We start from the raw sequence: 225,091 nt of genomic DNA, 5'->3' as shown, positions 1-225,091 counted from the left end.
GCCGTCGTGGGACCCGTGACGGAGCGCTGGGCGCCGGAGCAGGCCGGACCGGTGCACGAGAACTGGCAGTTGGCGCCGCCGATCGGACCGGCGACCGACCTGTGGGCGCTCGGCGCACTGCTCTTCAGGGCCGTACAGGGACATGCGCCCTATCCCGAGGAGTCGACGGCCGAGCTGGTGCAGATGGTGTGCGCCGAGCCGCCCGCCTTCGCCGAGGAGTGCGGGCCGCTGCGGCCGGTCGTGGAGTCCCTGCTGCGTCAGGACCCCACCGAGCGGCTGGATTTCGAGGAGCTGCGCGGCTGGCTGCGCTCGCTCGTGCGGTCCGCGCCCGAGCCCGACGCCGGTGCGCATGTCATAGCGGCACCGCCCGCCGACACCAGCCGGCTGCCGGTCGTACGGCGGCGGGGCGAGCTGGTGCGCAGGCGCCGCGCCGGACTGCCCGCGGCCAACCCGCACGGACGGCACAAGCGGGCCAAGAAGGATGTGAGGTCACCGCGCAGACTCGGCCGCACCCTGCTTCTGCTGGTGCTGCTCCTGCTGGCCGCGGCGATCGCGTACGCGATGCTCTTCATGCCGAAGGCGGGTGAGGACGGCGCGGCGGGCAGCGACCGTACGGGCAGCGCGGGCGAGGCCGGGCCGGTCCCCTCGCCGTCGCACCCGGACGCGAGCAGCGAGCCGCGCCCCGACCAGACCTCGCCGAAGTCCGAGAACGAGAAGAGCCCCAGCCCCTCCAAGTCGGCCGGAGCGACGCAGAGTCAGACCACCGGACCCGGTGTCGCCGACGGCTTCACCCTGCGCAAGGACCCGGAGGGCTTCAAGATCGCCGTGGCCAAGGGCTGGTCGCGTGCGGACAAGAACACGTGGAACCAAGTGGTCTACTCGCACGGCGACTTCGAGCTCTTCGTCGTGAAGGGACGGGACGGCGCGGTCACCTACGGCAGCGACCCGATGGCGTACCAGCGGGACACGGAGCACGAGTTGCAGCCGTACCGCAGTTCCAGCTGGGCCACCGCGACCGGGCTGCGCACCGTCACCGTGGGCACGCGGACCATGGCCGAGGGGCAGTTCACCTGGACCGACGGCGGCGGACGCGACCTTTACGTGCGCAATGTGGCGATGCTCATCGACGGGCGGTACCACATCGTGCAGGTGCGCGGGCCGGAGTCGCAGCGGGACGAGGTGACGAAGTTCTACGAGCAGGCGTCCACGACGTATCAGGTGACCGACTGAAGCGGTGTGTGACGGCTCGGTGAAGGGCGCGGACGGTTGCGCCATACGCAAAGAAGCGACAACCGTCACAGTGCGGTCTCCATGGGACCCCGCTGGTTCCCTGTTCGCGGGCGGGTCCTTAGTCTGACCCTGTCAAGAGCATTGCGGGGCAACGTGAATCAGATGCAGGGCCAGCTTGTCGCGGGCCGCTACCGGCTCGCCGACTCGATCGGCAGCGGCGGCATGGGCCGCGTGTGGCGGGCACACGACGAGGTGTTGCACCGGGCCGTCGCGATCAAGGAGTTGACCGCCGCGCTCTATGTGTCCGAGAGCGACCAGGAGCGGTTGCTCGCGCGCACGCGGGCGGAGGCGCGCGCCGCCGCGCGCATCAACCACTCCGCGGTCGTCACCGTCCATGACGTGCTGGAGCACGACGGCCGTCCGTGGATCGTGATGGAGCTGGTCGAGGGGCACTCACTGGCCGACGCGGTCAAGGAGCGCGGGCGGGTCGAGACGGCCGAGGCCGCGCGCATCGGACTGTGGGTGCTGCGGGCGCTGCGCGCCGCGCACTCCGCCGGCGTACTGCATCGCGACGTGAAGCCCGGCAATGTGCTCATCGGCCACGACGGGCGCGTGCTGCTCACCGACTTCGGCATCGCCCAGATCGAGGGCGACACGACGATCACCCGCACCGGCGAGGTCGTCGGCTCGGTCGACTATCTCGCCCCCGAGCGGGTCCGCGGCCACGACCCGGGTCCCGCCTCCGACCTGTGGGCGCTCGGCGCCACGCTCTACACCGCGGTGGAGGGCAGGTCGCCGTTCCGCCGCACCTCGCCGCTGTCGACGATGCAGGCGGTCGTCGAGGAGGACGCGGCCGAGCCGCGGTACGCGGGGCCGCTCGGACCCGTCATGGCCGCGCTGCTGCACAAGGACCCCGCGGCACGGCCGAGCGCGGCCGACACCGAGCAGATGCTCGCCGAGGTGGCGGAGGGGCGGCGCTCGAACGCCGCGCAGGCGTATGTGCCCACGCAACATGTGGTCGCCTCGTACGAGACCGCCGTCAACACCGGGCCGCAGCACGGCTCCTCGACGCCGTATCCATCGGTGACGGCGCCCACGCCGGTCGGACCGGCAGGACCGGTCGGACTGCCCACGAGCCCCACCGGCCCCACCGGCCCCGTGCCCGTGCCCGCGCCGAAGCGCCGACGGCTGCGCGCCGTCGCGCTCACCCTCGTCCTCGCCGCGATCGTCGGGGCGGGCGGCGCGGTGGCGTGGAAGCAGTACGACGAGGGGCGGCAGGGTGGCGACCCCTCGGCCTCGCAGAGTCCGGCTCCGTCGGGCAGTTCCACCCCCGGCCCCACGGGCGGAGTCCCCGCCTCCTGGCAGCGCTACGACGACCCCTGGGGCTTCAGCGTCTGGCTGCCCAAGGGGTGGAAGCGGTCGGTCGTCGGTGTCCCCGACGACCTCCGGCAGGTCGACTACTCGCCCGACAACGGCAAGCACTTCCTGCGTATCTCGATCGACATCTCGTCGGACTTCAACGACGCCCGGGCGCATCAACTCGACCTGGAACAGCAGCTTCAGCGGTTGGTGGACTACCAGCGCCTCCAGTTGGAGAAGAACCTCTACCGCGACCGTGACGGCTCCGTGTGGGAGTACACCTGGACGGCGCTGGCCAAGGATCCGCCCTACGTCCCCGGGCCGCGGCACGCCATCGAGGAGACCTACTTCTCCCGCGAGGGCACGGAGTACGCGCTCTACATGTCGTCGCCGGCCAATGACTGGGCGAAGGCGAGCAAGCAGTTCAAGGCCGTACTTCGAGGCTGGCAGGAAAAGACCTCCCAGTAGCCGGAGTTGGCCGATCAGCGCCCCGGAGGCGGTCCGTCCGGTGGTGCATGATGGGGCGCATGGGGACCGAGGGGGAGAACGTCCGTGTCATCGCGGGCCGTTACCGGCTCGAGGCGCGGGTCGGCCGCGGCGGGATGGGCGTGGTCTGGCGGGCGACCGACCAACTGCTCGGCCGGCAGGTGGCGGTCAAGGAGATACCCCTCGACCTCGACGAGACGCTCTCCCCGCAGGAGGTAGAACGACAGCGCGACCGCACGCTGCGCGAGGCCCGGGCCGTGGCCCAGCTGCGCCATCCGCACATCATCGTCGTCCATGACGTGGTGGAGCACGACGAACGCCCTTATCTGGTCATGGAGTTGATCGACGGCGGCTCCCTCGCCGACCGGGTCGCCCAACGGGGGCCGGTGGACGCCGCCGAGGCCACCCGGATCGGCATCGACCTGCTGAGCGCACTGCGCACGGCGCACGCGGCCGGTGTGCTGCACCGCGACATCAAACCCGCCAACGTCCTGCTGGAGTCCGGCTCGAACCGGGTCGTGCTCACCGACTTCGGCATCGCCCAGGTCGCGGGCGCCACCACGCTCACCGAGACCGGCTCCTTCGTCGGCTCGCCCGAGTACACCGCGCCGGAGCGGATGTCCGGGGCCAGGACCGGCCCGGAGTCCGACCTGTGGTCGGTGGGCGCGCTGCTGTGCACCGTGCTGAGCGGTGAATCGCCGTTCCGGCGCGACTCGTTGGGCGGCATCCTGCACGCGGTCGTCTTCGACGAGATACGGCCGCCCCCGCAGGCCGAGCCGCTGCTGCCCGTCGTACGGGGCCTGCTGGAGCGCGATCCGGACCGGCGGCTGGACGCGGACCAGGCGGAGCGGATGCTGCGCGCGTTCCGCGCGACGGGCCGTATTCCGGAGCCCGTCCGCACCCCGACCCAGCGGGACGTGCCCCGTCCGCCCGCCCTCGCGCCGCCCCCCTCGCCCGTGCCGCCGTCCGGCGCCGAGACCCGGCAGTCCACCCGCGGCACGCTGGTGGCCGCGCTGCTGGTGGCCGCGATGGCGGGCGCCGGGATCTCGGCGGCGGCGCTGCTGATGAACGGCGGCGGCGACGGCACACCGTCGAGTTCAGGACCGCGTACGTCGGTGAGCGCGTCCCCCTCACCCAGCGCGTCCCCCTCACCCAGCGCGTCCCCCTCTCCCAGTACGTCCCCCTCACCCAGCGCCACCGGCACGACACATGTCCCCGGCGCCACCGCGCCCGGGCTCCCCTCCGCCCCGTCCGGCTACCGCGTCGCCGACGACCCGGCCGGCTTCTCTCTCGCCGTCCCCGAGGGCTTCACCCGCAGGCCGCAGGGGGAGCGGATCTTCTACGAGTCGCCGGGCGAAACCTTCCGCCTGGGCATCAAGGTCACCGCTCCCGAGTCCGGCGGCCCACTCGCGGTGATGCGGCGGGCCGCCGCCGAGGGCCCCGACACGAACCCCGGCTACCGCGACGGCCGCGTCACCTCGACCACGCGGCACGGACACCCCGCCGCCCTGTGGGAGTTCACCTGGAACGGCTTCAGCGCCGCGGAGGGCCCCCGGCACACCTATGACCTGTGCTGGGAGGAGGGCGGGCGGATGTACGACGTGTGGGTGTCGGCGCCCGTGGGGAAGGTGCGCGAGGCGAAGGAGTACTTCGACGTCGCGATCGACACCTTCGTACGCGCATAGGACGACGCCTTCGTACGCGCATAAAAGGGAGATAAGCGACAGTGCGCGTCACGGGTCTGTGACCGGAAAGCATTCTCGGTGGATACGGGAGGGCCCGACGCGATATGGATGGATCCATGAGCAGCAACGGGGGAACCGGTCGCGAGTCCGACGAGACGACGAGTTTTGTTCTGCAACCGCCGGACCGCGCCAACGCGCACCCGGCGCCCACGCAGGTCGTCCCGCCGCAGCCGCAGCCCGCGCAGGACCCGGGTGCCGGGCGGCTCATCGCGGGACGGTACCGGCTGCTCGCCAAGCTCGGGCACGGCGGCATGGGCACCGTGTGGCGCGCCAAGGACGAGACCGTCGACCGTGAGGTCGCCGTCAAGGAGCCGCGCGTCCCCGATCATCTTCCCGATCGCGAACGCGCCAACGCCTTCGAGCGGATGCGCCGCGAGGCACGTGCCGCGGCCCGTCTCGACCACCCGGCCGTGGTCAACGTCCATGACGTGGCGGTCGTCGACGGCCAGCCGTGGATCGTCATGGAGCTGGTGCACGGCCGTTCGCTCGGCAGCGCCCTGCAGGAGGGCACGCTGGACGCGCGCGAGGCCGCCAGGATCGGCCTCGAGGTGCTCGGCGCGCTGGAGGCCGCGCACGCGGCGGGCATCCTGCACCGCGACGTCAAGCCGGACAACGTGCTCCTCGGCCGTCATGACCGTGTCGTCCTCACCGACTTCGGCATCGCCCAGATCGAGGGCGAGACCAATCTGACGGACACCGGCGGCTTCGTCGGCTCGCCCGAGTACATCGCCCCGGAGCGGGTGCTGGGCCAGCGTCCCGGCCCGGCCTCCGACCTGTGGTCCCTGGGCGTGGTGCTCTACGCCGCCACCGAGGGCGTCTCGCCGTTCCGCCGCAGCAACACGCCGGCCACGCTCCAGTCGGTCCTCAACGCCACGCCCGCACCGCCCGCTTCGGCGTCGGGACCGCTGGCCGAGCTGATCACGGGGCTGCTGGACAAGGACCCGCTGAGGCGTCCGACCGCTGCTCAGACCCGGGCGCTGCTGTCCCAGGCCGCGAACCCTCCGGCGCCCGTGGCCACCGCGCCCACGCAGCCGGTGCAGATCGTCACCCGGGGCATCCGGCTCGGGCGGAAGACGCTGCTCGGCATCGGCGCGGGTGTCGTCGCCGCGGCGGTGGCTGCGTATCTGGTCCTCGCGGATCCGTTCGCGGGGCCGCTCCCGGACGGCTGGAAGAAGCAGGCGAACCCCCGGCTCGGCGTGACGCTCGGGGTGCCCGCGGTGTACGAGGCGAATCGTCCGGGCAAGGACGACTCCGACAAGAACTGGGTGACGTACATCGACCCGAGCGGTGCCGTCTGGGTCGGCGTACAGCTCTCCAAAAAGTCCGACGACTCCCTCAACGACATCAAGAACTCCGCGGCCTCGCAGATGTACGCCGACAACGAGCGCTTCAAGAGCGACGGCGCGTACGACCTCAGCATGCCCGAGGGGCCCACGACCAGGCCCGACGACAACATCACCTACAAGGGCAAGCCCGCGGCCGAGAACACCGTCATCTACACCACCGACGACAGCCAGAACCCGCGCCCCCGCGAACTGCAGATCTGGTACTACCGCACCAAGGCCGGCGACATGTACAAGGTCACCGTCAGCTACCCGGGCAAGGGCGACTTCACGGCCCGCGGCCGCGAGGTGGCGAAGACGGCGCTCGCCAACATCGACATCACCAAGCCCTGAGCGTGGACCCCCGTGTCCCCGCGTCGACAACTCGCCGTTGCGCACGGTACTGATGAGGCATGAGCGAAGGCGGCGAACGTGCACGCGACGGCCGGCTGGTCGGCGGGCGCTACCGGCTGACCGGGCGCATCGGCTCCGGCGGCATGGGCACGGTCTGGCAGGCGTACGACGAACTCGTGCAGCGCGACGTCGCCGTCAAGCAGCCCCGGCTGCCGGGTGATCCGGAGGACGAGCACCATCAGCGGGCGGCCCACCGCCTCTACCGCGAGGCCCGCGCAGCCGCCCGCGTCGACCACCCGGCCGCCGTCTCCATCCACGACGTCGTGGAGGAGGACGGACTGCCCTGGATCGTGATGGAGCTGATCCGCGGCGAGTCCCTGCACGAGGTGCTGCAGCGCGGGCCGGTCGACGCCGTCGAGGCCGCCCGTATCGGTCTCGCGGTGCTCGGCGCCCTGCGTGCCGCGCACTCCGTCGGAATCGTCCACCGGGACGTCAAACCCGCCAACGTCCTGCTCGGCGCCCACGGCCGCGTCGTCCTCACCGACTTCGGCATCGCGCATGTCCAGGGCGAGGAATCCCTCACGATGAGCGGGGAGTTCGTCGGCTCGCTGGAGTTCGTCGCCCCCGAGCGGATGTCCGGCCGCGGTGCGGGCCCCGCCTCCGACCTGTGGTCGCTCGGCGTCCTGCTGTACGCGGCCGTGGAAGGCGCGTCCCCGTTCCGGCGTACGACGCTGGAGTCCACGCTCGCCGCGGTCATCGCCTCCGATCCGCCCGAGCCCGAACAGGCCGGACCGCTCGGTCCGTTGATCACCCGTCTGCTGGTGAAGGACCCCGAGCAGCGGCCCGGCGCCGAGGAGGCCGCGGCGGTCCTGGAGGCGGTCGCCGAGGGGTGGCCGGTGCCCTCGGTCGAGGCCGGGGCGGCGCGGGCCCAGGACACCACGGGGCTGCGGGAGTTCGCCGACGACGTGGGAACCGTACGACTGATGCCGAAGCCGGAGGCCGGCGCGGAGACGTCTGGCGGTGCCGAGCCGGATGCCGACGGCGTCGGCGACGACGCTGCCGATACCGATACCGATACCGATACCGGCACTCACGCCGACACCGATGACGCCCGTCCGATACCCGAGCCCGAAGCCCGCCCCACCGCCACGGCCACCGCCATCGTCACGACCCCCGACCCGTCGCCCGAACCCCCCACCACAAGCGTCCCGCACCCCGCCCCGGAGGACCCCGGGCGCTCCCCGCTGCGCCGCCCCTTACCGCGCCGCCCGGTACTCTTCACCGCGCTCGGCGCCCTGGTCGTCGGCGCCTCCTGGCTCGGCGCCTCCTACGGCACAGGGCCGGGCGACGACGACGCCACGCAGCACACCGCCACGCTCACCGAGGCGCCCGCGCGCGCCGAGACCCCGACTCCCGGCGCCGACGCCTGGACCGCGCACCGTGAGAAGGCGATGCGCGCGGTGCTGTATCTGCCGAGCCGGTACCGGGTCTCCGCCCGGCAGGGCGGCACCGACGACCCGCCCCGGCTCGTGGAGTACGACGAGATCGAGAGCGACGTCTACGTCCGCCTCACCGAGTGGGACAAGGCGCCCCGCTCCCCGATGGCCGAGGCGCAGGAGGCCCACGCCATCTGGGACGGCTACAACAGCGACGCGCGCACCCAGTACACCCGCACCACCTTCCACGGCCATGAGGCCGTCCTCGCCGACACCGCCTTCGGCCTGGACGACTCCCCGACCCGGGTGATGCAGCTGATGATCCGGACCGACGACGGCCGGCTGTACGAACTGCGCGTCAACATGCCCAAGGGCGCCCCGGACGAGAAGAAGGGCACGGCGCTCTTCAAGGGCGCGCGTGACCGACTTGTCATCGAAAAAGCCTGATCGGTATCCGGTCTGCCTGCACAAGCCCTGATCAGCGGGTTCGTTGCCAGTGAGCACTGGCATCGTGTGAGCAGTCGGTGAAGCCGCGTTACCGACGGGTACCCAAAGGCTGCGCACCGGCATACCCTCCCCCTCATGACGGACGCGCAAGCCCCGGCCAAGACCGGCACGAATCCCCTCGCCCCTGCTCCGCAGGGTGCCCGTACGGCCGCCGACGTGGTGACGCCCGAGCTGGTGGCCCAGCTGACCAAGGGCGTGGCCGGCTCCGGCCGTACCGCCAACCACACACCGTTCACCGGCGACAAGCTGGCCGATCTGCCGGAGTCCACGCCCGAGGATGTGGCCAAGGCCTTCGCGGCGGCCCGCGCCGCCCAGGCCGTATGGGCGCGGACGCCGGTCCGCCGGCGCGCGGCCGTCCTGCTCCGCTTCCACGATCTGATGCTGGCCCGCCAGGCCGAGGTCCTCGACCTCATCCAGCTGGAGACCGGGAAGGCCCGGCTGCACGCGCACGAGGAGGTCCAGGCCGTCGCCGTGGCCTCCCGTCACTACGGCCGCCGGGCTCCCGCGTATCTGAAGCCGAAGCGGCACACGGGCGCGATCCCGACGCTGACCAAGGTCACCGAGCTGCGCCACCCGCGCGGCGTCGTCGGCCAGATCGCCCCCTGGAACTACCCCCTGGAGCTGTCGGTCGGCGACGCGCTCCCGGCCTTCGTGGCGGGCAACGCGGTGGTGATGAAGCCCGACACGGAGACCTGCCTGACCGCCCTGTGGGCCCGCGACCTGCTGATCGAAGCCGGCCTGCCCGCCGACGTCTTCCAGATCGTGCTCGGCGACGGCCCCGTCGTCGGCCCCGAGGTCGTCAAGCACGCCGACTACGTCTCCTTCACCGGCTCCACCCGCACCGGCCGCGAGGTCGCCCAGAGCGCCGCCGCCCGCCTGGTCGGCGTCTCCCTCGAACTCGGCGGCAAGAACGCCATGCTGGTCCTGGAGGACGCCGACATCGAGAAGGCGGCCGCGGGCGCCATCCGCGCCTGCTTCTCCTCCGCGGGCCAACTCTGCATCTCCATCGAGCGGTTGTACGTCCACGAGTCGATCGCCGACGCCTTCCTGGAGCGTTTCGCCGCCCGCACCAAGGCCATGCGGCTCGGCAAGTCCCTCGCCTACGGCGCCGACATGGGCTCGCTGGTGGGGGAGCGCCAGCTGGAGACGGTCACCCGGCATGTCGAGGAGGCCGTCGCCAAGGGCGCCAAGGTCGTCGCCGGTGGCGTCGCCCGCCCGGACATCGGCCCGTACTTCTTCGAGCCGACCATCCTCGACGGCGTGACCGAGCCGATGTCGGTGTGCACGGAGGAGACCTTCGGCCCGGTCGTCTCGATCTACCGCTTCAAGACCGACGACGAGGCGGTCGAGCACGCCAACTCCACGCCGTACGGCCTCAATTCCTCGGTCTGGACGAAGAACGCGAGCCGCGGCCGGGCGGTCGGCGCCCGGCTGCGCACGGGAACCGTGAACGTCAACGAGGGCTACGCCCCCGCCTACGGCAGCGTCCAGTCGCCCATGGGCGGCATGAAGGACTCCGGCCTCGGCCGCCGGCACGGCTCCGAGGGCATCCTCAAGTACACGGAGGCCCAGACGGTCGCCACGCAGCGCCTGCTGCCGATGGCACCGTCGCTGGGAATGGACGACGAGAAGTACGCCCAGTTCATGAGCCGGAGCCTCAGGCTCATGAAGGCGTTCCGGTTCCGCTAGAGGAGAGTGCGCGTGAGCAACGACGCTTACGACTACGACGTCATCGTGGTCGGATCCGGCTTCGGCGGTTCGGTCACCGCCCTGCGCCTCACCGAGAAGGGCTATCGCGTGGGGGTCCTCGAGGCGGGCCGCCGCTTCACCCGTGAGTCCCTCCCCAAGAACTCCTGGGACCTGAAGAACTACCTCTGGGCGCCGAAGCTCGGCATGTTCGGCATCCAGCGCATCCATCTGCTCGGCAACGTCATGGTCCTGGCCGGCGCGGGAGTGGGCGGCGGGTCCCTCAACTACGCCAACACCCTCTACGTACCGCCGAAGCCGTTCTTCGACGACCCCCAGTGGCGTGACATCACGGACTGGCAGGAGGAGTTGAAGCCGTACTACGACCAGGCGCAGCGCATGCTCGGTGTACGGCTCAACCCGACGATGACCCCCTCCGACGTGCATCTGAAGGCGGCCGCCGAGCGGATGGGCGTGGGGGACACCTTCCACATGGCGCCGGTCGGGGTTTTCTTCGGGGACGGAAAGGACGCCGAGGGCAAGGTGAAGGCCGCCCCCGGACAGCAGGTCGACGACCCCTACTTCGGCGGGGCGGGCCCGGCCCGCAAGGCCTGCACCGAGTGCGGCGAGTGCATGACGGGCTGCCGGCACGGCGCGAAGAACACCCTCAACGAGAACTACCTGTACCTCGCCGAGAAGGCGGGCGCGGTCGTGCACCCGATGACCACGGTCGTGTCGGTCACGGACGACTCGCGCGGCGGGTTCGCGGTCGCGACCCTGCCCACGGACAACAAGAAGAAGGCGGCAGGACGCACCTTCAAGGCCCGCCGAGTCGTGCTGGCCGCCGGCACCTACGGCACCCAGACCCTGCTGCACCGTATGAAGGCCGGCGGTCAACTGCCGTACATCTCGGAGAAGTTGGGCGAGCTGACCCGGACCAACTCCGAGGCGCTGGTCGGCGCGCAGACGAACAACCGCCGCTATCGCAAGGTGACGGGCGAGCCGAAGGTCGACTTCACCCGCGGCGTCGCCATCACCTCCTCCATCCACCCGGACGAGAACACCCACATAGAGCCGGTCCGCTACGGCAAGGGCTCCAACTCGATGGGCGGCCTGTCGATCCTCCAGGTGCCCTACGCGGAGGGCTCGTCCAGGGTGCTGGCCTGGCTGCGCAACGCCGCCCGCCACCCCATGCTGGTGCTGCGCTCCCTGTCCAACCACCGCTGGTCGGAGCGGTCCATCATCGGCCTGGTGATGCAGTCCCTGGACAACTCCCTGACGACGTTCCTGAAACCGGACGGCGTCGGCAAGGGCCTGCTCACCGCGCGCCAGGGCCACGGCGCCCCCAACCCCAAGCAGATCAGGGCCGCTTCGGAGAGCGCCTCCGCCATCGCCGCCGACATCAACGGCTTCGCGGGCTCCAACGTCGGCGAGCTGATGGGCACCCCCCTCACCGCCCACTTCCTCGGCGGCTGCCCGATCGGCTCCTCGCGCGAGACCGGCGTGATCGACCCGTACCACCGCCTCTACGGCCACCCCGGCATCTCGGTCGTCGACGGCGCCGCGGTCTCGGCCAACCTGGGCGTGAACCCCTCGCTCACCATCACCGCCCAGGCCGAGCGCGCGATGTCGTACTGGCCCAACAAGGGCGAGGAGGACCCGCGTCCGGCCCAGGGAGCGGCGTACGAACGCCTCAAGCCGGTGGAGCCGACGAACCCCGCGGTCCCGGCGGGCGCCTTCGGCGCACTGAAGCTGCCGTTCCTTGGGATGCCGGCGGTGCCGCCGAAGAAGTGACCGGACATGAGAAGGACCCGCACCCCCCTCCGAGTGCGGGTCCTTCTCATGTACCGGAGGACGCTCCGGGGTTACGCGTTACGCCGTCGGCGTCCCGGCCTTGCGGCGGCGCACCACGAAGACCGCGCCGGCGCCCAGCGCGACGGCGAGGCCGCCGGTGAGGCCGATCATCGGCAGCGCGGAGCTGGAGCCGGTCTCGGCGAGGCTGCCGGTGGCGTCGACCTCGTTGACGTTCTTGATCGGCTTCATGCCATCGGTCTGCGGCTTGGCGTCGCCCGGCTTGCCGGGGTCGGAGCCGGCGCCCAGGATGTCGAAGAAGTAGGCCCAGCCGTTCGGGTCGTCGGCGAGCCAGCAGCCCTGCTCGTCCGCGTACTCGGCGAGACCGCCGGTCAGGCCGAGCGAGTCCGGCACCTTGCCGCTGACGCTGAGGCGCAGCTTGTAGGAGACCGACTGGCCGGCGCCGAGCGAGAACGCGGTGAAGGTACCGCCCTCGCCGGCCGCGTCCGCGATCGTCTGCCAGGACTTGGTGGCCTTGTCGAAGACCTGGACCTTGATCTCGCCCGAGTAGTCCTTCGCGTCGTCCCAGCCGATGGCGGCGACGCCGATCAGCGGCTTGATGTCCTTGATCTCCTGGTCACCGTGGTTGGACACGTTGAAGGAGAACGCGGTCCAGCCGCTGCCCGCCACGATCGTGTCCGGCAGACCCGACAGACCGCTCTTGAGGTGCTCGCTGAGCTCGGCGGTGCTCTCGCCGTTCTCGTCGACGCACAGCTCGCCGCCCTCGGGGGCGCTCTCGCTGGGGCTCGGCGACGCCGACGTGCTCGGGCTGCTGCTCCCGGTCGGGGAGGGGGAGCCGGTGTCGCCGGCGGCGGGGCTGCCGGCGCCGTTGTCCGCCGGAGTGGTCTCGGTCTGGGACGGCGAGGTCTCGCCGTCCGCGGGGGTGGTGCTGTTCTCGGTGGCCGGAGCGCTCTCGGTCGCGGAGGGAGAGGCGGTGGCTTCGGCAGGGGCGCTGCTCGTCGAGGTGCTGGGGTCCTCGTCCGCGAATGCGGCCGGGGCCGAGAGCAGGGCGAGGGGCGCTATCACAGCGGTCGCGGCCGCAGTGGCCATGGCACGACGCAGCTTCATGAAAACCTCATGGGAGTCCAGTGGGAGGGCTCCGCGTGTGGGGCGCGGGTGTGGGCCCTGATTCGCCAGGTTGGATCAGTGAAGCCGGTGAATGGTTGTGCCGGTGTTCACAGAATTCTTATGTGGCCCGGGTCACAGCCGATACGTGGCGCAGGAGGGGTGCCGCGGCGGGCGGGCGAAGGGCCCCGCGGCGTTCGGTGTGCCCGGGCCGCGGGGCCCTTCTTTCGTCAGCACCGACGTCAGGGCAGCGCCGGTGCCTGGGAGCGGCGCCGGGGGGTTGCGCCGCTTGTCTCGTGCGCCCTGGTCGCCGCCCCGGCGCGGAGGGGGCGCACGGGTGGTCTCGACCTATGACGGTATGGAGGTGCAAGCAATGCAGTTGTCTGCGGCGGGACTTGGGGCGTTGTACGCATCGTGCTGGCTGGGCGGGACCTACGCAACCGTTTCACCCAAGGTTGTGCATTTTTGCATTTTCCGCCGGTCGGCCCCGGGCGTCCCCGGAGCCGACCGTTCTCTTGGGTGACCGGGCTGCTGTCCCCTGCCGTCCGGCCACATCCCTGGAACGAGGTCCCACGACATACGGCACGACCCGTACGTCTCATCGCTCCAGCAAGCCACGCGTGGTTCTTTCGGGCCCGCCCCTGGCTGGCACGGACATCTCCACCAACGAAGCGGTCCGCACGCCGGTCACGCGCCGTACGGGTTAAAGGCGCCCGAACTCAGATGCGACCGCGGCACAGTTCGAGCAGCGTCATGGCAAGCGCCGTACCGGGCTTGCCGAGGGCCTCGCTGTAGTGGCCGAGGATCTCCATCTCGCGGGAGAGGTTCACCCGCCGCCCGCCGGAGGCGATGCGCGCCTCCTGGACGACGGCGGAGACGGCCATCCGTTCCTGGATCAGCCCGATGATCCGGTCGTCGAGCGCGTCGATGCGCTCACGGGCGCCGGTGATGACGTCTGCGGCCTCGGGGGTACGGGCGCCGGTCACGTCGATGGCGGTCATGGGGGCTCCTCGTGGTGTGGGTGAGGGGTGCCCCGGAGCGGCAGGGTCCGCGAACGCCAGGCGCCCCGGACCTTGTCGGCCCGGGGCGCCTGGGAAGTCGCTTGTCAGTTGCTCAAGCAGCACGACCATGGCAGCCGGCGGGCCGGTTGCCATAGGTAAAGAGGAAGGTCGGGTGCGTGAGCATGGGAGCAGTATGCCGTGCCGCCCGGGAGCGTCCAACCCGGTTCGCATCCTGAGACGGGAAAGGGCCGATCCGAGCCCCGTTAGAATCGGTGGTACCGACCCCGCCCGACCACCAGAAGGCACCCCGTGTCACCAGCATCCGCCCCCGACACCGTCCTGGTCGTCGACTTCGGCGCGCAGTACGCCCAGCTCATCGCCCGCCGAGTCCGCGAGGCCCGGGTCTACAGCGAGATCGTGCCGAGCACCATGCCGGTCCCCGAGATGCTCGCCAAGAACCCGGCGGCGATCATCCTCTCCGGCGGCCCCTCGTCCGTGTACGAGGAGGGCGCCCCCGGCCTCGACCGCGCGATCTTCGAAGCCGGCGTCCCCGTCTTCGGCATGTGCTACGGCTTCCAGCTGATGGCGCGCTCCCTCGGCGGCACCGTCGACAACACCGGCGCCCGCGAGTACGGCCGTACGGACCTGCACGTCTCGAAGGCGTCCTCCACCCTCTTCGAGGGCACCCCGGCCGAGCAGCACGTGTGGATGTCGCACGGCGACGCCTGCTCCGCCGCCCCCGAGGGCTTCACGGTCACCGCCTCCACCGAGGTCGTCCCGGTCGCCGCCTTCGAGAACGACGAGAAGAAGCTCTACGGCGTCCAGTACCACCCGGAGGTCATGCACTCCACGCACGGCCAGCAGGTGCTGGAGCACTTCCTGTACCGGGGCGCGGGCCTGAGCCCGGACTGGACCACGGGCAGCGTGATCGACGAGCAGGTCGCGGCCATCCGCGAGCAGGTCGGCGACAGGCGCGCCATCTGCGGGCTGTCCGGCGGCGTCGACTCCGCCGTGGCCGCCGCCCTCGTCCAGAAGGCCATCGGCTCCCAGCTGACCTGCGTCTACGTCGACCATGGCCTGATGCGCAAGGGCGAGACCGAGCAGGTCGAGAAGGACTTCGTCGCCGCCACCGGCGTCCAGCTGAAGGTCGTCGACGCGGAGGAGCGGTTCCTGACCGCCCTCAAGGGCGTCTCGGACCCCGAGCAGAAGCGCAAGATCATCGGCCGCGAGTTCATCCGCGTCTTCGAGCAGGCGCAGGCCGAGATCATCGCGGACGAGGGCCCGGCGGTGGAGTTCCTCGTCCAGGGCACGCTCTACCCGGACGTCGTCGAGTCCGGCGGCGGCACCGGCACCGCCAACATCAAGTCCCACCACAACGTGGGCGGACTGCCCGAGGACCTCGAGTTCCAGCTGATCGAGCCGCTGCGCAAGCTCTTCAAGGACGAGGTCCGCATGGTCGGCCAGGAGCTCGGCCTGCCGGACGAGATCGTCCAGCGCCAGCCCTTCCCGGGCCCCGGCCTCGGCATCCGTATCGTCGGCGAGGTCACCAAGGAGCGCCTCGACCTGCTGCGCGAGGCCGACGCGATCGCCCGCGAGGAGCTGACCGCGGCCGGTCTCGACCGGGACATCTGGCAGTGCCCGGTGGTGCTGCTCGCGGACGTCCGCAGCGTCGGCGTCCAGGGCGACGGCCGCACCTACGGCCACCCGATCGTGCTGCGCCCCGTCTCCAGCGAGGACGCCATGACCGCCGACTGGTCGCGGCTGCCGTACGACGTCCTCGCGAAGATCTCCACCCGCATCACCAACGAGGTCCGCGACGTCAACCGCGTCGTCCTCGACGTCACCTCGAAGCCGCCGGGCACCATCGAGTGGGAGTAGTAGGACCGTTCAGGTCCGCTTGAGCGTGCGTACCGGCTCGGCGGGCCGCCACACCTGGGTGACCAGGTAGGTGTCGTCCTCGACGTAGGTCCGTACGACCTCCGTCAGCTCGGTGCGGAAGAGGTGGAACGGCTCCGGCGGTTCCACCTCTTCGACGTAGGCGCTCTTCGCGTCCCTGTCCTCCACCTCGACGGCCCGTCCGCCGATCCGGATGTCGCCGGGGCCCGGGTCCTTGCCCGGTCCCGGGTTGGCCTGCAGCGCGAAGCGCGGGTCGCGCAGCAGGTCGCGGGCCTTGAGCGAGCCCGGCATCATGCCGAGCCACAACTCGCCGTGCAGAAAGCGGACCTCGAGCCCGCTGGTGCGCGGGGAGCCGTCCTTGCGGAGGGTCGCGAGGACGTGGTGGGTGAAGGATCCGAAGCGCTCTTCGGCGAGCTTCGCCAGTTCGGGTTCCGCGGCGGTGAAGGCCGCCCAGTTCCATGCCATACGCAGAGTCTCGCGAGGAAACCGGACATCCTCTGTCGTGTTTCGGCTACCCGCGTCATCTTTACAGAACAGCTCTGTTCTCCTTCGGCGACCGACGGTAACTTCCGCCCCGTAAAGCAATCCAGTCCTGGAGGACATATGCACGGCACCCCCGGGGCCGGGCCCACTCCGCCGCCCGCCCTGCCGACCGACCGGCTGCAGTTCGCCATGCCGCCGATGCACGACTCGGTCGACGACGAGCGACGCCACCGCAAGGAACGGCTCGCGGGCGCACTGCGGATCTTCGGGCGGCTCGGCTTCGAGGACGGGGTCTCGGGGCTCATCAGCGCGCGCGACCCCGAGTACAGCGACTGCTTCTGGGTGAACCCGTTCGGGATGCCCTTCAAGCACGTCACCGTGAGCGACCTGGTGCTCGTCAACGCGGATGGGCAGGTCATCGAGGGCCGCTACCACGTCAACCAGGCCGCCTTCACCGTCCACGTCCAGGTCCACGCGGCCCGCCCCGACGTCGTGGCCGTCGCCCACTGCCACTCGGTGCACGGCCGCGCCATGTCCGCACTGGGCGACCTGCTCGACCCGATCACCCAGGAGAGCTGCGCCTTCTACGAGGACCACGCCCTCTACGACGCCTACACCGGCGTCGCCGTCGACGCCGAGGAGGGCCGCCGCATCGCCACCGCGCTCGGCTCCCGCAAGGCGCTCGTGCTGCGCAACCACGGCCTGCTGACCGTCGGCAACTCGGTGGACGCGGCGGCCTGGTGGTTCGTGTCCATGGAGCGCTCCGCGCAGGTGCAGCTGACCGCGAAGGCCGCCGGACGCCCCCTGCTCATCGACCACAAACTGGCGGTCGCCACCCGCGAACAGCTCGGCGGCGACCTGGTCGCATGGATCAACTACCAGCCCCTGTGGCAGGACATCAGCCGCAGCGAACCCGATCTGCTGAGCTGACAGGCCCTAGGGCCTGTCTTTCGGATCATCTCGGCGTCGCGGGCCCTGGCACACGCATCTGCGGCGTTGTCGTCGGTCGCCGACGCTCCGCGTCGACTCCCTCCTCCGCCTTGCAGCTGCACGCACCAGACCCCGCTCGGGTCGGCCAGGACGCGCCGTTTCCTTCAGCCGACCTGATCCGAAAGACAGGCCCTAGAACCCTCGCAGCACCGCCGCCTTGGTCATCGCGAACTCCTCGTCCGTGAGCACCCCGTCCCGGTGCAGTTCGCCCAACTCCCGGAGTCTGCGCAGCAGTACGTCGTGATGGTCGGCCGGCGGCGGTACCGCCGCGGACGGCTGCCACCGGTCCGTGAACTCACCGCCGCCCCGGGTGGACGGATGCGGCAGCCGCGCCGTGATCGCCGTGGCGACGAGCGCGGTGAGCAGATCGCGGCGGGCGCTGCCCCACAGATCCAGGGCGTACGGGTCCTTCTCCGGCGGCAGCTTGGAGAACGCCGTCTCGCGGGTCACGAACCGCAGGAAGCCGTCCTCGTAACCGGAGTTGGGCAGCCACTCGACCTGCACCAGATCACCGACCGCGATGATCCGCGGCCCGGTCGCGCGCTTGACCCGGTCGGAGGTGTCGGCCCAGTCGATGCGCACCTGGTTGCCGTCGAAGGAGACGGTGCCGTCCGAGGAACGCACCGAGACCGGAACGGGCGGTCCGGGCAGCAGATACGCCTTCGTCGGCTCCTTCGGGATCTGGTCCAGCATCAGCGCCCGGCGGATCTCCTCGGCGACGTACTCGGCGACCCCGGCCCGGTCCACGTCCACCAGCAGCCGGTACGGATCGGCCGGCTCCGGCAGTCGCCCACCGGTCGCCTGGAGCAGCGGGTCGGCCCCCTCGCGCAGCCGCATCCGCAGCCGTCCGCGTTTGCGTTCGGGCTCGAAGACCACTCCGGCGACGGCTTCGAGGGGCACCGCGACCTCCCCGTACGTCTGCCGGAACAGGGGCACGGAGCGGTGGAGACCGGGCGTGATCCTGACCACGGTGCCGTCGAAGGCCCAGGCCCCGTCCCGCTGGATGATCTCGGCCATAGAGAAATTCTCGCAGCCGGGTCAACACAGCGGCCCCCGCTTCACCCGCGTCGAGCGGACCTGCCCGACGCGGAGGCAGTGGCGTAGGGCACAATTCGCTGTCATCACACGGGAGTTGCCGAACGCGACCGACGGACTCGAGGCGCTCGGCGGCAGGGCAGCGGGGAAGGCGGGCGTCGGGCGTGGCGGTGCAGGAGGCGAGAGGGGGCGCGGACGTGCCGGGAGGTGTCCATGAGGGCGGCTGCACCTGCGAGGACTGCCCGCACGGGGCGCGCGAGGGACACCGGCGTGCGGTCGCCGAATTCCTGCTGATGCGCGACGGGTTCGCGGCCGGACAGGGGCTGCCCGCCGCGGTGGCCCACTCGGCCTCGGCCTCCCGCCAGTGGGTCTCGGAGGAACTGCGGCAGTCCGCGGAACTCGTCGCCGAACGCGGCCGCGCCGAGGGCGAGGCCTGGCTCGCCCGGCTGTGGCGCAGCACGGTGATTGCGGTGTGGACGCCGGTGGTCGTGCTGCTCCTGGTGCAGTCGCTGACCGCGATCGGCGCCGGCTGGTCCACGGCCCGCACGGCCGGTCTGCTGGCGGCCCTGGTCACGGGCGGGGCGCTGACCGCCGCGTCCTGGTTCCACCGCGCGCGGGGCGGTGTGCTGGCGCCCGTCATCGGCGAGGACAACCGGCTGTCCACCTCCCGCGCGGTGGCGGCGGCCTGGGTGCTCCTCGTCGCCTACGCCGTGCTCGTCCTCGTCGGCCGCCTGGCCGCCGCGTCCGGCCACGCGGAGCGCGACGCACTGATCTCCGGCCTCGAACTCGCCCGCGGCGCCGGGGTCGTGACCGTCCTCGCCGTGGTGAGCGGGGTCGCCGTACTGGTGCGGCGCGTCGTCGGCCTGCGGGTCCTCGGCCAGAAGCTGCAGAAGGTACGGGCGGACCGGCCGCGCGCCGCCGACCTGCTGACGGACGACGCGGGCCGGGGCTCCTTCGCCGACATCCAGTACGTCGTGATCAGCGCCGTCGCCGTCGTCTTCGCCGCGGTACGGCTGGCCCGCCGACCCGACCAGCTGCCCGACCTCCCCTGGGGTCTCGCGGTGGCCGTGCTGGTGTCCGCGGCGACCTATCTGGCCGCCAAGTACGCGGAGGGCGGCCGCCCGGTCATCCTCTCCGTGGTGCGCGCCCGGGAGGCCGGTGACCTCGACGCCCCCGTACGCACCGGCGACGACATCGAGATCCGCGGCGCGGGCTTCGTGCCCCCGGGCGCACAGGGCGCCGACCGGCTGACCCGGACCGTGGTCCGCATCGGCACGGTGAACGTCCACGTGCCCCTCGTCCCGGTCACCGGAGGCTTCAGCAACCCCACGGACGCCGTGCTGACCGTGCCCGTACCGGTCGATGTGGAACCCGGGAGAGTTGAGGTGCAAGTGGTCACTGCGGCGGGGGTAGAGACCAATAAGTACGCGATCGATGTGACGGACTGACCTCACCGAGGCGACACGGGGCACCTCGGCGGAAATCGGCACGAACGGATTGAGCGCACCCTCCCTCACGTACGTATCGTCATGTGAGGGGTCCCCTGCACCGCGGGCGAGAGGCGACAGCGATGACTCACGGCATGCGCACGGACACGCACACCCCCTATCTCGACGGCGACCGGAACTGGCGCGACACCGCCACGCGGTACGCCCTCCTTCCTCTACGCATCTTCCTGGGCGTCACCTTCATCTACGCCGGCCTGGACAAACTCACCGACAGCGCGTTCCTGAAGGACTCGGGCTCCGGGTCCGTCGGCGACCTGATGCGCTCCGTCCGTGACTCCTCCGCCATCCCGGCGATGGTCGACATGGCGCTGAAGAACCCGGTCGGCTTCGGCTACGCGATCGCCTTCGGCGAGCTGGCCGTCGGCATCGGCACCCTGATCGGACTGCTCGCCCGGATCGCGGCGCTGGGCGGCGCCCTGATCTCCCTGAGCCTGTGGCTGACCGTGAGCTGGGCCTCGGACCCGTACTACTACGGCAACGACCTCGCCTATCTGATGGCCTGGCTCCCCCTCGTCCTCGCGGGCGCCTCCGTGTTCTCCCTCGACGCCGCACTCCGCGCGCGGCGAAGGCAGCGGGCGGGAGGTTACCGGTAGCTCCTGGTCGGCGGGGGCTACCGGTGGCGTAGCTGCCGGGTGACCCGGAGCCGCAGCCCTTTCTCCGCCGGTCTCATCGCGTCCGCCGCCGGTCTCATCGCGATGCGTCCAGCGGGGGCTGCGCCCTGTCCGTGCGCTCGCCGACGGCCCGTCTGCGGCGCACGGACCGGCCGACGACCCCCACGGCCCCGGCCAGACACAGCCCGCCCGTCACCAGGGGAATCACCGCGAACCACGGTGTCTCCCACAGTCCGCCCGCATCCCCGGCGAAGACGACACCCGCCAGCGCGAGGAAGAGACCGGCCACCAGCTTCCCGGGCTTGAACTCATGACGCAGCACGGCTCACCTCCGCCTGTCCGACGCCGACCTCGAGATCGAGATCGAGCGTGCCGGTGTTCTTGCCGCCTGTGACCGGCGGCAGGGTCACCTCCTTGTGCTTGTCCGGCGCCACGTCCACGTCCTTCTGCTCGTCGCCCGGCAGCTGGATGTCGCCCACCCCCACGTCGATGCTCAGCCGCACGGTCACGTCCTTCGGCACGATCACCTTCAGCCGGCCCGCGCCGACCTCGGCGTCCGTGCTCACCGTCTGTCCCTTCGCCACGCGCAGCCGACTCAGGTCCAGGGTGCCGACGCCGCTGCCGAGTTCGTACGTCGGCCGTATGTCCGCGACCGCGGCCGGCTGCCAGGTCGTGCGTATCCAGTGGGTGTTGATGTTCTTGGGCAGCGCGGCCGACGCGGCGAGCAGGGCCGCAGTGACGACGGCCAGGAAGACCGAGCCCGCGCCCGTGCGCCCCAGGAACGCGCTGAGCGCGATGCCCAGGCCGAAGACGATGAGCGCCGCGGCGAACCCGGCCTGCAGGCTGGTGCCCAGCGCATGGTCCTCCCAGGTCTGGCCGGTGGCGAGGCCGCCCGCGAGCAGGGCGAGCAGGAAGACCCAGCCACCGATCCAGCGGGGGCCGCGCGGCCTGGGCGCCGGGGGGCGCGGGGACCGTATGTCCGCGCGGTCGGTCCAGGAGCGGCCGAGGCTGATGTTGATCGCGGCGGCGATGTCCCGGTCGCGGGAGTCCCGGGGGCCCCACAGATAGCCCGTACCGCCGTCGTGCGTCCCGTCCTTGACGATGGGCTCGCGCCACCACGAGGAGAAGGCGGTGGGGGCCGGGGGTGCCTGCGCCTCCGGCGGGGCGTCGGCGGCGGCCTGGGCGGCCAGCGGGTCGGGGTCGGGGGCGCCGCGCTGCCGCGACCAGTACCCCGCGCCCGCGAGAAGCAGGGAGACGACGACGGCGAAGGCCAGCACTCCGCCGTTCTTCAGCATGGTGAGGAACACTCCGCAGCCGACCAGCGCGAACAGCACGGCGGTCAGCGCCTGGCCGTCGACGCGGCCGGTGAGGAGCTTGCGTACCTCGTTCTCCTCCTCGTCGTCGTACGGCACGAGGAGCCAGGCGAAGCCGTAGAAGATCAGGCCGATGCCGCCGGTCGCGGAGAGCACCACGAGCGTGATCCGGAAGATCACCGGGTCCATGTCGCACTCGCGCCCGAGCCCGGCGCACACACCGGCGAGCGTCTTGTACCGCCGGTCGCGACGGAAGCGGCCGGGGGTCTTGGCGACGCCGGCGGGCCCGGGGCCCGGGCTCCCCTCTCCTCCCGCGCCCGCACCCGCACCCGGCCCGGCGGGCGGTGCGTCCGCGACGGGCGCGGCGTCCTGCGGCCCGGCACCCCCGGCGGGGTGCGGGCCGGAGCCGGGTCCCGGACCCGTCGCGGCGCGCTCGTGATCTGTCATGCGTCCATGGTGACGGCCCGAGCGCTCCGGCGGGAGTCGGTACGACCCTGGCCGGACCCTGATATCGCCCCTGAGCCGGCGCCGGGGAGATGTTCGAGAGGGCGGGGGTCCGAAGATCAGGGGAGTATCCGGGGTCGACCCTGATGCTCGTGTCCGTGGGCCGTGTGAGTATCGGTGGCATGCCGGAAGCCGCTGCAGCGCCAGTTGTCGAACCGCGGCCGCCGCGCAAGCTCTACCGCAGCAGCGACGGACGCTGGCTCGGGGGCGTCGCGCGGGGGCTCGCCGGGCATCTCGGGCTGCCCGTGATCTGGGTGCGGCTGGTGTTCGTCGGCCTGTTCATGGCGGACGGACTCGGCGCGCTGCTGTATGCCGCCTTCTGGTTCTTCGTGCCGCTCGGCGTGGGCGGCGTCGGTGGCCAGAAGCCCCCGTCGCTGGTCACCACCGAGACCTCGCCCGACGGCCGACGCAGACTGGTCGCCCGCAAGCCCGACCGGGGCCAGATCGTGGCCCTGCTGCTCATGGTCGCCGTGGCCATGGTCTTCGTCGGCAATGTGAATCTCAGCGGCGGCGCCAAGGTCTATCTGTGGCCCACCGTCCTCGTCGGCGCCGGCGTCGCCCTGGTCTGGCGCCAGGCGGACAACGCCCGCCGGGCCCGCTGGGTCGAGGTCGGCAGCCGGCGACGCACGCTGAGTTTCCTGCGCGCGGCCGGAGGCGTCCTCCTCGTCACCGCCGGCGTCTCCGGCATCTTCGTGCTGCAGGGCTCCGCCGCCCATCTCGGCTCCGTCCTGCAAGCCGCCCTCGCGGTCCTGGTCGGGATAACGCTCCTCGCGGGTCCGTACCTCGTCCGTATGACCCAGGACCTCTCCGAGGAGCGCCTGATGCGCATCCGCGCGCAGGAGCGAGCCGAGGTCGCCGCCCATGTCCACGACTCCGTCCTGCACACCCTGACCCTGATCCAGCGCAACGCGGAGAACGCGAACGAGGTCCGCCGCCTCGCCCGCGCCCAGGAGCGCGATCTGCGCACCTGGCTCTACAAGCCCGAGGGCACCGGCAAGGACGAGGCCGACGAACCCACCACGCTCGCCGACGCCGTGCGGCGCAACGCCGCGGAGGTGGAGGACAAGCACGGCGTCCCGATCGAGGTCGTCATCGTCGGCGACTGCCCGCTCGACGAGAGAATCGGCGCGCAGATGCAGGCCGCACGCGAGGCGATGGTGAACGCCGCCAAGTACGGTGGCGAGGGCGGCGCGGTGCAGGTCTACGCCGAAGCAGAGGGGAAGACGGTCTTCGTGTCGGTCAGGGACCGCGGCCCCGGCTTCGACCTCGACTCGATACCCGCCGACCGCATGGGCGTCAGAGAATCGATCATCGGCCGCATGGAGCGCAACGGCGGCACGGCGCGGCTGCGCGCGGTGCCCGACGGCGGCACGGAGGTCGAGCTGGAGATGGAGAGGGCGGAGAAGACGTGATGAGCGACCCGACCGAGGCGAACGAACCGGCCGAGCCGACCGGCAGGAGCACGGGCGAGCGCCGCGTGCGCGTGGTCCTCGTCGACGACCACCGCATGTTCCGCACGGGCGTGCAGGCCGAGATCGGCCGGACCGACGAGACCGGAGTGGAGGTCGTCGGCGAGGCCGCCGACGTCGACCAGGCGGTCACGGTCATCACCGCGACCCGCCCCGAGGTGGTCCTCCTCGACGTCCATCTCCCGGGCGGCGGCGGGGTCGAAGTCCTGCGCCGGTGCGCGGCGTTGATGGCCGACGCCGAGGAGCCCGTGCGCTTCCTCGCGCTGTCCGTGTCGGACGCGGCGGAGGACGTGATCGGTGTGATCCGGGGCGGTGCCCGCGGCTATGTCACCAAGACCATCACCGGCACGGACCTGGTCGCCTCCATCTTCCGCGTCCAGGAGGGCGACGCCGTCTTCTCCCCGCGGCTGGCCGGCTTCGTCCTGGACGCCTTCGCCTCCACCGACGCCCCGCCGGTCGACGAGGACCTGGACCGCCTCACCCAGCGCGAGCGCGAGGTGCTGCGCCTCATCGCCCGCGGATACGCGTACAAGGAGATCGCCAAGCAGCTCTTCATCTCCGTGAAGACGGTGGAGTCCCATGTCTCGGCGGTCCTGCGGAAGTTGCAGCTGTCGAACCGGCACGAGCTGACGCGGTGGGCGACGGCGCGCCGACTGGTCTGAGGGCCGGTCACGCCGCCCGGGTCACGCCACCCGGGTCACGTCACCCGCGTCGCCCCCGCGAACGGCATCTCGTCGATCGGCGCGATGCGCACCGGCGCCGACGGGTTCGGGGCGTGGATCATTTGGCCGTTGCCGATGTAGAGGCCGACGTGGCTGATGCCGGAGTAGAAGAACACCAGGTCGCCCGGGGCCAGTTCGGAGCGGGAGACGCGGCGGCCGGCGTCGATCTGGGCGTAGGTCGTGCGCGGCAGCGAGACCCCGGCGGAGCGGTACGCGGCCTGGATCAGGCCCGAGCAGTCGAAGGCGTGCGGCCCGGTCGCGCCCCACACATAGGGGCTGCCGAGCTTGGAGTAGGCGTAGGAGACGGCGGCAGCGGCACGCGAGTCCGGTGCCCCGGCGGTCGCGGATCCAGGCGCCTCCAGGCCGACCCGCGCGCCCTGGCCGGAGCGTGAGGCGCGGCCCGCGCCTGCAGGGTCCCCGCCGAGGCCGATGCGTGCACGCTCCGCGGCCGGCAGCCGGGACAGCAGCTCCCGCGCCGCGTCCAGCTTCCCGTTGATGGTGCTCTTGGCCCGTTTCAGCTCCGCCTGACGGGACGTGAGCGTGGTCAGCTCGACGCGGGCGGCGCCGCGCAGCCGCTCGATCTCCCGCAGCTGTTTGCGTACGTCCGCGACGGCCGCCGCCTGCCGGGTGCCCGCCCGTTCGGCGAACTCGGCGCCCTCCAGGTAGCGGTCGGGGTCGTCCGACAGCGCGAGCTGCAGCGCCGGGTCCATTCCTCCGTCGCGGTACTGCGCGGCGGCCATCGAACCCAGCGTGTCCCGCGCCGAGTTGAGCTTGTCGGTCTTGCGCGCCGCCTCGTCCCGCAGCGTCGACAGCCGGTGCTCGGCGGAGTCGGCCTTCTCCATCGCCCCGTTGTACTTCTCGGTGGCGACCTCCGCCTGCCGGTACAGCTTGTCGACCTTCGCCTTGACCTGCTCCGCCGTGAGTTCGGGCTCGGCGTTGCCGGTCCCCTCGAAGCCGGTGGCGGTGGCCGCGCCCGCCAGGGCGAGGGTGAAGGCGGTGCGGGCCGTGTTCCCGCCGAGCGAACGCCGGCTGGGCTTGCGGTGCGCTGCCACGTGGACTGCACATCCTTTCGTACGGCCGCTTCGTCCCGCCCGTGTGCCTGACCCGTCCGGCGGCGGCCCGCACAGGGGGAGCGGGCCGCCGCCGGACCTTCTCGGCGGTGGTGTCCGACTGCCGCCCCTGGCCCGGGCGGCGGTGGGGAGCCGGTCACCTGGTGCAGGACGCTAAACCTCTCCGTGGCCGCACGGTCACACGTTGTACGGAAGTGCCGCGGGCGGATCGCCGCGTGACCGTATCCGACCGTGATCCACGGCCCGCGCCGTCACCTTCGCGCAGAGCGCTGACCGATGTGCCGGTTCCGCGCCACCACCGCCGGACGGGCTGCTATGGAGCGCATATATGCACCGTCCATCGACGACAGAGGGCAGGGCGGTGTCGGACGCCGTGCGCACCCCTGTCTAAGCTCCGGGCCCATGGACGTACTCATCCATCTCTTCGTCGCCCTGCACATCATCGGCATCGCCGCGCTGCTCGGCGGCTTCCTCACCCAGATGAAGGCGATGGGGCAGGGCACGGCCCGCTTCGTCCCCGGCATGCTGCACGGGGCCCTGACGATGCTGGTCACCGGCGCGGTCCTGGTCGGCCTCAACCAGGCCGACGACCAGCACGTCGACAACATCAAGATCGGCATCAAGCTGGCCCTGCTGATCGTGATCCTCGGTCTCGTCTATGTGAAGCGCGACGAGGAGAAGGTGGACAAGAGCCTGTTCGGCCTGGTGGGCCTGCTCACCACGGCGAACATCTTCATCGCGGTGCTGTGGACCTGAGCCCGGCGCGCAGGTCCAGGGCCGCACCCGCGGTGACGGCCACCCACGCGGCGACCGCGATCCACAGCAACACCTGACCGGGCCCTTCGAGCCACGGGACGCCGAGAGCCGCGGCGACGGACAGCACGGCCGTCGCCGTCATCCCCAGCGGAAACACGGTCGCCCACCGGCGCGCGTCGTAGCGCAGCCGCGGACGGGCCACCTCGGCGACGAGCAGGACGGCGTACCAGACCAGGTCGAGCACGAGCAGCGCCGCCGTGACGGCGCGCAGGACGCCGAGGTCGTCGTCTTTCCACAGATACATGCGCGCGCTGTCGGCGGCGACGAGCTTCGATCCGGCGAGCGCGGAGATGGCGAGCGCGCCGCCCGCCACCCACTGGTCTCCGCCGCCCTCCAGCACCTGACGCGGCTCGAAGCGGTACAGGGCGAAGCCGTAGAGGACCAGGCCCAGCCAGAACAGCACGAGCGCGGCGTGAGCGAGCCACCGTGTCGTCCCGGCCGCGGCGAGCGTCGCGCCGAGCACCGCGAGACCCTGCGTGGCCACGCAGCACAGGAAGACCGAGCCCGGCATACGACGCCGCCAGTGCCGTACGACCGTGACCAGCAGCCCCGGCCACAGCACGGCCGCGAGGGCCAGCAGGGCGCCGGCCGGGGTCTGCCACCCGAGCAGGGAGAAACGGGTCCCGAGCACGGCGGTCGCGGCGACGGCGGCGATCGCCGCCGGGGTCCCCGCGTCCGCCCGCCACCTCTCCCGCTCCCGCACCAGACGCACGACGAAGTCCGCCGCCAGCCCCACCCAGACCACCGAGGCCAGGACCAGGGCGATCCGCGACAGCACCTCGTAGCCGGCCAGATGCAACCCGACCGACACGATGCCCGTCGCCATCACGGCGGCCGCGGCCGCCGGCGGCTGCCGGGCCCACCATGCGCGGAAGGAACTCGGGGCGGACATGGGGCCGATGCTAAGGAGCGAGAGGAGCGGTGCGGCAGGGGCACGCGCGCGTGCGTGCACAAATGCCCCCCGCGCGCGTGTCAGGCCGGTCGCACCACGCTGTGGATGATCGACGTACCGGCGTAGTAGACGGACTCCTCGCGGACGTACGCGCCGGGCTTCGGGGCGTGGATCATCATGCCGTTGCCGATGTAGATGCCGACGTGACTGATGTCGTCGTAGAAGAAGATCAGGTCGCCGGGCCGGGCGTTCGTGAGGGAGACCGTCGTGCCGGCGTTCACCTGGTCGTAGGTGGTGCGCGGGAGGGTGACCCCGGCGGCCTTCCAGGCGGCCTGGGTGAGGCCGGAGCAGTCGTAGGAGCCGGGTCCCGTGGCGCCCCAGACGTACGGCTTGCCGATCTGCGCGCGGGCGAAGGCGAGCACCTTCTCGGCCTTGGCGGCGTAGGAGGAGTCGCTGGAGCTTCCCGGGTCCGAGGCGGAGCCGGACGAGGAGCCGCTCTCCTTGGCCGCGGCCTCCTCCTTGGCCTTCTGCTCGGCCGCCGCCTGCTGCTTCGCGAGCTCGGCGGCCTTGCGGGCGGCCTCCTGCTCCTTCTTCTTCTGGATCGCCGCGAGCCGCGCCTTCTCCTCGGCCGTCAGCTTCGACAGCAGCTCACGGGCGTCGGAGAGCTTCTTCTGGACGGTGGACTTGGCCGTCTGCAGGTCGCTCTGCGTCTCGGTGAGCGTCCGGAGGTTCCTGGAGGCCTCCTGGCGCTTCTTCATCGTCGCGGACTGCTCGGTGAAGTAGTCGTCGACCGCGCTCTTCTGACGGGAGGTCATCCGGCCCATCAGCTGCGTCTGGTCGAAGTAGTCCTGGGGTGAGTCCGCGAGCAGGAAGGTCGCCGTGTCGGGCGCTGCGGCACCGGTGCGGTACTGGGCCGCGGCGAAGGTGCCGAGCTGCTCCCGCTCCTCGTTGAGCTTCTGGGTGCGCTTCGCGACGTCGTCGAGGAGGGTGTCCACCTGCTTGCGCTGCTTGGTGGTCTTCTCCTTGGCCGCGTTGTACTTCTCGGTGGCCGACTCCGCCTGGCGGTAGAGGTCGTCGACCTTCTTCTCGACTTCCTCGAGACTCGGCTTGCCGTCGGCCGCGGGGGCGGCGTTGGCCGACTGCGACAGCAGGGCCACCGAGGTGAGGGCGGCCGTGGCGAGTGCGGGAGTGCGTATGCCTGCCACCCGCGTACCCGTGGGGCGCGACTTGCGGTGCGACGCCAAAGGAGGCGACTCCTTCCGTGTTCCGCCTACCGGGTTAGCTGTCGGGTTCGGGCGGGTGGTTCGGAAGGGTTGCCCTACGGTCCGTGTCCCCCTCGGGGAGGCGGACCGATTCACCCCAGGTCGGTGTGGGTCCCCGGCTCCGGATGCGCGCGGGCGCCCCGGACTCGGCGGAGGCCGCGCGGCCCGGCGGGGTTCGCCGGTGGGGGTCGTACGGCCTGCCCGGCACGGTAGCCAACTCGTGTGGCCCCTGTGAAGGTTGATGTTCGATATGCCCGATACATTTTCGTGACCTTTGGTCAGGGGGTCGCAGTCGATCACCTGGCGTGGCGGAGTCGTCACGGATGGCGATTCGGTGGATGTTCCCGGGGCGGCGGCGGGCTGTCAGTGGAGCGCCCTAGACTCGGAAGGCGATGAGCAGCCTCTTTGACGACAGCTTCCTGGCGGACCTCAAGGCACCCCGTGGCCATGACGAGGAGCCCCCGCCGCCGCCCGAGGACGATCACGTACCGGAGTCGGTCCCGGACGATCTGTTCGGTGGGAAGTTCGACGTGCCTCCGGACCGGGACACGCACTACCGCGACGGCGCCCCCCGCCCGGCGATCGACCCGGCCGCGCTCCTGGACGGGCTGAACGACAACCAGCGCGCGGCCGTCGTCCACTCCGGCACCCCCCTGCTCATCGTGGCCGGCGCCGGCTCCGGCAAGACCCGCGTCCTCACGCACCGCATCGCGCACCTCCTCGCCGAGCGGAGCGTCCACCCGGGCCAGATCCTCGCGATCACCTTCACCAACAAGGCCGCGGGCGAGATGAAGGAGCGCGTCGAGCAGCTCGTCGGCCCGCGCGCCAACGCGATGTGGGTGATGACCTTCCACAGCGCGTGCGTGCGCATCCTGCGCCGGGAGAGCAAGAAGCTCGGCTTCACGTCCTCCTTCTCGATCTACGACGCCGCCGACTCCAAGCGCCTGATGGCGCTGGTCTGCCGCGACCTGGACCTCGACCCCAAGCGCTACCCGCCGAAGTCCTTCAGCGCCAAGATCAGCAACCTGAAGAACGAGCTGATCGACGAGGAGGACTTCGCCGCGCAGGCCACGGACGGCTTCGAGAAGACGCTCGCCCAGGCCTACGCCATGTACCAGTCGCGGCTGCGCGAGGCGAACGCCCTCGACTTCGACGACCTGATCATGACGACGGTCAATTTGCTGCGCGCCTTCCCGGACGTCGCCGAGCACTACCGTCGCCGCTTCCGGCACGTCCTGGTCGACGAGTACCAGGACACCAACCACGCCCAGTACGCCCTCGTACGGGAACTGGTCGGCACGGCGCAGCACGACGAGGACGTACCACCCAGCGAGCACGACCTCCCGCCCGCCGAGCTGTGCGTCGTCGGTGACGCGGACCAGTCGATCTACGCCTTCCGCGGCGCGACGATCCGCAACATCCTCCAGTTCGAGGAGGACTACCCGAACGCGACGACGATCCTGCTGGAGCAGAACTACCGCTCCACGCAGACCATCCTCACCGCGGCCAACGCCGTCATCGAGCGCAACGAGTCCCGCCGCCCCAAGAACCTGTGGACCAACGCGGGCGCGGGCGCGCGCATCACCGGCTATGTCGCCGACACCGAGCACGACGAGGCCCAGTTCGTCGCCGATGAGATAGACCGCCTCACGGACGCGGGCGACGCGAAGGCCGGCGACGTCGCCGTCTTCTACCGCACCAACGCACAGTCCCGTGTCTTCGAAGAGGTCTTCATCCGCGTCGGCCTGCCCTACAAGGTCGTCGGCGGCGTCCGCTTCTACGAGCGCAAGGAGGTCCGGGACGTCCTGGCCTACCTGCGCGTGCTGGCCAACCCCGAGGACTCGGTCCCGCTGCGCCGGATCCTGAACGTCCCCAAGCGCGGCATCGGCGAGCGCGCGGAGGCGATGATCGACGCCCTCGCCCAGCGGGAGAAGATCAGCTTCCCGCAGGCGCTGCGCCGCGTCGACGAGGCGTACGGCATGGCCGCGCGCTCCGCCAACGCGGTCAAGAAGTTCAACACGCTGATGGAGGACCTCCGTACGATCGTCGAGTCCGGCGCAGGACCGGCGACGGTCCTGGAGGCGATCCTCGAACGGACCGGCTATCTGGCCGAGTTGCAGGCCTCCACCGACCCGCAGGACGAGACCCGCATCGAGAACCTCCAGGAACTCGCCGCCGTCGCCCTGGAGTTCGAGCAGGAGTCCGGCGAGGACGAGGAGTCCGCGGGGCTTGCCGACTTCCTGGAGCGGGTCGCGCTGGTCGCCGACTCCGACCAGATCCCGGACGAGGAGGAGGACGGCTCCGGCGTCATCACCCTGATGACCCTGCACACCGCCAAGGGCCTGGAGTTCCCGGTCGTCTTCCTGACCGGCATGGAGGACGGCGTCTTCCCGCACATGCGCGCCCTCGGCCAGACCAAGGAGCTGGAGGAGGAGCGCCGCCTCGCCTACGTCGGCATCACGCGCGCGCGTGAACGGCTCTATCTGACGCGGTCGTCGCTGCGCAGCGCCTGGGGCCAGCCCTCGTACAACCCGCCCTCCCGCTTCCTGGAGGAGATCCCGGCCCAGCACGTCGACTGGAAGCGCAAGGGTGCCACGGCGCCGGTCGCCTCCGGTCCGGCGTCGGGTGTGGCCGCCTCCCTGTCGTCCTCGCGCTCGCGCTCGTCGGCATCGGGCGCGTCCGGGTTCGCCACCAGCCGCGCCTCCGACAAGCCGGTGGTCTCGCTGGCCGTCGGCGACCGGGTCACCCACGACCAGTTCGGGCTCGGCACGGTCGTCGCGGTGAAGGGCACGGGCGGCAACGCGGAGGCGACGATCGACTTCGGCGACGCCAAGCCGAAGCGGCTGCTGCTGCGGTATGCGCCGGTGGAGAAGCTGTAGGTCTTTACGCGCGAGCCCCCGCTCAACGGCGGGGGCTCACGGAGAAGTTGAGACGGTCTACGTCGGGTCGAGCCCGTGGCTGCGCAGCCACGGCAGCGGGTCGATCGCCGAACCGCCGCCCGGCCTGACCTCGAAGTGCAGGTGCGGGCCGGTGGAGTTGCCGGAGTTCCCGGAGTACGCGATCGGAGTGCCGGCCTTCACCTCGGTGCCGGAGGCGACGCGGTAGCTGGAGAGGTGGCAGTACCACGTCTCCGTACCGTCCTTGGCGGTCACGATCATCATGTTCCCGTACGCGCTGTTCCACTGCGTACGGGCGACGCCGTCGGTCGCGGCCATCACCGTCGTGCCGTACGACACCGGGAAGTCGATGCCGGTGTGCACGGACATCCAGTTGATGCCCGCCTGGCCGAAGTAGGCGCTGAGCCCCTTCTGGGTGACCGGAAGCGCGAACTTGGGGCGCAGCCGCTCCTTGCGGGCCGCCTCCTCCGCCGCCTTCTTCTTCTCGGCCGCCTGCTGGGCCTTGAGGTCGATGCGCTCCTGCGTACGGCTGGCCCGGTCGGCGAAGTCGTCGGCGCCCGCGGACAGGCTCTGCAGCTGGGAGTCCAGCTTGTTGTTGGCCGCGGACGGCTTCACCGCGTGCGCGTCGGACGCGGTGGTGGAGGTGTCCTTGTCGTCGCTGAAGGTGCCCACGGAAGCGGCGGCGATACCGGCCACGCCCATCACGCAGGCCGAGGGCACCGCGATGGTCAGCAGCGCGGACCGCCGGGCGGGCGCACGACGGCGGGAACGGGAGGCGGTGCGGGTGGCGGCGCGCGACGCCGCGGGCGCGACCTCTTCCTGGTCGTCCAACAGCGGGGCCAAGGCGGGGAGTTCACCCGTGGCGGCCAACTCGCCCTCGTCCGGGGCGCGTTGCTCGTACGGGGCCTCGGTGTGGTCCGCGTACGGGTCGTCGCTGTGTTCCGCGTACGGCTCCGGCTCGATCTGCTCGAAGACGGCGGTCCCGTGCTGATCGAACGGTTCGCCACCCTGGAGCTCGGCGCCCTGGAACTCGCCACCCTGGAGCTGGACGCCCTGGTGTTCAGCGCCCTGGAACTGGCCGTTGTGCTGCTCGCCGTCGGAGTTCCACTGCGTGGCGTCGTAGGCCCCGGTGTCGAAGGCCTGCGTGCCCCACTCCCACTGCTGGGTGGGGTCGGCGGGCGCGCCCTGCTGATCGGGCTGCAGCCAGGCGCTCGCGTCCCACTGACCGGAGTGGTCGTGGCCGGTGGCCTGCTGCGGGATGAGGGGGAGCGGCTGGTGCTCGGCGGACCAGGTGGTCGTCCCGTATGCGCCGGTGTCGTACCCGCCGTTGTCGTACCCGCCGTTGTCGTAGAGCCCGGTGTCGTAGCCGGGGTGCTGCTGGGCCGCGTAGGCGTCGTGGCCCGCGGTCTGGTGCAGGCCCGTGCCCCACTGGCTCGCGTCGTACGAGGCGGTGCCCTCGCCCGGGAGGCTGCCGAAGAGGGGGTCGGCGTCGAACGTCGCGGTGGGGTGTGCGCCGGTCGCAAAACCGCTCGCGTCGTAGGTGCCGTACGTGGTGAACTCGCCGTACTGGGCTTCCTGAGTGCCGTACGACGCGAAGTGCGCCGAGGCGTCATGGGAAGCCGGAGCCGGGGTGGTCATGGTCCCCGACGGGTGACGGTCGTTCACCAACTTCTCTTTCGCCTCGACAACAGGGGCTGCCAGAGCAGTGCGGCGACTGTACCCGGCGGTACGCGGGCGCGACAATCTTCAACTGGTTTCGGGCGCGCAGGAAACGGGCATTCGGCCGTGTTTCGGGGGACTGCAGGCGCGAGCTTGGCCTGGTGTTCGAGACGTGTTCGATCGCGAGTGGTCTGTGCGGCGGCTGTCCCGTCTCTGTCCTGCCACTGTCACGCCACTGTCAGGCCGCCGGCGCGGGCGGCGGCTTCGGCTCCTGTTCCCTCGGCGTCGAGAGCCTGACGTATCCCGGTCGCGACGGCCGGGTGCACGGGCAGGGCCAGATGTCCGATCCCGCTCACCCGTACGTTCTGCACCATCAGGTCCGGGTGGTCGATACAGGCGGTCTCCAGCGGGTCCATCAGATGGTCTAGGTCGCTCCAGAAGCTGACGAAGTGCGTACGGCAGCCCGGCGCGGGCCGGGTCAGCTCGTCGAGCAGCGCCGAGCCCGGACGCATCTGGCGCACGATCGGGTGGGCGTTCGCCAGTGGTGCCACCCGGGTGCCGGAGTGCGGGGTGCCGAGGGTGACCAGGGTGCCGACCCGGACGTCACCGCCGAGCCGCTGTACGTAGTACCGCGCGATCAGCCCGCCGAGGCTGTGCCCGACGATGTCGACCCGCTCGCTGCCCGTGCGCTCGCAGATCTCCTCTATGTGCCGGCCGAGCAGCTCGGCCGCTGTCCGGATGTCGCAGGTCAGCGGTGAGTAGTTGAGCGACTCCACCTGTTGCCTGCCGTGCTGGGCGAGGCTGCGGCGCAGCAGCACGAAGACCGAGCGGTTGTCTATGAAGCCGTGCAGGAGCACGACCGGGGGCTTCGTCTCCGTCGGCAGCTGCGCGGCGCCGTCCGGTGCCGGGAGCGGGGCTGACGGGCTTCGGCGTTCCTGGAACACGCCGGTGGGATAGAGCAGGAGGTGGCCCGCGAGAATCGCCAGCTCGAGCGCGGTCGCTCTGAGCAGGGTCACGGAGAGTCCCGCCAGCCTGCCGGGGAGCAGCCGCTGACAGAGCGGAAGAAAGGGCGGAAAAAAGGGCAGAGCTGCCCGGGTGACCTTCATGGCCGACCTCCTGTCGGCACGCAGGAGGACGCCTCTGTCCCCCGTGTGCCCTCGTGGAAGCCGCGAGACAGGCGGTCGACGGTGCCTTCGTGCCGTCGCCGTCGCCGACGCGCCTCACCGCCACGGCACGCGGTCTGCGGTGCCGTGGTGCGGCGACCTCGTTGCGGCTCCTGGTGCGCCTGTTCCCGCCGGAACGGTGCGCGGTGAACGTGTCTCATCGTGTGATTTCCCCCTCGGTCCACACCGCGAAACTGCCGGTTGCGCGATGGTGGGGATAACGTTCGTTCACTTCCCTCGCCGGTGCGGATACGGCTGTACTGGTCGGTGGGGATGGATGCAGTCGCTTCATGGAGGCAGTGATGGGTGTGGCAGCCGGTCCGATCCGCGTGGTGGTGGCCAAGCCGGGGCTCGACGGCCACGACCGTGGCGCCAAGGTGATCGCGCGGGCGCTGCGCGACGCCGGAATGGAGGTCATCTACACCGGCCTCCACCAGACCCCCGAGCAGATCGTCGACACCGCGATCCAGGAGGACGCCGACGCGATCGGGCTGTCCATCCTCTCCGGCGCCCACAACACCCTCTTCGCCGCCGTGATCGACCTGCTCAAGGAGCGCGAGGCGGAGGACATCCTGGTCTTCGGCGGCGGGATCATCCCCGAGGCGGACATCCCGCCGCTGAAGGAGAAGGGCGTCGCGGAGATCTTCACGCCGGGCGCGACGACCCAGTCGATCGTGGACTGGGTACGGGCCCACGCCGGGCAGCCGGCGGAGGCGTAGGGCGTTCGCATGCGCTCGGCGGCGCGCGGGGGCGTCCGGCGGTGCGTGCGGGACGCTGGACGGTGGCTGGGGAGCGCGTAGGACGCTGGACGGTGACCGGGGAGCGCGTGGCGACGCGTGCCGGGCGTCGCGCGACGATCGGGGCGCGCCGGGCCGTGCGTGCGGTGCGGGTCGGGTGAACGGGCGCTGGGTGGCACGGGTTACTCCGGCTCCAGTTCCTCCGCCATCGTCCTGCGCAGCCGCAGGGTCGTGACCAGGCGCTGGAACGCCTCCGCCCAGTAGCCCCCGGCGCCGGGCGACGCGTCCTCCGATTCGTCGGGTATCGCCAGCAGGCCGTTGAGGCGGCCGGCCTCCGCGGGGTCGAGGCAGCGCTCGGCCAGGCCCATCACTCCGCTGAAGCTCCACGGGTAGCTTCCCGCGTCCCGGGCGATGTCGAGGGCATCGATCACAGCCCTGCCGAGCGGCTCGGACCACGGCACCGCGCACACCCCGAGCAGCTGGAACGCCTCGGACAGGCCATGGGCCGCGATGAACCCGGCGACCCAGTCGGCCCGCTCGGCGGCGTCCAGGGTGGCGAGCAGCTTGGCGCGCTCGGCCAGCGACACGGCTCCCGGCCCGCCGGCCTCCGGTGCCGACGGCGTACCGAGCAGGGTACGGGACCACTCCGGATCCCGCTGCCGTACGGCGGCCCGGCACCACGCCGCGTGCAGGTCGCTCTGCCAGTCGTCCGCCACCGGCAGTGCCACGATCTCCCGGGGCGTACGCCCGCCGAGCCGCGCGGACCACGTCCCGAGCGGTGTCGCTTCCACCAACTGGCCGAGCCACCATGACCGTTCACCCCGTCCCGCCGGAGGTTTGGCCACGACACCGTCGCGCTCCATGCTCGCGTCGCACTCGGGCGGCGCCTCGACCGCGATCGTGGGGGAGTCCAGGGTGTGGTCGACGGCGATGCACGCCGTGGCCCTGACCGCCATCCGCGCGGCGAGTGCCGAACCCGGCAGGGCGGAGAGCAACTCGGCCGCCGTCGCCCGCACATTGCGGCTGCGGTCGGACAGCGCCTGCTCCAGGAAGGGTTCGTCCTGCGGGCCGAGTCCCGTGCGCAGCGAGTCGAGGAACATCAGCCTGTCCTCGGCCCGCTCCGTCGACCAGGTCGTCGCCAGCAGTTCGCGCGCGGCGGCGGGCTCGCGGGCACGCAGGGCGGACAGCAGCGCGACCCGCTCGGCGAACAGGCCCTCGTCCCACAGGACCCGGATCCGCTCGGTGTCCTCGGGGTGCGGCAGGGCGGTGCCTCCGCCCGGCGTCGCGCGCAGGGCGAACCGCCAGTCCGGGTTCAGCCGCGCGAGCCACATGGCGCGCGGTCCGGCGAACTTCAGTGCCGCCGGCCGCAGGTCCGTGCGCCCCCGGGCCGCGTCCAGGAGCGCGGGCACGGCCTGAGGGGGTGCGGCGAAACCGCGGGCGTTCGCCGACGCGAGCCACTGGGGCAGCAGCTCCATGAGGTCCGGTGCCGTGCCTCTGCGGCCACCGCTGGTGCCGGGGCGGTCGGCCAGCAGCAGCGCGAGCCTGCGGGCCGCCGCGGCGGGCAGCGCCGGGCGGTGGTCCTCGGCGACCGGCTCCGGCCGGGCCGCCGCCTTGGCGGGTCGCAGCCCGGCCCGCCGCCGTACGGTCTCCACGGCCGCCGCGTCCAGCAGCGCCAACGGAGCCTCACGCCCCGGCGCGCCGCCGGGCGGGGTGCGCCGCTCGGTGCCCAGCAGCGCCGTCGTGACGAGCTCTTCCCAGACGCCCGGTGCGGGGGCATCCACGGGCGCGGACGTCCTGTTCATGGGGTTCCTTTCCATGGGGTGCCGAGGAAGAGGGAGCAGAGGAAGGAGAGGACGGAGGAGCAGAGGAAGAAGAGAGCGAAGGTGCAGAGGAAGGACGGGAGGGAGGACGGGAGGGAGGACGGGAGGGAGGGGAGAGCGGGGCCCGCGGGGCGGGTCCGCACAGCTGCACCGGTCAGCACAGCTGCACCGCCTCTCCGGTCGCCTCGGGCCAGGCCGCCAGCGGGGTGAAGCCGCGGTGGCCGCATTCGCCGAAGACCTTGACCGGGGCGCCGCCCGACAGGGCGACGAGACGCCACAGGCCGGGCCGGGACCGGGCGGACGGCGTCAGGGGCAGCGCGCTGTCCTCGTCGGCGTCCGCCAGCTGCCAGGAGTCGCCGTCCGGGGTCGGTATGACCCGGTCCAGGGTCACCGGGACGGAGTCCAGCCAGGGATCGTCGCGCAGCGCCTCGCCGTAACGAGCGGCTGCTTCGGCCGTCGTCACTCCCGGCGGCCGCGCCGTGGCCGGTGCCGGCGGGGCGAACTGCTCGCCCAGGGCCGCACGTTGCTGCCCGGCACCGGGATAGGCGGACACCTCGGCGTCCAGGGTCAGTCCGACCGGCAGCGCCAGCTCCGGTGCCCGGCCCGCGGCGCCGTAGGAGAGCAGCAGCGCGGTGCGGTCCGAGTCGGTGCCGTACAGCCAGATGCGGCGGGTGGTCAGGCGGGCGTCCGCCGTGTCGTACTGGGCGAGGACCAGCCAGCGGTCCCGCAGCGGCGGACCGTCCGCCGTGCCGGGCAGGCCGATGCGGGTACGGACCGCCGCCGCCAGGTCGTCCGGCAGCTGTTCGCGGTGCAGCCAGCCCTGGTCGAGGAGGTGGAGCAGCGCGCTCTCCTCCAGCAGCCGCACGGGCCAGCCGGGTCCCGACGACGGTATCGCCCCCAACTCCCGCACTCGCGCGGCCAGTCCGGGCGCCTGCGCGTCGACCATGCGGGCCGCGGTCTCCTCCCACAGCCCGTACCCCGCCTGCTCCGCGCCGGCCAGACCGCCGCGCAGCAGGTCGGCCAGACGCTGCTCCAGCTCACTCGCCCCCGCGGTGACCCGCGCGGCCCGGCGCTCCGCCCGGCGCCGCGCGGCCTCGGGATCACCGGATCCGGACGGGGAATCGGCCGAAGGCGTCGACCGCTTCTGCTCGGCGCGCTGCCTTCTCCCCGCCATCCACTGCTCCGCCCAGTCCGGCGCCTCGCCCGGGGGCACCGCACCGTCCTCCCCGGCCCAGAGCAGCAGCAGTCCGAGAGCGTGCTTGCACGGGAACTTGCGGCTCGGACAACTGCACTTGTACGCGGGACCCGCCGCGTCCGCGAGGTCGACCACCGTCTGATACGGCTTGCTGCCGCTGCCCTTGCACAGTCCCCATACCGCCCCCTCGTCGGAACTCCCCGCCTCGGACCACGGCCCGGCCGCTCCGAGTTTGCTTCCTGCTTTGCGTGACGCGGCGTCAGGCGCCAGCGCCAGCACCTGGTCCGCGCTCCAGCGCACCCCCTGCTGAGTCATGCCATCGAAGGTAGATCCCCCCACTGACAATGGGCCTGGCGAGCGCGTTTTCGCAGGTCACAACGGATTGTCAGTGGCGTGGTGCACGGTTGGTCACAGATCCGAACCGGCCGAGCTGGAGGGGGCCTCAGCCATGTCTGTGTCCGTGGAACCGACGACCGTCGAAGCAACCGGAGTTCTCGCGAAGGAGCCGGCCGAGGCGTTGCGACCGCACGCCGAAGACGCCTTCGCGGGCGAACTCGCCGCGCTGGCGGCGCAGGACGACCGCCCGCGCCCGGCCCGCTGGAAGCTGTCGCCGTGGGCGGTGGCGACGTATCTGCTCGGCGGCACACTGCCGGACGGCACGGTGATCACGCCGAAGTACGTGGGTCCGCGCCGCATCGTCGAGGTCGCCGTCACCACGCTCGCCACCGACCGCGCCCTGCTCCTGCTCGGCGTGCCCGGCACCGCGAAGACCTGGGTGTCCGAGCATCTGACCACGGCCGTCAGCGGCGACTCGACCCTGCTCGTGCAGGGCACGGCCGGGACCCCGGAGGAGGCGATCCGCTACGGCTGGAACTACGCGCAGCTGCTGGCCAACGGCCCGAGCCGGGACGCGCTGGTGCCCAGCCCGGTCATGCGGGCCATGGCGCAGGGGATGACGGCGCGGGTCGAGGAGCTGACCCGTATCCCCGCCGACGTGCAGGACACCCTGATCACGATCCTGTCCGAGAAGACCCTGCCGATACCGGAGTTGGGGCAGGAGGTGCAGGCGGTCCGCGGCTTCAACCTGATCGCCACGGCCAACGACCGCGACCGCGGGGTGAACGACCTCTCCAGCGCCCTGCGTCGCCGCTTCAACACGGTGGTGCTGCCGCTGCCGGAGAGCGTCGAGGCCGAGGTCGACATCGTCTCGCGCCGCGTCGACCAGATCGGGCGCTCCCTCGACCTGCCGGCCGCGCCCGACGGCATCGACGAGATCCGCCGCGTCGTCACCGTCTTCCGCGAGCTGCGCGACGGGGTCACCTCCGACGGCCGGACGAAGCTCAAGTCGCCGAGCGGCACGCTGTCGACGGCCGAGGCCATCTCCGTCGTCACCAGCGGGCTCGCCCTGGCCGCGCACTTCGGCGACGGTGTGCTGCGCTCCGGCGACGTCGCCGCGGGCATCCTCGGCGCCGTCGTCCGAGACCCGGCGGCCGACCGCGTCATCTGGCAGGAGTACCTGGAGGCGGTCGTCCGCGAACGCGACGGCTGGAAGGACTTCTACCGGGCCTGCCGGGAGGTGAGCGCGTGAGCGACCTGGGGTGGGGGCGCTCGGGCGACGGCAAGGAGCCGGGCGGGAGCAAGGGGTCCGGCGGGAGCAAGGGGTCCGGCGGGAGCAAGGGTTCCGGCGGCTCGAAGGGATCGGGCGGATTCCAGGGGCGGGGCGGGTTCCAGGGGCCGGGCGGCTCGGTGTGCGCGGCGTACGAGGACGGTGGGCACGTCGGGTACGGCAGCGGGGGCGTCGGGGCGGCGTGCGGTGGCGGCCAGGTGTGGCGATGAGGCGTCCGGCGGTGGCCGGGTGTGGCGATGAGAGGGGAACGGTGTGACGGGGCTTGAGAGGGGGAGGGCGTGACGGGACTTGAGAAGGGCGGTCGCGCGACGGTCGGCGGTGGGCCGCTGTTGCTGGGCGTACGGCATCACGGGCCCGGCTCGGCGCGCGCGGTGCGGGCGGCCCTGGACGCGGCCCGGCCCCGGGTCGTGCTGATCGAAGGGCCGCCCGAGGCGGACACGTTGATCCCGCTGGCCGCAGAGGAGGACATGCGGCCGCCGGTCGCCCTCCTCGCCCACGCCGTGGACGAGCCGGGCCGCTCGGCCTTCTGGCCGCTCGCCGAGTTCTCCCCGGAGTGGGTCGCGATCCGATGGGCCGTGGAGCACGAAGTCCCGGCACGCTTCATCGACTTGCCCGCCACACACACGCTGGCGTGGGGGAAGGACGAGGGGGCGGGAGAGAGGCCGGGCGAGGGGGTGGGCGACGGGGACGGGGCTGGTTCTGATGCGGGTTCCGGCGCTGGGTCCGGTGCTGGTCCGGGTTCCGAGGCCGGGTCCGGTGCTGGTCCGGGTTCTGACGCCGGGTCCGGTGCTGGTCCGGGTTCTGACGCCGGGTCCGGTTCTGGCCCAGATTCCGACGCCGGGTCCGAATCTGGTCCGGGTTCTGACGCCGGGTCCGGTGCCGGCCCGGATCCCGAGGCCGGGTCCACTGCTGCGCCCGCTGCGGACGCCGACGTGCGCATCGATCCGCTCGCCGTGCTTGCCGAGGCCGCCGGTTATGACGATCCCGAGCGATGGTGGGAGGACGTCGTCGAACACCGGGGGAGCGCCGAGGGGGACGCCTTCGCGCCGTTCGTCGTGCTGGAAGAGGCCATGGGGGCGTTGCGGGAGGCGTACGGCAGCGGGGGACATGACCGCGCTCTCGTGCGGGAGGCGTACATGCGGCTCCAAGTGCGGGCGGCACGGATGGAGTTCGAGGACGAGGTCGCCGTCGTCTGCGGGGCCTGGCATGTGCCCGCGCTGCGGCAGAAGACGGCCGTCTCCGCCGACAGGGCCCTGTTGAAGGGGCTGCCGAAGGTCAAGACGGACATGACCTGGGTGCCCTGGACGCACCGGCGGCTGTCGCGGGTCAGCGGGTACGGGGCGGGGATCGACTCACCCGGTTGGTACGGGCATCTGTTCGCCGCGCCCGACCGGCCGATCGAGCGCTGGATGACCAAGGTGGCCGGACTGCTGCGCGAGGAGGACCGGATCGTCTCCTCGGCGCATGTCATCGAGGCGGTGCGGCTGGCCGAGACGCTCGCCGCGATGCGCGGCCGCCCGCTGCCCGGGCTCGGCGAGACGACCGACGCCGTGCGCGCGGTGATGTGCGAGGGCTCGGACGTGCCACTCGCGCTGGTGCACGACCGGCTGGTCGTCGGCGATGTGCTGGGGGAGGTGCCGCAGTCCGCCCCCGCCGTGCCGCTGCAGCGGGACCTGGACCGGATCCAGCGCCGGCTGCGTCTCAAACCGGAGGCGCTGGAGCGGGAGTTGGAGCTCGACCTGCGCAAGGAGACCGACGCCGGGCGCAGCCGGCTGCTGCACCGGCTGCGGTTGCTGGGCATCGGATGGGGCGAGCCGGCGGTGTCGCGGGGCAGCACCGGCACCTTCCGGGAGACCTGGCGGCTGCGCTGGGAGCCCGAGCTGTCCGTGCGGGTGGCGGAGGCCGGGGTGTGGGGCACGACGGTGTTCGCCGCAGCCACGGCCAAGGCGGAGGCGGACGCCCTCGGCGCGCAGGCACTGGCCGATGTCACCGGGCTCGCCGAGCGCTGTCTGCTGGCCGAACTGCCGGACGCGCTGCCGGTGGTGATGCGGATCCTCGCCGACCGCGCGGCACTGGACACGGACGTCGGCCATCTCGCACAGGCCCTGCCCGCCCTGGTCCGCTCGCTGCGGTACGGCGATGTCCGGGGCACCGACACCGGCGCGTTGGCCGGGGTCGCGGCGGGCCTCGCCGAGCGGATATTCGTCGGCCTGCCGCCGGCCTGCGCGGCCCTGGACGCGGACGCGGCCGAGGAGATGCGGCGTCATGTGGACGCGGTCCACGGGGCGGTGGGGCTGCTCGCCGACGTGCCCGCGCCCCGGCACGGCGATCTGCGCGGCCGCTGGCACTCGGTCCTGCGTGTGCTGTCCGTCCGGGACACGGTGCCCGGGGTGATCCGGGGCCGGACAGTACGACTGCTGCTGGATGACGGGGAGTTGGGGCAGGACGAGGCGGCGCGGCTCATGGGGCTCGTGCTCTCGCCGGGCACGCCGCTCGCCGACGCGGCCGCGTGGATCGAGGGCTTCGTCGGCGGAGGATCCGGCGGCGGAATGCTCCTCGTGCACGACGAGCGGCTGCTCGGGCTGGTCGACGCATGGCTGACGGGAGTGCCGGCGGACGCGTTCACGGACGTACTGTCCCTGCTGCGGCGGACGTTCTCGGCGTACGAGCCGGGCGTACGCAGGACGCTCGGCGAGCTGGTGCGGCGCGGACCGGGGGAGCGTCGCGGCGTGACGGCCGCCGGATCCGGCATACCCGGCTTCGCGGACGGTCTGGACTCCGCGCGGGCGGCCGCGGTGCTGCCGGTGGTCCGGCTGCTGCTGGGGCTCGGGGAAGTGACACAGGGCGCTGAAGGCAACGGCGTCGACAACAACCTTGCAGGGGTGGCGGGATGACGACGATCCGACGGACACAGACGCGGGAAGGCGCCGGTGTGAGGGGCCTCAACGGTGACGGCAAGGGGCGCGGAGGAGACCGGACGAAGGACCGTCCCGTGGCCGTCGCCGCGGTGATGCCCCTCTGGGACCGGCCCCGTCCAGTGGTGTGCCGATGACCACCGACGCGACGGGCACGGAGCCGATGACCACCGACGCGACAGGCACGGAGCCGATGCCCACCGCGACGACGGACCCGGCGCAGGAGCGGCTGAGGCGCTGGCGGCTGGTGCTCGGGGGCGACGCGGCCGACGGCACGGGATGCACGTTGTCGGGCCAGGACTCCGCCATGGACGGGACGTTGGCCGCGCTGTACGGGAAGGGGGACAAGCCGGGGCAGTCGGGGCGGGACCGTTCGGCGGGGCTCGGGGCGTCGGCGCCGTCCGTGGCGCGCTGGCTCGGGGACATCCGGACGTACTTCCCCTCCTCGGTCGTCCAGGTCATGCAGCGCGACGCCATCGACCGGCTCGGTCTGTCCACGCTGCTGCTGGAGCCGGAGATGCTGGAGGCGGTGGAGGCGGACGTGCACCTCGTCGGCACGCTGCTCTCCCTCAACAAGGCGATGCCGGAGACGACGAAGGAGACGGCACGGGCCGTCGTGCGCAAGGTCGTCGAGGACCTCGAGAAGCGGCTCGCCACCCGGACCCGGGCCACCCTCTCCGGCGCGCTCGACCGCAGCGCCCGGATCAGCCGGCCGCGCCACCACGACATCGACTGGAACCGCACCATCGCGGCCAACCTCAAGCACTACCTGCCCGAGTACCGAACGATCGTGCCGGAGCGGCTCATCGGGTACGGGCGGGCGTCACAGTCCACGAAGAAGGAGGTCATCCTCTGTATCGACCAGTCGGGATCCATGGCGGCATCCGTTGTGTACGCATCGGTGTTCGGGGCGGTGCTCGCCTCGATGCGGACGATCTCCACGCGACTCGTCGTCTTCGACACGGCGGTCGTCGACCTCACCGACCAGCTCGACGACCCGGTGAACGTCCTGTTCGGGACCCAGCTCGGCGGCGGCACGGACATCAACCGTGCGCTCGCCTATTGCCAGTCGCAGATCACCCGGCCCGCGGAGACGGTGGTGGTCCTGATCAGCGACCTCTACGAGGGCGGGATACGCAACGAGATGCTCAAGCGGGTCGCCGCGATGAAGGCGTCGGGGGTGCAGTTCGTGACGCTGCTCGCGCTCTCGGACGAAGGGGCACCCGCCTACGACCGGGAGCACGCATCCGCGCTCGCCGCGCTCGGGGCACCGGCGTTCGCCTGCACGCCCGACCTCTTCCCGGAGGTGATGGCGGCGGCGATCGAGAAGCGGCCGCTGCCCATACCGAACGCGGCGTGACCGCGGAACGGTTCGTGGAACCGCGTAGGGCCGTTCGGTGACGATTTGTCGATCCATCGTCGTCCGACTTGGCCCAGCAAAACGGACATGACTACCCATCGGTAACAGGGGGCTTGCGCAACCTCGGGAGGGCCGTGCAAGGATCGACGTCCTGTCAGCCGTACGCCGTGCTCCGCTCGTCAGTGCCGCGTCGCACCGCCTCGTAGCCGTCACGGCTTGTTGTGTGTACTCCGTTCCGCCGCACAGGAGGATCCACCCCCTTGACCTGGCCAGCAGCCCTGCCCGGTGTCGCTGTGCGCATCCTGCGCACGGCGGCCGGGCGGCGTGCGCTGCAAGTGGGCCTGCTGGTGGGCGGATTGTTCGCGCTCGGATTCCTCTGCGGGGAGCAGGCGCACGCGGCGGAGCGGACACAGCCGGCCTCCTCCGAGGTCGCGCCGCCGGGGCCGGTGGAGGGTGTGCGGTCCTTGACGGGCCATGTGATCGACACGGTCGGCGCGCTGACGCACATACCGACGGCACCCGCGGTGCAGCCGGGAGCGCCCGCCACCGGTGCGAAGCCCGGGCACGCGCCGGACACTTCGTACGAGTCGCAGCACACGTCGCGGCCCACGTCGCATCACAGGCCGCACCACGAACTGCGCCCCGAGCCGCACGCTCCCGCCACGTCCGACCCCCACCTCGACCCTGTCCCAGACCCCGACCCTGCCCCAGACCCCGACACCGTCGCAGACCCAGTCCCGGGTCCCGCTTCCGTTCCCGCGTCCGGGGCGAAGCCCCGTCCCGCGCCCTCCCGTCACCCGCTCACCGACTCGCTCGCGGGACTCGGTGCGGGCGATCGGGTTGCCGACCCGACGGCCGGTCGGCTCGTCCGGACCCTGAGCGACCGGGTCCTGCAGCCGGTCGGCGGTCTGGTGGAGACGGTGACCGCCGGGCTGGGCAGGGCGACGGCGCAGATGCCGCCGTTGTCGGCACTGCCCACTCTGCCGAATCTGCCGGTCCTGCCCGGCTCTCCGACGGTGCCGCTCCTGCCCGGTCTTCCCGAGGTGCCGGGCCACACGCTGCCCGCCCCCGTCACGCAGACCCCGCAGCCGGCTCCCGCCGGGCCCGCGGCGGAAGCGGCCGTGGACGACAGACGTTCCGGCAGCGGGCCGGGCGGCGCGGCGTTCGGGCCACGAACCGCCTCCCATGTCACCAAGGTCGAGGCCGACGCCACCCCGGTGCAGCCCCGGGGGCAGCGGGCCGCCGGTGCCGGGCACGCCCCGGCGCACCAGGCGCCCGACAGTGACCCGACCGGCGAGCTGTTGAGCCACGCCGCGGTCGACAACGGCACCTCCAGGCACAGTGACGCGCACGCGGTCACCCTGAACCACCGGGCGCCCGTGCGGCTCGTGCCCGGCGCCGCCGCTCGCGTGGACGCGGCCGGCACCCGGGACAGGTACCGGGACATCCCCGTCTTCCCCGGCTAGGGCAGGCAGGCCTTCTCCTGCCGGAACCGCCGCGCGGGAACGGAACAGGTCTGCCATTCCTGTTCAGCCACCCCGTCCGGGCACACCTGAGTTTCCCGGACGCATGCCGCCGACTCCGCCGGTCCCGACGTCCAGGATCGGGTCCGGACGCGGCGCCGCAACTGCCCCAGCCTTTCGAAGATCCAGGGATCTGAAGCACGCATGAACAAGAACATCCGTCGTTCCATCGTCATAGCCGCCGGTGTGACCGGCGCATGGGCGCTCGGCTCCGCCGTCGCCAGCGCCGACGAACTGCCGGCATCGTCCCTGTCCGCGTCCGACGCGACCGGCGACACCGACAGCACTCTCGGCCCGGTCACCGAAGCCGTCACCGGCCCGGTCACCGAAGCCGTCACCGGCCCGGTCACCGACGCCGTCACCGGCACGGTCGACGGCGTCGTCACCGACGTCCAGCACACCGCCTCCACGGTCACCCACACCCTCGGCGGCGCCGAGCGGACAGGACCGGCCGGACGGACGGCGCCCGCCACCACCGCCACACAGGAGGCCACCAAGCAGGCCACCAAGCAGGCCGACAAGCAGCCCGCCGCCCGGACCGGCAAGCAGATGGCGGCCCCCCAGCCCTCCACCTCCCGGATGAGGGGCGCCGCCGCCATCCATGGCGCCAAGGCCGCCCGTGCCGCGCGGGCCGCGACATCTGCCGATGTGCACGCCACGGCCGCAGCCGCGGGCACCGCAGCCCGAACCACCGTCTTCGGCACGACCTCCTCCACCCGCGGTGAGGTCGACTACCTCTTCGGTCCGCTCGGAGCCTTCGCGCCGGAGGTGGAGGAGGCGCTCGCCGCAGCTCAGACGAAGCTCCAGGGCGTGCAGTCGGCGGCCCGCTCCACGACGCAGGGCGTCGACGGCGTCGTACGGACGAGGGCGCAGCACACCGTCGCCGGCGCGGGCCGGGCGACAGGCGTGACCGCGGTCGCGCAGACCGAGGCCGGCGCCGTCGCAGGTGCCGCGCACGACTCCGTCTCCGCGGTCCCCGGCCGTGTCACGGGCGCCGTTTCCGCAGTCCCCGGCCGAGTCACGGGCGCCGTCTCCGCAGTCCCCGGCACGGTCGGGCCGGTCGTCGACGAGACCGTCGCGGCAGCCCTCCCGCCGCTCGCCGCCAGTGCCGTGCACGGCGTGACGCCGGTGGCGGGCCAGGCGGTCGCGGGCGTCGTCCCGGTCGCCGGGCAGGCCGTCGCCGGGGTCGCACCCGTCGCCGGTCACGCGGTGGACGGTGTGCTGCCGGTCGCCTCCGGCGCGGTGCACGGCGTGACGCCCGTTGCGGGTGGTGCCGTGTCCGGCGTCGGGCAGACGGCGGGGCACGCGGTCGGCACCGCGACGCAGCTGGCGTACGGCGTGGTGGGCGATGTGCAACCGGTCGCCGCTGACGCGGTGGACGGTGTGCTGCCGGTCGCCTCCGGCGCGGTGCACGGCGTGACGCCCGTCGCGGGCGGGGCCGTGTCCGGTGTGCGGTCGGTGGCCGGCGGTGCCGTCTACGGCGCGGTGCCGGTCGTCGGCGGTGTCGTGGCGGACGTGCCGCCGTACGCCACCGACCTGGTCGGCCAGGTGCGCGACGACGTCACCGGTGCCGTGCTGCCGCCCGTCGCGCACACCGCCGTGGACGGTGTGCTGCCGGTCGCCGGGCAGGCCGTGACGGACACGGGCGCGCTGGCCCACGGCGTGGTGGGTGACGTCCAGCCGTTCGCCGCCGGGGTCGCCGAGGCCGCGGTGCCGCTCGCGTACGGCGTGACCGGGCAGGCGACCGGGCTGGCGTACGGAGTGACCGGCGAGGTGCCGCAGTTCGCGCAGGGTGTCGCCGGCGCGGTCCAGCCGGTCGTGGACACGGTCACCGAGACCGTCCACCCGGTCGTGCAGGGCGTCGGCGGCAGCGCGACGACGCTGGCGTACGGCGTCGTGGACGACGTCGTCCCCTTCGCGGGCGGGGTGACCGGCGAGGTCGGCCCGTTCGCGCAGGGGGTCGTGGGTCGCGTCGCGCCCCTCGCCGGTGATCTGCAGGGCACCGTGCACTCCACCGCGGGTCCGCTCGCCGGGCACGCCGTGACCGGCGTGGAGGGTGTCGCCGAGTCGATCACCCCGGGCCACGTGCAAGACCTCCACCAGGGCTTCCACCAGGGCCTCCCCCAGGACGTCCCCCACAACGCCCACCCGGACAGCGTCTGACGCCGACCGGCACCCCCGTTCCCCGGCGCCCCAGCTGGAACGCGCCGGACAACCGACTCCGCGTGGTCGCAGGACCCGGACGGCCGAAAGCCGTCGGACTGTCCGGCCCCAACCCCGCGGTACGGGACGGACGGTCCCCATTGGGGTGGGGATCGCCCGCCCAGAGCCCCGAAGGCGGCGCAAGCCATGCCCGCCGGGGGGCTCAGTGGGCCTCACCGGGTCAACCCCAGCCCGGTGAGGCCCTACCCATGCACGCACCCCATGCACGCACCCCATGCCCACACCTGCCCTCACTCACGGCACCCCGTGCCAGTGAGCGCGGCATCATGTGACAGGTATCACCGCTCAGGTGTGACCCGCGATTTAGAGGCCCCTCGGAAGCAGCGATAACCTGCGAGACGGACATGCCGCGCGCTCGGACACCGTGTGCGCCTCCCTTGTGACACTCGGCGGACGTCACGTTGCCCTTCGCGGCACGCCCACGCATCCAACGAACCGCGAGATCACTGATAGGGACGGAAGCGCGTGGACCTGTTCGAGTACCAGGCGAGGGACCTCTTCGCCAAGCACGATGTACCGGTGCTGGCCGGTGAAGTCATCGACACGCCTGAGGCGGCCCGCGCAGCCACCGAGCGCCTCGGTGGCAAGTCTGTCGTCAAGGCCCAGGTGAAGGTGGGCGGCCGTGGCAAGGCCGGTGGCGTGAAGCTCGCCGCCACCGCCGACGAGGCGGTCGAGCACGCGACCAACATCCTCGGCATGGACATCAAGGGCCACACGGTCCACAAGGTGATGATCGCCGAGACGGCCCCCGAGATCGTGGAGGAGTACTACGTCTCCTTCCTCCTCGACCGCGCCAACCGCACCTTCCTCTCCATTGCGTCCGTCGAGGGCGGCATGGAGATCGAGGAGGTGGCGGAGACCCGCCCCGAGGCCGTCGCCAAGACGCCGATCGACGCCAACGTCGGTGTGACCCCCGAGGTCGCCCGCCAGATCGTCGAGGCCGCCCACTTCCCGGCCGAGGTCGCCGACAAGGTCGCCGACGTCCTGGTCACCCTGTGGAAGACCTTCGTCGAGGAGGACGCCCTCCTGGTCGAGGTGAACCCGCTGGCCAAGGTCGCCTCCGGCGACGTCATCGCCCTCGACGGCAAGGTCTCCCTGGACGAGAACGCCGAGTTCCGCCAGCCGGAGCACGAGGCCCTCCAGGACAAGGACTCCGCGAACCCGCTGGAGGCCGCCGCCAAGGAGAAGAACCTCAACTACGTCAAGCTCGACGGCGAGGTCGGCATCATCGGCAATGGCGCGGGTCTCGTCATGAGCACCCTCGACGTCGTCGCGTACGCCGGCGAGAACCACGGCGGCGTGAAGCCCGCCAACTTCCTGGACATCGGCGGTGGCGCCTCCGCCCAGGTCATGGCGAACGGCCTGGAGATCATCCTGGGCGACGAGGACGTCAAGTCCGTCTTCGTCAACGTCTTCGGCGGCATCACCGCGTGCGACGAGGTCGCCAACGGCATCGTCCAGGCCCTCAAGCTCCTCGAGGACCGTGGCGAGAACGTCACCAAGCCGCTCGTCGTCCGCCTCGACGGCAACAACGCCGAACTGGGTCGCAAGATCCTCACCGACGCCAACCACCCGCTGGTGCAGCGCGTCGACACCATGGACGGCGCGGCCGACAAGGCCGCAGAGCTCGCGGCTGCTGCGAAGTAAGGGACGAGGGACTACACAGCCATGGCTATCTTCCTCAACAAGGACTCCAAGGTCATCGTCCAGGGCATGACCGGCTCGACGGGCATGAAGCACACCAAGCTCATGCTCGGTGACGGCACGAACATCGTCGGTGGCGTGAACCCGCGCAAGGCGGGCACCTCCGTCGACTTCGACGGCACCGAGATCCCGGTCTTCGGCACGGTCGCCGAGGCGATGGAGAAGACGGGCGCGAACGTATCCGTCCTCTTCGTCCCGCCGGCCTTCTCCAAGGCCGCCGTGGTCGAGGCCATCGACGCCGAGATCCCGCTCGCGGTCGTCATCACCGAGGGCATCGCGGTGCACGACTCGGCCGCGTTCTACGCGTACGCCGTGGAGAAGGGCAACAAGACCCGGATCATCGGCCCGAACTGCCCCGGCCTGATCACGCCGGGCCAGTCGAACGCCGGCATCATCCCGGGCGACATCACCAAGCCGGGCCGTATCGGCCTGGTCTCGAAGTCGGGCACGCTGACGTACCAGATGATGTACGAGCTGCGGGACATCGGCTTCTCCTCCGCCGTCGGCATCGGTGGCGACCCGGTCATCGGCACCACGCACATCGACGCGCTCGCCGCGTTCGAGGCCGACCCCGACACCGACCTGATCGTGATGATCGGTGAGATCGGCGGCGACGCCGAGGAGCGTGCCGCGGCCTTCATCAAGGAGAACGTGACCAAGCCGGTGGTCGGCTACGTCGCGGGCTTCACCGCGCCCGAGGGCAAGACCATGGGCCACGCCGGCGCCATCGTCTCCGGCTCCTCCGGTACGGCCGCCGCGAAGAAGGAGGCCCTCGAGGCCGCCGGCGTCAAGGTCGGCAAGACGCCGACCGAGACCGCCAAGCTGGCGCGCGCCATCCTGGCCGGCTGAACCGCCGCTTCCCGCAAGGGTGTTGACGGGCCCGCTCCCCGCACGGGGGCGGGCCCGTTCGCGTCACCTGAACTGCGGCACCAGCCGCTCGGGCCCGTTCACCGTGCTCCGGCGCAGCTTCGCCCGCAGCCGGGTCTCCGCCTCCGACAGCGGCCCGAGCGCCACCCGCGGCGGCACTCCCTGCACCTGCACGCCGGGCGCGACCGGGGGCTCGTAGTGCGTCGGAGCCGTGCGCAGGGTGAAGGTCGTCGTTCCGATGAGCGCGACCGTGAACGCGATGGCAGCCCGTGCCCAGAACCGTGATCTGCGCTCGCCGGCCGTGCGGACCGTCGGCGGCCTGCGCGCGCGCAGCTGCTCCGCTGAGGCCACTTCGGCCAGTCGGCGGTGCAGCACGGACTGGTCGGCCAGGTCCGGCAGACGCGCGGCGATCACCTCGCGCGCATGCAGCAGCCGGCCCGCCGCGGCCGGTGTGCTCGCCTCCGTCTCGGCCGCCGTCTCCGGCAGATCCAGACCCACACCGTCGTACAGCAGCAGTGTCCTGCGGTACGGCGCCGGCAGCGTGAGCAGGACGTCCATCAGCGCGCGGTCGCCCGCGTCGGACGGCGGGGGCTCCGGGTGGCGGTGGCTCGGGCGGAACCGATGCCAGGGGGAGAGCGCGTACTCGTACGTCGTCGCCCGCACCCAGCCCGCCGGGTCCCGGTCGCGGGCCACCTCGGGCCAGCGCTGCCAGGCCAGCTGGAAGGCCCGCTCGACCGACTCGCGCGCCAGCTCGCGCCGTCCGGTGAGCAAATAGGCCTGCCGTACGAGGGCGGGCGCGCAGAACGCGTAGAGCGCGTCGAAGGCCTGAGCGGGGGTCAGGGCAGGGGCCTGCTGCTTCTCCAGACACACCGTCACCTTGGCCTCGTCGACCTGACCCTGCGTCACGATGCGCCCTTCCGAACGAAAAAGAACATAAACGTATATTGAGCGACACTACGGAGGTTTGCCCGTTACGACGAGAAAGCGCGTGTCGTTGGGAGCATGGCCGTCGTGATCCAGATGACCGCTCGCCGACCTCCGCTGTCGTCCCTGCCCGCCCGGCTGCGCGACCGCTCGCCCGGGCTGGCCGCCGGCCTCGTCGGAGGCGTACTGGCCGCCGGGCTGGGGCTCGGTTCGTTCGCCGTGCTCGTGGTGGCGATGTGGATCAGCTCGCCGTATCCCGACAGCGGGCCGGGCGGCTCGCTCCACGTCGCCGCCGCTCTGTGGCTCCTGGCGCACGGCACCGAACTGATCCGCACCGAGACGCTCTCCGGAGTCCCCGCGCCGGTGGGGGTCACGCCGCTGCTGCTGCTCGCGCTGCCGGTGTGGCTGGTGCACCGGGCGGCACGCGACGCCGTCGAGGGCGACGAGGAGGACGCGCCGCTCGGGTCCGCCCGCGCGGTCTGGACGGGTGTCGTCCTCGGCTACCTCGGCGTCGGCACGGCCGCCGCGCTCTACGCGTCCGGCGGTGCCCTGCGGCCCTCGTGGGAGTGGACCGGGGTGAGCCTGCCGGCGCTCGTCATGGCCGCGGCGGCCCTGGGCGTGTGGAGCGCCTACGGCAGACCGCTCGAAGCCGTCGACGCCGTGCCCGGACTGCTGCTGCCGCCCGGGCGCCGCTCGCCCGCACCGTACGCCCGCGAGCGCCTGGGCACGGCCGCGCGGGCAGCGGGCGCGGGCGCGGCGGTGCTCGTCGGCGGCGGGGCGCTGCTGGTGGCGGCATCGCTGGTGTGGCACGGCGCGGCGGCGCGGGGCACGTTCGTGCAGCTCACGGAGGGCTGGTCGGGCCGTTTCGCGGTGCTGCTGCTGTGCGCGGCGCTGGTGCCGAACGCGGCGGTGTGGGCAGCGGCGTACGCCCTGGGACCGGGGTTCGTCCTGGGCGCAGGTCACGTGGTGGGACCGCTGTCCTCGGCGCCGGCTCCGCTGCTGCCGCCGTTCCCGCTGCTGGCTGCGGTGCCGGACGCCGGACCCGGGCAGTGGGTGAACTGGGCCGCGGCGGTGGTGCCGCTGGCCGCCGCCCTGACGGTCGGGTGGTTCGTGGGCCGGGCGCAGTCCCCCGGCTCGGCGCACACCGCCGGGACCGCCGCGCTGGCGGCGCTGCTGTGCGCCGTCGCCACGGCCGTCCTCACCGGGCTCGCGGGCGGTCCGCTCGGCGTCGCCGAGCTGGCCCGGTTCGGGCCGGTGTGGTGGCAGACGGGTCTCGCGGCGCTCGCCTGGACGGCGCTGCCCGCGATCCCCACGGCGGTGCTACGACGGGCCTGGCTGTGCCGCACGCGCCGCCTGGCCGCCGAGAAGAGCAGGACCAGGAAGACCCTGGAGCTGCGGGTCGCTGACCCGAGGACGGGAGGGCCGGAAACGATGGAACCGAAGACGGTGGAGCCCGGGACGGTGGAGCCGGCGGCGAGCGCGCCGACACCGGCGGAGCCGGAGGTGACGTCACCGGCGCGCGGAGGCCGGATCCGGCGGACGGCCGCGTCGGTCGCGGCATGGTTCGGATTCCAGAAGGGCCCGGGAGGCGGCCCGCAGAGCGCGGACCGGGCGCCCGCACCGCCCCCCGCCAAGCCGCCGTCCGTGCCCTACGACGACGGCGACGTCTACGCCCCGCTGACCGAGAAGGACGGCCCGGCCTACGACTTCCTGCCCGCCGAGCCGTTGCCCGCACCCCCGGCACCCCGCCGCGACGACCTCACGCACGAGGCCCGCTGGGCGGCACTGGAGGCCCGCTGGGCGGAGCTGAAGAGCGAGCCGGTCCTGCCCAGAACACCGGGCCTGCCCAAGACTCCGGACCTGCCCAAGACTCCGGACCTGCCCAAGACTCCGGACCTGCCCAAGACTCCGGACCTGCCCAAGACTCCGGACCTGCCCAGAACACCGGACGCGCTCAAGCCCCCGCAGAAGCCGACCGCCCCCAGCACCCCGGACGCCCCGGACACCCCCGACGAGCCGTGACCCGCGCTCGGCGCCCGGTCAGCTGTTGGTGCCGAGCAGTCCGCGCAGCTCCTTCGGCAGCAGGTCGCTGCAGGACTGCTTCGCCTGGTTGGTCAGGGCGTCGTTCGTGCACGAGTAGTAGTCGCTGTAGACCAGCCGGGCCGTGAACGACGCGGCGACCAGGGCGATGGCCAGCGCGGCCGTCACCAGGCCGGTCACCGCCGCCGTCGTCTGGGGCCGGCCCGGCGGCTCGGCGGCGCCCTGCGGGGCGGCGGACCTGGCGCGCAGGGAGCTCACACCCCAGTACAGCGCGAGGGCGCCCAGCAGCAGGGCCACGTACGGCCAGCTGAACAGGGCGAAGAAGAAGGCCCACATGCCGCACAGCAGCGCGTAGCGCGCGCGGCGCTGGGCCGGGTCCGTCGGGTCCCAGCGCATGCCCGGGCCCTGCGTGTTCCCGCCCTGGCCCTCGGGGCCGGGCTGCGGGCTGCCGGGCCGCTGCCCGAAGCCGCCGGAGGAGCGGCCCGGCTGGCGGTCGCTCCACTGGCTGCCCCAGGGAGAGCTGTCGCCGTCGGAACCCTCGCCGCCCTGGCCGTCGGCCGGGCGGCGCGGCTGCCACGGGCGGTCCGGCGTGCCCTCCGGCGGAGGGGCGAAGGGGTTGTCCCTGTCCTCGTCCCGTCCGTCCCGGCCGTCGGCGCCGCTGCCGCCGTCCTTCCGGTCGGAGGGCGCGTCCGGCGGTGAGGCGGGGCGCTCGCGCAGCAGCACGCCGCGGTGCTCCCCTCCCTGCAACGGCTGCGGGGGGAGCGTGAGGAGTCGCAGGCTGCGGTCCGGCATCAAGTGAGCGTCTTCCCCTAGGTGATACGGCTGCGATCAGGCCTTCGTACGGCTGTCTCGGGTGAGTCTTCCCCTGGGAAACGCACCGCACGACGACCGCGTTCCCGACCGGGGCTCTCCCAGACGCTACCTTCCGGCCACGCCCCCGTCCCGTGGGGGCCGTGCTCAGTGCCGGTATCGTTGCTGCCGTTCGGCCGCTTCGTAGACTTCCCCGTATCCCGGGGCTCGAAGCATTCGTACGACCGTACAAACGCTCCCCCGAGAAAGGGCCCCACCCGTGGCCGCCAAGCCCGTGGTCAAGCGCCTCGTCGTGCTGGTCTCCGGATCCGGTACCAATCTGCAGGCGCTCCTCGACGAGATCGCGGCCGTCGGAGCCGAGGCCTACGGGGCCGAGATCGTGGCCGTCGGCGCCGACCGCGAGGGCATCGAGGGGCTGGCGCGTGCGGAGCGCGCCGGGCTCGCGACCTTCGTCTGCCGGGTCAGGGACTTCGGCAGCCGCGAGGAGTGGGACGCGCACCTCGCCGCGGCCGTCGCCGCGCACGAGCCCGACCTCGTCGTCTCCGCCGGGTTCATGAAGATCGTGGGCAAGGAGTTCCTCGCGCGCTTCGGCGGGCGGTTCGTGAACACCCACCCCGCCCTGCTGCCCAGTTTTCCCGGAGCCCACGGTGTGCGGGACGCGCTCGCGTACGGCGCCAGGGTCACCGGCTGCACCGTCCACTTCGTCGACGACGGCGTCGACACCGGGCCGATCATCGCGCAGGGCGTGGTGGAGGTCCGCAACGAGGACGACGAGAGCGCTCTGCACGAGCGCATCAAGGAAGTCGAGCGAAGGCTGCTCGTCGATGTCGTGGGGCGGCTCGCCCGCAACGGCTATCGCATTGAGGGACGAAAGGTAGTTATCCAGTGACCGCCGAGAGCAACAAGCGGCCCCTTCGCAGGGCGCTCGTCAGCGTCTACGACAAGACCGGCCTGGAGGACCTCGCCCGCGGGCTGCACGAGGCCGGCGTGGAACTCGTCTCCACCGGCTCCACCGCGGCGCGGATCGCCGCCGCGGGCGTCCCGGTCACCAAGGTCGAGGAACTCACCGGCTTCCCCGAGTGCCTGGACGGCCGGGTCAAGACGCTGCACCCCAAGGTGCACGCGGGCATCCTCGCCGACCTGCGCCTGGAGAGCCACCGTGCGCAGCTGGCCGAGCTGGGCGTCGAGCCGTTCGACCTCGTCGTCGTGAACCTGTACCCGTTCCGCGAGACCGTCGCCTCCGGTGCCTCGCCCGACGAGTGCGTCGAGCAGATCGACATCGGCGGTCCGTCGATGGTGCGCGCCGCCGCGAAGAACCACCCGTCGGTCGCCGTCGTCACCAGCCCGGCGCGGTACGGCGACGTCCTCGCCGCGGCCAAGGACGGCGGCTTCGACCTCGCGACCCGCAGGCGGCTCGCCGCGGAGGCCTTCCGGCACACCGCCGAGTACGACATCGCGGTCTCGTCCTGGTTCGCCTCCTCCTACGCGCCCGCGGACGACTCCCAGTTCCCCGACTTCACGGCGTCCAGCCTGCAGCGCGCCCACACGCTGCGCTACGGCGAGAACCCGCACCAGCCGGCCGCCCTGTACGTCTCGGGCACGGGCGGTCTGGCCGAGGCCGAGCAGCTGCACGGCAAGGAGATGTCGTACAACAACTACACGGACACGGACGCCGCGCGCCGTGCCGCGTACGACCACGACGAGCCGTGCGTCGCGATCATCAAGCACGCCAACCCCTGTGGCATCGCGGTCGGTTCGGACGTCGCCGAGGCGCACCGCAAGGCGCACGCCTGCGACCCGCTGTCGGCGTTCGGCGGTGTGATCGCGGTCAACCGCCCGGTGTCGAAGGAGATGGCCGAGCAGGTCGCCGAGATCTTCACCGAGGTCATCGTGGCGCCCGACTACGAGGACGGTGCGCTGGAGGCGCTCGCCAAGAAGAAGAACATCCGCGTGCTGCGCGCCCCGGGCCGTCCCGACAACCCGGTCGAGGTCAAGCCGATCGACGGCGGCGCCCTGCTCCAGGTCACCGACCGCCTCCAGGCCGAGGGCGACGACCCGGCGAACTGGACGCTGGCGACCGGCGAGGCGCTCTCGGCGGACGAACTGGCCGAGCTCGCGTTCGCCTGGAAGGCCTGCCGCGCGGTCAAGTCCAACGCGATCCTGCTCGCCAAGGACGGCGCCTCGGTCGGCGTCGGCATGGGCCAGGTCAACCGCGTCGACTCCGCGAAACTCGCCGTCGAACGGGCCGGCGCCGAGCGCGCCCAGGGCTCCTACGCCGCCTCCGACGCCTTCTTCCCCTTCCCCGACGGCCTGGAGATCCTCACCGGCGCGGGCGTCAAGGCCGTAGTCCAGCCGGGCGGCTCCGTCCGCGACGAACTGGTCGTCGAGGCCGCCAAGAAGGCGGGCGTCACGATGTACTTCACGGGCACGCGCCACTTCTTCCACTGACGCGCCACCCACGCCGCAACACCGGCGCCCCCGCACAGCTCCGGCCGTGCGGGGGCGCCGCTGTCAGTTCCCCTCGCCAGCCGCGTAGGCCGCCGCCTGCGAGGCGCAGTCGGCCTTCGGCTTCCCGGCGGGCACCACGCTCTCCAGCTTCTGCAGGACGCCGAACTCGTCCTCTTCCTCGTCGGCGCCGGCCTTCTTCTTGAGGGACTTCAGCGTCGTGTCGACGACGTTCACCAGCTGCGCCCTGTCCTCCTTGCAGCGCGGTGCCAGTGCGGAGAGGACCTGGTCGTACTGCTCGGCGGGGCGGAGGTCGCCGTCGAGGTCGGCCAGCCTCTGCGCCGGGCCGGGTGGCGCGGACGCGTGTGCGGCAGGCGCCGCCGCACCGCTACGGCTCGCGGCGGGCCGTGCGGCGGCCGTCGAGGCGTCGTGCCCGCCGTCGTCCTTGGATCCGCAGGCCGTGGCCACCATGAGCAACGGTGCCGCGATCAACGTCCCCACGGCGACAGCGGTCCTCTTCCTTCCGCTCAGCGGGTTTCTCGGTGCCGGGACTGGCTGCTGGTTCACGATCCCCCTCCGGTGTGGGCCCGCGCCGCGATCTTCGGGCGGGGCATCGGGACCGTACAGCAGCGGGACGCGGCCGCGGCCTCCGGCCCTCCCCCGAGGGGGCCGGAGGCCGCGGGCGTGTGGTCAGGGTCGCGTGGGCGTCCCGCGCGCGGTACCTGAGAAGTCTCAGGGTCACTTCGCGGTGGGAGGGGCGTACTCCTTGAGGTAGTGGGCGACGCGGGTGGTGTAGTCGTGGTACTTCGGGGGAACACCGCCCGCGGCGTTCACCTTCTTGTACGAGGTCCGGTAGGCGGCGGCGAGCAGGAGGCGGCGGTCGCCGGGCAGGGAGGTGTCGAGGCGGGGCTCCATGAAGCACAGGTAGCGGCTCATGGCCGGGATGGACACCGAGGGGGACAGGGGCGGAGTGGGCGTCGCCGAGGCGGGCACGCCGTCCGAGCGGCTCCACCAGCGCAGCACGCCCGGGGTCCAGCGGGCGATGCCGTACTCGTTCTTGGCGGGGTCGGAGAGGTTCGGGTCGAAGTTGCTCTCCACCTTCAGCATCGCCGCGATGAGCGCGGGGGAGACCTCCCGCTGGAGGCAGTCGTGCGCCGAGTCGACGATCAGCCGGCGGTAGCGCACCGGGATGCCCCGGTCCGTGCGCAGTTCGGTGGCGCCGTAGCCCGCCGCGGTCGTCGCGGACGGCTTCGCGTCGTCCGATCCCGAGTCGGCCCAGCTGCTGATGCCGTAGCCGAGCGCCGCGACGGCCACCGTCGCCACCGCCGAGGCCAGCGCGACCGCGCCGCGGCGCCTGCGGGGCAGCAGCACCCTCGGCAGCCGGGGCGAGCGGCCCGTCCCGGCCGCCTCCTCGACGCGGCGCAGCAGCGCGTCCGTGCCGACCCGGTCCGCGTGCGTACGGGCCAGGCAGTCCCGCACGATCCGGCGCCAGGCGTCCGGGAGTTCGGGGGACAGCCGCAGTTCGTCGGTGCCGCGGGCGTAGGCCACGGCCGCGTCGCGGCGGGCGCTCGGGGTGCCGCCGGGCAGCGGGAAGGAGCCGGTCAGCACGAGATGCGCCAGCACCCCGAAGGCCCAGACGTCCGCCGACGGGCGGATCCGCCGGCCCCGTTCCCCGATCTCCGCCCAGAGCAGCTCCGGCGGGGTGTAGTCCGGCGTGGAGAACGCGGGCGTGTAGGCGTGCGTGCCCTCCAGTTCCCCGGCCATGTTGAAGTCGGCCAGCCGTGCCGAACCGTCCTTCATCAGCAGCACGTTGGCCGGTTTCAGATCGCCGTGCACCCATCCGGCGCGGTGCAGCTGGGCCAGGCCCTCGCAGATCTGCGCGAGGAGCGCGGGACCCGCGTCGGGCCGCGGCGCCCGGTCGAGGAGGGCGCCGAGCGATCCTTCCGCCTTCTCCAGGACGAGGACGGTGGCGCCGTCGAGGGCGGGGCGCTCCGGGTCGTCGACGACGAGCGTCTCGTACATCCGGATCAGCCGCGGCTGCTTCAGCCGCCGGTGCAGCTCGACCTCGCGGTCGATGAGTTCGCGCAGATGCGTGAGCTGACGGGGGGTGCCGGTGCCGGTGGGCAGGAACTTCAGGGCGGCCGTGCGGGGCAGATCGGCCGGGCCGCCGACGCGTCTGCCCTCGTAGACGCTGCCGAAGGCACCGGTCGCGATGGGCTCCCGGACCTCCCAGTGTCCGGTCCGGTAGCCCCTGGGCACCGGCACGGCGTACGGATCGGTCACCGGGCCACCCGGCCGGACCGTGCGGAGGCGAGGACCACCAGGTCGTCCTCCCGCACGAGGTCGAAGCGGAGCGCGAGCGAGACCAGCGACTCCTTCTTGCCGTTGAGCCGCGGCCCGGTGTCCGCCTCCTCGGGGCCCGGCTTCAGGCGCAGCTTCACCGCGAGGTAGTCGATGTTCCACTGCACCGAAGTGCGCGACGCGCTCGGCCAGTTGGGGCGCAGCCGGTCGACGACCTGGTCCACCGTGGGCAGCGGGGCGTGCGGTTCGCCCCGCAGCCGGGGCTCGCACAGCGCGGCGAGGACGGCGAAGTAGCGCTTGGTGCGGTCGACGGAGAAGGCGGGCGCGGTGGTGGCGCCGTCGAGCCCGCCGTCGGTGTGCAGATAGTCGTGGCGCGGCGCCCACACCTCGATGGCCAGCAGATCGCCCGCGGCGGGCAGCACGATCCGGGAGAACTCGAACGGGACCGGTGCGTCCAGGCGGCCGGGACCGACCTTGATGTGCTCCCCGGCGCCCTCCGGGTTCTCCACGACGTACGTCTGCTCCCGGCTGAGGTTGCTCAGTATCCAGAAGGCGCCCTGCGCGGTGATCTCACCGGCCCTGCGGGACACGCCGTCGTGCGGGATGCGCAGGTCGACGTCGTGCGCCGCGCGTCCGAAGGTGAGCCGCTCGCCGGGTGCGAGCCGGAACTGGTTGCGGTGGTGTTCCTCCGGGGTCGGCGGAGGTACCACGATGATGCTGTACAAGGTGCGTCTCCCCGTGCCTGCAGCTATCCAGGCCAGGGTAGGGCGACGCGCGCGGGCCGTGTCCCCCTCGGAAGGGTGAGACACGGCCCGGGGCGATTTATTGGCGCGAACTGTTCAGTGCCGCGCGTGAGTTGGTGCCGTAGGCGCTCAGTAGCGCGGGCGGTTGAACCAGGCCTTGCCGTTGGCGTTGCCGACGAACACCGCCACCAGGATGGCGAGCACGGTGTGGACGAGGCCCACCACCACGAACGGGTAGATGCCGAGCACCGCGGTGATGATGGCGAAGACGAGCGTGGTGATGCGGTAGCTGTTGCCGCCGTCCTTGAACTTCACCGCCAGCACGACCGCGAAGACCAGCCAGGCCAGCGCGAAGACCAGGTAGCCCCACAGGATGCCGGTGGAGTCACCGAGGATGTCCTGGACGGTGCTGTCGTCGGTGGTGTCCTTCGCCTTGTCGATGGCGGCGAGGCCGAGGGCCAGGAAGACCATGCCGACGGCCTGGAGGCCGACGATCACCCACAGCAGCACACGGGCGGTGTTGACCGTGCCGGGCATGGTCGTCATCGGGACGCCGGCGCCGTAGGGCTGCTGCACCGGCGGCGCCTGCGGGTAGCCGTACCCGGGCTGCTGTGGCTGCTGCGGGTGGCCGTAGCCCGGCTGCTGGCCCTGCGGGGGGCCGTAGGGGTTGTTCGGGTCGCCGAAACTCATGGCGGGAATTCCTCCGTTGGTTCCACGTGCGGGGACGACGCGGCGCCGCACGGAGGAACAGGTGTGTTGCGGCGATCCCCCCGATGAGCTGCCCGCGGCACTGTCCGGCCATCGTTCTTTACCGCTGACTTACTTGTCCAGCCGCAAGCCATATGTGTTGTGCAAGTGCAATCTCGTCGATCTTGGGACGGTTTCCGGTCGGGACCCCGGATTGGAACCCTGGGACGGTCATCCGGGAGAATGGCTCCATGACCGCCCAGATTCTCGATGGCAAGGCCACCGCAGCCGCGATCAAGTCCGATCTGACCGCCCGCGTGGCGGCGCTGAAGGAGAAGGGCGTCACGCCCGGCCTCGGCACGATCCTCGTCGGGGACGACCCCGGCAGCCAGAAGTACGTCGCCGGCAAGCACCGCGACTGCGCGCAGGTCGGCATCGCCTCCATCCAGCGCGAACTGCCCGCCACGGCCACGCAGGAGGAGATCGAGGCGGTCGTCCGGGAGCTCAACGAGGACCCGGCGTGCACCGGTTACATCGTCCAGCTGCCGCTGCCCAAGGGCATCGACGAGAACCGCATCCTGGAGCTGATGGACCCCGACAAGGACGCGGACGGCCTGCACCCGATGAACCTCGGCCGCCTCGTCCTGAACGAACCGGCCCCGCTGCCCTGCACCCCCAACGGCGTCCTCACCCTGCTGCGCCGCTACGGCGTCGAGATCAAGGGCGCCGAGGTCGTGGTCGTCGGCCGCGGTGTCACCATCGGCCGCCCGATGCCGCTGCTGCTGACCCGCCGCAGTGAGAACGCGACCGTGACCCAGTGCCACACCGGCACCCGCGACCTCTCCTCCCACCTCAAGCGGGCGGACATCATCATCGCCGCCGCCGGTTCGGCGCATCTGGTCCGGCCCGAGGACGTCAAGCCGGGCGCGGCCGTCCTCGACGTCGGTGTCTCGCGCAGCGCCGAGGGCAAGATCGTGGGCGACGTCCACCCGGGCGTCGCCGAGGTCGCGGGCTGGATCTCGCCGAACCCCGGCGGTGTCGGCCCGATGACCCGCGCGCAACTGCTCGTCAACGTGGTCGAGGCGGCGGAGCGCAGTGCCGGCTGAGGCGAAGGGACCCGACGGGGCGACGCAGCAGGCCGGGCGCGAGGTGGAGCACCCCGAGCAGCAGGCGGAGGAGACCGTGCGCGACGCGATCAGCGCCCCGGACGCCGAGGGCCAGCCGCGCCGTACGACGCGCCGCTTCCCGCTGTTCACGAGGGACACCGCACGGCCCGAGGGCGGCGGCCGGGCGGCTCCCTCGGACGCCCCCGCGCCCGCCCGGCAGTGGCCGATCCTCGCCGTCTGCGGTCTGGTCGCCCTCGGCCTGCTGCTGACCGCGCTCGACCTCTTCCGCTACGGCACCCTGCTGATCGGCCTCGCGCTGGTGGGGGGCGCCGTGCTGCGCTGGGTCATGCCCGGCGTCGGCATGCTGGCCGTGCGCTCCCGCTTCACGGACATCGTCACCTACGGCCTGCTCGGCCTGGCGATCGTGCTGCTGGCGATGATGGTGCAGCCGCACCCGTGGCTGCAGATCCCGTTCCTGAAGGACACCCTGCACTTCACGGTCAGCACCAGCTGACGACGGCGCCGGCCCGTCCTCTCCCCCGAGCAAGGACGGACCGGCGCCTGCACCCACCCTCGTGCACGGCGAACGGCCTGTTCAACGGCTGTCAGTGCGCTGTGGCACGGAGGTGACCGTTCCGCAACTCGGGAACCATCGGCACTCCGGCGTCGTCACCTGACCAGACCGGACAAGAGCGAGGAAGCCGTGGAGGTGGGCGATGGGCGGCTGGCAGCCGCTGCCGGAGGATCTGCCGCCGGAGGTGCGGCACTTCGTGGAGCAGTTGCGGCTCCTCAAGGACCGCACGGGGCTCAGCCTGGCCGCACTCGGCGCCCGCACCGCGTACAGCAAGTCCTCCTGGCACCGCTACCTCAACGCCACCCAGCCGCCGCCCCGGCAGGCGGTCACGGCCCTGTGCCGGATCGCGGGCCTCAGGGACGCGGAGGCCGAACGCTTCACCGTGCGCTGGGAACTGGCCGTCCAGGCCTGGCCGCGCCCGGCGAGGCCCGCGGGGGACGAGAACGCGCCGGAGTACGAGGACGACCCCACCCGGCCCTGGTGGGACACCCCCGAGCAGGAGACCGTGCGCCGGGCCGGCGTGGGTCTGATCCTGTATGCCGTACTGCTCCTCTTCCTGATGCTGCTGATCCTGCTCGTCGCCGCCGTCGCGCTGGGGTGAGTTGCCCCTGAGTGGGGTGAATACGTCCGTGACGAATGGGGTTGTCCATGTGTGTCGGCGGTGTCAACGTATTGACAACTTTGCGGATTTGACCCGGAGTTGTGCGATGCGCGGGCTAGCTTGAACTCGTCCGGCCGGGCGGTGGAGGGGGCCGCCGGTGGGACACTGGACCACGGCCGGGTCGGCGTGCAACGGTGCATGCCGAGCCGCCCGCACGCTCCCGTGCGCCCCCATCCCGGGAACTGAGATCCTTGTCGGGCGCATCCCTGTGGGTAGCCACAACGGGCACCACGCGCGGGAGATCTGCGAGGAAGACCAGCACCAACCGGGGGGAAGAGGGGGAAGCAATGCCTCGTTGGAGGGCCTTGCCGGACGAACTCGATCCGCAGGTCAGGGAGTTCGCGAGCCAGCTGCGGCGGCTCGTGGACCGCAGCGGCCTGAGCATCGCGTCGGTGGCCGACCGCACGGGCTACAGCAAGACGTCGTGGGAGAGATACCTCAACGGCCGGCTGCTCGCCCCCAAGGGGGCGATCGTGGCGCTGGCCGAGGTGACGGGCACCAACCCGGTCCATCTGACGACCATGTGGGAGCTCGCCGAGCGTGCCTGGAGCCGTTCGGAGATGCGCCACGACATGACCATGGAGGCCATCCGCATCTCCCAGGCGCGGGCCGCGCTCTCGGAGTTCGGGGCGCCGCCCGCCGACGCCAAGGGCGGCAAGTCGGCCCGCAGGTCCGGCAGTGCGACGGCGACGCCGGGTGTCGCGGGTCCGGCGGGAGTGGCTCCGTCGGTGCCGTCGCAGCCGACGGCGCCCGAGGTGCGGGACTCGGGGACCTCCGCCGCCCAGGCCGCGCGGACCTCGCAGACTCCGCAGACGGGCTCCTCCGGCGGCAACTCGTGGGGGCTGGCCGGTTACCGGGGCCCGGCGCCGACGGGTGCCCGGCCGACGGGGACCGGGACGCCCGCGCCCACCGCGGCATCCTCCGCCGACGGGGCCGGCTGGACGCCGGGCACACCGAGCCCGTACGGCGAGCCGCCGCAGGGTCCGCGGCCCGGCGGTGGCTCCTCCTCGGGCGGCGGTGGCCGGCGCAGGCTGACGATGTTCCTCGCGGGCGTCGTCGGTGTGCTGGTCGTGATCGCGGGCGTCTTCTTCCTCACCGACGGCGGTGGCGGAAAGGACGACGAGGGCGGCACCAAGCCGTCCCCGTCCGCCAGTGTGCAGACCGATCTGCCGCCCGGGGTGAAGTGCGCCGGGGCCACCTGCACCGGCAAGGACGCGGAGGCCATGGGCTGCACCAAGGACGTGACCGCCGTGACCACCGCCAAGACCGCGGTGGTCGGCGCGAGCACCGTCGAGGTGCGGTACAGCAAGACGTGCGGCGCGGCGTGGGGTCGTATCACGCAGGCGGCACAGGGCGATGCGGTGCAGGTGACCGCGGGCGGGTCCGCGCAGGACGACAGCATCACCACGGCCGGGGACACCATCGCCTACACCCCGATGGTCGCGGTGAAGGACGCGGGCGAGGCGCGGGCCTGCGCGACGCTGGCGTCGGGTCAGAAGGGGTGCACGAAGTAGCGGAGTGCCGGCCGGCAGAGGGGGCGGCCGCCCGTCCGGGAGAGGGGGGACAGAGGCGGCCGCCGGTGGGACCGACGGTGCCGGACCCCGTGGGGGTAACGGTTCGCGTGCCCGGGTTGGAAGGGACTATTCCTGCCGCCCGGGATTTCTTCGTACGGGGCATGCTCTGTGGGACGGGCCACACGGACCCGGACGTCCGGGATCGGGGATGCGCGATAGCCTGACCGGTGGATCTCTCTTGATACCAAGAGATCGATCATTTGTACGTCCGCCCGCACCCCAGGGCGAGGACGCCCACCGCCAGCTGTCATACGGAGAACGCCATGACCCGCACTCCCGTGAACGTCACCGTCACCGGCGCGGCCGGCCAGATCGGTTACGCCCTCCTCTTCCGCATCGCCTCCGGCCAGTTGCTCGGCGCGGACGTGCCGGTCAAGCTCCGCCTCCTGGAGATCACGCCCGCGCTGAAGGCCGCCGAGGGCACCGCCATGGAGCTCGACGACTGCGCCTTCCCGCTGCTGCAGGGCATCGACATCACCGACGACCCGAACGTCGCCTTCGACGGCGCGAACGTCGGTCTCCTCGTGGGCGCCCGCCCGCGCACCAAGGGCATGGAGCGCGGTGACCTCCTGGAGGCCAACGGCGGCATCTTCAAGCCGCAGGGCAAGGCCATCAACGACCACGCCGCGGACGACGTCAAGGTCCTGGTCGTCGGCAACCCGGCGAACACCAACGCCCTGATCGCGCAGGCCGCCGCGCCGGACGTACCGGCCGAGCGCTTCACGGCGATGACCCGCCTCGACCACAACCGCGCGCTGACCCAGCTCGCGAAGAAGACGGGCAGCACGGTCGCCGACATCAAGCGCCTGACCATCTGGGGCAACCACTCCGCCACCCAGTACCCCGACATCTTCCACGCCACGATCGCCGGCAAGAACGCCGCCGAGACCGTCAACGACGAGAAGTGGCTGGCCGAGGAGTTCATCCCGACCGTCGCCAAGCGCGGCGCCGCGATCATCGAGGCCCGTGGCGCCTCCTCCGCCGCGTCGGCCGCCAACGCCGCCATCGACCACGTGTACAGCTGGGTCAACGGCACCGCGGACGGCGACTGGGTCTCCATGGGCATCCCGTCGGACGGCTCCTACGGCGTCCCGGAGGGCCTGATCTCCTCCTTCCCGGTCACCACCAAGGACGGCACGTACGAGATCGTCCCGGGCCTGGAGATCAACGAGTTCTCCCGCGCCCGCATCGACGCCTCCGTCAAGGAGCTGGAGGAGGAGCGCGAGGCGGTCCGCGCCCTCGGCCTCATCTGAGGTCCCGTCCTCGTCCGAGGTCTCGTCCTCGTCCGAGGTCGCGTCCGAGCCCTTCACGGTTTCGTCACGACCCTGCACGGGCCCCGTTCCGGTTCTCGCCGGAACGGGGCCCGTGGCCGTTTTCGCCGCTACCGTCTGACAGCGATACCCAATGGGGTGATTCGGGGGCATGTCATGAACGGTTGGGACGGCTACGACGAAGGTCGCCACTCCGGTTCGGGTCCGGAGCGCGAGCCCAGCGAGGAGAGAGGCCAGGCGGCATGGTCCACCCGGCCGCCGGGATCCGTGCCGCCGTGGGCGTCCGCCGAGACACAGGCCGGGCAGGCCCCGCCGCCGTGGGCGTCCGCGGAGACCCACACCGGCAACCCGCGTCCGTCGGCCTGGCCGCCGCCCCCGCCGCCGCCCCCTCCGGGCCCGGGGGTGAGCCCCGTACCGACGACGGTCCCGACCCCGGCGGTCGCCCCCGCGCCCCGCCGCGGAGCCCGCAATCTGCTGCTCGCCTTCACCGCCGTGGCCGTCATCGGCGCGGGCGCCGGAGCGGGCGCGTGGTATCTCACCCGCGACAACTCGACCGGCGACAAGGCCACTCCGGGCACGAGCGTCAGTGTCACGGTCACCACCACGCCGTCGCAGAGCCCGGAGCCCAGCGACACCCCGACGCCCAGCGGCAGTGCGACGGCCTCGACGCTCGAGTCCGCCTCGCCCTCGGTCGGCTACCGCCGCGCCCAGGATCCGGTCGGCTACTCGGTCGACGTCCCCGAGGGCTGGTCCCGCCGCCAGCAGCAGGGCAAGCTGGCCCCCGTCGTCTACTACGACGCCCCGTCCGGCGGCCGTCAGCTGCAGATCTTCGAGGTCACCGAGGCGACTCCCTACGAGTCCCTGACCCTGGCCGAGACCGACTCCGGGTTCGGCTTCCGGAAGCTCCCCGGCTTCCAGGTCCTCGAACGCGACCGCGGCGACACCTGGGCCGAACTGTTCTACCGCTACGACTCCACCGAGAAGGGCGCGGAAGGCCCCCGCCAGGTCATCGACCACCGCTTCCGGGCCGCCGACGGCACGCTGTACGCGATCCGCTCCAGCGGACCCGCGGGCGCGGACGCGGAGCAGGTGCGCGAGCCGCTCGCGACGGCGGTGCGCTCCTTCTGCCCGACCGGCGCGCAGTGCGGCTAACTGCTGCTCCCTTACTCCATGCCGCGCTTGCCCGGTGCCCAGAACGGCTTGGTGAGCACGGACCTGCGGTCCCAGCCCGCCTCCCGGACCAGCACCTGCCGCACCTGCTGCACCGTGCGTGCCTCCCCGGCGACGTAGGCGATCCCGCCCGGTGCGGGGGCCAGGTGCCGTACGGCGTCGGCGAGTGAACCGTCCGCGCGCAGCGACCAGTCGAGGCGGTCGCCGTGCGGGAGACGCAGCCGGTCGGCCGCCGTCTCGGTCTGCACACAGCCGGAGATCCGCGCGTCCTCGGGCAGCGCGGCGAGCATCGCGCCGAAGGCCACGGACGCCGTCTCGTCGCCTACGAAAACATGGTGGGCGGCGTCGGGCCGCAGCACGAACGTCCCCTCCGGCTTGCGCAGCCGGACCCGGTCACCCACCGCGGCGCCGTGCCCCCACCGCGCCCCGGGCCCGCCCGCGGAGTGGTCCAGCACGCACAACTCGACGGCTCCGGCCGGGTCGTAGCGCCAGATCGAGTACGTGCGCAGGGTCAGACCGCCGCCGACCATGACCCGCACCTGCTGGCCCGGCAGGACGGACAGCGCGGACAGGGCCTCGCCCTCGATGCGCAGACGGCGGATGCGGGCGGCGACCGCTTCGGTCTCGGTGATCGTGCCCTGGAGCGTCAGCAGGTCCAGGACCGGGGAGAGCAGCGCGGGCATGGGGCGGCTCCTCGGAACGTGCAGGCGGGCAAGGGGAGTTGGGGGTCATGACCTTGCCGAACGCGATAGTACGCGTTCTTCGCCGAACGCGATAGTGCGTGTTTTCGTGCGCCGGCCGTAACCGGCCACGACCGCCGCCGTCGCCGCGAGGACCAGCAGAGCCACCGTCCGCAGTGCCGGGCCCATGCCGTGGGGGAAGTCGGGGTGCGCGGCCAGGACCGTGCCGGTGACGGCGATGCCGAGGGCCGCGCCGACCTCGCGGGCCGAGGTGCCGAGCCCGGAGCCCAGGCCCGCCTGCCCGGCGGGCAGCGCGGTGACCACGCCGAGCGTGAGCGCGGGCATCGACAGGCCCGTACCGGCCGAGATGACCAGCAGCCAGCAGGCGTACGCCGGGTAGGGCGTGCCCGCGTCCGCCGTGGACGCGCCGAGCAGACCCAGGCCGATCAGGGCGAGGCCGCCGCCGATGACCGGGCGCGGATACGAGGCCCAGCGCGCCGCCAGCCGCGGCACCAGGGCCATGCCGACGATCAGCGGGAGGATCGCGACACCGGTGGCGGCCGGGCCGTAGCCCTTCACGCCCTGCAGATACTGCGAGTTGACGTAGAAGAGCGAGAACAGGCCGAAGAAGCCGGTGGCCATGCCCAGTGAAGTGGCGCGCATCTGGCGGGACTTGAAGACACGCGGGTCGAACAGCGGGGTGCGGGAGCGCAGGGCGTGCAGCGTGAAGGCGGTCATCAGCACCGCACCCGCGACGAAGACACCCACGATGCGCGGTGAACCCCAGCCGTACGCCGGGCCTTCGATGATGCCGAACAGAAGGGCGACCAGGGCCGCGGTGAGCAGCAGGGTGCCGAGCGGGTCGGGGTGGTTGTCGGGGGCGCGCTCCGTGCGCGGGGTGGTGAGCGCGACGGCGAGGGCGAGCAGCGCGGCCAGCGGGACCATCACACCGAACAGGGCGCGCCAGCTGAGGAACTGGCCGACCAGTCCGCCGCCCAGGTTGCCGAACATGCCGCCCAGGCCGAGCGACAGCGTCCAGGAGGCCATGACCTGGGCCCGGCGCTCGGGACCGGCCAGCCGCATCAGGATCGACAGGGTGGACGGGGTGATCAGGGCCGCGCCCGCGCCCGACAGGCCCCGCCCGGCGATGAGCACCGCCGCCTGCGGAGCGAGGGCGCTGGTGGCCGCGCCCGCCGCGAACAGGGCGAGGCCGGTGAGCAGGGCGCCCTTGCGGCCGTACCGGTCGCCGAAGGCGCCGGCCGGGATGAGCAGGGAGGCGAAGACGATGACGTAGGCGTCGACCGTCCACAGCAGCTCGGTGTGCGAGGGGTGCAGGGAGGACGAACTCAGCTGCGGGATCAGGAGGTTGATGGCGGCGACCATGCTCTGGGCGACCAGGACGCAGGCGCACATCGCCAGCAGTGTGGACCGTTTCAGGGCGTGCGGGGGCAAGGCTCCTCCTCGGGAGCTCGGGCTGGTGCGGGATGCCCTGTCACCGTAGGCTCGGCACTGTCCTGCACTCCAGTGCAACCTTTGCAAGGGATCGATGCGTGTGACGCAATCGGAGAATCCGGGCGGTCCGGCCGGTCTGGACCTCAATCTGCTCGTCGCCCTGGACGTGCTCCTGGAGGAACAGAGCGTGGGCGGGGCCGCCCGCCGGATGCATCTGTCCGAACCCGCGATGAGCCGCACCCTCGGCCGGATCCGCAAGGCGCTCGGCGATCCCGTCCTGGTGCGCGCCGGGCGGCAGATGGTGCCGACGCCGCACGCGCTCGCGGTGCGGGCCGAGGTGAGCGCGGTGGTGGAGCGGGCCAGGGCGCTGTTCGCGCCGGGCCGGGACGCCGACCTCAGGACCGTGCGCCGCACCCTCACGATCATCGGCAGCGACGCGGTCGCCGCCTCGCTCGCGCCCGCCCTGTTCACCCGCGCCACCGAGGAGGCGCCCGGCATCCGGATCCGGTTCCTCTCCGAGAGCCACGCGGACGAGCCGTATCTGCGCGAGGGCACCGCCGATCTGGAGGTCGGGGTCGTCGACACCGCGGCGCCCGAGGTGCATGTGGAGACCCTGCGCGAGGACCGGATGCTGGCGGCCGTACGGGCCGGACACCCGCTGCTGGAGGGCGAGTTGACGGCCGAGCGGTTCGCCTCCGAGGTGGATCATCTGATCGTGTCCCGGCGCGGACGGCTGCACGGCCCGGTGGACGCCGCGCTTGCCGAACTGGGGCTGAAGCGCCGGGTGGTCGGGACCGTGGGCACCTTCCCGGCCTCCCTGTTCGTCCTGCGGGACACCGATCTGACCGGGTTGATCACCTCCTGGGCGCTGCCGTTGGTGACCGCACTGGGGCTGGCCGTCTACGAGGTGCCGCTGCGGCTGCCGCCCCTGGAGGTGGGGCTTGCCTGGCATCCACGGCATGACGCCGATCCTGCGCATGCCTGGCTCAGGGGGGTGGTCCGGGAGTTGTTGGCCGAGTGGCCCGACGAGGGAGTGCTGGGGGAGGGAGTGCTGGGTGAGGGGGTGCTGGGTGAGGGGGCGCGTCAGCCGCCCGGCTGAAGCCGTTTCTCGAACCAGTGGTGGGCGTAGACGTGGTCGACGTACGCCGGGATCTCGGTGTAGCCGGACGCGCGGTACATGGCCTGGGCCTCGGTGAGGGTGCGGTGCGTGTCCAGGCGTACGACCTTCATGCCGTGGTCGGTCGCCGCACGCTCCAGCTCGGTGAGGATGCGGCGGGCCAGGCCCAGGCGGCGGGCCTCGTGGTGCACCCAGACGTGGCGGATCTCGCCGACGCCCGGCTCCAGCCGGCGCAGTGCGCCGCAGCCCACCGGGCGGCCCTCCTCGTAGGCGACGAAGAACGCGCCCGCGTCCCCCGACACCTCCTCCGGCTTCACCAGGTCGGACGTGTCGAAGCCCTCCGGGAAGCGGGCGTCGATGTCGGCGGCGTAGGCGTCCAGGCAGGCGCGGGCGTCGGGTGCGGCGCCGTCGACGAGCTCGACCGTGATCGCGGCCAGTCGCAGCAGCCGCTGCGAGGTGGCCATCGCCTCGATCAGCTGGGCGCGCCGGTCGGCGTCGAGGGCGTCGAGCAGGCCCTCGGCGAGCGCGTCGGCGCGGCGGTTCTGCTCGTCCACCTCGGCGCGGCCGGCCGGCGTGAGCTCGATCGTCCGCAGCCGGTTGTCGGCCGGGTGCACCCGCACCCGGACCATGCCCTGCGACTGCAGCGCCTTGGTCATCCGGCTCAGATACCCGGCGTCCAGCCCGAGCCGGCTCCTGAGCTCGCGCAGCGAGACACCGTCGCCGATCTCGAACAGCAGTCGCGCCTCGCCGAGCGGGCGGTCCTGGCCGAGGTAGTGGTCGTCCAGTACGCCGATACGGCGCGTGAAGTAGCGGTTGAACCGGCGAAGGGCCCGCACCTGCTCCCTCGCCACCGGGTGCGCATGTCCTGGCTCCATAGTTCTTTGACTTTAGTCAAACGATTGAAGCGAGTCCATCGGGTTACCCGTACCAGCACGTTCTTCCGTGACGCAGCGCACTTTCGGCCCCCGATCCGCATGGATCCGAGGGCCGGGGGCAGGCGCTCACGATCCTCGTGGGTGACACGTGTGTCACCCAGGGATGCTGAACAGGAACGGAAGGCAACACGGAACATGGCGGACAGAGCGCAGACCCAGGGGCTGGACGCGCAGGCGACCATCCACGTGGCAGGCCAGTGGCGGGAAGCCGTCTCCGGCGCCACGCGCGAGATTCTCGACCCGGCGGACGGACAGCCCTTCGCTCTGGTCGCGGAGGGTGACGAGAAGGACACGGACCTGGCGGTCGCGGCCGCCCGCCGCGCCTTCGACGACGGCGCATGGCCCCACACCCCCGTCGCCGAGCGCGCCGCCGTTCTTCGCCGCGTCGCCGACCTGCTGGTCCGCGACCGCGAGCGGCTCGGCCGGCTGGAGAGCCGCGACGCCGGCAAGACCGTCGAGGAGGGCCGGGTCGACATCGACTGTGTCGCCGACGCCTTCCGCTACTTCGCCGACCTGGTCGCCGGCGAGGCCCCCGGCCGCGTCGTCGACGCGGGCTCGCCCGACATCCACAGCGTCGTCGTGCACGAGCCCGTCGGCGTCTGCGCGCTGATCACGCCCTGGAACTACCCGCTGCTGCAGGCCAGCTGGAAGATCGCCCCCGCCCTCGCGGCCGGCAACACCTTCGTCATCAAGCCGAGCGAGATCACCCCGCTGACCACGATCGCCCTGATCGACCTGCTCCACGAGGCCGGGCTGCCCGCCGGTGTCGCGGGCATCGTCACCGGCCCCGGCCACTCGGTCGGCGCCCGGCTCGCCGAGCACCCGGACGTCGACCTGGTCTCCTTCACCGGCGGCCTGGTCAGCGGCACCAAGGTCGCCCAGGCCGCGGCCCCCTCGGTGAAGAAGGTCGCCCTCGAACTCGGCGGCAAGAACCCCAATGTCGTCTTCGCCGACTCCTGCGCCACCGACGAGGACTTCGACACCGCCGTCGACCAGGCACTGAACGCCGCCTTCATCCACAGCGGCCAGGTCTGCTCGGCCGGCGCCCGGCTCATCGTCGAGGAGTCCCTGCGCGAGCGCTTCGTCGCCGAACTCGCCCTGCGGGCGAGCCGCATCCGCCTCGGCCGCGGCAGCGAGGACGGCGTCGAGTGCGGGCCGCTGGTCTCCGAGCAGCAGCGCGCCAAGGTCGAGTCCTACGTCGCCTCCGCGCTGGAGGAGGGCGCGGTGCTGCGCACCGGCGGCCGCCGCCCGGACCCCGCGCCCGAGCGGCCCGAGGGCGGCTACTTCTACGAGCCGACCGTCCTCGACCAGTGCCACCGCGAGATGCGCGTCGTACGCGAGGAGGTCTTCGGACCCGTCCTCACCGTCGAGACCTTCCGCACCGAGGACGAGGCGGTCGCCCTCGCCAACGACACCGAGTACGGGCTCGCCGGCGCCGTGTGGACCTCCGACGCCGGCCGCGCCCGCCGGGTCGCGGCCCGGCTGCGCCACGGCACCGTCTGGATCAACGACTTCCACCCCTACCTTCCGCAGGCGGAGTGGGGCGGCTTCGGCAAGAGCGGCACGGGCCGCGAACTCGGCCCCGCCGGACTGGCCGAATACCGCGAGACCAAGCACGTCTACCAGAACCTCGCGCCGAAGCCGGTGCGGTGGTTCGCGGGCTGAGCCGCACCGCCCCCGACCGATCCCCCACCCCCCTTGGAGCACCACCCCTCATGCCCGAGAACAACCAGGTCTACGACTACGTCGTCATCGGCGGCGGCACGGCCGGCTCCGTCATCGCCTCGCGCCTGACCGAGAACCCGGACGTCACCGTCGCCGTCGTCGAGGGCGGACCCAGCGACGTCGGCCGCGAGGACGTACTGACGCTGCGCCGCTGGATGGGTCTCCTCGGCGGCGAACTGGACTACGACTATCCCACCACCGAGCAGCCGCGCGGCAACTCCCACATCCGGCACAGCCGCGCCCGCGTCCTCGGCGGCTGCTCCTCGCACAACACGCTGATCGCCTTCAAGCCGCTGCCGTCCGACTGGGACGAGTGGGAGGAGGCCGGCGCCAAGGGCTGGGGCGCGGTGCCGATGGAGGCGTACTACGCCCGGCTCCTCAACAACATCGTCCCGGTCGACGAGAAGGACCGTAATGCCATCGCCCGGGACTTCGTCGACGCGGCCCTGCACGCGACCGGGGTGCCCCGCGTCGAGGGCTTCAACCGCGCCCCCTTCACCGAGGGCGCCGGGTTCTTCGACCTCGCCTACCACCCTGAGAACAACAAGCGGTCCTCGGCGTCGGTGGCGTATCTGCACCCCGTGATGGACGAGCGCGACAACCTCACGATCCTGCTGGAGACCTGGGCGTACCGGCTGGAGCTGAACGGCACCCGCGCCGAGGGCGTCCATGTGCGCACCAAGGACGGCGAGGAGATCCTCCTCACTGCGCGCAACGAGGTCGTGCTGTGCGCCGGCGCCGTGGACTCGCCTCGGCTGCTGCTGCACTCCGGCATCGGACCGCGCGCGGACCTCGAAGCGCTCGGCATCCCGGTCGCGCACGATCTGCCGGGCGTCGGCGAGAACCTGCTCGACCACCCCGAGTCGGTGATCGTCTGGGAGACCCACGGGCCGATCCCGGAGAACTCCGCGATGGACAGCGACGCCGGTCTCTTCGTGCGCCGCGACCCCGGACACGCGGGCCCGGACCTGATGTTCCACTTCTACCAGATCCCCTTCACGGACAACCCCGAGCGCCTGGGCTACCAGCGCCCGCCGTACGGCGTCTCGATGACCCCCAACATCCCGAAGCCGAAGAGCCGCGGGCGCCTGTACCTGACGAGCGCCGACCCGTCGGTTAAGCCCGCCCTGGACTTCCGCTACTTCACCGACGAGGACGACTACGACGGCCGCACCCTCGTCGACGGCATCCGTATCGCCCGCGAGATCGCGAAGACCGAACCGCTGGCCGGCTGGCTCAAGCGCGAGGTGGCCCCCGGGCCGCACGTCACGAGCGACGAGGAACTGAGCGAGTACGCCCGCAAGGTCGCGCACACCGTGTACCACCCGGCGGGCACCTGCCGTATGGGCGCGGCGGACGACCCGCGGGCGGTCGTGGACCCGAGCTTGAGGATCCGCGGTCTGAGCGGCATCCGCATCGCCGATGCCTCCGTGTTCCCGACGATGACCGCCGTGAACCCGATGATCGGAGTGCTGATGGTCGGGGAGAGGGCCGTGGACCTGATGGGAAGTGGTGCGTGATGAGTACCCCGGTCTTCTCCGTGGAGGGGCTGTGGAAGGTGTTCGGACCGAAGGCCGAGCGCGTTCCGGGCGATCCCGAGCTGACGGCACTGGAGCCCGCCGAACTGCGCTCGCGCACCGGCTGCACGGCCGCCGTCCATGACGTCTCCTTCGACGTCCACAAGGGCGAGGTGTTCGTGGTGATGGGCCTGTCCGGCTCGGGCAAGTCCACCCTCGTGCGCTGTCTGACCCGGCTGATCGAGCCGACCGCGGGCAGCATCGTCATCGACGGCGAGGACGTCCGCGCCATGGACAAGGCCCGGCTGCGCGAACTGCGCCGGCACCGCGCCGCGATGGTCTTCCAGCACTTCGGCCTGCTCCCGCACCGCACCGTCATCGACAACGTCGCCTACGGCCTGGAGATCCAGGGCGTCGGCAAGTCCGAACGGCGCGCCCGCGCCCAGGAGTTCGTCGCCAAGGTCGGCCTGGACGGCATGGAACAGCGGCGCCCCGCCCAGCTCTCCGGCGGCCAGCGCCAGCGCGTGGGCCTGGCCCGGGCGCTCGCGGTCGACCCCGAGGTCCTGCTCTTCGACGAGCCGTTCAGCGCGCTCGACCCGCTGATCCGGCGGGACATGCAGGAGGAGGTCGTGCGCCTGCACCGCGAGGAGGGCCGCACGATGGTCTTCATCACCCACGACCTGTCCGAGGCGCTGAAGCTGGGCGACCGTATCGCCCTGATGCGCGACGGCCGCGTGGTGCAGCTCGGCACCCCGGAGGAGATCGTCGCCCACCCCGCCGACGACTACGTCCGCGAGTTCGTCCGGGACGTGGCGCGCGAACAGGTCATGACGGTCCGCACGGCCATGCGGCCCGGCGGCTGCGACGGCACCGAGCACCCCGGCGCCCTCGACCCCGGCGAGGTCGTCGCCGACGCGATCAAGGTCGTCGCCCGCAGCGGCAAGCCCGCCTGCGTCGTGGAGGACGGCCGCTGCCTCGGCGTCGTCGACCACGAGCGCCTCCTCGGGGTGGTGGCGGGAACGGAGCCGCAGAAGGAGGCCGTCTGATGGCGACGGTCACCGCATCCGCCCCGCGCGCCGGACTGCCCGGCGTGCTGAAACACCGCGCCGCGCAGAAGCTGCTGCTGCTCGCACTCCTCGCGGCCGTTCTCGTGCCCCTCGCCGACGCCCGCTGGGCGAGCGGGAGCTGGCCGCACGCCCTCACCGTCGACGTGTCCCAGCCGCTCGCCGACGCCAGCGACTGGATCATCGACAACCGCGACAGCCACCCGCTGTTCCTGTACTTCTTCGGCTACATCAGCAACGCGGTCGTCCTCTGCGTACGCGCCGTGTATCTGCTGCTGCTCGCCGTCGGCTGGGCCGGAGTCACGGCCATCGGGGCCCTCGTCGCCTGGCGGGTCGCCGGGGTGCGGCTCGCCGCCGGCACGGCCGTGGCGTTCCTGGCCTGCGGGCTGCTCGGCATGTGGGTGCCCACCATGCAGACGCTCGCGCTCATGGTCGTCGCCGTGCTCGTGTCGGTACTCGTGGGCCTCGTGCTCGGCCTCGCCGCCGGACTCTCCGACCGCTTCCACCGGGCCCTGCGCCCGGTCCTGGACACCATGCAGGTGCTGCCGGCCTTCGCGTATCTGCTGCCCGTGGTGCTGATCTTCGGCATCGGCGTGCCCGCGGCCGTCCTCGCCACCGTCGTCTACGCCGCCCCGCCCATGGCCCGCCTCACCGCCCTCGGCCTGCGCGGCGCCGACAAGGAGGTCCTGGAGGCGGTCGAGTCGCTCGGCGCCACCGCACCCCAGCGGCTGCTGACCGCCCGCATCCCGCTGGCCCGCAAGGAACTCCTGCTCGGCCTCAACCAGACGATCATGATGGCCCTGTCGATGGCCGTCATCGCCTCCGTCATCGGCGCGGGCGGCCTCGGTGACCGCGTCTACCAGGCGCTGGCCTCCGTCGACGTGGGCGCGGCCCTCGAAGCCGGCATCCCGATCGTGCTGCTGGCCGTCGTCCTGGACCGCATCACCGCCGCCGCCGGCGAGCACGCCGGCGAGGAGCCCCAAAGCCGGCTCGTCTGGCTCTACGCGGCCGTCGCCGCCGTCGCCGTGGCGCTCGCCGGACGGCTGGCCGGACGCCTCGACTGGCCCGACTCCTGGACCGTGAACCTCGCCGACCCCGTCAACCGCGCCGTCGACTGGATGACCGCCCACCTGTACTCGGGCGTGCCCGTCGTGGGCGGCACCGCCGACTGGGCGGGCCGCTTCACCACCTGGGTCCTCGACCCGGTCCGCAGCGGACTGCAGTGGCTGCCCTGGTGGGCGGTCCTGCTCCTGGTCGCCGCGCTGGCCTGGCTGATCGGCACCTGGCGCACCGCGCTCACCGCGGTCCTCGCCATGGCCGCGATCGGCGTGCTCGGCGTGTGGAAGCCGTCGCTCGACACGCTCTCCCAGGTCCTCGCGGCCGTCGCCGTCACCCTCGTCCTGGGCTTCGCGATCGGCATCGCGGCCGCCCGCAGCGACCGCTTCGAGCGCCTGCTGCGACCTGTCCTGGACGTCTTCCAGACCATGCCGCAGTTCGTGTACCTGATCCCGGTCGTGGCCCTCTTCGAAGTGGGCCGCGCCCCCGCGGTCGCCGCGGCCGTCGTCTACGCGCTGCCCGCCGTCGTCCGCATCACCACGCAGGGCCTGCGCCAGGTCGACCCGGCGGCCCTGGAATCGGCCCGCTCGCTCGGCGCGAGCAGCACCCAGCAGCTACGGCAGGTCCAACTCCCGCTCGCCCGGCCCGCGTTGCTGCTCGCCGTCAACCAGGGCGTGGTCCTGGTCCTCGCCGTCGTCATCATCGGCGGCCTGGTCGGCGGAGGCGCGCTCGGCTACGACGTCGTCTTCGGCCTCGCCCAGGGCGACCTGGCGACCGGGCTGGTGGCCGGGGCGGCGATCGTGTGTCTGGGGTTGATGCTGGACCGGGTGACGCAGCCGACGGAACGCCGAACGAAGGGTGGTGTGTGACACGTGACATGTGACATAGCACTGAGCCGCAGAACAGTCCTCGCCGTCACCACGGCCGCCGCCCTCACCCTCCTCACCGGCTGCGGCGCCGCCGACATGACCAAGCAGTCCTCGCCGTTCGCCAACGCGCAGGGCGCCAAGACCGTGACCCTGTCCGTGCAGTCCTGGGTCGGCGCGCAGTCGAACGTCGCCGTCGCCCAGTACCTGCTGGAGCACAAGCTCGGCTACCGCGTCGACACCGTCCAGGTCGACGAGGTGCCCGCCTGGGACGCCCTCAGCCAGGGCCGGGTCGACGCGATCCTGGAGGACTGGGGCCACCCCGAGCAGGAGCAGCGGTACGTCACCGACAAGAAGACGATCACCCGCGGCGGTGGCCTCGGCGTGACCGGCCACATCGGCTGGTTCGTGCCGACCTACCTGGTCAAGCAGCACCCCGACATCACGAACTGGAAGAACCTGAACAAGTACTCCTCGCTCTTCCGCACCCCGGAGAGCGGCGGCAAGGGCCAGCTGATGGACGGCTCCCCGTCCTACGTCACCAACGACAAGGCCCTGGTGAAGAACCTGAAGCTCGACTACCAGGTCGTCTTCGCCGGTTCCGAGGCCGCGCAGATCACGCAGATGAAGCAGTTCGCCAAGGAGAAGAAGCCCTTCCTGACGTACTGGTACGCGCCGCAGTGGCTGTTCAAGAAGGTCCCCATGACCGAGGTGAAGCTGCCGGCCTACAAGGAGGGCTGCGACGCGGACCCGGCGAAGGTCGCCTGCGCCTATCCGCACACCCCGCTGCAGAAGTACCTCAACTCCGGCTTCGCGAAGAACGGCGGCAAGGCGGCGGCCTTCCTGAAGAAGTTCAAGTGGACGACCGAGGACCAGAACGAGGTCTCCCTGATGATCGCCGACCAGAAGATGACACCCGAGGACGCGGCGAAGAAGTGGGTGGACAGCCACCCGTCCACCTGGAAGGCGTGGCTGTCCTGATCACCGCTGCCCGCGCAGTTCGTCGGTCGTCGCTCGCAGTGCCTGAGCCGACCGGCGCAGCAGCCCCGGTCCGAACGTGATGCGCGTGGCCCCGAGTTCACCGAGTTCGGTGAGCGAGGGGCCCTCGCCGTCCAACCGGGCGTGCATGTTGACCGGCCCCTGGATGCCGGACCGCAGCAGTGGCAGTACGTCCGCCGGGGCGCCGATCGGATAGACGCAGTCGGCGCCGGCGGCGACGTACAACGCGGCCCGCTCGATGGCCCGTTCCGGATCGCCGTCGCCGTGTGCGAAGGTGTCGATCCGGGCGTTCACGAAGAGCAGGTCGCCCGCCGCCGCCCGCACCTCGGCGAGCCAGTCCGCGTGCTGTCGCGGGTCCTTGAGTTCGCCCCCGTGCGAGTCCTCCAGATTGCAGCCCACGGCACCGGTCTCCAGCAGCCGTTCCACCAGCTCCTTGGGCGCCAGCCCGTAGCCGTCCTCGACGTCCGCCGACACCGGTACGTCCACGGCCCGCACGACGCGCGCCACCGCGGCGAACATCTCGTCGGGCGGGGTCGAGCCGTCCTCGTGGCCGAGGGATGCGGCGATCCCGGCGCTGGGCGTCGCGAGTGCGGGGAAGCCGGCCTCGGCGCACACCCGGGCACTGACCGCGTCCCAGGGGCCGGGCAGCACGAGCGGGTCGCCCGGCAGCCGGCCGTGGTGCAGCGCACGGAAGGCCTCCACCTTGCTCATGGTGTGTAACCCCCCGGCGGCACACGGCGGCTGACCATCACCCGGTTCCAGTTGTTGATGGCGACGACCAGGGCGATGAGATGGGCCAACCGCGCCTCGTCGAAGTGCTTGGCGGCCTTCTCGTACACCTCGTCGGGCACGAAGCCGTCCGTCAGCACCGTGATCGCCTCGGTCAGCGCGAGCGCGGCCCGCTCCCGCTCGTCGAAGGCGTCCTCGGCCTCCTCCCAGGCCGCGAGCAGATCCAGCTGCCGCTCGCTCACCCCGAGCCCCCGGGCGACGGCGAGATGCATGTCGAGGCAGAACGCGCAGTGGTTGAGCTGCGAGGCGCGGATCACCACCAGCTCGGCGAGCGCCGGGTCGCCCAGACCCCGCTTGGCGGCGGCGCTGACCGCGGACATCGCCTGCCCCACCGCGCGGTCGAGCACCTGCGTGCGGGCCGTCATGAGAAGTCGCCCGGCTGGTAGTGGCCCGGCACCGCGCGCGTGGTCACGCCGAACCGGTTCCACGCGTTGATCACCGCGATGCAGGCGATCAGCTGCGCCAGCTCGGCCTCCTCGAAGTGCTTGGCGGCCTTCTCGTACACCTCGTCGGGCACGAAGCCGTCCGTCAGCACCGTGACGGCCTCCGTCAGCTCGATCGCGGCGAGCTCCTTCTGCGTGTAGAAGTGCTTCGACTCCTCCCACGCGTTCAGATGCACGATCCGCTGGACGGTCTCGCCCGCCGCCAGCGCGTCCTTGGTGTGCATGTCGAGACAGAAGGCGCAGTGGTTGATCGCGGAGGCGCGCAGCCGCACCAGCTCCACCAGCCGGGGGTCCAGGCCCTGCTTGGACGCCTGCTCGAGGCGGGCCATCGCCTTGTAGACCTCGGGGGCGAGCGCGGCCCAGCGCATCCGGGCCGGCTGCTCGGGGGCGTACTCGGTGACTTCTTCAGTGGTCATGCTCTCGACCCTAGGTTCGGAGCAGCCCAGGGGTATGGTCCATTCCCATGGCGAAAACGTGGGCCACTTTGGGCGTGGACCTGCATCTGGAGCCGACCGGCCCCGGGGTCCGCAGGGGTCTCACCGACGCCCTGCGCGAGGCCGTGCGCACCGGCCGGCTCGCCCCCGGCACCCGGCTGCCCTCCTCCCGGGTCCTCGCCGCCGACCTCGGCATCGCCCGCAACACCGTCGCCGAGGCCTACACCGACCTCGTCGCGGAGGGCTGGCTCACCGCCCGCCAGGGCGCGGGCACCCGGGTGGCGCAGCGGACCGTCGTCCCACCGGCCGAGGCCGCACCCCGCCCCCGCCCGCGCAGCCGCCCCGCCCACAACCTGATCCCCGGCCTTCCGGACCTCGCGACCTTCCCCCGCGCCGAGTGGCTCAAGGCCGCCCGCCGCGCGCTCGCCACCGCCCCCAACCAGGCCTTCGACTACGGCGACCCGCGCGGCCGTGTCGAGCTGCGCACCGCCCTCGCCGGCTACCTCGCCCGCGCCCGCGGCGTACGCACCGACCCCGAACGCATCCTGGTGTGCGCCGGCATCTCGCACGGGCTGCGGATCCTCGGCGCCGTGCTGCGGGCGCGCGGCGCACGGACGGTGGCCGTGGAGTCGTACGGCCTCGATGTGCACTGGAGGCTGCTGGCGGACGCCGGACTCCGCACCGTCCCGCTGCCCTTCGACGAACGGGGCACGGACCCGGGGGAGTTGACCGACCAGGCGGCCGTCCTGCTCACCCCCGCCCACCAGTTCCCGATGGGCGGCACCCTGCACCGCGACCGCCGCGCCGCCGTCGTCGACTGGGCACGCCGCACCGGCGGAGTGGTCGTCGAGGACGACTACGACGGCGAGTTCCGCTACGACCGCCAGCCCGTCGGCGCCCTCCAGGGCCTGGACCCCGACCACGTCGTCTACGCCGGCACGGCCAGCAAGTCCCTCGCCCCCGGCCTCAGGCTGGCCTGGCTGGTGCTGCCGCCGGGGCTGGTCGAGGAGGCGGCGAGGGCGAAGGGCGGCAAGGACATGTGCGGGGTCCTGGACCAGCTGACCCTCGCCGAGTTCATCACCTCCGGCGCCTACGACCGCCACGTGCGCTCCGCCCGGCTGCGCTACCGCCGCCGCCGTGACGCCCTGGTGACCGAACTCGCCCGACGGGCCCCGCAGGTCCACGCCACCGGCATCGCGGCCGGCCTCCACGTGGTGCTCCGCCTGCCGCCCGGCACCGAACAGGCGACGCTCAGGGCGGCCGCCTGGCAGGACCTGGCAGTGCACGCCCTCAACCGCTACCGCCACCCCGATGCCTCCGTCGAGCGGCTGGACGCCCTGGTCGTGGGCTACGGCACCCCACCGGACCACGCCTGGGCAAGCACCCTGGACGCCTTGTGCACGGCCCTGCCGGAGATGCCTGAGCCGTAAACACGGGGCTTCCTTTTTCGCAGGACTTACTCACCTGCGCGCAGCAGACTCAGCAGTTCAGCCCGCCGTATCCGCCCCACCCGCACTCGGCGCCTCCCCGAACCGTGCCAGCGCCAGTGCCCCCGCGACGGCGATCGCGATGCCGGCGACGGCCAGCCAGGTCAGCCCGTCCCGGGTGCGGTCCTCCGACGGAGCCACCCGTGCGCGGCGGCGCGGCCGTCCTCGCCCGTCAGTACTCCGGCCGCTCAGCCCGTGGTATCCGCCCCTCCCGTGCCCGGTGCCTCCCCGAACCGCGCCAGGGCCAGTGCCCCCGCGACGGCGATCGCGAAGCCGGCGACGGCCAGCCAGGCCAGCCCTTCGCGGGTGCGGTCGCCGAGCCAGATCACGCCCACCAGGGCCGGGCCGATCGTCTCGCCGATCACCATCCCTGCCGTCGCCGTGGTGACCGAGCCGCGCTGCAGGGCCGAGGTCAGCAGCAGGAAGGCGGCGCCACCGCCGATGAGCAGGGCGTATGTCGCGGCGTCGGTGAGCAGCTCCGACGGCACGAGCGAGTCGATCAGCCGTACCGACACCTCCACCACCCCGAACCCGACACCGGCGCCCGACCCGAGCACCAGCGCCCGCCCCCGCCCCGACCAGCGCCCGCCCGACAGCCCGAGCAGCAGCACCACGACGGCGATCGCGAGCATCACATACGGCAGGGCCGCCGGGCCCTCGCGGTCCCCCTCGGCCCCGGACGCCAGCCCCAGCATCGCGAGCCCCGCGCACACCACCCCGACCGCACCCCACTCCGTCCCGGTCAGACGCACCTCCAGCAGCCGCGCCGCGACCACTCCGGTCACCGCCAGACTGGAGGCGAGGGCCGCCGCGACCGCGTAGATCGGGATCGACCGCAGGGCGACGATCTGCAACAGGAACCCCAGCCCGTCCAGCGCCAGTCCGGCCACATAGCGCCACTGCCGCACGGCCCGCAGCAGCAGCGCCGCCTCCCCGCCGGCGCCCCCTTCCGCACCCGCCGCCCGCGCCGCGACCGCCTGCAACACCGTCGCGGTGCCGAAACAGACCGCCGCACCAAGGGCGCACACCATGCCAAAGATCACAAAGCGACTGTAGGGGAGGCGCACGACGGGTGGGGGTCCCTCACAGCGCGCTCTCACCGATCCCTAGGCTGACCCAGCCACATCAGCCACATCAGCCGAACCGGCCACCACGGCCGTACCAACGGGGAGACACGGACATGGCGGAAGCATGTCGGCAACTTCGCTCGGGCACGGTCGTGCTCGGCGGCATGGGACTTCTCGCCGCGACCCTCACCGCCTGCTCCTCGGACCCCGACAAGCGCTGCGTGGACCGCGACAGCTACAACCTCGCCAAGGGCTACAAGGTCGTCTCCGACAAGAACTGCACCTCCACCAAGAGCTCCGCCCACGGCGCCTGGTACTACGGCGGCAAGAAGAAGGGCTCCTGGGTCGACGACGGCTCCTTCACCAAGCCCCGCAAGGCGTCCGGCGGTTCGGGCGGCTCCGGCGGGCACGGCGTCTCCCGCGGCGGTTTCGGCGGCGGCAAGGGAAGCTCCGGCGGCTGAGCCCGGACGCGGCACACACCATGCGACGCCACACCATCACCCCTCGCCCCGACTGGCAGCGGACCGTCGAGGAACAGGGCCTCATCTATCCCCTTACCCGCCACCCCGACGACTCACTGCGCCCCTACTGGGACGAGAGCGCCTACTATTCCTTCACCCTCGACGAGGTGGAGGCACTGGAGGAGACCGTCGAGGAACTGCACCGCATGTGCCTCGCGGCCGCGGACCACATCGTCACCGCCGGCCGCTTCGCCGACCTGGGCATCACCGACCCCCGGGTGGCCGACGCGGTCGCCGAGGCCTGGCACCGGCGCGCTGAACTCCCTTCCGTCTACGGCCGTTTCGACCTCCGCTACGACGGCACCGGCCCGGCGAAGCTGCTGGAGTACAACGCCGACACCCCCACCTCCCTGGTCGAGGCCGCCTCCCCCCAGTGGTTCTGGATGGAGGAGCGCTTCCCGGGCGCCGACCAGTGGAACTCCCTCCACGAACGCCTCGTCGTCGCCTGGAAGAAGCAGGCCGCCCTTCTGCCGCCCGGCAGCCCCCTCTACTTCGCGCACTCCTCGGACGACGAACTCGGCGAGGACCTGATGACGGTCGCCTACCTCAAGGAGACCGCCGAGCAGGCCGGCCTGGACACCGACTGGATCTCCATGGAGGAGATCGGCTGGGACTCCCTCTCGGGCCGCTTCGTCGACAACCAACTGCGCTTCATCCGCAGCTGCTTCAAGCTCTACCCCTGGGAGTGGCTCACCACCGACCCCTTCGCCGCCCATGTCCTCGACACCCTCGACAACGGCGGCGGCACGGGGTCGACGCTGTGGATCGAACCCGCCTGGAAGATGCTCCTCAGCAACAAGGCCCTCCTGGCGATCCTCTGGGAACTCCACCCCGGCCACCCCAACCTCCTCCCCGCCCACCTCGACGGCCCCCGCGAGCTGGCCCGCACGAAGGGCTATGTCGCCAAACCGCTGCTCGGCCGCGAGGGCGCCGGAGTGACGGTCCACGAGCCCGGCACCGGCCCGGCGGTCACCCGCGACGAAGCCTGCTGCTACCAGGAGCTGGCCCCCTTGCCCGACTTCGACGGCAACCGCGTCGTCCTCGGCGCATGGGTCGTGGAGGACGAGTCGGCCGGCCTCGGCATCCGCGAGTCCTCCGGCCTCATCACGGACGAGTACGCCTGCTTCCTGCCGTACGTGATCCTCTGACGCCCGCCCCGCACCGCCCCGCTCGCCCCGCCGCGCCCCGCTCGTCCGCGCCCGGCTCGCCCGCGCCCCGCTCGCTCGTCCGCGCCCGGCTCGCCCGCGCCCCGCTCACCCGCCCGCGCCCCGCTCGTCCGCCCTCCCCGCTCCTCGCTCGCATGGTGGACGCCGGACCTCCGGCTTTCGGCGTGGCCGGTAGGCTGACGGGCGGGCCGTGACTGGCGCGCTGGGATGGGACCGACCATCGGGGAGCGGCTCGTGCAGTGAGCGAGTGCCGTGCGCCTGGGCCGACCGTGAACCGTGAACGCTTCAAGCCACGCCACCCGGAGGCCGACGCCATGTCAGAGCAGCAGCCCCTCTCCACCGAGTCCACCGCCTTCCGTGCCGCCCTCGATGTGATCCGTGCCGTCGAGCCGCGGGTCGCCGACGCCATCGGCCAGGAGGTCCACGATCAGCGCGAGATGCTGAAGCTGATCGCCTCCGAGAATTACGCCTCCCCGGCCACCCTCCTCGCGATGGGCAACTGGTTCAGCGACAAGTACGCCGAGGGCACCGTCGGCCGCCGCTTCTACGCCGGCTGCCGCAACGTCGACACCGTGGAGTCCCTCGCCGCCGAGCACGCCAGGGAGCTCTTCGGCGCCCGCCACGCCTATGTCCAGCCGCACTCCGGCATCGACGCCAACCTGGTCGCCTTCTGGGCCGTCCTCGCCCAGCGGGTGGAGGCCCCCGCCCTGGAGAAGGCGGGCGTCCGCCAGGTAAACGAGCTCTCCGAGGCCGACTGGGCGGAGCTGCGCCAGGCCTTCGGCAACCAGCGCATGCTCGGCATGTCCCTGGACGCGGGCGGCCACCTCACCCACGGCTTCCGCCCGAACATCTCCGGCAAGATGTTCGACCAGCGCTCCTACGGCACCGACCTGGCCACGGGCCTCATCGACTACGACGCCCTGCGCGCCCAGGCCCGTGACTTCAAGCCGCTGATCATCGTCGCCGGCTACTCCGCCTACCCCCGTCTGGTGAACTTCCGCATCATGCGCGAGATCGCCGACGAGGTCGGGGCGACGCTGATGGTGGACATGGCGCACTTCGCCGGCCTCGTCGCGGGCAAGGTGCTGACCGGCGACTTCGATCCGGTACCGCACGCCCAGATCGTCACCACCACCACGCACAAGTCGCTGCGCGGCCCGCGCGGCGGCATGGTCCTGTGCGACGACTCCCTCAAGGACCAGGTCGACCGCGGCTGCCCGATGGTCCTCGGCGGTCCGCTCCCGCACGTCATGGCCGCCAAGGCCGTCGCGCTCGCGGAGGCCCGCCGGCCCTCCTTCCAGGACTACGCCCAGCGCATCGTGGACAACTCCCGCGCACTGGCCGAGGGCCTGATGCGCCGGGGCGCCACCCTCGTCACCGGCGGCACCGACAACCACCTCAACCTGATCGACGTCACCACCTCCTACGGCCTCACCGGCCGCCAGGCCGAGGCCGCGCTCCTGGAGTCCGGCATCGTCACCAACCGCAACGCCATCCCGGCCGACCCCAACGGCGCCTGGTACACCTCCGGCATCCGCATCGGCACCCCCGCCCTGACCACGCGCGGTCTGGGCACGGCGGAGATGGACGAGGTGGCGGGCCTGATCGACCGCGTCCTCACCACCGCCGAGCCCGGCACCACCAAGTCGGGCGCCCCCTCCAAGGCCCAGCACGTCCTCGATCCGAAGATCGCGGACGAGATCTCCCGCCGCGCCACCGACCTCGTGGCGGGCTTCCCGCTCTACCCGGAGATCGACCTGGGCTGACACCCTCTCGGTCCGGAGCCTTCGAAGATCTGGAGTTTTCAAGGATCAGGGACTCCCGGGGATCCATGACCGTCAGAGGTCGATGAGTTCCTGTCGTGGCTCCTCCCGCGGCGGTCCGGCTCCGTGCCGGGCCGCCGCGCGGCGTATCAGCAGCGTGCCGCCGATGCCGATCACGAGCCCCACGGCCAGCCCCGGCGCCGCCCACCAGGCCCCTCCCATGTCCCAGCCGGACCCGTCCCGCGCAGCCGCGGCACCCGAGCCCCGGGCCGAAGGGGCGCCGTCACCGGCGCTGTCACCGAGCCCGGCGAGCACCTTGTCCCGCTCCAGCTCGACGAAGATCGAGCGCGGTGCCCGGTGCCAGCGGATGTCGTCGTCCTGGACGTCCGGCGCCGGGTCTGTCCGTATCCAAGGCGTGCCGTCCGCCGCCACCAGCAACTGGTCCTGCCGAACGACCGCCACGTCACCGCCGGGTGCACGGTTCGTCTGCGGCCAGCCGCCCACCCCTGTCAGACCCCAGATCACGGTGAAGTCCACGGGCGGATAGCTGCCCTCGCTCCAGTCCTGCGGCACCCGCTCCGTCCCCATGTACTCCGGCCGCAGCAACTGCCGCAGATGGGCAAAAGCGGGCCGGCCGGAACGCAGCACCATCGTCTGTCCCGTACCGCCCGCGATGATCATCGCGAGGTCCGGGTCGTCCGGAGCCTCCGCCTGCGTCGCGGCCGCTGCTGCCGCCGCAGTCGCTGCCGCCGCGTCGCCCGGCACCCCGCACAGCATCACCGCCGCCACCGCCGACACAAAAACCACCACCCCGCGCCCTGTCCCACATCCCCTCATACGCCCTCTCACGCGTCCCCTCATGCATCCCCTCATACGTCGCGCAGCTCCTGCCCGGGCCCGCTGCTCCGACCCCGCAACCACCTCCACCGGTTCACCGGCCCCTGCGAGGCGAGCGGCCTCAATACCAGCGCCAGCACGGCCCCCGCCGCCACGCCGGGCAGCGTCCACCACCAGTTGGCCCACCACTCGGTGCCCTCGTCAGCCCCGGATGCGCCGACTCGCACAGCGGCCGTGTCCGCGGCAGGGGCCGGAGGAACCGAGGCGCTGCCGGGCTCCTGCGACTCCCAGGGTGCCGGGAAGATCCCGCCGTAGCCGGCATCCGCGTCCTCGCCCATCACACCCAACTTCCCCAGCAGGGCGCGCAGTTGGGCGGGGTGCTCGGCTCGGTGCCAGTAGCCGTTCATGCCGTGGGCCATATCGGCCGCCGTATGGATCCAGACCGGGCCGCGGGAGCCGGAGTAGCCCGGGAAGATCCGGTCCACGCGCCAGGGCGATATGTCGTGTGCCATCCAGGTGGCATTGATCTGCCGCTCGCCTCCCAGCTCCCTTTCCGGGGGCTGGGCCCTGGTGCCCTTGCCCGCGGGGCCGAGCAACTGCTCCAACTCCCCGTACTCCTCGTCCGCGTAGTACAGCGCGGTGGCCTCCGCGCTCTGCGGCGATGTCACCAGCACACTGGTCGGCCCGCCCGCCGAGGCCGACGACGCGCCCCACACCATCAGGGCGAGCAGCACCGCCAACGCCCCGGTCAGTGAGGCCAGTTCACGAGCCCCGCGCCTGCAACCACGCATTCCGTCCCCCTGACAGAAGGTCTCCCGCGGCTCTCCCCGAGCCGCGTGTCACTTCTGGTACACCGCCCACCCCGCCGGGGTTCCCACCGCCGGTGCACTATTTCGGTGCACTGCTTCGGTGACCTATGTCGAGGGCGTCCCCGCCGTCCCGTCGAGCGACTGCGCAATCTCCACGGCACGGCTCTTGGACGTCACCCCCTCCAGCCGGAGCGTCACGCTCCCCTCTCCGGTCTCACGGGTCCACAGCAGCGTCGGCCCGGCGGTGCGCTCCTTGCGGGTGAAGCGGTCCCCGCTCGCGTCGACCAGCCAGAAGCTCAGCAGATGGGGGCGGGGGAACCACAGGGCGAAGTTCGGGTTGCCGTCGGCCGAGGGCTTCCCGGTCAGTGCGAGCCACTCCGGCGGCTCGCGCAGGGTCTTGGAGAAGCCGATGTCGAGCCGGGCCGGGAACTCGTCCAGCCGGACCGTGTGGCCCTTCTCGCGCCAGCACAGGCTCACCAGGAAGCGCTGGTGCGGTTCGCTCGTCACCGCGACCGTGTCCGGGACGCCGAGCGAGCGCGGCACCAGCGGTTCGAACCCGGCCCGCTGCTCCGCCTGCCCGAGCGAGACCGACCTGCCGCAGCCGGGCACCTCGGCTCCCGGCGAGGGCACCGCGGACGGGTCGTACCGCACCTCGACACCGCCGAAGTCGAACCAGTCCAGAACCGCGGCCCGCACCGGGGGCGTGAGCGCGAGCACCGTCAGCAGGCCGCACAGGCACGCGGTCAGCGAACGCCACCGCAGCCGCGTCCAGCGCCGCAGCGCACGCAGCCGCTCATGGGCGCCCCGGGGCTCGGCGACCGGGACGGGCATCCGCTCGGCCAGTATCTGGCCCAGCACGCGCTCGACCATCGTCTCGGAGCCGAGGGGATCACCGGCGCCGTCACCACCGCCCGCCCCGGGCGCATCCAGCGACCGCCCGAGCGACCTCAGCTCCTCCGGCAGCCGGGAGGCATCGCCCGCACGCCCCGGCCGCCGCCACCGCCGGGCCCGGTCGCCGCCTCGGCCGCGCGGCCCCCGGCCACCGGAACCCTCCGGACCCCGGCCGCCCTCACCGTCGTACGCACCGCGTCCCTCACTCACGCTCATCACCCCCTTCCCGAGGTTCGAAGTCCGGCAGGAGCCGGCCCAGCTTGCGCAGGGCGCGGTTGAGGCGGGACTTGACCGTCCCGCGCGGCCAGCCCAGGGCCTGGGCCGTCTCGGACTCGTCCATCTCCAGGAGATAGCGGTAGGTGACGACCAGGCGGTGCTCCTCGCTCAGCTGCTCCAGGGCGGACAGCAGGGCACCGCGGCGCTCCGTCTCCAGCGTCGCCACCGCGGGGTCCGCCGCTTCCGGTATCAGCGGCTCGGCCTGAGCGAGGGCCGCCTCCCGGCCGGCGAGCGTGCGCTGCCGGGCCGCCGTGCGCACTGTGTTCCTCGTCTCATTGGCGACGATCGACAGCAGCCATGGCTTGAAGGACGCGCCGTCGCGGAACCCGCCCAGCGCGCAGTACGCCTTCACGAAGGCCTGCTGCACCACGTCCTCCGCGTCCGCTCCCGCCCCGAGTGCGGCGGCCGCCCTGAGCGCGATGCCCGTGTGGGCCCGCACCAGATCCGCGTACGCCTCCGCCTCCCCGGCGCGTACGCGTGCGATCACCGCGGCCTCATCGACGATGCGGCCCCCCTCCCGCGTTCTCACACCCTTGTTACACCGCAGGAGACGGATCGGTTCCCATCTGTTTCCGACCAGTTCCGGATCGGTCCCCGGTACCTGAGAGAATGGTGAGCATGGCCTCTGACAGTCCCCGCGTGCTCTCCGGAATCCAGCCCACCGCAGGCTCGTTCCACCTCGGCAACTATCTCGGCGCCGTTCGTCAGTGGGTGGCCCTGCAGGAGTCGCACGACGCGTTCTACATGGTCGTCGACCTGCACGCGATCACCCTTCCGCAGGACCCGGCACAGCTGCGCGCCAACACCCGGCTCGCCGCCGCCCAGCTCCTCGCGGCCGGTCTGGACCCCGAGCGCTGCACGCTGTTCGTCCAGAGCCATGTTCCCGAGCACGCCCAGCTGGCCTGGGTGATGAACTGCCTCACCGGCTTCGGCGAGGCCTCCCGCATGACCCAGTTCAAGGACAAGTCGGCCCGGCAGGGCGCCGACCGCGCGAGCGTCGGTCTGTTCACCTACCCGATCCTCCAGGTCGCGGACATCCTGCTGTACCAGGCGAACGAGGTCCCGGTCGGCGAGGACCAGCGCCAGCACGTCGAGCTGACCCGCGACCTCGCCACGCGCTTCAACGGCCGCTTCGGCGAGACCTTCACGATCCCGAAGCCGTACATCCTCAAGGAGACGGCGAAGATCTACGACCTGCAGGACCCGTCGATCAAGATGAGCAAGTCGGCCTCGACGCCCAAGGGTCTGATCAACCTCCTCGACGAGCCCAAGGCCACCGCGAAGAAGGTCAGGAGCGCGGTCACCGACACCGACACCGTCATCCGCTACGACGCCGACAAGAAGCCCGGCGTCAGCAATCTGCTCACCATCTACTCGACCCTCACCGGCAGGCCGATCGCCGAGCTGGAGCGTGACTACGAGGGCAAGATGTACGGCGCGCTCAAGACGGACCTCGCCGACGTCATGGTCGAGTTCGTGACGCCCTTCCGGGAGCGCACCCAGCAGTATCTCGACGATCCCGAGACGCTGGACGCGATCCTGGCCAAGGGCGCGGAGAAGGCGCGCGCCGTCGCCTCCGAGACCCTCGCGCAGGCCTACGACCGGGTGGGCTTCCTGCCCGCCAAGCACTGACCCGGCCGCCGCACGGACGTACCGGCACAGACGTACCACTGGCAGAGCGCTGCACATCACTCCGGTTGCGCCTGCCCGCAGCACAGCCGTGGCCGTACAGTCGATAGCCGACGGCTCAGAACAAATCCGTCACGACGACAGGAGACGACGTGGGGACCGTAACGATCGGCGTGTCGATCGCGGTCCCGGAGCCTTACGGCAGCCTGCTCCAACAGCTGCGCACGGGCTTCGGTGACTCCGCGGCCCACGGCATCCCCACGCACATCACGCTGCTGCCGCCGACGGAGATCGACGGCGGTGACCTGGTGGCGGTCGAGGAGCATCTGACCGAGGTCGCCGCGGCCGGCCGGCCGTTCCCCATGCGGCTGTCCGGGACCGGCACCTTCCGGCCGCTGTCACCCGTCGTCTTCGTGCGGGTCGACGAGGGCGCCGAGGTGTGCACCTGGCTGCAGAAGCAGGTCCGCGACGCCTCCGGCCCCGTGCCGCGCGAACTGCAGTTCCCGTACCACCCGCACGTCACGGTCGCGCACGGCATCGACGAGGAGTCGATGGACCGCGCCTTCGAGGAGCTCGCCGACTACGAGGCCGAGTGGTCGTGCACCGGTTTCGCGCTGTACGAGCAGGGCCCCGACGGGGTCTGGCGCAAGCTGCGCGAGTACCCCTTCGGAAGCTCGGTGGTGCCGCCCCAGGGTGGTCATGTACGGGGCAGCATCCCCAGCCGCTGACGGGATCCCCGCCGCCGCCCGCGTCCGCCCTCCGGGCCGTAGGCTAGACCGCGAGCCGCCGCAGCACTGCCCGCGGCAGATGCCGTAGCACCGACATCACCACGCGCAGTGAGCCCGGCACCCACACGGTCTCCGAGCCTCGCCGCAGCCCCAGTTCGATGGCCGTGGCGACCGCCTCCGGGGTGGTCGCGAGCCGCGCCTGCGGACGTTGCGCGGTCGGCTTCGAGCGGACGAACCCGGGGCGTACGACCATGACATGCGCACCCGTGCCGTGCAGTGCGTCGCCCAGGCCCTGCGCGAAGGTGTCCAGGCCCGCCTTGCTGGAGCCGTAGATGAAGTTGCTGCGGCGGGCCCGTTCGCCGGCCGCGGAGGAGAGCACCACCAGCGAGCCGTGGCCCTGCGCCTGCAGCGCGCAGGCGCTCACCAGGGCCGCCGACACCGCACCCGTGTAGTTGGTCTGCGCGACGCGCACCGCGGCGGCCGGCTCCCGCTCGTCGCGCGCCTGGTTGCCGAGGACGCCGAAGGCCAGCAGCACCATGTCGACGTCGCCCTCCGCGAAGACCTTGCCGAGGACCGTCTCGTGGGAGTCCGGGGCGAGCGCGTCGAAGGCGACGGTGTGCACGTCGGCGCCCAGGCCGCGCAGCTGCTGTGCGGACCGCTCCAGGGCGGGCGAGGGGCGTCCCGCGAGCCACACCGTGCGCGTGCGGCGGGCGATGAGACGGCGGGCGGTGGCGAGCGCGATCTCGGACGTACCGCCGAGGACGAGCAGGGACTGGGGGAGGCCGGAGGTGTCCTTCACGACAGCAGCTCCTAGGTGTCTGGAGGGCGGGGCGGCAGGACAGGTCGCTGGAATGCCGTGACCGTATCGTCCCGGTATGGGGGATCGGCACCGACACCCTTGTTCACCCACGGCGGCATCGCAGTCCCGTCCATTCGGGGTACTCGCACATGGGGCTTCCAGGGCGAGGGGAGAGTCGGATCATGGACTGGCTGAAGAAGCTCCCCGTCGTCGGCCCGCTGGTGGCACGCCTGATGCTCACGCACGCGTGGCGGTCGTACGGCCGTCTGGACCGGGTGAAGTGGACCCGGCTCGCCGCCGCGATGACGTTCACCAGCTTCGTCGCGCTCTTCCCGCTGCTCACCGTGGCGGCCGCGATCGCCGCCGCCACGCTCAGCGAGGAGCAGCAGAAGGACCTCCAGGACAAGATCGCCGAGCAGGTGCCCGGCATCTCCGACCAGCTCGACATCCAGAGCCTGGTCGACAACGCCGGCACCATCGGCCTCATCGCGGGCGCCGTCCTGCTGTTCACCGGTATCGGCTGGGCCGGCTCGATGCGGGACTGTCTGCGGGCGGTGTGGGAGCTGCCCGACGAGGAGGAGAACCCGGTCCTGCGCAAGGCCAAGGATCTGGGCATCCTCGTCGGTCTCGGCGGCGCCGTCCTGGTCACCATCGCCGCCTCCACCGTCGCTTCCGCGATGGTCGGCTGGATCACCGAGCGGATCGGCATCGACAAGGACGGCTGGGGCGGCGTCCTGCTGTACGTCGTCGCGTTCGCCGTCGCCGTCTTCGCCGACTTCCTGCTGCTCCTGGTCGTGCTGACCCTGCTGCCCGGCGTCGAGCCGCCGCGCCGCCGGCTGGTGGTCGCCGCGCTGGTCGGCGCGATCGGCTTCGAGCTGCTGAAGGCGCTGCTGAGCGGCTATCTGCAGGGGGTCGCCGCGAAGAGCATGTACGGCGCGTTCGGCGTGCCGGTGGCGCTGCTGCTGTGGATCAACTTCACCTCGAAGCTGGTCCTGTTCTGCGCCGCGTGGACGGCGACGCAGAGCGAGGAGCAGGAGGAGGTCACGGACGGGTCCGGCGACGTACCAGATCCGGCAGCGGCCAGCGGCGGTTGACCAGGAACGTGGCCGCGGCCAGCAGCACCAGCACGCCACCCGCTATGGCGAGGGCCACCCCCATGCCGCCGGAGCCGCCCCGGGCGGCGTCGCTCGCCACCGGCTTGCCGGACGGGTCACCGGCACCGCCCGCCTGGCCCGACGCCCCCGGCTGGGCACTGGCCTGCGCGCTCTTCGGCGCCACCAGTGCACCCACGGGTGTCGCCTTGCCGGCCGCCTTGAAGCCCCAGTCGAGCAGCTTGGCGGCCTCCTTGTAGACCTCGTTGTGGTCGTTCTTCTCCGGGTGCATCACGGTGACCAGCAGCACCCGGCCGTCCCGTTCGGCGACGCCCGTGAAGGTCGCGCCCGCGTTGGTCGTGTTGCCGTTCTTGACGCCCGCGATGCCCTGGTAGACGGGGGTGTCGTAGTCGCCGCTCAGCAGCCGGTTGGTGTTCTGGATCTCGAAGGACTCACGGACCGTCCTGCCGGCGTTCTTGCCCTTCTTGGCCTTCTTCGTCTCGCCGGGGAACTTGGCGCGCACGGTCGAGCAGTACTCGCGGAAGTCCTTCTTCTGCAGCCCGGAGCGGGCGAACAGCGTCAGGTCGTACGCCGAGGAGACCTGCTTGGGGGCGTCGTAGCCGTCGGGCGTGACGACGTTCGTGTCGAGGGCCTGGAGCTCCTCGGCGTGCTCGTTCATCTCCTTGACGGTGTTGCCGACGCCGTCGTTCATGGCCGACAGCACATGGACGGCGTCGTTGCCGGAGCGCAGGAAGACTCCGAGCCACAGGTCGTGGACCGTGTAGGTCTCGCCCTCCTTTATGCCGACCATGCTGGAGCCGACGCCCATGCCGGCCAGGTCGGAGGGGACGACCTTGTGCTTCTCGGTCTTCGGGAACTTCGGCAGCACCGTGTCCGCGAACAGCATCTTCATCGTGCTCGCCGGAGGCAGCCGCCAGTGCGCGTTGTGCGCGGCGAGTACCTCGCCCGACTCGGCGTCCGAGACGATCCAGGAGCGGGCGGTGATGTCCTTGGGCAGCACCGGGGCGCCGCTGCCGAGATCCACCTGGGTGCCCGGCTGCCCGAGACGGGCACCGCCCACGCCCGACATCTTCGCCGGGGGAGTGGCCGACGGGCTCGTGGACGGGCTCGGCGCCGCGAGGGCGGCCGGCGCGGTCAGGGCGAGCGAGGACAGGGCGGCGGAGGTGACCAGCAGGGATCGCCTGATGGTCTTCTTGGGAGCGGGCACGGACGGAAACGTACATGCAGTTCGGCGTGAAGTCCCGCCTCCCACCCCACCCCGGACGCCGAACGGGAGGGGCGGCGGCGATACTGAACGTATGAAGCTCAGTCGCCCCGTCTCCTGGTTCCTGCTCGCCTTCGGGGTGTGGAGCTGGATCATCTGGGTCACTTTCGTCAAGAACCTGGTCAAGGACGGCAGCGGCCTCGCGTTCGACGACGGTCACCCGACGGCCTATTTCTGGGTGCATCTGACGCTCGCTGTCGTCTCCTTCGTATTGGGGACGGTCATCGGGGGCATCGGGTTGCGTGGGCTGCGCGCATTGCGCCAGACCTCATAGCGCGCGATGGTCGTCCTCTACGTCCTGATCGCCCTGCTCGTGCTCGGCGTGCTCGTCACCGCCAACTGGTACCTGTGGCGCCGTCTGTTCCGTGACACGACCGCACGGCCGGGCCCGGTGCGCCGGGCGGGCGCCGCGGTCATCGCGGGCGGCTGGGTGCTGGCCGTCGGGGCCCTCGTCGCCGAGCGCGCCGGCGCACCCTTCTGGCTCCAGCAGGTCCTCGCCTGGCCGGGCTTCCTGTGGCTCGCCCTGTCGATCTACCTGCTGCTGGCCGTCGTGGCGGGCGAGATCGTACGGCCGCTGGTGCTCCGTGTGCTTGCCCGCCGGAAGCAAGCTGCTGCGGACGGACGACAGGAGCAGCCCGAGCCGGAGCCCGAGGCGGAACCGGTGCACGAGCCCGGGCCAGGGCCGAAGTCCGCGCCCGTCCCGCAGCCCTCGCGTCGTCTCTTCGTCTCCCGGGTCGTCGCGGGCGTGGGGGCCGCTGCCGCCGTCGGGACCGTCGGCTACGGCACCTACGGCGTGCTGCGCGGCCCGCGCGTGAAGCGGGTGACCGTGCCGCTGGCCAAACTCCCGCGCGAGGCGCACGGTTACCGCATCGCGGTGGTCAGCGACATCCATCTGGGCCCGATCCTCGGCCGGAGCTTCACACAGAAGGTCGTCGACACGATCAACTCCACCCGGCCGGACATCGTCGCGGTCGTCGGGGACCTGGTGGACGGCAGCGTGCGGGACCTCGGCCCGGCGGCGGCCCCGCTGACCCGGCTGGAGGCGCCCTCCTACTTCGTCACCGGCAACCACGAGTACTTCTCCGGCGCCGAGCAGTGGGTCGAGGAAGTACGGCGGCTCGGGCTGCGCCCGCTGGAGAACGCCCGCACCGAACTGCCGTGGTTCGACCTGGCCGGCGTCAACGACGTCGCCGGCGAGAGCGAGGGCCACGGCCCCGACTTCGGCAGGGCGCTCGGCGACCGGGACACGGCACGCGCGTGCGTGCTCCTCGCCCACCAGCCGGTCCAGATCCACGACGCCGTCCGGCACGGCGTCGACCTCCAGCTCTCCGGCCACACCCACGGCGGCCAGCTCTGGCCGGGCAGCCTGATCGCCGAGGCCGCGAACCCGACCGTCGCGGGCCTGGAGCGCTACGGCGACACACAGCTCTACGTCAGCCGGGGCGCGGGCGCCTGGGGGCCGCCCACGCGCGTGGGCGCACCGTCGGACATCACGGTGATCGAACTGGCGTCGACCCGGGCGTGACCCACCTCACCCCAAGTCCGGCCTGAACGCGCGGCGTTGACACGCACCACAGTGACGTCGCAGGCTCACCCGACGCAGCACGATGTGACGGAGGTGCGCGTGGGGTGAGGAGAAGACGTGTTGAGACGCAACTCCTTCCGGCTGCCCCGGCATCCGGCATCCGTCGGTCTGGCCCGGCACCGGGTGCGGGACCATCTGGCCGACTGGGGGCATCCGCCGGACGATCCGGCGCTGGCCGACGCGGTCCTGCTGGTCTCCGAGCTCGCGACCAACGTCGTACGCCACGGGCCGCTGCTGGAGCGGGAGTTCGAGGTGGCGGTGACCGCGCTGGGGGACGGGTCCTGTCTCATCGAGGTGTCGGACGAGGGGCAGCTGGAGCCACGCCTGCGCATCGTCGGCGACGCGGACGAGGCCGGCCGCGGCCTGCACCTGGTGGAGAGCGTCTCGGCGGCCTGGGGGGTGTGGAGCAGAGGGCGGCACGGCAAGACGGTGTGGGCGCTCGTCGCTCCGCTGACGGCGCAGTGACGGCTAATGGTGCCCCCGGGTGGGCAGCGTGACCGTCACCCGCAGGCCCTCGCCCGGCGCCGTCGTCACCGTCACCTCACCGCCGTGAGCGTCCACCACCCCCTGCACGATCGCCAGGCCCAGACCGCTGCCCGCGCCCCCGCCGGCCCGGAAGAAGCGGTCGAAGACCCGTGCCGCGTCCTCCTCGCGCAACCCCGGACCCTGGTCCGCGACACACAGGCGTACGTGCCCGTTCTCGCGTTCCAGCTCCAGCCGTACGGGGACGTCCGCGGGTGTGTGGGTGCGGACGTTGCCCACGAGGTTGCCGAGCACCTTCCTCAGGCCCGACTCGTCGGCCCGCACCAGCAGGGCGCCGTCGGCCCCCACCGTGATGGGCCGCTCCGGCTGCTGCGCCCGCAGGTCCTCGGCCGCGTCCCGCACCAGGCGGCTCAAATCGACGTTGCGCAGGCGCAGTTCGGGCTGCTGGTCCAGGCGGGCCAGGGTGAGCAGCTCGTCCACCAGCCGCCCCATGCGGTCCGTCTCCGCCAGCACCCGCTCCCAGGCACGCTTGCGCTCGTCCGGGTCGTTGAGCATGCCCTTGTCGTAGAGCTGGAGATAGCCGCGGATCGCGGACAGCGGGGTGCGCAGCTCGTGCGAGGCGTCGGCGACGAAGCGGCGCAGCTGGGCCGCGCTGTGCTCGCGCGTGCGGTACGCCGACTCGACCTGGTGCAGCATGGAGTTCAGGGCCAGGCGCAGCTGCTCGACCTCCTGTGTGGGATGGGTGCTGGAGGGGACGCGCAGGGTCAGGTCGCCCTCGGCGATCGCCGACGACGTCTCGACCATGTCCTCCAGCGGCAGCATCTTGCGGCGCACGCTGAACAGCGTGACGCAGGCCAGCAGCACGAGCAGCAGACCGCCGACGGTGAAGTCGAGCTTGAGGGCCTTGCCCATGCCGTTGTGCAGGGCCTCGGTGGAGGTGCCCATCAGCACATAGGTGCCGTCGGACAGCTGGACGGCGGTGACGCGGTACGGGGTGTCGTGCACCTTCACGTCGTGCGGATCGGCGTCCCGGGACAGTGCCGCGGCGTCGCCGACCGCGCGGGCCAGTCCGGTCTGCGCCTCGGTGGGATCGACCCCCAGGATGCCGACCGCGTTGCCCCGGCCGTCGACCGCCGCGTAGATCGTGTCCGGATCCGACCGCTGCTGGTCCTTGGCGTCCGGGACCACTCGGTCACGGACGAAGGACAGGGCGCTGAGCGAGTCGATCTGCCGGATCGTGAGCTGCGAACCGCTCAGCGAGTCACGCATCTTGGTGAGCTGCGAGTCGACCTGGTCGAGCAGGTAGTACCGCATGCCCATCAGGCTGATCGCGGTGGTCGCCACGATGCCGAGGGCGAGCAGCGCCACATTGGTCAGGGTCAGCTTGGCGCGCAGCGAGTGGACGCCGCGTCCGCAGTTCAGCCAGCGGATCTTCATGCCAGCCCGTATCCCACACCGCGCCGGGTGGTGATCACCGGCGGGCCGAGCGCCTCCAGCTTGCGCCGCAGATAGCTGATGTAGGTCTCCACGACGGTCGACTCGGGCGGGGTGTGCTCGTACTGCCAGACATGGCGCAGGAGTTGCTCCTTGGGCACGATCCGGCCGCCGTTGCGCACCAGGAAGCGCAGCAGGGCGTACTCGGTGGGGGTGAGCTCGACGCTGCGGCCCGCGCGGTGGACGCTGTACGTCGTCTCGTCCAGCTCCAGGTCGCCGTAGGTCAGCGGGGGCCGCTGCGGCAGGACGTCCGTGGGGCGGGTGCGGCGCAGCACCGCCGTGATCCGCGCGACCACCTCGTCGATGTTGAACGGCTTGGTGATGTAGTCGTCGCCGAAGCCGAGCGCGCCGACGATCTCGGCGGGCGAGTCGCGCGCGGTGAGGAAGACGAGCGCCAGATCGGGCTGCCTCTCGCGCAGTTCGCGGCCCAGTGCCCGTCCGTCGCCGTCCGGGAGCATGACGTCGAGCAGGGCGGCGTCGGCCCGGGTGCGTTCGATGAGCGCGAGGGCCTCGCGGACGCTGCCCGCGATCATGACCTCGAACCGGTGGAAGCGCAGGGCGATGGCGAGGACGTCCGCGATGCTCGGCTCGTCCTCCACCACCAGCACGGTGCCTGGAGCGGTCGTCATGCCCCCAGTATCGGGCGGCACACCGGCGGCGGGGCCGGATCGGTCTTTGGAGTTCCTTGAGAGTCATGGCCCTCTCGTGTCCACGCGCGTGCCGTGCCGCCAATCCTGTTGCCCAGGACCTGGGGGACCAACCGACGACCGACAAAGGAGCGTTGATCGTGGCGGCATTGGCACGGTGGTGCTATCGGCACCGGCTGGTGGTCCTGTTGCTGTGGGTGGGGGCGTTGTTCGGCGTGGGCTTCTCGGCCTCGAACGCGGGCACGAACTACGCGAACGTCTTCTCCCTCCCCGACACGGACTCCAAGAGCGCGTACGACCTCATGCAGAAGGCCTTCCCGAGCACCTCGGGCGACACCGACACGGTGGTGTGGAAGGTCGACGACGGCTCGGTGCGGGACCAGGCGGTCCGCACCCGGCTCCAGCCCGCCCTGGACCGGATCGCGAAGATGCCCGGCGTCGGCGAGGTGACCAGCCCGTACGCGGGCGCCCGCGGGGCCGCGCAGATCAGCGGTGACGGCAAGATCGCCTACGCCCAGCTGACCTTCACCCAGCGCGCGAACGAGGTGCCCAAGGACCTCGTCCAGAACGTGGTGGACACCGCGCAGGACGCCGAACGAGGCGGTCTGCAGGTCGAGTTGGGCGGCCAGGCGATCCAGCGCATCCAGGAGCCGCCGCAGGGCCTGTCGGAGATGGTCGGCATCGTCGCCGCGGCCGTCGTGCTCTTCCTGGCCTTCGGCTCGCTGTTCGCGATGCTGCTGCCCATCGCGATCGCCGTCTTCGGCGTCGGCATGGGTCTGTTCTCCACCCAGCTGCTCAGCCACTCCACCGACGTGCCCGACATCGCCCCGCTGCTGGCCTCCCTGATCGGCCTCGGCGTCGGCATCGACTACGCCCTGTTCATCGTCACCCGGCACCGCCGCGGCATCCAGCGCGGGCTCGATCCCGAGGAGTCGGCGGTCACGGCCCTCAACACCTCGGGCCGGGCGGTGCTGTTCGCGGGCGGCACCGTCTGCATCGCCCTCGCCGGCATGCTCGTGACCCGGCTGCGCTTCCTGGACGGCGTGGTCATCGCCACCTCGCTGACCGTGGTGCTCAGCGTGCTCGCGGCCACCACCCTGTTGCCGGCCCTGCTCGGCGTCCTCGGCCCGCGCGTCCTCAGCCGCCGCCAGCGGCGCAGGCTCGCCGCGAACGGCCCCGAGACGGAGACGGCGAGCGGGCTCGCAGCACGCTGGTCGGTGAACGTCCAAAGGCGCCCACGCAGGATCGCCGCGCTCGCGCTGGTCGTCATGGCCGTCCTCGCCATCCCCGTCCTCTCCCTCCGCCTCGGCGCCACCGACCAGGGCAACGACGACGCGTCGACCACCACCCGGCAGGCGTACGACCTGCTCGCCGACGGCTTCGGGCCCGGCTTCAACGGTCCGCTGCAGGTGGTCAGCGAGGGCGGCGACACGGCCACGCTGGTCAAGGGCATCGAGTCGGCCCCCGGGGTCGCGCGGGTCGCCGCGCTGCCGCCCGCGAAGGGCGTCACGGTGATCCAGGTCGTACCGACGACGTCACCGCAGTCCGAGCAGACGGACGACCTGATCGACACCCTGCGCGACGAGGTGATCCCGCAGGCGGGCGCACAGGCCCATGTGGGCGGGGTGACCGCGGTGTCCAAGGACTTCGCGTCGGTGACGGGCGACCGGCTGCCGCTGTTCATCGCGACGATCATCGGCCTCGGCTTCCTGCTCCTGCTGGTCGCCTTCCGCTCGCTCGTGGTGCCGCTGACGGCCGCCGTGATGAACCTGGTCGCCGCGGCCGCCTCCTTCGGCGTGCTGGTCGCGATCTTCCAGTGGGGCTGGGGCCTCGACCTGCTCGGCCTCGGCAAGGAGGGACCGATCAACGCCTTCCTGCCGGTGATCATGCTGTCGCTGCTCTTCGGCCTCTCGATGGACTACCAGGTGTTCCTGGTCAGCCGGATGCACGAGGAGTGGGTGCACACCAGGGACAACGCACGCGCCGTGCGGGTGGGCCTGGCGGAGACCAGCCGGGTCATCAACAGCGCCGCCCTGATCATGGTCTGCGTGTTCCTGGCGTTCGTCCTCAGCGGCGACTCGGGGGCGGCGATGGCGGGCGTCGGCCTGGCCGCCGCGGTGGCCCTGGACGCGTTCATCCTCCGTACGGCCCTGGTGCCGGCCGCGATGCATCTGCTGGGCAAGTCCAACTGGTGGCTGCCGGCCTGGCTGGAGAAGCGGCTGCCGCACCTCGCGGTGGAGCCGAAGGAGGACGCCGAGCCCGAGTCGCCGGCCGCGGACGGTCCCTCCTCGGTGGTGCACGGCTTCATCCGCACGGCCGACGGCGAGCCCGTCGACGGTGCCTCGGTGACGCTGCTCAGCAAGGGCGGGCGCCAACTGGACCGGGTGACCTCCCTGGCCGACGGGTCCTACATCGTCTCGGTGCCCGCGCCGGGCACCTATCTGCTGGCGACCACGGCCGCGGCGTACGGCTCACGGGCGGCCCATGTGGTCGTGGCCGAGGGGCCGTTGGTGTTCGACGTCGAGCTGGCGGGCGAGGTGGACGCGATCAACTGACCGCGTCCCCCTCGGACTTGCTGCCGGGGGTGGGGAGCACCTTCGTCATCCCCGGCAGGAAGTCCGTGAACAGCTCGTGCACCTCCCGCACCAGCGGGCGCAGCACCCGGAAGCGGGCCAGATACACGCCCCGGGCGGTCAGCTTGGTGCCACGCTCGGCCAGCCGGTAGCTGCGTTCACGCTCCGGTGTGCGGTCGAAGATCCAGTACAGCACCAGGCCCATCTGGGACAGCCACATCAACTCGGGCAGGATGTCCCGCAGATCCTCGGGGACCTTGGTCTTCGTCGCGCCCGCCAGGACCTCGCGGTGCAGGGAGATGGCCTCCTCGCGCGCGTGCTCGGACTCGGGGGAAAAGGGGCTGAGCGGGCTGTCCGGGTCGGCGGCGTTCTTGAAGAACTGCACCGCGAACTCGTGGTACGGCGTGGCGATGTCGAGCCACACCCGCAGCACCCCGGCGAGCCGCGCCTCCAGTTCGGTCTCGCGGTCCAGGACCTCCCGGACCGCCACCCGGTGTTCGGCGGCGATCCGGTCGTAGAAGCCCTGGATCAGGTGTTCCTTGCCGGCGAAGTAGTAGTACGCGTTGCCCACGGAGACGCCGGCCTCCGTGGCGATGGCCCGCATCGTCGTCTTGTCGTAGCCGCGTTCCTGGAACAGCCGCATCGCGGTCTCCAGGATCAGCGCGCGGGTCTGCTCGGACTTGGTCGGGTTGCCGCCCTCTTCGGGGCCGTCGTTCTTCGCAGGCACGGAATCAGAGCCTAAGGGGTGACGCACGTTCCGCCGTCGCAGCGGGGTGCGGTGTACGTCCAGCCCTGGCGCGGGTCGTACCACCATCCGTCCGCGGGACGGTAGGCCCGGCCGTCCCACTGCGTGCCCCGCCACTTGGCGGCGGCGAGGACCGCCCCCTTGGCCAGCTTCGCGCCCGTCGGAGTGCTCAGCCGGTGGGCGAGCCGCCGGTGCTCGCGCAGCGCCCACAGGGTGACGATCCAGGCGGCGGCGGAGCGGTAGACCTGTCCGCCGTCGCCGACGACGGTGATGTCGTCGAGGGTGGCGCGGTGGTCCAGGGTGGGGAAGCGGCGCCGGGCCTCTTCCGATGCCGCGGGCACGAGGTCCAGCGGGACCAGCTTCGGCTGCCGGACGAGCCAGTCGCGCAGGAAGGTGCACAGCGAGCAGTCGGCGTCGTACAGGACCGTGAGCCGGCGGACCGGGGTCCGGTCCGCCGCGGTGGCCCGCATGTCGCTCACGCCCGCACCCAGTCCTGCGGCGCGACCGGCGGCACCTGCTCGCGCTCCAGTGCCCCGCGCCGCCTGATCCGGTTGAGGACCCAGACGTTGCCGAGGTGCATCACGCCGAGGACGAGCAGCACCACGCCGAGCTTGGTCGAGAGGGTCTCGAAGATCTGGCGGGTGTCCTCGATGGTGCCGTCGCCGCTCAGGTACAGGGCGACGAAGCCGAGGTTGACGAGATAGAAGCCGACCACCAGAAGGTGGTTGACCGCCTCGGCGAGGCTCTCGTTCCCCTTGAGCACATCGGCGAGGAAGATCCGCCCGTTGCGGCTGAGCGTGCGGGCCACCCAGATGGTCAGCGCGATGCTGACCAGCAGGTAGATGACGTAGGCGATGACCGTGCGGTCCATGCCCCCACCCCTTCTTGAACGCGTTCAAAACGCTGACAGGGATGACTCTAGCCGCTTTTTTGAACGTGTTCAACAGTGATGGTCCTGGGGATGTGTCAGCCCCGTCGCCCCAGCTCCGGCCGCTTGCTGTAGTCGGTGAACCCGAGAACGTTGCCCCACGCGTCGGCGAACTCCACTGTCCACCCGGTGGCCACGGAGAAGGGCTCGTCCAGCGGGGGGATGCCCGCCGCGGCCAGCGCCCGGGCCGCCTCGCGCGCGTCCGGCACCTCGATCCACAGCCGCGGCGAGGGCCACGGCGGCGGCCGCTGCCCCAGCTCCTCCTCCCGCCGCAGCAGGATCCCCGGCGTCTCGCCGCCCACCTTCAGCAGCGCGATCCCCGCCTCGTCGAACCGGAACCCCACCACGAACCCGGCCCGCTCATAGAAGTCGACCGCCGCATCGAGATCCCCGACGGGCAGCAGGACGTTGTCGAACCCGAGCATTTCGTATGAGCGATCGCCTGACATGCCGTCAGAATAGGCTGGCGGGTGGCCGGAAACGATGATTGCCGACAGCGACCTCCGCGTTCCCGGCGCCGAGCCCCATACTGAACAGCGCATAGGGGCGTATGGGGAGGACGGGCTTCGTGCGACGGGTGCTGTCGGTGCACTTCGCGCCCTGCGCGCTGTTCGTCGCCGGAGTGCTCGCACTGATACGTGCGGGAAGCTTCTCCGGCCGCAGCGACTGGGCCGCTGTATGGCCTCGGCAGCCTATGACAGCGCTCGGTGTCTTCGCGGTGATCACCGCCTCGGCGTCCGTGCTCGGCCTGCTCCTGCAGCCATATCAGGTGCGCGCGGTGCGGGTCCTGGAAGGCTATTGGGACCGCTGGCCCGCGACGGCCGGGCTTGCCGGGCTGCTGGCCCGGATGCAGCGCAGACGATGGCACGCGCTGCGCAGACGGGCCCATCGAGCGGCCGAGACGGACACCGCGCTCCGGATGCGGGCCGACGCCCGGCGGCGGCTGGCGGTGCGCCCACCGGCCGAGGCCCTGCTGCCCACAGCGCTAGGCAACGCCTTGAGAGCGGGAGAGCTGAGCGCCGGCGAGCGCTACGGCCTTACGACCCTTACCTCCTGGCCACGTATCTACCCGCAGGTTTCGGATCGCATCGCTGAGGCCTTGCGCTCTACGCGCGACGCCCTCGATGCGGCGGTGAATTTGTGCTGGTCCTTTTTGGTGCTCACGTGTGTTGCTGCGGTAGCAATCTACGATGAACCGTCGGCCTGGTGGCTCTGTGCCGCAGGCTTGGTTCTTGCTGCGGTGGCGTATAAGGGTGCTGTCACCGCGGCGCAGGCGTATTCAGGCCTGATGCACGTGGTCTATGACCTGCACCGCTTCGATCTGCTGGAGGCGCTTCATTACCCGCTGCCAACACCGGAGCACGAGCACGCATTGTTCGCACAAATTTCCGCATTCTTCGCGGGGCGGGGACACCCGGACACTCCGTACAGGCATGCGGTTGATCGCACATGTACTGGCGAAGGCGATCACGATTGCGTTGATGCGCGCGAAGGTCAGGACCCGGACGCTGTGTGACAGTCAGAGAGGTGAAATGATGGCCAGCAGTTCCGCGGCCTTCACCCTCGCCTCGTATCCGCTGAGATTCCTTAGGGCGACTCCCGGCAATATTTCGGCGGGGCAGGGTTTTCCGTCGTAATCGGAATGCTGAAATGTCTGCAGGTCATGCTTGAGGTATGCGTGTATTTCGTTCCTGTCGCCACGTAGAAGTATTTCCCTCCATACGTTCGCCTCTGTGTACGAGTACGCGTTCTCTGGAACGGGGCGGGCTTCGCACAGTGGGCACTCGGCGAATCCCAGAGGATGGCCGGGAAGATGAACGTCATACATGAGGATTCCCGCCTTCCGATGGCGGCGTAGAGTGGCTTTTTGTCGGGTGGTCAAACTGGCCAATGGTGCCTGCGTAGATCTTGATCGCCCAGATTGATTCGCCGATTGCGGCGGCCGTGACGAATGCTGCCGCAATCCACCGCCAAACCGTCAGATCTCCCGGGCGGTCAGGGATGAGCGCAGCGGCGACAGCGAAAGAGAGAAAGACCGTTCCGGCGTTGTAGGCAAGCCCTGCCCGGTCTAGTTTTTCCTTCCCCTTGCGGAAGTCCTTGCTTTGGGTTTCTAAACTTCTGTTGGTGGGGCATTTCCTTGCTGTCCAGTTGCAGATTTCTTCGTAGCTGTAGATCCACTGCCGGGCGTGGTATCCGAGCTGGATGCTGAGAAGAAGGGCAATTACTGCCGACACGAGCAGTAGCAGTGCTGGTCCCGCGAACTTGAATTCATTCGCGTCTGCGCACACTACTCCGATCAAGGATAGTGAGCCTGCAGAAAGGAGCGGTGAGGCTATGAAGAGTGCTGTTTCGGAAGCTCTCACCAGCCCGAGAGGTGCTGGACGTTGAACGAGTTCATGTGCAGGAACCATTTCTTGGCTCATGCTTCCCCCAGTGCGCAGCGGATGACTCCTGTTAGGTGCTGCGTTTCAAATCCGCAGTGTGTCAGATACCTGTCATCGAGGGAATACGGAAGAGTCCGTAGAAATAGCCCCGCCTTCGTACGTACCTTGTACAGAGGCGGGGCTGTTGATTCAGTTGTTTTGGGTGTGGCGAAAAATTAGAAGCGGCGCGTGATCAGTGCCTTCTTCACCTCGGCGATCGCCTTCGTGACCTCGATGCCGCGCGGGCAGGCGTCCGTGCAGTTGAAGGTCGTGCGGCAGCGCCAGACGCCGTCCTTGTCGTTGAGGATCTCCAGGCGCTGCTCGCCGGCCTCGTCGCGCGAGTCGAAGATGAAGCGGTGCGCGTTGACGATGGCCGCCGGACCGAAGTACTGGCCGTCGTTCCAGAAGACCGGGCACGAGGAGGTGCAGGCGGCGCAGAGGATGCACTTCGTGGTGTCGTCGAAGCGCTCGCGGTCCTCGGCCGACTGCAGACGCTCACGCGTGGGCTCGTTGGTGTCCTTCGTGATCAGGAAGGGCATCACGTCCCGGTACGCCTGGAAGAACGGCTCCATGTCGACGACCAGGTCCTTCAGGACCGTCAGGCCCTTGATGGGCTCGACCGTGATCGGCTTCTCGGGGTTGATGTCCTTGATCAGCGTCTTGCAGGCGAGGCGGTTCTTGCCGTTGATCCGCATCGCGTCGGAGCCGCAGATGCCGTGCGCGCAGGAGCGGCGGAAGGTCAGCGTGCCGTCGACGTCCCACTTGATCTTGTGCAGACCGTCGAGGACGCGCTCCTTGGGGTCGATCTCCAGCTGGAAGTCTTCCCAGGTCGCCTCGGCCGAGACCTCCGGGTTGAAACGGCGGACCCGGAAGGTGACCGTGATCAGGTGCGAGGAGGCCGCGGCCTCCGCCTCCACCTTGTCCAGAACAGGGGTAGCCATCAGTACTTACGCTCCATCGGCTGGTAGCGGGTCTGGACGACCGGCTTGTAGTCGAGACGGATGGACTCGGTGCCGTCGTCGCCCACCTCGCGGTACGCCATGGTGTGGCGCATGAAGTTGACGTCGTCGCGGTTGGGGTAGTCCTCGCGGTAGTGACCGCCGCGGGACTCCTTGCGGGCCAGCGCGGACACGGCCATGACCTCGGCCAGGTCGAGCAGGTTGCCCAGCTCGACGGCCTCCAGCAGGTCCGTGTTGAACCGCTTGCCCTTGTCCTGGATCGCGACGTTCTTGTACCGCTCGCGCAGCTCGGCGATCTTCTCGACCGCGGTCTTGATCGTCTGCTCGGTGCGGAACACCATGACGTTCGCGTCCATGGTCTCCTGCAGATCGCGGCGGATGTCCGCCACGCGCTCGGTGCCCGTGGAGGAGCGCAGCCGCTCCACCTGGTCGATCACGAGCTGCGCCGGGTTCTCCGGCAGCTCGACGAAGTCCGCCTTCTGGCTGTACTCCGCCGCCGCGATACCGGCCCTGCGGCCGAACACGTTGATGTCCAGCAGCGAGTTGGTGCCCAGGCGGTTGGCGCCGTGCACCGACACACAGGCGACCTCGCCGGCCGCGTACAGGCCCGGCACGACCGTGGTGTTGTCGCTGAGGACCTCACCCTCGACGTTCGTCGGGATGCCGCCCATCGCGTAGTGCGCCGTCGGCTGGATCGGGATCGGGTCCGTGTAGGGCTCGATGCCGAGGTAGGTGCGAGCGAACTCCGTGATGTCCGGGAGCTTGGCGTCCAGCTGCTCCGGCGGGAGGTGCGTGAGGTCGAGGTAGACGTGGTCGCCCTCGGGACCGCAGCCGCGGCCCTCGCGGATCTCCGTGTAGATCGACCTCGACACCACGTCTCGCGACGCCAGGTCCTTCATCACCGGCGCGTACTTCTCCATGAAGCGCTCGCCGTCCTTGTTGCGCAGGATGCCGCCCTCACCGCGGGCGCCCTCGGTGAGCAGGATGCCCATGCGCCAGATGCCGGTCGGGTGGAACTGGAAGAACTCCATGTCCTCCAGCGGCAGCCCGCGCCGGTACACGGCCGCCTGGCCGTCACCGGTCAGGGTGTGCGCGTTCGACGTCACCTTGAAGAACTTGCCGCAGCCGCCGGACGCGTAGATCACGGCCTTCGCCTGGAAGACATGGATCTCGCCGGTCGCCAGCTCGTACGCCACCACACCGGCCGACCTCTTGACGCCGTCGACCTCGGTGATCAGCTGGTCCAGGACGTAGAACTCGTTGAAGAACTCCACGCCCTCCTTGACGCAGTTCTGGTACAGCGTCTGGAGGATCATGTGGCCGGTGCGGTCGGCCGCGTAGCAGGAGCGGCGGACCGGGGCCTCGCCGTGGTTGCGGGAGTGACCGCCGAAGCGGCGCTGGTCGATGGTGCCGTTCGGCGTCCGGTTGAACGGCAGGCCCATCTTCTCCAGGTCGAGGACCGAGTCGATGGCCTCCTTCGCCAGGATCTCGGCGGCGTCCTGGTCGACCAGGTAGTCACCGCCCTTGACCGTGTCGAAGGTGTGCCACTCCCAGTTGTCCTCCTCCACGTTGGCGAGCGCGGCGGCCATGCCGCCCTGCGCGGCACCCGTGTGGGAGCGGGTGGGGTACAGCTTGGTCAGCACCGCGGTGCGGCTGCGCTTCGTCGACTCGATGGCGGCGCGCATGCCGGCGCCGCCGGCGCCGACGATGACTGTGTCGTACTTGTGGATCTTCATGGGTGTTTCTCTCAGTCCCTCAGTCCCGTGCGCCTAGCGGATGTTCGGGTCGAAGGTGAAGATCACCAGCGTGCCCAGCAGGATGGTGAACACCGTGGCCGTGTAGAGCAGGCCCTTGAGCCACAGCCGGGTGTTCGCGCGCTCCGCGTAGTCGTTGATCACCGTGCGCAGGCCGTTCGCGCCGTGCAGCATCGCGAGCCACAGCATCAGCAGGTCCCAGACCTGCCAGAAGGGGGAGGCCCAGCGGCCGGCCACGAAGGCGAAGCCGATCTTGGAGACACCGCCGTCCAGCACGAGCTGGATCAGCAGGTGGCCGATGACCAGGACGACCAGCACGACGCCGGACAGGCGCATGAAGAGCCAGGCGGCCATCTCGAAGTTGCCCCGGGTCGACTTCGGGGTCTTCTTGGTGCGCTTGCGCGGCGCCTCGATCAGCGGCGCCGGGTTGTCGACGTTGTAGACGGAGCCGCCCTCGACGGGGCCGATCCCGGAAGCGGTGGTTTCAGTGGTGGCCATCGGTGTCAGCTCCCGAACAGTTCACGAGCGGCGTGGCCGAGGACGGGGTAGATCGCCCCGAGCATCAGCACGACCCACAGGCCGACGACGGTCCAGAGCATCTGCTTCTGGTAGCGCGGACCCTTCGACCAGAAGTCGACGGCGATGACGCGCAGGCCGTTCAGTGCGTGGAAGAGGATGGCGGCGACGAGGCCGTACTCCAGCACGGCGACGATCGGGGTCTTGTACGTGGCTACGACCTTGTCGTAGTCCTCGGGGGAGACACGGACGAGAGCAGTGTCCAGCACATGAACGAACAGGAAGAAGAAGATGAGGACGCCGGTGACTCGGTGAGCCACCCAGGACCACATTCCTTCCCGGCCGCGGTACAGCGTTCCAGCCGGCACGGAAGTCCCTCCGGGAGCGGGGATTGGGGCCGCGCCGGCTTGTGCTGTCGGTCGGGCCCGGCCGGGTACGGTCCACCGGCCCCCAGCATCGTACTCAGGCCATGGCGTCGGCCTTACGTGGGGCCTACCGGTGTGATCAAAGTGGCACGCGTATGGCTCAGGGGCGCGGGCCGCCGGGCGGGATGCCCTGATGTGTGCCGAGTGTCCCTGTGAGGTGGCGCACCAGGCGCTCCCGGGCCAGCCGCCGCAGCTCCTCGGCCGCCACCACCCGCTCCTCCTCCGGATCGTTCGTCAGCCGTGACCGGATGCCTTCGAGGATGCGGTCGAGGTACTCGCCGGGGGGTGCGTCCCCGACGCAGATGACGAAGGCGTGTCCGAAGCGGGCCTCGTAGGCCGCGTGCGCCGCGCCGAGCGCCGTGTGCGCGGCCGCGTACGTCTCCTCGGGGAGGGCCGGGAGTGTCTCGCCGGCCAGGGCCTCGGCGAGGTCGGCGGGGGAGAGGTCGTAGGCCGCCTCGTCGGAGGCGGCGAGGAGGGAGTCGAGGTCCGGGTAGGGGCGGTGGGCCGTGATCCGCTGGGACCAGCTGAGGCTGCGCAGGCAGGTGAGGAGGAGACGCCGGACCTCGTCCACGGGTGCGGTGTTGAACTTCTCCAGCGCGTTCGTGGACGGTGGTGTGCGTGTCTGCTCGGGCAGCGCCGGTATGGCGGCGACTCGGCCAGGAAGGTGTGTGGGCGTCACGTGGGTTTCGGCAGAGGATGCTGTGGGAGGTGTGACGTCACGTTATCGAGAGTGGGCATGACGTGTCCGACGGATGCCCGAATTTCACCCGCACGGGAGAGTTTAGGAACGGGTGGTGGACCCATCGTGGTGCCCGGGGGTCTTAGGTTGGCAGCGTGAGTCAGCACAGGCGTCGGCCTCCGGCGCGCAAGGTGAGGCACAGGCGGATGATCGTCGCGGGCGCGTTCGCCGGGACCGTCGCGCTCGGGGTCGGCCTGGGCTTCTGGGCCTCCGCCGACGACAGCGGCCCGGCGGGATCGGCGAGCCGGCAGCCCTCCGCGAGCGGCAGCGCCGACTCGCCCGGCACCTCCGGCGGGAGCCCGAAGCCGAGCCCGACCCGTTCCTACGCCCTGTCCAAGGCGCCCGCCACCATCCCCGCGGTGCGCTCCCACACCGCGGCGCGCGGCCCCGGCTGGCGTCCGGCGCGCGGTGCCCGCGTGGTGGTCAGCGACGCCGACCTGGCCGACGAGGGCCGGCTGATCGCCGGTGAGCTGGGGATGACGTACGCGGGAGAGAAGGACGACGTCAGGGCGGGGGACGTACGGCTGGCGCTGGGCGACGACGAGGGGGCGGACCCGGAGTCGTACACGATGACCGTGCGCGGCGGGCGGGTGGTCATCAGCGGGCCCGCCGACGCGGGCGTCTTCTACGGCACGCGCACCCTCAAGCAGGAGGTGCACGACGGCGGCACGGCGCCCGAGGGGGTCGTGAAGGACGAGCCGGCCAAGCCGGTGCGCGGGTTCAACCTGGACATCGCCCGCAAGTACTTCACCGCGGGCTGGATCGAGGACCGGGTGCGGGAGCTCGGCGACCTGAAGTTCAACGAGCTGGGGCTGCACTTCTCCGACGACCAGTCCTTCCGGATCGAGTCCGACTCGCATCCCGAGATCGTCTCCAAGCAGCATCTGACGAAGGCCGAGGTCAAGAAGATCGTCGACCTCGCGACGAGCCGGCACATCACCGTCGTGCCGGAGATCGACTCGCCCGGGCACCTCGGTGCCGTGATCGCCGCCCACCCCGATCTGCAGCTGCGCAACACGCAGGGGGTGGCGGCGCGCGGGGCCGTCGACATCTCCAAGCCGGCCGCAGCCGACCTCGTCGACGACCTGCTGAACGAGTACGCGGACCTCTTCCCCGGCGGGCAGTGGAACCTCGGTGGCGACGAGTACCAGGCGCTGATGGTGTCCAACCCGTCGGCGTCCTACCCGCAGCTGGCCGCGGCCGCCAGGAGCGCCTACGGCTCCGGGGGCACCGTCTCCGACCTCACGACGGGCTGGCTGAACGACCGTGCAGACACCGTCCGCGCCCACGACCGCACGATGCGGGCCTGGAACGACGGCTTCTACGCCGGGACCTCCGTGCAGCCGGACAAGGACCTGCAGGTGGCGTACTGGACCGGCAAGGAGATCGGGGCGCGGCAGCCGGTGGCGTATCTGAGCGCCGGGCGCAAGCTCGTCAACTACAACGACGAGTTCCTCTACTACGTCCTCGGGCAGCCGAACACCTTCGTGTACCCGACCGGGGAGCGGATCTACGAGCAGTGGACCCCGCGCGTGGTGCGCGGCACGCAGGCGGTGCCGGCGAAGTACGACGCGCAGATCCTCGGCGGGTCCTTCGCGGTCTGGTGCGACCTCGCCGGATCCCAGACGCAGGACCAGGTCGCGGCCGGGATCCGGATGCCGCTGCGGGCGACGGTCCAGAAGCTGTGGGACCCGCGCAAACCCGCGCTCACCTGGCCGCAGTTCCGGGCGCTGGCGGACCGGCTGCGCTGAGCGAGCCCGCGACCCGGGCCTGTTGCGGCATACGGCTGCGAACAGGCGTACGGCTGTGGTGTATTCGGCGCTGAGCCGAAGCCGACGAGCCGTGGGGGAACGGGACATGGGCTACTGGGGGTATCTGGTCGTGGGCCGCAGCGAGCGGCCGCTCGCCGAGCTCGACGCGCTGTCGGGCGCCAAGGGCATGGAGCTGCGGACCGAGGCGCCGGGCGGCTGGCAGGTGTGGGAGTACCCGAGTGGGGACGGCGAGGTCGGGAACATGAACGTCCTCGCCGAGGAGACCGGGGCGCCCGCCCTCTTCGGATACGTCATGGACAGCGACTGCGTGGTCGTCGAGGCGGCGGCGCCCGCGAGCGGGGCGTGGACGACCTGTCTGGCGCGGGCCGCGATGGCCGGGTACCTCGGCGCCGCGACCGAGGGGCTCACGCTGGAGGACTACTTCCTGGACCCCTCCGACGCCGCGGGCCGGGCGGTCGCCTGGGCCGCCGAGTCGGGGCACGAGGTGGCGCCGGGCCCACTGGTCGACGTACTGACCGCCGACGCGGACCCGTTGGCCGAAAACCTTTTCTTCCGGCTGCTCGACCGGCTGGGTGTGGTGCCGCTGTGACACTCCCGGGCGATCGCACGCAGTAAGGGGAAATGCGGGTTCCGTGAGGGAAGCGCCCTGCTGAGCCCGGCATAAGACCCGCAGAGGGAGGCGTGGATGAGCCTGGTGGACCTGATCGCTCAGGCCGACGAACGCGGCCTGGCGGCCAGCGGGTTGGCTTGTTTGGATCGCTGCGTGCCGCTGCTGGGCGGCGACGACGAGGTGCTGCGGCCCCTGTGGGCCAGCCTCTCCGAGGCCGATGACACCGCCGACTGGAGCGAGGGGCTCCGGCAGGCGCGCGAGAAGCTCGGCGGGCCCGAAGGGTCCGAAGGGTCCGAGGGGTCCGGTGAGGCGTCCGGCGAGGGCGAGGCCGCGGTGCTGGCGCGCCGGATGCTGAGCGCGGCGCCGGACAGCCGGTGCGCGGAGAAGGTGCGGGTGTGGGCGGACGCGTGCTCGGTCGCCGCGCTGCAGATACACCGTCTGCTGGATTCCGTGGACGACCAGGACACGTCGCTGGACTCGCGTCGTGAGGGGCGTACGGAGGGGATGTCGCCGTTGGTGGCGGCGGAGCTGCGCCGGCAGGTCACCGTGCTGGAGGTGCTCGCCGGGCACGGTGCGGGCGGGCTGCGCCGGGCGCTGGAGGTCTCGATCGAGGGGCGGCGGGTGCTGCAGGCCGTCGTGGCCCGGCGCGCCCGCCTGGGGTAGGGCGCCCTCGCGGGGCGTGCTGGATGAGTAAGCCCTTCAGCTGGACAGGCGCGTCATGTGAGCAGGCACTTCACCACCGCGTCTCCGTACTCGGCCGTCCGCGCGTAGAAGGCCGTCAGGTCGCGGTGGACGGATGCGAAGAGGGTGCGGGTCTGCTCCTCGGCCGGGGGGCCGCCGTAGCGGGGCAGGAGCGTGTCGCGGGAGTTCTGCCACAGTTCCGCGATGTCGGTGGCGGTGAGGAACGCCGCGACCTGGGCGGCGCGGGCCGCCGGCAGCAGCAGGAACGGCGGGTGGCCGGGGTCGGGGTGCGGGACGGGGCTCCCGCCGAGGACCACGTCGGCGCCCGGGCCGTCGTCGCTGTGGTGCGGGGGAGAGCCGGCGTAGAGGAGGTCGTGGTCGGGGTGGTGGCGGTACAGGAACTCCTCGCGGTGCCTGTCGATCCGGCGGCGCACGGTCGTCCAGTCGTCCTCGAACAGCCGCTGCAGCCAGTTCGCGCTGTTGCGCAGGGCCGACGGGGGGACCGCACGAAGATGGAAGTACATGCTCATCAGTGAGAGGAGCGCACGGACGGGGCGAAGCGTCACTCCCGGGCGGAACGCCCACCTGAGGGAGTCCTGTGAGTGTCCTGCGGCGGCGCTGGGGCGGTCCTGCGCCGGTCTCGGAAAACCCGGCGGATGCCTGTGACGTCCGGCACGCCGGCCCCGCTCCTGTGTATGTGACTACCTTCCACGAGACCAGGCCGAACGCGGCGACGAAGCCCGTGCGGTGGGCGGCGGACGCCGTCGCGGCGATGCGCGAGGGGGCGCGGCTGCGCCTCGACTACTCGGTGCAGAGCCTGTGGCGCGTCGACCGGATGATCGAGGGCATACGGCGGGAGGAGGCACCCTACGCCGCGGTGGAGACCGTGCTGCGCGGGTTCGGGGCGTACGCGGGCGAGGTGATCAGCCGTCAGACCGGCGCCGAGTGGTGGTCGGTGAGCGGGCAGCACTGGATCCGGACGCCCGACGGGCGGATGTGGGACCCGATCGACGAGGCCCGGCGCTGCTACTACGGGGACGGCTCGCTCAGGCTGCTGTGCCGGGACGCGGCGACCACACCGTCCACGGCGTCCGGGGCGGCAAAAACCTCGTAATAAGAGACGCTGGCGTTCACAAACGCGGGTCGACGGGCGCACGATGGCCTTATGGCTGACAACCGTCGTTGGTGGGCGTTGGTCGTGATCGCCCTCGCCCAGCTGATGGTCGTGCTCGACATGACCATCGTGAACATCGCCCTGCCCTCCGCCCAGGCCGACCTGAACATGTCGGACGGCAACCGTCAGTGGGTGATCACCGCCTACACGCTGGCCTTCGGCGGACTGCTGCTGCTCGGTGGCCGCATCGCCGACCTGGTCGGCCGCCGCAACACCTTCGTCGTCGGACTGCTCGGCTTCGCGCTCGCCTCCGCGCTCGGCGGGGCCGCCGTGAACTCCGGGATGCTGTTCGGGGCGCGCGCCCTGCAGGGCGTGTTCGCCGCGCTGCTCGCGCCGTCCGCGCTCTCGCTGCTCGCCACGACCTTCACCGACCCGAAGGACCGCAGCAAGGCGTTCGGCATCTTCGGCGCCATCATCGGCGCGGGCGCGGCCATCGGCCTGCTCGCCGGCGGTGTGCTCACCCAGTACCTCGACTGGCGCTGGTGCCTCTACGTCAACATCCCCATCGCCCTGGTCGCCTTCTTCGGCGCGCTGGCGCTGCTCGCGCCCGGCGAGCGCCATCCCGACGCCCGCCTCGACGTGCCCGGCGCACTGCTCGGCTCGGCCGGAATGCTCTCCCTCGTGTACGGCTTCTCCGAGGCGGAGTCGCGCAGTTGGCACGACGGACTCGTGCTGACGCTGCTCGCCGCCGGGGTCGTCCTGCTCGCGGTCTTCGGGTTCTGGCAGACCCGGGCGCGGGTGCCGCTGCTGCCCATGTCGGTGGTCAAGGACCGGCAGCGGATCGGCGCCTTCCTGACCGTGCTGCTGGTCACCGTCGGCATGTTCGGCGTCTTCCTCTTCCTGACGTACTACCTCCAGGGCGTCCTCGGCTGGTCGCCGCTGAAGACCGGCGTCGCCTATCTGCCGATGACGGTCGCGATGGTCGTCGGCTCCACGCAGATCGCCGCCCGGCTGCTGACCCGGGTGCCGCCGCGCGTGGTGATCGTGCCGGGGCTGCTCCTCGCGGCGGGCGGGCTGGTCGTCATCGCGGGGATCGGCGTGGAACCGGCGTACGCCTCGCACGTGCTGCCCGGCATGCTGATGCTGGGGCTCGGCATGAGCTCGGCGATGATGACCTCGGTGTCGCTGGCCACCGGAGGCGTCGCGCCGCGTGACGCCGGGGCGGCCTCGGCGACCTTCAACACCGCGCAGCAGGTGGGCGGTTCGATCGGTACGGCGCTGCTGAACACGATCGCCGCCAGTGTGACCGCGCGCTATCTGACCGCGCACGCGGGACCCGGCGTGGACCGCCGGCTGCTCGGGGCGAAGGCCACCGTGCACGGCTTCAACGTCGCCACCTGGTGGGCGATGGCGGCGCTGCTGGTGGCCGCCCTGATCGCCGGACTGGTCGTGAACGCGGACCGGGCGCCCACGATGCAGGGCGCAGCTCCGAAGACCCCCGAACCGGTGGACTCGACTTTGTGAGCACCGGCTCACCCGACCCGCACAGATGCCCTGACCCAACTCGGATGCCCAGACCCATACGGATGTCCTGACCCACACACGCACTGACCCACTCGGATGCCCCGACCCACACGGACGCACTGATCACACGGTGCACACCGCCGTCCGAACATCACCTGTGACACTTCGGTGACCCCGTACGCAGTTGAGCGTGGGGGCGTGTTCACGGGCCGAACGTGGCGCACGGTGCGGGTTCCGCGGAGCCGGAACCCGCCGCATCACTCGCACGAACGACGAGGACAGTGTTGGGCCAGCATCGGGAACCCCGCCGCGCGCAGGCGTACGACGGGGAGCTGGGGGAGGCGGTCGCGCGGGCCCAGGAGGGCGACGAGGCCGCCTTCGCCGTCGCGTACCGCATCGTGCAGCCCGGACTCCTCGGCTATCTGCGCGGGATCGTCGGCGACGACGCCGAGGACGTGGCGTCCGACGCCTGGCTGGAGATCGCCCGGGACCTCGGGCGGTTCAAGGGCGACGGCGCGGGCTTTCGCGGCTGGACCGCGACCATCGCCCGGCACCGGGCGCTCGACCATCTGCGCCGGCAGAAGGTACGGCCCCGGTCGGCCGGGCTGGAACAGGACGTACTGGACCTGGCGGGCCCGCACAGCACCCACGAGCAGGCCCTGGAGGCGCTGTCCACCGAACGCGCCCTGGAGCTGGTCCGCAGCCTGCCCCCCGACCAGGCCGAGGCCGTGCTGCTGCGCGTGGTCGTCGGGCTCGACGGCCCCGCCGCGGCCCGCGTCCTCGGCAAGCGGCCCGGCGCGGTGCGCACGGCCGCGCACCGCGGGCTGAAGCGCCTCGCGGCCCTGCTGGGCGGCCCGGGTGTGACGAATGAGGATCCCCGGACGCTGGGGGAGTCGAAATGAACGTCAGCGAAGGCACGCACGGCCGCGACGCGTCGCACGACAACGATGTACCGCGCGACCACGACAGAACGCACACCAGGAGCGGCAGGAGCGGCGACCACGGCCGGCTGCCGGACACGGACGGATACGGACATGGGTGACCGGCAGAGCGACGGCGGGGCCCGCGCCGGTCGGCGCGCGCACCCGGGCGGAACCCTGCCGGGCTCCGCGGCCGAGGCGTCCGGCCGGGTGACGGAGAGCCTGATCGCCGACGCGGTGCGCCCGCACGCGCTCGACACCGACGCCGAGCAGCGGGCGCTGGCCGCCTTCAGGGCCGCCCGGGACGCCGGGATGTACGCCGCGGTGCACGGCTCACGCACCCGCCGCAGGGACGACTGGCGCCCGCGCGAGCACCGTAGGGTCCGGCGCTCGCTGCGGGTCACCTTCACGCTGTCGCTGGCCGGACTCACCCTCGGCGGTGTCGCGTTCGCGGCGATCGACTCCGTCGGCGGCTCGCCGGACAGAGGACATGCGGGCGGGCAGCGGACGCAGGCACCGGCCGCCCCGGCCGCCGGCACGTCCCGCACCCCCGGACCCTCCGCCCCGCACGAGCGGCCGGACACCGCGAAGGACACCGAGGCGCACTGCCGGGCGTACGCGAAGAAGCTCGACGGCCACGGCAAGGCGCTCGACTCGACGGCCTGGCGGCGGCTGATCGCGGCCGCGGGCGGCGAGAAGAACGTCACGGCCTACTGCGCCGAGCAGCTGGACGAGAAGCCGGGCGCCGCACCCTCGGCGAGCAGGCCGGGCAACAACGGCAGGACCGCCGAACCGGGAAAGACGGCGAAGCCGGAGAAGACCGCGCAGCCGCAGCAGACGGACAACGGCAGGAAGACCGACAAGGGCGCAGGCGAGGGCGCAGAAGAGGGCGCCGACAGGGACACCGGTCAGGGCAACGGCAAGAACGGCTGACGTCGCAACATCGGCCGGGTCCGCCACCTCGCCCGGTTAGTCCTCACCACCTCGCGCCGCCGGCTCCCGCTCGCCGAGCATGAGCGGCACGATGCGCTCGCGGATCTCCTGGGCGGACGGCGGGCGTCCGTGCAGGAGCAGGTTCAGGATGATCAGCGCCGGTCCGACGTCGGCGCGCGCGTCCAGATCCGGTACGTCGCCCAGCACCCGGCGCAGCCGGTCGTGGTGCCCCTGCCGCAGCGGGACGAGTTTCGCCTCGCGGACCGCCGCGGCCAGTTGGGGGTCGCTGCCGGACAGGACGACCGCGAGCAGCGGCTTCGAACGCTCCGCGAGGCCCTGCGCCAGCGCGTCGAGCCCGGCGAGGAGGTCGGCCATGGGGTCCTCGGTCTGCGGCACCTCCTGGTGGGAGACCGCTCCCCGGAGGGCTTCGAGGACGAGGGTGTGCTTGTCGGGCCAGCGGCGGTAGAGCGCGCCCAGTCCGATCCCGGCGCTGCGCGCCACGTCGGCGACCCGCAGCCCCGCGTAGCCCCGCTCCTCCAGCAGGGACCGGGTGGCCTGCAGCGCGGCCTCACCGACCGCGGGGTCGAAGGGCCGCCCGCGCGGTCTCGTCGAGTCCTCCATGCTCCAACCCTAACGGAAACCTTGACTTCTGTAATTCGCCGCCGTAGAAACGGTAATGAGGACTACCGTAAATAAATCGGTGGATCCGAGGTGATTCGTCATGCTCTGTCGACCGCAGGAGGTCTCGCATGGACTTGAACCTCGCCGGGCGCCGGGCCGTCGTCACCGGGGCGTCCCGGGGCATCGGCGCCGCGATCGCGCGCGTACTGGCCGAGGAGGGGTGCTCACTGGAACTCGTCGCCAGGGACGCGGCGGCGCTGCGCCGCCTCGCCGACGAGATCGGCACCGAACACGGGGCGACGGCACGGGTCCACGCGGTCGACCTGCGGGATCCGGAGGCCGTCAGCGCGCTCGCCGAGCAGATCGACGGCGTCGACATCCTGGTCAACAACGCCGGCGACATCCCCGGCGGCCCCCTCGGCGCCCTCGACGACCGCGCCTGGCGGAACGCCTTCGAGTTGAAGGTGCTCGGATACATCGGCCTCACCCGGCAGGTCTACGCGCGCATGAAGCGCCGTGGCGGCGGCGTGATCGTCAACAACATCGGTGCGTCGGCCGAGCGGTTCGACGCCGCCTACATCGCCGGCTGCACCGGCAACGCCGCACTGACCGCGTTCACCCGCACCCTCGGCGGAGTGAGCCTGCTCGACGGCATCCGCGTCGTCGGCGTCAGCCCGGGTCCGGTCGACACCGAGCGCATCGAGAAGCTGCTCAGGAGCTTCGCCGAGGCGCGGCTCGGCGACGCCGACCGTTACCGCGAACTCACCGCGCGGTTCCCGCGGGGCCGCGCCGCGACCCCCCGCGAGATCGCCGACGCCATCGCCTTCCTCGCCTCGGACCGCTCCGCCTACACCAGCGGCGCCGTCCTGACCGTGGACGGCGGCATGAGCGCGGCGTCCTCGGTGTGACCCCCTGTCGTCCCGGCCCAAGGAGGCGGTTGTCGTGCACTACACGTTCATCGGTCTGTCGCTCACTCTGGCCGCGGTGTTCCTCGCCACCGGCTCGGCGAAGCTCCTCCGCGCCCGGTGGACCGTCCGTGCAGCGGAGCACCTCGGCTACACGGTCCGGTCGTTCCGGCTCATCGGAGTCCTGGAGGTCGCCGCCGTGGCCGGGCTGCTCGCGGGGCTTGCCTGGGCACCACTGGGCACGGCCGCGGCCGTAGGACTGCTGGCGCTGCTGGTCGGCGCGCTGCTCGCGCACCGGCGCGCAGGCGATGCCACGGCGGCCCTGATTCCCCCGGCCTGGCTCGCTCTGGCGTCCACCGCCACCGCGGCGGCCGGCTTGGTGCAGTAAGCGCAGTACCTGAAACAACGCGGGGTTCTCGGAGCCGGCGTCCCGCCCCCCGCGGCCACCGAGGCAACGGCCGGGGCCGCCACCCGGACACCCCAATGCCTGTTCAGAGCCCTGTTACGTTTCCGTCGGGCCGGCGTTGGTCATGCGGCCCGACGCCGGCTCGCTCTACGGGCAGCACCAGACCTTCTGGGGTCCACTGCCTGATCGCCTGGGACAATCCCCAGTACGACGTATTCCGTCGAAGTAGACTTAGACGAAATGCGTCGTAGTCGAGATGCGGGAGGGCGAGTGGAGAAGGGCCTGCCGGCCAAGCCGGACGATGTGGTCGACCGGGACCGGGAGTGGGGTCTGCTCGCGGAGTTCCTCACCGATGCGGACCCGGCGATGCGGCTCGGCATTGTGTCGGGGCGGCGGCGGCACGGGAAGTCGTACCTTCTGCAGGCCCTCTCCGAGCAGGTCGGCGGGTTGTACGTCACGGCGGTCCGGGAAGAGGGGCGGCTGCCCGCGATCCAGCGGTTCAGTGAGGCGGTTGCTGCGCATGCCGGCCTGAGGCCGGGCAGTCTGCGCCTGACCGACTGGCATGACGTGTTGTCCAATGCCCTTGAGGTGACGTCCCGCTCGAAGCATCCGCTCCTGGTGATCGACGAGTTGCCGTATCTGCTCCAGCATTCGCCCGAGATCCCGGGACTGCTTCAGCAGCTCTACGACGAACGCCAGCGCGGCGCCCGGCGTGGTGCCGGGCCGGGGCCGCGGTTGATCCTGTGCGGCTCCGCGATGAGCGTCATGCACGAACTGCTCTCGGGAACCAAGCCGCTGCGGGGCCGGGCCGTCGTCGATCTACGGCTGGGCGCCTTCGACTACCGCGACAGCCGCGACTTCTGGCAGATCACAGATCCGCTGACCGCGCTGAAGGTGCACGCGGTGCTCGGTGGGGCTCCGGGATACCGGCCGGTGGCCGGCCGTCCGCATCCGGACGACGGCTTCGACACGTGGCTCACCCGCACACTGCTCGATCCGGGCCGGGCGGTGTATTCGCGAACCGAGACCGAGTATCTGCTGCGCGAGGACCCTAGGATCACGCAGCACACCCTGTATTACGACATCCTCACCGCGATCGCGAACGGCGCCACCACCCCCAGCAAGATCGGGGCCGCCCTGGAGCGCCCGCGCAATGCCGTCGCCCACCCCCTGGGCGTGCTGGAGTCCACCGGCTACATCCGCAGGGAGCAGGACATCCTCCGCTCCAAACACCCCGTGATCACTCTTGCCGACCCTGTCATCCGCTTCAACCAGCTCATCACCCTCCCGCAGGCGGCTGCCGTGGAGCAGGGCTTCGCCGAGCAGGTGTGGCAGCAGGCCGCCCCGACCTTCAACTCCAAGATCCTCGGGCCGCACTTCGAGGACCTGGCCCGCGACTTCACCCGCCGCTACGCCCACACCCTGCTGCCCGGCGGCCTGCCCGGCCCGGTCGGCACCACCGAGGTCGCCGACCAGGCAGCCCGGACCAAGCACGAGGTCGACGTCATCGCCCTGGCCGCCGGCGAGCGCCCCCAGGCCCCCCGCGCAAGGATCGCGCTGCTGGGCGAAGCCAAGGCGACCGCCGCCCGTCGTGGGACCGGTGACCTGGAGCGCCTCGAACGTATCCGTGGCCTGCTCGCTGATCAGGGGTACGACACCGCTGCCACCACTCTGGCCCTGTACTCCCTGCACGGCTTCTATCCCGACCTGGTCGACCTGGCCAATCGCCGTGACGACCTCCTTCTGGTCGACCTGCCCGCCCTCTACGGCAGTTGACCCAGCCGGCCAAGGACCGAGACGGCACGGGCGCACAGTCAGTTACCGGGGACGACTGCTGTCGGCTCCGCATCAGACTGGGGAGGGTCACGTGACGCGTCGGCCTGTTGGTCACGCGCTGGCCGCATTGGTCACCAAAATCCCGCATTGCTGCAGGCCAAGGCCCTGAACCGAGGCAACGGCCGGGGCCGCCACCCCCCACAGGAGAGGCCCCGGCCGTCGCGCGGCACGGGCCGCGCGGCGACCCGTACTTCCTACAGCGCCATGAGTGCGGTTTCTGTCACACCGCAGGCATTACGTACCCCATCACAAGTGGTTGCACGTTGTACGGACATGGACGAGCAGTGGTTTCAGGCCGTAACGTGCCTTTCGCGCCGGGCGCGGAAGACGAGATGATCATCGTAACGATCGGCGGCCTCGACGCCACGACCACCGAACGAGGAACCACTGGTGCTGGGGGACGACGCGGAGCTGACGGCCGCGGTGCTTGCGGCACAGGACGGGAACGAGACCGCGTTCCGGACTGTGTACCGCGCGGTGCACCCGCGCCTGCTCGGATACGTCCGGACGCTGGTCGGCGACCCGGACGCCGAGGACGTCGCCTCCGAGGCCTGGCTGCAGATAGCCCGTGACCTGGAGCGCTTCGAGGGCGACGCGGACCGCTTCCGCGGCTGGGCCGCCCGCATCGCCCGCAACCGCGCGCTGGACCACATCCGCATGCGCGGCCGCCGCCCCGCCATCGGCGGCGACGAGACGGAACTCACCGGCAGGCCCGCCGAGTCCGACACCGCGGGCGAGGCCATGGAGTCGCTGGCCACCGACAGCACGCTCTCGCTGATCGCCAGCCTGCCGCAGGACCAGGCCGAGGCCGTCGTCCTGCGCGTGGTCGTGGGCCTCGACGCCAAGACCGCCGCCGAGACGCTCGGCAAGCGCCCGGGAGCCGTCCGCACGGCGGCCCACCGCGGTCTGAAGCGGCTGGCCGAACTGCTCGGCGACGATCCGGAATCGACCGGTGGTCTGGACGGGCTGCCGCCCCAGCGAGAACCGCGCGATGCCGCGGTGACGTCCGCGAGTGTGACGCATATGCGAGCGCGGACGCAGAAGGACATGTGATGGCCGACGAGCAGTACAGGTGGCTGGACCGCGAAACAGCGGAGCTTTTGCTGCGCGGTGCGTCACTGGAGGCTGTCGACGCGGCCGACCGCGACAAGGCCGAGCGGCTCGCCAAGACCCTCGACGGGCTGGCCGTCGAACCCGCCCTGAGCAGCATCGAACTCCCCGGTGAGGCCGCCGCGTTGGCGGCCTTCCGCGCCGCCCGGTCCACCTCCGGCGCCGCACGGGAGGACACCGTCGCGCACCCCGCGGCACCCGCGGACCCCGAGGCGCCCGCGGCGTCCCACGCCGGGCTGATCCGCATCGGCGCACCCGTCTCGCGCGAGCGGCGCCCGCGGCGGGGCCGGTCCGCGCGCTACGTGCTGACGGCCGTACTGACGGCCGGCATGATCGGCGGGGTCGCCTTCGCGGCGACAAGCGGAGTGCTGGGGCCCTTCGGCGACGACAGACCCAGCCCCGGCGCCTCGGTCACGGCCGGGGTCACCCCGAACCGCCCGCTGGTGTCGCCCTCGCCCGACGACAGCAAGCGCGAGCCCACCCCCGACAGCTCCTCCGGCGGCCATACCGGCCCGGCCGCCCCGCCCGGCGCCGCCGCCTCCGTCGGACCCGGCTCCGACGACGACAGGAGCGGCGACGTCGGCCGCTGGTGGAGCGGAGCCCCCGCGGCCTGCAGCGATGTGCGCCACGGCAAGGAGCTGGGCCCCGACCGCAGACGGGCCCTTCAGGACGCGGCGGGCAGCTCCAACCCGCGGCGCGTGTGGAAGTACTGCAAGCACGTCCTCGCCCTCACCGAGGGCGCGACCCGCGACAGGGACAGGGACAGGGACCGGTCGGACGACCGGGACGACCGGACCAAGGACGGTTCCGGCGGCCCGGGTGATTCCCGCGGCCCCGGCGACGAGAGCGGCCCGGGCGGCGACCAGGGCGACCAGGGCGGTGACGACGACGGCCCCGGCATACTGCCCGGCAGCATCGGCGGTGCGAGTGTGTCGCCCTCGCTCCACCCCCTGCTGCCCAGGCAGCTGATCAGCTCCCCCGAGCCGTCGCCGAGCACCAGCCCGAGCGCGCTCTGAGACACCGCTGCCACACCATCTGACCTGCAGTTATGGGGTGCCGTAAGTTTTCCCCGGCACCCCAGTAACGTTTTCGGCCGCCCCCGCGCAGTACTGAGTGAGCCGACTGGTCATCGGCCGTCGCACAGAGCCGGGGTTCCCCCCGTACCCACGGCTCGTGCACCTAGGCGCGGGCGGGACACGTTCCCCCGGTCCCGCCCGCGCCCCGCACACGTCTTCCGCCTTCGCGGCGTCACCCGTACGCCGGCGTCACCCGTACACGACGACCTTGTCGCCGTTCCTCACCTGGGCGTAGAGATCCGAGATCGCCGCCTCGTCCCGGACGTTCACGCAGCCGTGCGAGGCTCCCGCGTAGCCGCGGGCGGCGAAGTCGTAGGAGTAGTGCACGGCCTGGCCGCCGCTGAAGAACATCGCGTACGGCATGGACGAGTCGTAGAGCGTCGACCAGTGGTGCCGGGACTTCCAGTACACCTGGAACACGCCCTCCCGGGTCGGCGTGCCCGTCGCGCCGAAGCGGACCGACATCGTCGAGACGGTCCGGCCGTCGATCATCCAGCGCAGGGTCCGGCTCGTCTTGTCGATGCACAGCACGCGCCCGGTCAGACACCGCGGATCGGCGGGCCCGGCGGGCTGGCCGCCCATCAGATACAGCTCCCACTTGCCGGGTTCGTGCGTCATCTTCCGCAGCCGCTGCCAGGTGACGGTGTCGGTCTCGCCCGTCCTCGGCAGCCCGCGCTTGCCCTGGAACCCCTTGACCGCGTCCTCGGTCAGGTCGTCGTACGTCCCGGTCGGACCGTCGAAGAGCCAGCCGACCTGCCGCAGCCGGGCCTGGAGTTCCCGGACGCCGTCGCCGCTGTCGCCGGGGGACCACAGGACCGGGGCGGCGGCCCTGGACGGGGGCGCGCTCGGCCCGTCGTCGGTGGGGCCGGCCCTGCCCGGTTTGTCGTCGGACCGGGTGGTGGGTGTCTTGCTGCCCGGCAGCTCTATGTGCACCGGCGAGTGGCCCTTGCCGTCGGTGCCCTGGACCGTACAGCTGCACACGGTGAACAGGGCCGCGAGTGCCGCACCTGCGGCGATCGATCTCCCCATGCCCGTATTACGCACCACGACCCCCCTCGTTCTCACCCACCGACCCGCGTGTCACCCCAGATGCTGCCCGCGGATGACTCCCCGCGAACAGCGGGGCATGGTGGTGACCGGGACGGTGAGAGTGCCACCCGGGCCCTCGCCGGTCCTCACCGAGCGGGAGGCGGTACACCATGGCGCGAGAGTCGGAGTCCGGACTGCCCATCGAACCGGTCTACGGGCCGCTGGACCTCGCGGGCTGGGACCCGGCCGAGAAACTGGGGGAGCCGGGGTCGTACCCCTTCACCCGGGGGGTCTACCCGACGATGTACACGGGCCGACCGTGGACCATGCGCCAGTACGCCGGTTTCGGCACGGCGACGGAGTCCAACGCCCGCTACCGGCAGCTGATCGCCCACGGCACGACGGGTCTGTCGGTCGCCTTCGACCTGCCCACCCAGATGGGCCACGACTCCGACGCCCCCCTCGCGCACGGCGAGGTCGGCAAGGTGGGGGTGGCGATCGACTCGATCGACGACATGCGGGTGCTGTTCGACGGGATCCCGCTGGGCGAGGTCTCGACGTCGATGACGATCAACGCCCCGGCCGCCCTGCTGCTCCTGCTGTACCAGCTGGTCGCCGAGGAACAGGGCGTGAGCGCCGACCGGCTCACCGGCACGATCCAGAACGACGTGCTCAAGGAGTACATCGCGCGCGGGACGTACATCTTCCCGCCGGGGCCCTCGCTCCGGCTGATCGCCGACATCTTCCGGTACTGCCGTGCCGAGATCCCGAAGTGGAACACGATCTCGATCTCCGGCTACCACATGGCGGAGGCGGGCGCCTCCCCCGCGCAGGAGATCGCCTTCACCCTGGCCGACGGCATCGAGTACGTCCGCACGGCGGTCGCCGCCGGCATGGACGTGGACGACTTCGCACCCCGCCTGTCCTTCTTCTTCGTGGCGCGTACGACGGTCCTGGAGGAGGTCGCCAAGTTCCGTGCGGCGCGCAGGATCTGGGCCCGGGTGATGCGGGAGGAGTTCGGCGCGAAGGACCCCAAGTCGATGATGCTGCGCTTCCACACGCAGACGGCCGGGGTGCAGCTGACGGCCCAGCAGCCGGAGGTGAATCTGGTGCGGGTCGCGGTGCAGGGCCTCGCCGCCGTCCTCGGCGGCACCCAGTCGCTGCACACCAACTCCTTCGACGAGGCCATCGCCCTGCCCACCGACAAGTCCGCGCGCCTCGCGCTGCGCACCCAGCAGGTCCTGGCGTACGAGACGGACGTGACGGCGACCGTCGACCCCTTCGCCGGTTCGTACGTCGTCGAGCGGATGACGGACGACGTGGAGGCGGCGGCGCTCGACCTGATGCGCAAGGTCGAGGACCTCGGCGGGGCGGTCGGCGCCATCGAGCAGGGCTTCCAGAAGGCCGAGATCGAACGCAGCGCCTACCGCATCGCCCAGGAGACCGACTCCGGCGAGCGGGTCGTGGTCGGCGTCAACCGCTTCCAGCTGGACGAGGAGGAGCCGTACGAGCCGCTCCGCGTCGACCCGGCCATCGAGGCCCGGCAGGCGGAGCGGCTCGCGAAACTGCGCGCCGAGCGCGACCAGCCGGCCGTGGACGCCGCGCTCGCCGCCCTGAAGAAGGCGGCCATGGGCGAGGACAACGTCCTGTATCCGATGAAGGACGCGCTGCGGGCACGGGCGACGGTGGGGGAAGTGTGCGGGGCGTTGCGGGAGGTGTGGGGGGCTTATGTGCCGACGGATGCGTTCTGAGCTGGGCGGTTACTCCGTATGAGTGATCACGAGCTGAACCCGCAGGCCTCCCGTTACGCTCATTGCAGAGTGGACCCCGAAAAGGAGGACGCCATGGCCGTAATGCAGCAGGAGCTGACCCTGGGCGAGGCTGCCGACCGGCTCGCCCGTGCACTGCCTGGCCACCGCGTGGAGATTCTCCAGGGGAGGCTCACTGTGACACCGCCGCCGGATGGTTCGCACGCTCTGTCGCTCACCAAGCTGGGCAGGGCTTTCGACCGAGCGGGACTCGTTGGGGCGGGGTACGAGTACGTCCAGGGTGTCGGGCTCTGGCTGCCCACGTTGCCGCAGGACTTCGCCATTCCCGACTTCTCTGTCGTCGACGAGGACTTCCGCGACGCCCACGTCACGAAGAACTACTACGCGCCGAACGTCTTCCGCATGGTCGTGGAAGTGACGTCGTCGAACTGGTCGGACGACCTCGGCCCCAAGGTCGAGTGCTACGCCCAAGCCGGTGTCCCCGTCTACCTCATCGCCGACCGCAAGCACGACGAGGCGCTTCTGTACACCGACCCCGCCGACGGCAAGTATTCCGACCCCGTCCGCTACAAGCGAGGCCAGTCCGTCCCCGTCCCCGAGTCCGTCGGCGTCAGCCTCGAACTCTCCGTGGACACCCTCCTCGACGGCGACGACTGATCACCTGATCACCGGCGCAGGCCGAACCGCGCGAGGTACTCCTCGATCCCGTCCGCCGAGTCGCCCGCCAGGCCGACGTAACCGTCCGGTCGGATCAGGAACAGCCCCTTCCCGTACGGCAGTTGAGCCGCCCCCTGCACACAGCGCACCGACTCCGGGAGTCCGGGCGCGTCCATGCCGAAGGCCAGCAGCGTCCAGTGCGGTCCCTGGAACGCCTCGAAGAGCCGCTTGCCCTCCACCCGAGTGTCCGGTGCGCGATCGCCCGCCCGCACCACGGCGTCCATGTCCGTGTCCGCCGTAGGACGAGAGTCCTCGCTCAGTGACGACTCCCGGTATCCCAGCCCCAGTTGCATCGTCGCCGCCCCGCGCCGCACCTCGCCGCGGTGCACCCCCGTGGAGATGCCGAGCATGTGTGCGGCGATGGGGCGCCGCTCCTCCTCGTAGGTGTCGAGCAGGGTGGGGTCAGCCCCGTCGGCCAGCACCGCGCCCAGCTTCCAGCCCAGGTTGTACGCGTCCTGCACGCTGGTGTTGAGGCCCTGGCCGCCGGCGGGGGAGTGGACGTGCGCGGCGTCCCCGGCGAGGAAGACCCGCCCGGAGCGGAAGCGGTCCGCGAGGGCCGCGCGCGGCCGGAACTCCGAGGCCCAGCGGACCTCCGTGATGTCCTCGGGCGCGAGATGCGAGCGCGCGGCGGCGACCTTGCGGACGGCTTCCGGGGAGGTGTCCACCGCGGTCCCCTCGGGGAACTGGGCGACCAGCTGGAAGTCCTCGGTGCCGGCGAGCGGGCAGATCGCCAGGTAGCCGTCGTCGCTGCTCGGCGGGAACACATGCCAGTTGTCGCGGTCCAGGCCGGTGATCCGGACGTCGGCGACCAGGACCGGGTTCGGGTCGACGGTCTCGCCGGTCATGCCGATGCCGAGCGCGCGCCGGACGGCCGAGCGGCCGCCGTCGGCGGCGACGACGTAGCGGGCGCGCAGGTCGGGGCCGGACGCGCAGTGCAATGTCACATATCCCCCGTCCTCGTCCTGGTCGAGCCCGGTGATCTCCCGCCCGAACTCCACCCGCCCGCCCAGCTCCACGAGCCGGTCGAACAGGATCTCCTGCGTCCGCCACTGCGGCACCATCCACGGCTCGGAGAACGCCGAGTCGCCGGCCGCGTTCTTGAACTCCTCCGGGTCGAGCATCACGTGCTCGCCCACCTTCTTGCCGTCCTTCCAGATCATCCCGACCGGGTACGTCCCCCCGGCCGCGCGGATCGCGTCCAGCACCCCGAGGTCCTCCAGGACCTCCATGGTGCGCGGCTGCAGACCCTTGCCGCGTGAGCCCGGGAACAGCCCGTCCGCCTTCTCCACGACCAGCGCGTCCACGCCGCGCCGGGCGAGGTCGACGCCCAGGGCCAGCCCGGTGGGGCCCGCGCCCACGATCACGACATCGGCATTACTCATGATCCACTCTCCTTAACGCTGTTAAGTGCTGTCGATCCCGAGGATTCCCTTAACGCTGTTAAGCTGTCAAGCGTGAGTACGGAGAAACGCGCGCCCCTCGACCGCACCCGGGTCGCCGACACGGCCCTGAAGCTGCTGAACGAGACCGGCCTGGACGGGCTGACGCTGCGGGCCATCGCCAAGGAGCTGGACGTCAAGGCGCCCGCTCTGTACTGGCACTTCAAGGACAAGCAGGCGCTGCTGGACGAGATGGCGACGGAGATGTACCGCCGGATGGTCGCCGAGGCCGCCCTCGATCCGGACGACACCTGGCAGGAGCGGATGCGCAAGTCCTGCCACGGGCTGCGCGCGGCCCTGCTCGCCTACCGCGACGGTGCGCGGGTCTACAGCGGCTCACGCTTCACCGGGACCGACCACGCCCGGGAGATGGAGGAGAACCTGCGGCTGTTCACCGCGGCCGGGTTCACCCTGGCCGAGACGGTCCGCGCGAACTCCACCGCGTACGCGTACACGATCGGCTTCGTCATCGAGGAGCAGGGCGTCGAGCCGCTGCCGGGGGAGCGCCGCGAGGGCTACGACATCGAGGAGCGCGCCCGCATGCTGGCCGAGTACCCGCTCTCGGCCGCGGCCGGTGCGGAGATCTTCGAGGACTACGACCGGCACTTCGAGGAGGGCCTGCAGCTGGTGATCGCGGGCGTCGCGGCGCGTTACGGGAGGTAGGACGAGGACGCGGCGGCGGAGGAGCCGCCTCGCCGAGACGGTGGAGGCCAGAACGGTGGACGCCGAGACGGTGGACGCCAGAACGGTGGACGCCGAAACGGTGGGGCGGCCCTTGCGGTCGTAAGGACCGAAGGCCGCCCCACCGTCGTGCCGGCTGCGTGCGTCACCTGGGCTCCCTGCGGGATTCGCTCAGCGCTGCACGGCCTTCTTGATGGCCCGTGCCCTGCGGACCACCCGCCGTGCCGTGGAGTTGCGCGGCAGGAAGGCCAGCCGCTCCGGGATGCCGCCGGGCAGACCCAGCGAGGTGAGGCGCTTGCGCTTGAAGTACCGCTTGGTGCGCGCCGTGAGGTGCCGGGAGAGATAGCGCTCCGCCGCCGGGCGCAGATCCGGGTGGATCTGGGACTGCATGGTGTAGCCGAGCGCGGCCATCAGACCCTCCAGCGTGTCCGCCGGGATCGTCTCCTCGCCCTTGCGGCCCTCCAGGTCGGGGACCAGGCCGTCGGCCAGGACGGCCGGGACGCGGTTGCTGTTCTGGTAGGGCGTCAGCCGGTCCAGCAGCGGCTCGGTGCCGAGGCGGGCGACCGGCAGGCCGTAGAAGGCGGACGCCGTGAACAGGGCCGTGGAGAAGCAGCCGACGACCAGTGCGGGCGGCGACTTCTCGAACAGCACCTCGGCGAGGACCGGCACGTCGACGACGGTGAGGTCGACGCCGAGCTGCTCCGCCTCCGCCTCCAGGGCGCGGCTGTAGCGGGCCGGTGCGGTGGGGTGCGGCTTGAACACGATCGCCCGGTGGCCCCGCTCGACCGCCCCGCGCAGCATCCGCACATGCAGGTCCTCCTCCTCCTCGGGGGAGAGGATGCCGAGCGCGGACAGATACTGGCCGAGCAGCAGCGCCGAGTCGTCCGGCAGGGCGGGCAACTCGCGCACGGAGGCCGTGAGTTCGCCCATCACCTTCAGAAAGGCCTCGGTCGGCAGGACCTGCGCCGGGACGTCGAACTCGGTCAGCAGCACCGGGGTGAGCCCCGGCACCAGGTCCAGGTGCAGCAGCCGCCGCACCCGGGTGCCGACCAGCGGGTCGAGCTTGTTGCGGGTGGGGCCGTAGCTCATCAGGCCGTCGGCATAGACGTCGACGGGGGCGTCGGTGAACAGCTGGGCCACGCTCAGCGCGGGGGCCACCTGGATGGACTCCAGGACCAGCTCCACCCGGTCGTCGCCCAGGTCCCACAGCAGCCGCAGATAGCGCTCGAACAGCGGGATGTCGTCCGAGCGGGGGGTCCAGGCGCCGGGGTGGAAGGGGCGGATGGCCTCGTTCCAGGACAGGACGGCGTCGAAGTGGCCGCGCAGCGGTTCAAAGCCCGGCATCTCGTCGACGGGCGGGGTGACCTCCGGCGTCGCCGAGTTGTTGAAGACCAGCAACAGCCGGCGGGCCGGCTCCCGGCCGTCCTTCTCGCCGAAGCAGCCCGAGTCGATCGCGGCGGCGAGCGTGGCGGCGCCGTACAGGGTCGAGACGCAGAAGATGCGCGTGGTACGGGACGACATCAGGCAGCCGCCTTCGCGGTCGTGGCCCGGCGGCGCAGCCGCCGCAGCTTGGCGGAGCGGTGGATGTCCATGGTCTCGAGCACGTCGCCGAGGGCGTCCTGCGGCATGCGCTTGATGGCCGCCGCGCTCATGGCCCGCAGCTGCCGGTGCACGGATGGCTCCCACTTGTCCTCGTCGGAGAGGTGGTGGGCGATGATCGCGCAGTACGTCCGCACGGCCTTCGGCAGCAGCTTGTCCGCGTCGGGGTCCTGCGCGGTCTCCTCGACGACCTGGTCGAAGGCGCGGATGAAGTCGAGCTGGCGGACGTCGCCGATCTGGGTCAGCGAGGAGGCGACCCCGCGCCGGTAGAAGACGCCGAGCAGGCTCAGCACGGCGAACGACTCCGCCTCGCGGTGCAGCTTCCAGATCCACGGCCGGTCCTCGGCGGTGCGCAGACCGTCGGTGAAGTGCAGCAGGCCCTTGTCGAGCAGCCGGCGGTGGTAGGCGCCGGCCCATGCGTAGGCGTAGTCGACGGAGGTGCTGCGGTCGGCGGGCAGGATGGCGGCGCGCGGGTCGATGGCCTCCCAGCGGCGCCCGATGGGCACCCGGTGCACGCTGCGCGCGCGTGCGGTGGCCTGCACATGGTCGGTACGGACGAAGTCGCAGCCCAACGTCTCGATGGCACCGACCAGTTCGGCGAAGTAGCCGGGGGCCAGCCAGTCGTCTCCGTCCAGGAACGTCAGGTACTCGCCCTGCGCCGCGTCCAGGCCGGTGTTGCGCGCGGTGGCGAGTCCCCCGTTCTTCTCATGGCGGATATAACGCACCTGCGCGACGTCCGAGAGTTGTTCGGCGGCGCGTTCGAGAATGGCCGGAGTCCCGTCCTTGGAATGGTCGTCGACCAGGATGAACTCGAAATCCTGTCGAGCGTTCAACCGAAGACTTCTGAGGGTGTCCGGGGCGTATTGCTGCACGTTGTAGAACGGCACGATGACGGAAAGCTTTGGCACGTGAGAAAGCGTAGGAGGCCGTCCGTCGGGGGAACTTTACGGTATCCGTACAGAGGGTGAACTCAATGTGTCGGATCGGTGCATCGCCTGTACTTCCGGGGCTTCGGCGAGCCAGTTCGGCTCTCGGCGGGCTGTTGTTAACCGTCTGTTGAGGTGCGGTTGGGCCGCTCCTCGGAATTGCTTCCTAGCGTCTTCGACGTGCCACCAAGTACCTCGAAGCCCACGCGAATCGCCGTGCTCGCGGACTCCGACACCCGCTGGAAATGGGGTGCGCTGACCGCGGCTCGTATCGCTCCGGGCCCGTCCATGGAAGCCGTATCCCGCGAGAACGCGCAAGTCGGTCTCGAGCTGAGCGGATTCCTGCTGCGCGGGCGGGCGACCCCGACCGCCCGCCAGCTGGCGGAGGTCGGTGTGCGCGCCGACTCGCTCAGGGAGGTCACGAGCGTCGAGTTCCTGCGGGCCATGGCCGAGGAGTCGTACGACGTGGTCGTGCTCGCGCTCGTCGGCGGGGGCGTGCAGGCGATGCTGCACGGCCTGAAGCGGGTGTGGGAGGGACGGACCGAGCGGCCCGTCGTCGTCACCGGCTATGTCGGCGTGGTCTACGAGAAGCTCGCCGACGGACTGCTCCTGCGGCACGGCGCGGACCTCGTCCTCGCCAACTCCCGCCAGGACGCGGAGCGTTTCCGTGCCGTGTACGAGGGTGTGGGCGCCGACGCCGCGTCGGTGACCGAGGTGGCCCTGCCGTTCCTCGACGGAGCGCCCTACGAAGGTGAACACGACCCCTGCACCGTGGTGTTCGCCGTGCAGCCGTCCGTCCCGGACAGCCGCAGGGACCGTACCTATCTGCTCAACCGGCTGATCCAGCACGCACGGTTGCACCCAGACCGCGAAGTGCTGCTGAAGCTGCGCTCCCGGCCGGGCGAGCACACCACGCACATCGAGGAGCAGCCCTACCAGAAGCTGGTCCAGCGACTCGATCCGCCGGCCAACTTCCGCCTGGTGTACGGGAACATGGGCGAGGTCCTGGACCGCACCGACCTGCTGGTCACCATCAGCTCGACGGCCGCACTGGAGTCCCTGCACCGCCGTATCCCCACGGTCGTCCTGACCGACCTCGGCATCCGGGAGACGCTGGGCAACCACCACTTCGTCGGCTCGGGCTGCCTCGCCTCCTGGGACCAACTCGACGCCGGACACCGGCCCGTGCCCGACCCGGACTGGGTGGCGCGCCAGGGCGTGGTCGCCGACGGATCGTACGCGTACGCCTTCGACGCGGCCCGCGAACGCATCGCCAAGCTGCTGGCGCAGCCCGGCGGCCTGCCGCCTCTCACCCCGTACTACACACCCGCGACCGCACCCGGCTACCTCCCCGGCATCCTCGCCCGCCACCACCTCGGCCCCGACGGCAGCGTTCTGCCGGGGGCACCCTCCGCCGACAAGGAACCCGGACCGGTCCGGCAGATCGTGCGCAGGGCGGCGCGCGGTGCCTACCGGCACGGGGTGCAGCGGGTGGCGCCCGTCATCCGGCGGATGGGGGAGCTGTGAGAGCCATCGGTGGTGCCGACTCCGGCCGTCGGGTGGCCGCGGCGCCGTCGGGGCTGGTCGCGCCCCGCGGCGGAGCCGCTGATCGAGGCAGCCCCGCGCCCCTGGGGGGGCGGCCCGGCGCCCCTGTCGGGCGGCCCCGCCGCCCTCCCAAGCCCTGCGAACTTCTGCGCAAGGAGTGCAATCCATGTCTGACTCCCCGGCACGAACGGGCGCTTCGGTGCGTCGGGTGCTCGCGGTGATTCCCGCGCGCGGCGGCTCCAAGGGGGTGCCCGCGAAGAATCTGCTGCCTGTCGGTGGTGTGCCGCTGGTGGCGCGGGCGGTGCGTGAGTGCCGGGCGTCGCGGCTGGTGACCGATGTCGTGGTGTCCACCGACGACCAGGCCATCGCGGCGGCGGCGCGCGAGGCCGGCGCCGAGATCGTGCTGCGGCCCGCGGCCATCGCCGGTGACACGGCGACCTCCGAGGCGGCCGTACTGCACGCGATGGACGCCCACGAGGCGCTGCACGGCTCGCCCGTGGACGTGGTGCTGCTGGTGCAGTGCACCAGCCCCTTCATCGTCCGCGAGGACGTGGACGGCGTCGTCGCAGCCGTCGTACAGAACGGCGCCGACACCGCACACACCGTGGCCCCCTTCCACGGCTTCGTATGGCGCGACGCCGACTACACCGACGACGCAGACGCGGCCGGCAGCGTCACGGAGGCCGACGCGGCCACCGGCGGCGGCTACGGCATCAACCACGACAAGTCCTTCAGGCCGCGCCGCCAGGACCGCCCCCAGGACTTCCTGGAGACCGGCGCGGTCTACGGCATGGACGCGGCCGGCTTCCGCAAGCACCAGCACCGCTTCTTCGGCCGCACCGAACTGGTCCGCACGGACCCCGCGCGCGTGCTGGAGATCGACGACCCGCACGACCTGGCCCGCGCCCGCGCGCTGGCCCCCCTCTTCGACGCGGACCGCCCCGGTTCGCTGCCGACCGCCGACGACATCGACGCGGTCGTACTGGACTTCGACGGCACCCAGACCGACGACCGGGTGCTGATCGACTCCGACGGAAAGGAGTTCGTCTCCGTGCACCGCGGGGACGGCCTCGGCATCGCCGCCCTGCGCAGGAGCGGGCTGAACATGCTGATCCTCTCCACGGAGAAGAACCCGGTCGTCGCCGCACGGGCCCGGAAGCTCAAGATCCCGGTCCTGCACGGCATCGACCGGAAGGACCTCGCGCTGAAGCAGTGGTGCGAGGAGCAGGGCATCGCGCCCGAGCGCGTGCTCTACGTCGGCAACGACGTCAACGACCTTCCGTGCTTCGCCCTCGTGGGCTGGCCCGTGGCGGTCGCGAGCGCCCACGACGTGGTACGCGGCGCCGCCCGTGCGGTCACCACCGTCCCCGGTGGCGACGGCGCGATCCGAGAGATCGCCAGCTGGATCCTCGGCCCCTCTCTCGACTCCCTAAACAAGTAAGGACAGTTCTGCCATGAGCACCAACCCCCGCCTGCGCAAGTTCGGCTCCTCGCGCCTCGCCGGACCGGGCCAGCCGGTCTACATCTGCGGCGAGATCGGCATCAACCACAACGGCGAGCTGGAGAACGCGTTCAAGCTCATCGACGTGGCCGCCGAGGCCGGCTGCGACGCCGTCAAGTTCCAGAAGCGCACCCCCGAGATCTGCACCCCGCGCGACCAGTGGGACATCGAGCGCGACACCCCCTGGGGCCGGATGACCTACATCGACTACCGCCACCGCGTGGAGTTCGGTGAGGACGAGTACCGCCAGATCGACGAGTACTGCAAGGAGAAGGGGATCGCCTGGTTCGCCTCCCCGTGGGACACCGAGGCCGTCGCCTTCCTGGAGAAGTTCGACGTCCCCGCCCACAAGGTCGCCTCCGCGTCCCTGACCGACGACGAGCTGCTGCGCGCGATGCGTGCGACGGGCCGCACGATCATCCTCTCCACCGGCATGTCGACCCCGAAGCAGATCCGCCACGCGGTCGAGGTCCTCGGCTCCGACAACATCCTCATGTGCCACGCCACGTCGACGTACCCGTCCGTCGCCGAGGAGCTCAACCTCCGCGTGATCAACACCCTCCAGCAGGAGTACCCGAACGTCCCGATCGGCTACTCCGGCCACGAGACGGGCCTGCAGACCACCCTCGCCGCGGTCGCCCTCGGCGCCACCTTCGTGGAGCGCCACATCACCCTGGACCGCGCGATGTGGGGCTCCGACCAGGCCGCCTCCGTCGAGCCGCAGGGCCTCACGCGCCTGGTCCGCGACATCCGCACCATCGAGGCCTCCCTCGGCGACGGCGTCAAGAAGGTCTACGACTCCGAGCTCGGCCCCATGAAGAAGCTGCGCCGTGTCGCGGGCGTCGTCGCCGAGGCGGAGATCGCCGCCGCCGCGGGCGAGCCGGTCGCGGTCTGAACCCCTGCAACGCCCCACCCTTGTAACGCTCTACGACGGGACGGTCGTACGTAGATGAGCCCCCGCGCCGGGTCAGCCGGCACCCACACTCTCGCCTTCGTCGAGAGCCCGGTACAGCTGCTCAACGTGCTGGAGTGGGCGCACCTCCATGCCACCGAGGCCCCGGAGGCCCCCGACGCGGAACGCGGAACCGGCACCCGGCCGACTCTCACGCTCGTCGTGCTGTCCCCGACCGACCCCATGACCCGTGGCCAGCTGCGCCGGATGGCGGAGCTGGCCCGGGGCGAGGGCTACGAGGTCCGCTGGGAGGAGGCGCGCGGCGGTCCGGGCGCCCCCTTCCGGACCATCGGCGGACTGACGCCGATGCTGCGCAGGGCGCGGCGGGTCGTCATGGGCGACCCGTTCTCCCGCTACGTGCAGCTCCTGCTGACGATCACCAGGGCTCGTGACCTCGTCGTGGTCGACGACGGCACGGCCACGATGGAGTTCGTCGCCCAGCTCGCCCGCGGGGAGCGCCTGGTGCGCTGGCACCGCAAGGGCGGCCGCCCCGGCGCCCGGGACCTGGTCTTCGCGCCTGTCTCCTCCTCGGCCCGCCGCCGGCTGACCCCCGGCGGCAGGCGGCACGTGGAGGTCTTCTCCTCGATGCCGGTGGACGAGCGGCCGGACGGGGTGACCGTGACGGCGAACGACTTCGCCTGGACCCGGGCCCGCTTCGGCCCGCCCCGGATCACCAGGACCGCGGACATGGTGGGCACCTCGCTGGTGGAGACCGGCGTGGTCGACGGCGACCGCTATCTGGAGGCCGTCCGCACCCTCGCCAAGGCGCACGGCGTCACCCGCTACTTCGCCCACCGCCGTGAGAGCACGGACAAGCTGCACCGGCTGGCCACGGAGACCGGCCTGGAAATCGTCCGCCCCGACCTGCCGCTGGAGCTGATCGCCCGCCGCGGCCCCGTCGGCGCGACCATCCTCAGCTTCCCCTCCACGGTCGTCCACACCCTCCCGCTCGCCCTGGCCGGCACGGAGGTCCGCGTCGCCGTCTGCGACATCGACCCCGCCTGGCTGACGGAGAACGCCTCTCCCCGGGCCCAGGGCTTCCTGTCGGGCGTGACGGGAACGGCCCGGGACGTGACCCGGCTGTCGGCGGTGACGGCGGCTTGACCGGCCGCTGTCCGGCCGCTGTACAGAAGTGCCCGTCCCGACAGGTGGACCAGAACCGCCGTGGCCCTGCCGAGCGTGGTATGCGTAGAGAAAAGACAGGTTTACCCATCTCTACTCACAGCTATGCGTCGAGCGGCCAGATTTTCTTCCCCTGAGGGGTTGAACTTTTGTTGATCGAGGGTCAGTTGGCCACCCCGGCGTCCTACGCTTTAGAGGGTGAAGCAACTGATGTCTCTCGAGCCCGAGGTCGACCTTCCCGGGGAAGCCGCGCTCCCCGGCACGCTGCCCGAGGAGCTGCGTGCCGAACTCGTGGCCTTCCGGCGCGACTTGCACATGCATCCCGAACTCGGCAACCAGGAGTTCCGCACCACCGCCGCGATCAAGGGCCGCCTGGAGGCGGCAGGCCTTGCGCCGCGGGTGCTCGCCACCGGTACCGGGCTCGTGTGCGACATCGGTGAGTGGGACGGCGGGCGGCCCATGCTGGGGCTGCGCGCCGACATCGACGCCCTGCCCATCCCGGACACCAAGAGCGAGTGCGCCTACCGCTCCACCGTGCCCGACCGGGCCCACGCCTGCGGTCACGACGTGCACACCACCGTCGTACTGGGCGCCGGTCTCGTGCTCGCCGATCTGCACCGCCGCGGCCTGCTGCCCCGCCCGGTCCGCCTCGTCTTCCAGCCGGCCGAGGAGGTCCTGCCCGGCGGCGCCGCCGACGCGATCGAGTGCGGGGTGCTCGACGGGGTGGGGCGGATGATCGCCGTGCACTGCGACCCCCGGGTGGACGCCGGGCGCATCGGCCTGCGGCAGGGCGCCATCACCTCCGCCTGCGACCGACTGGAGATCGGCCTGGACGGCCCCGGCGGCCACACGGCGCGCCCCCACCTCACCACCGACCTGGTCACCGCGGCCGCCCGCGTCGTCACCGACGTGCCCGCGCTGGTCGGCCGGCGCGTGGACACCCGCAGCGGGCTCGCCGTCACCTGGGGCCGGATCGAGTCCGGGCACGCCCCGAACGTCATCCCGCAGCACGCCGAGCTCTCCGGCACGGTGCGCTGCCTCGACATCGACGCCTGGCGGCAGGCCCCGGACATGGTCGTCGCCGCCATCGACGAGGTCGCCAACCTGCACGGCGCCAAGCCGGAGATCAACTACGTACGCGGCGTCCCGCCGGTGGTCAACGACCCCGACGTGACCGACCTGCTGCGCGACGCCATGACCGCGCGGCGCGGGGCGCAGTCCGTGGAGAGCACCGAGCAGAGCCTCGGCGGCGAGGACTTCTCCTGGTACCTGGAGCATGTGCCCGGCGCCATGGCCCGGCTCGGCGTGCGCACCCCGGGCGAGCGCACGGTGCGCGACCTGCACCAGGGCGACTTCGACGCCGACGAGTCGGCGATCACGGTGGGTGTGGAGCTGTTCACGGCGGCGGCCCTGCTGGACGCGGCGGGCGCCTGAACCACCGGCCGGGCGGCCCCTGCGGGGGCCGTTCCGCCGTCCGGCGCAACACGGTTGTAAGCCATTCGTTCACGCTTCGAAATGATCGGCTCGGGGCCGCAAGGTCCCGAGTTCAGACGGTGTTTGCCTCGAATCGATAACGGCTTCGCGAGAGGTGTTTTTCTGACATCTACGCGCGTTACGATGCCGCGAAGCCAACGCCGCCGGGGCGTTCCGGCTCGAGCACTGGCATGGTGCTCACATCAAGCGCCGACGAGGCGCTCAGGTCAGGTGAAGGAGCCTTCCCGTGCGCCGGGTAGCCAAGCTTTCCGCTGCGTGTATCGCCTCCGCAGCTCTCGCACTGTCTGCCACCGCGTGTGGCAGCACCTCGTCCGACAGTGACAGCGACTCGTCCGCCTCCGCAGGTGGCGGCAAGGGCGTCAAGATCGGCCTCGCCTTCGACGTCGGCGGCCGTGGAGACCGTTCCTTCAACGACTCCGCAGCCCGTGGCGCCGACAAGGCCAAGTCCGAGTTCGGCGGCTCGATCAAGGAGCTGACCGCCAAGACCTCCGACACCGAGGCCGACCGCGAGCAGCGCCTGACCGACCTGGCGGACGCCGGCTACAACCCCATCGTCGGCGTCGGCTTCTCCTACGCCACCTCGATGCAGAAGGTCGCGGCGAAGTACCCGAAGATCAGCTTCGGCATCGTCGACTCGGTGGTGAAGGGCGACAACGTCAACAGCATCACCTTCACCGAGGAGCAGGGCTCGTACCTGGCCGGTGTCGCGGCGGCGCTGAAGACCAAGAAGGACCACGTCGGCTTCATCGGCGGTGTGGACACCCCGCTCATCAAGAAGTTCGAGGCGGGTTACGTCCAGGGCGTCAAGGACACCAACGCCAAGGTCAAGGTCGACGTGCAGTACCTGACGCACGGCTCCGACCTCTCCGGCTTCTCCAGCCCCGACAAGGGCAAGGAGGCCGCGCAGGGCATGCTCGACAAGGGCGCGGACGTCATCTACACGGCGGCCGGCTCCTCCGGCAACGGCGCGATCGAGGCCGTCCACGGCGTCAAGGGCGCCTGGGCCATCGGTGTGGACTCCGACCAGTACAACATCCCGGGTCTGTCCGCCTACAAGAGCTCGATCCTGACCTCGATGGTCAAGAACGTGGACGTCGGTGTGTACGACTTCATCAAGTCCGTGCACGACGGCAAGCCGCTGACCGGCAACCAGGTCTACTCGCTCGCCAAGGGCGGCGTGAAGCTGGCCACCAGCGGTGGCTTCATCAACGACATCCAGCCGAAGCTGGACGCTGCCAAGAAGAAGATCGTCGACGGCACCACCAAGGTCAAGACCGCTCCGTGACCTGACGGTTCCCGCCGGACCACGGCTCGGCGAAGGGGCTGGTGACAACCCCCTCGCCGAGCCATAACAATGTGTCAACTCTACGCGTGTAGCATGGAGTTGCCGCGCTAGCGTCGCCGACGCCTGCCCTCCCCTATGCAGCCCCTTTCCCCCAGGAGAGTGCGCCATCAACGCGTCCAGCCCTCCCGCTGCCGTCGAACTGCGCGGCATCACCAAACGCTTCCCGGGTGTCGTGGCCAACCGCGACATCGACATCACCGTCGCCGCGGGCACCGTCCACGCGCTCTGCGGAGAGAACGGCGCCGGCAAGTCCACCCTGATGAAGATCCTCTACGGCATGCAGCAGCCGGACGAGGGCACCATCACGGTCAGCGGCGAGCGCGTCGTCTTCAACAACCCCGCAGACGCCATCGCGCGCGGCATCGGCATGGTGCACCAGCACTTCATGCTCGCCGACAACCTCACCGTCCTGGAGAACGTCGTCCTCGGGGCGGAGAAGCTGCACGGCATCGGCGCCGCCGCCCGCGCCAGGATCAAGGAGATCTCCGACGCGTACGGGCTGAACGTACGGCCCGACGTCCTCCTCGAACAGCTCGGCGTCGCCGACCGCCAGCGCGTGGAGATCCTCAAGGTCCTCTACCGCGGCGCCAAGACCCTCATCCTCGACGAACCCACCGCCGTCCTCGTGCCGCAGGAGGTCGACGCCCTCTTCGACAACCTGCGCGAGCTCAAGGCCGAGGGCCTCACGGTCATCTTCATCTCCCACAAGCTGGGCGAGGTGCTCTCCGTCGCCGACGAGATCACCGTCATCCGGCGCGGCACCACCGTCGGCACCGTCGACCCGCGCAATACCACCTCCAAGCAGCTCGCCGAGCTGATGGTCGGCAGCGAACTGCCCACGCCCGAGACCGAGGAGTCCACGGTCACGGACGTACCGATGCTGAAGGTGTCGGGCCTGCACCTGAGCCAGACGGACCTCGACGGCGTCGAGCGGATCATCCTCGACGAGATCGGCTTCACCATCCACAAGGGCGAGGTCCTCGGCATCGCCGGTGTGGAGGGCAACGGCCAGTCCGAGCTGGTCGAGGCGATCGTCGGGATCCGCGACCCCGACGCCGGCTCCATCACGCTCGACGGCGCCGACATCTCGCACGCCCCGACCCGCCGCCGCCGCGAGGCCGGCGTCGGCTACATCCCCGAGGACCGCCACCGCCACGGCCTACTCCTCGAGGCCCCGCTGTGGGAGAACCGCATCCTCGGCCATGTCACCGAGAAGCCCAACTCCCGCGGCCGGCTGCTCGACATCGGCGGCGCCCGCGCCGACACCGAACGCATCATCCAGGCCTACGACGTCCGTACGCCCGGCATCGAGGTCACCGCGGCCTCCCTGTCCGGCGGCAACCAGCAGAAGCTGATCGTCGGCCGCGAGATGAGCCACGCGCCCAAGCTGCTCATCGCCGCCCACCCCACCCGCGGTGTGGACGTCGGCGCGCAGGCCGCGATCTGGGACCACATCCGCGAGGCCCGCCGCGAGGGCCTGGCCGTGCTGCTGATCTCCGCGGACCTGGACGAGCTCATCGGGCTCTCCGACACCCTGCGGGTGATGTACCGCGGCCGGCTGGTCGCCGACGCCGACCCCGCCACCATCACCCCCGAGGAGCTGGGCTCCGCCATGACGGGTGCGGCCTCCGGCCACCTGGAGCACGCAGAGAACGACGAGGACGGCGCCCGATGAAGAAGCTGACCCAACGCATCGACCGGGAGCGGCTGCTCCTCGGCATCGCGGCACCGCTGCTGGCGATCGTCGCCGCGCTCGTCGTCACCACCCTGGTCATCCTCGCCACCGGCAAGAACCCGGGCGACGCGTTCAGCGACATGGTGACCTACGGCACCGCCAGCGACAGCCAGGTCTACATCCTGAACAAGGCGACGACGTACTACCTGGCGGGTGTCGCGGTGGCCATCGGCTTCCGGATGAACCTGTTCAACATCGGCGTCGACGGCCAGTACCGCATCGCCGCGTTCTTCGCCGCCGTCCTCGGCGGCGCGCTGACCACACCCGGCTGGATCTCCATCCCGCTGATCATCCTGTGCGCCATGGGGACCGGCGCCCTGTGGGCGGCCATCGCCGGTGTCCTGAAGGTGACCCGAGGCGTCAGCGAGGTCATCTCGACCATCATGCTGAACTCGATCGCCACCGCGATCATCGCCTACCTCCTGCAGCCGGGGAAGCTCGCCGAGCTGCAGAGCGGCGGCACCGTCGTCTCCACCGAGCCGCTGCCGAAGGACTCGTACTTCTTCTCCTTCGACACCGGCCCCGCCGGTGAGCTGTGGGGCTTCATCGTCATCGCCGTGCTGGTCGGCATCGCCTACTGGTTCGTGCTGGGCCGCACCCGCTTCGGCTTCGACCTGCGCACCGTCGGCCAGTCCGAGAGCGCGGCCTCCGCGAGCGGTGTGTCGGTGAAGAAGATGGTCGCCACCAGCATGATCATCTCAGGGGCGGTGGCCGGTCTGATCGGCATGCCGACCCTGCTCAACGACAGCCACCAGTTCTCCAACGACTTCCCGTCGGGCATCGGCTTCACCGGCATCGCCATCGCGCTGCTCGGCCGCAACCACCCCGTGGGCATCGCCCTCGGCGCCCTGCTGTGGGGCTTCCTGGAGCGCACCACCAACCATCTGGAGTTCCAGGGCTACGACAAGGAGATCCTCGGCGTCATCCAGGGCGTCATCGTCCTGTGCGTCGTCATCGCCTACGAGGTCGTACGCCGCTACGGCCTCAAACGCCAGCAGCAGCGGGTCGGCGCCGAGCTCGCCGCCCAGGCCGCCGCCCCGACGAAGAAGCAGGAGGTGGCGTGATGACTGCCACGATGACCGACACGCCGCCGCCCGCGGCACCCAAGGCGGACTCCGGGCGCCCCGGCGCGGGCCGCTCGCTCGGCCGCATCCTCACCATCCTCGCGGCCGGTCTGATCCTGGTGGCCCTGGTCCGCATCATCACCGGCGCCGACCAGCTCACCTCCGAGGGGCAGATCTCCGCCGCGCTGGGCCTCGCCGTGCCGATCGGTCTCGCCGGTCTCGCGGGCCTGTGGTCCGAGCGGTCCGGCGTGGTCAACATCGGCCTCGAGGGCATGATGATCCTCGGCACCTTCGGGGCCGGCTGGATCGGCTGGCAGACCAGCGCCTGGCTCGGCCTGCTGTGCGGCATCGGCTTCGGTGTCCTCGGCGGCCTGGTGCACGCGATCGCCACCATCACCTTCGGCGTCGACCACATCGTCTCCGGTGTCGCGGTCAACCTGCTCGCACTGGGCGCCACCCAGTACCTCGCCAAGCTCTTCTTCTCGGACGGCGAGGCGGCCGCGAAGGGCGGCAACCCCAAGCAGTCCCCGCCGGTGGACTCGCTGCCCAACTTCGACATCCCCGGGCTCTCGGACGCGCTGCACTCCGTCGAGAAGCACCACTGGTTCGTGATCTCCGACATCGCCGGCATCCTCGGCGGCCTGGTCACCGACCTGTCCGTGGTGACGATCCTGGCCGTGGTGCTGTTCATCGCCAGCTGGTGGGTGCTGTGGCGCACCTCGTTCGGACTGCGCCTGCGCTCCTGCGGCGAGAACCCGATCGCCGCGGAGTCCCTCGGCGTCAACGTCTACCGCTACAAGTACCTGGCCGTCGCCATCTCCGGCGGTCTGGCCGGCCTCGGCGGCGCCTTCCTCGCGCTGGTCACCTCGCACACGTACCTGGAGAACCAGACCGGCGGGCGCGGATACATCGGCCTCGCGGCCATGATCTTCGGCAACTGGCGGCCCGGCGGTCTCGCCATGGGCGCGGGCCTGTTCGGCTACTCCGACGCGCTGCAGTTGCGCAACGGCGGCGAGACCGTCCACGCCCTGCTGCTCCTGCTGTTCGTGCTGCTGGTGGGCCTGGCCGGCTGGAAGCTGTACAGGAGGGCGATGTGGCAGGCCGCCACCAGCGCCGTCATCGCCGTACTGGTCCTCATCTGGTACCTGACCACCGACGAGGTCCCGGGCGACTTCGTGGGCGCCACCCCGTACGTCGTCACGCTGCTCGTGCTGTCGCTGTCCGCGCAGCGCCTGCGGATGCCCAAGGCGGACGGCATGCGCTACCGGAAGGGCCAGGGCAAGTGACCGAGCAGGCCGCCGTCGACTGGGAGGCGCTACGCGCCGAGGCCCGCGAGGCCATGACGCACGCGTACGTCCCCTACTCGGGCTACCCCGTCGGGGTCGCCGCCCTGGTCGACGACGGCCGCACCGTCTCCGGCTGCAACGTCGAGAACGCCTCCTACGGCCTTGGCCTGTGCGCCGAGTGCGGGCTCGTCTCGCAGCTGCAGCGCACCGGCGGCGGCCGCCTCACGCACTTCACGTGCGTGGACGGACGGGGCGAGATCCTGGTCCCGTGCGGCCGCTGCCGCCAGCTGCTCTACGAGTTCGGGGGCCCGGACCTCCTGCTGGAGACCCCGGCGGGGATCCTCCCCCTCTCGGAGATGCTGCCCCAGGCCTTCGGCCCGGACCATCTCACGCAGTGACTCCCGTGCGGCCTCTCCGACGTGCGCATCGCTCGGAGGGGCCGTACGGCTTCTGGAACCTTCGGAAGGAACGCACGCCATGGCCATGGACGCCATCTCCGTCATCCGCACCAAGCGGGACCGCGCCGAACTCAGCGACGAGCAGATCGACTGGGTCATCGACGCGTACACCCGCGGGGAGGTCGCCGACGAGCAGATGTCCGCGCTCGCGATGGCCATCCTGCTCAACGGCATGAACCGCCGCGAGATCGCCCGCTGGACGGCCGCGATGATCGCCTCCGGCGAGCGCATGGACTTCTCCTCGCTGTCCCGCCCGACGGCCGACAAGCACTCGACGGGCGGCGTCGGCGACAAGATCACGCTGCCGCTCGCACCCCTCGTGGCGGCCTGCGGCGCGGCGGTCCCGCAGCTGTCGGGCCGCGGCCTCGGCCACACCGGCGGCACCCTCGACAAGCTGGAGTCGATCCCCGGCTGGCGCGCCCTGCTCTCCAACGAGGAGATGCTGTCCGTGCTGGACGGCACGGGCGCGGTGATCTGCGCGGCGGGCGACGGACTCGCGCCCGCCGACAAGAAGCTCTACGCGCTCCGGGACGTCACCGGCACGGTCGAGGCGATCCCGCTGATCGCCTCCTCGATCATGTCGAAGAAGATCGCGGAGGGCACGGGCTCCCTGGTCCTGGACGTGAAGGTCGGCACCGGCGCCTTCATGAAGACCATCGAGGACGCACGGGAGCTGGCCTCCACGATGGTGGGCCTGGGCACCGACCACGGCGTGAAGACGGTGGCCCTCCTGACGGACATGGCGACCCCGCTGGGCCTGACGGCGGGCAACGCCCTCGAAGTCCGCGAGTCCGTCGAGGTTCTGGCGGGCGGCGGCCCCGAGGACGTCGTGGAACTGACCCTCGCCCTGGCCAGGGAGATGCTGGACGCGGCGGGCATCAAGGACGCCGACCCGGCGAAGGCCCTCGCCGACGGCTCCGCGATGGACGTCTGGCGCCGCATGATCGCCGCGCAGGGCGGCGACCCGGACGCGCCGCTGCCCACGTCGAAGGAGCAGCACGTGATCAAGGCCCCGTCCTCCGGCGTCCTCACCCGCCTCGACGCCTACGACATCGGCGTCGCCGCCTGGCGCCTCGGCGCGGGCCGCGCCCGCAAGGAGGACCCGGTGCAGGCGGCCGCGGGCATCGAACTGCACGCCAAGCCCGGCGACACGGTCACCGAGGGCCAGCCCCTGCTGACCCTCCACACCGACACCCCCGAACGCTTCGACTACGCGCTCCAGTCGGTGCAGAACTCCTACGACATCGCAGCCCCGAACACGCCGTTCACGGCGACTCCGGTGGTGCGGGAACGCATCGCCTGAGCTGGGGTTTCCTCGTCCGGGTGAACGGGATCGGTGGACCCCCACCGGTCCCGTTCGGCATGCTGGGATCGGTGACGAAACCGAAGGAGACCGCCATGAGCGCACTCACCGTGGGCCACGACCCCGAGCAGGGCTGGGACGACCTCGTCCGGTTCTGGGAGGAGATGGACTGGCCCGAGGGCAGCAAGGTGGAGATCATCGAGGGGATCGTCACCGTGTCACCTGCTCCCGCACCTCGTCACAACGTGATCGCGGCCCGTATTCAGCGACGCCTTTACTCCGTCATTCCTGATGACTGGGAGATCTTCCAGACGCAGGCCATCGCCGTCCCGTCGCGGCTGGGCATGTTCATCCCGGACATTTTGGTGGCGCCGGTTCAGGAGTGCACCGAGGCGGACACGTATCTGCCCGGTGCCGTGGCCGAGCTCGTCGTGGAGGTCACCTCCAGGAAGAACGCCCGCCATGACCGGGTGAGCAAGCCCGCCGCCTACGCGTCCGCGGGCATTCCGTTCTACCTCCTGGTCAACCGCTGGGCGCCCGAAGGCCCCACCGCCACGCTCTATGGCGAACCGCGCGCGGACGTCTACCGTAGGCTCGCCGTCGCCAAGTTCGGTGAACTCCTCACCATTCCCGCGCCCTTCGACCTCGTCATCGACACCGGTGAGTTTGCGGAGATGTGAGTCAGCCGAGCAATGCCGCCACGACCACCAGCACCGGCACCGACAGCACCGTCGACATCAGGATCGAGTCCCGCGCCAACCCCTCCGCCACGCGGTAGCGGCTCGCGAAGGTGTACAGGTTCTGGGCCGCCGGGAGTGCCGACGTGACCACCACGTCGAGGAGTTGGTGGCCGCGCAGGCCGAAGACGCCCGTCGCCAGGGCCCAGGCCACCAGCGGCTGACCCACCGCCTTCAAGGCGACCGAGAGGAACACCGGACCCTTCTCCGCGCCCCGCCCCGGCATCGTGCTGCCGCACAGAGAGATACCGAAGGCCAGCAGGACCGCGGGCACGGACATGTTGGCGATCAGGGTGGCGGGATCCATGATCGGAGCGGGCACCTTCAGGCCGAACCCCGAGACGGCGACGCCCGCCAGTGAGCCGACCGCGATCGGATTGCGCAGCGGCGTGAGCAGCCGCATCCACAGCGGGCCCTTCTCGCCCCTGCCGGACAGGTCGAGGATCGTCAGGGCGACCGGGGTGACCGCGATGATCTGGAACAGCAGCACCGGCGCCACCAGGGACGCGTCCCCGAGCACGTACACGGCGATCGGGATGCCGAGGTTGCCCGAGTTGACGTAGCTGGAGCACAGGGCGCCGATCGTGGTGCGGCCCACGCCCCAGCCCCGTACGGCACCGACCGCGACGAAGACCCCCGCCGCCGCGGCCGTGCTCATCGCCGTCACCAGCAGCCGGCTGGAGAAGATCACCGACAGGTCGGCCCGCGCGAGTGTGGTGAAGAGCAGCGCCGGGGACGCCACATGGAAGGCCAGCTTGGTCAGCACCTCGCGGCCGTGCTCGCCGAGATGACCCCGCCGCCCGATGACGTACCCCACCCCGATGACGACCGCGATGACCGCGAAGCCCGTCAACACACCCTGCACGGCACCTCCTCAGCGGACAGGAGGCCGTCGGGTATCCGGGGCGGTGCTGATCGGTGGGGCATACATCCAACCCTCCGGGGGAGAAGGGTGGCAGGTCAATGTGATCCCGGTGGGCGGACATCCGGTGTCGGAGGGTGCGCCCCGACGAGCTCGCGACGAGGCCCCGATGAATTCCGCCCACTCGCCCGGTCTACAGATCGTGGACGCCATGACACCCGCCGTACTCGTGCTGCCCGGCCCCGTCACCCGTGACGAGGTGGCAGGGCTGTGCGACGACGTCCGAGCACTGCTGGAGTCCACCGGGACGGGCGTCGTCGTGGTGGACGTCGCCGCCATCGGACCCCCGGGGCTCGGTGCCGTGGACCTGCTGGCGCGGCTGCAGCTGGCCGCGCGGCGGGCCCGGGGCCGGATCCGGCTGCGCGACCCCGCCCCCTCCCTACGCGCCCTCCTGGACCTGGTCGGACTCCGCTTCGAGGTGGAGGGGCAGACCGAACAGCGGGAACCACCGCTGGGTGTCGAGGAAGAAGTGGAACCCGGTGAGCCGGCCCTCTGAGATCTCCAGCACCTGCACCGCCCAGGGGGTGTGACCGCCCTTGTCCGGGTCCGGCTTGTACTGGGCGAAGCCCGGCAGGCCGTTGACCTGGACCGGCACCAGGCGTGAGCCCTCGCAGGCCGAGCCCAGCGTCGTCATGAAGCCCGTGATGTCGTCGTGGCCCGTCAGCCACAGGTCGAACGGCGGCATCGTCATGACCGCGTCCTCGTGCAGCAGCGCGGTCAGCGCCGTCATGTCGTACCCCTCGAAGGCCGCCACATAGCGCTCCAGGAGCTTCTGCTGCTCCTCGTCCAGAGGGTCGGAGACGGCCGCGTCCGCCGCCTTGTCGTCCCGCTCGGCGAGCGTCGCACGGGCCCGCTGCAGCGCGCTGTTGACCGACGCGACAGTGGTGTCGAGCAGCTCGGCGACCTCGCTCGCCTTCCAGGCCAGCACCTCGCGCAGGATGAGCACCGCGCGCTGCTTGGCGGGCAGCTGCTGCAGGGCCGCCATGAAGGCGAGCCGCACGGACTCCTTGGCGACGGCGGCCTCGGCGGGGTCCTCGACGGTCGGCAGCACGCGGGCGTCCGGCATCGGCTCCAGCCAGGTGTTGTCGGGGCGGGGGGAGAGGGCGGCCTGGGCGAGGGGCGTCGACTCGCTGAGGTCCATGGGGCGGGCGCGCTTGTTGCCCGCGGTCAGCATGTCCAGGCAGACGTTCGTCGCGATGCGGTACAGCCACGAGCGGAGGCTGGAGCGGCCCTCGAACTTCTCGTAGCTCCGCCAGGCGCGGACCATGGTGTCCTGCACCGCGTCCTCGGCCTCGAAGGAGGAGCCGAGCATGCGGTAGCAGTAGCCGGTCAGCTCGACGCGGTGTTTCTCCAGCCTGACGTCGAGGTCCGCCGTCGTGGTCGCTGTCGTACCGTCACTCATCGTCCACCCACCCCTGTGGCCGTTCTGTGTCGCGCCTTTGCGCCCAGTACCTCGGAAGCTACCGCAGGGCACTGACAATGGCGCCCGGAGTGGGAAAAGGGGCAGGTCAGCAGGGTGCGCCCAGCGAAGTGGGCTCCCGTCGTGCCGCGATCCGCGCCGCCCGCGAGCCGAGCACCGTGATCGTGACGACGCCGAGCACGGCCAGCAGGCCGACCCCGACGGTCCCGGCCCAGCCCGCGGCGTGGAAGGCGACGGCCCCGACCGTGCTGCCCGCGCTGGAGCCGATGTAGTACGAGGACTGGTAGAGGGCCGCGGCCTGCGCGCGCCCGTGGGTCGCCGTCTTGCTGACCGCGGACGAGGCGACCGCGTGCCCCGCGAAGAAGCCGGCGGTGATCAGCACCAGACCCAGCAGGACCGGCACGAGGGAGCCGACGAGGGACAGTGCCAGACCCGCCGCCGTCGTACCGCCCGCCAGGTACAGGGCCCCGCGGCGGCCCAGCCGCGCGACCAGCCGGCCCGCGGTGGAGGCGGAGACCGTGCCGACCAGGTAGACCAGGAAGACCGAGCCGATGATGCCCTGCGGGAGGGAGAACGGCGCCTCGGTCAGGCGGTAGCCGATCACCGTGTAGACGCCGCCGAACACCGTCATGAACAGGGCGCCGATCGCGTACAGGCGGCGCAGCAGCGGGTCGGTGAGGTGGTCGCGCACCGTGCGGGCCAGGACCCGGGGCCGCAGCGAGCCCGCCCGGAAGTGGCGCGGAGCGGGCAGCAGCAGCCGGAAGGCCACCGCGCACGCCACGGCGATCGCCCCGATCACACCGACCGCGACGCGCCAGCCCCACTCCTGCGCGATCCAGCCGGTGATGATCCGGCCGCTCATGCCGCCGACGCTGTTGCCCGCCACGAACAGCCCGATCGCCGTGACCAGGGCCTTCGGTCGGACCTCCTCGGCCAGGTACGCGGTCGCCGACGCGGGCAGCCCGGCCAGCGCCGCCCCCTGCACGGCCCGCAGCGCGACCAGAGCGGTCAGCGAGGGCGCGAAGGGGACGAGCAGCCCCACCGTCACGGCGACCGCCAGCGAGGCGGTCATCACCGTGCGGCGGCCGAACCGCTCCGACAGCGCGCTCATCGGCAGCACGAACACCGCCAGACCGCCGGTCGCCGCCGCCACGGTCCAGCTCGCCGAGCTCGCCGCCACGCCGAACTCGCCCGAGATCAGCGGCAGCAGGGCCTGGGTGGAGTAGAGCAGCGCAAAGGTCGCGACCCCCGCGAGAAAGAGGGCGAGGCTCATCCGGCGGTAGCCGGGACCGCCGGGGGCCATGCGGGTGTCGGCGACGGGGGCGGAGGAGGCGGCGACCACGGTGGTGGACGCCCCGGTATCGGCGGGAGACATGCTTCGAAGCTACGTACGGCCCCGCTCATCCGTCCAATGCACGGAATCGTCATAATCGTTCCCATGGTGCATCAACACAGCTCACAGAGTCGTCTGTCACCGTCCAGTGACACAGAAGACATGGTGATGTTGCTGGCCCCGCGCCTCGCCCACTTCGCCGGGGTCGCGCGCACCGAGCACGTCACCCGGGCCGCGCAGGAACTGCAGGTGCCGCAGTCGACCCTCTCGCGCGCCATGGTCCGGCTGGAACAGGACCTGGGTGTCGACCTGTTCGCCCGCCACGGCCGCACGCTCTCCCTCACCCCGGCCGGCCGCACCTTCCTCGGTTCGGTCGAGCGGGCCCTCGCCGAGATCGGGCGGGCCGCCGAGGAGGTCCGCGCCGACGCCGACCCCGCGACCGGCAAGGTCGCCTTCGGCTTTCTGCACACCATGGGCGCGGAGACGGTCCCCGGGCTGCTGCAGGCCTTCCGCACGGACCATCCGCGCATCCGCTTCAGCCTGGTCCAGAACTACGGCGAGGCGATGCTGGAGAAGCTGCGGGCGGGGGAGCTGGACCTGTGTCTGACCTCGCCGGTCCCCGACGCGCCCGGCCTGGTGGCCCGCCGTCTCGACGAGCAGAAGCTGCGCCTGGTCGTCCCCGCCGACCACCGTCTCGCGGGCCGCCGCCGGATCCGTCTGGCGGAGGCGGCCGAGGAGACCTTCGTGACCCTCGAACCCGGCTACGGCCTGCGCCGCATCACCGACCATCTCTGCGAGGAGGCCGGATTCCGGCCCAGGACCGCCTTCGAGGGGGAGGAGACGGAGACCCTGCGGGGGCTGGTCGCCGCAGGTCTCGGCGTCGCCCTGCTGCCGCCACCGACCGTGCCCCGCCCGGGAGTTGTGGAACTGACGATCACCGGGCAGCGCGCGGTCCGGGAGATCGGGGTGGCCTGGCTGGAGGACCGTCCCGACACCCCTCCGGTGGCCGCCTTCAAGAGGTTCCTGCTGTCCAGGAGGGGGAGCCTGCTGCCGGACTAGCGTGTCCGCCCCCGCGGTTCAGCGGCGCAGTGACCTGCCGAACCCCGCGGCGAGCGGCATCCGCAGCCCCAGCGGGGGCGGTGCCGCGAACGCGTCCTCGACGGACCGCGAGAAGCGCCTGCCGAACAGGCTGCCCATCACGAAGTTCTCGGCCAGCGCGTGCACTTCGCTGCGGTACTGGTGCAACCCGTGTCCGTCGGCGTGGACTTCGAACCGGCACACGTCGCGGTTGGCCTTCTTCGCCCGGGCCGCCAGCCTGAACGACAGTTCGGGGTCGGTGCGTTCGTCCTTCGTCCCGTGCACGATCAGCACCTGACGCCCCACCAGCTGCTTCACCGGTTCGGGCGAGGCGGCCACGTCCTCCTCGGGCAGCCAGGGGGCGATCGCCAGCACGGAGGCGACGGCCTCGTGCCCGCCCGCGCGCAGCGCTGCCCGGCCGCCCATGTCGAGGCCGACGAGGCACACGGGGACGTCCCCGTAGCGCCGTACGACCTCGTCGGCGGCCCAGGTGGCGTCGCGGGCCAGATGGGCCTCGCTGCCGTTCCAGCCGCGCCAGCGGTAGTGGACGACGTGGGTGGCCAGGCCTTCCGCCCGGCCCGCGCGGGCCAGCCGCCGGCCCAGCGCGCGTACGGATGCGGTCGCCAGCACGGGGGACGGTCTGCGCGCCGACTCCTCGGCGCCGCCGGGAAGCAGCAGGACCGCTCCGCTCACCGCCGTGGGCTCCTGACCGAGCGCCCGCCCCAACCGGGCCTGAACCGGCATCGCTTGGTGTGCCATCAGGACCTATCCAGGGGACGTCCCGCTTGAGCGGGGTGGGGAATGGCTTCTCTGAGGTGCTCTGACCTCAACTGGGCCCACGGATCTGCACTGTTCACCTGAGCCTACCTCTCTGTCATGCTAGACGTGTGGCGCGTGTATAGTGATCGTATGACTGTGACCAGGAAGGTTCGCCGATTCTCCGGGGGTGTGTATGACCTCGGGCTCCACGTGGTGTGGTGCCCGAAGTACCGCCGTCCGGTCCTCGGCGGACGGGTCGCGGAGCGGCTGGACGAACTGATCCGGCACAAGGCAGACGAACGCGGGTGGGAGATCATCGCCCTTGAGGTGATGCCCGACCACGTCCACCTCTTCGTCAAGCACGACCCGAAGTCGTCGGCCTCGTACGTGGCGAACCAGTTCAAGGGCTTCACCTCTCGCGTGCTGCGTGAGGAGTTCCCGCATCTGAAGTCGCGGATGCCCACGCTGTGGTCGTCGTCGTACTTCGCGGCATCGGTCGGCGCCGTGTCGGCGGCGACGGTCGAGAAATACATCAACACCCAGTTCGAACGCCCGGGCAAGAGGGGGGACGGCTCGTGATCCGCGCGTACAAGTTCCTTTTGCGTCCCACCGCCCGTCAGGCGGCAGCGCTCGGCGAGATGCTGCGTGATCACTGCTCGCTCTACAACGCAGCGTTGCAGGAACGCCGCGACGCCTACCGGCACGTGTCCAGGACGTCCATCAAGTACGGGCAGCAGTCGGCGCAGCTCAAGGAGATCCGGGCGTTCGACCCGGAGCGTCAGGGCCGCTGGTCGTTCTCCAGCCAGCAGGCAACCCTGCGCCGCCTGGACAAGGCGTTCGCCGCGTTCTTCCGCCGGGTCAAGGACGGTCAAACGCCGGGCTACCCGCGCTTCAAGGGTGTCGGGCACTTCGACACCGTGGTGTTCCCGAAGGACGGCGACGGCTGCCGCTGGGACTCTGTCCCGCACGACCGTCAGACCCGCGTACGCCTCCAGGGCATCGGACACGTCCGCGTGCACCAGCACCGGCCCGTGCGGGGCCGCGTCAAGACCATCAGCGTGAAGCGCGAGGGCAACCGCTGGTACCTCGTTCTCGCCTGCGACAACGTGCCCGCCGAAAAACTCCCGCCCACCGGGGCGATCGTCGGTATCGACATGGGCGTCGCCCACTTCCTGACCACCTCCGGCGGCGAACACGTCGCCAATCCGCGCTTTCTTCAAGCGATGGCCGATCAACTCGCCGAGGCACAGCGGCACCTCGCCACGTTCCCCAAGCGCACCGGGCAGCGCACCAAGGCACACCGGGCCGCCGCCCGGAAGGTCGCCACGCTGTACGGCAAGATCCGCCGCCAGCGCGCCGACTTCCACCACAAGACCGCCCGCGCGCTCAGCACCGGCCACGACGTGATCGCGCACGAGCGGCTCAACACCGCCCAGATGACCAAGAGGACGGCACCCAGGCCCGACCCCGCGGGCGACGGCGCGTTCCTCCCGAACGGCGCTGCCGCGAAGACCGGGCTCAACCGCAGCATCCTCGACGCGGGTTGGGCGCAGTTCCTCAAAATCCTGGCGAACAAGGCTGAGAGTGCCGGTCGCCTCGTGGTTTCGGTGGACGCGCGCAACACCTCCCGCACATGCCCCGAATGCGGGCATGTCACGAAGGAGAACCGCGCCACCCAGGCGAAGTTCCAGTGCGTCAGATGCGGGTTCGCGGCGAACGCGGACCACGTCGGCGCGCTGAACGTCCTCAACGGGGCCGGGCTGGTCCTCTGCGCGGCGGCTTAGCCACCGATGCAGGAAGCCCGCGCGTTTACGCGTGGGTGGAGTCACGACAGAACAGTGTCAGAAGCGTCGGTGTACCTCACCCGTCCTTGCGGTCACCGTTACGTATCGACGCATCTGTACACCGGGCGATCTACGCGCGTAGGAGGTAGAGTGCGGAAATGACGAGCCAGACCATGTCGAACACCCCGACGCCGGACCAGATCCGCCGGGCGCCGAAGGTTCTGCTGCACGACCACCTCGACGGCGGTCTCCGCCCCGGGACGATCGTCGAACTCGCCCGTGAACAGGGCTACTCACGCCTGCCGGAGACCGGCCCCGACAAGCTCGGGATCTGGTTCCGCGAGGCCGCCGACTCCGGTTCGCTGGAGCGGTATCTGGAGACCTTCTCGCACACCGTCGGCGTCATGCAGACCCGCGACGCGCTCGTCAGGGTCGCCCGCGAGTGCGCCGAGGACCTCGCCGAGGACGGTGTGGTCTACGCCGAGGTGCGCTACGCCCCCGAGCAGCATCTGGAGGGCGGGCTCACCCTGGAGGAGGTCGTCGAGGCGGTCAACGAGGGCTTCCGGGAAGGGGAGCGGCTCGCCCGGGCGAACGGCCACCGCATCCGCGTCGGCGCCCTGCTGACCGCGATGCGGCACGCGGCCCGCGCCCTGGAGATCGCCGAACTCGCCAACCGCTACCGGGACTTGGGCGTCGTGGGCTTCGACATCGCTGGCGCGGAGGCCGGTTACCCGCCCACCCGGCACCTCGACGCCTTCGAGTACTTGAAGCGCGAGAACAACCACTTCACCATCCACGCCGGTGAGGCCTTCGGGCTGCCGTCCATCTGGCAGGCCCTGCAGTGGTGCGGCGCCGACCGGCTCGGGCACGGGGTGCGCATCATCGACGACATCCAGGTGCGCGCCGACGGCTCGGTGAAGCTCGGGCGCCTCGCCTCCTACGTACGGGACAAGCGCATCCCGCTCGAACTGTGCCCCAGCTCCAACCTCCAGACCGGAGCGGCGTCGTCGTATTCCGAGCATCCGATCGGGCTGCTGCGCAGGCTGCACTTCCGTGCGACCGTGAACACGGACAATCGACTTATGTCGGGCACGAGTATGAGCCGGGAATTCGAGCACCTTGTCGAGGCGTTCGGTTATTCGCTCGACGACATGCAGTGGTTCTCCGTCAATGCGATGAAATCAGCGTTCATTCCTTTCGATGAACGACTGGCGATGATCAATGACGTGATCAAGCCCGGATATGCCGAGTTGAAGTCCGAATGGCTGTTCCAGCAGACCGCTTCGACCAGCGATTCTCCCGCTCGGGAGGGCTGATCCCGGATTTCGGGGTGTGGGGCATGCGGACGGGTATTCACAACCCGTCCGCATTTTGATGTTTGCGGCGGGCGGCTGTGCGTGTTTACGGTCGTGGACACCGCTCACATCCCCATAACCCCATTTCGAGGACGCATTTTCATGAAGCAGTCTGCTGCCAAGACCCTCGGTGTCGCCGCTCTCGGTGCCGCCTTCGCCGCCACGGGCGCGGGCGCCGCGAATGCGGCCCCGGCGCTGCCGGACGCAGGCGGGACGCTGGACAGCGTCACCAGCCAGCTCCCGGCGCAGAACGTCTCCCAGGCGCTGCCGGGTGCCCAGGCGGCCGTGGCCCAGGGCAAGCCCACCATCGAGCGCGGTCTCGCATCCGTGCAGCCGGCCGCCCAGCGGGCCATCGCCGACGGCCCGTCCACCCCGGTCGCCGGCCTGCTCGGCGGCCTGCCCGTGCAGGGCGGCGTGCCGGTGAACGGCCTGCCGCTCGGCGGCTGATCCCTGCGCCCAACGCGCCGACGGGGCGCACCCCTTGGACCGGGGTGCGCCCCATCGGCGTTCGTGAGGAGGCGATCACCAGGCGGTGCGGGCCGCGGCCTTCTCCTCGGAGGGCAGCAGGATCCACAGCGCTATGTAGAGCAGGAACTGCGGGCCCGGCAGCAGGCACGAGATCAGGAAGATCACACGCATCGTGGTCGCAGAGGTGCCGAAGCGCCGCGCCAGACCGGCGCACACGCCGCCGATCATGCGGCCGTGGGTGGGGCGGACTAGGGCGGACATGTGCGGCTCCTTCGTGAGCGTCGGTTGCGAGGCGGCCCGTACGGCTTCCTCATCTGCCGTCAACGCTACGAAAGACGAAGGGGGCAAAGCGTCGCTCTACGGTGCGATACCGACCCTGGGAAACGTCGGGGTTCGACCCTGAGCCGCTTCCTCCTGGCGGACGGCCGCCCGCTCCTGCCGCTCGGACCTGCGGCGGAGCCAGGACCGGGACGCGGGGACGACAGCGAGATGCGCGAGGGCCACACCGACGGTGTTCAGCAGCAGCGAGTCCACATCGGGGACCCGGCCCGGCACCCCGGTCTGCAGCAGCAGAATGCCCAGCGAGACCAGGAAGCCCGCGGCAACCGTCCGCACGAGGCTGGCGAACGGGAACGCCCAGAGCCTGCCGTGCGCCATCGGCAGCAGCACGCCGAGCGGCGCGAGAAGGGCGAGGCCCTCGGCGATACGCCGGGCCGCGACCGGCCCGCCCAGGGCGAGATCGGCCCGTACGCCCGCGAACGGGCGCAGATTGGGAGGCGTCACCCAGGGCACATCCAGCGGACGCAGCGTGAGCCAGGCGACGAACGCCAGGTGTGCGACAAGGAGGACACCTCCTGTCACACGGATGCGGATCGCGGCGCTGCCGCCGATGGAGCCTTGACGCTGCACGACCCCCTAGACGCGGCCTCCGGCAGGATCGGTTCCGCGTTGCGTCCAAGTACCTGTGTGAGGCCTGCGCCACACGCCCCCGTGGCGGCCGGGTCAGCCGTCGGTGACCTGGGTCGACGGCGGCTGCGCGGTGCCCGGGCGGGAGCGGACCTCGTCCGTGCACTCGTAGCGGCGCAGCGGCTCGCGGCCGGGGCCGCCGAGCACGACCGAGCCGTCGCCCTCGGCCGCGGCCGAGTCGGAGAACGTGCAGACGACCTGGGCGAGGGCGAAGGACGTGAGGTCGGCGGGCGGGGTGCTCAGCCGGAGCGCGTCCTCGGGGTCCCCGGGGTGCGGGCCGCCGACGTTCATGCCGCCGCGCACGTCCGTGGTGTACCCGGCCTCCTTCTCGGCGGCCGAGGGTGTCGCCGCGAGCTGGTCGAGCAGCCCCTGCGCCACGAGCACCCGCCGCTGGGAGTCCGCGGTGCCGTTGGGCACCCGTACCGTCCGGTCCACGGCGACCAGCGACGCCCCGCACAGCAGGAACACCTGCACCGGCAGCCCGCGCGAGGCCTGTGTCGAGACGTCCGGTTCGGCGAGCGAGCACTGCACCTTCGAGGGCGCCGCCCCGAAGTCGGTCGGCACCTCGGTGGAGCGGATGCCGCAGCCGGCGAGCAGCGCGGCCAGCACGGGGAGGGCCAGCAGACGTCGTACGGTCATCAGGCGTCCCCGTTCTTCGCGGTGTCCTTCTCGGACTCCTCCGCGAGCGCCGACGCGTCCCGGGGCAGCCGCAGCGTGAACACCGCACCGCCCTCGGGGGAGTTCGCGGCGGTGATCTCACCGCCGTGGATGTGGGCGTTCTCCATCGCGATGGACAGGCCGAGGCCGCTGCCGTCGGAGCGCGGCCGGGAGGCGCTCGCCTTGTAGAAGCGGTCGAAGACGTGCGGCAGCACGTCCTCGGGGATGCCGGGCCCGTGGTCCTGGACCGCGATGACGACCTCGTCGTCCGTCGCGCGCACCGCGACCCGCACCGGAGAGCCGCCGTGCTTGAGCGCGTTGCCGATGAGGTTCGCCAGGATCACGTCGAGGCGGCGCGGGTCGAGCCGGGCGTGGATGCCGCGCTCGGCGTCCAGGTCCACCGCGTCCAGCCAGGCCCTTGCGTCGATACAGGCGGTGATCTGGTCGGCGATGTCGACGTCGTCCAGGACGAGCCGGGCGGTGCCCGCGTCGAAGCGGGTGACCTCCATCAGGTTCTCGACGAGGTCGTTGAGCCGCCGGGTCTCGCTGACGACGAGCCGTACGGCGGGTTCGATCATCGGGTCCATGGACCCGGTCTCCGCCTCCAGCTCCTCCTCCAGGATCTCGGTCACGGCCGTGATCGCGGTGAGCGGCGTCCGCAGTTCATGGCTCATGTCCGCGACGAAGCGCCGGGACGCCTCGTCGCGTGCGGCCATGTCGTCGACGCGTTTCTCCAGCGCCTCGGCCGCGTGATTGAACGTCCGTGACAGATCGGCGAGTTCGTCGGTGCCGGACACCCTGAGCCGGGTGTCCAGCTTGCCCTCGCCGAGCCGCCGGGCCGCGACGCCGAGCCGCTGCACGGGCTTGAGCACGGTCGAGGCGGCGGCCTGCGCGAGCAGTGCCGAGCCGATCAGTGCGAGCCCGGTGGCGATCCCCAGCGACCAGGCGAGGGAGTTGAGGTCCTTGGCCTCCGGCTCCAGCGACTTGAGCATGTAGCCGGTCGCACCGCCGTCGATCACCCGGGTGCCGGCCACCAGATACGGCGTGCCGTGGTCGACGACGCGCTGCCAGTACAGGTGGTAGGCGTACTTGTTCCCGGAGTCGGCGCCGACGGACTGCTTCTTGTTCACCGCCGCCCGCAGCGAAGCGGGCACGTCCTGCAGCGAGAAGCCGTCGAGGCCGCCCGAACTCGCGTACACCGTCCGGCCGTTGTCGTCCTCGGCGACGAGCAGCACGCCGAAGCGCTGGCTGGAGTTGGCCATCTGGCCCGCGGTGCGCTGCAGTTCGTCCTGCGTGGGATGGGAGGGCAGGGTGCCCGCGCGGTTCTGCATGGCCTGCTTGAAGTCGCCGAGCACGGCGTCCTGGGTGCGGGTGAGCACGGCCTCGCGGTTGAGCCAGTACGCGATCCCGGACGCGGACACCGCCGCGGTCAGCGCCACCAGCCCGAACACCACGACCAGGCGCAGCCGCAGACTGGTGAACCGCAGTCGTGACAGATGCCCCTTGCGGGTCGCGGCCCAGCCGCGAACGCCCCCTTGCACTGGTGTCACTGAGGGGTGTCCAGCCGGTAGCCCACGCCACGCACGGTACGGATCAGCGTCGGGGACGACGGGACGTCCTCGACCTTGGCGCGCAGCCGCTGGACGCACGCGTCCACCAGCCGGGAGTCGCCGAGATAGTCGTGCTCCCACACCAGCCGCAGCAACTGCTGCCGGGACAGGGCCTGTCCGGGCCGGCGGCTCAGTTCGAGCAGCAGCCTCAGCTCGGTCGGGGTGAGCTGCAGGTCCTCGCCGTTCTTGGTCACGGTCATGGCGGCGCGGTCGATCACCAGGCTGCCGAAGCTCGCCGAGTCGTTCGACTCCCGCTCCCCGCGCCGCAGTACGGCCCGGATCCGGGCGTCGAGCACCCGGCCCTGGACCGGCTTGACGACATAGTCGTCGGCACCGGACTCCAGGCCCACCACCACGTCGATGTCGTCGCTTCGCGCGGTGAGCAGGATGATCGGCAGCTGGTCGGTGCGCCGGATGCGCCGGCACACCTCGAACCCGTCGATGCCGGGCAGCATCACGTCCAGCACGATCAGGTCCGGTCGTTGCTCGCGCAGCAGCTTCAGACCGTCCTCACCGGTGGCAGCGGTGGCAACCCGGTGTCCCTGGCGCGTAAGGGACAGCTCCAGGGCCGTACGGATGGCGTCGTCGTCCTCGATCAGCAACAGGGAAGGCACGGGGCTCATTCTGGCCCATGGCGGGGTGGGGTTTCGACTCCTGCTACGGACCAGTACGTCTGCGTACACGTACCGCTCTTCTCTGTGACCGTGCTGTGGCCCGCATACGAGGGACCCCTGTGACAGGTCTGTGACAGTCGGCGGACACGGCGATGAAGGTGCCGGGGCAAGCTTTTCGGCACAGGCAGTCAAGCACCGCCTGAGAAGACCGAACACCGGAAGTCCACGACGGGGGGCGCGAGATGAGCACGCTGCACGGCACCAGCATCAGCGCAGTGATCACGCGTCTGCACGACGTGAACGGGGGCCGGGGTTCAGAGAAGTCCGGTGCCGTGAGCGGGCGGGGGTGCGCTCGCGGCACCGGGCGTCAGCACACCGGCTACATGTCGGTGGTTGACACCACGGGGGAAACACACGGGGGAAGCGCGTACAGGGAGGACACGGGGGAACGTCGTTCGCTGTCGGAGGCGGAGTTCACCGCCTACGTCCAGGAGCGCCGCGCCTCCCTGTACGCAACCGCCTACCACCTGACCGGTGACCGCTTCGAGGCCGAGGACCTGCTGCAGAGCGCGCTGTTCTCGACGTACCGGGCCTGGGACCGGATCAGCGACAAGGCGGCGGTCGGCGGATATCTGCGCCGCACCATGACCAATCTGCACATCAGCGCGTGGCGCCGCCGCAAGCTGAACGAGTACCCGACCGAGGAGCTGCCGGAGACGCCCGGCGACACGGACGCGATGCGCGGCACCGAACTGCGCGCGGTCCTGTGGCAGGCGCTCGCCCGGCTGCCCGAACTCCAGCGCACCATGCTGGTCCTGCGCTACTACGAGGGCCGCACGGACCCGGAGATCGCGGAGATCCTCGACATCAGTGTCGGCACGGTGAAGTCCAGCATCTGGCGGTCGCTCCGCCGGCTGCGCGAGGACGAGGTCCTCAGCTTCGGCCGTGACGAGGAGGACGCCTTCGGGGAGCTCGTCGCCTGAGGGTCGGGGGAACACGGGGGAAGTACGGGGGACGTAGGGGGGACCTACGGGGGAGCAGGTAACGGGGGAAAGCACCGGGGGAACGGTCGCCGGGGGGCCCACGGGGGAAACGGGGGTCACGGGGACCGGAGAGGGTGGTCCGGGGGGAGCACCAAGGGGGGAACGGGGGAGAGCGGGACTGGAGGGCCGGGGGGTCCGTCCAGTCCCGCTTTTCGTGTGCGCCCGCGTTTTCGTGTGCGCCCGCGTCCGGTCGGCGCCGGGCGGCGCCGGCTCAGGTCGTGCGTGCCGCGGCCGGACGCCGGCCCACAGCGGCGGCGGCCATTCGGCTCAGGGCCTCGTCGCGGTCGCAGGCGTGGGCGCCGAGCGCCGTCTGCCGGGCGATGATCGAACGTTCCTGCCGCATCAGCCGCCAGCCGCGGCGGAGCAGGAACGGCACCGACTTGCGGCCCTCCCTGAGGTCGCGCAGGAAGCGGCGGCGGAAGGTGCGGACCGGACCGCGGTTCAGGCAGAGCGCGTCCGCCAGCAGCCCCAACCGGCGGCAGTGCTCGACGATCTCGGCCGCGAAGATGCCTTCCGCGATGAACAGCGGGGTCCGCCCGATGTCCACGGTCTCCTCGCCGGTGCGGGCGCTGAGCGAGAGGTCGTACACGGGGACGTTCGTACGGCCCGTGCGGCACAGCTCCGCGATCGCCGCGACGGCCATGTCCGTGTCCCAGGAGCCGGGATGGTCCCAGTCGATGTCGCGGCTGCCCGCGACCAGGGGCAGCGTCGGGTCCTCGCCCTCCTTGTAGAAGTCGTCGAGGCGCAGCACGGGGAGCCCGGAGCGGGCGGCGACCAGGGACTTGCCCGAGCCCGAGGGGCCGCAGAGCAGCACGACACGGGCGGGCGAGGAGGGAAGGTTGCTCACGGGACACCAGTTTGACGCATTCCGTACGCCCTGCCGACCCCGCGGGTCGGCTTTTGAGCGTGCGTCACACCTCAACTACCCTTCGTGTCGTTCTGATTACTCTGTGAATCCGAAGGTGGCTGCACCCATGGCACGACACTCGTCCCCTCTCCACTCCACCGCCGCGCGCGCCCTGATCGCCGTCGCGACCGCCTCGGCCGCCCTGGGTGCGGGCGCGGCGACGGCGTCCGCGGCCCCCGCGGTGCCACAGGTGGGCCCGGTGAACGGCGTCGGGGGCGACATCACGATCCTCAGGGGCGCCGCGGGCGACCCGCACGGCAACGGCGTCGACATCCCGCTCTCCCAGCTGACCGGCCCGGTCACGCAGACCGGCCCGGTCGGCGCGGTCCCGGCGCTCGAGGGGGTCGCGGGACTGCTGGGCGGCGGCGCGAGCGGCCTGTCCTGACGGCGCGCACGAGAGAGCCGCGTTCTCCCCGGACGGTGGGAGGACGCGGCTCTCGGCCTGCTGGGGCGGACGGGGCTCAGTACGACGAGCCGGACGCGCCCAGAGCGCCCGTCGGGTGCCAGACGGTCTTCGTCTCCAGGAACGCCGTCATCCGGTCGGTCCCCGGGGTTGCCGCCCAGTCGACTTCGTCCACAGGCTGTGGACGAAGAACCCGCTTCAGATTGTCGGCGGCCGCGATCTCCAGCTCCTTCGCCAGGCCGTCGTCGGTGCCGGCGCCCGCGAGGTCGATCGCGTTGACGTCCTGGTGCGCGGCGAGCGGCGTCGCGATCTCCGCCGTACGACCCGACAGGACGTTGACGACACCGCCGGGGAGGTCGGAGGTGGCCAGGACCTCGCCCAGCGACAGGGCGGGCAGCGGGGCCCGCTCGCTCGCGACCACGACCGCCGTGTTGCCGGTGGCGATCACCGGGGCGATGACCGAGACCAGGCCGAGGAACGACGACTCCTGCGGCGCGAGGACCACGACCACACCCGTCGGCTCCGGCGAGGACAGGTTGAAGAACGGGCCCGCGACCGGGTTGCCGCCGCCCACGACCTGGGCGATCTTGTCCGTCCAGCCCGCGTACCAGACCCAGCGGTCGATCGCGGCGTCGACGACGGCGGCCGCCTTCGCCTTCGACAGCCCCTCCGACTCGGCGACCTCGCGGACGAACTGCTCCTTGCGGCCCTCCAGCATCTCCGCGACGCGGTAGAGGACCTGGCCGCGGTTGTAGGCCGTCGCCCCGGACCAGCCGCCGAACGCCTTGCGGGCGGCGACCACCGCGTCACGGGCGTCCTTGCGGGACGAAAGGGGCACGTTCGCCAGCCAGTTGCCCTTCTTGTCGGTCACCTCGTACACCCGGCCGCTCTCGGAACGCGGGAACTTCCCGCCCACGTACAGCTTGTAGGTCTTGAAGACGGACAAACGCGTGTCAGACATCGAGGTACGCCTCCAGGCCGTGGCGGCCGCCCTCGCGGCCGAAGCCCGACTCCTTGTAGCCGCCGAACGGCGAGGTCGGGTCGAACTTGTTGAACGTGTTGGACCAGATGACGCCCGCACGGAGCTTGTTGGCGACCGCGAGGATGCGCGAACCCTTCTCCGTCCAGATGCCCGCCGAGAGGCCGTACGGCGTGTTGTTCGCCTTGGCGACCGCCTCGTCCGGGGTGCGGAAGGTGAGGACCGACAGCACCGGGCCGAAGATCTCGTCGCGGGCGATGGTGTGCGCCTGGGTGACGTTGGTGAACAGCGTCGGCGCGAACCAGTAGCCGCTCTCCGGGAGTTCACACGCCGGCGACCAGCGCTCGGCGCCCTCCGCCTCGCCCCGCTCGACGAGCGTGGTGATACGGGAGAGCTGCTCCTCGGAGTTGATCGCGCCGATGTCGGTGTTCTTGTCCATCGGGTCGCCGAGCCGGAGCGTGGACAGCCGCCGCTTGAGCGACTCCAGCAACTCCTCCTGGATCGACTCCTGGACGAGCAGCCGGCTGCCGGCGCAGCAGACCTGGCCCTGGTTGAAGAAGATGCCGTTGACGATCCCCTCCACCGCCTGGTCGATCGGGGCGTCGTCGAAGACGATGTTGGCGCCCTTGCCGCCCAGTTCGAGGGTGAGCTTCTTGCGGGTGCCCGCGACCGTGCGCGCGATCTGCTTGCCGACGGCCGTGGAGCCGGTGAAGGCGACCTTGTTCACGTCCGGGTGCGCGACGAGGGAGGCGCCCGCGTCGCCGTATCCCGGAAGGATGTTGACGACGCCCTTGGGCAGTCCCGCCTGGCGGCAGATGTCCGCGAAGAAGAGCGCGGAGAGCGGGGTGGTCTCGGCGGGCTTCAGGACGACCGTGTTGCCGGTGGCCAGCGCGGGGGCGATCTTCCACGCCAGCATCAGCAGCGGGAAGTTCCAGGGGATGACCTGGCCCGCGACACCCAGCGGGCGCGGGTCCGCGCCGAAGCCGGCGTGGTCGAGCTTGTCGGCCCAGCCCGCGTAGTAGAAGAAGTGCGCGGCGACCAGCGGGAGGTCCGCGTCGCGCGTCTCCCTGATCGGCTTGCCGTTGTCCAGCGTCTCCAGGACGGCCAGCTCACGGCTGCGCTCCTGGATGATCCGGGCGATGCGGAACAGGTACTTGGCGCGCTCGGAGCCGGGCAGCGCCGACCACGTGTCGAAGGCCTTGCGGGCGGCCTTCACCGCGCGGTCCACGTCCGCCTCGCCCGCCTGGGCGACCTCGGAGAGGACCTCCTCGGTCGACGGCGAGACGGTCTTGAAGACCTTGCCGTCGGCGGCCTCCGTGAACTCGCCGTCGATGAACAGGCCGTAGGACGGGGCGATGTCGGCGATCGAGCGGGACTCGGGCGCCGGGGCGTATTCGAAGACAGAAGCCATGGTGATCAGTCCACCGTCACATAGTCGGGGCCGGAGTAGCGGCCGGTGGCCAGCTTCTGACGCTGCATCAGCAGGTCGTTCAGAAGGGAGGAGGCGCCGAAGCGGAACCAGTGGTTGTCGAGCCAGTCCTCGCCCGCGGTCTCGTTGACCAGCACCAGGAACTTGATCGCGTCCTTGGACGTGCGGATGCCGCCGGCCGGCTTCACCCCGACCTGTACCCCGGTCTGGGCGCGGAAGTCGCGCACCGCCTCCAGCATCAGCAGGGTGTTCGCCGGGGTCGCGTTCACCGCGACCTTGCCGGTGGAGGTCTTGATGAAGTCGGCGCCCGCCAGCATGCCGAGCCAGCTCGCGCGGCGGATGTTGTCGTACGTCGACAGCTCACCGGTCTCGAAGATGACCTTGAGGCGGGCCGCGGTCCCGCAGGCCTCCTTCACGGCCGTGATCTCCTCGTGCACCTTGCCGTAGTCGCCCGCGAGGAACGCCCCGCGGTCGATGACCATGTCGATCTCGTCGGCGCCCGCGGCGACGGCCTCGCGCACGTCCGCCAGCTTCACCGAGAGGGGGGCGCGGCCCGCGGGGAAGGCGGTGGCGACCGAGGCGACCTTCACGGTCGAGCCGGCGACGGCCTCCTTGGCGACGGGCACCATGTCGGGGTAGACGCAGACGGCCGCGGTCGGCGGGGCCGTGCGGTCCGTCGGGTCGGGGCGCACCGCCTTGGCGCCGAGCGCCCGGACCTTGCCCGGGGTGTCCGCGCCTTCCAGCGTCGTCAGGTCGACCATGGAGATCGCGAGGTCGATCGCGTACGCCTTCGCGGTGGTCTTGATGGAACGGGTGCCGAGCGAGGCTGCGCGCGCCTCCAGGCCGACCGCGTCGACGCCGGGCAGCCCGTGCAGGAAGCGGCGCAGCGTGCGGTCGGACGCGGTGACGTCCGTCAGTGCGTGAGCTGCGGAGGGTGCATTCGTGGGCATGGTCACCAGACGAGCATATCTACGCGCGTAGCGGCTGTACAGCCCGAGAGGCCGGATCGCTGCGCGACTGCGTCGCGGTCTCACCGTGACGGATCGCGGTGGTGACCGGGCGATCGGTCGGGTGCCGCAGGCGTACGGCACAATCGCAGGCATGACGACCCCCGACCACGAGTCACCAGCGCCGCAGCCCCCCACCCCGGGGCAGAAGGACCGTATCTACAGGTCACCCGCGGGCATCGCCGCAGGTGTCCTGCTGCTGGCCATCGTGGCCTGGCTGGGCATCGACGCGATCGTCTCCGGCCACGACCGCACCCCGTGGCTGGCGCTGGCCGCGATGATCTTCCTCGTCCCGCTGGTCGCGGCCTTCACCCTGCGCCCCGCCGTGTACGCGAACGAGGAGCGGCTGCGCGTGCGCAACCCCTTCCGCATCGTCACGGTGCCCTGGGGAGAGGTCGTCTCGCTGCGGTCCGGCTACTCCAACGAGGTCGTCGTCAAGTCCGGCCGCAAGTACCAGCTGTGGGCCGTCCCCGTCTCCCTGCGGGCACGGAAGAAGGCGGCCGCACGGGACGCCAGGGCGAACGCGCGGCGCGCGGCCGAGGCACGGGGTGAGGGCGGACGCCGTACCGGCGGGCTGGGCGGGGGGTTCGGCTTCGGCTTCGGCGGAATGACGCGCGGCGACGTCGACGTCGCCGACGGCCCCGCCCGCGCCGAGTCCGACAAGGTCATGGACGACCTGCGCGAACTCCTGGAGACCAAGGGCGAGTCGGATGCGGCCCGCGGCGAGGTGACGGTCCGCTGGGCGTACGAGATCGCGGGGCCTGCGGTGGCGGGGGCGGTGCTGTTGGCGATTCTGGTGGCGACGGGGTGAGCGGGGCGCTCTGACTGGGCGGTGGGCCGGGGGCGCGTGCGGCCGCGGCGACGTCTTGGTCGGGCGCACGGTGTGGGCCTGGGTGCGGCGGGGTGGCGGCCGGGGGCCGGCCGCACCGTTGACCACGGGCTGGCCCCGGGCGGTAAGGGTCACAGGCGCCGGTGCGGTGCTTGGTGCGGGGTGGTCGCAGCGGGCGTGTGTCCGTCATGGCGGCGGCGGGCCGTGGCGGCGGGCTGGGTGCCGTGGGCCGTCGCCCGTTACCAGTACGTTCGGGTCGGGACGGCGTGGCGCCGGGACCGGGGCGGTCGTGGGTGTGCCGGCCGCGCGTTCGTCACGCGTGCGGGCGCGGTAGTGGGCGGGTTGCGCCGTGCCCCGTTGGCCGTGGGCTGGCCGCGTGTTTGTTGCGAGTGGGGTGAGCTGGTCGCGTCGTGGCTTGCTGCCTGTGGACCCAGGCCGGGACAGCGGGGCGGAGGCGTCCGTGCGGTCGTGGCGGTGGGTCGGCAACGGCCCGGGTGTGCCCGGTGCGGAGTGGGCCGGGCACACCGATCGGCCGGCAAAGGCGTCAGATTCCGGCGGCGTTCGACAAGTCCCGCTTGATGGCCGTGAGGCGGTCCCTTGCCGTTGTGCGGGCTACCGGGAGTTCGGTGTGCGTCGCGACCGGGATCACGACCTCCAGGTAGCACTTCAGCTTGGGTTCCGTGCCGCTGGGGCGGACGACGACTCGAGCGCCGTCGAGGGTGTAGCGCAGGCCGTCGGTGGGCGGGAGGCGGTCGGTGCCCTGGGTGAGGTCCTCGGCCCTGGTGATGGCGAGGCCCGCGAGCTGCGTCGGCGGCTGTTCGCGCAGGCGGCGCATCGCTGCGGCGATCAGGGAGAGGTCCTCGACGCGCACCGAGAGCTGGTCGGTGGCGTGCAGACCGTGTTCCACCGCGAGGTCGTCGAGGAGGTCGAGGAGGGTGCGGCCCTCCTCCTTCAGCTGCGAGGCCAGTTCCGTGATCAGCAGGGCCGCGGTGATGCCGTCCTTGTCGCGTACGCCGTCCGGGTCCACGCAGTAGCCGAGGGCCTCCTCGTAGCCGTAGCGCAGTCCCTCGACGCGGGCGATCCACTTGAAGCCGGTGAGGGTCTCCTCGTACGGCAGCCCCGCCTTCTCGGCGATCCGGCCGAGGAGGGAGGAGGAGACGATCGACTCCGCGAAGGTGCCCCGGGCGCCGCGCCGCACGAGATGCGCGGCGAGCAGCGCGCCGACCTCGTCGCCGCGCAGCATGCGCCAGTCGCCGCCGTCCCTGACGGCCACGGCGCAGCGGTCGGCGTCCGGGTCGTTGGCGATGATCAGGTCCGGACCGGCCTCCCGGGCCGTCGCGAACGCCAGGTCCATGGCGCCCGGCTCCTCCGGGTTGGGGAAGGCGACGGTGGGGAAGTCCGGGTCGGGCTCGGCCTGTTCGGCGACCAGGACCGGCTCCGGGAAGCCGGCCCGGGCGAACGCGGCGAGGAGGGTGTCCTTGCCGACGCCGTGCATCGCCGTGTAGACGGTGCGGGCGGTGCGAGCGGAGCCGGGCGCGAGGACGGCGTCCGTACGGGCCAGATAGGCATCCGGTACGTCCTCGCCGAGGACCTCCCAGCCCGCCTCCGGGCGCGGTACGTCTGCCAGGGCGGCGATCGCGTCGATCTCGGCGGCGATCTCCGCGTCCGCGGGCGGCACGATCTGCGAGCCGTCGCCGAGGTAGACCTTGTAGCCGTTGTCCCGGGGCGGGTTGTGGCTGGCGGTGACCTCCACGCCGGCGACCGCGCCGAGGTGCCGTATGGCGAAGGCGAGGACGGGGGTGGGCAGCGGGCGGGGGAGTACGGCGGCCCGCAGTCCCGCGCCCGTCATCACGGCCGCCGTGTCGCGGGCGAAGTCGGCGGACTTGTGGCGGGCGTCGTAGCCGATGACGACGAGTCCACCAGCCTGGCCGTGCTGCTTCAGGTACGCCGCGAGGCCCGCCGCCGCCCGGATCACGACCGCGCGGTTCATACGGTTCGGCCCCGCCCCGAGCTCACCGCGCAGACCCGCGGTGCCGAACTGGAGGGTGCCGGCGAAACGGTCGGCGAGCTCCGTGACATCCCGGGCCTCGATGAGCTTCGCGAGCTCGTCGCGGGTCTCCGGGTCGGGGTCCTCGGCCAGCCAGGCGTGGGCCCGCGCGAAGAGTTCGTCGTGCACGGTCGGTCAACCTCTCGTTCGGTTTCCGGTGGACAGGCCCGGGGAGCGGCCCCCGGCGACAGTGCTCACAGCCGCCCGAGCACCTGGGCCAGCAGCGAGCCCATCCGCGTCGCGGAGTCGCGGCCCGCCTGCAGGACCTCCTCGTGGTTGAGCGGCTCGCCCGTCATGCCGGCGGCGAGGTTCGTCACCAGGGAGATACCCAGCACCTCTGCGCCCGCCTCGCGCGCCGCGATGGCCTCCAGGACCGTCGACATGCCCACCAGGTCGGCGCCGATCACCCGGGCCATCCGGATCTCGGCCGGGGTCTCGTAGTGCGGGCCGGGGAACTGGGCGTAGACGCCCTCCTCCAGGGTGGGGTCGATCTCCTTGCACAGGGCGCGCAGCCGCGGCGAGTACAGGTCGGTGAGGTCGACGAAGTTGGCGCCGACGATCGGGGAGGTCGCCGTGAGGTTGATGTGGTCGCTGATCAGCACCGGCTGGCCGGGGCGCATGCCCTCGCGCAGGCCGCCGCAGCCGTTGGTGAGGACGATCGTCTTGCAGCCAGCGGCGACGGCGGTGCGGACGCCGTGTGCGACGGCGGCGACGCCGCGGCCCTCGTAGTAGTGCGTACGGCCCAGGAAGACCAGCGCCCGCTTGTCGCCGGAGCGGTACGAGCGGATCCTGCCGCCGTGTCCCTCCACCGCCGGGGGCGGGAAACCGGGCAGCTCGGTGACCTGGAACTCGGCGTCGGGTGCACCGAGGGCGTCCACGGCCGGTGCCCAGCCGGAGCCCATCACGAGGGCGACGTCGTGGGTCTCGGCGCCGGTCAGTTCGCGCAGGCGCGCGGCGGCGGCGTCGGCGGCGGCGTGCGGGTCGCCCTGGATGTCGTCCGGAAGAAGAGATGCGTTCACGCGCACGAGAGTAGCCGGTCCGGGCCTACGCGCGTAGATGACAGAGCGTACGGGATGGCGATCGTTGTCTTGTCGTTTCCAACGAAACCGCGGGACGGGCCGACCGGTCACTCCTCGGCGATCAGGACGTCCTTGTCGTTGAAGACCTCGACGATGAAGATGAGCAGGCGGCCCCGGCTGACCGTGTACTCCACGAGGATGTTCTGGGTGAGCCGGATCGTGCGGTCGTCGCCGGTGGAGCTTATGGGACGTGACACCGAGAGGAAGGGGTCACGGGCCAGCATGGCCATGCCCTTGTCGAACGCGTTGCGCTGCCGGTCGTCGAGCCGGTCCCGGGCCTCGGCGGCCTGCACCGTGTAGTAGATGTCGTACGTGGTGGGGGCCATACGATCTCCCGTTGCCTGCGTCGATGCTCCAAGTCTAGGAGCCGTTCGCCTCAGCAGGGGCGCTTGCGTAGTTCCATCACGTAATCGTGTGGCGCCCCGGCGGATTCCGCCGCGTCCGCGATCTCGCCGAGGTAGCGCGCCGCGGGCAGTCCGCCCTCGTAGCCGTCGAGGACGTAGGTCCAGGCCGTCTCCTCGCCGTCCAGGGTGTGCACCCGCACCTTCATCCGGCGGTAGATGCCGAGCCCCACGCCCTCCCAGCGGTCCATGGACTCCTCGTCGAGCGGGGCGATGTCGTAGAGCGCGACGAAGACCTGGCTGAGCGGGTCCTCGACGATCGTCGCCAGTGCGCCCTCCCAGCCCATGTGCTCGCCCCCGAACGTCAGCCGCCACTCGTTGAGCCAGCCGGTGGCGCGCATGGGCGAGTGGGGAGCGCGACGGGTCATCAGCCGCGCATCGAGGTTGCCGGCGTACGCGGCGTAGAGCGACATGCGTCGAGGGTACGGCAGCGGGCACGTGTGCCCCGCCCGTATCAGAGGCCCCTTGCGAACCCATTGCCTCGCCCCCGGGCAGTAGCACCTCGGGGAGTGCGGGACAATGGGGTACGTGACTCGGATCGTGATCATCGGTGGCGGACCCGGCGGATACGAGGCGGCCCTGGTGGCCGCCCAGCTCGGCGCGGAGGTGACCGTCGTCGACTGCGACGGCCTGGGCGGTGCGTCGGTGCTGACCGACTGCGTGCCGTCCAAGACCCTCATCGCCACGGCGGAGGTGATGACCACCTTCGACTCCTCGTACGAAGAGCTCGGCATCATCGTGGCCGACGACACCCCGCCGCTGGAGCAGGCCGCACGGGTCGTCGGCGTGGACCTCGGCAAGGTGAACCGCCGAGTGAAGCGGCTCGCCCTCGCCCAGTCGCACGACATCACCGCCTCGGTCACCCGCGCGGGCGCCCGGGTCATGCGCGGCCGCGGCCGCCTCGAGGGCATGCAGGCCCTCGACGGCTCCCGCAAGGTCGTCGTCGCCGCGGCCGACGGCACCGAGGAGACCCTCACCGCCGACGCCGTCCTGATCGCCACCGGCGGCCACCCGCGCGAGGTGCCCGACGCCCTGCCCGACGGCGAGCGCATCCTGAACTGGACGCAGGTGTACGACCTGACCGAGCTCCCCGAGGAGCTCATCGTGGTCGGCTCGGGTGTCACCGGCGCCGAGTTCGCCGGCGCGTACCAGGCCCTCGGATCCAAGGTCACCCTCGTCTCCTCCCGCGACCGCGTGCTGCCCGGCGAGGACCCGGACGCCGCCGCCGTCCTGGAGGACGTCTTCCGCCGCCGCGGCATGAACGTCATGGCCCGCTCCCGCGCCGCCGCCGCCAAGCGGGTCGGCGACCGGGTCGAGGTCACCCTGTCCGACGGCCGCGTGATCACCGGCTCGCACTGCCTCATGGCCGTCGGCGCCATCCCGAACAGCCAGGGCATGGGCCTGGAGGAGGCGGGCGTCCGGCTCCGCGAGTCCGGGCACATCTGGACCGACAAGGTGTCCCGCACCACGGCTCCCGGTGTCTACGCCGCCGGTGACGTGACCGGCGTCTTCGCGCTCGCGTCCGTCGCCGCCATGCAGGGACGTATCGCCATCTACCACTTCCTCGGCGACGCGGTGGCCCCCCTGAACCTCAAGACGGTCTCCTCCAACGTCTTCACCGACCCGGAGATCGCCACCGTCGGCTACTCGCAGGCCGATGTCGACAGCGGCAAGATCGACGCCCGCGTGGTGAAGCTGCCGCTGCTGCGCAACCCGCGCGCGAAGATGCAGGGCATCCGCGACGGCTTCGTGAAGCTGTTCTGCCGGCCGGGCACGGGGATCGTCGTCGGCGGTGTCGTCGTGGCGCCGCGCGCCTCGGAACTCATCCATCCGATCTCGATCGCGGTCGACAACAATCTGACGGTCGAACAGATCGCGAACGCCTTCACCGTGTACCCCTCTCTTTCGGGGTCGATCGCGGAGGTCGCGCGTCAGCTGCACACGCGCAAGACGGGCGGGGAGTTCTAGCGGCCGGCCCGGCCGAAACCGACTCCTCGCTGGTCACGGGGAGTTGTCGAGCATGCGTGCGGCATAGGCGGGGCGATTAGGCCCTATACCACTTCTCGCCCTCCTGTGCGAACAACTTCTGTTATTCGGCGCAAACTGCTGAAAGCAGACGGTCGTTGGGGTTACTGTCAGTTTCGTGTTCGCTGCAGAACGTCGCCAATTGATCCTCGAAATGGTGCGAGCGAACGGGGCCGTGTCGCTCCGTGAGCTCGCCCGCGTCGTCCAGACCTCCGAAGTGACCGTACGGCGGGACGTGCGCGCACTGGAGGCAGAAGGACTCCTCGACCGCCGGCACGGCGGTGCGGTACTGCCGGGCGGATTCACGCGGGAGTCCGGCTTTCCGCAGAAGTCACATCTCGCGACCGCCGAGAAGACGGCCATCGCCGACCTCGCCGCGGGCTTCGTCGAAGAGGGCGAGGCCATCGTCGTCGGGGCGGGCACCACCACACAGGAGCTGGCCCGCCGGCTCGCCCGGGTGCCCGGACTGACCGTCGTCACCAACTCCCTGCTGGTCGCCCAGGCGTTGGCCCATGCCAACCGCGTGGAGGTCGTGATGACCGGCGGCACGCTGCGCGGCTCCAACTACGCCCTCGTGGGCAGCGGTGCCGAGCAGTCCCTGCAGGGGCTGCGGGTGTCCAGGGCCTTCCTGTCCGGGAGCGGGCTCACCGCCGAGCGTGGGCTGTCCACGTCCAACATGCTGTCCGCGTCCGTGGACCGGGCGTTGGTGCAGGCGGCCGCGGAGGTCGTCGTCCTCGCCGATCACACCAAGCTCGGTACGGACACGATGTTCCAGACCGTGCCGACGGATGTGATCACGCGGCTGGTGACGGACGAGCCTCCGGCGCATGACGACCGGGCCTCGACCGAGTTGCAGGCACTCGCTGACCAGGGGGTGCAGATTGCGGTCGCCGGCTCTTCCTCCGGGGGTTCGGGTGGTGATTCCGTCCCCCCGCGTCAGGGGCGCCGTGATGTTGCTCTGCCGGGGCCTCGGCGGGGGGCTTCTGGTCTTAGGACCGCTGCGGTGCTGGGGGAGGCCTCTGCGGGGGCTGAGCGGGGGCGGGTTGCTGATATGCGGCGTCGGTAGCTGCGCCGGTTCGCCGTCTCGCCGTGGGGGTTTGTGTGCGTGCGCGGCTGATGGTTCGTGGGGGTTGTTCGCGCAGTTCCCCGCGCCCCTCAGGGGGTTGCTGCCAGGCCCTTCAGTGTCAGGTTCAGTAGGCGGTCCGCCACGTGTGGGTCTGTTGGGGATTCCTCTGCTGCCAGGGCGATGGCGTGGGTGAGTTGGAGGAGGTCCTGGATGGCTACGTCCGGGCGGACCTTGCCTGCCTGTTGGGCGCGGGTCAGGAGGGCGTCGCCGGCCTCGCGGATGGGGGCGCTGCAACGGGACAGGGCCGACGTGGTGTCGGAGGAGACCGACATCAGCGCGCGGGACAGGCCTCGGTACTCGCTCGCGTGCGTGACCGTCTCGCGGAGCCAGGTCACCAGGGCCGTGCAGGGCTCCGGGTGATCGAGCAGCTCGCGGGAGCGGGTCAGCAGGTCGCCGACCGCGTCCTCGAACACGGCGCTCAACAGGGCGGAGCGGTTGGGGAAATGACGGTAGAGGGTGCCGATGCCGACGCCCGCGCGACGCGCCACGTCCTCCAGGGACGCGTCCGTGCCATGGGCGGCGAAGGCGGACCGGGCCTCGGCGAGCAGCCGCTCGTAGTTGCGGCGGGCGTCGGCACGCATGGGTCGCGGCGGCACGGGCGTCACTGCCGTCCCGCCCTGTGCTGCCGTACTGGCCGACGTCGTGTCCACCACGCCTCCCACCTGCCCTCGTGCGCGCCCCCTTGTGCCTCCAGGATGCCATCGAGGATGTGCGAGCGGGCTTCCCCGGGCGCGTACAGGTCGTAACGTCGTCTCAGGCGGGAGCAGCGCCAGGGGAACGGGATGGACATCAGCGGTGCGGACGCGCGTCGGGTGCTGGCGCTCGTGGAGGACCTCGAGGAGTCCGACTCCGTCGAGGAGTTGCAGGAACGGGCCCTGCCCGAACTGCTGGCACTGATCGGTGCCGACGCGGCCCAGTGCTACCGGCTCTCGGTCGACGGGGCGGGCCTGGCCGCCCGTTCGCTGCCCCCGGAGTCCTTCCACGAGGACCCGATGGTCATCTACGACCACCCCATCGACCATCCGCTGACCGAGATCATGCTGGAGACGCCGACCCCTGAGGCCTGGCGGGTCAGCGATGTCGCGGGGGACCTCCAGTGGCAGCGCACCCACTGCTATAACCTGGACTTCCGCCCCTTCGGCCTGCACCGGCACCTGGTGGCCTCGGCCGGCTCCGACAGGGTCGAGGTCGCGGGGTACGCCCTGGTCCGCTCGGGCGAGGACTTCACCGAACGCGACCGCGACCTCTTCGGCTTCGCCCAGCTCCAACTCCACGTCGCACAAAGGACGGTGCGCGAGCGCGAGCAGCTGCGCGCGCTCGCCGCCGTGGCCCTGCGGCTGGCCGGCGGCCAGGAGCGCGGCGTCGCCGCCCTCGACGAGCACGGCCGTCCGCAGGCCCTCAACGCGGTCGCGGCCGGACTGCTCGCCGTCGTAGGGGCCGATCCGCGGCTCGGGCGGCCCGAGTCGTTCACCGCGCGGGACATCGAGGTGCGCTACGTGCCCCCGGCGGGTCCCGGGCTCACCGGTCTGCTTCTGTTGCGCGACCTCGCGCGGGGGCGTGCGATCGCGCGCCGGTTCGGGGTCACCGACCAGGAGCACCGCACGCTCCTCCACCTCGACGAAGGCCGTACGGCGACCGAGACGGCCCGGCGGATGGGCCTGTCCCCGGTGACCGTGCGGGGCTATATCGCCGCCCTGCACCGCAAGTTGGAGGCGGGACACACGGCGGCGCTGCTGCGCAGGGGGCGGGATCTCGGGCTGATCGGCGACTGAGGACACACGGGGACGCTCGAGGACGCACGAGGACGCACGAACCGGAACGCCTGCGACGCCCGGCCGAATGCGATATGTCGCGACCCGTCAGTATTGACGGATGGTGGTGCTGCCGGTGCCGCCGCTTCACTGATCTCAGGCGCTTCGCGACCAACGCCTCGGGGGAACGGGGGACGGGGGAACGGGGGCACGGGGGAAACAGCGAAGCGCCCGGCGGGATGACTGCTCCAGACCGCCGGGCGCCTCGCGAACTTCCCGGTGTCAGTCCTTGATCTCGCAGATCGCGGCGCCGGAGGTGAGGGAGGCGCCGATCTCGGCGGACAGGCCCTTGATGGTGCCGGACTTGTGCGCGTTCAGCGGCTGCTCCATCTTCATGGCCTCCAGGACGACGACCAGGTCGCCCTCCTTGACCTCCTGGCCCTCCTCGACGGCGACCTTGACGATGGTGCCCTGCATCGGGGACGCGAGGGTGTCGCCCGAGGCGACCGGGCCGGACTTCCTGGCCGCGCGCCGCTTGGGACGGGCACCGGCCGCAAGGCCCGTACGGGCCAGCGACATGCCCAGCGAGGACGGCAGGGAGACCTCCAGGCGCTTGCCGCCGACCTCGACGACGACCGTCTCCCGGCCCGGCTCCTCGTCCGTCTCCGCGTCGGCGGGGGCGGTGAAGGGCTTGATCTCGTTGACGAACTCGGTCTCGATCCAGCGGGTGTGGACCGTGAACGGCTCGGCGCTGCCGGTCAGTTCGGGGGCGAACGCCGGGTCCTTGACCACCGCGCGGTGGAACGGGATGGCCGTGGCCATGCCCTCGACCTGGAACTCCTCCAGGGCGCGGGCGGCGCGCTGCAGGGCCTGCTCGCGGGTGGCGCCGGTGACGATCAGCTTGGCCAGCAGGGAGTCCCAGGCCGGGCCGATCACACTGCCGGACTCGACGCCCGCGTCCAGGCGCACGCCCGGGCCGGTGGGCGGGGCGAACGCGGTGACCGTGCCGGGAGCCGGCAGGAAGCCCCGGCCCGGGTCCTCACCGTTGATGCGGAACTCGAAGGAGTGGCCGCGCAGTTCGGGGTCGCCGTAGCCCAGTTCCTCGCCGTCGGCGATGCGGAACATCTCGCGCACCAGGTCGATGCCGGCGACCTCCTCGGTGACCGGGTGCTCCACCTGCAGACGGGTGTTGACCTCCAGGAAGGAGATCGTGCCGTCGAGGCCGACCAGGAACTCCACCGTGCCGGCGCCGACATAGCCGGCCTCCTTGAGGATGGCCTTGGAGGAGGAGTACAGCTCGGCGACCTGCGCCTCGGACAGGAACGGTGCCGGGGCCTCCTCGACCAGCTTCTGGTGGCGGCGCTGCAGGGAGCAGTCACGGGTGGAGACGACGACCACGTTGCCGTGGGTGTCGGCCAGGCACTGGGTCTCCACGTGGCGGGGCTTGTCGAGGTAGCGCTCGACGAAGCACTCGCCGCGGCCGAAGGCGGCGACCGCCTCGCGCACGGCCGACTCATACAGCTCGGGGACCTCTTCGAGGGTGCGGGCGACCTTCAGGCCGCGACCGCCGCCGCCGAAGGCGGCCTTGATGGCGATCGGCAGGCCGTGCTCCTCGGCGAAGGCGACGACCTCCTCCGCGCCGGACACCGGGTCCGGGGTGCCGGCCACCAGCGGGGCGCCGGCCCGCTGGGCGATGTGCCGGGCGGCGACCTTGTCGCCGAGGTCGCGGATGGCCTGCGGCGGCGGGCCGATCCAGGTCAGCCCCGCGTCGATCACGGCCTGGGCGAACTCCGCGTTCTCGGACAGGAAGCCGTAGCCCGGGTGGATGGCGTCCGCCCCCGACTCACGGGCGGCGCCCAGGACCTTCTCGATGTCCAGGTAACTGGTGGCGGGGGTGTCACCGCCCAGGGCGAACGCCTCGTCCGCGGCCCGGACGTGCAGAGCGTCGCGGTCCGGGTCCGCGTAGACGGCCACGCTCGCGATCCCGGCATCCCGGCAGGCCCGGGCAACGCGGACAGCGATTTCGCCACGGTTGGCGATGAGCACCTTGCGCACGATTGAGGCTCCCTCCTTGAAACAAGCCGAGTTTAGGGACTGGCTACACGGCACTACGACCCGTCCCCAATGGTGAGCTTGCCCACACGGAGCGTGATACGAGGCTCGCTCGACCCGCGAAAGCCCTTGTCGCGCCGCGGCACGCAGGACTCCTCCCGGAAACCCTAGCTCGCTCGTGTGGTCAAGGTCTCTGTGAGAGCGTGCTGCGGGCCACTCGGTTTCTTTGTGGAGTCCCTACGAATGGCCCAACGAATCTTTGCCCGCCGTAGAACCCTTGTCCCGCCGTTTACCCGTTAGTAGCGTTCGCGATGCAGCGAACGTACTTGAGGTAACAGCAGCCTTGTTCGCCCCGCTCGGGCGGCAGTCGAAAGTGGGTGGGGGCCGGTGGTACGCAGGCCGGTGGCGTGGATCGTGGCGATCGTGCTCTTCGTGGAAGCGCTCGGAGTCGCCGCGCTGAACTGGTTCCTGGGGATCGTGGTCGACCGCCAGGACATGTCCCTTGCCGGACTCGACTCCGACATGATGGCGAACTCCTCGAAGATCGGCGGGATCGTCTTCGGGCTCTACTTCGCCCTGTGCGCAGTGGTCGCCCTGCTCGTGGCCCTGCGCGACCGTCCGCCGGCCGGCTTCGGGCGCATCCTGCTGATCAGCGCGGCCGTGGTGCACGCGCTGCTGGGGGCGTTCGCCTGGGGCCTGGTGGGCTGGGGCGCGTTCCTGCTCATGGTGGTGGTGCTGGGGCTCATCGTGCTGCTCCTGATGACCTACGACCGGCCCGCGCAGCCCACCGACGCGCCGCCGCCCGCCGCACCCGGGCCCGACGACCCGGGCAACGGCGGCGGGAACAACGGCGGCAAGGGCGGCGAGGGCTCGCCCCTCACTTCTCCGCCGGCGCCCACAACTCCGTGATGCCGACGCCCAGCTGGGCGAGGAGCCTGCGGACGAGGGGCAGGCTGATGCCGATCACATTGCCGTGGTCGCCGTCGATGCCGTCGATGAACGGCGCGCTGCGGCCGTCGAGCGTGAACGCCCCCGCGACGTGGAGGGGTTCGCCCGAGGCGACGTAGGCGGCGACCTCCTCGTCGGTGGGCTCGCCGAAGCGGACGACGGTGGAGGCGGTGGCGGAGGCATAGCGGCCGCTGACGGTGTCGTAGACGCAGTGGCCGGTCTGGAGGGTGCCCGCGCGCCCGCGCATCGACTTCCACCGCGCCGTCGCCTCCTCGGCGTCGGCGGGCTTGCCCAGCGCGACGCCGTCCAGGTCGAGGACCGAGTCGCAGCCGATCACCAGCGCGCCCCGTGCGTCCGGCCTGGCCGCCACCACGGAGGCCTTGGCCTCGGCGAGGGCCAGGGCGAGTTCGGCCGGCGTGGGGGCGGTCACCGCGTCCTCGTCGACACCGCTGACGATGGTCTCGGGTGCCAGGCCGGCCTGGCGCAGGAGGTTCAGTCTGGCGGGGGACTGGGAGGCGAGGATGAGGCGGCGGGGGGCGTCTGTCATGCGCTCAGGGTAGTCGCGCCGCGGGATCAGCCGGGGTCTACCTCAGGCCTATGACGATCATCGCCAGGATCATGGCCAGGGCCATGAGGAGGCCGAGCCTGCGCAGCATGTCCTGGGTGTCGCGCAGTTCTTTGGGGGGCTCGTTCTCCGGGTCTGACCACAGCATGGTTTCAGGGTGCGGCTTCCCCCGGGAGCGGCGCCTGAGTACGGGTACTCAAGTCCGTCCCCGGGGGTGCAATTACGTGCGCGGTTCCCCGCGCCCCTGGGTTGGCTGCACTTACCCCGGCCAGTAGGTGCGGGTCCAGGATGTTGGGCCTGGCTGCGGGAGGCGATGTGACGCGATCCTTGCCGGGTCCGACCAGGCGTCGCGGTCTCGGGGTGCGCCCGGCGGGACGGAGGCCTCCGCCGCGGCGCGGGCTCGGACCACCGCGAGGGCGGCGGCCAGCTCCTCCGGTGTCGGGTTGCCCCGTACGACCTTGATGTTCATGACGGCTCCCTGCCGGGCTAGAGGGGGATGTTGCCGTGCTTCTTGGGCGGCAGCGACTCGCGCTTGGTGCGCAGCTGGCGCAGGCCGCGGACGATGTGGGCGCGGGTGTCGGAGGGCATGACGACCGCGTCGATGTAGCCGCGTTCGGCCGCGATGTAGGGGTTGAGCAGGGCGTCCTCGTACTCCTGGATCAGCCGGGCCCGGGTCGCCTCCAGGTCGCCGTTCGCGTCGGCCTCGGCGATGGTGCGGCGGTGCAGGATGTTGACCGCGCCCTGGGCGCCCATGACGGCGATCTGGGCGGTGGGCCAGGCGAGGTTGAGGTCGGCACCCAGGTGCTTGGAGCCCATGACGTCGTAGGCGCCGCCGAAGGCCTTGCGGGTGATGACCGTGATCAGCGGGACGGTGGCCTCGGCGTAGGCGTAGATCAGCTTGGCGCCGCGGCGGATGATGCCGTCGTGCTCCTGGTCGACGCCGGGCAGGAAGCCGGGCACGTCGACGAAGGTGATGACGGGGATGTTGAAGGCGTCGCAGGTGCGCACGAAGCGCGCGCCCTTCTCGGAGGCCTTGATGTCCAGACAGCCGGCGAACTGCATCGGCTGGTTGGCGACGATGCCGACCGGGTGGCCCTCGACGCGGCCGAAGCCGGTGAGGATGTTCGGCGCGAACAGCGGCTGCGTCTCGAAGAACTCGGCGTCGTCGAGGATGTGCTCGATGACGGTGTGCATGTCGTAGGGCTGGTTCGCGCTGTCCGGCACGAGGGTGTCCAGCTCCAGGTCCTCGCCGGTGACCGCGAGGTCGGCCTCCTCGGGGAAGGCCGGGGCCTCGGAGAGGTTGTTGGACGGCAGGTACGACAGCAGCTGCTTGACGTACTCGATGGCGTCCTTCTCGTCGCCGGCCATGTGATGGGCCACGCCGGAGGTGGAGTTGTGGGTGCGGGCGCCGCCCAGCTCCTCGAAGCCGACGTCCTCGCCGGTGACGGTCTTGATGACGTCGGGGCCGGTGATGAACATGTGCGAGGTCTGGTCGACCATGACCGTGAAGTCGGTGATCGCCGGGGAGTAGACCGCACCGCCCGCGCACGGGCCGACGACGAGCGAGATCTGCGGGATGACGCCGCTCGCGTGGGTGTTGCGGCGGAAGATCTCGCCGTACGCGCCGAGCGAGGCGACGCCCTCCTGGATGCGGGCGCCGCCGGAGTCGTTGATGCCGATGACCGGGCAGCCGGTCTTCAGCGCGAAGTCCATGACCTTGACGATCTTCTGGCCGTAGACCTCGCCGAGCGCGCCGCCGAAGACGGTGAAGTCCTGGGAGAACACGGCGACCGGGCGGCCGTCGACCGTGCCGTAACCGGTCACCACACCGTCGCCGTAGGGGCGGTTGGTCTCCAGGCCGAAGTTGGTGGAGCGGTGCCGTGCGAACTCGTCGAGCTCCACGAACGAGCCCTCGTCGAGCAGCAGCTCGATCCGCTCACGAGCCGTCAACTTGCCCTTGGCGTGCTGCTTCTCGACGGCGCGAGCCGAGCCGGCGTGCGTCGCTTCCTCGATACGGCGCTGGAGATCCGCGAGCTTGCCCGCGGTGGTGTGGATGTCGATCCCACGGGTCTCATGGATCTCTGGACGCACTTCCGGCTCGGACATCGGGATCGCGGCTCCCTGCCTGCTCAAAAGGGGGGACGGTTACTCATCCGTAGAGTAGTGGGGGGCCTACGAAACAGCAGTGCGGCGTTTCACACACCTAGGGTGGCTTGCATGACGCCGCGAGATGCATCAGACGACAGCCGCTGGTCCGATCTGGACCGGCCGCCCCTCAACGCCGCCGCCCTGCGCCGCGGCCTTGTGCAGGAAGGCGGGCTGTGGCGCGACGTGGAGGTGGTGCAGAGCACCGGCTCCACCAACTCCGACCTGGTCGCCCTCGCCGGGGCCGGGAAGGCGGCCGAGGGCGCGGTCCTGGTCGCCGAGGAGCAGACCGCCGGGCGCGGCAGGCTGGACCGCCAGTGGACCGCACCCGCCCGCTCGGGCCTGTTCTTCTCCGTCCTGCTGACACCGGGCGCCGTGCCGGTCGCCCGCTGGGGCTGGCTGCCGCTGCTCACCGGGGTCGCCGTGGCGACGGGCCTGTCCCGCTCCGCGGGCGTGGACACGGCACTCAAGTGGCCCAACGACCTGCTGGTCTCCATCGGCGGCGAGGAGCGCAAGGCGGGCGGGATCCTCGCCGAGCGGGCCGGCGAGGACGGCGTGGTCGTCGGGGTCGGCATCAACGTCACGCTGCGGGAGAACGAGCTGCCGGTCCCACAGGCGGGCTCGCTGGCGCTCGCGGGGGCGGTCAGCACCGACCGCGATCCCCTGCTGCGCGCGATGCTCCGGTCCCTTGCGGACTGGTACGGGCGCTGGCGGGATGCCGACGGCGACCCGGCGGCCTGCGGTCTGCAGGAGACGTACGCGGCGGGCTGCGCGACGCTGGGGCGCACGGTGCGGGCGGAGCTGCCGGGGGACCGGGCGATCACCGGGGAGGCGGTGGCGGTCGACGGTGACGGGCGGCTGGTGATCGCGACCGAGAAGGGGGTACAGGAGCCCGTCGGGGCGGGCGACATCGTGCACCTGAGGCCCGCCTAGCAGAGGGTGGAGGTACGGCTGCCTGCAGCTGCGCGTGACGGAGGGGAGTGAGCTACCGCACACCTGCCGTACAGTTGAGGCCGGTCGATACCTGACCGTGACAGATCGGAAGGGCAGCAGGCGTGACCGTCGACGACACGGGCTCCGGCGCGGACGGGGACGGCCGGGTGGACCCCCATGCCGCCGACCCCGGCGAAGACCCGCTCGCCCTGCGTCTGGAGCATCTGATCCTCGGCGCCGAGCGGCGCTACACCCCCTTCCAGGCGGCGCGCAGCGCGGGCGTCTCCGTGGAGCTGGCCACCCGTTTCTGGCGGGCGATGGGCTTCGCCGACATCGGACAGGCCAAGGCGCTCACCGAGGCCGACGTGCTCGCGCTGCGCCGGCTCTCCGGTCTGGTCGAGGCGGGGCTGCTGAGCGAGGCCATGGCGGTGCAGGTGGCCCGCTCCACGGGGCAGACCACGGCCCGGCTGGCCGAGTGGCAGATCGACTCCTTCCTGGAGGGCCTGACCGAGCCGCCCGAGCCGGGGATGACCCGCACCGAGGTGACGTACCCGATCGTCGAGCTGCTCCTGCCCGAGCTGGAGGAGTTCCTCGTCTACGTCTGGCGGCGACAGCTCGCCGCCTCCGCCGGGCGGGTCGTGCAGGTCGCCGACGACGAGGAGATGGTCGACCGGCGTCTCGCCGTCGGCTTCGCCGACCTGGTCGGGTTCACCCGTCTCACCCGCCGGATGGAGGAGGAGGAACTCGGCGAGCTCGTCGAGGCCTTCGAGACCACCGCCGCGGACCTGGTCGCCGCGCACGGCGGGCGGCTGGTCAAGACGCTGGGCGACGAGGTGCTGTACGCGGCGGACGACGCCGGGGTCGCCGCCGAGATCGCGCTGCGGCTGATCGAGACGATGGCGAACGACGAGACGATGCCCGAGCTGCGCGTCGGCATCGCTTTCGGCACGGTGACCACGCGTATGGGCGATGTGTTCGGTACGACGGTGAACCTCGCCTCCCGGCTGACCTCGATAGCGCCGCGCGACGCCGTGCTCGTCGACACCGACTTCGCCCAGGAGATCATCCGCCACGGCGAGGCCCCGGCCTCCGAGGCAGCTGCCGCCGAGGCCGCGGCCACCGCGGAGAAGGAGGGCGAGGACCCCCCGACCTACCGCTTCGCCCTCCAACCGATGTGGCAACGCCCGGTGCGCGGCCTCGGCGTGGTCGAACCCTGGCTGCTGACACGACGCAGCGAGGTGCGGTAGCGGGTTTCCTGGCCCGGTGGGCTGTCAGTCGCCCCTGTCTCCGCCCCCGTTGCCCAGCAGGTCCACGCACAGGCCGATGACCGGCACGCACAGGGCCGGGTCGTCCGGGGCGTCCGTGTGGGGTGGGGGCGGGGGTGTGGTCCGGTTCGGCGGCGGGGTCGGGCTGAGTGTGGGGGGTGTTGTTGCCGGGGGGCGGGGTGTCGGCGTGGTGGTTGGTTTGTTCGGCGTCTCGGGGATGGTCGTGGTGTCGGTCGTCACCGGGGCGTCCGGTGGTGTCGTCGTGGTCGGTAGGGGTGTGGTCCTCGTGTTCGGTGCCGGTGTTGTGCTGTGGCCGCCCAGTGCGGAGGTAGCCGATGGGCTCACCTTGGGGAGGGCCTCGACGGTGGCGGCCGTGTTGCCCGTGCGGTCGGTGCCCGGGTTCTGACGGGGTTCGGCCTCCGCGCTGCCGGGGCCGCCGATCACGGACTCGGGTGCCAGCCGGACCAGGCTGAGCGCACCGGCGGCCAGCGCCAGCCCGCCGACGGCGAACAGGACCTTGCGGGGGCGGGGCCTGCGATGCCGCCCGCGTCCCCCCGTTGTCTGCGTCGTCATGACCCCTCCCGGCCGCGCTCGCGCCCCCTGCGCGCCGTGGCGCAGGCAAGCTATGCGCTCCGGCGGGCGCCGGGGGCGCCAGTCGCGGGGATGTCACCCGAACGGGGACAACGGGAGGAAAGCCTGCGATGATCGGGCCCGAGACTTTGTTAACCCGCGTTAACCGGAGGGCGTCATGAGTGAGGAGCGGTTCGGGGAGTTCGTGGCGGTGCGCCGGCACGGCGGCGAGGAGGCCGGGCAGGTCGCGGAGCTCGTCCTCGACCGGCCCAAGGCCATGAACGCCGTGTCGACCGGCATGGCGCAGTCGATCGCGGGTGCGTGCGCGGCCCTCGGCGCCGACCGTGACGTACGCGTCGTGGTGGTGACGTCCACCCACGAGCGGGCCTTCTGTGTCGGGGCGGACCTGAAGGAGCGGAACTCCTTCAGCGACGCCGATCTGGTCCGCCAGCGCCCGATCGCGCGCGCCGCCTACACCGGCGTACTCGACCTGCCCGTGCCGACGATCGCCGCCGTGCACGGGTTCGCGCTGGGCGGCGGCTTCGAGCTGGCGCTGTCGTGCGACCTGATCGTGGCCGACCGTACGGCCGTGGTGGGCCTGCCCGAGGTGTCCGTGGGGGTCATCCCCGGCGGTGGCGGCACCCAGTTGCTGCCGCGCCGGGTGGGGGCCGCGCGGGCGGCCGAGCTCATCTTCACGGCACGGCGCCTTCAGGCCGCGGAGGCGCGGGAGTTGGGGCTGGTCGACGAGCTGGTGGAGGAGGGGCGCGACCGGGACGAGGCGCTCGCCCTGGCCGCCCGTATCGCCGCCAACTCCCCCGTCGGCCTGCGCGCCGCCAAGCGCGCCCTGCGCCTCGGCCACGGGCTCGATCTGCAGGCGGGCCTGGAGGTCGAGGACGCCGCCTGGCGTTCGGTCGCCTTCTCGGGCGACCGTGCGGAGGGCGTGGCCGCCTTCAACGAGAAGCGCACGCCCCGCTGGCCGGGACAGTGACGGCACCTTGAGGCGCGCGGGCCCGGGCCCCCGTCCGACCCGGTGGGGTGGTCGGGGCGGGGCTCACCCCAGCGCCGTATCAATGTCCCTAATCGCCCGAAACCTCCCTAACCTGGAGTAATGGGTGAGGACAAGCGGCTCGCAGCGGTCGTCGCGCTGGCGCAGGGGATGGCGGCGGCGCACGGCTCGCACGAGGCGTGGCGTTCGGCGGCGACCGGCGCGTGCCGGGCGCTGGGCGGCAGCTTCGCCGCGCTGTCGGTGTGGGAGCGCGAGCTCGGCCGGCTGCGGGTCCTGGTGAACGTGGGGGACCGGGCCGAGGGGGAGGAGGAGTTCCCCGAGGACGAGTCCTACCCCGTGCACCAGTTCCCCGAGATCACCGAGTTCCTGCACGAGCGCTGGGCCGGGGGCGGCGAGCCGGACGCCTGGGTCGAGACCGCGCAGGGGCCCGCCGCGGGCGGCCGCCCCGGCTATGTCCACCAGCGCGTCGCCGCCCTGCGCCGGCGCGGCCGCGGCTGCTGTGTCGTCGCGCCGATCGTGCTGCACGGGCGTGCCTGGGGCGAGCTCTATGTCGCCCGCCCCTCCGGCGCCCCCCTCTTCGGGCGGGCCGACGCCGACTTCGCCACCGTCCTGGCCGCCGTCGTCGCCGCCGGGATCGCCCAGGCCGAACGGCTGGAGGAGGTGCGCCGGCTCGCCTACACCGACGCCCTCACCGGCCTCGCCAACCGGCGCGCCGTCGACGGGAGGCTGGACGAGGCCGTCGAGGCGCATCGCGCGGACGGCACCGTCGTCAGCCTCGTCGTGTGCGATCTCAACGGCCTCAAGCGCGTCAACGACACTAGCGGTCACGCCGTCGGCGACCGGCTGCTCGAACGCTTCGGCTCCGTGCTGTCCCTGTGCGGCGCGATGCTGCCGGGGACGCTCGCCGCGCGCCTCGGCGGCGACGAGTTCTGTCTGCTGGCGGTCGGGCCGTCCGCCGACGAGGTGGTCAAGGCGGCCGACGAACTGTGCCGCCGCGCCGCGGAGTTGGAGCTCGGGGACGGCGTCGCCTGCGGGGTCGCCTCCACCGGCGACCCGATCGGGCCGGTGCGTTCCGCGCGGCGGCTGTTCCGGCTGGCGGACGCCGCCCAGTACCGCGCGAAGGCGCTGCGCGCGGACCGGCCGGTGGTGGCGGGCCGGGAGGGCCCGGACGATCCGGTGATGCGGCTGGTCGACGCCCCTTCGTTGCAGGATCCCGCGGAGCGGCGGCGGTTCAGGGGGCGCGGCTGAGGTCCGGGAGGGGCCGGATCCGGTAAGGGGCGTAACGCCGACCCAGTAGTGACATCTTCATCTTCACTGCGTACGCTCCTGAATATGGATATGCACACTGTGGTGGTGGGGACGTCCGGGGTGACCGCGTCCGACGTTCTCGCCGTGGCGCGCGACGGCGCCCGGGTCGAGCTGTCTGCCGAGGCGGTCGAGGCGCTCGCCGCCGCCCGAGCGGTCGTGGACGCGCTGGCGGCCAAGCCCGAGCCGGTCTACGGCGTCAGCACCGGCTTCGGAGCCCTCGCGACCCGGCACATCAGCCAGGAACTCCGCGCCCAGCTGCAGCGCAACATCGTCCGCTCGCACGCGGCGGGCCTCGGGCCGCGGGTGGAGCGGGAGGTCGTACGGGCCCTGATGTTCCTGCGCCTGAAGACCGTGTGCTCGGGGCACACAGGGGTGCGGCCTGAGGTCGCGCAGACCATGGCCGACGTGCTCAACGCCGGCATCACCCCGGTCGTGCACGAGTACGGCTCCCTCGGTTGCTCCGGCGACCTCGCGCCGCTGTCCCACTGCGCCCTGACGCTCATGGGCGAGGGCGAGGCGGAGGGCCCGGACGGGACCGTCGGGCCCGCCGCCGAACTGCTCGCCGAGCACGGCATCGCCCCCGTCGAGCTGCGCGAGAAGGAGGGGCTCGCGCTGCTCAACGGCACCGACGGCATGCTCGGCATGCTGATCATGGCCCTCGCCGACCTCGACCGCCTCTACAAGTCGGCCGACATCACCGCGGCCCTGAGCCTGGAGGCGCTGCTCGGCACCGACAAGGTGCTCGCGCCCGAGCTGCACGCCATCCGCCCGCACCCCGGACAGGGCGCCTCGGCCGCCAACATGCTGGCCGTGCTGAAGGGTTCGGAGCTCACTGGGCACCACCAGGACGACGCGCCCCGCGTCCAGGACGCCTACTCGGTGCGCTGTGCCCCGCAGGTCGCGGGCGCCGGACGGGACACCATGGCGCACGCACGGCTGGTCGCCGAGCGGGAGTTGGCGTCCGCCGTCGACAACCCCGTTGTGCTGCCCGACGGTCGGGTGGAGTCCAACGGCAACTTCCACGGCGCACCCGTGGCTTACGTCCTCGACTTCCTCGCCATCGCCGCCGCGGACCTCGCCTCCATCGCCGAGCGCCGCACCGACCGGCTGCTCGACAAGAACCGCAGCCACGGCCTGCCGCCGTTCCTGGCCGACGACGCGGGCGTGGACTCGGGGCTCATGATCGCGCAGTACACCCAGGCCGCGCTGGTCAGCGAGATGAAGCGACTCGCCGTCCCGGCGTCCGCCGACTCGATCCCGTCCTCCGCCATGCAGGAGGACCACGTCTCCATGGGCTGGTCGGCCGCCCGCAAGCTGCGCACCGCCGTCGACAACCTCGCCCGCGTGGTCGCCATCGAGCTGTACGCCGCCTCGCGCGCGATCGAGCTGCGCGAGGGCCTGGCTCCCGCGCCCGCCTCACAGGCGGCCATCACGGCCGCTCGCGCCGCCGGAGTCCAGGGTCCCGGGCCCGACCGGTTCCTCGCCCCCGACCTCGCCGCCGCGGACGCGTTCGTGCGCGACGGGCGCCTGGTCGCCGCGGTGGAGACGGTCACCGGCCCGCTGCAGTAGCCGTAGAACTCTCTGCAGCCGGAAAGGAAAGGGGCCCTGCCGCACCTGCGACAGGGCCCCGAAAGGTCAAGCGGAATCAAAATCCGAGGCGTTCCCGGCGTACCGAATACACCACGAAACCGGCGCCGACCCCCAGGAACAGGGTTCCGCCGATCACATAGGGAGTGGTGTCGAAGCTACCCGTGTCGGCGAGTTGAGTGTCCGTGCCGGAGCTGTCCGTGGCCGCCCGCGCCACCCGCGCCTGGGTCGTGACCTGTGAGGCAGGCGTCACCGAGGAAGCGTCTCTGGCCGAGTCGCCCCCGGTCGCGTTGGCGGAGGGAACGAACCACAGGGCGCACAGGAGAGTGCCTGCGGCGGTGGCGGTCAGCAACGGGCGGCGAGCGGATGACACGGAATATCGATCCCCTTGTGGCGCTGGCGAATTGGCCGTGTGGGGCGATGTTAGTGAAAGGCGCGGGTCACGGGAAAGTCACGGGATGCATGGGCCTTACGCTCGCGCCATGAACACTGAAGAGACATCACGTTTTGTCCGCCTTCGGGTGGACCTCGTGATCGCGGTCGACGACCCCGGAGCGGTGACCAAGGCGGCACTGCGCCGGATCGCCGACGAGAACGACATGCCGGCCGACGAGCGGGTGCACGCCGAGGACGCTGTGACGGAAGACACCGCGGAGGCCCTCGCCTATCTCGTGGATCCGTTCGACCTGGTCAACGAGGTGCCCGGGGTGGAGCTCGCCCAGGCCTCCTGGTCGAGCGGGCCCGTCGACTACGACCCCGATTCGCCGGAGTGGGACCTGGACGAGGATGATGGCGACGACGACGAGGCAGAGGGGGCTCACGGCGTCTCGTAGCGGCCCGGGAAATTCATGACCCCGGGCGGCAACCACCGTCCGGGGTTTCGTCGTCTCAAGCGGCGCACCGGCCACATTCGCACCACCCGCCCCGGCGGACGTGGTGTGCCCCACATCCGCGGGCTCTGTGGAACGGGACGAACCGGTCGTAGCGTTGAAGTCCGTCAACGGGGACCAGTGGCTTTTTGGGGATTCGGCAACGATGGAGAAGCGTGTGATGACGAACAGTAAGCGGCGCAAGGGCCTCGCGGCCGCGTCCGCGCTGCTCGGCGGGGTTCTGGTGCTCTCGGCGTGTTCCGGTGGCGACGACGACGCCTCCGGCACCAAGGGCAAGGACACCTCGCAGGCCAAGGCCGACGAGGCGGCGGCCAAGAAGTCCTCCGAGGCCGACATCAAGATCACGCCCAAGGACGGCTCGGACAACGCCTCCATCAACAACTCCGCCGCCGTCACCGTCAGCAAGGGCACGCTCACCAGCGTGACGATGACGACCGCCGACGGCACCGCGGTGGCCGGACAGCTCTCCGCGGACAAGCTGAGCTGGAAGCCCAGCACCCAGCTGGAGCGCTCGACCACCTACAAGGTCGCCGCCGAGGCCAAGGACGCCAACGGCCTGGTGGCGCACGAGAACGCCTCGTTCACCACGGTCTCCCCGGCCAACAGCTTCATAGGCAACTTCACGCCGGAGGCCGGTTCCACGGTCGGCGTGGGCATGCCGGTGTCGATCAACTTCGACAAGGCCATCACCAACAAGGCCGCGGTCCAGAAGGGCATCACGGTCTCCTCCAGCAGCGGCCAGGAGGTCGTCGGTCACTGGTTCGGCGCCAACCGGCTCGACTTCCGCCCCGAGGACTACTGGAAGGAGAACTCCACCGTCACGCTGAAGCTCGCGCTCGATGGTGTCGAGGGCGCCCCCGGGGTCACCGGCGTGCAGCAGAAGACGGTCACCTTCCACATCGGCCGCAACCAGATCTCCTACGTCGACGCCAAGACCAAGCAGATGAAGGTCACGCAGGACGGCAAGACGGTCAAGACCATCCCGATCTCCGCCGGTTCGCCCGAGAACAAGACCTACAACGGCGTCATGGTGATGTCCGAGAAGTTCAAGGAGACGCGCATGAACGGCGCGACCGTGGGCTTCACCGACGACGACGGCAAGGGCGAGTACGACATCAAGGACGTCCCGCACGCCATCCGGCTCACCAACTCCGGCACCTTCATCCACGGCAACTACTGGGGCGCGAAGTCCATCTTCGGCTCCGTGAACACCAGCCACGGCTGCGTGGGCCTGTCGGACACCAAGGGCGCCAACGACAAGGGCACTCCGGCGTACTGGTTCTACAACGGCTCGATCGTCGGCGACGTCGTCGTCATCTCCAACACCGGCGACAAGACGGTCCAGCCGGACAACGGCCTCAACGGCTGGAACCTCAGCTGGGCCGACTGGAAGGCCGGTTCGGCCGTCTGACCCGACAGCGGGTCCACAGTCTCCCGAATGCCGCCCCCAGGGGCGGCATTCGGCGTTCCCGGGGCTGTCGCGGGTGCGGCCACAGCCTTCTCATGCATCTCTTATTTCGGCCTTATCGAGTCATCACAAGCCGTCCCTACCTTGCGGCCATGTTCTTCACCTACCTGAGGCGCGAACTGCGCCGCCGCAGAAAAGCGGCCCTCGTCGTCGCCTCCGGCCTCGCGCTCGGCATCGCGCTGGTCATCGTCGTCAACTCCGTGTCCAACGGCATGGGGAAGGCGCAGGACAAGGTTCTCCAGTCGCTCTACGGACTGGGCACGGACATGACGGTCACCAAGGCCGCGTCCCCGTCCTCCGGCAGCTCGCAGCGGCCGCGCTTCCAGTTCGACGCGCGCGGCAGCGACGACGACTCGACGCAGAGCAGCGACCGCGTCATGGTGCAGGGCTTCACCACGCTGTCGGCCGGCACGGTCTCCAAGGTCGGTGACCAGAAGGGCGTCTCGGCCGCCGTCGGCGGGCTGAGCCTCAACGTGGTGAAGATCGACGGCCAGTTCACCAGGGGCCAGTTCCAGCAGAACCAGAACGGCGGCGGCGACGGCGGCATGCGCGGCGGCGGCACCGGCCAGCCGCAGGGCGAAGTGCGCGGCGGCGGCGCCGACTTCGACGTCAACTCGTACTCGGTCTACGGCACCGACGTCACCCAGACCGGGCTCGGCCCGCTGACCTCGTCGAAGATCACCAGCGGCCGTACCTTCAGGACGACCGAGACGAACGCCAAGGTGCTGGTGGCGGACTCGGCGTACGCCAAGGAGAAGAAGTACAAGGTCGGCTCCACCGTCACCATCAACAAGGTGAAGTACACGATCATCGGCATCGCGACGGCCGACAGCGGTGACTCCGCGGCCAATCTGTACATGCCGCTGAAGCAGGCCCAGACGCTGGCCGACCAGAAGGACAAGGTCACCACGATCTACGTCAAGGCGACCGACTCCCAGCAGATCTCCGCGGTCAAGTCGGCCATCCAGAAGAACGTCTCCGGTACGACGGTCACCACCTCCGCCGACCTCGCCGACACCGTCTCCGGCTCCCTGTCCACGGCCTCCTCCCTCGCCACCAGCGTCGGCAAGTGGCTGTCCATCGCGGTGCTGGTGGCCGCGTTCCTGGTCGCGGGCCTGCTCACCTCGTCCGCCGTCTCCCGCCGGGTGCGCGAGTTCGGCACGCTCAAGGCGCTGGGCTGGAAGTCGGGCCGGGTGACCCGGCAGGTCGTCGGCGAGGCCGTCGTCAACGGCCTGGTGGGCGGCGCCCTCGGGATCGCCGTCGGCCTCGCGGGCGCCTATGTCGTCACCGCCATCAGCCCCACGCTGCAGGCCCAGTTGGGCGGTGGCGGCGGTGCCGGAGGCGGCGGTGGCGGCTTCGGCGGCGGTGGCGGCGGCTTCGCCGGGCCCGGCCGCCGGGCGGCCAAGACCCTGGAGGTCGCGCTCACCGCGCCGGTGAGCCTGACGACCATCGCCCTCGCGGTCGCGCTCGCGGTGGCCGGCGGTCTGATCGCGGGTGCGTTCGGTGGCTGGCGGGCGTCGCGACTGCGCCCCGCGGACGCGCTGCGACGCGTCGAGTAGCAGCGCCGTCCGGCACCCCACCCACGAACCCACCCAGGAGCCACCCCATGTACGAACTCAGAGGCGTCACCAAGCGCTACACCCGGGGCAAGGAGACCGTCACCGCCCTGGACGCCGTGGATCTGGACATCGCGGACGGCGACCGTCTCGTCATCCAGGGCCCCACCGGCGGCGGCAAGTCCACCCTCCTGCAGATGCTCGGCGGCCTGGACCGGCCGACGGCAGGCGACATCACCCTGGACGGCACCGACCTGGCCAAGCTGTCCGAGGCCCGGCTGACCAGGGTCCGCAGCGAGAACATCGGCTTCGTCTTCCAGAGCTTCAACCTCATTCCCACGCTCACCGCCCAGGAGAACGTGGAGACCGCGCTCGTACCCCTGGGCGTGAAGACGAAGGACCGCCGTGAGCGGGCGGCCGAGGCGCTGAGGTCGGTCGGTCTCGGTGAACGCCTCGGGCATCTGCCCGGCGAGATGTCCGGAGGGCAGCAGCAGCGCGTCGCGATCGCGCGTGCGCTGGTGAAGGAGCCCAAGGTGCTGCTCGCGGACGAGCCCACCGGCAACCTCGACGAGTCGATGCGCGACGAGATCATGGAGGTGCTGGAGCGCATGTGGAAGGAGCTCGGGCTGACCTTCATCATGGTCACCCACGACTCCGCCATCGCGAAGAAGGCCCCGCGCCTGGCGACGATCCGCAAGGGCCGGATCACCGTGAAGGAGAACGCCGGAGCGTAACTCACGCTTCCCTCTGGTCACTTGAGGTGCTTCTTCATCTCTTGAGGTGTCCGAACACCCCCCGGCATACTGCGTGTTCCGGGGGGTGCACGAGCGTGTGTACGAGACCACCCCCGGCCGGGTGACAGGGGATTGACCCCGGTACTCCATCTCCAGGGGGAGACTTGCGCAGACAAGTGAAAAGAGCATGCGCGTCCGCCGTCGCCACGGCGGCGGCCGTGGCCCTCGCGGCGGGCATGACCAGCCCGGCCGAGGCCAAGTCCGGGCAGGCGTCGGCCACTTCGACGGCCGCCTCGCCCACCGCGAAGGCCGCCTCGACCACCGCCTCGCTCACCGCGAAGCACCGCATCACGCTGATCACGGGTGACCGCGTCGCCGTCGACGCCAAGGGCCGGGTCGTCGGCCTGGAGCGCGCGAAGGGCCGCGAGCACATACCCGTCCAGATACGCAGGGCCGACGGCCACACCCTGGTCGTGCCCGCCGACGCCGCCCGCCTGATCGCGACCGGCAAGGTCGACCAGCGCCTGTTCGACGTCACCGAACTCGGCAGGGCGACCACCCGGAAAGCCCAGAAGAACGGCCTGAAGGTCATCGTCGGCTACCGGGGCGCCGCCTCGGCCGCCAAGTCCGACGTGAGGGACGCGGGCAGGCTCCGCGAGAGCCTCGCGTCCCTGAACGCGGACGCCGTGCAGACGCCGCAGCAGGACACCGCCGAGCTGTGGAGCGCGGTCACCGACGGCGACAAGGCCGCCTCCGGCATCGCGCACGTGTGGCTCGACGGGGTCCGCAAGGCGAGCCTCGACAAGTCCGTGCCGCAGATCGGCGCGCCGAAGGCGTGGGCGGCCGGCTACACCGGCAAGGGCGTCAGGATCGCCGTCCTCGACACCGGCATCGACGCGACCCACCCCGACCTCAAGGGCCAGGTCGTCGCGGAGAAGAACTTCTCCACCGCCGCCGACGCCACCGACAGGTTCGGGCACGGCACGCACGTCGCGTCCATCGCGGCGGGCACGGGCGCCAAGTCGGGCGGCACGTACAAGGGCGTCGCCCCGGACGCGAAGCTGCTCAACGGCAAGGTGCTCGACGACAGCGGCTTCGGCGACGACTCCCAGATCCTGGCCGGCATGGAGTGGGCGGCCGAGCAGGGCGCCGACGTCGTCAACCTCAGCCTCGGCGGCGGCGACACCCCCGGCATCGACCCGCTCGAGGCCGAGGTGAACAAGCTCTCCGAGCAGAAGGGCATCCTGTTCGCGATCGCCGCCGGAAACGACGGCGACTTCGGCGAGCAGACCATCGGCTCCCCGGGCAGCGCGGCCGACGCGCTCACCGTCGGCGCGGTCGACGACAACGACAAGCTGGCGTCGTTCTCCAGCCGCGGTCCCGGCCTCGACGGTCAGATCAAGCCCGACGTGACGGCCCCCGGCGTGGACATCACCGCGGCCGCCGCCCCCGGCAGCGTCATCGACCAGGAGGTCGGCGAGAACCCGCCGGGCTACCTCACCATCTCCGGTACGTCGATGGCGACCCCGCATGTGGCGGGCGCCGCGGCGCTGCTCAAGCAGCAGCACCCGGACTGGAAGTTCTCCGAGCTCAAGGGTGCGCTGACGGGCTCGGCGAAGGGCGGCACCTACACGCCGTACCAGCAGGGTTCGGGCCGTATCGCCGCCGACAGGGCCATCGAGCAGAGCGTGATCGCCGACCCGGTCTCGGTGGGCTTCGGCACCGCGCAGTGGCCGCACACCGATGACAAGCCGGTCACCAAGCAGCTGACGTACCGCAACCTCGGCACCGAGGACGTCACGCTGGACCTGGCCGTGAGCGCCACCGACCCCAAGGGGCAGGCGGCCCCGGCCGGCTTCTTCAAGCTCGCCGCGACCAAGGTGACCGTCCCGGCGGGCGGCAAGGCGTCCGTGGACCTGACGGTGAACACCGAGCTGGGTGGCACGCTGGACGGCGCGTACTCCGCGTACGTGACCGCGACGGGCGGCGGCCAGAGCGTGCGGACGGCCGCGGCCGTGCAGCGCGAGGTCGAATCGTACGACGTCACCCTGAAGTTCACCGGCCGCGACGGCGCCCCGGCGCCGTACTACAACGCGACCCTGGCGGGCATCTCCGGCCTCGGCAAGGACAAGTTCTACGCCCCCTACGACGCCTCCGGCACCGTCACCGCGCGGCTGCCCAAGGGCACCTACGTCCTCGACGCCGGCGTCTTCGCGGACCCGGAGGACGCCACCAAGGGCATCGACTGGCTGGCGCAGCCGAAGCTGAGCGTCACGAAGAACATGACGCTCGACCTGGACGCGCGCACCGCGAAGCCGGTCGACATCACCATGCCGGACGCGGCCGCCACATCGGAGTTCGCGTCGCCGGGTTACGAGATCACGGCCGGTGACTCCGGCTACGGCTTCGGCTGGTTCCTGGACACCTACGACAACTTCCACTCCCGGGGCCTCGGCGCGCAGATCACCGACGGTTCGCTGACCCAGCAGTGGGACGGTCACTGGACCAAGGGCACGGACGAGCAGTACGACGCCACCACCGGCGCGGTCGTCAAGCAGCTCGCCACCGGCTACACCAAGCACTGGAAGGCGGCGGAGCTGGCCTCGGTGAAGGTCGGCCTCGGCGGCGCGGCGCGCGGCAAGAAGGGCGCGATCAGCGCCGTCGGCTGGCTGCCCTTCAGCAGCGGCGCCTCTTCCATCGCCGTACCGCAGGCCCTGCCCGGCACCCGCACACTGCATCTGTCGACCACGAACGGCGTCACGTGGGGGATGGACTTCGAGCAGTACGGCGGCACCGACGCGGACGGCTTCCCGATCACCGAGGCGGCCTACACGATCGGCGCCGCGCAGACCTTCAAGGGCGGCAAGAGCTACACGAAGACGTTCAACACGGCCGTCTTCGGGCCGCATCTGAACGCCGACTTCGGGCTGTACCGCGACGGCAACAGCATCTACGGCCTGATCCCGCTGTTCGCCGACGGCAGCACACACGCGGGCTCCTCGGTCTTCAGCTCCGTCAAGACCACCCTGTACCGCGGCTCCACCGAGGTCGGCTCCAACGACGACCCGCTGTTCGGCGAGAAGACCTTCAAGGTCCCCGCGGGCGAGGCCGCCTACAGGCTCACCACCTCGGTCAAGCGCAGCGTCAAGGTCGCCGCGGCCTCCACCCGCATCGACGCGAGCTGGACGTTCCGCTCCAAGAAGACGTCCGGTGTCGCCAAGCTCCCCGCCTCCACGGCCCGCTTCGGCGCCACCACGGACCTGGGCAGCAGGGTCGAGGCCGGAAAGACGGCCACCGTCCCGGTGACCGTCGAGGGCTCGGCCAAGGGCGGCAACCTCAAGTCCCTGTCGGTGTACGTCTCCTACGACTACGGCCAGACCTGGAAGAAGCTCGACGTCGTCCACGGCAGGATCAAGGTGAAGAACCCGGCCAAGGGCAAGGCCATCTCCTTCCACGCCAAGATCACCGACAAGAAGGGCAACAAGTCGACGATCTCGATCTACAACGCCTACTACGCCAAGTGAGCTGACAGCGAACCGCCCGCCGGAAGCGAAGCGTCCGGCGGGCGGTCCGTGTTTGTGTGAAGGCATGACGACACAGACCGTCGAGTACATCCGCTACCGCATCCCGGAAGACCGCTCGGCGGAGTTCCTCGCCGCCTACACCCGCGCCGCGAGCCGGCTGGCGGCGGCCCCGCAGTGTGTCGACTACGAACTGGCGCGCTGCGAGGAGGACTTCGAGCACTACATCCTGCGCATCACCTGGACCTCCACGAAGGACCACCTCGAGGGCTTCCGCCGCTCCGAGCTGTTCCCCGAGTTCCTCGCCGAGATCCGGCCGTACATCGAGAACATCGACGAGATGCGCCACTACACACCGACGGCCGTGCGCGGCAGGGGATCGTCCGTGCCGACGCTGTACGACTGGGCGGGCGGCGAGGAGGGCTTCTCCCGGCTGACATCCGTCTTCTACGACAAGGTCCTCAAGGACGACCTCCTCGCGCCCCTCTTCGCCGACATGGGCCCCGACCACCCCGCGCACGTCGCGCTCTGGCTCGGCGAGGTCTTCGGCGGCCCGGCCTCCTACTCCCTCACCCAGGGCGGCCACGGGCACATGGTCGCCAAGCACCTCGGGCGGAACATCACCGAGCCGCAGCGGCGCCGCTGGGTCAACCTCATCCAGGACGCGGCCGACGAGGCGGGCCTGCCCACGGACGCGGAGTTCCGCTCGGCGTTCCTGGCCTACATCGAGTGGGGCACCCGCCTCGCCGTGTACTTCTCGGGCCCGGACGCCAAGCCGCCGGCGGAACAGCCGGTGCCGACGTGGGGATGGGGGTCGATGCCGCCGTACCGGGGATGAGGGCCGGTGCCCGCCCCACGGGTCAGGCCGACTGCCCCGCGCGGGTCGCGTCCGCTCCCCAGCTCGCCAGCAGCCTCAGTGCCTCGGCCGACGGGGTGCCCGGCTCCGCGTGGTACGTCGTCAGGGACAGACCGTCGTCGTCCGCCATCCGGAAGGACTCCCAGCTCAGGGTCAGCTCACCCACCAGCGGGTGCCGCAGCCGCTTGACGCCGTAGCTCTTCTCCTTGACGTCGTGCGTGGCCCACAGCCGCCGGAAGTCCTCGCTCTTCACGGAGAGCTCGCCGACCAGGGCGGACAGTCGCCGGTCGTCCGGGTAGCAGCCCGCGTCCATGCGCAGGAAGCTGACGATGTCGTACGCCTTCTGATCCCACTCCACGTAGAGATCGCGGTACTCGGGCTTCAGGAACACCAGCCGTGCCCAGTTGCGCTCCTGCGGCGGCAGCTCCGACCAGTCGCCGAAGACGGCCGCCGCCAGCCTGTTCCAGGCCAGCAGGTCGGAGCGGCGGCCGGTGATGTACGCCGGCACCGAGCCGTCCATCGTGTCGAGCAGCTGCCGCAGCGCGCTGCGTACCTGCTGGGCGCGCGCGGGCGTCCGCTTCTTGTGCTGCTTCGGCTTGGCGAGGTGCATGAGATGGCTGTGCTCGGCGTCGGTGAGCCTGAGCGCGCGGGCGATGGCGTCGAGCACCTCCGCGGACACGTTCCGTCCGTTGCCCTGTTCCAGGCGGGTGTAGTACGCCACCGAGACGCCCGCCAGCTGGGCCAGCTCCTCGCGCCTGAGCCCCGGCACCCGCCGGTGCCGGCCGAAGTCCGGCAGGCCCACGTCCTCCGGCTTCAGCCGGGCACGCCGGGTGCGCAGGAACTCGCTCAGTTCGGCACGCCGGTCCAAGGACCCGGTGGGCTCCTGTGCGGGTTCGGGCTGTTCGTCCATACGTCCAGTATTCACCGTTCGTACGCACACCATCCTGACCCCGTCAGTGGTAGGCACGGCGGACGTACGCAAAGCCGTGGCCTGGGTGAACCCCGTCCGCTCCGGCAGTGTCGAGGCATGACCACCACAGTTGCTGCGTATGCCGCACCCGCCGCGAAGGCTCCCCTGGAGCGCACCACCATCGAGCGCCGGGCCGTCGGTGAGTCCGACGTCCTGATCGACATCAAGTTCGCCGGCATCTGCCACTCGGACATCCACCAGGCCCGCGAGGGCTGGGGCGAGGCGATCTTCCCGATGGTCCCGGGCCACGAGATCGCGGGCGTCGTCTCCGAGGTGGGTCCCGGCGTCACCAAGTTCGCCGTCGGCGACCGCGTGGGCGTCGGCTGCATGGTCGACTCCTGCCGCGAGTGCGAGAACTGCCTGGCCGGCCTGGAGCAGTACTGCCTCAAGGGCAATGTCGGCACGTACAACGCCCTCGACAAGAACGGCGAGCCCACCTACGGCGGCTACTCGGAGAAGATCGTCGTCGACGAGGCCTTCGTCGTCCGTATCCCCGACGGCCTCTCCCTCGATGTCGCCGCGCCCCTGCTGTGCGCCGGCATCACCACCTACTCCCCGCTGAACCACTGGAACGCCGGTCCCGGCAAGAAGGTCGCGATCGTCGGCTTCGGCGGCCTCGGCCACATGGGCGTCAAGATCGCGCACGCGCTGGGCGCCGAGGTCACGGTGCTCTCGCAGTCCCTGCGCAAGAAGGAGGACGGCCTCCGGCTGGGCGCCGACCACTACTACGCGACCAGCGACGAGCAGACCTTCAAGGACCTGCGCGGCACCTTCGACCTGATCCTCTCCACGGTCTCGGCCCCGCTGGACCTGGACGCGTTCCTGTCCCTGCTCAAGACGGACGGCGCCTTCGTGAACGTCGGCGCCCCCGAGGAGCCCGTCAGGCTCAACCTGTTCTCGGTGATCGGCGGCCGCAAGACCCTGGCCGGCTCCGGTATCGGCGGCATCCGCGAGACCCAGGAGATGCTGGACTTCTGCGCCGAGCACGGCTTCGGCGCCGAGATCGAGCTGATCCGCGCGGACCAGATCAACGAGGCGTACGAGCGGGTGCTCTCCAGCGACGTCCGCTACCGGTTCGTGATCGACACCGCGACGATCTGACCGACGCAGGTGATGACGACCTGACCGTCACAGCTGATCGAGGGCCCCGGCACCGACCGCCGGGGCCCTCTTCGTGCCGCAGTATCTTGGGCTGGAGGAGGCTTACACGATGACCGTGCAGCTGAACCACACCATCGTCGCCGCGCACGACAAGCAGACGTCGGCCGCGTTCCTCGCCGACATCCTCGGACTGGAGGTCAGCCCGCAGTACGGGCCCTTCGTCCCCGTCCAGATCCCGAACGGTGTGACCCTCGACTACATGGACGCCTCGGGCGGGATAACACCGCAGCACTACGCGTTCCTGGTGTCCGAGGACGAGTTCGACACGATCTTCGCCCGGATCCAGGACGCCGGCCTGACCTACTGGGCGGACCCCTTCCACCACCGCCCCGGTGAGATCAACCGCAACGACGGCGGCCGGGGCGCCTACTTCGAGGACCCGAGCGGCCACAACCTGGAGATCATCACCAGGCCGTACGGCAGCGGCGGCTGACGCGCTCGCACGGCCGCCCCGTCACCGCTCCGGAAGAAGTTTCCGCCGTCCGGTCACACTGCCGTCCCGCCAGGGGTCATAGCAGTGAAGGCACAAGACGGCGAAAGACTTTTGGAGCTGTGCATCATGACGTCATCCATCCTGGTCACCGGCGGTACGGGCACCCTCGGCCGCCATGTGGTCCCCCTTCTGCAGGCGGCCGGCCGCGAGGTGCGCGTACTGACCCGGCACGGCCGCGAGCCGGCGGACGGCATCGAGTACGTCACCGGCGACCTGCTGAAGGACGAGGGCACCGAGGCCGCCGTGTCCGGCACGGACACCGTCCTGCATCTCGCCGGCGGCCAGAAGGGCGACGACGAGGCGACCCGCCATCTGGTGCGGGCGGCCCGCGCGGCCGGCGTGCGGCACCTGGTCTACATCTCGGTCATCGGCGCGGACCGCGTCCCGCTGACCTGGGTGCGCACCAAGCTGGACGCGGAGCGGGCGATCGCCGAGTCGGGCATCCCGTGGACGACCCTGCGCGCCGCCCAGTTCCACGACCTCACGCTGACGATGGTGCAGAAGGTGGCCGCCCTCCCCGTCCTGCTGTCCCCGGGCGGCCTGCGACTGCAGCCGGTCGAGGCGCGCGAAGTCGCCGCCCGTCTGGTCGAGTTGACCCTCGGTGAGCCGGCCGGCCGGGTCCCCGACATGGCGGGCCCGAAGCTCTACGACCTTCCCGGCCTGGTCCGCCCCTACCTGGAACTCCGCGGCAGGCGCCCGCGCCCGAAGCTGCCGGTCCGGCTGCCCGGCAAGGCGGGGCGGGCCTATCGGGCGGGGGACAACCTCACGCTGGAGGGCGCGGAGGTCGGCAAGCGGACGTGGGAGGAGTTCCTGGCGGAGCGCCTGGGCTGACGGCCGCGTCGGCTCCCGGTCCCCCTCCCGGTCCCGCGCCCTCAGGCCCGCAGGCCGAGGAGACCGTCGTAGGCGGACATGACCAGCTCCAACCCCCGTTGGCCGGCGGCCGGTTCGCGCATCTGGTTGGTCACGTACGCCACCACCGCCCGGGCCTCCGGCTCGATCATCACCAGCGAGCCGCCCCAGCCGCCCCACCCGTACGTGGTGCCGAACAGGCCGTAGCCGAGGCCGTAGCGCGCCGGCATGCCCAGGACCCGGTCGTCGCCGCTGAACTGCTCCTGCCAGGCGCGCTCGCACCCCGCCGGGGAGAGCAGCCGCGTACCGCGCACCGTCCCTGAGCACGCCATCGCCGACTGCACGAGGGCGACCGACCGGGCGTTGCCGAAGCCGCTCGCCGCGGGGATCTGCGCGCGCCGCCAGGCCACGCTGTTGCCGTCGCGGACGCGGATCGCGGTCCCGGTGCCGGCCTCACCGTCCGCGGCGGCCGAACCCGCCGTGTACTCCTCGTCCAGGCCGGGCGGCGGAACGGTGAGCGCCACCCGCCGGTCGTGCTCGGCGGCCAGACCGATGTGGAAGTCCGCGCCCAGCGGCCCGGCCACCTCGTCGGCGAAGAACGCGCCCACGCTGCGGCCGGTGATCCGCCGCACCACCTCGCCCACCAGGAACCCCTGGGTGAGCGAGTGGTATCCGGCCGCGCTGCCCGGCTCCCACCGCGGAGCCTGCGCGGCCAGCCGCGCCGTCGCGGCCTCCCAGCCGTAGAGCTCCTCGACCGGCCCCTCCCAGTCGGGCAGCCCGGCGGTGTGCGACAGCAGGTGCCGCACCAGCACGCCGTCCTTGCCCGCCGCGGCGAACTCCGGCCAGTACCGGGCCACCGGCGCGTCCGGGTCGAGCGCGCCGCGGTCGGCGAGGACGAGCGCGCACAGGGCCGTCATGGTCTTGGTGACGGAGTAGACGTTGACGAGCGTGTCCCGCTCCCACGGCACCGTGCGCCCGGCGTCGGCGAAGCCGCCCCACACGTCCACGACGGGTTCCCCGTCCACGAACACCGCCACCGAGCCGCCCACGTCCCCGCCGTCCAGCAACTCCGCCAGCGCGCGGGGCACCGCGACGAACAAATCGTCGTACGAGCCCTGAATGTCTGCCATGCGTGGCATTAGCGCGCATCGGCCCGTGCGGAGCAACCGAATTCCGGCTGCGCGCGTGGGCCGACGATCGTCCGCAGCATGGTCGCGCCCGCGGCGACGGCGGCGAGATACAGCACCGCGGCCACGGCGGGGTTCTCCGGCGGCCCGTCGGCCGAGTGCGCCACCGCCACCGCCAGCGTCAACGGCAGCTTCCAGCCGCACCACGCGAACAGCGAGCCCGAGCCGAGCCAGGCCGTCGCGAGCAGCAGCGGCCGGGGCAGGGACAGGGCGGCCGGGTGCGGCCGGGTCAGCAGCCGTACGGCCGCGGCCCCGGCGAGCGCCCAGAACGCGCCGACGCCGCACAGCAGACGCCCGTCGGTGTCCTGCGAGGCCGGGTGCGAGATCCCGAGGGTTCCGCCGGCGGCCCAGTACAGCCAGACCAGACCGACGACGGCCGACACGGCAACTGCCGCTCCGGTGGCCCGGGTTGCGCCGGTGCGGGCCCCCGTGCCGTGCCCGGCGAACGCCTGCGGCCAGCGGCGCCGCAGATACGCGGGCAGCGCGACGGCCAGACCCAGGCCCATCCCCACAAAGCTGAACTGCACCAGCGCCGCCTCCCAGCCGGGCATCGCGGGATCACCGCTCGTGCCGCTCCCGCCGCCCCCACCGCTCCCTCCGCTCCCGGAGTGGTGCGCGGCGTCGAGCACCGTACTGAGCACGGCGTACGGCAGGATCGAGACCAGGAAGCCCGAGCCGGTCCACGCGCAGAACGCCACCACCCGCCCCGGTATCCGCATGCCCCAGGGCCGGACGAGCGCCAGGGCCAGGGCGATGCCGATCGCCGCCATGCCGACGGTCACCGTGTTCAGCAGCACCCACCCGGCCGTGCTGAAGCCCTTGCCGACCGGCAGCACGCCGAGCAGGGCGCCGATCACCCAGGAGACCTTGATCAGCAAGTACGGCGTCAGGGCCAGCGCGGCGCCGTAGGCCGCGCACCGCCCGATCCGATCCCAGCGTTCCACCCGGACTGCCCTCCTCTGAACGGGAGTTCAAGGCTCAAGCACGCCCTCATGCCCGCGCATCCACCGCGGGAGCCGTTCGCTCCCGGTCGCTTCCGCCGTGCGGCGGAGGCCCCTCTCGTCCTGCGGGACGCCCGTTGTTCCCCGCCGCCTTCCCGGGGCTTCATGTGCCGGAGCGCCGGGAGTCGGGACGGCCGTTTGAGATGGTGGGCGCACAGGGCCACCGCACCTTGTCCCACCGGCCATCGCCGCGAGCCGTGAGGAAGCCATGCATCAGCGTGCTGTCACCAGACCCGCCCGAGGCACCGCCCGTACCAGCGCAACCGCCCGTCCCCGAGCAACCGCCCGCATCAGCGCAACCGCCCGAATCCGCGCGGCCGTCGGTGCCGCAGCCGTACTCGCGGCCGTCGTTCCCTGTCTCGCCCCGACCGCGGCGCAGGCCGCCCCCGCGCACTTCGCGACCGACGTGCAGTGGTCGACCGAGACGCTCGCCCCCGGCGTACAGGTGCGCACCGGCACCGTCCGCCACCCCGGCGTCCGGCACACCTGGACGGTCACCGTCCAGGCCCCGGCCACCAGCCGGCTGACCGGCGCGAGGACCTGGGCCGAGGTCTCCACACGGAGCTGGGCCGGCACGACGGCGCAGCAGCTGCGCGACGCGGGCTTCGAGCCGCGCGTGGAGAGCGTCCGCTGGCCCGGCTACTCCGACACCCCGCACGGCGTGATGGGCTACCGGGTCCGGGTCGGCTCGTATGCCGCCCAGTCCGACGCCCAGCCCACGGCGACGGCGATCACCTCGGCCGGCTTCCACACCGCCGTCGCCTGGACCGGCTACGACGTCCAGCAGCCCGCCGACCGCGAGAACATCCATGTCGCGGTGATCGACCCGCGCCGGTTCCAGGGCACCGTCGAGGGCACCCACGACGGCGACGTCGCCCAGCGCGAGACCACGTCCTCGGTCGCCGCAAAGCTGCACTCGCTGGTCGCTGTCAACGGCGGCTTCTTCGTGACCTCGGACGCCGACGGCGTCCAGGGCACCATGTCCGCGCTCGGCGCCTACGACGGCCGGCTGGGCTCCATGGCGGTCGGCTCACGGGCCGCGCTCGTCCTCGGCGACGGCGGCCGGCACGTCCGCGTGGCCGACCTGACCACCACCGTCACCGCCCGCGCGGGCCGTTCCTCGTACGCGATCCAGGGCATCAACCGCGTCCCCTCGCTCGTCCGCGACTGCGGCCGTCCCGGCGCCACGCCCAGCGAGCTGCCCTGGCAGGACGTCACCTGCCGGCTCACCGACGACCTGGTGCAGTTCACGCCCCTGTTCGGCGCCGCCCTGCCCACCGGAGCCGGTGTCCAGGCCGTACTGGACCGGTCCGGCCGGGTCGTCTCGGTCGGTGCGCGCGGCGGACGGGTGCCCGCTGGCGGGCGCGTCCTGCAGGGCATCGGCACCGCCGCCGACTGGCTGACCGCCAACGCCCGCGTCGGCAGGCGCGTCACCGTCGACGAGACCGTCCGCGACAGTGCCGGCCGCCGTGTCGCGCTCGACCGCGACGACTCCGTCGTGAGCGCCGCCCCCACCCTGGTGAAGGACGGCCGTATCGACATCGACGCGGCCGCCGAGGGCGTGGTCGACCCCCAGGACCTCTCCTTCGGCTACGCCTGGGCCAACTCCCGCCAGCCGCGCACCATGGCGGGCATCGACCGGCGGGGCCGGCTGATCCTGGCCACCGTCGACGGCCGCCGCACCGGGGGCAGCGAGGGCTTCACCCTGTACGAGGCCGCCGACTTCATGCGCTCCCTCGGGGCCGTACAGGCCCTGAACCTGGACGGCGGCGGCTCCACCACGATGGCCCTGCGCGGAGCCCTCGCCAACAACCCCTCGGACGCGGCGGGCGAGCGCCCGGTCGGCGACACCGTCCAGGTGATCCCGGCCCGCACCGACTGAACGGGCCGCCCCACGGGCTCCGGCGCACTCGCCGCATCCGGGTCTGTCCCCCGTGCGAGCTACGCGCAGGTGTCCACCGAGCGGTGACGATCTCCGGGCGCCGGATCCCTAGCGTTCTGGTCAGCCGCGGCGCTCCGGTCCGCGGATCTGACGGAGGGGATTTCCATGAGGCTGGTCTGGCAACTCGTAGCCGTCGCGGCGGTCGCGTTCATCGGCGGTCAGGGTGCCGCAGCGGTCGAGGACAACGCGGCGCTCTCGCTGATCGTGGGCGCGCTGACCGCGGTGCTCTCGGTGCTCGTCTACCGGTGGGTGGTACGGCGCACCGAGCACCGCCCGGTCACCGAGCTGGCCCGGGACGGCGCCGGTTCCGCGACCGGCCGGGGCGCGCTGCTCGGTGCGGCACTGTTCGGGGCGATCATCGTGAACCTCGCCCTGCTGGGGGACTACGACGTCCACGGCGTGGGCTCGGTCGGCGGCGCGGTGGGGCTGATCGGCTTCATGGCCGCCGCGGCGGCGACGGAGGAACTCCTGTTCCGCGGCGTCCTGTTGAGGCTCGTGGAAGAACGCTTCGGCACCTGGATCGCGCTGACGTCGACCGGCCTGCTCTTCGGCCTGATGCACCTGTTCAACCCGGACGCCACCGTGTGGGGCGCCCTCGCCATCGCGATCGAGGCCGGCGGCATGCTGGGCGCCGCGTACGTCGCCACCCGCAGTCTGTGGCTGCCGATCGGCCTGCACTTCGGCTGGAACTTCGCCGAGTCGGGTCTCTTCAGCACCGAGGTCTCCGGCAACGACACCAGGCAGGGACTGCTGGACGCCACCATGTCGGGCTCCAAGCTGCTCACCGGAGGCGAGTTCGGCCCGGAGGCCGGCCTGTACGCGGTCGTGTTCGGGCTGCTGACGACGATCGTGTTCCTGCGGCTGGCCCGGCGGCGCGGCCACCTGGTGCCAAGTCGGCGCAAGGCCGGGCGGGTTGACGCGACCGCTACCCTTTCCCGGTGATCGCTCTTCGGAGGTTCCCGGACCTGTGGCGTCGGCTGGACGTCACGGTCCGGGACCTCCCGCTCGGGGCGCTGCTCTTCGCCGTGTCGTTCCTGCCGGCACTCCAGCGGCACGGCACCCAGCTCGGCGGGGTGCCGGACCGCCCGTTCGACGCGGGCGCGGCCGTGGCCGCCGCCCTCGAATGCCTTCCGCTCGCCCTGCGCCGGCGGTGGCCGTTCCTCTGCCTCGCCCTGGTGTCGATCGGCTTCGCCGCCGACCAGCTGCGCGGCTACCACCTGGTCGAGGGCACCTCACTGCTGTTCGCGCTGGTGAGCACCGGCCTGCATCTCCAACTGCGCCGCCGCGCCGCCGCGTTGCTGTTCACGGCGGCGTACGTGGCGCTCGCCGTCGCGCTCTACCGGACCGGCACCGACGAACCGGTCAGCGAGTTCGTGACGTTCTACCTGCTGCTGGCCTTCGGCTGGGGCATGGGGGCGTGGCTGCGGGCCGGGCGGCTGGCGGAGGAGGAGCGCCGACGCCGCCTCGCCGAGGACACCCGGGCCGCCGAACGCACCCGTATCGCCCGGGAGTTGCACGACGTCGTGACCCACCATGTGACGGCGATGGTCGTGCAGGCCGAGGCGGCGCGCTATCTGACCGCCGCGCCCGACCGCCTCGACCAGGCCCTGACCGCGGTCACGGACACCGGCCGCCGCGCCATCACCGACCTGCGGCACCTGCTCGACCTGCTCAACCCCGACCACGGCACCGGGTCCGACCACGGCGCCGTATCCGACCACGAGGCCAGGACCCCGGCCGTCGGCCGCCTCCTCACACTCGTCGAGCAGACGCGCCGGGCCGGACAGCCCGTGGAGTTCGCCGAGGAGGGCACCCCGGCCGCGTCCACCGGAAGCGCCGACCTCGTGGCGTACAGGGTGGTGCAGGAGGCGCTGACCAACGCCCTCAAGTACGCCCACGGCAGCCGCACTTCCGTCCAGGTGCAGCACGGCACGAAGGAGATCACCGTGGAGGTCAGCACGGACGGCTCCGGTTCGCCGACCGGTTCCCCGGGCGGCAGCGGACGGGGACTCGCGGGCCTGCGCGAACGGGTCGACGTCCTGGGCGGCGACTTCACCGCCCACCCGCGCACGGGCGGAGGGTTCGTCGTACGGGCGCGGATACCTGCGGGGAGCGGGCTGTGACGACGGCGGGGGAGCAGGTCGGGGCCGCGCCCATCCGGGTTCTGGTCTGCGACGACCAGATACTGGTCCGCACCGGGCTGGTGACGATCATCGACGCCCAGCCCGACCTCGAGGTGGCGGGCGAGTGCGGGGACGGGCAGAGCGCCGTCGACCTCGCCCGCCGGCTCCGAGCGGACGTCGTGGTGATGGACGTACGCATGCCCGTGCTCGACGGCATCGAGGCCACCCGCCTGCTGGCGGGCGCCGGTGTGGACGACCCCGTCAAGGTCCTCGTCGTGACGACGTTCAACCTGGACGAGTACGTCTACGAGGCGCTGCGCGCGGGCGCCAGCGGTTTCCTCCTCAAGGACGCACCCCCGGCCCAACTCCTGCACGGCATCCGCACCGTGGCGACGGGCGCGGCCCTGCTGGCCCCCGAGGTGACGCGCCGGCTGGTCGGCAGGTACGCCGCCCGGATCCGCCCCACCGGGGGCACCCCGCACGACATCCCGCTGACCCCCCGCGAGCTGGAGGTCCTGCGTCTCATCGCCGACGGCCTCTCCAACAGCGAGATCGCGGGGGCGCTCGTGATCAGCCAGGAGACGGTCAAGACGTTCGTCTCCCGCATCCTCACCAAACTGAGCCTGCGCGACCGGGTCCAGGCCGTCGTGTACGCGTACCGCAACGGCCTGGTCACCTGACACCGGTTCCGGACTGGTGGTGAACTGACCCTGGCGGGTGCTCAGTTGTGTGCTCCGTCGGCCAGGAAGGCGGTCAGGCTGTCGAGGAGCATGGTGCTGCCCTGCTCGGACATGTCGCGCTCCTCGGCGGTGTCGCAGGTCTGGTGGACCACGATCCGCGTGTGCTGCTTGTCGTCCTCGTCCAGCTCGACGGTCATGGCCGCGGGCTCGGCCTTGCCGGGTACGTCCATGCCGACCACCAGCAGACGGGGCTCGGCGACCTGGAGGTAGGAGCCCGTCAGCGGGAACTGGCCGCCGTCGGGCGTGACCATGGTGGCCTTCCACGCCCCGCCGGGCCGTACGTCCATCTCGACGGAGCCTTCGGCGGCGTAGGCCCACTGGGCGTACTGCTCGGGGGTGGTCCATGCCTGCCACACCTTCGCGGCGGGGGCGTCGAGCGTGCGGGTCAGCTCGTAGGAGAAGCCGTCGGCCGGGGTGGTCTGTTCGTTGCTCATGATGCGTCTCCTCGTTCTCGTGTCCGAGTTCTCGTGTCCGATCGGAACTGTCGAACGGGTAGACGCCGGCGGGCGCGAAGACTCATCGGTCCACCGCGTCGCGGCACGCAACTGTTCGGGACCGGCAGGAGTCTAGGGAGCGCAGAGCCGTACTCCTGGTTGACATCCCGTGAACACCGTCCGTCCGCCCGCGTCCCGACAGAGGTCCCCCCATGCCGATACCCCCGCACCACCGTCGCGCCTCTCGTGCCGCTGTTGCCGCCCTCGGCGCCGCCGGTCTGATCGCGCTGGCCGCGGCCCCCGCCGCCGTCGCCGACGAGCCCGCACCCGACCTGGTCGTGGGAGGCGCCGAGGCGATCGACGGGCTGAAGCCGGGGAGCGGCTTCGATGTGTCGGCCACCGTGGCGAACAGGAGCACCGTGACCGCCGAGAAGGTGTGGGTCTCCTACTCCGTCACCCGGGGGCTCGACTTCGCGGAGGTCCCCTCCAACTGCCTGGTGCAGAACGTCCGGCCCTACGACGAGATGCCGGAGCGGTGGACGGCGGTGTGCGCCTTCGACCAGGCGGTGGAGAAGGGCGTCGTCTACACGACCGACAGACCCCTGCACGTCACGGCTCGGGACCGCGCGCTCAACGAACAGCTGCGCCTGCGGGTCAATTTCGGCGATCCCGGGGCCGACGAGAACGGCACCGTACCGGTGGCGGGAACCGCCCCGGCGGTCAGGCTGGTCGAGGGGCAGGCCGGGAGCGAGGGGTCCAGAGAGGTCGTCGACGTGCCCGTCACCGCCGTCAACACGGCCGACTACCAGGTGACCGGCGACGCCCTGCAGGGGCGCGTCGGTGACACGGTGACGATGAGGGCGACCTTCACCAACGCCGGGCCCGCCTGGGTCATGCCCAGGGAAGGAGACCGCGCCGTCAGCGTGAAGATCCGGCTTCCCGCCGGTACGTCGGTCATCAAGCGCGGCAACTTCTGCAGGCTCGTCAGTGGCACGAACTACAGCTGCGGCATGCGATCGCTCTACGAGGGCGCCCACGAGACGTACACCTTCCAGCTGAAGATCGACAAGCGGGTGGCGCACGCCAAGGGCTCCGTGTCGCTGAGCACCGAGCCGCGGCCGTTCGACCCCGACAAGGCCAACGACAAGGCCGTGATCTCCCTGGACGTCACGGGCGGGGAGCCGGGCGGTTCGACGGGCGGGTCGAGCGGCGGCTCGGGCGACTCGGGCGGTGCAGCCGGCGGCTCGGGGGGTTCCGCCGGTGGGTCGGGCGGCACGGGTGGCTCGGCCGGTGGCTCGGGCAGCGCGGGCGGTGGATCGGCCGGTTCGACCGGTGGCGCGTCGTCGACGGGCGGGGAGGGGACCACGACGGACGGCGGCGGCCTGGCGGCGACCGGCTCCTCCGCGCTGCCGGTCACGGGCGCGGCCGCCGCGGCGGTGGTCACCGGCGCGGGCCTGTTCGCCGTCGCGCGCCGCCGCAGCCGTACGGAATCGCCCGGACCCCTCGTGCGTTGAGCCTGGTGGGCATCGGATGCCGGTGGTGTGCGACCCGAACAGTCCGAGTGACCAGGCCGACAAGAATGGAGGGGCCGCAATGGCTGCGCAGACACAGAGGGCCGTGCTGGCGGGCGGGTGTTTCTGGGGGATGCAGGATCTGATCCGCCGGCTCCCGGGCGTGACGGCGACCCGGGTGGGATACACCGGCGGTGACGTGCCGAAAGCGACGTACCGCAACCACGGCACGCACGCGGAGGCCATCGAGATCCTCTACGACCCCGAGAAGACCGACTACCGCACGCTCCTGGAGTTCTTCTTCCAGATCCACGACCCGAGCACGAAGAACCGCCAGGGCAACGACATCGGCCTCAGCTACCGCTCGGCGATCTACTACGTGGACGACGAGCAGAAGCGGATCGCCGAGGACACGATCGCGGACGTGGACGCCTCCGGCCTGTGGCCGGGCAAGGTCGTCACCGAGGTGGAGCCGGTCGGCCCCTTCTGGGAGGCCGAGCCCGAGCACCAGGACTACCTGGAGCGCTACCCGGACGGCTACACCTGCCACTTCCCGCGCCCGGGATGGCGGCTGCCCGCCCGCGCCGAGAGCTGACGGACGGCCGGGACGGCCCGGCGGACGGCCGGCGGACGGTGGCTGCGCGTCAGTGCGGGAGCGTGGCCGGGCTGCCGCCGTTCGCCTCGTAGCCCGCCACCGCCAGCGCGCGGTACACCGCGAACTCCGCCGCCGGGTCCGGGGACAGCGTCCAGGGCAGGGCGCCGACATGACCGTCGATGTGTATCAGCTGGTTCATGGCCTCGGACCAGCGCTCGGCCCGGACCAGGAAGAAGACCAGCAGATGGCGCACGTGCGCCAGCATCGGGTCGTCCGGCCGGGCCTGGTGCACCGCGTGCAGCGCCCCGTGGATCGCCTTCGTCACGACCTCGCTCTGGTAGAACCCGCTGACCAGGTTCACCTCGGGAAGGTGCTCGAAGACACCGAACAGGGGCATGGCCGCGAGCAGCGAGCCCTGGGGGGCCCGCGCGGCCGCCGACTCCGTGAACGACGTCGCCAGCTCCCGGGAGCCGTGCCACTTCTCGCACCAGTAGTGCAGGGCGGCCAGGTGCGCGCCCATGTGCGTCGGGGCGCGGTCCAGGATCTTCAGCCACAGCTGCTCGAACTCGGCCCGGGGGTACGCCAGACCGCGGGCCACCGACAGCTCGACGATGTACGGGACCGGGTCACCGGGGGCGAGAAGGGCCGCGTCGCCGCATGCCGACCTCGCCTCCTCCATGATGATCCGGAACTCGTCCGTGCCCGGCGTCGACGTCCGCCACGCCTGCTGCACCAGGAACTCGGCGTGCACCGCCGCGCCGCCCGCGTCCTTGGGCTGCTCGGCGCGCCACACCCGCAGCCACTGCCCGCCCGGCGTCTCGCTGACCCCGCCGGGCCGCTGCTGCAGCTCCAGCGAGGCGGCGCCGGCGAAGGCCTGCACGCGCTGCCAGCGCAGCTCGCCCTCGGCCTCCGTGCCCGCCAGCAGCTGCGCGGCCGCGCGATAGTCCTGCGTGCGCTGCACCAGGTCCAGGACGTCCAGCAGGTCCTGGTCGGGGCCGGGCATGCGGACGTCCAGCTCCTCCTCGCGCACGAATCCGTAGTTCGCGGGGTCGGCGGCGTCCGGGTGGCCGGCCGGGACCTGCTCGATCATGCCCCGGCGGCGGCGCAGGAACGGGAGCAGCACGAAGCCGAGCATGACCGCCGCGATCAGGACCCAGAGAAATTCCATGACACAAGCGTTCCAGACGCCACCGACAATTGGCCAACCCGGTTCGCGACCTGTGGACAACTCGGCCGGCCGACCGTGGACAACTCGGCCGGCCGACCGTGGACGACCGGGCCGGTGACCTGTGGACGAAGGCCGGCGACCGTGCCGTCCGACACCCGCCGCCCGGGCGCACTACCCTCGGTGCCCATGAGCGACAGGCACATCAGTCAGCACTTCGAGACCCTCGCGATCCACGCGGGCAACACCGCCGATCCCCTGACCGGCGCGGTCGTCCCGCCGATCTACCAGGTCTCGACCTACAAGCAGGACGGCGTCGGCGGCCTGCGCGGGGGCTACGAGTACAGCCGTAGCGCCAACCCGACCAGGACCGCCCTGGAGGAGAATCTCGCAGCCCTCGAAGGCGGTCGCCGCGGACTCGCGTTCGCGTCCGGACTGGCGGCCGAGGACTGCCTGTTGCGTACGCTGCTCAGCCCCGGCGACCACGTGGTCATCCCGAACGACGCGTACGGCGGCACGTTCCGCCTGTTCGCGAAGGTCGTCGCCCGGTGGGGGGTGGAGTGGTCGGTCGCCGACACCAGCGATCCCTCCGCCGTACGGGCCGCCCTCACCCCGAAGACCAAGGCCGTGTGGGTGGAGACCCCCTCCAACCCGCTGCTCGGCATCACCGACATCGCGGCGGTCGCCCAGGTCGCCCGGGACGCGGGCGCCCGGCTCGTCGTCGACAACACCTTCGCCACGCCGTACCTGCAGCAGCCGCTGTCGCTCGGCGCGGACGTCGTCGTGCACTCGCTGACCAAGTACATGGGCGGCCACTCCGACGTCGTCGGCGGTGCGCTGGTCGTCGCCGACGAGGCGCTCGGCGAGGAGCTGGCGTTCCACCAGAACGCGATGGGCGCGGTCGCCGGCCCCTTCGACTCGTGGCTGGTGCTGCGCGGCACGAAGACCCTGTCGGTGCGCATGGACCGGCACAGCGAGAACGCCACCAGGGTCGCCGACATGCTCACCCGGCACGCGCGCGTGACGAGCGTGCTGTACCCGGGCCTGCCCGAGCACCCCGGTCACGAGGTCGCCGCCAAGCAGATGCGGGCCTTCGGCGGCATGGTGTCGTTCCGGGTCGAGGGCGGTGAGGAGGCGGCCGTCGAGGTCTGCAACCGCGCCAAGGTGTTCACCCTCGGCGAGTCCCTGGGCGGCGTCGAGTCCCTGATCGAGCACCCGGGACGCATGACGCACGCGTCCGCGGCCGGCTCGGCCCTGGAGGTACCCGCCGATCTTGTACGGCTCTCCGTGGGCATCGAGAACGTCGACGACCTCCTTCAGGACCTGCAGCAGGCGCTCGGCTAGCCGGGCACCGCGCTCACCAGCCCGTGTACGGGGGAGTCGTCTGCGAGGGCGGCTCCACCCACGGGCGGGCCGTCATGGCCCAGACGAAGAACGCCACGCACGCGGCGCACAGCACCAGCCACATCAGCCGGCGGGTGAGCGTCCTGCGGCGCAGCCTGCGGGCCCCGCGGCGCAGCACGTCCCCGTACAGCTCCGGCGGCACCTGCGGCGGCACCCGCTCCATGATCCGCCGCGCGGCGGCCTCGCGTTCGGCCCGGTTCATGCCCGCCTCCCCGTCCGCGCCCGCCTCATGACGGCGCCACCTTCGGCTTCGCGACCGCCGCTGCGGGGCCGCGCGGCGGATGCAGCAGTGTGGTCGTGGCCCGGTCGCAGATCGCCCGGACGCGTTCGGCGGGCAGCCCGAGCAGCGCGGCCGTCTGCTCCTCGGCGACCCCCTCGTAGAGCCTGAGGACGAGGATCAGGCGCTCCTGGGGCGCGAGCCGGGCCAGCGGGCTGTCGGGGTGCGCACGGGAGCGGCCGAAGCCGCCGTACTGATGCCATGCCGCGCGCGCGAAGCGGTTGGCCAGGTACTGGCGGGTGCGGTCGTACGGGTCCTCGCCGCGCAGCCGGTCCCAGCAGGCGTACGTGTGCGTGAGGGCGAGCGTCAGCAGACGCCGCGCGCGCGGGTTGTGATCCGGTGCCTCCGCGGTGAGCAGCGTGGCGGCATGCAGCAGCCGCCCTGCCGCGCCCGCGACGAACGCCTCGAACTCCCGGGCCCGACGGGCGGCTTGGGACTCCTGCCGTTGTCGCACCGCGCCTCCCGCCCTGCCGGCGACCCAGCCGAAACGGGCACCCGGCCGTGAACGGGATGACGAACCGTGTACGGCAGGGACCCGATCTCATATGAGGCCAGGCGCACCCCGTCGGTCAAGAGCCGGGCGGCACGCGCGCGTACAAGTCGGCGAGGTACGTGCGCGGACGGCTGCCTACGAGGCGTCCGGCTCGTCCGTGACGGGCACGCCCTGCGCCGACATCCGGGAGGAGAGCGCGACATTGAAGCGCGTCAGGAGCGTGCAGAAGGCCTCACGCTCCTCCGGCTCCCAGTCCTGCGTCAGCTCGGCCATGAGGCGGCGCCTGGACGAGCGCACCTCCTCCAGCCGGGCGAGCCCGCGCGGGGACAGCTGAAGGACCACCGCGCGTCCGTCCTCGGGGTGCGAGGTGCGCTTGACGAGACCGGTGTCGACGAGCGGCGCCACCTGTCGGGTGACCGTGGAGGAGTCGATGCCCATGCTCGCCGCGAGGGCCTTCACGCCCATCGGGCCCTCTTTGTCGAGGCGGTTGAGCAGCAGGTATGCGGCGCGGTCCATGGAGTTGCGCACCTGCCCGACCCCTCCGAGCCGGGTCTGTTCGGCACGGCGGGCGAAGACCGCCACCTCGTGCTGCAGCGTGTCGAGAAGACCGGTGTCACCGACGGTCGTCATGTCCATCGACATTTCAGGTGTTGTGGGCATGGCCGGAGGCTCACTTCATGAAGGGGCTGCTGGAATGGGGGACAGAGTACGCGGCCGGGGGGCGGGCCGTACCGGCGCTGCGCAAACCAGTCTCGGAGGTTGGTCACAGTGCCCCCGTGCGGCTGTGAACTGCGATGCTTGAGTCATGAGCTACAGCACGGCTGACTCCTTGCGGCCCGTGACCCTCGACGACGTACGGGGCGCCCAGAAGATGCTCTCGGGCGTGGCGCGGGTGACCTCGATGGAGGGCAGCAGGCATCTGTCCCGGCTGGTGGGCGCGCCGGTGCACTTCAAGTGCGAGAACCTGCAGCGGACGGGGTCGTTCAAGCTGCGCGGCGCCTATGTGCGGATCGCCGGGCTGCTGCCCGAGGAGCGGGCCGCCGGGGTCGTGGCGGCGAGCGCCGGCAACCACGCGCAGGGGGTCGCCCTCGCGTCCTCGCTGCTCGGCGTGCGGTCGACGGTGTTCATGCCGATGGGCGCACCGCTGCCGAAGATCAGCGCCACGCGCGAGTACGGCGCCGACGTGCGCCTGCACGGACAGGTGGTCGACGAGACGCTGGCGGCGGCCCAGGAGTACGCGGCCGAGACCGGCGCGGTGTTCATCCACCCCTTCGACCATCCCGACGTCATCGCGGGCCAGGGCACGGTCGGGCTGGAGATCCTGGAGCAGTGCCCGGAGGTGCGCACGATCGTCGTCGGCGTGGGCGGGGGAGGCCTGGCGGCCGGTATCGCGGTCGCGGTGAAGGCGCTTCGGCCGGACGTGCGGATCGTGGGTGTGCAGGCGGCGGGCTCCGCGGCGTATCCGCCCTCGATCGCGGCCGGGCGCCCGGTGTCCGTGGAGAACCCGGCGACCATGGCGGACGGCATCAAGGTCGGCCGGCCCGGCGACGTGCCGTTCGGCATCATCCGCGACCTGATGGACGAGGTCCGCACGGTCTCCGAGGACGAGCTGTCCGCCGCGCTGCTGCTGTGCCTGGAGCGGGCCAAGCTCGTCGTCGAACCGGCCGGTGCGAGCCCGGTGGCGGCGCTGCAGAGCGAGCCGGGAGCCTTCGAGGGCCCGGTGGTGGCGGTGCTGTCCGGCGGCAACGTCGACCCGTTGCTGATGCAGCGCGTCCTGCGCCACGGCATGGCGGCGCAGGGCCGCTACCTGGCCGTGCGGCTGCGGCTGACGGACCGGCCGGGAGCCCTCGCCACACTTCTCGGGGTGTTGTCAGTGGTGGACGCTAACGTCCTCGATGTGAGTCACGTACGGACCGATCCACGGCTCGGGCTCACGGAGGCAGAGGTCGAGCTGCACCTGGAGACGAAGGGACCGGAGCACTGCGCCGAGGTCGGCCGTGCCCTGCGCGAGGCGGGTCACACGGTCATCGGCTGAGGCGCCGGGCGCCCGGAAGAAGCGGAACGCCCAGCTCAGGGGTTCTTCGTCACTCGACCGAGTAAATCCGTTGTGAGACGCGATACATCGCGTTACGGTGTGTCCCGCGGTCGCCTGTCACGTCATCCGTCAGGCGGAGCGAAACGTACAAATCTAGGCTTTCCGAAGAATCCCCGACGACGTGGAGACTCACATGCCAGGCGCCATCTATGCCGAAGGCCTGGTCAAGACCTTCGGCGACGTAAGGGCTCTGGACGGCGTCGACCTCGATGTCCCCGAGGGCACCGTGCTGGGCCTGCTCGGACCGAACGGCGCGGGCAAGACGACCGCGGTCCGCTGTCTGACCACGCTGCTGCAGCCCGACAGCGGCAAAGCGGTCGTGGCCGGCCTCGACGTTCTCAAGCAGCCCAACGAGGTGCGGCGTTCCATCGGCCTGTCCGGCCAGTTCGCGGCGGTCGACGAATATCTGACCGGCCGCGAGAACCTCCAGATGGTCGGCCAGCTGTATCAGATGAAGGCGAAGGCCGCGAAGGCCAGGGCCGCGGAGCTGCTGGACCAGTTCGACCTCGCGGACGCCGCCGACCGTCCCGCGAAGACCTACTCCGGAGGCATGCGCCGCCGGCTCGACCTGGCGGCCGCCCTGGTCGTCTCGCCGCCCGTGATGTTCATGGACGAGCCGACCACCGGCCTCGACCCGCGCAACCGCCAGCTTTTGTGGGACGTCATCAAGCGGCTCGTCTCCGGCGGTACGACCCTGCTGCTGACCACGCAGTATCTGGAGGAGGCCGACCACCTCGCGCACGACATCGTGGTCGTCGACCACGGCCATGTCATCGCCCGCGGCACCTCCGACGAGCTCAAGGCCCGCACCGGCGGCGAGCGCGTCGAGGTCGTGGTGCACGAGCGCGAGCACATCGCGACCGCCGGCGAGGTCCTGACCGGGTTCGGCAAGGGGGAGCTCACCGTCGAGGAGCACACCCGCAAGCTCACCGTGCCCGTCACCGGCGGCGCCAAGCTGCTGGCCGAGGTCATCCGCGAGCTGGACGTCCGCGGCATCGAGATAGACGACATCGGGCTGCGCCGCCCGACCCTCGACGACGTCTTCCTCTCCCTGACCGGCCATGTGGCCGAGGTCAAGGAAGAGGACAACGGCGCGCCGGAAAAGGCGGCGGCCAAGGACCGCCGGCACAAGAAGGAGGCAGCCAAGTGAGCGCCGTCACGGACGCCGTCCGGGTCGCACCGAGCGGAAACCCCCTCGGTCAGTCCTTCCGCGACTCGATGGTCGTCGCGAAGCGCAATCTGATCCGGATGTCCCGCATCCCGGAGATGATCATCTACGGCCTGATCCAGCCGATCATGTTCGTGGTGCTCTTCACCTACGTCTTCGGCGGTTCCATGCAGATCGGCGGCAGCACCAGCGCCACCGACTACAAGAACTTCCTGATGGCGGGCATCTTCGCGCAGACCGTCACCTTCGCCACCGCGAGCTCGGGGGCCGGTATCGCGGACGACATGCACAAGGGCCTCATCGACCGGTTCCGCTCGCTGCCCATGGCACGCGGTGCGGTGCTCACCGGGCGCACGCTCGCCGACCTGGTGCAGACGGCGCTGACCCTGGTCGTCCTCGCCGTGGTCGCCGTACTGGTCGGCTGGCGCGTCGGATCGAACGGCGACACCAACGCCGCGAAGGTAATAGCCTCGTTCGGCCTGCTGCTCCTGCTCGGCTATGCGTTCACCTGGATCGGTGCCCTCATCGGCATGTCTGTCCGAACCCCCGAGGCGGCCACCTCCAGCGGACTGATCTGGCTCTTCCCGGTGACGTTCATCTCGAACGCGTTCGTGGACACCAGCCATATGACCCCGTGGCTGCGTCACATCGCCGAGTGGAACCCCTTCAGCGCCACCGTGCAGGCCGCCCGGGTGCTCTTCGCCAACCCCGGTCAGTCGCAGTCCGAGGCCTGGCCGATGCAGCATCCGGTGTGGGCCTCGCTGATCTACTCGGCCCTGATCATCGTCGTCTTCAGGACGCTGGCGGTGCGCAAGTACCGCTCGGCGACGGCATGACCCGGTGACGACGACGCCCCCGACGTCATCGGACGCCGGGGGCGGGTCGAGGGCGCGCGGGCCGGGGATCCGGCCGGGCGGCACAGGTCAGCCGTTGTAGGGCTCGGCCTTGAGGATCTTCACGGAGGCCTTCTTGCCGTTCGGCAGCTCGTACTCCGCGTCCTCGCCGACCTTGTGGCCGATCACGCCGGAGCCCAGGGGGGACTGCGGCGAGTAGGTCTCGATGTCGGTGCTCGCGTACTCACGCGAGGCGAGCAGGAAGGTCAGTGTGTCGTCCTCGTCGCCGTCGAAGGCGATCGTGACGACCATGCCGGGCGCCACGGCGCCGTCCGCGGACGCGGGGGCCTCGCCGACCTTCGCGTTCTCCAGAAGCTGGGTCAGCTGGCGCACACGGAGCTCCTGCTTGCCCTGCTCTTCCTTGGCCGCGTGGTACCCGCCGTTCTCGCGCAGGTCCCCCTCCTCGCGCGCGGCGGCGATCTTGGCGGCGATCTCCGTGCGCGCAGGACCAGACAGGTACTCCAGCTCGGCCTTGAGCTGGTTGTACGCCTCCTGGGTCAGCCAGGTGACGTTCTCGCTGGTCTGGGTCACAGGTGCTCCTCGTAGGTACTGGGAATACAAAGCATCGCCCTACCCAGAAGGATGTTCCTTCACGGATGGGCGAAACCACGAGCCTAACAATTGTGCGGCTGAAGGGGGAGGACATAAGCCATCAGAATCACATCGACGCAGGTCAGGCCCTCTGTATTGCGGCTGCGGCCGGTGAGTGTCAGTCGGCGTGGCAGCCGAGCAGCTCCGCCGTGGTGCCCTTGGACGTCGTGCGGAGCGTGACGACCTTGTCGATGCGGGTGGCGTGCGTGTCGAAGTGGAAGTCGGCCCGGCCCACCTCGGAGCCGTTCTCCGCCTGGGAGCGGACGGTGCAGTAGCCGGTGGCGTCGGCGTCCTTGTGGACCTCCAGATGCACCTTCACCGAGTTCTGCTGCACGTCGAACGTGATCACTTCGGCGCTGATCTTGTTCTGGCCGACGTAGTGGTAGGCGAAGTAGCCGACCAGGGCGAGCAGTACCGCCGCGAGGACGGCGCCGATGATCCTGAGTTTGTGGTCGGCACGCTCGTCCGAGGAGCGGCCGTAGCGGCCCTCGGGCACCTTTGTGCTCGCCGTACTCATGATCGTCCCCTCGGAAACCGGGTCCCGGAATTTTTCGCCCCCCGGTTCGGTCACTATAGAAGCCGCCGATCGCCCCCGAAGACACCGGGGCGCCGACCTACGAGGATTGAGTCTTGACTGACCAGCTGCGACTGATGGCCGTCCACGCCCACCCCGACGACGAGTCGAGCAAGGGCGCGGCCACCATGGCGAAGTACGTGTCCGAGGGGGTGGACGTGCTGGTCGTGACCTGCACAGGCGGGGAGCGCGGTTCCATCCTCAATCCGAAGCTGCAGGGCGACAAGTACATCGAGGAGCACATCCACGAGGTACGCAAGAAGGAGATGGACGAGGCCCGGGAGATCCTCGGGGTCAGGCAGGAGTGGCTCGGCTTCGTCGACTCGGGGCTCCCCGAGGGCGACCCGCTGCCCCCGCTTCCCGGGGGCTGCTTCGCCCTGGAGGACGTCGACAAGGCGGCCGGCGAGCTGGTGAAGCAGATCCGTGCGTTCCGTCCCCAGGTGATCACCACCTATGACGAGAACGGCGGTTACCCGCACCCCGACCACATCATGACCCACAAGATCTCGATGGTGGCCTTCGAGGGCGCGGCGGACGCCGAGAAGTACCCGGAGACCGAGTTCGGCCCGGCGTACCAGCCGCAGAAGCTCTACTACAACCAGGGCTTCAACCGTCAGCGCACCGAGGCCCTGCACCACGCGCTGCTCGACCGGGGCCTGGAGTCGCCGTACGAGGACTGGCTCAAGCGCTGGAACGACTCCGAGCGCGTCGAGCGCACGCTGACCACGCACATTCCGTGCGCGGAGTTCTTCGAGATCCGCGACAAGGCGCTGATCGCGCACGCCACGCAGATCGACCCCGACGGCGGCTGGTTCAAGGTGCCGATGGAGATCCAGAAGGAGGTCTGGCCGACGGAGGAGTACGAGCTGGCGAAGTCGCTCGTGGACACCTCCCTCCCCGAGGACGACCTCTTCGCGGGCATCCGCGACAATGCCTGACATGAGTGCAAGCGTGAGCCTGGCAATGACGCACCTCGTCCCCCTCGCCAAGGAGGTGGACGAGAACAAGGTCACCCCCGGCGTTCTCGGCTTCATCGTCTTCGCGGCGATGGCCCTGGCGGTGTGGGCACTGATGAAGTCCATGAACCGGCACATGGGCAAGGTCAAGTTCAAGGAGACGTCCGAGCAGGACGCCGCCTCGGCGAGGACCTCCGCCGACTCCCGGACCGGCCAGGGCTGACGGCCGCGGGCACGGGGGTGGCCGCCGGTCAGTGACTGGCCGGTACCGCCACCCCCATCACCTCGCGCGCATGGCGGTTCGGCACCATGCCCAGGCGCCAGCCCTGCCAGCCGTCGTCCAGGTTCACCCCGCGCTCCAGCAGCAGCTGGTAGGCCTCCACGAAGTCGTCGAGCTTCTCGTCCCGCAGGGCGTGCGCGCTGCGGGAGAGCTGGCTCAGTTCCTCCTGGGCGACCGCCGTACCGATCTCCACGCCGCCGGGCGCCGCATAGGGCAGCAGCGTGCAGCGCAGGAAGCGGGCCCAGTCCTCGCCGCGCCGGTCGCCGTACGAGGTGAACAGGCCCACCGCCTCGTCGCACAGCGCCAGCCCCTGCTGGGTGCGGGCGTTGCCCGCGTCCACCACCGCCAGCTCCAGACAGGTCCAGGCCTCGCCGTGGGCCACGCCGATGCGCTGGAAGTCGGCCCGCGCGTCGACCAGCAGCTGACGGGCGAAGCCGGAGTTCCTGAGCGAGCCCGTCTGGGCCGCCCGCTGGTCGCGGGTGACCCGGGCCGAGTGATGACGGGCGCAGGCCAGGCCGTAGACGTCGCGCATCCGGGAGAACATCGTCCGGGAGCGTTCCAGCTCGCGGACCGCCTGGTCGAGATTGCCGGTCTCCTCCAGGGCCTGACCCAGGTAGTAGCCGGTCCAGGCCTCGCCGCGCGCGTCCTCGTTGTCGCGGTGTCTGGAGGCCGCCCGCCGCAGCCCGTCGACCGCCTGCGACGCATCGCCCGCCACGAGCCGGGCGCGGGCCAGCTGGGTGAGGGCCCACGCCTCGCCGCGGGCGTCACGGGTGCGGCCGTAGCGGTCGAGGGCCGCACGGAGCTCCGACTCCGCGCGCGCGACGTCGCCCATGCGCAGGACCAGCTGGCCCAGCTGGAAGTGCGCCCAGGCCTCGCCGTGCACGGACTCGCCCTCGCGGTGCAGGACCAGCGACTCGCTGAGCAGACGCAGCGCCTCCGGGACATGGCCGCGGTCCCGCTCGACCGCGGCCAGGGCGTGCATCGTCCAGGCGCGGTCCGTCGCCAGCTCCGGCGCCGCCTGGAGGTCCAGCGCCTCCCGCAGCTTGCTCGCCGCCTCGGTGAGGTTGCCCTGGTGGTGCAGGGTGATGCCGAGGGAGCACAGGGCGCGGGCGGCGCCCGCGTCGTGGTGGGCGTCCATGTACAGGTCGACCACCGACGCCAGGGTCGTACGGGCCTTGTCCAGCTCGCCGAGCTGCCGGGCCGCGATGCCCGTGCGCCACTGCACCGAGCGGACCAGCAGGCCCTGGTCGACGGCCTGCGCCAGTTCGCTGATCTCGCCCAAGCGGTACAGGTCGCCGCGCAGCAGGCAGTAGTCGCACAGCGCGCCCAGCAGGTTCAGCACCGCCGCCTGGTTCACGCCCTCCGCCTGGCGCAGCGCCGAGGTGATGAAGCTCGACTCGTCGTCCAGCCAGCGCAGCGCCTCGTCCAGGGAGGTGAAGCCGTGCGGGCTGAAGCGGTCGGAGCGGGTGGACATGTTGCCGTCGACCAGGCGCAGCACGGAGTCGGCGAGGTCGGCGTAGTTCACGATCAGCCGCTCCTGCGCGGCCGAGCGCTCGGCCGGCTCCTCCTCGTCGAGGAGACGGGCCTGGGCGAAGGCGCGCACCAGGTCGTGCAGGCGGTAGCGGCTGCCCCGTACGTGGTCGATCAGACCCGCGCGGGAGAGGGCCTCCAGGTGCCGGGTGGCCTCCGCCTCGTCCGTCGCCAGCAGCGCGGCCGCCGCGGCGGCACCGAGGGAGGCGCGGCCCGCGAGCGCGAGCCGACGCAGCAGCCGCCGTGCCGTCCCGGACTGGTCGGTGTAGCGCAGCCACAGCGCGCGCTCGATGGGCTCCACGGGGCCGTACGCCCCGAGATCCGTGGCCAGTTGGCGCGGTGAGCGCGGGCCGAGCGACGAGCCGGCGATGCTCAGCGCGAGCGGCAGCCCGCCGCACAACTCCCGGACCCGGTCGGCCGATTCGGCGTCGTAGGGGCCGGAGCTGTCCTCGGCGGCCGCCCCGAGCAGCTCCTCCGCGCCCGCCGAGTCCAGTGCCCCGACCGGCAGTTCATGGACATGGGCCTGGAGGTCGGCGGGCAGCGGGAGGGGCTCGCGGGCGGTGACCAGGACGAGGCTGTCGGAGCGCTCGGGCACGAGGGTGCGGACCTGTTCGGGGTCGGAGGCGTCGTCCAGGACGACGGTCACCGGAAGGCCCGTCAGATGCTGGTGGTACAGCTCGCCCAGCCGTTTGACCTGCTGGTCGGGGGAGGAGCGCTCACGGAACAGCAGTTGTTCGCGGGGTGCGCCGAGCCGGTTCAGCAGATGCAGCAGGGCATCGCGGGTGGACAGCGGCGGCTCCTCCGGGCTGCCGCCGCGCAGGTCCACGACGCACGCGCCGCGGAAGTAGTCCTTCAGATCGTGGGTGGCGCGCATGGCCAGGGTCGAGCGCCCGCTGCCGGGCGGCCCGTGCAGGACCACGACCGTCGGACGGGTCTCGGTGCTCGCGCGGGCCGCCTGCACCCACTGCCGGATCCGCGCCATCTCCTGCCGCCGCCCGGCGAACACGCCCGCGGGTTCGGGGAGTTGACCGAACGACTGGGCCAGCACGCTACGGCCGCGGGCCGCGGCGCTCTTGTCCGTGCCGCGCAGCTGCGGTCCCGTCTTCTTCGGGCCGGTGGACGCGGCGAGCACCCGCTGCTGGTCGAGGAACGGGCGGATGCCGCGCACCTCCAGGGCCGTCAGCCACTGCAGCCGCAGCTGTTCCGGACCGCCCGGCTGGCTCGCGGCGCCCGCCCGGTGGTGCGCGGCGGGCAGATGCGAGCCGGCCACCTTGACCACGGTCGCCGCCGCGCCCACGACGCCCACCGTCACGCCCGCGCCCAGTGCCGTGCCCGTGTCGGTGCCGAGCGCCAGGTCGGCCACGGCGGCCGTGACGGCGGCAACGGCCGCCACCAGCAGGGGAGTTCCGGAGCCCTCCTTCGCATAGCGCTGGGCGAAGGTGAGCCGGCCGGCCTCCGCCTCGTCGAGTGCGTGGGTGTAGGCCTCGTACTCCTCGGCGGCCGTCTGGGCCATCGCGTCCAGGGCGCCGCGCGAGCGGGACAGCAGCACCGTCCCGTCGGTGCGTCCGCCGGAGCGGCGTACCTCTTCCTCCACGGCCCGTGCCAACAGCCGTTCGGCGTCCGCCCGATGGCTGTCCCGCATGTCACGTCCCCCTCCGGCGGCAACTCGTACGGCTACGAGTGTCCTTCGAGTCGCGCCCGAGCGCGAGAGGGCGACGATCAACGGCGCCTGAAGTCCGCTCCGTTCACGATGCCGTGCGTGCCTCCGCTGCGGGCTTGAGCACCTCCCTGCACCAGGTGCGGAAGTCCGTCGCCGTCGGTTCGGCGTTCGCCCAGTCCGTGTCGTAGATGCCGTGGTCCTGCGCGGCGAAGGCGTCGGTCACGTCCTTGACCGCCTGGTCGGCGACCCCCTGGGAGCGGAGCAGAGACGCGTAGTCGTCGAGGGCCATACGGCGGTAGGCGACCGGATGTCCGAGTTCCTCGCTCATCACCTCGGCCATGCCGTCCGGGGTCAGCCGGTCGGGGCCGAACACGGGGAGGTTCTCCTGCCCGGTCCAGGTCAGGTCGGTGAGCAGCCCTGCGGCGACGTCGGCGATGTCCCGGGTCGCGATCGTCGCCAGCGGCTGGTCGCCCGCGCAGGTCAGATAAAACGCGTTCTGGCCTTCGACGGCGTCGAGCTGGCGGAGGAGGTTCTCCATGTAGAAGGGCATGGAGAGCGCCCGGTAGGCCGCACCGGACCCGGCGAGTTCGGCGTCCATCGCGAAGGCCGCCGACAGGACGCCGGCCGGGGTCGGCCAGCCGTGCCCGGCGCTGGAGACCCCGACGACATGGCCGACCTCGTGCCGGGCGGCGGCGGCGGCGCCCTCCCGGGCGAAGTGGACGTAGTGGGCCTCGGCGCTCGGCGCGTGAGGGTTCGGCGGGACGAGCCAGAACAGGGCGTCGGCGCCGGGGAGGGCCTTGTCGAGCACGTCCGGGTCGTCATGGGTTCCGGTGACGATCTCGACCTGCTCACGGACCCGGTCGTCCAGACGCGCGGCGTCCCGGACGACGACCCGGACGTCCTTCCCCTCATCGAGCAGCCGGCGGACCAGCCGGCTCCCGATCTGACCTGTCGGTGTCGTGACAACGATCATGACGGCCTCCGTAGAGTGAACCCATAAGATGAACCTGAACTCCGGTTCCTAATGTAAGGCGGCCGTCGCGCACCGGTCAACTAAAGTGGAGCGACCATGAGCGCTCCCGAACGCCCCCTGCGCGCCGACGCCCGGCGCAACCGCGAGTCCGTCCTCGACGCCGCCGGCGAACTGTTCGCCCAGCGAGGCGACGCCGTGCAGATGGACGAGATCGCCGAGCGCGCCCGCCTGGGCGTCGGCACCCTCTACCGGCACTTCGCCGACAAGCAGGCCCTCCTCGCGGCGATCATCGGCCGCCGGTTCGAGGCGATGACCGCGCTCGCCCGCGCCGCCGACGAGACCGAGGACCCCTGGACGGCGTTCGAGACCCTGCTCCACGGCTATCTGGAGGCCGCACAGGCCGACGCCGCCTTCCGCTTCGCGCTCCTCGGCCCGGAAGAGCCACGCTGGAGCGACATCGCCGCCGAGAAGACCGACTTCGCGGAGATAACGGAACGCGTCGTACGCCGCGCCGCCGACGCCGGACGCCTGCGCGCGGACTTCAGCGCCCAGGACTTCACGCTCATCACCCGTGGCGCGATGGCGAACATGACCGGCACCGGCGACTGGCGCAGGTACGTCACCCTCCTCCTCGACGGCATCCGCCACCGCCCCGGCAGCTGACCGTCCGGGCGCTGCCGCCCCCTACCCGGGTATCACCTCGAGTTGGCTCCCCGGTGTGACGCCCCGACGCCGGGCGCCTCCCTACCCTTGGTGTTCATGACCTCAGTGGAGGAGAGACGCCCGCGCGCGCTGTTCGCGGGGGCGTCACGTCGGTGGGTACGGCTGCTGCCGTGGGGCGTGGCGTTCGTGCTGTGCGTCGCCCTGCTGCCCACCACCATCATCGTCCTCACCGCCGACTACGGCCTGGGCGGCGGCGTCACGAGCGCGCTCGCCGTCGCCCAGGCCGCTCCACTGCTGCTCGCCGTCGTACGGCCGCTGCACGCCTGGTACGTGGTCTTCGCCGCGGACGTCGCCGGGGCGCTCGCCCTGCTCACCGTCGACTTCCAGGAGCGGCTGCTGTGGCCGTTCCCGCCCATGGAGATCGTCGGATACGTCGGCCTCTGCCTGGCCCTCGGCCTGCGCGAGCGGCGCCGGACGCTGGTGCTGGTGTGGCTGGCCACGGCGGGCGCGAACGTCACCCTGGGGTTCTTCGCGCCCCACGGCTCCGGCGCCAGGGAACTGCTGCTCACCATCCTCGGGGGCGCCACCCTCCTCCTCGCCGGTGCCCTGCGCGAGCGGTCCGAGGTGCAGCGCCGGCTGGTCGAGCAGGAGACGATCAGCGAGGCCGAGCGGGGCCGGCGGACGCTGCTGGAGGAGCGCGCCCGGATCGCCCGCGAACTGCACGACGTGGTGGCGCACCACATGTCCGTCATCACCGTGCAGGCGGACACCGCGGAGTACCGGCTCGACCGGCTGCCGCCGGACGTACGCGAGGAGTTCACGACCATCGCGGCCACCGCGCGCGAGTCGCTCGGCGAGATGCGGCGCCTCCTCGGTGTTCTGCGCAACGAGGACGCGCACGGCGAACTCGTGCCCCAGCCCGGCCTGGCGCAGATCGGGCAGCTGGTGGAGGCGACGGCGAGGGCGGGCGGGCCCGTGGAGTTCACCTCCTGCGAGGTGGAGGTGCCCGAGGCGGTGGGACTGTCCGCGTACCGGATCGTCCAGGAGGCCCTCGCGAACGTCGTACGGCACGCGCCGGGCGCCGCGACGCACGTGTCGCTGTCGGTGTCGCGGCCCGACGAGCAGCGGGGCGGGGAGTGGGATGGACAGCGGCTGACCGTCCTCGTCGTCAACGATCCGCCGCCCGAGCCGCCCGCCGCACCCCTGGAGGCGTCCGGGACCGGGCACGGCCTCGTCGGCATGCGCGAGCGGGTGCGGCTCGTCGGCGGCACCCTCGACGCGGGGCCGCTGCCGGACGGCGGCTTCCGGGTCGCCGCCCGACTTCCCCTGACGGAAAAGGACTTCACGTGACGACACGCGTCATCATCGTCGACGACCAGGCCATGGTGCGGGCCGGCTTCGCCGCGCTGCTGGCCGCCCAGAGCGACATCGACGTGGTGGGCGAGGCCCCGGACGGCGCGCAGGGCGTCGAGTTGAGCCGGCGTACGCATCCCGACGTCGTACTGATGGACGTACGGATGCCCGAGATGGACGGCCTGGAGGCCGCACGCCGGCTGCTCGCACCGCCGCCGGGGGTGACCCACCGGCCGCGCGTGCTGATGCTGACCACGTTCGACGTCGACGACTACGTGTACGAGGCGCTGCGCGCGGGCGCGAGCGGGTTCCTGCTGAAGGACGCGCCGCCCGCCGACCTCATCGCGGCCGTCCGCGTCGTGGCCGCGGGCGACGCCCTGCTCGCCCCCTCCGTGACGCGCCGCCTGATCGCGGACTTCGCCAAGCAGCGCCCCGCGGCCCGGAGCAGGCCCGCACAGCGGCTCAAGGGCCTGACGGAACGCGAGACCGAGGTCCTCACCCTGGTCGCCCGCGGCCAGTCGAACGGGGAGATCGCCCGCACGCTGGTGCTCGCCGAGCAGACGGTGAAGACCCACGTGAGCCGCGTCCTGACCAAACTCGACCTCCGCGACCGCGCCCAGGCGGTGGTGTTCGCGTACGAGTCGGGGCTGGTGGCGCCGGGGGAGTAGGGGCCCGCTCTCGGTACCGGACTCCTCCACCCCCTACCCCGGTATCACCCCCACCTTGGCTCCCGGGTATGACGCCCCGCCGGTGACCGTCCCCGCACTCTTCGACCCGTCACAGCAGTGCGCGATCGAGGGAGACGGGACATGAGGCTACGCAAGGGCAAGCGGCGGCAGGTGGAGGGCCGGGCGGAGGTGGACGACCGGTCCGGGGCGCCGGCCGCCACGCCCGGGCTCGCCGTCGAACTGCGCGGCGTGCGGCGGCAGTACGGCCGGGGGGCGGGGGCCGTGCAGGCTCTGGCGGGGATCGACCTGGGCCTGCCGCAGGGCACGTTCACCGCGGTGATGGGTCCCTCCGGATCCGGCAAGTCGACGTTCCTGCAGTGCGCCGCCGGGCTGGACCGGCCCTCCTCGGGATCCGTGCGCCTCGGCGGTAC

The 225,091-nt window shown here is 71.5% G+C and carries 210 protein-coding genes and 2 riboswitches (2 of these 212 only partly in view); of the genes, 122 read left to right on the top strand and 88 right to left on the bottom strand.

The features are described from left to right. From MQN93_RS08015 to MQN93_RS07985, 7 genes are all read left to right on the top strand, one after another. A protein-coding gene (locus MQN93_RS08015) for a serine/threonine kinase C-terminal domain-containing protein (protein WP_242708903.1) crosses the window boundary here: on the top strand, positions 1-1,230 show its 3' portion. 1,683 nt of this gene lie to the left of the window's left edge; 1,230 of the gene's 2,913 nt are visible here — the last part of the coding sequence; the start codon falls outside the window, past its left edge; its stop codon occupies positions 1,228-1,230. Between the two features lie 162 nt (positions 1,231-1,392). Further along, complete coding sequence (locus MQN93_RS08010) at positions 1,393-3,057, top strand: serine/threonine-protein kinase (protein ID WP_242708902.1); 1,665 nt, start codon at positions 1,393-1,395, stop codon at positions 3,055-3,057. A 59-nt stretch (positions 3,058-3,116) separates the two neighbouring features. Continuing rightward, positions 3,117-4,760, top strand: coding sequence for a serine/threonine-protein kinase (locus MQN93_RS08005; RefSeq protein WP_242708901.1), 1,644 nt, complete (start codon positions 3,117-3,119; stop codon positions 4,758-4,760). 116 nt (positions 4,761-4,876) lie between these two features. After that, positions 4,877-6,496: a serine/threonine-protein kinase gene (locus MQN93_RS08000; protein WP_037782254.1), complete on the top strand. Its 1,620-nt coding sequence runs from the start codon at positions 4,877-4,879 to the stop codon at positions 6,494-6,496. Positions 6,497-6,555: 59 nt separating this feature from the next. Further along, the gene (locus MQN93_RS07995; RefSeq protein ID WP_242708900.1) at positions 6,556-8,379 is read left to right on the top strand and encodes a serine/threonine-protein kinase; all 1,824 of its coding nucleotides are present in this window, start codon (positions 6,556-6,558) and stop codon (positions 8,377-8,379) included. 135 nt (positions 8,380-8,514) lie between these two features. Continuing rightward, complete coding sequence (locus MQN93_RS07990) at positions 8,515-10,128, top strand: succinic semialdehyde dehydrogenase (protein ID WP_242708899.1); 1,614 nt, start codon at positions 8,515-8,517, stop codon at positions 10,126-10,128. A 12-nt stretch (positions 10,129-10,140) separates the two neighbouring features. Next, entirely contained in the window at positions 10,141-11,919 is a 1,779-nt protein-coding gene (locus MQN93_RS07985) for a GMC family oxidoreductase N-terminal domain-containing protein (protein ID WP_242708898.1), read from the top strand. A gap of 78 nt (positions 11,920-11,997) precedes the next feature. On the opposite strand, the gene MQN93_RS07980 is transcribed toward MQN93_RS07985, so the two are convergent. Continuing rightward, on the bottom strand, positions 11,998-13,044 hold the full coding sequence (locus MQN93_RS07980; protein WP_242708897.1) for an LAETG motif-containing sortase-dependent surface protein: 1,047 nt from the start codon (positions 13,042-13,044) through the stop codon (positions 11,998-12,000). 716 nt (positions 13,045-13,760) lie between these two features. Then, entirely contained in the window at positions 13,761-14,042 is a 282-nt protein-coding gene (locus tag MQN93_RS07975) for a chorismate mutase (protein WP_016434688.1), read from the bottom strand. Between the two features lie 309 nt (positions 14,043-14,351). Between MQN93_RS07975 and guaA the strand changes: the two genes are divergently transcribed. Then, entirely contained in the window at positions 14,352-15,920 is a 1,569-nt protein-coding gene (guaA, locus tag MQN93_RS07970) for a glutamine-hydrolyzing GMP synthase (protein WP_242708896.1), read from the top strand. A 9-nt stretch (positions 15,921-15,929) separates the two neighbouring features. Here guaA and MQN93_RS07965 read toward each other — a convergent pair whose 3' ends face one another. Then, positions 15,930-16,403 carry a pyridoxamine 5'-phosphate oxidase family protein gene (locus tag MQN93_RS07965; protein ID WP_242708895.1) on the bottom strand — a complete coding sequence of 158 codons (474 nt, stop codon included), beginning with the start codon at positions 16,401-16,403 and terminating at the stop codon, positions 15,930-15,932. A gap of 138 nt (positions 16,404-16,541) precedes the next feature. On the opposite strand from MQN93_RS07965, the gene MQN93_RS07960 reads away from it, so the two are divergent. Then, positions 16,542-17,351 (top strand): class II aldolase/adducin family protein, encoded by an 810-nt coding sequence (locus MQN93_RS07960; protein WP_242708894.1) that lies wholly within the window; start codon positions 16,542-16,544, stop codon positions 17,349-17,351. Between the two features lie 192 nt (positions 17,352-17,543). Here MQN93_RS07960 and MQN93_RS07955 read toward each other — a convergent pair whose 3' ends face one another. Then, a complete protein-coding gene (locus tag MQN93_RS07955; RefSeq protein WP_016434692.1) occupies positions 17,544-18,428 on the bottom strand; it encodes a DUF4429 domain-containing protein in 885 nt (294 codons plus the stop codon). Positions 18,429-18,610: 182 nt separating this feature from the next. Between MQN93_RS07955 and MQN93_RS07950 the strand changes: the two genes are divergently transcribed. Together MQN93_RS07950 and MQN93_RS07945 are read left to right on the top strand one after the other, a co-directional pair. Continuing rightward, entirely contained in the window at positions 18,611-19,894 is a 1,284-nt protein-coding gene (locus MQN93_RS07950) for a hypothetical protein (protein ID WP_016434693.1), read from the top strand. A 122-nt stretch (positions 19,895-20,016) separates the two neighbouring features. Beyond that, positions 20,017-20,547, top strand: a complete 531-nt coding sequence (locus MQN93_RS07945; RefSeq protein WP_016434694.1) for a DoxX family protein — start codon at positions 20,017-20,019, stop codon at positions 20,545-20,547. A 94-nt stretch (positions 20,548-20,641) separates the two neighbouring features. On the opposite strand, the gene MQN93_RS07940 is transcribed toward MQN93_RS07945, so the two are convergent. Further along, positions 20,642-20,887 carry a hypothetical protein gene (locus tag MQN93_RS07940; RefSeq protein ID WP_016434695.1) on the bottom strand — a complete coding sequence of 82 codons (246 nt, stop codon included), beginning with the start codon at positions 20,885-20,887 and terminating at the stop codon, positions 20,642-20,644. Then, entirely contained in the window at positions 20,874-22,325 is a 1,452-nt protein-coding gene (locus MQN93_RS07935; protein WP_242708893.1) for a PspC domain-containing protein, read from the bottom strand. Before MQN93_RS07935 ends, MQN93_RS07940 begins: the two co-directional genes overlap by 14 nt. Before the next feature lie 179 nt (positions 22,326-22,504). On the opposite strand from MQN93_RS07935, the gene MQN93_RS07930 reads away from it, so the two are divergent. Then, complete coding sequence (locus MQN93_RS07930; protein WP_037782715.1) at positions 22,505-23,794, top strand: ATP-binding protein; 1,290 nt, start codon at positions 22,505-22,507, stop codon at positions 23,792-23,794. Then, positions 23,794-24,513, top strand: coding sequence for a LuxR C-terminal-related transcriptional regulator (locus MQN93_RS07925; protein WP_242708892.1), 720 nt, complete (start codon positions 23,794-23,796; stop codon positions 24,511-24,513). The genes MQN93_RS07930 and MQN93_RS07925 overlap by 1 nt, the downstream gene beginning before the upstream one ends. A 35-nt stretch (positions 24,514-24,548) precedes the next feature. On the opposite strand, the gene MQN93_RS07920 is transcribed toward MQN93_RS07925, so the two are convergent. Beyond that, complete coding sequence (locus MQN93_RS07920) at positions 24,549-25,625, bottom strand: C40 family peptidase (RefSeq protein ID WP_242708891.1); 1,077 nt, start codon at positions 25,623-25,625, stop codon at positions 24,549-24,551. Positions 25,626-26,045: 420 nt separating this feature from the next. Between MQN93_RS07920 and MQN93_RS07915 the strand changes: the two genes are divergently transcribed. Next, positions 26,046-26,399: a hypothetical protein gene (locus MQN93_RS07915; protein ID WP_037782255.1), complete on the top strand. Its 354-nt coding sequence runs from the start codon at positions 26,046-26,048 to the stop codon at positions 26,397-26,399. On the opposite strand, the gene MQN93_RS07910 is transcribed toward MQN93_RS07915, so the two are convergent. After that, on the bottom strand, positions 26,377-27,351 hold the full coding sequence (locus tag MQN93_RS07910) for a tellurite resistance/C4-dicarboxylate transporter family protein (protein ID WP_242708890.1): 975 nt from the start codon (positions 27,349-27,351) through the stop codon (positions 26,377-26,379). The genes MQN93_RS07915 and MQN93_RS07910 overlap by 23 nt on opposite strands. Before the next feature lie 80 nt (positions 27,352-27,431). Next, positions 27,432-28,595, bottom strand: a complete 1,164-nt coding sequence (locus MQN93_RS07905) for a C40 family peptidase (protein ID WP_242708889.1) — start codon at positions 28,593-28,595, stop codon at positions 27,432-27,434. A gap of 8 nt (positions 28,596-28,603) precedes the next feature. Continuing rightward, positions 28,604-28,775: riboswitch (cyclic di-AMP (ydaO/yuaA leader) on the bottom strand. 230 nt (positions 28,776-29,005) lie between these two features. Here MQN93_RS07905 and pcrA point away from each other — a divergent pair. Beyond that, positions 29,006-31,492: a DNA helicase PcrA gene (gene pcrA, locus MQN93_RS07900; RefSeq protein ID WP_016434703.1), complete on the top strand. Its 2,487-nt coding sequence runs from the start codon at positions 29,006-29,008 to the stop codon at positions 31,490-31,492. A gap of 57 nt (positions 31,493-31,549) precedes the next feature. Here the strand turns inward: pcrA and MQN93_RS07895 are convergent, their stop codons facing one another. Continuing rightward, positions 31,550-33,175 carry a M23 family metallopeptidase gene (locus tag MQN93_RS07895; RefSeq protein ID WP_242708888.1) on the bottom strand — a complete coding sequence of 542 codons (1,626 nt, stop codon included), beginning with the start codon at positions 33,173-33,175 and terminating at the stop codon, positions 31,550-31,552. A 221-nt stretch (positions 33,176-33,396) separates the two neighbouring features. Further along, a complete protein-coding gene (locus MQN93_RS07890; RefSeq protein ID WP_242708887.1) occupies positions 33,397-34,275 on the bottom strand; it encodes a lipase family alpha/beta hydrolase in 879 nt (292 codons plus the stop codon). 359 nt (positions 34,276-34,634) lie between these two features. On the opposite strand from MQN93_RS07890, the gene icmB reads away from it, so the two are divergent. Continuing rightward, positions 34,635-35,051 carry a coenzyme B12-dependent isobutyryl CoA mutase small subunit gene (gene icmB, locus MQN93_RS07885; RefSeq protein WP_242708886.1) on the top strand — a complete coding sequence of 139 codons (417 nt, stop codon included), beginning with the start codon at positions 34,635-34,637 and terminating at the stop codon, positions 35,049-35,051. Positions 35,052-35,251: 200 nt separating this feature from the next. Here icmB and MQN93_RS07880 read toward each other — a convergent pair whose 3' ends face one another. Beyond that, positions 35,252-36,871, bottom strand: a complete 1,620-nt coding sequence (locus MQN93_RS07880; RefSeq protein WP_242708885.1) for a DUF5691 domain-containing protein — start codon at positions 36,869-36,871, stop codon at positions 35,252-35,254. Between the two features lie 172 nt (positions 36,872-37,043). After that, a complete protein-coding gene (locus MQN93_RS07875) occupies positions 37,044-38,399 on the bottom strand; it encodes an SWIM zinc finger family protein (protein ID WP_242708884.1) in 1,356 nt (451 codons plus the stop codon). A gap of 133 nt (positions 38,400-38,532) precedes the next feature. Here MQN93_RS07875 and MQN93_RS07870 point away from each other — a divergent pair, with 133 nt between their 5' ends. The 8 genes from MQN93_RS07870 (at position 38,533) to sucD (ending at position 50,285) form a co-directional block, all read left to right on the top strand. Continuing rightward, a complete protein-coding gene (locus MQN93_RS07870) occupies positions 38,533-39,672 on the top strand; it encodes an ATP-binding protein (RefSeq protein WP_242708883.1) in 1,140 nt (379 codons plus the stop codon). Beyond that, a complete protein-coding gene (locus MQN93_RS07865) occupies positions 39,669-39,920 on the top strand; it encodes a hypothetical protein (protein WP_242708882.1) in 252 nt (83 codons plus the stop codon). The genes MQN93_RS07870 and MQN93_RS07865 overlap by 4 nt, the downstream gene beginning before the upstream one ends. A 69-nt stretch (positions 39,921-39,989) precedes the next feature. Further along, the gene (locus MQN93_RS07860; protein ID WP_242708881.1) at positions 39,990-42,605 is read left to right on the top strand and encodes a DUF5682 family protein; all 2,616 of its coding nucleotides are present in this window, start codon (positions 39,990-39,992) and stop codon (positions 42,603-42,605) included. Positions 42,606-42,819: 214 nt separating this feature from the next. After that, on the top strand, positions 42,820-43,986 hold the full coding sequence (locus tag MQN93_RS07855) for a vWA domain-containing protein (RefSeq protein ID WP_372504314.1): 1,167 nt from the start codon (positions 42,820-42,822) through the stop codon (positions 43,984-43,986). A gap of 260 nt (positions 43,987-44,246) precedes the next feature. Continuing rightward, positions 44,247-45,452: a hypothetical protein gene (locus tag MQN93_RS07850; protein ID WP_242708880.1), complete on the top strand. Its 1,206-nt coding sequence runs from the start codon at positions 44,247-44,249 to the stop codon at positions 45,450-45,452. Between the two features lie 201 nt (positions 45,453-45,653). Continuing rightward, positions 45,654-47,672: a hypothetical protein gene (locus MQN93_RS07845; protein WP_242708879.1), complete on the top strand. Its 2,019-nt coding sequence runs from the start codon at positions 45,654-45,656 to the stop codon at positions 47,670-47,672. Positions 47,673-48,197: 525 nt separating this feature from the next. Further along, positions 48,198-49,379, top strand: a complete 1,182-nt coding sequence (gene sucC / locus MQN93_RS07840; RefSeq protein ID WP_016434716.1) for an ADP-forming succinate--CoA ligase subunit beta — start codon at positions 48,198-48,200, stop codon at positions 49,377-49,379. A gap of 21 nt (positions 49,380-49,400) precedes the next feature. Next, complete coding sequence (gene sucD, locus MQN93_RS07835) at positions 49,401-50,285, top strand: succinate--CoA ligase subunit alpha (RefSeq protein ID WP_016434717.1); 885 nt, start codon at positions 49,401-49,403, stop codon at positions 50,283-50,285. Between the two features lie 63 nt (positions 50,286-50,348). Here the strand turns inward: sucD and MQN93_RS07830 are convergent, their stop codons facing one another. Further along, complete coding sequence (locus tag MQN93_RS07830) at positions 50,349-51,209, bottom strand: SigE family RNA polymerase sigma factor (protein WP_242708878.1); 861 nt, start codon at positions 51,207-51,209, stop codon at positions 50,349-50,351. A gap of 96 nt (positions 51,210-51,305) precedes the next feature. Here MQN93_RS07830 and MQN93_RS07825 point away from each other — a divergent pair, with 96 nt between their 5' ends. Beyond that, positions 51,306-53,249 carry a cell division protein PerM gene (locus MQN93_RS07825; protein ID WP_242708877.1) on the top strand — a complete coding sequence of 648 codons (1,944 nt, stop codon included), beginning with the start codon at positions 51,306-51,308 and terminating at the stop codon, positions 53,247-53,249. 18 nt (positions 53,250-53,267) lie between these two features. Here the strand turns inward: MQN93_RS07825 and MQN93_RS07820 are convergent, their stop codons facing one another. Further along, the gene (locus MQN93_RS07820; protein WP_016434720.1) at positions 53,268-54,059 is read right to left on the bottom strand and encodes a hypothetical protein; all 792 of its coding nucleotides are present in this window, start codon (positions 54,057-54,059) and stop codon (positions 53,268-53,270) included. 277 nt (positions 54,060-54,336) lie between these two features. On the opposite strand from MQN93_RS07820, the gene purN reads away from it, so the two are divergent. Then, positions 54,337-54,966, top strand: a complete 630-nt coding sequence (purN, locus tag MQN93_RS07815) for a phosphoribosylglycinamide formyltransferase (protein ID WP_037782261.1) — start codon at positions 54,337-54,339, stop codon at positions 54,964-54,966. Next, positions 54,963-56,525, top strand: coding sequence for a bifunctional phosphoribosylaminoimidazolecarboxamide formyltransferase/IMP cyclohydrolase (gene purH, locus MQN93_RS07810; RefSeq protein WP_242708876.1), 1,563 nt, complete (start codon positions 54,963-54,965; stop codon positions 56,523-56,525). The genes purN and purH overlap by 4 nt, the downstream gene beginning before the upstream one ends. 63 nt (positions 56,526-56,588) lie before the next feature. Here purH and MQN93_RS07805 read toward each other — a convergent pair whose 3' ends face one another. The 4 genes from MQN93_RS07805 to MQN93_RS07790 all read right to left on the bottom strand — a co-directional run bounded on the left by MQN93_RS07805 (position 56,589) and on the right by MQN93_RS07790 (position 60,256). Then, complete coding sequence (locus MQN93_RS07805; protein WP_242708875.1) at positions 56,589-57,023, bottom strand: hypothetical protein; 435 nt, start codon at positions 57,021-57,023, stop codon at positions 56,589-56,591. A gap of 237 nt (positions 57,024-57,260) precedes the next feature. Continuing rightward, positions 57,261-58,805: a protein kinase domain-containing protein gene (locus MQN93_RS07800; protein ID WP_242708874.1), complete on the bottom strand. Its 1,545-nt coding sequence runs from the start codon at positions 58,803-58,805 to the stop codon at positions 57,261-57,263. Next, positions 58,802-59,548: an FHA domain-containing protein gene (locus tag MQN93_RS07795; RefSeq protein WP_016434725.1), complete on the bottom strand. Its 747-nt coding sequence runs from the start codon at positions 59,546-59,548 to the stop codon at positions 58,802-58,804. Before MQN93_RS07795 ends, MQN93_RS07800 begins: the two co-directional genes overlap by 4 nt. 147 nt (positions 59,549-59,695) lie before the next feature. Next, positions 59,696-60,256: a proline-rich domain-containing protein gene (locus MQN93_RS07790; protein WP_016434726.1), complete on the bottom strand. Its 561-nt coding sequence runs from the start codon at positions 60,254-60,256 to the stop codon at positions 59,696-59,698. Between the two features lie 248 nt (positions 60,257-60,504). Here MQN93_RS07790 and MQN93_RS07785 point away from each other — a divergent pair, with 248 nt between their 5' ends. The 6 genes from MQN93_RS07785 (at position 60,505) to MQN93_RS07760 (ending at position 66,591) form a co-directional block, all read left to right on the top strand. After that, complete coding sequence (locus tag MQN93_RS07785; RefSeq protein ID WP_016434727.1) at positions 60,505-61,359, top strand: bifunctional methylenetetrahydrofolate dehydrogenase/methenyltetrahydrofolate cyclohydrolase; 855 nt, start codon at positions 60,505-60,507, stop codon at positions 61,357-61,359. Positions 61,360-61,402: 43 nt separating this feature from the next. Then, a complete protein-coding gene (locus tag MQN93_RS07780) occupies positions 61,403-61,873 on the top strand; it encodes a DUF3017 domain-containing protein (protein ID WP_037782718.1) in 471 nt (156 codons plus the stop codon). Between the two features lie 202 nt (positions 61,874-62,075). Next, entirely contained in the window at positions 62,076-62,534 is a 459-nt protein-coding gene (locus MQN93_RS07775) for a helix-turn-helix domain-containing protein (protein ID WP_242708873.1), read from the top strand. A 347-nt stretch (positions 62,535-62,881) separates the two neighbouring features. Next, positions 62,882-64,108: a helix-turn-helix domain-containing protein gene (locus tag MQN93_RS07770; RefSeq protein ID WP_016434730.1), complete on the top strand. Its 1,227-nt coding sequence runs from the start codon at positions 62,882-62,884 to the stop codon at positions 64,106-64,108. Positions 64,109-64,431: 323 nt separating this feature from the next. Next, positions 64,432-65,421: a malate dehydrogenase gene (locus tag MQN93_RS07765; RefSeq protein ID WP_242708872.1), complete on the top strand. Its 990-nt coding sequence runs from the start codon at positions 64,432-64,434 to the stop codon at positions 65,419-65,421. A 174-nt stretch (positions 65,422-65,595) separates the two neighbouring features. Beyond that, positions 65,596-66,591: a serine/threonine kinase C-terminal domain-containing protein gene (locus MQN93_RS07760; protein ID WP_242708871.1), complete on the top strand. Its 996-nt coding sequence runs from the start codon at positions 65,596-65,598 to the stop codon at positions 66,589-66,591. 11 nt (positions 66,592-66,602) lie between these two features. Here the strand turns inward: MQN93_RS07760 and MQN93_RS07755 are convergent, their stop codons facing one another. Next, positions 66,603-67,292: a siderophore-interacting protein gene (locus tag MQN93_RS07755; RefSeq protein WP_242708870.1), complete on the bottom strand. Its 690-nt coding sequence runs from the start codon at positions 67,290-67,292 to the stop codon at positions 66,603-66,605. Positions 67,293-67,337: 45 nt separating this feature from the next. Further along, positions 67,338-68,741, bottom strand: a complete 1,404-nt coding sequence (locus MQN93_RS07750; RefSeq protein WP_242708869.1) for an MFS transporter — start codon at positions 68,739-68,741, stop codon at positions 67,338-67,340. A 94-nt stretch (positions 68,742-68,835) separates the two neighbouring features. On the opposite strand from MQN93_RS07750, the gene MQN93_RS07745 reads away from it, so the two are divergent. Further along, positions 68,836-69,840 (top strand): LysR family transcriptional regulator, encoded by a 1,005-nt coding sequence (locus MQN93_RS07745; protein WP_242708868.1) that lies wholly within the window; start codon positions 68,836-68,838, stop codon positions 69,838-69,840. Here the strand turns inward: MQN93_RS07745 and MQN93_RS07740 are convergent. Beyond that, on the bottom strand, positions 69,825-70,733 hold the full coding sequence (locus MQN93_RS07740; protein WP_242708867.1) for a bifunctional helix-turn-helix transcriptional regulator/GNAT family N-acetyltransferase: 909 nt from the start codon (positions 70,731-70,733) through the stop codon (positions 69,825-69,827). The genes MQN93_RS07745 and MQN93_RS07740 overlap by 16 nt on opposite strands. A gap of 195 nt (positions 70,734-70,928) precedes the next feature. Here MQN93_RS07740 and MQN93_RS07735 point away from each other — a divergent pair, with 195 nt between their 5' ends. The 5 genes from MQN93_RS07735 (at position 70,929) to MQN93_RS07715 (ending at position 78,002) form a co-directional block, all read left to right on the top strand. Then, a complete protein-coding gene (locus tag MQN93_RS07735) occupies positions 70,929-72,458 on the top strand; it encodes an aldehyde dehydrogenase family protein (protein WP_242708866.1) in 1,530 nt (509 codons plus the stop codon). A 50-nt stretch (positions 72,459-72,508) separates the two neighbouring features. After that, complete coding sequence (locus MQN93_RS07730; protein ID WP_242708865.1) at positions 72,509-74,038, top strand: GMC family oxidoreductase; 1,530 nt, start codon at positions 72,509-72,511, stop codon at positions 74,036-74,038. Then, entirely contained in the window at positions 74,038-75,081 is a 1,044-nt protein-coding gene (locus MQN93_RS07725; protein ID WP_016434739.1) for a quaternary amine ABC transporter ATP-binding protein, read from the top strand. Before MQN93_RS07730 ends, MQN93_RS07725 begins: the two co-directional genes overlap by 1 nt. After that, positions 75,081-77,024, top strand: coding sequence for an ABC transporter permease (locus MQN93_RS07720; protein ID WP_242708864.1), 1,944 nt, complete (start codon positions 75,081-75,083; stop codon positions 77,022-77,024). The genes MQN93_RS07725 and MQN93_RS07720 overlap by 1 nt, the downstream gene beginning before the upstream one ends. Positions 77,025-77,120: 96 nt before the next feature. Further along, positions 77,121-78,002, top strand: a complete 882-nt coding sequence (locus MQN93_RS07715; RefSeq protein ID WP_234024445.1) for an ABC transporter substrate-binding protein — start codon at positions 77,121-77,123, stop codon at positions 78,000-78,002. On the opposite strand, the gene MQN93_RS07710 is transcribed toward MQN93_RS07715, so the two are convergent. From MQN93_RS07710 to MQN93_RS07700, 3 genes are read right to left on the bottom strand one after another with little or no spacing between them, the layout of a single operon-like run. Further along, on the bottom strand, positions 78,003-78,731 hold the full coding sequence (locus tag MQN93_RS07710) for an isocitrate lyase/PEP mutase family protein (protein WP_242708863.1): 729 nt from the start codon (positions 78,729-78,731) through the stop codon (positions 78,003-78,005). It abuts the gene before it with no gap. Further along, the gene (locus MQN93_RS07705; protein WP_242708862.1) at positions 78,728-79,174 is read right to left on the bottom strand and encodes a carboxymuconolactone decarboxylase family protein; all 447 of its coding nucleotides are present in this window, start codon (positions 79,172-79,174) and stop codon (positions 78,728-78,730) included. The genes MQN93_RS07710 and MQN93_RS07705 overlap by 4 nt, the downstream gene beginning before the upstream one ends. Then, entirely contained in the window at positions 79,171-79,668 is a 498-nt protein-coding gene (locus MQN93_RS07700; protein WP_016434744.1) for a carboxymuconolactone decarboxylase family protein, read from the bottom strand. Before MQN93_RS07700 ends, MQN93_RS07705 begins: the two co-directional genes overlap by 4 nt. A gap of 47 nt (positions 79,669-79,715) precedes the next feature. Here MQN93_RS07700 and pdxR point away from each other — a divergent pair, with 47 nt between their 5' ends. After that, positions 79,716-81,116, top strand: a complete 1,401-nt coding sequence (gene pdxR, locus MQN93_RS07695; RefSeq protein WP_242708861.1) for a MocR-like pyridoxine biosynthesis transcription factor PdxR — start codon at positions 79,716-79,718, stop codon at positions 81,114-81,116. 57 nt (positions 81,117-81,173) lie between these two features. Here pdxR and MQN93_RS07690 read toward each other — a convergent pair whose 3' ends face one another. After that, a complete protein-coding gene (locus MQN93_RS07690; RefSeq protein ID WP_242708860.1) occupies positions 81,174-81,314 on the bottom strand; it encodes a hypothetical protein in 141 nt (46 codons plus the stop codon). 47 nt (positions 81,315-81,361) lie between these two features. Then, positions 81,362-82,204 (bottom strand): DMT family protein, encoded by an 843-nt coding sequence (locus MQN93_RS07685; RefSeq protein ID WP_242708942.1) that lies wholly within the window; start codon positions 82,202-82,204, stop codon positions 81,362-81,364. A 149-nt stretch (positions 82,205-82,353) separates the two neighbouring features. On the opposite strand from MQN93_RS07685, the gene MQN93_RS07680 reads away from it, so the two are divergent. From MQN93_RS07680 to MQN93_RS07670, 3 genes are all read left to right on the top strand, one after another. Continuing rightward, positions 82,354-82,701: a hypothetical protein gene (locus tag MQN93_RS07680; RefSeq protein ID WP_242708859.1), complete on the top strand. Its 348-nt coding sequence runs from the start codon at positions 82,354-82,356 to the stop codon at positions 82,699-82,701. A gap of 20 nt (positions 82,702-82,721) precedes the next feature. After that, positions 82,722-83,909, top strand: coding sequence for a glutathionylspermidine synthase family protein (locus tag MQN93_RS07675; RefSeq protein ID WP_242708858.1), 1,188 nt, complete (start codon positions 82,722-82,724; stop codon positions 83,907-83,909). Positions 83,910-84,107: 198 nt separating this feature from the next. After that, positions 84,108-84,198: riboswitch (ZMP/ZTP riboswitch) on the top strand. A 43-nt stretch (positions 84,199-84,241) separates the two neighbouring features. Then, the gene (locus MQN93_RS07670) at positions 84,242-85,693 is read left to right on the top strand and encodes a glycine hydroxymethyltransferase (protein WP_242708857.1); all 1,452 of its coding nucleotides are present in this window, start codon (positions 84,242-84,244) and stop codon (positions 85,691-85,693) included. A gap of 72 nt (positions 85,694-85,765) precedes the next feature. On the opposite strand, the gene MQN93_RS07665 is transcribed toward MQN93_RS07670, so the two are convergent. From MQN93_RS07665 to MQN93_RS07650, 4 genes are all read right to left on the bottom strand, one after another. Continuing rightward, positions 85,766-86,467, bottom strand: coding sequence for a hypothetical protein (locus MQN93_RS07665; RefSeq protein WP_242708941.1), 702 nt, complete (start codon positions 86,465-86,467; stop codon positions 85,766-85,768). Positions 86,468-86,559: 92 nt separating this feature from the next. Continuing rightward, a complete protein-coding gene (locus tag MQN93_RS07660; RefSeq protein WP_242708856.1) occupies positions 86,560-87,318 on the bottom strand; it encodes a hypothetical protein in 759 nt (252 codons plus the stop codon). Positions 87,319-87,441: 123 nt separating this feature from the next. Then, complete coding sequence (locus MQN93_RS07655; RefSeq protein ID WP_242708855.1) at positions 87,442-88,443, bottom strand: hypothetical protein; 1,002 nt, start codon at positions 88,441-88,443, stop codon at positions 87,442-87,444. Next, positions 88,430-89,032, bottom strand: coding sequence for an RNA polymerase sigma factor (locus tag MQN93_RS07650; RefSeq protein ID WP_242708854.1), 603 nt, complete (start codon positions 89,030-89,032; stop codon positions 88,430-88,432). The genes MQN93_RS07655 and MQN93_RS07650 overlap by 14 nt, the downstream gene beginning before the upstream one ends. An 89-nt stretch (positions 89,033-89,121) precedes the next feature. Between MQN93_RS07650 and trpS the strand changes: the two genes are divergently transcribed. Beyond that, entirely contained in the window at positions 89,122-90,135 is a 1,014-nt protein-coding gene (trpS, locus tag MQN93_RS07645; RefSeq protein ID WP_016434754.1) for a tryptophan--tRNA ligase, read from the top strand. 149 nt (positions 90,136-90,284) lie between these two features. After that, positions 90,285-90,860, top strand: a complete 576-nt coding sequence (locus MQN93_RS07640; RefSeq protein ID WP_242708853.1) for a 2'-5' RNA ligase family protein — start codon at positions 90,285-90,287, stop codon at positions 90,858-90,860. Between the two features lie 43 nt (positions 90,861-90,903). Here MQN93_RS07640 and dprE2 read toward each other — a convergent pair whose 3' ends face one another. Next, positions 90,904-91,659 carry a decaprenylphospho-beta-D-erythro-pentofuranosid-2-ulose 2-reductase gene (gene dprE2 / locus MQN93_RS07635; protein ID WP_242708852.1) on the bottom strand — a complete coding sequence of 252 codons (756 nt, stop codon included), beginning with the start codon at positions 91,657-91,659 and terminating at the stop codon, positions 90,904-90,906. A 182-nt stretch (positions 91,660-91,841) separates the two neighbouring features. Here dprE2 and MQN93_RS07630 point away from each other — a divergent pair, with 182 nt between their 5' ends. Beyond that, positions 91,842-92,753, top strand: coding sequence for a YihY/virulence factor BrkB family protein (locus MQN93_RS07630; protein ID WP_242708851.1), 912 nt, complete (start codon positions 91,842-91,844; stop codon positions 92,751-92,753). Here MQN93_RS07630 and MQN93_RS07625 read toward each other — a convergent pair. After that, complete coding sequence (locus MQN93_RS07625; protein ID WP_372504306.1) at positions 92,701-93,978, bottom strand: D-alanyl-D-alanine carboxypeptidase family protein; 1,278 nt, start codon at positions 93,976-93,978, stop codon at positions 92,701-92,703. The two genes, MQN93_RS07630 and MQN93_RS07625, sit on opposite strands and share 53 nt — an antisense overlap. 91 nt (positions 93,979-94,069) lie before the next feature. Here MQN93_RS07625 and MQN93_RS07620 point away from each other — a divergent pair, with 91 nt between their 5' ends. The 3 genes from MQN93_RS07620 (at position 94,070) to MQN93_RS07610 (ending at position 96,085) form a co-directional block, all read left to right on the top strand. Then, on the top strand, positions 94,070-94,309 hold the full coding sequence (locus tag MQN93_RS07620; protein ID WP_242708849.1) for an SCO4848 family membrane protein: 240 nt from the start codon (positions 94,070-94,072) through the stop codon (positions 94,307-94,309). A 6-nt stretch (positions 94,310-94,315) separates the two neighbouring features. Next, positions 94,316-95,560, top strand: a complete 1,245-nt coding sequence (locus MQN93_RS07615; protein ID WP_242708848.1) for a metallophosphoesterase — start codon at positions 94,316-94,318, stop codon at positions 95,558-95,560. 117 nt (positions 95,561-95,677) lie between these two features. Then, the gene (locus MQN93_RS07610) at positions 95,678-96,085 is read left to right on the top strand and encodes an ATP-binding protein (RefSeq protein ID WP_016434774.1); all 408 of its coding nucleotides are present in this window, start codon (positions 95,678-95,680) and stop codon (positions 96,083-96,085) included. A gap of 3 nt (positions 96,086-96,088) precedes the next feature. Here MQN93_RS07610 and MQN93_RS07605 read toward each other — a convergent pair whose 3' ends face one another. Both MQN93_RS07605 and MQN93_RS07600 read right to left on the bottom strand, forming a co-directional pair. Continuing rightward, positions 96,089-97,540, bottom strand: a complete 1,452-nt coding sequence (locus tag MQN93_RS07605) for a sensor histidine kinase (protein ID WP_242708847.1) — start codon at positions 97,538-97,540, stop codon at positions 96,089-96,091. After that, positions 97,537-98,226 carry a response regulator transcription factor gene (locus MQN93_RS07600; protein WP_016434776.1) on the bottom strand — a complete coding sequence of 230 codons (690 nt, stop codon included), beginning with the start codon at positions 98,224-98,226 and terminating at the stop codon, positions 97,537-97,539. The genes MQN93_RS07605 and MQN93_RS07600 overlap by 4 nt, the downstream gene beginning before the upstream one ends. Before the next feature lie 167 nt (positions 98,227-98,393). Here MQN93_RS07600 and MQN93_RS07595 point away from each other — a divergent pair, with 167 nt between their 5' ends. Beyond that, positions 98,394-100,799: an MMPL family transporter gene (locus MQN93_RS07595; RefSeq protein ID WP_242708940.1), complete on the top strand. Its 2,406-nt coding sequence runs from the start codon at positions 98,394-98,396 to the stop codon at positions 100,797-100,799. Here the strand turns inward: MQN93_RS07595 and MQN93_RS07590 are convergent. The 4 genes from MQN93_RS07590 to MQN93_RS07575 all read right to left on the bottom strand — a co-directional run bounded on the left by MQN93_RS07590 (position 100,792) and on the right by MQN93_RS07575 (position 102,939). Continuing rightward, positions 100,792-101,544, bottom strand: coding sequence for a TetR/AcrR family transcriptional regulator (locus MQN93_RS07590; protein WP_242708846.1), 753 nt, complete (start codon positions 101,542-101,544; stop codon positions 100,792-100,794). The genes MQN93_RS07595 and MQN93_RS07590 overlap by 8 nt on opposite strands. An 11-nt stretch (positions 101,545-101,555) precedes the next feature. Further along, positions 101,556-102,032: a thiol-disulfide oxidoreductase DCC family protein gene (locus MQN93_RS07585; RefSeq protein WP_242708939.1), complete on the bottom strand. Its 477-nt coding sequence runs from the start codon at positions 102,030-102,032 to the stop codon at positions 101,556-101,558. Between the two features lie 5 nt (positions 102,033-102,037). After that, positions 102,038-102,433 (bottom strand): hypothetical protein, encoded by a 396-nt coding sequence (locus MQN93_RS07580; protein ID WP_016434780.1) that lies wholly within the window; start codon positions 102,431-102,433, stop codon positions 102,038-102,040. A 95-nt stretch (positions 102,434-102,528) separates the two neighbouring features. Continuing rightward, a complete protein-coding gene (locus MQN93_RS07575; protein ID WP_242708845.1) occupies positions 102,529-102,939 on the bottom strand; it encodes a VOC family protein in 411 nt (136 codons plus the stop codon). A 119-nt stretch (positions 102,940-103,058) separates the two neighbouring features. Here MQN93_RS07575 and MQN93_RS07570 point away from each other — a divergent pair, with 119 nt between their 5' ends. Further along, positions 103,059-104,006 (top strand): hypothetical protein, encoded by a 948-nt coding sequence (locus tag MQN93_RS07570; protein WP_242708844.1) that lies wholly within the window; start codon positions 103,059-103,061, stop codon positions 104,004-104,006. A 304-nt stretch (positions 104,007-104,310) separates the two neighbouring features. Here the strand turns inward: MQN93_RS07570 and MQN93_RS07565 are convergent, their stop codons facing one another. The 6 genes from MQN93_RS07565 to MQN93_RS07540 all read right to left on the bottom strand — a co-directional run bounded on the left by MQN93_RS07565 (position 104,311) and on the right by MQN93_RS07540 (position 109,246). Next, entirely contained in the window at positions 104,311-104,790 is a 480-nt protein-coding gene (locus MQN93_RS07565; RefSeq protein WP_242708843.1) for a hypothetical protein, read from the bottom strand. Between the two features lie 299 nt (positions 104,791-105,089). Continuing rightward, the gene (locus tag MQN93_RS07560; RefSeq protein ID WP_242708842.1) at positions 105,090-105,854 is read right to left on the bottom strand and encodes a succinate dehydrogenase iron-sulfur subunit; all 765 of its coding nucleotides are present in this window, start codon (positions 105,852-105,854) and stop codon (positions 105,090-105,092) included. Continuing rightward, positions 105,854-107,608: a succinate dehydrogenase flavoprotein subunit gene (gene sdhA, locus MQN93_RS07555; protein ID WP_242708841.1), complete on the bottom strand. Its 1,755-nt coding sequence runs from the start codon at positions 107,606-107,608 to the stop codon at positions 105,854-105,856. The genes MQN93_RS07560 and sdhA overlap by 1 nt, the downstream gene beginning before the upstream one ends. A 33-nt stretch (positions 107,609-107,641) precedes the next feature. After that, positions 107,642-108,124, bottom strand: coding sequence for a succinate dehydrogenase hydrophobic membrane anchor subunit (locus MQN93_RS07550; protein ID WP_016434787.1), 483 nt, complete (start codon positions 108,122-108,124; stop codon positions 107,642-107,644). Positions 108,125-108,129: 5 nt separating this feature from the next. After that, positions 108,130-108,510 (bottom strand): succinate dehydrogenase, cytochrome b556 subunit, encoded by a 381-nt coding sequence (sdhC, locus tag MQN93_RS07545; protein ID WP_016434788.1) that lies wholly within the window; start codon positions 108,508-108,510, stop codon positions 108,130-108,132. A 157-nt stretch (positions 108,511-108,667) separates the two neighbouring features. Continuing rightward, entirely contained in the window at positions 108,668-109,246 is a 579-nt protein-coding gene (locus tag MQN93_RS07540) for a 2-oxo-4-hydroxy-4-carboxy-5-ureidoimidazoline decarboxylase (protein WP_242708840.1), read from the bottom strand. 206 nt (positions 109,247-109,452) lie between these two features. Between MQN93_RS07540 and MQN93_RS07535 the strand changes: the two genes are divergently transcribed. The 3 genes from MQN93_RS07535 (at position 109,453) to MQN93_RS07525 (ending at position 112,351) form a co-directional block, all read left to right on the top strand. Beyond that, positions 109,453-111,057 carry a beta-N-acetylhexosaminidase gene (locus tag MQN93_RS07535; RefSeq protein ID WP_242708839.1) on the top strand — a complete coding sequence of 535 codons (1,605 nt, stop codon included), beginning with the start codon at positions 109,453-109,455 and terminating at the stop codon, positions 111,055-111,057. A gap of 106 nt (positions 111,058-111,163) precedes the next feature. After that, positions 111,164-111,667 (top strand): hypothetical protein, encoded by a 504-nt coding sequence (locus MQN93_RS07530; RefSeq protein ID WP_242708838.1) that lies wholly within the window; start codon positions 111,164-111,166, stop codon positions 111,665-111,667. 96 nt (positions 111,668-111,763) lie between these two features. Further along, a complete protein-coding gene (locus MQN93_RS07525; protein ID WP_242708837.1) occupies positions 111,764-112,351 on the top strand; it encodes a hypothetical protein in 588 nt (195 codons plus the stop codon). Positions 112,352-112,404: 53 nt separating this feature from the next. On the opposite strand, the gene MQN93_RS07520 is transcribed toward MQN93_RS07525, so the two are convergent. After that, positions 112,405-112,893, bottom strand: coding sequence for a DUF1877 family protein (locus MQN93_RS07520; RefSeq protein WP_242708836.1), 489 nt, complete (start codon positions 112,891-112,893; stop codon positions 112,405-112,407). A gap of 173 nt (positions 112,894-113,066) precedes the next feature. Here MQN93_RS07520 and MQN93_RS07515 point away from each other — a divergent pair, with 173 nt between their 5' ends. The 5 genes from MQN93_RS07515 to MQN93_RS07495 all read left to right on the top strand — a co-directional run bounded on the left by MQN93_RS07515 (position 113,067) and on the right by MQN93_RS07495 (position 116,860). After that, positions 113,067-113,483, top strand: coding sequence for a hypothetical protein (locus MQN93_RS07515; protein ID WP_051183647.1), 417 nt, complete (start codon positions 113,067-113,069; stop codon positions 113,481-113,483). A gap of 51 nt (positions 113,484-113,534) precedes the next feature. Further along, positions 113,535-115,007 carry an MFS transporter gene (locus MQN93_RS07510; RefSeq protein WP_242708835.1) on the top strand — a complete coding sequence of 491 codons (1,473 nt, stop codon included), beginning with the start codon at positions 113,535-113,537 and terminating at the stop codon, positions 115,005-115,007. A gap of 284 nt (positions 115,008-115,291) precedes the next feature. After that, positions 115,292-115,909 (top strand): RNA polymerase sigma factor, encoded by a 618-nt coding sequence (locus MQN93_RS07505; RefSeq protein ID WP_242708834.1) that lies wholly within the window; start codon positions 115,292-115,294, stop codon positions 115,907-115,909. Next, positions 115,906-116,049 carry a hypothetical protein gene (locus MQN93_RS07500; RefSeq protein ID WP_242708833.1) on the top strand — a complete coding sequence of 48 codons (144 nt, stop codon included), beginning with the start codon at positions 115,906-115,908 and terminating at the stop codon, positions 116,047-116,049. The genes MQN93_RS07505 and MQN93_RS07500 overlap by 4 nt, the downstream gene beginning before the upstream one ends. Beyond that, on the top strand, positions 116,042-116,860 hold the full coding sequence (locus tag MQN93_RS07495; protein ID WP_242708832.1) for a hypothetical protein: 819 nt from the start codon (positions 116,042-116,044) through the stop codon (positions 116,858-116,860). The genes MQN93_RS07500 and MQN93_RS07495 overlap by 8 nt, the downstream gene beginning before the upstream one ends. A gap of 36 nt (positions 116,861-116,896) precedes the next feature. On the opposite strand, the gene MQN93_RS07490 is transcribed toward MQN93_RS07495, so the two are convergent. Beyond that, the gene (locus MQN93_RS07490; protein WP_242708831.1) at positions 116,897-117,481 is read right to left on the bottom strand and encodes a TetR/AcrR family transcriptional regulator; all 585 of its coding nucleotides are present in this window, start codon (positions 117,479-117,481) and stop codon (positions 116,897-116,899) included. A gap of 128 nt (positions 117,482-117,609) precedes the next feature. Between MQN93_RS07490 and MQN93_RS07485 the strand changes: the two genes are divergently transcribed. From MQN93_RS07485 to MQN93_RS07465, 5 genes are all read left to right on the top strand, one after another. Continuing rightward, positions 117,610-118,389 carry a short-chain dehydrogenase/reductase gene (locus tag MQN93_RS07485; protein WP_242708830.1) on the top strand — a complete coding sequence of 260 codons (780 nt, stop codon included), beginning with the start codon at positions 117,610-117,612 and terminating at the stop codon, positions 118,387-118,389. Positions 118,390-118,423: 34 nt separating this feature from the next. Then, the gene (locus MQN93_RS07480) at positions 118,424-118,774 is read left to right on the top strand and encodes a DoxX family protein (RefSeq protein WP_242708829.1); all 351 of its coding nucleotides are present in this window, start codon (positions 118,424-118,426) and stop codon (positions 118,772-118,774) included. A 288-nt stretch (positions 118,775-119,062) separates the two neighbouring features. Continuing rightward, positions 119,063-120,568, top strand: coding sequence for an AAA family ATPase (locus MQN93_RS07475; RefSeq protein WP_242708828.1), 1,506 nt, complete (start codon positions 119,063-119,065; stop codon positions 120,566-120,568). Positions 120,569-121,018: 450 nt separating this feature from the next. Then, positions 121,019-121,681: an RNA polymerase sigma factor gene (locus MQN93_RS07470; RefSeq protein WP_242708827.1), complete on the top strand. Its 663-nt coding sequence runs from the start codon at positions 121,019-121,021 to the stop codon at positions 121,679-121,681. Continuing rightward, positions 121,681-122,754 carry a hypothetical protein gene (locus MQN93_RS07465; RefSeq protein WP_242708826.1) on the top strand — a complete coding sequence of 358 codons (1,074 nt, stop codon included), beginning with the start codon at positions 121,681-121,683 and terminating at the stop codon, positions 122,752-122,754. The genes MQN93_RS07470 and MQN93_RS07465 overlap by 1 nt, the downstream gene beginning before the upstream one ends. Before the next feature lie 249 nt (positions 122,755-123,003). On the opposite strand, the gene MQN93_RS07460 is transcribed toward MQN93_RS07465, so the two are convergent. Further along, positions 123,004-123,843 carry a L,D-transpeptidase family protein gene (locus tag MQN93_RS07460; RefSeq protein ID WP_242708825.1) on the bottom strand — a complete coding sequence of 280 codons (840 nt, stop codon included), beginning with the start codon at positions 123,841-123,843 and terminating at the stop codon, positions 123,004-123,006. Between the two features lie 170 nt (positions 123,844-124,013). On the opposite strand from MQN93_RS07460, the gene MQN93_RS07455 reads away from it, so the two are divergent. Both MQN93_RS07455 and MQN93_RS07450 read left to right on the top strand, forming a co-directional pair. Further along, entirely contained in the window at positions 124,014-125,594 is a 1,581-nt protein-coding gene (locus MQN93_RS07455) for an acyl-CoA mutase large subunit family protein (RefSeq protein ID WP_242708824.1), read from the top strand. A gap of 93 nt (positions 125,595-125,687) precedes the next feature. Then, on the top strand, positions 125,688-126,269 hold the full coding sequence (locus tag MQN93_RS07450) for a Uma2 family endonuclease (RefSeq protein ID WP_242708823.1): 582 nt from the start codon (positions 125,688-125,690) through the stop codon (positions 126,267-126,269). A gap of 8 nt (positions 126,270-126,277) precedes the next feature. Here MQN93_RS07450 and MQN93_RS07445 read toward each other — a convergent pair whose 3' ends face one another. After that, positions 126,278-127,711, bottom strand: coding sequence for an FAD-dependent oxidoreductase (locus MQN93_RS07445; RefSeq protein WP_242708822.1), 1,434 nt, complete (start codon positions 127,709-127,711; stop codon positions 126,278-126,280). Between the two features lie 72 nt (positions 127,712-127,783). Between MQN93_RS07445 and MQN93_RS07440 the strand changes: the two genes are divergently transcribed. Next, a complete protein-coding gene (locus MQN93_RS07440; RefSeq protein ID WP_016434809.1) occupies positions 127,784-128,431 on the top strand; it encodes a TetR/AcrR family transcriptional regulator in 648 nt (215 codons plus the stop codon). A gap of 189 nt (positions 128,432-128,620) precedes the next feature. On the opposite strand, the gene MQN93_RS07435 is transcribed toward MQN93_RS07440, so the two are convergent. Next, positions 128,621-129,970 (bottom strand): alpha-2,8-polysialyltransferase family protein, encoded by a 1,350-nt coding sequence (locus MQN93_RS07435; protein WP_242708821.1) that lies wholly within the window; start codon positions 129,968-129,970, stop codon positions 128,621-128,623. Then, complete coding sequence (locus MQN93_RS07430) at positions 129,970-130,956, bottom strand: glycosyltransferase family 2 protein (RefSeq protein ID WP_016434811.1); 987 nt, start codon at positions 130,954-130,956, stop codon at positions 129,970-129,972. The genes MQN93_RS07435 and MQN93_RS07430 overlap by 1 nt, the downstream gene beginning before the upstream one ends. A gap of 198 nt (positions 130,957-131,154) precedes the next feature. Between MQN93_RS07430 and MQN93_RS07425 the strand changes: the two genes are divergently transcribed. From MQN93_RS07425 to MQN93_RS07370, 12 genes are all read left to right on the top strand, one after another. Beyond that, a complete protein-coding gene (locus MQN93_RS07425) occupies positions 131,155-132,501 on the top strand; it encodes a DUF6716 putative glycosyltransferase (RefSeq protein ID WP_242708820.1) in 1,347 nt (448 codons plus the stop codon). Positions 132,502-132,685: 184 nt separating this feature from the next. After that, entirely contained in the window at positions 132,686-133,960 is a 1,275-nt protein-coding gene (locus tag MQN93_RS07420; RefSeq protein WP_242708819.1) for an N-acylneuraminate cytidylyltransferase, read from the top strand. A 13-nt stretch (positions 133,961-133,973) separates the two neighbouring features. Continuing rightward, a complete protein-coding gene (locus tag MQN93_RS07415) occupies positions 133,974-134,915 on the top strand; it encodes an N-acetylneuraminate synthase family protein (protein WP_242708818.1) in 942 nt (313 codons plus the stop codon). 54 nt (positions 134,916-134,969) lie between these two features. Then, a complete protein-coding gene (locus tag MQN93_RS07410) occupies positions 134,970-136,076 on the top strand; it encodes a hypothetical protein (protein WP_242708817.1) in 1,107 nt (368 codons plus the stop codon). A gap of 228 nt (positions 136,077-136,304) precedes the next feature. Beyond that, the gene (locus MQN93_RS07405) at positions 136,305-137,528 is read left to right on the top strand and encodes a M20 family metallopeptidase (RefSeq protein ID WP_016434816.1); all 1,224 of its coding nucleotides are present in this window, start codon (positions 136,305-136,307) and stop codon (positions 137,526-137,528) included. Positions 137,529-137,814: 286 nt separating this feature from the next. Then, positions 137,815-138,873 carry a BMP family lipoprotein gene (locus MQN93_RS07400; protein ID WP_016434817.1) on the top strand — a complete coding sequence of 353 codons (1,059 nt, stop codon included), beginning with the start codon at positions 137,815-137,817 and terminating at the stop codon, positions 138,871-138,873. A gap of 199 nt (positions 138,874-139,072) precedes the next feature. Then, entirely contained in the window at positions 139,073-140,608 is a 1,536-nt protein-coding gene (locus MQN93_RS07395) for an ABC transporter ATP-binding protein (protein WP_242708938.1), read from the top strand. Then, on the top strand, positions 140,605-141,732 hold the full coding sequence (locus MQN93_RS07390; RefSeq protein WP_016434819.1) for an ABC transporter permease: 1,128 nt from the start codon (positions 140,605-140,607) through the stop codon (positions 141,730-141,732). Before MQN93_RS07395 ends, MQN93_RS07390 begins: the two co-directional genes overlap by 4 nt. Next, entirely contained in the window at positions 141,732-143,018 is a 1,287-nt protein-coding gene (locus MQN93_RS07385) for an ABC transporter permease (protein WP_242708816.1), read from the top strand. Before MQN93_RS07390 ends, MQN93_RS07385 begins: the two co-directional genes overlap by 1 nt. After that, a complete protein-coding gene (locus MQN93_RS07380; RefSeq protein ID WP_016434821.1) occupies positions 143,015-143,416 on the top strand; it encodes a cytidine deaminase in 402 nt (133 codons plus the stop codon). The genes MQN93_RS07385 and MQN93_RS07380 overlap by 4 nt, the downstream gene beginning before the upstream one ends. Before the next feature lie 85 nt (positions 143,417-143,501). Next, complete coding sequence (locus MQN93_RS07375) at positions 143,502-144,779, top strand: thymidine phosphorylase (RefSeq protein WP_242708937.1); 1,278 nt, start codon at positions 143,502-143,504, stop codon at positions 144,777-144,779. Between the two features lie 95 nt (positions 144,780-144,874). Then, the gene (locus MQN93_RS07370; protein WP_242708815.1) at positions 144,875-145,459 is read left to right on the top strand and encodes a Uma2 family endonuclease; all 585 of its coding nucleotides are present in this window, start codon (positions 144,875-144,877) and stop codon (positions 145,457-145,459) included. Between the two features lies 1 nt (position 145,460). On the opposite strand, the gene MQN93_RS07365 is transcribed toward MQN93_RS07370, so the two are convergent. Further along, entirely contained in the window at positions 145,461-146,381 is a 921-nt protein-coding gene (locus tag MQN93_RS07365) for an AEC family transporter (protein WP_242708814.1), read from the bottom strand. Between the two features lie 166 nt (positions 146,382-146,547). Between MQN93_RS07365 and MQN93_RS07360 the strand changes: the two genes are divergently transcribed. Beyond that, positions 146,548-146,934: an STAS domain-containing protein gene (locus MQN93_RS07360; protein ID WP_242708813.1), complete on the top strand. Its 387-nt coding sequence runs from the start codon at positions 146,548-146,550 to the stop codon at positions 146,932-146,934. On the opposite strand, the gene MQN93_RS07355 is transcribed toward MQN93_RS07360, so the two are convergent. After that, a complete protein-coding gene (locus MQN93_RS07355) occupies positions 146,818-147,840 on the bottom strand; it encodes a sigma-70 family RNA polymerase sigma factor (protein WP_242708812.1) in 1,023 nt (340 codons plus the stop codon). The genes MQN93_RS07360 and MQN93_RS07355 overlap by 117 nt on opposite strands. Positions 147,841-147,946: 106 nt before the next feature. Then, entirely contained in the window at positions 147,947-149,233 is a 1,287-nt protein-coding gene (locus tag MQN93_RS07350; protein WP_242708811.1) for an MFS transporter, read from the bottom strand. Between the two features lie 63 nt (positions 149,234-149,296). On the opposite strand from MQN93_RS07350, the gene MQN93_RS07345 reads away from it, so the two are divergent. Then, on the top strand, positions 149,297-150,250 hold the full coding sequence (locus tag MQN93_RS07345; RefSeq protein ID WP_242708810.1) for a LysR family transcriptional regulator: 954 nt from the start codon (positions 149,297-149,299) through the stop codon (positions 150,248-150,250). 18 nt (positions 150,251-150,268) lie between these two features. Here the strand turns inward: MQN93_RS07345 and MQN93_RS07340 are convergent, their stop codons facing one another. Continuing rightward, positions 150,269-151,027, bottom strand: a complete 759-nt coding sequence (locus MQN93_RS07340) for a dienelactone hydrolase family protein (RefSeq protein WP_016434829.1) — start codon at positions 151,025-151,027, stop codon at positions 150,269-150,271. Positions 151,028-151,177: 150 nt separating this feature from the next. On the opposite strand from MQN93_RS07340, the gene tnpA reads away from it, so the two are divergent. The 4 genes from tnpA to MQN93_RS07320 all read left to right on the top strand — a co-directional run bounded on the left by tnpA (position 151,178) and on the right by MQN93_RS07320 (position 154,613). Continuing rightward, the gene (tnpA, locus tag MQN93_RS07335; protein WP_242708809.1) at positions 151,178-151,606 is read left to right on the top strand and encodes an IS200/IS605 family transposase; all 429 of its coding nucleotides are present in this window, start codon (positions 151,178-151,180) and stop codon (positions 151,604-151,606) included. Further along, the gene (locus MQN93_RS07330) at positions 151,603-152,811 is read left to right on the top strand and encodes an RNA-guided endonuclease InsQ/TnpB family protein (protein WP_016434831.1); all 1,209 of its coding nucleotides are present in this window, start codon (positions 151,603-151,605) and stop codon (positions 152,809-152,811) included. The genes tnpA and MQN93_RS07330 overlap by 4 nt, the downstream gene beginning before the upstream one ends. Before the next feature lie 158 nt (positions 152,812-152,969). After that, positions 152,970-154,127: an adenosine deaminase gene (locus MQN93_RS07325; protein WP_242708808.1), complete on the top strand. Its 1,158-nt coding sequence runs from the start codon at positions 152,970-152,972 to the stop codon at positions 154,125-154,127. A gap of 141 nt (positions 154,128-154,268) precedes the next feature. Then, entirely contained in the window at positions 154,269-154,613 is a 345-nt protein-coding gene (locus tag MQN93_RS07320) for a hypothetical protein (protein WP_016434833.1), read from the top strand. A 75-nt stretch (positions 154,614-154,688) separates the two neighbouring features. Here MQN93_RS07320 and MQN93_RS07315 read toward each other — a convergent pair whose 3' ends face one another. The 5 genes from MQN93_RS07315 to afsQ1 form a co-directional block, all read right to left on the bottom strand. Continuing rightward, the gene (locus MQN93_RS07315; protein ID WP_016434834.1) at positions 154,689-154,895 is read right to left on the bottom strand and encodes a PspC domain-containing protein; all 207 of its coding nucleotides are present in this window, start codon (positions 154,893-154,895) and stop codon (positions 154,689-154,691) included. Positions 154,896-154,991: 96 nt separating this feature from the next. After that, positions 154,992-155,543: a VanZ family protein gene (locus MQN93_RS07310; protein ID WP_016434835.1), complete on the bottom strand. Its 552-nt coding sequence runs from the start codon at positions 155,541-155,543 to the stop codon at positions 154,992-154,994. Positions 155,544-155,636: 93 nt separating this feature from the next. After that, positions 155,637-156,239, bottom strand: coding sequence for a hypothetical protein (locus tag MQN93_RS07305; RefSeq protein ID WP_242708807.1), 603 nt, complete (start codon positions 156,237-156,239; stop codon positions 155,637-155,639). Then, complete coding sequence (locus tag MQN93_RS07300; RefSeq protein WP_242708806.1) at positions 156,239-157,807, bottom strand: ATP-binding protein; 1,569 nt, start codon at positions 157,805-157,807, stop codon at positions 156,239-156,241. The genes MQN93_RS07305 and MQN93_RS07300 overlap by 1 nt, the downstream gene beginning before the upstream one ends. Then, entirely contained in the window at positions 157,804-158,481 is a 678-nt protein-coding gene (afsQ1, locus tag MQN93_RS07295; RefSeq protein WP_037782740.1) for a two-component system response regulator AfsQ1, read from the bottom strand. Before afsQ1 ends, MQN93_RS07300 begins: the two co-directional genes overlap by 4 nt. 242 nt (positions 158,482-158,723) lie before the next feature. On the opposite strand from afsQ1, the gene MQN93_RS07290 reads away from it, so the two are divergent. Further along, the gene (locus tag MQN93_RS07290; RefSeq protein WP_016434839.1) at positions 158,724-159,464 is read left to right on the top strand and encodes a SigE family RNA polymerase sigma factor; all 741 of its coding nucleotides are present in this window, start codon (positions 158,724-158,726) and stop codon (positions 159,462-159,464) included. 271 nt (positions 159,465-159,735) lie between these two features. On the opposite strand, the gene MQN93_RS07285 is transcribed toward MQN93_RS07290, so the two are convergent. After that, complete coding sequence (locus MQN93_RS07285) at positions 159,736-160,371, bottom strand: uridine kinase family protein (protein ID WP_242708805.1); 636 nt, start codon at positions 160,369-160,371, stop codon at positions 159,736-159,738. Positions 160,372-160,498: 127 nt separating this feature from the next. Here MQN93_RS07285 and MQN93_RS07280 point away from each other — a divergent pair, with 127 nt between their 5' ends. Then, positions 160,499-160,816, top strand: a complete 318-nt coding sequence (locus tag MQN93_RS07280) for a hypothetical protein (protein WP_242708804.1) — start codon at positions 160,499-160,501, stop codon at positions 160,814-160,816. A gap of 76 nt (positions 160,817-160,892) precedes the next feature. Here the strand turns inward: MQN93_RS07280 and MQN93_RS07275 are convergent, their stop codons facing one another. From MQN93_RS07275 to deoC, 3 genes are read right to left on the bottom strand one after another with little or no spacing between them, the layout of a single operon-like run. Next, positions 160,893-161,795: an aldehyde dehydrogenase family protein gene (locus MQN93_RS07275; protein WP_242708803.1), complete on the bottom strand. Its 903-nt coding sequence runs from the start codon at positions 161,793-161,795 to the stop codon at positions 160,893-160,895. After that, the gene (locus tag MQN93_RS07270; RefSeq protein ID WP_242708802.1) at positions 161,788-163,224 is read right to left on the bottom strand and encodes an aldehyde dehydrogenase family protein; all 1,437 of its coding nucleotides are present in this window, start codon (positions 163,222-163,224) and stop codon (positions 161,788-161,790) included. Before MQN93_RS07270 ends, MQN93_RS07275 begins: the two co-directional genes overlap by 8 nt. A gap of 5 nt (positions 163,225-163,229) precedes the next feature. Then, a complete protein-coding gene (gene deoC / locus MQN93_RS07265) occupies positions 163,230-164,192 on the bottom strand; it encodes a deoxyribose-phosphate aldolase (RefSeq protein ID WP_016434844.1) in 963 nt (320 codons plus the stop codon). A 151-nt stretch (positions 164,193-164,343) separates the two neighbouring features. Between deoC and MQN93_RS07260 the strand changes: the two genes are divergently transcribed. Beyond that, positions 164,344-165,060: a PH domain-containing protein gene (locus MQN93_RS07260; RefSeq protein WP_242708801.1), complete on the top strand. Its 717-nt coding sequence runs from the start codon at positions 164,344-164,346 to the stop codon at positions 165,058-165,060. 562 nt (positions 165,061-165,622) lie between these two features. On the opposite strand, the gene MQN93_RS07255 is transcribed toward MQN93_RS07260, so the two are convergent. The 4 genes from MQN93_RS07255 to MQN93_RS07240 all read right to left on the bottom strand — a co-directional run bounded on the left by MQN93_RS07255 (position 165,623) and on the right by MQN93_RS07240 (position 169,018). Then, positions 165,623-167,254: a phospho-sugar mutase gene (locus MQN93_RS07255; RefSeq protein WP_242708800.1), complete on the bottom strand. Its 1,632-nt coding sequence runs from the start codon at positions 167,252-167,254 to the stop codon at positions 165,623-165,625. Between the two features lie 65 nt (positions 167,255-167,319). Continuing rightward, complete coding sequence (locus MQN93_RS07250; RefSeq protein WP_037782742.1) at positions 167,320-168,144, bottom strand: purine-nucleoside phosphorylase; 825 nt, start codon at positions 168,142-168,144, stop codon at positions 167,320-167,322. Positions 168,145-168,251: 107 nt separating this feature from the next. Next, on the bottom strand, positions 168,252-168,530 hold the full coding sequence (locus MQN93_RS07245; RefSeq protein ID WP_242708799.1) for a hypothetical protein: 279 nt from the start codon (positions 168,528-168,530) through the stop codon (positions 168,252-168,254). Between the two features lie 50 nt (positions 168,531-168,580). Further along, entirely contained in the window at positions 168,581-169,018 is a 438-nt protein-coding gene (locus MQN93_RS07240; protein ID WP_016434849.1) for a gamma-glutamylcyclotransferase family protein, read from the bottom strand. Between the two features lie 106 nt (positions 169,019-169,124). Between MQN93_RS07240 and MQN93_RS07235 the strand changes: the two genes are divergently transcribed. Together MQN93_RS07235 and MQN93_RS07230 are read left to right on the top strand one after the other, a co-directional pair. Continuing rightward, entirely contained in the window at positions 169,125-170,573 is a 1,449-nt protein-coding gene (locus tag MQN93_RS07235) for an NAD(P)H-quinone dehydrogenase (protein ID WP_016434850.1), read from the top strand. Between the two features lie 175 nt (positions 170,574-170,748). After that, a complete protein-coding gene (locus tag MQN93_RS07230; RefSeq protein WP_078516630.1) occupies positions 170,749-171,696 on the top strand; it encodes a DeoR/GlpR family DNA-binding transcription regulator in 948 nt (315 codons plus the stop codon). Between the two features lie 89 nt (positions 171,697-171,785). Here the strand turns inward: MQN93_RS07230 and MQN93_RS07225 are convergent, their stop codons facing one another. Then, positions 171,786-172,337: a TetR/AcrR family transcriptional regulator gene (locus MQN93_RS07225; protein WP_242708936.1), complete on the bottom strand. Its 552-nt coding sequence runs from the start codon at positions 172,335-172,337 to the stop codon at positions 171,786-171,788. A gap of 201 nt (positions 172,338-172,538) precedes the next feature. On the opposite strand from MQN93_RS07225, the gene MQN93_RS07220 reads away from it, so the two are divergent. Then, positions 172,539-173,528, top strand: a complete 990-nt coding sequence (locus tag MQN93_RS07220; protein WP_242708798.1) for a helix-turn-helix transcriptional regulator — start codon at positions 172,539-172,541, stop codon at positions 173,526-173,528. A gap of 261 nt (positions 173,529-173,789) precedes the next feature. Here MQN93_RS07220 and MQN93_RS07215 read toward each other — a convergent pair whose 3' ends face one another. After that, on the bottom strand, positions 173,790-175,562 hold the full coding sequence (locus MQN93_RS07215; RefSeq protein WP_242708797.1) for an acetyl/propionyl/methylcrotonyl-CoA carboxylase subunit alpha: 1,773 nt from the start codon (positions 175,560-175,562) through the stop codon (positions 173,790-173,792). A gap of 384 nt (positions 175,563-175,946) precedes the next feature. Here MQN93_RS07215 and MQN93_RS07210 point away from each other — a divergent pair, with 384 nt between their 5' ends. Beyond that, positions 175,947-176,468 carry a hypothetical protein gene (locus tag MQN93_RS07210; RefSeq protein ID WP_242708796.1) on the top strand — a complete coding sequence of 174 codons (522 nt, stop codon included), beginning with the start codon at positions 175,947-175,949 and terminating at the stop codon, positions 176,466-176,468. Here MQN93_RS07210 and MQN93_RS07205 read toward each other — a convergent pair. The 4 genes from MQN93_RS07205 to MQN93_RS07195 all read right to left on the bottom strand — a co-directional run bounded on the left by MQN93_RS07205 (position 176,437) and on the right by MQN93_RS07195 (position 179,178). Next, positions 176,437-177,054 carry a Maf family protein gene (locus MQN93_RS07205; protein WP_242708795.1) on the bottom strand — a complete coding sequence of 206 codons (618 nt, stop codon included), beginning with the start codon at positions 177,052-177,054 and terminating at the stop codon, positions 176,437-176,439. The two genes, MQN93_RS07210 and MQN93_RS07205, sit on opposite strands and share 32 nt — an antisense overlap. 37 nt (positions 177,055-177,091) lie before the next feature. After that, positions 177,092-177,220, bottom strand: coding sequence for a morphogenic membrane protein MmpB (gene mmpB / locus MQN93_RS43860; RefSeq protein ID WP_016434857.1), 129 nt, complete (start codon positions 177,218-177,220; stop codon positions 177,092-177,094). Positions 177,221-177,331: 111 nt separating this feature from the next. Next, complete coding sequence (locus MQN93_RS07200; protein WP_016434858.1) at positions 177,332-177,541, bottom strand: acyl-CoA carboxylase subunit epsilon; 210 nt, start codon at positions 177,539-177,541, stop codon at positions 177,332-177,334. 17 nt (positions 177,542-177,558) lie between these two features. Beyond that, positions 177,559-179,178 (bottom strand): acyl-CoA carboxylase subunit beta, encoded by a 1,620-nt coding sequence (locus tag MQN93_RS07195; protein WP_016434859.1) that lies wholly within the window; start codon positions 179,176-179,178, stop codon positions 177,559-177,561. Positions 179,179-179,289: 111 nt separating this feature from the next. On the opposite strand from MQN93_RS07195, the gene MQN93_RS07190 reads away from it, so the two are divergent. Both MQN93_RS07190 and MQN93_RS07185 read left to right on the top strand, forming a co-directional pair. After that, entirely contained in the window at positions 179,290-180,150 is an 861-nt protein-coding gene (locus MQN93_RS07190) for a biotin--[acetyl-CoA-carboxylase] ligase (protein WP_242708794.1), read from the top strand. A gap of 122 nt (positions 180,151-180,272) precedes the next feature. Next, positions 180,273-181,397, top strand: coding sequence for an adenylate/guanylate cyclase domain-containing protein (locus MQN93_RS07185; RefSeq protein ID WP_242708793.1), 1,125 nt, complete (start codon positions 180,273-180,275; stop codon positions 181,395-181,397). A 24-nt stretch (positions 181,398-181,421) separates the two neighbouring features. On the opposite strand, the gene MQN93_RS07180 is transcribed toward MQN93_RS07185, so the two are convergent. After that, entirely contained in the window at positions 181,422-181,988 is a 567-nt protein-coding gene (locus tag MQN93_RS07180) for a hypothetical protein (protein ID WP_016434862.1), read from the bottom strand. A gap of 175 nt (positions 181,989-182,163) precedes the next feature. On the opposite strand from MQN93_RS07180, the gene MQN93_RS07175 reads away from it, so the two are divergent. The 3 genes from MQN93_RS07175 (at position 182,164) to hutH (ending at position 185,868) form a co-directional block, all read left to right on the top strand. Beyond that, positions 182,164-182,973: an enoyl-CoA hydratase/isomerase family protein gene (locus MQN93_RS07175; RefSeq protein WP_242708792.1), complete on the top strand. Its 810-nt coding sequence runs from the start codon at positions 182,164-182,166 to the stop codon at positions 182,971-182,973. Between the two features lie 120 nt (positions 182,974-183,093). Further along, the gene (locus tag MQN93_RS07170) at positions 183,094-184,239 is read left to right on the top strand and encodes a GGDEF domain-containing protein (RefSeq protein ID WP_242708791.1); all 1,146 of its coding nucleotides are present in this window, start codon (positions 183,094-183,096) and stop codon (positions 184,237-184,239) included. Between the two features lie 90 nt (positions 184,240-184,329). Then, positions 184,330-185,868: a histidine ammonia-lyase gene (hutH, locus tag MQN93_RS07165; RefSeq protein ID WP_242708935.1), complete on the top strand. Its 1,539-nt coding sequence runs from the start codon at positions 184,330-184,332 to the stop codon at positions 185,866-185,868. A 76-nt stretch (positions 185,869-185,944) separates the two neighbouring features. Here hutH and MQN93_RS07160 read toward each other — a convergent pair whose 3' ends face one another. Then, positions 185,945-186,259, bottom strand: a complete 315-nt coding sequence (locus MQN93_RS07160; RefSeq protein ID WP_016434866.1) for an LPXTG cell wall anchor domain-containing protein — start codon at positions 186,257-186,259, stop codon at positions 185,945-185,947. A 109-nt stretch (positions 186,260-186,368) separates the two neighbouring features. On the opposite strand from MQN93_RS07160, the gene MQN93_RS07155 reads away from it, so the two are divergent. The 6 genes from MQN93_RS07155 to MQN93_RS07130 all read left to right on the top strand — a co-directional run bounded on the left by MQN93_RS07155 (position 186,369) and on the right by MQN93_RS07130 (position 194,893). Further along, positions 186,369-186,719: a hypothetical protein gene (locus tag MQN93_RS07155; RefSeq protein WP_242708790.1), complete on the top strand. Its 351-nt coding sequence runs from the start codon at positions 186,369-186,371 to the stop codon at positions 186,717-186,719. A 202-nt stretch (positions 186,720-186,921) separates the two neighbouring features. Further along, positions 186,922-188,187, top strand: a complete 1,266-nt coding sequence (locus MQN93_RS07150; RefSeq protein WP_037782320.1) for a L,D-transpeptidase — start codon at positions 186,922-186,924, stop codon at positions 188,185-188,187. Positions 188,188-188,336: 149 nt separating this feature from the next. Next, entirely contained in the window at positions 188,337-189,803 is a 1,467-nt protein-coding gene (locus MQN93_RS07145) for an ABC transporter permease (RefSeq protein WP_242708789.1), read from the top strand. Positions 189,804-189,850: 47 nt separating this feature from the next. Further along, a complete protein-coding gene (locus MQN93_RS07140) occupies positions 189,851-190,534 on the top strand; it encodes an ABC transporter ATP-binding protein (RefSeq protein WP_016434870.1) in 684 nt (227 codons plus the stop codon). A gap of 176 nt (positions 190,535-190,710) precedes the next feature. Continuing rightward, positions 190,711-194,058 carry a S8 family peptidase gene (locus tag MQN93_RS07135; RefSeq protein ID WP_242708788.1) on the top strand — a complete coding sequence of 1,116 codons (3,348 nt, stop codon included), beginning with the start codon at positions 190,711-190,713 and terminating at the stop codon, positions 194,056-194,058. A gap of 64 nt (positions 194,059-194,122) precedes the next feature. Further along, positions 194,123-194,893, top strand: a complete 771-nt coding sequence (locus tag MQN93_RS07130) for a group II truncated hemoglobin (RefSeq protein ID WP_016434872.1) — start codon at positions 194,123-194,125, stop codon at positions 194,891-194,893. Between the two features lie 22 nt (positions 194,894-194,915). Here MQN93_RS07130 and MQN93_RS07125 read toward each other — a convergent pair whose 3' ends face one another. Next, positions 194,916-195,821: a helix-turn-helix transcriptional regulator gene (locus tag MQN93_RS07125; protein ID WP_242708787.1), complete on the bottom strand. Its 906-nt coding sequence runs from the start codon at positions 195,819-195,821 to the stop codon at positions 194,916-194,918. A gap of 117 nt (positions 195,822-195,938) precedes the next feature. Here MQN93_RS07125 and MQN93_RS07120 point away from each other — a divergent pair, with 117 nt between their 5' ends. The 3 genes from MQN93_RS07120 (at position 195,939) to MQN93_RS07110 (ending at position 198,366) form a co-directional block, all read left to right on the top strand. Then, positions 195,939-196,982 (top strand): NAD(P)-dependent alcohol dehydrogenase, encoded by a 1,044-nt coding sequence (locus MQN93_RS07120; RefSeq protein ID WP_016434874.1) that lies wholly within the window; start codon positions 195,939-195,941, stop codon positions 196,980-196,982. 109 nt (positions 196,983-197,091) lie between these two features. Continuing rightward, positions 197,092-197,475 (top strand): VOC family protein, encoded by a 384-nt coding sequence (locus tag MQN93_RS07115; RefSeq protein ID WP_242708786.1) that lies wholly within the window; start codon positions 197,092-197,094, stop codon positions 197,473-197,475. A gap of 126 nt (positions 197,476-197,601) precedes the next feature. Continuing rightward, complete coding sequence (locus MQN93_RS07110) at positions 197,602-198,366, top strand: SDR family oxidoreductase (RefSeq protein WP_242708785.1); 765 nt, start codon at positions 197,602-197,604, stop codon at positions 198,364-198,366. Between the two features lie 41 nt (positions 198,367-198,407). On the opposite strand, the gene MQN93_RS07105 is transcribed toward MQN93_RS07110, so the two are convergent. Continuing rightward, positions 198,408-199,514, bottom strand: a complete 1,107-nt coding sequence (locus MQN93_RS07105) for a serine hydrolase domain-containing protein (RefSeq protein ID WP_242708784.1) — start codon at positions 199,512-199,514, stop codon at positions 198,408-198,410. Between the two features lie 8 nt (positions 199,515-199,522). Continuing rightward, on the bottom strand, positions 199,523-200,515 hold the full coding sequence (locus MQN93_RS07100; protein WP_242708783.1) for a hypothetical protein: 993 nt from the start codon (positions 200,513-200,515) through the stop codon (positions 199,523-199,525). A gap of 265 nt (positions 200,516-200,780) precedes the next feature. Here MQN93_RS07100 and MQN93_RS07095 point away from each other — a divergent pair, with 265 nt between their 5' ends. From MQN93_RS07095 to MQN93_RS07080, 4 genes are all read left to right on the top strand, one after another. Next, the gene (locus tag MQN93_RS07095) at positions 200,781-202,454 is read left to right on the top strand and encodes a phosphodiester glycosidase family protein (RefSeq protein ID WP_242708782.1); all 1,674 of its coding nucleotides are present in this window, start codon (positions 200,781-200,783) and stop codon (positions 202,452-202,454) included. Between the two features lie 165 nt (positions 202,455-202,619). Further along, entirely contained in the window at positions 202,620-203,456 is an 837-nt protein-coding gene (locus tag MQN93_RS07090) for a CPBP family intramembrane glutamic endopeptidase (RefSeq protein ID WP_242708781.1), read from the top strand. Further along, positions 203,453-204,637 carry a sensor histidine kinase gene (locus MQN93_RS07085; protein ID WP_242708780.1) on the top strand — a complete coding sequence of 395 codons (1,185 nt, stop codon included), beginning with the start codon at positions 203,453-203,455 and terminating at the stop codon, positions 204,635-204,637. Before MQN93_RS07090 ends, MQN93_RS07085 begins: the two co-directional genes overlap by 4 nt. Beyond that, positions 204,634-205,317 (top strand): response regulator, encoded by a 684-nt coding sequence (locus tag MQN93_RS07080; protein ID WP_242708779.1) that lies wholly within the window; start codon positions 204,634-204,636, stop codon positions 205,315-205,317. The genes MQN93_RS07085 and MQN93_RS07080 overlap by 4 nt, the downstream gene beginning before the upstream one ends. A 41-nt stretch (positions 205,318-205,358) precedes the next feature. Here the strand turns inward: MQN93_RS07080 and MQN93_RS07075 are convergent, their stop codons facing one another. Continuing rightward, a complete protein-coding gene (locus MQN93_RS07075; protein ID WP_016434883.1) occupies positions 205,359-205,811 on the bottom strand; it encodes an SRPBCC family protein in 453 nt (150 codons plus the stop codon). Positions 205,812-206,023: 212 nt separating this feature from the next. Here MQN93_RS07075 and MQN93_RS07070 point away from each other — a divergent pair, with 212 nt between their 5' ends. Both MQN93_RS07070 and msrA read left to right on the top strand, forming a co-directional pair. Then, positions 206,024-207,325: a hypothetical protein gene (locus tag MQN93_RS07070; RefSeq protein WP_242708778.1), complete on the top strand. Its 1,302-nt coding sequence runs from the start codon at positions 206,024-206,026 to the stop codon at positions 207,323-207,325. Between the two features lie 79 nt (positions 207,326-207,404). Then, positions 207,405-207,917 (top strand): peptide-methionine (S)-S-oxide reductase MsrA, encoded by a 513-nt coding sequence (msrA, locus tag MQN93_RS07065; protein WP_242708777.1) that lies wholly within the window; start codon positions 207,405-207,407, stop codon positions 207,915-207,917. A gap of 49 nt (positions 207,918-207,966) precedes the next feature. On the opposite strand, the gene MQN93_RS07060 is transcribed toward msrA, so the two are convergent. Next, positions 207,967-209,085: a hypothetical protein gene (locus MQN93_RS07060; RefSeq protein ID WP_242708776.1), complete on the bottom strand. Its 1,119-nt coding sequence runs from the start codon at positions 209,083-209,085 to the stop codon at positions 207,967-207,969. Positions 209,086-209,271: 186 nt separating this feature from the next. Here MQN93_RS07060 and MQN93_RS07055 point away from each other — a divergent pair, with 186 nt between their 5' ends. Beyond that, positions 209,272-210,426 carry a cystathionine gamma-synthase gene (locus MQN93_RS07055; RefSeq protein WP_242708775.1) on the top strand — a complete coding sequence of 385 codons (1,155 nt, stop codon included), beginning with the start codon at positions 209,272-209,274 and terminating at the stop codon, positions 210,424-210,426. Positions 210,427-210,439: 13 nt separating this feature from the next. Here MQN93_RS07055 and MQN93_RS07050 read toward each other — a convergent pair whose 3' ends face one another. The 3 genes from MQN93_RS07050 to MQN93_RS07040 all read right to left on the bottom strand — a co-directional run bounded on the left by MQN93_RS07050 (position 210,440) and on the right by MQN93_RS07040 (position 211,898). After that, positions 210,440-210,688 carry a hypothetical protein gene (locus tag MQN93_RS07050; RefSeq protein WP_016434888.1) on the bottom strand — a complete coding sequence of 83 codons (249 nt, stop codon included), beginning with the start codon at positions 210,686-210,688 and terminating at the stop codon, positions 210,440-210,442. A 25-nt stretch (positions 210,689-210,713) separates the two neighbouring features. Continuing rightward, entirely contained in the window at positions 210,714-211,217 is a 504-nt protein-coding gene (locus tag MQN93_RS07045; protein WP_016434889.1) for a sigma factor-like helix-turn-helix DNA-binding protein, read from the bottom strand. A gap of 174 nt (positions 211,218-211,391) precedes the next feature. Then, positions 211,392-211,898 (bottom strand): MarR family winged helix-turn-helix transcriptional regulator, encoded by a 507-nt coding sequence (locus MQN93_RS07040; RefSeq protein WP_199786579.1) that lies wholly within the window; start codon positions 211,896-211,898, stop codon positions 211,392-211,394. Between the two features lie 163 nt (positions 211,899-212,061). On the opposite strand from MQN93_RS07040, the gene ilvA reads away from it, so the two are divergent. The 3 genes from ilvA to MQN93_RS07025 all read left to right on the top strand — a co-directional run bounded on the left by ilvA (position 212,062) and on the right by MQN93_RS07025 (position 215,355). Then, a complete protein-coding gene (gene ilvA, locus MQN93_RS07035) occupies positions 212,062-213,291 on the top strand; it encodes a threonine ammonia-lyase (protein ID WP_016434892.1) in 1,230 nt (409 codons plus the stop codon). A gap of 193 nt (positions 213,292-213,484) precedes the next feature. Continuing rightward, on the top strand, positions 213,485-214,501 hold the full coding sequence (locus MQN93_RS07030) for an ATP-binding cassette domain-containing protein (RefSeq protein ID WP_242708774.1): 1,017 nt from the start codon (positions 213,485-213,487) through the stop codon (positions 214,499-214,501). Next, complete coding sequence (locus tag MQN93_RS07025) at positions 214,498-215,355, top strand: ABC transporter permease (RefSeq protein ID WP_242708773.1); 858 nt, start codon at positions 214,498-214,500, stop codon at positions 215,353-215,355. The genes MQN93_RS07030 and MQN93_RS07025 overlap by 4 nt, the downstream gene beginning before the upstream one ends. A gap of 87 nt (positions 215,356-215,442) precedes the next feature. Here MQN93_RS07025 and greA read toward each other — a convergent pair whose 3' ends face one another. Both greA and MQN93_RS07015 read right to left on the bottom strand, forming a co-directional pair. Beyond that, positions 215,443-215,943 carry a transcription elongation factor GreA gene (gene greA, locus MQN93_RS07020; RefSeq protein WP_016434895.1) on the bottom strand — a complete coding sequence of 167 codons (501 nt, stop codon included), beginning with the start codon at positions 215,941-215,943 and terminating at the stop codon, positions 215,443-215,445. A 178-nt stretch (positions 215,944-216,121) separates the two neighbouring features. Next, a complete protein-coding gene (locus MQN93_RS07015; RefSeq protein WP_242708772.1) occupies positions 216,122-216,520 on the bottom strand; it encodes a DUF4307 domain-containing protein in 399 nt (132 codons plus the stop codon). Positions 216,521-216,654: 134 nt separating this feature from the next. On the opposite strand from MQN93_RS07015, the gene mca reads away from it, so the two are divergent. Both mca and MQN93_RS07005 read left to right on the top strand, forming a co-directional pair. Continuing rightward, positions 216,655-217,515 carry a mycothiol conjugate amidase Mca gene (gene mca, locus MQN93_RS07010; RefSeq protein WP_242708934.1) on the top strand — a complete coding sequence of 287 codons (861 nt, stop codon included), beginning with the start codon at positions 216,655-216,657 and terminating at the stop codon, positions 217,513-217,515. After that, entirely contained in the window at positions 217,508-217,756 is a 249-nt protein-coding gene (locus MQN93_RS07005) for a hypothetical protein (RefSeq protein WP_078516631.1), read from the top strand. The genes mca and MQN93_RS07005 overlap by 8 nt, the downstream gene beginning before the upstream one ends. A 28-nt stretch (positions 217,757-217,784) precedes the next feature. On the opposite strand, the gene MQN93_RS07000 is transcribed toward MQN93_RS07005, so the two are convergent. Next, positions 217,785-220,985, bottom strand: a complete 3,201-nt coding sequence (locus tag MQN93_RS07000; RefSeq protein ID WP_016434899.1) for a tetratricopeptide repeat protein — start codon at positions 220,983-220,985, stop codon at positions 217,785-217,787. Positions 220,986-221,088: 103 nt separating this feature from the next. After that, positions 221,089-221,976, bottom strand: coding sequence for an NAD(P)H-binding protein (locus MQN93_RS06995; protein ID WP_242708771.1), 888 nt, complete (start codon positions 221,974-221,976; stop codon positions 221,089-221,091). Between the two features lie 96 nt (positions 221,977-222,072). On the opposite strand from MQN93_RS06995, the gene MQN93_RS06990 reads away from it, so the two are divergent. The 4 genes from MQN93_RS06990 to MQN93_RS06975 all read left to right on the top strand — a co-directional run. Next, positions 222,073-222,639 carry a TetR/AcrR family transcriptional regulator gene (locus MQN93_RS06990; protein ID WP_242708770.1) on the top strand — a complete coding sequence of 189 codons (567 nt, stop codon included), beginning with the start codon at positions 222,073-222,075 and terminating at the stop codon, positions 222,637-222,639. Between the two features lie 96 nt (positions 222,640-222,735). Next, the gene (locus MQN93_RS06985; RefSeq protein WP_242708769.1) at positions 222,736-223,989 is read left to right on the top strand and encodes a sensor histidine kinase; all 1,254 of its coding nucleotides are present in this window, start codon (positions 222,736-222,738) and stop codon (positions 223,987-223,989) included. After that, positions 223,986-224,660 carry a response regulator gene (locus MQN93_RS06980; RefSeq protein ID WP_242708768.1) on the top strand — a complete coding sequence of 225 codons (675 nt, stop codon included), beginning with the start codon at positions 223,986-223,988 and terminating at the stop codon, positions 224,658-224,660. The genes MQN93_RS06985 and MQN93_RS06980 overlap by 4 nt, the downstream gene beginning before the upstream one ends. Before the next feature lie 141 nt (positions 224,661-224,801). Then, positions 224,802-225,091: the 5' portion of an ABC transporter ATP-binding protein gene (locus MQN93_RS06975; protein ID WP_242708767.1), read on the top strand. It continues 547 nt past the right edge of the window; only the first 290 of its 837 coding nucleotides appear in the window; its start codon is at positions 224,802-224,804; its stop codon lies beyond the right edge, outside the window.

This window comes from Streptomyces spinosisporus (assembly GCF_022698145.1).
In the GTDB taxonomy this organism is placed as follows: Bacteria; Actinomycetota; Actinomycetes; order Streptomycetales; family Streptomycetaceae; genus Streptomyces; species Streptomyces spinosisporus.
The sequence above is the reverse complement of the archived record's forward strand: the minus strand, read 5'-3'. Positions and strand labels throughout refer to the sequence as shown.

Excerpts from the sequence above, each read along its gene's own strand:
- MQN93_RS08010 (WP_242708902.1), top strand. The coding sequence starts at position 1,393 with ATGCAGGGCCAGCTTGTCGCGGGCCGCTACCGGCTCGCCGACTCGATC.
- MQN93_RS08005 (WP_242708901.1), top strand. The coding sequence starts at position 3,117 with ATGGGGACCGAGGGGGAGAACGTCCGTGTCATCGCGGGCCGTTACCGG.
- MQN93_RS08000 (WP_037782254.1), top strand. The coding sequence starts at position 4,877 with ATGAGCAGCAACGGGGGAACCGGTCGCGAGTCCGACGAGACGACGAGT.
- MQN93_RS07995 (WP_242708900.1), top strand. The coding sequence starts at position 6,556 with ATGAGCGAAGGCGGCGAACGTGCACGCGACGGCCGGCTGGTCGGCGGG.
- MQN93_RS07990 (WP_242708899.1), top strand. The coding sequence starts at position 8,515 with ATGACGGACGCGCAAGCCCCGGCCAAGACCGGCACGAATCCCCTCGCC.
- MQN93_RS07980 (WP_242708897.1), bottom strand. The coding sequence starts at position 13,044 with ATGAAGCTGCGTCGTGCCATGGCCACTGCGGCCGCGACCGCTGTGATA.
- MQN93_RS07975 (WP_016434688.1), bottom strand. The coding sequence starts at position 14,042 with ATGACCGCCATCGACGTGACCGGCGCCCGTACCCCCGAGGCCGCAGAC.
- MQN93_RS07965 (WP_242708895.1), bottom strand. The coding sequence starts at position 16,403 with ATGGCATGGAACTGGGCGGCCTTCACCGCCGCGGAACCCGAACTGGCG.
- MQN93_RS07960 (WP_242708894.1), top strand. The coding sequence starts at position 16,542 with ATGCACGGCACCCCCGGGGCCGGGCCCACTCCGCCGCCCGCCCTGCCG.
- MQN93_RS07955 (WP_016434692.1), bottom strand. The coding sequence starts at position 18,428 with ATGGCCGAGATCATCCAGCGGGACGGGGCCTGGGCCTTCGACGGCACC.
- MQN93_RS07945 (WP_016434694.1), top strand. The coding sequence starts at position 20,017 with ATGACTCACGGCATGCGCACGGACACGCACACCCCCTATCTCGACGGC.
- MQN93_RS07935 (WP_242708893.1), bottom strand. The coding sequence starts at position 22,325 with ATGACAGATCACGAGCGCGCCGCGACGGGTCCGGGACCCGGCTCCGGC.
- MQN93_RS07930 (WP_037782715.1), top strand. The coding sequence starts at position 22,505 with ATGCCGGAAGCCGCTGCAGCGCCAGTTGTCGAACCGCGGCCGCCGCGC.
- MQN93_RS07925 (WP_242708892.1), top strand. The coding sequence starts at position 23,794 with ATGAGCGACCCGACCGAGGCGAACGAACCGGCCGAGCCGACCGGCAGG.
- MQN93_RS07915 (WP_037782255.1), top strand. The coding sequence starts at position 26,046 with ATGGACGTACTCATCCATCTCTTCGTCGCCCTGCACATCATCGGCATC.
- MQN93_RS07910 (WP_242708890.1), bottom strand. The coding sequence starts at position 27,351 with ATGTCCGCCCCGAGTTCCTTCCGCGCATGGTGGGCCCGGCAGCCGCCG.
- pcrA (WP_016434703.1), top strand. The coding sequence starts at position 29,006 with ATGAGCAGCCTCTTTGACGACAGCTTCCTGGCGGACCTCAAGGCACCC.
- MQN93_RS07890 (WP_242708887.1), bottom strand. The coding sequence starts at position 34,275 with ATGAAGGTCACCCGGGCAGCTCTGCCCTTTTTTCCGCCCTTTCTTCCG.
- icmB (WP_242708886.1), top strand. The coding sequence starts at position 34,635 with ATGGGTGTGGCAGCCGGTCCGATCCGCGTGGTGGTGGCCAAGCCGGGG.
- MQN93_RS07880 (WP_242708885.1), bottom strand. The coding sequence starts at position 36,871 with ATGAACAGGACGTCCGCGCCCGTGGATGCCCCCGCACCGGGCGTCTGG.
- MQN93_RS07875 (WP_242708884.1), bottom strand. The coding sequence starts at position 38,399 with ATGACTCAGCAGGGGGTGCGCTGGAGCGCGGACCAGGTGCTGGCGCTG.
- MQN93_RS07870 (WP_242708883.1), top strand. The coding sequence starts at position 38,533 with ATGTCTGTGTCCGTGGAACCGACGACCGTCGAAGCAACCGGAGTTCTC.
- MQN93_RS07855 (WP_372504314.1), top strand. The coding sequence starts at position 42,820 with ATGCCCACCGCGACGACGGACCCGGCGCAGGAGCGGCTGAGGCGCTGG.
- MQN93_RS07845 (WP_242708879.1), top strand. The coding sequence starts at position 45,654 with ATGAACAAGAACATCCGTCGTTCCATCGTCATAGCCGCCGGTGTGACC.
- sucD (WP_016434717.1), top strand. The coding sequence starts at position 49,401 with ATGGCTATCTTCCTCAACAAGGACTCCAAGGTCATCGTCCAGGGCATG.
- MQN93_RS07825 (WP_242708877.1), top strand. The coding sequence starts at position 51,306 with ATGGCCGTCGTGATCCAGATGACCGCTCGCCGACCTCCGCTGTCGTCC.
- MQN93_RS07820 (WP_016434720.1), bottom strand. The coding sequence starts at position 54,059 with ATGCCGGACCGCAGCCTGCGACTCCTCACGCTCCCCCCGCAGCCGTTG.
- MQN93_RS07790 (WP_016434726.1), bottom strand. The coding sequence starts at position 60,256 with ATGAGTTTCGGCGACCCGAACAACCCCTACGGCCCCCCGCAGGGCCAG.
- MQN93_RS07785 (WP_016434727.1), top strand. The coding sequence starts at position 60,505 with ATGACCGCCCAGATTCTCGATGGCAAGGCCACCGCAGCCGCGATCAAG.
- MQN93_RS07775 (WP_242708873.1), top strand. The coding sequence starts at position 62,076 with ATGGGCGGCTGGCAGCCGCTGCCGGAGGATCTGCCGCCGGAGGTGCGG.
- MQN93_RS07770 (WP_016434730.1), top strand. The coding sequence starts at position 62,882 with ATGCCTCGTTGGAGGGCCTTGCCGGACGAACTCGATCCGCAGGTCAGG.
- MQN93_RS07765 (WP_242708872.1), top strand. The coding sequence starts at position 64,432 with ATGACCCGCACTCCCGTGAACGTCACCGTCACCGGCGCGGCCGGCCAG.
- MQN93_RS07760 (WP_242708871.1), top strand. The coding sequence starts at position 65,596 with ATGAACGGTTGGGACGGCTACGACGAAGGTCGCCACTCCGGTTCGGGT.
- MQN93_RS07755 (WP_242708870.1), bottom strand. The coding sequence starts at position 67,292 with ATGCCCGCGCTGCTCTCCCCGGTCCTGGACCTGCTGACGCTCCAGGGC.
- MQN93_RS07745 (WP_242708868.1), top strand. The coding sequence starts at position 68,836 with ATGCGTGTGACGCAATCGGAGAATCCGGGCGGTCCGGCCGGTCTGGAC.
- MQN93_RS07740 (WP_242708867.1), bottom strand. The coding sequence starts at position 70,733 with ATGGAGCCAGGACATGCGCACCCGGTGGCGAGGGAGCAGGTGCGGGCC.
- MQN93_RS07735 (WP_242708866.1), top strand. The coding sequence starts at position 70,929 with ATGGCGGACAGAGCGCAGACCCAGGGGCTGGACGCGCAGGCGACCATC.
- MQN93_RS07730 (WP_242708865.1), top strand. The coding sequence starts at position 72,509 with ATGCCCGAGAACAACCAGGTCTACGACTACGTCGTCATCGGCGGCGGC.
- MQN93_RS07725 (WP_016434739.1), top strand. The coding sequence starts at position 74,038 with ATGAGTACCCCGGTCTTCTCCGTGGAGGGGCTGTGGAAGGTGTTCGGA.
- MQN93_RS07720 (WP_242708864.1), top strand. The coding sequence starts at position 75,081 with ATGGCGACGGTCACCGCATCCGCCCCGCGCGCCGGACTGCCCGGCGTG.
- MQN93_RS07715 (WP_234024445.1), top strand. The coding sequence starts at position 77,121 with ATGACCAAGCAGTCCTCGCCGTTCGCCAACGCGCAGGGCGCCAAGACC.
- MQN93_RS07710 (WP_242708863.1), bottom strand. The coding sequence starts at position 78,731 with ATGAGCAAGGTGGAGGCCTTCCGTGCGCTGCACCACGGCCGGCTGCCG.
- MQN93_RS07705 (WP_242708862.1), bottom strand. The coding sequence starts at position 79,174 with ATGACGGCCCGCACGCAGGTGCTCGACCGCGCGGTGGGGCAGGCGATG.
- MQN93_RS07700 (WP_016434744.1), bottom strand. The coding sequence starts at position 79,668 with ATGACCACTGAAGAAGTCACCGAGTACGCCCCCGAGCAGCCGGCCCGG.
- pdxR (WP_242708861.1), top strand. The coding sequence starts at position 79,716 with ATGGCGAAAACGTGGGCCACTTTGGGCGTGGACCTGCATCTGGAGCCG.
- MQN93_RS07685 (WP_242708942.1), bottom strand. The coding sequence starts at position 82,204 with ATGGTGTGCGCCCTTGGTGCGGCGGTCTGTTTCGGCACCGCGACGGTG.
- MQN93_RS07680 (WP_242708859.1), top strand. The coding sequence starts at position 82,354 with ATGGCGGAAGCATGTCGGCAACTTCGCTCGGGCACGGTCGTGCTCGGC.
- MQN93_RS07675 (WP_242708858.1), top strand. The coding sequence starts at position 82,722 with ATGCGACGCCACACCATCACCCCTCGCCCCGACTGGCAGCGGACCGTC.
- MQN93_RS07670 (WP_242708857.1), top strand. The coding sequence starts at position 84,242 with ATGTCAGAGCAGCAGCCCCTCTCCACCGAGTCCACCGCCTTCCGTGCC.
- MQN93_RS07665 (WP_242708941.1), bottom strand. The coding sequence starts at position 86,467 with ATGCTGTGCGGGGTGCCGGGCGACGCGGCGGCAGCGACTGCGGCGGCA.
- MQN93_RS07660 (WP_242708856.1), bottom strand. The coding sequence starts at position 87,318 with ATGCGTGGTTGCAGGCGCGGGGCTCGTGAACTGGCCTCACTGACCGGG.
- MQN93_RS07655 (WP_242708855.1), bottom strand. The coding sequence starts at position 88,443 with ATGAGCGTGAGTGAGGGACGCGGTGCGTACGACGGTGAGGGCGGCCGG.
- trpS (WP_016434754.1), top strand. The coding sequence starts at position 89,122 with ATGGCCTCTGACAGTCCCCGCGTGCTCTCCGGAATCCAGCCCACCGCA.
- MQN93_RS07630 (WP_242708851.1), top strand. The coding sequence starts at position 91,842 with ATGGACTGGCTGAAGAAGCTCCCCGTCGTCGGCCCGCTGGTGGCACGC.
- MQN93_RS07620 (WP_242708849.1), top strand. The coding sequence starts at position 94,070 with ATGAAGCTCAGTCGCCCCGTCTCCTGGTTCCTGCTCGCCTTCGGGGTG.
- MQN93_RS07615 (WP_242708848.1), top strand. The coding sequence starts at position 94,316 with ATGGTCGTCCTCTACGTCCTGATCGCCCTGCTCGTGCTCGGCGTGCTC.
- MQN93_RS07605 (WP_242708847.1), bottom strand. The coding sequence starts at position 97,540 with ATGAAGATCCGCTGGCTGAACTGCGGACGCGGCGTCCACTCGCTGCGC.
- MQN93_RS07600 (WP_016434776.1), bottom strand. The coding sequence starts at position 98,226 with ATGACGACCGCTCCAGGCACCGTGCTGGTGGTGGAGGACGAGCCGAGC.
- MQN93_RS07585 (WP_242708939.1), bottom strand. The coding sequence starts at position 102,032 with ATGCGGGCCACCGCGGCGGACCGGACCCCGGTCCGCCGGCTCACGGTC.
- MQN93_RS07580 (WP_016434780.1), bottom strand. The coding sequence starts at position 102,433 with ATGGACCGCACGGTCATCGCCTACGTCATCTACCTGCTGGTCAGCATC.
- MQN93_RS07575 (WP_242708845.1), bottom strand. The coding sequence starts at position 102,939 with ATGTCAGGCGATCGCTCATACGAAATGCTCGGGTTCGACAACGTCCTG.
- MQN93_RS07560 (WP_242708842.1), bottom strand. The coding sequence starts at position 105,854 with ATGGCTACCCCTGTTCTGGACAAGGTGGAGGCGGAGGCCGCGGCCTCC.
- sdhA (WP_242708841.1), bottom strand. The coding sequence starts at position 107,608 with ATGAAGATCCACAAGTACGACACAGTCATCGTCGGCGCCGGCGGCGCC.
- MQN93_RS07550 (WP_016434787.1), bottom strand. The coding sequence starts at position 108,124 with ATGGCCACCACTGAAACCACCGCTTCCGGGATCGGCCCCGTCGAGGGC.
- MQN93_RS07535 (WP_242708839.1), top strand. The coding sequence starts at position 109,453 with ATGATCGTCGCGGGCGCGTTCGCCGGGACCGTCGCGCTCGGGGTCGGC.
- MQN93_RS07530 (WP_242708838.1), top strand. The coding sequence starts at position 111,164 with ATGGGCTACTGGGGGTATCTGGTCGTGGGCCGCAGCGAGCGGCCGCTC.
- MQN93_RS07525 (WP_242708837.1), top strand. The coding sequence starts at position 111,764 with ATGAGCCTGGTGGACCTGATCGCTCAGGCCGACGAACGCGGCCTGGCG.
- MQN93_RS07520 (WP_242708836.1), bottom strand. The coding sequence starts at position 112,893 with ATGTACTTCCATCTTCGTGCGGTCCCCCCGTCGGCCCTGCGCAACAGC.
- MQN93_RS07510 (WP_242708835.1), top strand. The coding sequence starts at position 113,535 with ATGGCTGACAACCGTCGTTGGTGGGCGTTGGTCGTGATCGCCCTCGCC.
- MQN93_RS07500 (WP_242708833.1), top strand. The coding sequence starts at position 115,906 with ATGAACGTCAGCGAAGGCACGCACGGCCGCGACGCGTCGCACGACAAC.
- MQN93_RS07495 (WP_242708832.1), top strand. The coding sequence starts at position 116,042 with ATGGGTGACCGGCAGAGCGACGGCGGGGCCCGCGCCGGTCGGCGCGCG.
- MQN93_RS07490 (WP_242708831.1), bottom strand. The coding sequence starts at position 117,481 with ATGGAGGACTCGACGAGACCGCGCGGGCGGCCCTTCGACCCCGCGGTC.
- MQN93_RS07485 (WP_242708830.1), top strand. The coding sequence starts at position 117,610 with ATGGACTTGAACCTCGCCGGGCGCCGGGCCGTCGTCACCGGGGCGTCC.
- MQN93_RS07465 (WP_242708826.1), top strand. The coding sequence starts at position 121,681 with ATGGCCGACGAGCAGTACAGGTGGCTGGACCGCGAAACAGCGGAGCTT.
- MQN93_RS07460 (WP_242708825.1), bottom strand. The coding sequence starts at position 123,843 with ATGGGGAGATCGATCGCCGCAGGTGCGGCACTCGCGGCCCTGTTCACC.
- MQN93_RS07455 (WP_242708824.1), top strand. The coding sequence starts at position 124,014 with ATGGCGCGAGAGTCGGAGTCCGGACTGCCCATCGAACCGGTCTACGGG.
- MQN93_RS07450 (WP_242708823.1), top strand. The coding sequence starts at position 125,688 with ATGGCCGTAATGCAGCAGGAGCTGACCCTGGGCGAGGCTGCCGACCGG.
- MQN93_RS07445 (WP_242708822.1), bottom strand. The coding sequence starts at position 127,711 with ATGAGTAATGCCGATGTCGTGATCGTGGGCGCGGGCCCCACCGGGCTG.
- MQN93_RS07435 (WP_242708821.1), bottom strand. The coding sequence starts at position 129,970 with ATGTCGTCCCGTACCACGCGCATCTTCTGCGTCTCGACCCTGTACGGC.
- MQN93_RS07420 (WP_242708819.1), top strand. The coding sequence starts at position 132,686 with ATGTCTGACTCCCCGGCACGAACGGGCGCTTCGGTGCGTCGGGTGCTC.
- MQN93_RS07415 (WP_242708818.1), top strand. The coding sequence starts at position 133,974 with ATGAGCACCAACCCCCGCCTGCGCAAGTTCGGCTCCTCGCGCCTCGCC.
- MQN93_RS07410 (WP_242708817.1), top strand. The coding sequence starts at position 134,970 with ATGAGCCCCCGCGCCGGGTCAGCCGGCACCCACACTCTCGCCTTCGTC.
- MQN93_RS07405 (WP_016434816.1), top strand. The coding sequence starts at position 136,305 with ATGTCTCTCGAGCCCGAGGTCGACCTTCCCGGGGAAGCCGCGCTCCCC.
- MQN93_RS07390 (WP_016434819.1), top strand. The coding sequence starts at position 140,605 with ATGAAGAAGCTGACCCAACGCATCGACCGGGAGCGGCTGCTCCTCGGC.
- MQN93_RS07385 (WP_242708816.1), top strand. The coding sequence starts at position 141,732 with ATGACTGCCACGATGACCGACACGCCGCCGCCCGCGGCACCCAAGGCG.
- MQN93_RS07375 (WP_242708937.1), top strand. The coding sequence starts at position 143,502 with ATGGACGCCATCTCCGTCATCCGCACCAAGCGGGACCGCGCCGAACTC.
- MQN93_RS07370 (WP_242708815.1), top strand. The coding sequence starts at position 144,875 with ATGAGCGCACTCACCGTGGGCCACGACCCCGAGCAGGGCTGGGACGAC.
- MQN93_RS07360 (WP_242708813.1), top strand. The coding sequence starts at position 146,548 with ATGAATTCCGCCCACTCGCCCGGTCTACAGATCGTGGACGCCATGACA.
- MQN93_RS07355 (WP_242708812.1), bottom strand. The coding sequence starts at position 147,840 with ATGAGTGACGGTACGACAGCGACCACGACGGCGGACCTCGACGTCAGG.
- MQN93_RS07350 (WP_242708811.1), bottom strand. The coding sequence starts at position 149,233 with ATGTCTCCCGCCGATACCGGGGCGTCCACCACCGTGGTCGCCGCCTCC.
- MQN93_RS07345 (WP_242708810.1), top strand. The coding sequence starts at position 149,297 with ATGGTGCATCAACACAGCTCACAGAGTCGTCTGTCACCGTCCAGTGAC.
- MQN93_RS07340 (WP_016434829.1), bottom strand. The coding sequence starts at position 151,027 with ATGGCACACCAAGCGATGCCGGTTCAGGCCCGGTTGGGGCGGGCGCTC.
- tnpA (WP_242708809.1), top strand. The coding sequence starts at position 151,178 with ATGACTGTGACCAGGAAGGTTCGCCGATTCTCCGGGGGTGTGTATGAC.
- MQN93_RS07325 (WP_242708808.1), top strand. The coding sequence starts at position 152,970 with ATGACGAGCCAGACCATGTCGAACACCCCGACGCCGGACCAGATCCGC.
- MQN93_RS07320 (WP_016434833.1), top strand. The coding sequence starts at position 154,269 with ATGAAGCAGTCTGCTGCCAAGACCCTCGGTGTCGCCGCTCTCGGTGCC.
- MQN93_RS07315 (WP_016434834.1), bottom strand. The coding sequence starts at position 154,895 with ATGTCCGCCCTAGTCCGCCCCACCCACGGCCGCATGATCGGCGGCGTG.
- MQN93_RS07305 (WP_242708807.1), bottom strand. The coding sequence starts at position 156,239 with ATGACCGTACGACGTCTGCTGGCCCTCCCCGTGCTGGCCGCGCTGCTC.
- MQN93_RS07290 (WP_016434839.1), top strand. The coding sequence starts at position 158,724 with ATGAGCACGCTGCACGGCACCAGCATCAGCGCAGTGATCACGCGTCTG.
- MQN93_RS07280 (WP_242708804.1), top strand. The coding sequence starts at position 160,499 with ATGGCACGACACTCGTCCCCTCTCCACTCCACCGCCGCGCGCGCCCTG.
- MQN93_RS07275 (WP_242708803.1), bottom strand. The coding sequence starts at position 161,795 with ATGTCTGACACGCGTTTGTCCGTCTTCAAGACCTACAAGCTGTACGTG.
- MQN93_RS07270 (WP_242708802.1), bottom strand. The coding sequence starts at position 163,224 with ATGGCTTCTGTCTTCGAATACGCCCCGGCGCCCGAGTCCCGCTCGATC.
- deoC (WP_016434844.1), bottom strand. The coding sequence starts at position 164,192 with ATGCCCACGAATGCACCCTCCGCAGCTCACGCACTGACGGACGTCACC.
- MQN93_RS07260 (WP_242708801.1), top strand. The coding sequence starts at position 164,344 with ATGACGACCCCCGACCACGAGTCACCAGCGCCGCAGCCCCCCACCCCG.
- MQN93_RS07245 (WP_242708799.1), bottom strand. The coding sequence starts at position 168,530 with ATGGCCCCCACCACGTACGACATCTACTACACGGTGCAGGCCGCCGAG.
- MQN93_RS07240 (WP_016434849.1), bottom strand. The coding sequence starts at position 169,018 with ATGTCGCTCTACGCCGCGTACGCCGGCAACCTCGATGCGCGGCTGATG.
- MQN93_RS07235 (WP_016434850.1), top strand. The coding sequence starts at position 169,125 with ATGGGGTACGTGACTCGGATCGTGATCATCGGTGGCGGACCCGGCGGA.
- MQN93_RS07225 (WP_242708936.1), bottom strand. The coding sequence starts at position 172,337 with ATGCGTGCCGACGCCCGCCGCAACTACGAGCGGCTGCTCGCCGAGGCC.
- MQN93_RS07220 (WP_242708798.1), top strand. The coding sequence starts at position 172,539 with ATGGACATCAGCGGTGCGGACGCGCGTCGGGTGCTGGCGCTCGTGGAG.
- MQN93_RS07205 (WP_242708795.1), bottom strand. The coding sequence starts at position 177,054 with ATGACAGACGCCCCCCGCCGCCTCATCCTCGCCTCCCAGTCCCCCGCC.
- mmpB (WP_016434857.1), bottom strand. The coding sequence starts at position 177,220 with ATGCTGTGGTCAGACCCGGAGAACGAGCCCCCCAAAGAACTGCGCGAC.
- MQN93_RS07200 (WP_016434858.1), bottom strand. The coding sequence starts at position 177,541 with ATGAACATCAAGGTCGTACGGGGCAACCCGACACCGGAGGAGCTGGCC.
- MQN93_RS07195 (WP_016434859.1), bottom strand. The coding sequence starts at position 179,178 with ATGTCCGAGCCGGAAGTGCGTCCAGAGATCCATGAGACCCGTGGGATC.
- MQN93_RS07190 (WP_242708794.1), top strand. The coding sequence starts at position 179,290 with ATGACGCCGCGAGATGCATCAGACGACAGCCGCTGGTCCGATCTGGAC.
- MQN93_RS07180 (WP_016434862.1), bottom strand. The coding sequence starts at position 181,988 with ATGACGACGCAGACAACGGGGGGACGCGGGCGGCATCGCAGGCCCCGC.
- MQN93_RS07175 (WP_242708792.1), top strand. The coding sequence starts at position 182,164 with ATGAGTGAGGAGCGGTTCGGGGAGTTCGTGGCGGTGCGCCGGCACGGC.
- MQN93_RS07170 (WP_242708791.1), top strand. The coding sequence starts at position 183,094 with ATGGGTGAGGACAAGCGGCTCGCAGCGGTCGTCGCGCTGGCGCAGGGG.
- hutH (WP_242708935.1), top strand. The coding sequence starts at position 184,330 with ATGCACACTGTGGTGGTGGGGACGTCCGGGGTGACCGCGTCCGACGTT.
- MQN93_RS07155 (WP_242708790.1), top strand. The coding sequence starts at position 186,369 with ATGAACACTGAAGAGACATCACGTTTTGTCCGCCTTCGGGTGGACCTC.
- MQN93_RS07150 (WP_037782320.1), top strand. The coding sequence starts at position 186,922 with ATGGAGAAGCGTGTGATGACGAACAGTAAGCGGCGCAAGGGCCTCGCG.
- MQN93_RS07145 (WP_242708789.1), top strand. The coding sequence starts at position 188,337 with ATGTTCTTCACCTACCTGAGGCGCGAACTGCGCCGCCGCAGAAAAGCG.
- MQN93_RS07140 (WP_016434870.1), top strand. The coding sequence starts at position 189,851 with ATGTACGAACTCAGAGGCGTCACCAAGCGCTACACCCGGGGCAAGGAG.
- MQN93_RS07130 (WP_016434872.1), top strand. The coding sequence starts at position 194,123 with ATGACGACACAGACCGTCGAGTACATCCGCTACCGCATCCCGGAAGAC.
- MQN93_RS07125 (WP_242708787.1), bottom strand. The coding sequence starts at position 195,821 with ATGGACGAACAGCCCGAACCCGCACAGGAGCCCACCGGGTCCTTGGAC.
- MQN93_RS07120 (WP_016434874.1), top strand. The coding sequence starts at position 195,939 with ATGACCACCACAGTTGCTGCGTATGCCGCACCCGCCGCGAAGGCTCCC.
- MQN93_RS07115 (WP_242708786.1), top strand. The coding sequence starts at position 197,092 with ATGACCGTGCAGCTGAACCACACCATCGTCGCCGCGCACGACAAGCAG.
- MQN93_RS07110 (WP_242708785.1), top strand. The coding sequence starts at position 197,602 with ATGACGTCATCCATCCTGGTCACCGGCGGTACGGGCACCCTCGGCCGC.
- MQN93_RS07105 (WP_242708784.1), bottom strand. The coding sequence starts at position 199,514 with ATGGCAGACATTCAGGGCTCGTACGACGATTTGTTCGTCGCGGTGCCC.
- MQN93_RS07095 (WP_242708782.1), top strand. The coding sequence starts at position 200,781 with ATGCATCAGCGTGCTGTCACCAGACCCGCCCGAGGCACCGCCCGTACC.
- MQN93_RS07090 (WP_242708781.1), top strand. The coding sequence starts at position 202,620 with ATGAGGCTGGTCTGGCAACTCGTAGCCGTCGCGGCGGTCGCGTTCATC.
- MQN93_RS07075 (WP_016434883.1), bottom strand. The coding sequence starts at position 205,811 with ATGAGCAACGAACAGACCACCCCGGCCGACGGCTTCTCCTACGAGCTG.
- MQN93_RS07070 (WP_242708778.1), top strand. The coding sequence starts at position 206,024 with ATGCCGATACCCCCGCACCACCGTCGCGCCTCTCGTGCCGCTGTTGCC.
- msrA (WP_242708777.1), top strand. The coding sequence starts at position 207,405 with ATGGCTGCGCAGACACAGAGGGCCGTGCTGGCGGGCGGGTGTTTCTGG.
- MQN93_RS07060 (WP_242708776.1), bottom strand. The coding sequence starts at position 209,085 with ATGGAATTTCTCTGGGTCCTGATCGCGGCGGTCATGCTCGGCTTCGTG.
- MQN93_RS07055 (WP_242708775.1), top strand. The coding sequence starts at position 209,272 with ATGAGCGACAGGCACATCAGTCAGCACTTCGAGACCCTCGCGATCCAC.
- MQN93_RS07050 (WP_016434888.1), bottom strand. The coding sequence starts at position 210,688 with ATGAACCGGGCCGAACGCGAGGCCGCCGCGCGGCGGATCATGGAGCGG.
- MQN93_RS07040 (WP_199786579.1), bottom strand. The coding sequence starts at position 211,898 with ATGTCGATGGACATGACGACCGTCGGTGACACCGGTCTTCTCGACACG.
- ilvA (WP_016434892.1), top strand. The coding sequence starts at position 212,062 with ATGAGCTACAGCACGGCTGACTCCTTGCGGCCCGTGACCCTCGACGAC.
- MQN93_RS07030 (WP_242708774.1), top strand. The coding sequence starts at position 213,485 with ATGCCAGGCGCCATCTATGCCGAAGGCCTGGTCAAGACCTTCGGCGAC.
- MQN93_RS07015 (WP_242708772.1), bottom strand. The coding sequence starts at position 216,520 with ATGAGTACGGCGAGCACAAAGGTGCCCGAGGGCCGCTACGGCCGCTCC.
- mca (WP_242708934.1), top strand. The coding sequence starts at position 216,655 with ATGGCCGTCCACGCCCACCCCGACGACGAGTCGAGCAAGGGCGCGGCC.
- MQN93_RS07005 (WP_078516631.1), top strand. The coding sequence starts at position 217,508 with ATGCCTGACATGAGTGCAAGCGTGAGCCTGGCAATGACGCACCTCGTC.
- MQN93_RS07000 (WP_016434899.1), bottom strand. The coding sequence starts at position 220,985 with ATGCGGGACAGCCATCGGGCGGACGCCGAACGGCTGTTGGCACGGGCC.
- MQN93_RS06995 (WP_242708771.1), bottom strand. The coding sequence starts at position 221,976 with ATGATCGTTGTCACGACACCGACAGGTCAGATCGGGAGCCGGCTGGTC.
- MQN93_RS06990 (WP_242708770.1), top strand. The coding sequence starts at position 222,073 with ATGAGCGCTCCCGAACGCCCCCTGCGCGCCGACGCCCGGCGCAACCGC.
- MQN93_RS06985 (WP_242708769.1), top strand. The coding sequence starts at position 222,736 with ATGACCTCAGTGGAGGAGAGACGCCCGCGCGCGCTGTTCGCGGGGGCG.